Annotated in this window: 206 protein-coding genes, 5 tRNA genes, 1 other RNA gene and 1 riboswitch (2 of these 213 cut by a window edge); of the genes, 99 read left to right on the top strand and 113 right to left on the bottom strand. The window is 67.7% G+C overall.

Translation table 11 applies throughout. The features are described 5' to 3' along the window. Positions 1-594: the 3' portion of a hypothetical protein gene (locus AC0IZS_RS20230; protein WP_471639614.1), read on the top strand. It extends 405 nt beyond the left edge of the window; the window shows 594 of its 999 coding nt (coding positions 406-999); the start codon falls outside the window, past its left edge; its stop codon occupies positions 592-594. 9 nt (positions 595-603) lie between these two features. Here the strand turns inward: AC0IZS_RS20230 and AC0IZS_RS20225 are convergent, their stop codons facing one another. Further along, positions 604-1,590, bottom strand: a complete 987-nt coding sequence (locus tag AC0IZS_RS20225) for a Bug family tripartite tricarboxylate transporter substrate binding protein (RefSeq protein WP_471637250.1) — start codon at positions 1,588-1,590, stop codon at positions 604-606. Positions 1,591-1,651: 61 nt separating this feature from the next. After that, entirely contained in the window at positions 1,652-3,127 is a 1,476-nt protein-coding gene (locus tag AC0IZS_RS20220; protein WP_471637249.1) for an amidase, read from the bottom strand. A 119-nt stretch (positions 3,128-3,246) separates the two neighbouring features. Between AC0IZS_RS20220 and AC0IZS_RS20215 the strand changes: the two genes are divergently transcribed. After that, positions 3,247-4,164 (top strand): LysR family transcriptional regulator, encoded by a 918-nt coding sequence (locus AC0IZS_RS20215; RefSeq protein WP_471637248.1) that lies wholly within the window; start codon positions 3,247-3,249, stop codon positions 4,162-4,164. 6 nt (positions 4,165-4,170) lie between these two features. Here the strand turns inward: AC0IZS_RS20215 and AC0IZS_RS20210 are convergent, their stop codons facing one another. The 5 genes from AC0IZS_RS20210 to AC0IZS_RS20190 form a co-directional block, all read right to left on the bottom strand. Beyond that, positions 4,171-4,323, bottom strand: a complete 153-nt coding sequence (locus tag AC0IZS_RS20210; RefSeq protein ID WP_471637247.1) for a hypothetical protein — start codon at positions 4,321-4,323, stop codon at positions 4,171-4,173. Continuing rightward, positions 4,323-4,739 (bottom strand): GNAT family N-acetyltransferase, encoded by a 417-nt coding sequence (locus AC0IZS_RS20205; RefSeq protein WP_471637246.1) that lies wholly within the window; start codon positions 4,737-4,739, stop codon positions 4,323-4,325. The genes AC0IZS_RS20210 and AC0IZS_RS20205 overlap by 1 nt, the downstream gene beginning before the upstream one ends. A gap of 119 nt (positions 4,740-4,858) precedes the next feature. After that, positions 4,859-6,472, bottom strand: a complete 1,614-nt coding sequence (locus AC0IZS_RS20200; RefSeq protein ID WP_471637245.1) for a RimK family protein — start codon at positions 6,470-6,472, stop codon at positions 4,859-4,861. Beyond that, on the bottom strand, positions 6,454-7,632 hold the full coding sequence (locus tag AC0IZS_RS20195; RefSeq protein WP_471637244.1) for a GNAT family N-acetyltransferase/peptidase C39 family protein: 1,179 nt from the start codon (positions 7,630-7,632) through the stop codon (positions 6,454-6,456). The genes AC0IZS_RS20200 and AC0IZS_RS20195 overlap by 19 nt, the downstream gene beginning before the upstream one ends. After that, positions 7,617-8,033, bottom strand: a complete 417-nt coding sequence (locus AC0IZS_RS20190) for a hypothetical protein (RefSeq protein WP_471637243.1) — start codon at positions 8,031-8,033, stop codon at positions 7,617-7,619. The genes AC0IZS_RS20195 and AC0IZS_RS20190 overlap by 16 nt, the downstream gene beginning before the upstream one ends. Before the next feature lie 126 nt (positions 8,034-8,159). On the opposite strand from AC0IZS_RS20190, the gene nth reads away from it, so the two are divergent. Continuing rightward, entirely contained in the window at positions 8,160-8,798 is a 639-nt protein-coding gene (nth, locus tag AC0IZS_RS20185; protein WP_471637242.1) for an endonuclease III, read from the top strand. 781 nt (positions 8,799-9,579) lie between these two features. Here nth and cynR read toward each other — a convergent pair. Further along, complete coding sequence (gene cynR, locus AC0IZS_RS20180) at positions 9,580-10,446, bottom strand: transcriptional regulator CynR (RefSeq protein ID WP_471637241.1); 867 nt, start codon at positions 10,444-10,446, stop codon at positions 9,580-9,582. A 144-nt stretch (positions 10,447-10,590) separates the two neighbouring features. On the opposite strand from cynR, the gene AC0IZS_RS20175 reads away from it, so the two are divergent. The 12 genes from AC0IZS_RS20175 (at position 10,591) to AC0IZS_RS20120 (ending at position 21,921) form a co-directional block, all read left to right on the top strand. Beyond that, complete coding sequence (locus AC0IZS_RS20175) at positions 10,591-11,784, top strand: muconate cycloisomerase family protein (protein WP_471637240.1); 1,194 nt, start codon at positions 10,591-10,593, stop codon at positions 11,782-11,784. Between the two features lie 20 nt (positions 11,785-11,804). Next, the gene (gene catC, locus AC0IZS_RS20170; protein ID WP_057206268.1) at positions 11,805-12,080 is read left to right on the top strand and encodes a muconolactone Delta-isomerase; all 276 of its coding nucleotides are present in this window, start codon (positions 11,805-11,807) and stop codon (positions 12,078-12,080) included. 46 nt (positions 12,081-12,126) lie between these two features. Beyond that, positions 12,127-13,113 carry a tripartite tricarboxylate transporter substrate binding protein gene (locus tag AC0IZS_RS20165; RefSeq protein ID WP_471637239.1) on the top strand — a complete coding sequence of 329 codons (987 nt, stop codon included), beginning with the start codon at positions 12,127-12,129 and terminating at the stop codon, positions 13,111-13,113. Positions 13,114-13,163: 50 nt separating this feature from the next. Further along, the gene (locus tag AC0IZS_RS20160) at positions 13,164-14,084 is read left to right on the top strand and encodes a dioxygenase family protein (RefSeq protein ID WP_471637238.1); all 921 of its coding nucleotides are present in this window, start codon (positions 13,164-13,166) and stop codon (positions 14,082-14,084) included. Between the two features lie 171 nt (positions 14,085-14,255). Then, positions 14,256-15,920: a sigma 54-interacting transcriptional regulator gene (locus AC0IZS_RS20155; RefSeq protein WP_471639558.1), complete on the top strand. Its 1,665-nt coding sequence runs from the start codon at positions 14,256-14,258 to the stop codon at positions 15,918-15,920. A gap of 279 nt (positions 15,921-16,199) precedes the next feature. Then, positions 16,200-16,478: a phenol hydroxylase subunit gene (locus AC0IZS_RS20150; RefSeq protein ID WP_322593196.1), complete on the top strand. Its 279-nt coding sequence runs from the start codon at positions 16,200-16,202 to the stop codon at positions 16,476-16,478. Between the two features lie 42 nt (positions 16,479-16,520). Beyond that, the gene (locus AC0IZS_RS20145; RefSeq protein ID WP_471637237.1) at positions 16,521-17,522 is read left to right on the top strand and encodes an aromatic/alkene monooxygenase hydroxylase subunit beta; all 1,002 of its coding nucleotides are present in this window, start codon (positions 16,521-16,523) and stop codon (positions 17,520-17,522) included. Between the two features lie 21 nt (positions 17,523-17,543). After that, positions 17,544-17,861 carry an MmoB/DmpM family protein gene (locus tag AC0IZS_RS20140; RefSeq protein WP_057263792.1) on the top strand — a complete coding sequence of 106 codons (318 nt, stop codon included), beginning with the start codon at positions 17,544-17,546 and terminating at the stop codon, positions 17,859-17,861. Positions 17,862-17,904: 43 nt separating this feature from the next. Beyond that, positions 17,905-19,503 (top strand): aromatic/alkene/methane monooxygenase hydroxylase/oxygenase subunit alpha, encoded by a 1,599-nt coding sequence (locus AC0IZS_RS20135; RefSeq protein WP_471637236.1) that lies wholly within the window; start codon positions 17,905-17,907, stop codon positions 19,501-19,503. Between the two features lie 26 nt (positions 19,504-19,529). After that, a complete protein-coding gene (locus AC0IZS_RS20130) occupies positions 19,530-19,892 on the top strand; it encodes a phenol hydroxylase subunit P4 (RefSeq protein ID WP_057263796.1) in 363 nt (120 codons plus the stop codon). 10 nt (positions 19,893-19,902) lie between these two features. After that, positions 19,903-20,958: a 2Fe-2S iron-sulfur cluster-binding protein gene (locus AC0IZS_RS20125; RefSeq protein ID WP_471637235.1), complete on the top strand. Its 1,056-nt coding sequence runs from the start codon at positions 19,903-19,905 to the stop codon at positions 20,956-20,958. 42 nt (positions 20,959-21,000) lie between these two features. Beyond that, a complete protein-coding gene (locus AC0IZS_RS20120; RefSeq protein WP_471637234.1) occupies positions 21,001-21,921 on the top strand; it encodes a dioxygenase family protein in 921 nt (306 codons plus the stop codon). Positions 21,922-21,936: 15 nt separating this feature from the next. On the opposite strand, the gene AC0IZS_RS20115 is transcribed toward AC0IZS_RS20120, so the two are convergent. From AC0IZS_RS20115 to AC0IZS_RS20090, 6 genes are all read right to left on the bottom strand, one after another. Then, the gene (locus AC0IZS_RS20115) at positions 21,937-22,692 is read right to left on the bottom strand and encodes an aspartate/glutamate racemase family protein (protein WP_428001692.1); all 756 of its coding nucleotides are present in this window, start codon (positions 22,690-22,692) and stop codon (positions 21,937-21,939) included. A gap of 5 nt (positions 22,693-22,697) precedes the next feature. Further along, positions 22,698-23,510, bottom strand: coding sequence for a GntR family transcriptional regulator (locus AC0IZS_RS20110; RefSeq protein WP_428001693.1), 813 nt, complete (start codon positions 23,508-23,510; stop codon positions 22,698-22,700). Positions 23,511-23,531: 21 nt separating this feature from the next. Continuing rightward, positions 23,532-24,425 (bottom strand): ABC transporter permease, encoded by an 894-nt coding sequence (locus AC0IZS_RS20105; protein WP_428001694.1) that lies wholly within the window; start codon positions 24,423-24,425, stop codon positions 23,532-23,534. A 40-nt stretch (positions 24,426-24,465) separates the two neighbouring features. Continuing rightward, positions 24,466-25,380: an ABC transporter permease gene (locus AC0IZS_RS20100; protein WP_471637233.1), complete on the bottom strand. Its 915-nt coding sequence runs from the start codon at positions 25,378-25,380 to the stop codon at positions 24,466-24,468. Between the two features lie 100 nt (positions 25,381-25,480). Next, complete coding sequence (locus AC0IZS_RS20095; RefSeq protein WP_471637232.1) at positions 25,481-26,773, bottom strand: ABC transporter substrate-binding protein; 1,293 nt, start codon at positions 26,771-26,773, stop codon at positions 25,481-25,483. 70 nt (positions 26,774-26,843) lie between these two features. Continuing rightward, entirely contained in the window at positions 26,844-27,944 is a 1,101-nt protein-coding gene (locus tag AC0IZS_RS20090; RefSeq protein ID WP_471637231.1) for an ABC transporter ATP-binding protein, read from the bottom strand. A 277-nt stretch (positions 27,945-28,221) separates the two neighbouring features. On the opposite strand from AC0IZS_RS20090, the gene AC0IZS_RS20085 reads away from it, so the two are divergent. Further along, positions 28,222-29,355 carry a GGDEF domain-containing protein gene (locus AC0IZS_RS20085; RefSeq protein WP_471637230.1) on the top strand — a complete coding sequence of 378 codons (1,134 nt, stop codon included), beginning with the start codon at positions 28,222-28,224 and terminating at the stop codon, positions 29,353-29,355. Here the strand turns inward: AC0IZS_RS20085 and AC0IZS_RS20080 are convergent. The 3 genes from AC0IZS_RS20080 to AC0IZS_RS20070 are packed head-to-tail and all read right to left on the bottom strand — an operon-like array spanning position 29,337 to position 32,396. Next, complete coding sequence (locus AC0IZS_RS20080) at positions 29,337-30,212, bottom strand: HpcH/HpaI aldolase/citrate lyase family protein (protein ID WP_471637229.1); 876 nt, start codon at positions 30,210-30,212, stop codon at positions 29,337-29,339. The two genes, AC0IZS_RS20085 and AC0IZS_RS20080, sit on opposite strands and share 19 nt — an antisense overlap. After that, positions 30,212-31,393 (bottom strand): CaiB/BaiF CoA transferase family protein, encoded by a 1,182-nt coding sequence (locus AC0IZS_RS20075; protein WP_471637228.1) that lies wholly within the window; start codon positions 31,391-31,393, stop codon positions 30,212-30,214. Before AC0IZS_RS20075 ends, AC0IZS_RS20080 begins: the two co-directional genes overlap by 1 nt. A gap of 16 nt (positions 31,394-31,409) precedes the next feature. Next, on the bottom strand, positions 31,410-32,396 hold the full coding sequence (locus AC0IZS_RS20070; protein WP_471637227.1) for a tripartite tricarboxylate transporter substrate binding protein: 987 nt from the start codon (positions 32,394-32,396) through the stop codon (positions 31,410-31,412). 134 nt (positions 32,397-32,530) lie between these two features. Here AC0IZS_RS20070 and AC0IZS_RS20065 point away from each other — a divergent pair, with 134 nt between their 5' ends. Both AC0IZS_RS20065 and AC0IZS_RS20060 read left to right on the top strand, forming a co-directional pair. Then, on the top strand, positions 32,531-33,463 hold the full coding sequence (locus AC0IZS_RS20065; RefSeq protein WP_471637226.1) for a LysR family transcriptional regulator: 933 nt from the start codon (positions 32,531-32,533) through the stop codon (positions 33,461-33,463). A 146-nt stretch (positions 33,464-33,609) separates the two neighbouring features. Next, positions 33,610-34,698: an MBL fold metallo-hydrolase gene (locus tag AC0IZS_RS20060; RefSeq protein ID WP_471637225.1), complete on the top strand. Its 1,089-nt coding sequence runs from the start codon at positions 33,610-33,612 to the stop codon at positions 34,696-34,698. 14 nt (positions 34,699-34,712) lie between these two features. On the opposite strand, the gene cobT is transcribed toward AC0IZS_RS20060, so the two are convergent. From cobT to AC0IZS_RS19960, 20 genes are all read right to left on the bottom strand, one after another. Next, the gene (cobT, locus tag AC0IZS_RS20055) at positions 34,713-35,768 is read right to left on the bottom strand and encodes a nicotinate-nucleotide--dimethylbenzimidazole phosphoribosyltransferase (protein WP_471637224.1); all 1,056 of its coding nucleotides are present in this window, start codon (positions 35,766-35,768) and stop codon (positions 34,713-34,715) included. A gap of 25 nt (positions 35,769-35,793) precedes the next feature. Continuing rightward, complete coding sequence (locus tag AC0IZS_RS20050) at positions 35,794-37,254, bottom strand: cobyric acid synthase (protein ID WP_471639557.1); 1,461 nt, start codon at positions 37,252-37,254, stop codon at positions 35,794-35,796. A gap of 35 nt (positions 37,255-37,289) precedes the next feature. Next, positions 37,290-37,682 (bottom strand): DUF3037 domain-containing protein, encoded by a 393-nt coding sequence (locus tag AC0IZS_RS20045; RefSeq protein WP_471637223.1) that lies wholly within the window; start codon positions 37,680-37,682, stop codon positions 37,290-37,292. Beyond that, positions 37,669-38,454 carry a HipA family kinase gene (locus AC0IZS_RS20040; protein ID WP_471637222.1) on the bottom strand — a complete coding sequence of 262 codons (786 nt, stop codon included), beginning with the start codon at positions 38,452-38,454 and terminating at the stop codon, positions 37,669-37,671. The genes AC0IZS_RS20045 and AC0IZS_RS20040 overlap by 14 nt, the downstream gene beginning before the upstream one ends. Beyond that, positions 38,451-39,506 (bottom strand): aminotransferase class I/II-fold pyridoxal phosphate-dependent enzyme, encoded by a 1,056-nt coding sequence (locus AC0IZS_RS20035; protein ID WP_471637221.1) that lies wholly within the window; start codon positions 39,504-39,506, stop codon positions 38,451-38,453. Before AC0IZS_RS20035 ends, AC0IZS_RS20040 begins: the two co-directional genes overlap by 4 nt. An 11-nt stretch (positions 39,507-39,517) precedes the next feature. After that, a complete protein-coding gene (gene cbiB, locus AC0IZS_RS20030; protein WP_471637220.1) occupies positions 39,518-40,519 on the bottom strand; it encodes an adenosylcobinamide-phosphate synthase CbiB in 1,002 nt (333 codons plus the stop codon). 53 nt (positions 40,520-40,572) lie between these two features. Next, entirely contained in the window at positions 40,573-40,977 is a 405-nt protein-coding gene (locus AC0IZS_RS20025; RefSeq protein ID WP_471637219.1) for a DUF1636 family protein, read from the bottom strand. Positions 40,978-40,994: 17 nt separating this feature from the next. Continuing rightward, the gene (locus tag AC0IZS_RS20020) at positions 40,995-41,714 is read right to left on the bottom strand and encodes a vWA domain-containing protein (RefSeq protein ID WP_471637218.1); all 720 of its coding nucleotides are present in this window, start codon (positions 41,712-41,714) and stop codon (positions 40,995-40,997) included. Beyond that, the gene (locus AC0IZS_RS20015; RefSeq protein WP_471637217.1) at positions 41,693-42,760 is read right to left on the bottom strand and encodes an ATP-binding protein; all 1,068 of its coding nucleotides are present in this window, start codon (positions 42,758-42,760) and stop codon (positions 41,693-41,695) included. Before AC0IZS_RS20015 ends, AC0IZS_RS20020 begins: the two co-directional genes overlap by 22 nt. Next, positions 42,757-46,578 (bottom strand): cobaltochelatase subunit CobN, encoded by a 3,822-nt coding sequence (gene cobN / locus AC0IZS_RS20010; RefSeq protein ID WP_471637216.1) that lies wholly within the window; start codon positions 46,576-46,578, stop codon positions 42,757-42,759. Before cobN ends, AC0IZS_RS20015 begins: the two co-directional genes overlap by 4 nt. Positions 46,579-46,590: 12 nt before the next feature. Further along, positions 46,591-47,658 carry a cobalamin biosynthesis protein CobW gene (gene cobW / locus AC0IZS_RS20005; protein WP_471637215.1) on the bottom strand — a complete coding sequence of 356 codons (1,068 nt, stop codon included), beginning with the start codon at positions 47,656-47,658 and terminating at the stop codon, positions 46,591-46,593. Positions 47,659-47,704: 46 nt separating this feature from the next. Further along, positions 47,705-48,586, bottom strand: coding sequence for an ABC transporter substrate-binding protein (locus tag AC0IZS_RS20000; RefSeq protein ID WP_471637214.1), 882 nt, complete (start codon positions 48,584-48,586; stop codon positions 47,705-47,707). A 3-nt stretch (positions 48,587-48,589) separates the two neighbouring features. Then, entirely contained in the window at positions 48,590-49,159 is a 570-nt protein-coding gene (gene cobO, locus AC0IZS_RS19995; RefSeq protein ID WP_471637213.1) for a cob(I)yrinic acid a,c-diamide adenosyltransferase, read from the bottom strand. Positions 49,160-49,867: 708 nt separating this feature from the next. Then, the gene (locus AC0IZS_RS19990; protein WP_471637212.1) at positions 49,868-50,545 is read right to left on the bottom strand and encodes an energy-coupling factor ABC transporter permease; all 678 of its coding nucleotides are present in this window, start codon (positions 50,543-50,545) and stop codon (positions 49,868-49,870) included. A 46-nt stretch (positions 50,546-50,591) separates the two neighbouring features. Continuing rightward, positions 50,592-51,365 carry an ABC transporter ATP-binding protein gene (locus tag AC0IZS_RS19985; RefSeq protein ID WP_471637211.1) on the bottom strand — a complete coding sequence of 258 codons (774 nt, stop codon included), beginning with the start codon at positions 51,363-51,365 and terminating at the stop codon, positions 50,592-50,594. Further along, entirely contained in the window at positions 51,362-52,396 is a 1,035-nt protein-coding gene (locus AC0IZS_RS19980; protein WP_471637210.1) for a FecCD family ABC transporter permease, read from the bottom strand. Before AC0IZS_RS19980 ends, AC0IZS_RS19985 begins: the two co-directional genes overlap by 4 nt. Further along, the gene (locus AC0IZS_RS19975) at positions 52,393-53,292 is read right to left on the bottom strand and encodes an ABC transporter substrate-binding protein (protein WP_471637209.1); all 900 of its coding nucleotides are present in this window, start codon (positions 53,290-53,292) and stop codon (positions 52,393-52,395) included. The genes AC0IZS_RS19980 and AC0IZS_RS19975 overlap by 4 nt, the downstream gene beginning before the upstream one ends. Then, positions 53,292-53,906 carry a bifunctional adenosylcobinamide kinase/adenosylcobinamide-phosphate guanylyltransferase gene (locus AC0IZS_RS19970; protein ID WP_471637208.1) on the bottom strand — a complete coding sequence of 205 codons (615 nt, stop codon included), beginning with the start codon at positions 53,904-53,906 and terminating at the stop codon, positions 53,292-53,294. Before AC0IZS_RS19970 ends, AC0IZS_RS19975 begins: the two co-directional genes overlap by 1 nt. Then, positions 53,903-55,267: a cobyrinate a,c-diamide synthase gene (locus AC0IZS_RS19965; RefSeq protein WP_471637207.1), complete on the bottom strand. Its 1,365-nt coding sequence runs from the start codon at positions 55,265-55,267 to the stop codon at positions 53,903-53,905. The genes AC0IZS_RS19970 and AC0IZS_RS19965 overlap by 4 nt, the downstream gene beginning before the upstream one ends. Before the next feature lie 41 nt (positions 55,268-55,308). Then, positions 55,309-57,198, bottom strand: coding sequence for a TonB-dependent receptor domain-containing protein (locus tag AC0IZS_RS19960; RefSeq protein ID WP_471637206.1), 1,890 nt, complete (start codon positions 57,196-57,198; stop codon positions 55,309-55,311). 87 nt (positions 57,199-57,285) lie between these two features. Then, a riboswitch (cobalamin riboswitch) is annotated at positions 57,286-57,524 on the bottom strand. 36 nt (positions 57,525-57,560) lie between these two features. On the opposite strand from AC0IZS_RS19960, the gene AC0IZS_RS19955 reads away from it, so the two are divergent. The 4 genes from AC0IZS_RS19955 (at position 57,561) to AC0IZS_RS19940 (ending at position 59,529) form a co-directional block, all read left to right on the top strand. Continuing rightward, positions 57,561-57,785, top strand: coding sequence for a hypothetical protein (locus tag AC0IZS_RS19955; RefSeq protein ID WP_007858570.1), 225 nt, complete (start codon positions 57,561-57,563; stop codon positions 57,783-57,785). After that, a complete protein-coding gene (locus AC0IZS_RS19950; protein ID WP_471637205.1) occupies positions 57,782-58,198 on the top strand; it encodes a cell division protein ZapA in 417 nt (138 codons plus the stop codon). The genes AC0IZS_RS19955 and AC0IZS_RS19950 overlap by 4 nt, the downstream gene beginning before the upstream one ends. Positions 58,199-58,300: 102 nt before the next feature. Next, a non-coding RNA gene (gene ssrS / locus AC0IZS_RS19945) (6S RNA) lies at positions 58,301-58,482 on the top strand. 231 nt (positions 58,483-58,713) lie between these two features. Further along, entirely contained in the window at positions 58,714-59,529 is an 816-nt protein-coding gene (locus AC0IZS_RS19940; protein ID WP_471637204.1) for a sulfite exporter TauE/SafE family protein, read from the top strand. A 25-nt stretch (positions 59,530-59,554) separates the two neighbouring features. On the opposite strand, the gene AC0IZS_RS19935 is transcribed toward AC0IZS_RS19940, so the two are convergent. The 4 genes from AC0IZS_RS19935 to hemN all read right to left on the bottom strand — a co-directional run bounded on the left by AC0IZS_RS19935 (position 59,555) and on the right by hemN (position 65,746). Then, a complete protein-coding gene (locus AC0IZS_RS19935) occupies positions 59,555-62,023 on the bottom strand; it encodes a putative bifunctional diguanylate cyclase/phosphodiesterase (RefSeq protein WP_471637203.1) in 2,469 nt (822 codons plus the stop codon). Further along, positions 62,020-63,339, bottom strand: coding sequence for an HD-GYP domain-containing protein (locus AC0IZS_RS19930; RefSeq protein ID WP_471637202.1), 1,320 nt, complete (start codon positions 63,337-63,339; stop codon positions 62,020-62,022). The genes AC0IZS_RS19935 and AC0IZS_RS19930 overlap by 4 nt, the downstream gene beginning before the upstream one ends. 284 nt (positions 63,340-63,623) lie before the next feature. Further along, positions 63,624-64,361 (bottom strand): sulfite exporter TauE/SafE family protein, encoded by a 738-nt coding sequence (locus AC0IZS_RS19925; RefSeq protein ID WP_471637201.1) that lies wholly within the window; start codon positions 64,359-64,361, stop codon positions 63,624-63,626. Positions 64,362-64,363: 2 nt separating this feature from the next. Further along, on the bottom strand, positions 64,364-65,746 hold the full coding sequence (gene hemN / locus AC0IZS_RS19920) for an oxygen-independent coproporphyrinogen III oxidase (RefSeq protein ID WP_471637200.1): 1,383 nt from the start codon (positions 65,744-65,746) through the stop codon (positions 64,364-64,366). Between the two features lie 172 nt (positions 65,747-65,918). On the opposite strand from hemN, the gene fnr reads away from it, so the two are divergent. Further along, complete coding sequence (gene fnr, locus AC0IZS_RS19915; RefSeq protein ID WP_471637199.1) at positions 65,919-66,638, top strand: fumarate/nitrate reduction transcriptional regulator Fnr; 720 nt, start codon at positions 65,919-65,921, stop codon at positions 66,636-66,638. 4 nt (positions 66,639-66,642) lie between these two features. Here the strand turns inward: fnr and AC0IZS_RS19910 are convergent, their stop codons facing one another. The 3 genes from AC0IZS_RS19910 to AC0IZS_RS19900 all read right to left on the bottom strand — a co-directional run bounded on the left by AC0IZS_RS19910 (position 66,643) and on the right by AC0IZS_RS19900 (position 69,296). Next, positions 66,643-67,251 (bottom strand): histidine phosphatase family protein, encoded by a 609-nt coding sequence (locus AC0IZS_RS19910; protein ID WP_471637198.1) that lies wholly within the window; start codon positions 67,249-67,251, stop codon positions 66,643-66,645. Next, a complete protein-coding gene (locus AC0IZS_RS19905; protein ID WP_471637197.1) occupies positions 67,223-68,194 on the bottom strand; it encodes an MBL fold metallo-hydrolase in 972 nt (323 codons plus the stop codon). Before AC0IZS_RS19905 ends, AC0IZS_RS19910 begins: the two co-directional genes overlap by 29 nt. A gap of 121 nt (positions 68,195-68,315) precedes the next feature. Then, entirely contained in the window at positions 68,316-69,296 is a 981-nt protein-coding gene (locus AC0IZS_RS19900; protein WP_471637196.1) for a Bug family tripartite tricarboxylate transporter substrate binding protein, read from the bottom strand. Positions 69,297-69,391: 95 nt separating this feature from the next. Between AC0IZS_RS19900 and AC0IZS_RS19895 the strand changes: the two genes are divergently transcribed. From AC0IZS_RS19895 to iaaH, 3 genes are all read left to right on the top strand, one after another. Beyond that, on the top strand, positions 69,392-70,198 hold the full coding sequence (locus tag AC0IZS_RS19895) for an IclR family transcriptional regulator (protein ID WP_471637195.1): 807 nt from the start codon (positions 69,392-69,394) through the stop codon (positions 70,196-70,198). 68 nt (positions 70,199-70,266) lie between these two features. After that, a complete protein-coding gene (locus AC0IZS_RS19890) occupies positions 70,267-72,606 on the top strand; it encodes a cytochrome P450 (RefSeq protein WP_471637194.1) in 2,340 nt (779 codons plus the stop codon). A gap of 109 nt (positions 72,607-72,715) precedes the next feature. Next, positions 72,716-74,281 (top strand): indoleacetamide hydrolase, encoded by a 1,566-nt coding sequence (iaaH, locus tag AC0IZS_RS19885; protein WP_471637193.1) that lies wholly within the window; start codon positions 72,716-72,718, stop codon positions 74,279-74,281. A 139-nt stretch (positions 74,282-74,420) separates the two neighbouring features. Here iaaH and AC0IZS_RS19880 read toward each other — a convergent pair whose 3' ends face one another. Together AC0IZS_RS19880 and AC0IZS_RS19875 are read right to left on the bottom strand one after the other, a co-directional pair. Further along, a complete protein-coding gene (locus tag AC0IZS_RS19880) occupies positions 74,421-75,194 on the bottom strand; it encodes an SDR family oxidoreductase (protein ID WP_471637192.1) in 774 nt (257 codons plus the stop codon). A 62-nt stretch (positions 75,195-75,256) separates the two neighbouring features. Next, positions 75,257-76,177 (bottom strand): LysR family transcriptional regulator, encoded by a 921-nt coding sequence (locus tag AC0IZS_RS19875; protein ID WP_471637191.1) that lies wholly within the window; start codon positions 76,175-76,177, stop codon positions 75,257-75,259. A 97-nt stretch (positions 76,178-76,274) separates the two neighbouring features. Between AC0IZS_RS19875 and AC0IZS_RS19870 the strand changes: the two genes are divergently transcribed. Together AC0IZS_RS19870 and AC0IZS_RS19865 are read left to right on the top strand one after the other, a co-directional pair. Further along, a complete protein-coding gene (locus AC0IZS_RS19870; RefSeq protein WP_471637190.1) occupies positions 76,275-76,958 on the top strand; it encodes a glutathione S-transferase family protein in 684 nt (227 codons plus the stop codon). Between the two features lie 52 nt (positions 76,959-77,010). Then, entirely contained in the window at positions 77,011-78,009 is a 999-nt protein-coding gene (locus AC0IZS_RS19865; protein ID WP_471637189.1) for an MBL fold metallo-hydrolase, read from the top strand. Positions 78,010-78,096: 87 nt separating this feature from the next. On the opposite strand, the gene AC0IZS_RS19860 is transcribed toward AC0IZS_RS19865, so the two are convergent. The 11 genes from AC0IZS_RS19860 to AC0IZS_RS19810 form a co-directional block, all read right to left on the bottom strand. Beyond that, complete coding sequence (locus AC0IZS_RS19860; RefSeq protein ID WP_471637188.1) at positions 78,097-78,963, bottom strand: hypothetical protein; 867 nt, start codon at positions 78,961-78,963, stop codon at positions 78,097-78,099. Between the two features lie 83 nt (positions 78,964-79,046). After that, entirely contained in the window at positions 79,047-79,817 is a 771-nt protein-coding gene (locus AC0IZS_RS19855) for a helix-turn-helix transcriptional regulator (RefSeq protein WP_471637187.1), read from the bottom strand. A 121-nt stretch (positions 79,818-79,938) separates the two neighbouring features. Continuing rightward, entirely contained in the window at positions 79,939-80,229 is a 291-nt protein-coding gene (locus AC0IZS_RS19850; protein ID WP_471637186.1) for a hypothetical protein, read from the bottom strand. A gap of 35 nt (positions 80,230-80,264) precedes the next feature. Then, complete coding sequence (locus AC0IZS_RS19845; RefSeq protein ID WP_471637185.1) at positions 80,265-80,558, bottom strand: FixH family protein; 294 nt, start codon at positions 80,556-80,558, stop codon at positions 80,265-80,267. Between the two features lie 44 nt (positions 80,559-80,602). Continuing rightward, positions 80,603-82,060 (bottom strand): cytochrome c oxidase accessory protein CcoG, encoded by a 1,458-nt coding sequence (ccoG, locus tag AC0IZS_RS19840; RefSeq protein ID WP_471637184.1) that lies wholly within the window; start codon positions 82,058-82,060, stop codon positions 80,603-80,605. Between the two features lie 115 nt (positions 82,061-82,175). Further along, the gene (ccoP, locus tag AC0IZS_RS19835) at positions 82,176-83,096 is read right to left on the bottom strand and encodes a cytochrome-c oxidase, cbb3-type subunit III (RefSeq protein WP_471637183.1); all 921 of its coding nucleotides are present in this window, start codon (positions 83,094-83,096) and stop codon (positions 82,176-82,178) included. A gap of 50 nt (positions 83,097-83,146) precedes the next feature. Continuing rightward, positions 83,147-83,284 (bottom strand): cbb3-type cytochrome oxidase subunit 3, encoded by a 138-nt coding sequence (locus AC0IZS_RS19830; protein ID WP_057206393.1) that lies wholly within the window; start codon positions 83,282-83,284, stop codon positions 83,147-83,149. A gap of 26 nt (positions 83,285-83,310) precedes the next feature. After that, entirely contained in the window at positions 83,311-83,943 is a 633-nt protein-coding gene (gene ccoO / locus AC0IZS_RS19825; RefSeq protein WP_471637182.1) for a cytochrome-c oxidase, cbb3-type subunit II, read from the bottom strand. Between the two features lie 22 nt (positions 83,944-83,965). After that, complete coding sequence (gene ccoN / locus AC0IZS_RS19820) at positions 83,966-85,420, bottom strand: cytochrome-c oxidase, cbb3-type subunit I (RefSeq protein WP_471637181.1); 1,455 nt, start codon at positions 85,418-85,420, stop codon at positions 83,966-83,968. Positions 85,421-85,482: 62 nt separating this feature from the next. After that, a complete protein-coding gene (gene ccoS / locus AC0IZS_RS19815; protein ID WP_007860012.1) occupies positions 85,483-85,620 on the bottom strand; it encodes a cbb3-type cytochrome oxidase assembly protein CcoS in 138 nt (45 codons plus the stop codon). Continuing rightward, positions 85,620-88,031 carry a heavy metal translocating P-type ATPase gene (locus AC0IZS_RS19810; protein WP_471637180.1) on the bottom strand — a complete coding sequence of 804 codons (2,412 nt, stop codon included), beginning with the start codon at positions 88,029-88,031 and terminating at the stop codon, positions 85,620-85,622. Before AC0IZS_RS19810 ends, ccoS begins: the two co-directional genes overlap by 1 nt. A gap of 103 nt (positions 88,032-88,134) precedes the next feature. On the opposite strand from AC0IZS_RS19810, the gene AC0IZS_RS19805 reads away from it, so the two are divergent. Then, entirely contained in the window at positions 88,135-88,581 is a 447-nt protein-coding gene (locus AC0IZS_RS19805; RefSeq protein WP_471637179.1) for a universal stress protein, read from the top strand. An 812-nt stretch (positions 88,582-89,393) separates the two neighbouring features. On the opposite strand, the gene AC0IZS_RS19800 is transcribed toward AC0IZS_RS19805, so the two are convergent. Continuing rightward, positions 89,394-90,335: a LysR family transcriptional regulator gene (locus tag AC0IZS_RS19800; protein ID WP_471637178.1), complete on the bottom strand. Its 942-nt coding sequence runs from the start codon at positions 90,333-90,335 to the stop codon at positions 89,394-89,396. Between the two features lie 67 nt (positions 90,336-90,402). On the opposite strand from AC0IZS_RS19800, the gene AC0IZS_RS19795 reads away from it, so the two are divergent. Next, a complete protein-coding gene (locus AC0IZS_RS19795; protein ID WP_471637177.1) occupies positions 90,403-91,902 on the top strand; it encodes an MFS transporter in 1,500 nt (499 codons plus the stop codon). Positions 91,903-91,908: 6 nt separating this feature from the next. Here the strand turns inward: AC0IZS_RS19795 and AC0IZS_RS19790 are convergent, their stop codons facing one another. From AC0IZS_RS19790 to AC0IZS_RS19780, 3 genes are all read right to left on the bottom strand, one after another. Then, a complete protein-coding gene (locus AC0IZS_RS19790) occupies positions 91,909-92,613 on the bottom strand; it encodes an SDR family oxidoreductase (RefSeq protein WP_471637176.1) in 705 nt (234 codons plus the stop codon). A gap of 168 nt (positions 92,614-92,781) precedes the next feature. After that, positions 92,782-93,174, bottom strand: coding sequence for a hypothetical protein (locus tag AC0IZS_RS19785; RefSeq protein ID WP_471637175.1), 393 nt, complete (start codon positions 93,172-93,174; stop codon positions 92,782-92,784). A 123-nt stretch (positions 93,175-93,297) separates the two neighbouring features. Further along, on the bottom strand, positions 93,298-94,059 hold the full coding sequence (locus AC0IZS_RS19780) for an SDR family oxidoreductase (protein ID WP_471637174.1): 762 nt from the start codon (positions 94,057-94,059) through the stop codon (positions 93,298-93,300). 113 nt (positions 94,060-94,172) lie between these two features. On the opposite strand from AC0IZS_RS19780, the gene AC0IZS_RS19775 reads away from it, so the two are divergent. Further along, a complete protein-coding gene (locus AC0IZS_RS19775) occupies positions 94,173-95,072 on the top strand; it encodes an AraC family transcriptional regulator (RefSeq protein WP_471637173.1) in 900 nt (299 codons plus the stop codon). Here AC0IZS_RS19775 and AC0IZS_RS19770 read toward each other — a convergent pair. Both AC0IZS_RS19770 and AC0IZS_RS19765 read right to left on the bottom strand, forming a co-directional pair. Next, complete coding sequence (locus AC0IZS_RS19770; protein ID WP_471637172.1) at positions 95,023-95,247, bottom strand: hypothetical protein; 225 nt, start codon at positions 95,245-95,247, stop codon at positions 95,023-95,025. The two genes, AC0IZS_RS19775 and AC0IZS_RS19770, sit on opposite strands and share 50 nt — an antisense overlap. A gap of 149 nt (positions 95,248-95,396) precedes the next feature. After that, a complete protein-coding gene (locus tag AC0IZS_RS19765) occupies positions 95,397-98,375 on the bottom strand; it encodes a choice-of-anchor Q domain-containing protein (protein WP_471637171.1) in 2,979 nt (992 codons plus the stop codon). A 164-nt stretch (positions 98,376-98,539) separates the two neighbouring features. On the opposite strand from AC0IZS_RS19765, the gene AC0IZS_RS19760 reads away from it, so the two are divergent. The 5 genes from AC0IZS_RS19760 to AC0IZS_RS19740 all read left to right on the top strand — a co-directional run bounded on the left by AC0IZS_RS19760 (position 98,540) and on the right by AC0IZS_RS19740 (position 103,149). Beyond that, complete coding sequence (locus tag AC0IZS_RS19760) at positions 98,540-99,286, top strand: response regulator (protein WP_471637170.1); 747 nt, start codon at positions 98,540-98,542, stop codon at positions 99,284-99,286. A gap of 55 nt (positions 99,287-99,341) precedes the next feature. Next, positions 99,342-101,267 carry a sensor histidine kinase gene (locus AC0IZS_RS19755; RefSeq protein WP_471637169.1) on the top strand — a complete coding sequence of 642 codons (1,926 nt, stop codon included), beginning with the start codon at positions 99,342-99,344 and terminating at the stop codon, positions 101,265-101,267. Positions 101,268-101,453: 186 nt separating this feature from the next. Beyond that, positions 101,454-101,834: a hypothetical protein gene (locus AC0IZS_RS19750; protein WP_471637168.1), complete on the top strand. Its 381-nt coding sequence runs from the start codon at positions 101,454-101,456 to the stop codon at positions 101,832-101,834. Between the two features lie 3 nt (positions 101,835-101,837). Further along, positions 101,838-102,668 carry a hypothetical protein gene (locus AC0IZS_RS19745; RefSeq protein ID WP_471637167.1) on the top strand — a complete coding sequence of 277 codons (831 nt, stop codon included), beginning with the start codon at positions 101,838-101,840 and terminating at the stop codon, positions 102,666-102,668. A 115-nt stretch (positions 102,669-102,783) separates the two neighbouring features. Further along, positions 102,784-103,149 (top strand): DUF1801 domain-containing protein, encoded by a 366-nt coding sequence (locus AC0IZS_RS19740; protein WP_471637166.1) that lies wholly within the window; start codon positions 102,784-102,786, stop codon positions 103,147-103,149. A gap of 8 nt (positions 103,150-103,157) precedes the next feature. On the opposite strand, the gene AC0IZS_RS19735 is transcribed toward AC0IZS_RS19740, so the two are convergent. Continuing rightward, positions 103,158-104,213: a Kelch repeat-containing protein gene (locus AC0IZS_RS19735; protein ID WP_471637165.1), complete on the bottom strand. Its 1,056-nt coding sequence runs from the start codon at positions 104,211-104,213 to the stop codon at positions 103,158-103,160. Between the two features lie 106 nt (positions 104,214-104,319). Between AC0IZS_RS19735 and AC0IZS_RS19730 the strand changes: the two genes are divergently transcribed. Beyond that, positions 104,320-105,228 (top strand): LysR family transcriptional regulator, encoded by a 909-nt coding sequence (locus AC0IZS_RS19730; protein ID WP_471637164.1) that lies wholly within the window; start codon positions 104,320-104,322, stop codon positions 105,226-105,228. Between the two features lie 83 nt (positions 105,229-105,311). Here AC0IZS_RS19730 and AC0IZS_RS19725 read toward each other — a convergent pair whose 3' ends face one another. From AC0IZS_RS19725 to AC0IZS_RS19670, 12 genes are all read right to left on the bottom strand, one after another. Next, on the bottom strand, positions 105,312-106,874 hold the full coding sequence (locus AC0IZS_RS19725; RefSeq protein ID WP_471637163.1) for a malonate--CoA ligase: 1,563 nt from the start codon (positions 106,872-106,874) through the stop codon (positions 105,312-105,314). Between the two features lie 39 nt (positions 106,875-106,913). Beyond that, positions 106,914-107,729, bottom strand: coding sequence for an enoyl-CoA hydratase/isomerase family protein (locus AC0IZS_RS19720; RefSeq protein WP_471639556.1), 816 nt, complete (start codon positions 107,727-107,729; stop codon positions 106,914-106,916). A 222-nt stretch (positions 107,730-107,951) separates the two neighbouring features. Next, positions 107,952-108,947, bottom strand: a complete 996-nt coding sequence (locus AC0IZS_RS19715; protein WP_471637162.1) for a Bug family tripartite tricarboxylate transporter substrate binding protein — start codon at positions 108,945-108,947, stop codon at positions 107,952-107,954. 160 nt (positions 108,948-109,107) lie between these two features. Beyond that, a complete protein-coding gene (locus AC0IZS_RS19710) occupies positions 109,108-110,631 on the bottom strand; it encodes a malonyl-CoA decarboxylase (protein ID WP_471639555.1) in 1,524 nt (507 codons plus the stop codon). Between the two features lie 2 nt (positions 110,632-110,633). Further along, positions 110,634-111,302, bottom strand: a complete 669-nt coding sequence (locus tag AC0IZS_RS19705; RefSeq protein ID WP_471637161.1) for a GntR family transcriptional regulator — start codon at positions 111,300-111,302, stop codon at positions 110,634-110,636. Between the two features lie 222 nt (positions 111,303-111,524). After that, complete coding sequence (locus AC0IZS_RS19700; protein ID WP_471637160.1) at positions 111,525-111,797, bottom strand: hypothetical protein; 273 nt, start codon at positions 111,795-111,797, stop codon at positions 111,525-111,527. An 85-nt stretch (positions 111,798-111,882) separates the two neighbouring features. Then, positions 111,883-113,262, bottom strand: coding sequence for a glutathione-disulfide reductase (gorA, locus tag AC0IZS_RS19695; protein ID WP_471637159.1), 1,380 nt, complete (start codon positions 113,260-113,262; stop codon positions 111,883-111,885). A gap of 9 nt (positions 113,263-113,271) precedes the next feature. Then, on the bottom strand, positions 113,272-114,237 hold the full coding sequence (locus AC0IZS_RS19690) for a glutathione S-transferase family protein (protein WP_471637158.1): 966 nt from the start codon (positions 114,235-114,237) through the stop codon (positions 113,272-113,274). Between the two features lie 98 nt (positions 114,238-114,335). Continuing rightward, positions 114,336-115,319, bottom strand: coding sequence for a Bug family tripartite tricarboxylate transporter substrate binding protein (locus tag AC0IZS_RS19685; RefSeq protein WP_471637157.1), 984 nt, complete (start codon positions 115,317-115,319; stop codon positions 114,336-114,338). Then, complete coding sequence (locus tag AC0IZS_RS19680) at positions 115,312-116,385, bottom strand: amidohydrolase family protein (RefSeq protein WP_471637156.1); 1,074 nt, start codon at positions 116,383-116,385, stop codon at positions 115,312-115,314. Before AC0IZS_RS19680 ends, AC0IZS_RS19685 begins: the two co-directional genes overlap by 8 nt. A gap of 127 nt (positions 116,386-116,512) precedes the next feature. Further along, the gene (locus AC0IZS_RS19675) at positions 116,513-117,046 is read right to left on the bottom strand and encodes a MarR family winged helix-turn-helix transcriptional regulator (RefSeq protein WP_471637155.1); all 534 of its coding nucleotides are present in this window, start codon (positions 117,044-117,046) and stop codon (positions 116,513-116,515) included. Between the two features lie 423 nt (positions 117,047-117,469). Next, on the bottom strand, positions 117,470-117,853 hold the full coding sequence (locus AC0IZS_RS19670) for a DUF3060 domain-containing protein (protein ID WP_471637154.1): 384 nt from the start codon (positions 117,851-117,853) through the stop codon (positions 117,470-117,472). A 208-nt stretch (positions 117,854-118,061) separates the two neighbouring features. Between AC0IZS_RS19670 and AC0IZS_RS19665 the strand changes: the two genes are divergently transcribed. Beyond that, entirely contained in the window at positions 118,062-118,739 is a 678-nt protein-coding gene (locus AC0IZS_RS19665; RefSeq protein WP_471637153.1) for a response regulator transcription factor, read from the top strand. After that, positions 118,736-120,271 (top strand): ATP-binding protein, encoded by a 1,536-nt coding sequence (locus tag AC0IZS_RS19660; RefSeq protein ID WP_471637152.1) that lies wholly within the window; start codon positions 118,736-118,738, stop codon positions 120,269-120,271. Before AC0IZS_RS19665 ends, AC0IZS_RS19660 begins: the two co-directional genes overlap by 4 nt. Here the strand turns inward: AC0IZS_RS19660 and AC0IZS_RS19655 are convergent. Continuing rightward, complete coding sequence (locus AC0IZS_RS19655; RefSeq protein WP_471637151.1) at positions 120,238-120,549, bottom strand: cupin domain-containing protein; 312 nt, start codon at positions 120,547-120,549, stop codon at positions 120,238-120,240. The two genes, AC0IZS_RS19660 and AC0IZS_RS19655, sit on opposite strands and share 34 nt — an antisense overlap. A gap of 58 nt (positions 120,550-120,607) precedes the next feature. Next, complete coding sequence (locus AC0IZS_RS19650; RefSeq protein ID WP_471637150.1) at positions 120,608-121,498, bottom strand: helix-turn-helix transcriptional regulator; 891 nt, start codon at positions 121,496-121,498, stop codon at positions 120,608-120,610. Positions 121,499-121,618: 120 nt separating this feature from the next. On the opposite strand from AC0IZS_RS19650, the gene AC0IZS_RS19645 reads away from it, so the two are divergent. The 3 genes from AC0IZS_RS19645 (at position 121,619) to AC0IZS_RS19635 (ending at position 123,964) form a co-directional block, all read left to right on the top strand. Further along, on the top strand, positions 121,619-122,503 hold the full coding sequence (locus AC0IZS_RS19645; protein ID WP_471637149.1) for an SDR family oxidoreductase: 885 nt from the start codon (positions 121,619-121,621) through the stop codon (positions 122,501-122,503). Between the two features lie 83 nt (positions 122,504-122,586). After that, positions 122,587-123,441 (top strand): alpha/beta hydrolase, encoded by an 855-nt coding sequence (locus tag AC0IZS_RS19640; RefSeq protein ID WP_471637148.1) that lies wholly within the window; start codon positions 122,587-122,589, stop codon positions 123,439-123,441. A gap of 7 nt (positions 123,442-123,448) precedes the next feature. Beyond that, a complete protein-coding gene (locus AC0IZS_RS19635) occupies positions 123,449-123,964 on the top strand; it encodes a GNAT family N-acetyltransferase (protein ID WP_471637147.1) in 516 nt (171 codons plus the stop codon). 10 nt (positions 123,965-123,974) lie between these two features. On the opposite strand, the gene AC0IZS_RS19630 is transcribed toward AC0IZS_RS19635, so the two are convergent. After that, on the bottom strand, positions 123,975-125,465 hold the full coding sequence (locus AC0IZS_RS19630) for a M20 family peptidase (RefSeq protein WP_471637146.1): 1,491 nt from the start codon (positions 125,463-125,465) through the stop codon (positions 123,975-123,977). A gap of 107 nt (positions 125,466-125,572) precedes the next feature. Between AC0IZS_RS19630 and AC0IZS_RS19625 the strand changes: the two genes are divergently transcribed. Both AC0IZS_RS19625 and AC0IZS_RS19620 read left to right on the top strand, forming a co-directional pair. Then, complete coding sequence (locus AC0IZS_RS19625) at positions 125,573-126,514, top strand: LysR family transcriptional regulator (protein ID WP_471637145.1); 942 nt, start codon at positions 125,573-125,575, stop codon at positions 126,512-126,514. A 32-nt stretch (positions 126,515-126,546) separates the two neighbouring features. Then, positions 126,547-126,975, top strand: coding sequence for a GNAT family N-acetyltransferase (locus AC0IZS_RS19620; protein WP_057263932.1), 429 nt, complete (start codon positions 126,547-126,549; stop codon positions 126,973-126,975). 9 nt (positions 126,976-126,984) lie between these two features. On the opposite strand, the gene AC0IZS_RS19615 is transcribed toward AC0IZS_RS19620, so the two are convergent. Next, entirely contained in the window at positions 126,985-128,034 is a 1,050-nt protein-coding gene (locus tag AC0IZS_RS19615) for a serine hydrolase domain-containing protein (protein WP_471637144.1), read from the bottom strand. A 16-nt stretch (positions 128,035-128,050) separates the two neighbouring features. Continuing rightward, the gene (lgt, locus tag AC0IZS_RS19610; RefSeq protein WP_471637143.1) at positions 128,051-128,890 is read right to left on the bottom strand and encodes a prolipoprotein diacylglyceryl transferase; all 840 of its coding nucleotides are present in this window, start codon (positions 128,888-128,890) and stop codon (positions 128,051-128,053) included. A gap of 91 nt (positions 128,891-128,981) precedes the next feature. Between lgt and AC0IZS_RS19605 the strand changes: the two genes are divergently transcribed. Both AC0IZS_RS19605 and bfr read left to right on the top strand, forming a co-directional pair. Continuing rightward, positions 128,982-129,437 carry a DUF4304 domain-containing protein gene (locus AC0IZS_RS19605; protein ID WP_471637142.1) on the top strand — a complete coding sequence of 152 codons (456 nt, stop codon included), beginning with the start codon at positions 128,982-128,984 and terminating at the stop codon, positions 129,435-129,437. Between the two features lie 141 nt (positions 129,438-129,578). Beyond that, on the top strand, positions 129,579-130,049 hold the full coding sequence (gene bfr / locus AC0IZS_RS19600) for a bacterioferritin (RefSeq protein WP_471637141.1): 471 nt from the start codon (positions 129,579-129,581) through the stop codon (positions 130,047-130,049). 92 nt (positions 130,050-130,141) lie between these two features. On the opposite strand, the gene AC0IZS_RS19595 is transcribed toward bfr, so the two are convergent. Beyond that, the gene (locus AC0IZS_RS19595; protein WP_471637140.1) at positions 130,142-131,449 is read right to left on the bottom strand and encodes a hypothetical protein; all 1,308 of its coding nucleotides are present in this window, start codon (positions 131,447-131,449) and stop codon (positions 130,142-130,144) included. Positions 131,450-131,686: 237 nt separating this feature from the next. On the opposite strand from AC0IZS_RS19595, the gene AC0IZS_RS19590 reads away from it, so the two are divergent. Then, positions 131,687-132,721 carry a GlxA family transcriptional regulator gene (locus AC0IZS_RS19590; protein WP_471637139.1) on the top strand — a complete coding sequence of 345 codons (1,035 nt, stop codon included), beginning with the start codon at positions 131,687-131,689 and terminating at the stop codon, positions 132,719-132,721. Between the two features lie 48 nt (positions 132,722-132,769). Next, positions 132,770-133,945 carry an MFS transporter gene (locus AC0IZS_RS19585; RefSeq protein WP_471637138.1) on the top strand — a complete coding sequence of 392 codons (1,176 nt, stop codon included), beginning with the start codon at positions 132,770-132,772 and terminating at the stop codon, positions 133,943-133,945. Here AC0IZS_RS19585 and AC0IZS_RS19580 read toward each other — a convergent pair. After that, the gene (locus AC0IZS_RS19580; RefSeq protein ID WP_471637137.1) at positions 133,942-134,907 is read right to left on the bottom strand and encodes a LysR family transcriptional regulator; all 966 of its coding nucleotides are present in this window, start codon (positions 134,905-134,907) and stop codon (positions 133,942-133,944) included. The two genes, AC0IZS_RS19585 and AC0IZS_RS19580, sit on opposite strands and share 4 nt — an antisense overlap. Before the next feature lie 144 nt (positions 134,908-135,051). Here AC0IZS_RS19580 and ilvD point away from each other — a divergent pair, with 144 nt between their 5' ends. Further along, entirely contained in the window at positions 135,052-136,758 is a 1,707-nt protein-coding gene (ilvD, locus tag AC0IZS_RS19575; protein ID WP_471637136.1) for a dihydroxy-acid dehydratase, read from the top strand. 120 nt (positions 136,759-136,878) lie between these two features. Here ilvD and AC0IZS_RS19570 read toward each other — a convergent pair whose 3' ends face one another. Then, on the bottom strand, positions 136,879-137,784 hold the full coding sequence (locus AC0IZS_RS19570; protein ID WP_471637135.1) for an amino acid ABC transporter substrate-binding protein: 906 nt from the start codon (positions 137,782-137,784) through the stop codon (positions 136,879-136,881). Positions 137,785-138,049: 265 nt separating this feature from the next. Between AC0IZS_RS19570 and AC0IZS_RS19565 the strand changes: the two genes are divergently transcribed. Beyond that, a complete protein-coding gene (locus AC0IZS_RS19565) occupies positions 138,050-139,336 on the top strand; it encodes an FAD-dependent oxidoreductase (protein WP_471637134.1) in 1,287 nt (428 codons plus the stop codon). 72 nt (positions 139,337-139,408) lie between these two features. After that, positions 139,409-140,287 carry a LysR family transcriptional regulator gene (locus tag AC0IZS_RS19560; RefSeq protein ID WP_471637133.1) on the top strand — a complete coding sequence of 293 codons (879 nt, stop codon included), beginning with the start codon at positions 139,409-139,411 and terminating at the stop codon, positions 140,285-140,287. 128 nt (positions 140,288-140,415) lie between these two features. Here the strand turns inward: AC0IZS_RS19560 and AC0IZS_RS19555 are convergent, their stop codons facing one another. Continuing rightward, positions 140,416-140,658 (bottom strand): TIGR04438 family Trp-rich protein, encoded by a 243-nt coding sequence (locus tag AC0IZS_RS19555; protein WP_471637132.1) that lies wholly within the window; start codon positions 140,656-140,658, stop codon positions 140,416-140,418. Positions 140,659-140,942: 284 nt separating this feature from the next. On the opposite strand from AC0IZS_RS19555, the gene AC0IZS_RS19550 reads away from it, so the two are divergent. Beyond that, a complete protein-coding gene (locus AC0IZS_RS19550) occupies positions 140,943-141,248 on the top strand; it encodes a c-type cytochrome (RefSeq protein WP_471637131.1) in 306 nt (101 codons plus the stop codon). 89 nt (positions 141,249-141,337) lie between these two features. Here AC0IZS_RS19550 and AC0IZS_RS19545 read toward each other — a convergent pair whose 3' ends face one another. Both AC0IZS_RS19545 and acs read right to left on the bottom strand, forming a co-directional pair. Beyond that, positions 141,338-141,808, bottom strand: a complete 471-nt coding sequence (locus tag AC0IZS_RS19545) for a LapA family protein (protein WP_471637130.1) — start codon at positions 141,806-141,808, stop codon at positions 141,338-141,340. Between the two features lie 412 nt (positions 141,809-142,220). Continuing rightward, positions 142,221-144,224, bottom strand: coding sequence for an acetate--CoA ligase (acs, locus tag AC0IZS_RS19540; protein ID WP_471637129.1), 2,004 nt, complete (start codon positions 144,222-144,224; stop codon positions 142,221-142,223). A 190-nt stretch (positions 144,225-144,414) separates the two neighbouring features. Between acs and AC0IZS_RS19535 the strand changes: the two genes are divergently transcribed. The 7 genes from AC0IZS_RS19535 to AC0IZS_RS19505 all read left to right on the top strand — a co-directional run bounded on the left by AC0IZS_RS19535 (position 144,415) and on the right by AC0IZS_RS19505 (position 152,414). Further along, positions 144,415-144,987: a TIGR00645 family protein gene (locus AC0IZS_RS19535; protein ID WP_471637128.1), complete on the top strand. Its 573-nt coding sequence runs from the start codon at positions 144,415-144,417 to the stop codon at positions 144,985-144,987. Positions 144,988-145,510: 523 nt separating this feature from the next. Then, positions 145,511-146,764, top strand: coding sequence for a glycine betaine/L-proline ABC transporter ATP-binding protein ProV (proV, locus tag AC0IZS_RS19530; protein ID WP_471637127.1), 1,254 nt, complete (start codon positions 145,511-145,513; stop codon positions 146,762-146,764). Then, positions 146,761-147,936, top strand: a complete 1,176-nt coding sequence (gene proW, locus AC0IZS_RS19525) for a glycine betaine/L-proline ABC transporter permease ProW (RefSeq protein WP_471637126.1) — start codon at positions 146,761-146,763, stop codon at positions 147,934-147,936. Before proV ends, proW begins: the two co-directional genes overlap by 4 nt. A gap of 29 nt (positions 147,937-147,965) precedes the next feature. Next, positions 147,966-148,970, top strand: a complete 1,005-nt coding sequence (gene proX / locus AC0IZS_RS19520) for a glycine betaine/L-proline ABC transporter substrate-binding protein ProX (protein WP_471637125.1) — start codon at positions 147,966-147,968, stop codon at positions 148,968-148,970. 48 nt (positions 148,971-149,018) lie between these two features. Continuing rightward, a complete protein-coding gene (locus AC0IZS_RS19515; protein ID WP_471637124.1) occupies positions 149,019-150,257 on the top strand; it encodes an RDD family protein in 1,239 nt (412 codons plus the stop codon). 93 nt (positions 150,258-150,350) lie between these two features. Next, positions 150,351-151,472: a DNA topoisomerase IB gene (locus AC0IZS_RS19510; RefSeq protein WP_471637123.1), complete on the top strand. Its 1,122-nt coding sequence runs from the start codon at positions 150,351-150,353 to the stop codon at positions 151,470-151,472. Positions 151,473-151,616: 144 nt separating this feature from the next. Further along, the gene (locus AC0IZS_RS19505; RefSeq protein ID WP_471637122.1) at positions 151,617-152,414 is read left to right on the top strand and encodes a Crp/Fnr family transcriptional regulator; all 798 of its coding nucleotides are present in this window, start codon (positions 151,617-151,619) and stop codon (positions 152,412-152,414) included. Positions 152,415-152,417: 3 nt separating this feature from the next. Here AC0IZS_RS19505 and AC0IZS_RS19500 read toward each other — a convergent pair whose 3' ends face one another. After that, positions 152,418-153,224: an AraC family transcriptional regulator gene (locus tag AC0IZS_RS19500; protein WP_471637121.1), complete on the bottom strand. Its 807-nt coding sequence runs from the start codon at positions 153,222-153,224 to the stop codon at positions 152,418-152,420. A gap of 120 nt (positions 153,225-153,344) precedes the next feature. Between AC0IZS_RS19500 and AC0IZS_RS19495 the strand changes: the two genes are divergently transcribed. Next, positions 153,345-154,214: an NAD(P)-dependent oxidoreductase gene (locus tag AC0IZS_RS19495; RefSeq protein ID WP_471637120.1), complete on the top strand. Its 870-nt coding sequence runs from the start codon at positions 153,345-153,347 to the stop codon at positions 154,212-154,214. A gap of 10 nt (positions 154,215-154,224) precedes the next feature. On the opposite strand, the gene fumC is transcribed toward AC0IZS_RS19495, so the two are convergent. After that, positions 154,225-155,610, bottom strand: coding sequence for a class II fumarate hydratase (gene fumC, locus AC0IZS_RS19490; RefSeq protein ID WP_471637119.1), 1,386 nt, complete (start codon positions 155,608-155,610; stop codon positions 154,225-154,227). A 577-nt stretch (positions 155,611-156,187) separates the two neighbouring features. On the opposite strand from fumC, the gene AC0IZS_RS19485 reads away from it, so the two are divergent. Next, positions 156,188-158,341, top strand: coding sequence for a putative bifunctional diguanylate cyclase/phosphodiesterase (locus tag AC0IZS_RS19485; protein WP_471637118.1), 2,154 nt, complete (start codon positions 156,188-156,190; stop codon positions 158,339-158,341). Positions 158,342-158,598: 257 nt separating this feature from the next. Further along, positions 158,599-158,955, top strand: a complete 357-nt coding sequence (locus AC0IZS_RS19480) for a hypothetical protein (protein ID WP_471637117.1) — start codon at positions 158,599-158,601, stop codon at positions 158,953-158,955. A gap of 18 nt (positions 158,956-158,973) precedes the next feature. Here the strand turns inward: AC0IZS_RS19480 and AC0IZS_RS19475 are convergent, their stop codons facing one another. Then, on the bottom strand, positions 158,974-159,798 hold the full coding sequence (locus tag AC0IZS_RS19475) for an inositol monophosphatase family protein (RefSeq protein WP_471637116.1): 825 nt from the start codon (positions 159,796-159,798) through the stop codon (positions 158,974-158,976). A 560-nt stretch (positions 159,799-160,358) separates the two neighbouring features. Here AC0IZS_RS19475 and AC0IZS_RS19470 point away from each other — a divergent pair. Further along, on the top strand, positions 160,359-160,652 hold the full coding sequence (locus tag AC0IZS_RS19470) for a hypothetical protein (RefSeq protein WP_471637115.1): 294 nt from the start codon (positions 160,359-160,361) through the stop codon (positions 160,650-160,652). Between the two features lie 255 nt (positions 160,653-160,907). Here AC0IZS_RS19470 and AC0IZS_RS19465 read toward each other — a convergent pair whose 3' ends face one another. Then, a complete protein-coding gene (locus AC0IZS_RS19465) occupies positions 160,908-162,164 on the bottom strand; it encodes a hypothetical protein (RefSeq protein WP_471637114.1) in 1,257 nt (418 codons plus the stop codon). Between the two features lie 703 nt (positions 162,165-162,867). On the opposite strand from AC0IZS_RS19465, the gene AC0IZS_RS19460 reads away from it, so the two are divergent. Then, positions 162,868-163,662: a HEPN domain-containing protein gene (locus AC0IZS_RS19460; protein WP_471637113.1), complete on the top strand. Its 795-nt coding sequence runs from the start codon at positions 162,868-162,870 to the stop codon at positions 163,660-163,662. Between the two features lie 109 nt (positions 163,663-163,771). After that, entirely contained in the window at positions 163,772-163,969 is a 198-nt protein-coding gene (locus AC0IZS_RS19455) for a hypothetical protein (protein ID WP_471637112.1), read from the top strand. Here the strand turns inward: AC0IZS_RS19455 and AC0IZS_RS19450 are convergent. Next, on the bottom strand, positions 163,966-164,313 hold the full coding sequence (locus AC0IZS_RS19450; protein ID WP_471637111.1) for a KTSC domain-containing protein: 348 nt from the start codon (positions 164,311-164,313) through the stop codon (positions 163,966-163,968). The two genes, AC0IZS_RS19455 and AC0IZS_RS19450, sit on opposite strands and share 4 nt — an antisense overlap. Positions 164,314-164,624: 311 nt before the next feature. Between AC0IZS_RS19450 and AC0IZS_RS19445 the strand changes: the two genes are divergently transcribed. The 3 genes from AC0IZS_RS19445 to AC0IZS_RS19435 all read left to right on the top strand — a co-directional run bounded on the left by AC0IZS_RS19445 (position 164,625) and on the right by AC0IZS_RS19435 (position 167,949). Further along, positions 164,625-166,178 carry a fumarate hydratase gene (locus AC0IZS_RS19445; RefSeq protein WP_471637110.1) on the top strand — a complete coding sequence of 518 codons (1,554 nt, stop codon included), beginning with the start codon at positions 164,625-164,627 and terminating at the stop codon, positions 166,176-166,178. Between the two features lie 191 nt (positions 166,179-166,369). Continuing rightward, complete coding sequence (murI, locus tag AC0IZS_RS19440; RefSeq protein ID WP_471637109.1) at positions 166,370-167,251, top strand: glutamate racemase; 882 nt, start codon at positions 166,370-166,372, stop codon at positions 167,249-167,251. Positions 167,252-167,292: 41 nt separating this feature from the next. Beyond that, on the top strand, positions 167,293-167,949 hold the full coding sequence (locus tag AC0IZS_RS19435) for a TonB family protein (RefSeq protein ID WP_471637108.1): 657 nt from the start codon (positions 167,293-167,295) through the stop codon (positions 167,947-167,949). Between the two features lie 51 nt (positions 167,950-168,000). Here AC0IZS_RS19435 and AC0IZS_RS19430 read toward each other — a convergent pair whose 3' ends face one another. Then, complete coding sequence (locus tag AC0IZS_RS19430; RefSeq protein ID WP_471637107.1) at positions 168,001-168,540, bottom strand: M48 metallopeptidase family protein; 540 nt, start codon at positions 168,538-168,540, stop codon at positions 168,001-168,003. Positions 168,541-168,599: 59 nt separating this feature from the next. Continuing rightward, positions 168,600-169,244, bottom strand: coding sequence for a DUF6806 family protein (locus AC0IZS_RS19425; RefSeq protein ID WP_471637106.1), 645 nt, complete (start codon positions 169,242-169,244; stop codon positions 168,600-168,602). A gap of 265 nt (positions 169,245-169,509) precedes the next feature. Here AC0IZS_RS19425 and AC0IZS_RS19420 point away from each other — a divergent pair, with 265 nt between their 5' ends. Further along, positions 169,510-169,896, top strand: a complete 387-nt coding sequence (locus tag AC0IZS_RS19420; protein WP_471637105.1) for a hypothetical protein — start codon at positions 169,510-169,512, stop codon at positions 169,894-169,896. A 101-nt stretch (positions 169,897-169,997) separates the two neighbouring features. Here AC0IZS_RS19420 and AC0IZS_RS19415 read toward each other — a convergent pair. From AC0IZS_RS19415 to AC0IZS_RS19405, 3 genes are all read right to left on the bottom strand, one after another. Next, positions 169,998-170,090: transfer RNA gene (locus AC0IZS_RS19415), tRNA-Leu, on the bottom strand. Positions 170,091-170,256: 166 nt separating this feature from the next. Beyond that, positions 170,257-170,332 (bottom strand) — tRNA-Gly (locus AC0IZS_RS19410). 369 nt (positions 170,333-170,701) lie between these two features. After that, positions 170,702-172,711, bottom strand: a complete 2,010-nt coding sequence (locus tag AC0IZS_RS19405; protein WP_471637104.1) for a helix-turn-helix domain-containing protein — start codon at positions 172,709-172,711, stop codon at positions 170,702-170,704. A 307-nt stretch (positions 172,712-173,018) separates the two neighbouring features. On the opposite strand from AC0IZS_RS19405, the gene AC0IZS_RS19400 reads away from it, so the two are divergent. The 9 genes from AC0IZS_RS19400 to AC0IZS_RS19360 all read left to right on the top strand — a co-directional run bounded on the left by AC0IZS_RS19400 (position 173,019) and on the right by AC0IZS_RS19360 (position 182,807). Further along, a complete protein-coding gene (locus AC0IZS_RS19400; RefSeq protein ID WP_471637103.1) occupies positions 173,019-173,810 on the top strand; it encodes an SDR family oxidoreductase in 792 nt (263 codons plus the stop codon). A gap of 44 nt (positions 173,811-173,854) precedes the next feature. Further along, entirely contained in the window at positions 173,855-175,105 is a 1,251-nt protein-coding gene (locus tag AC0IZS_RS19395) for a branched-chain amino acid ABC transporter substrate-binding protein (RefSeq protein WP_471637102.1), read from the top strand. A gap of 123 nt (positions 175,106-175,228) precedes the next feature. Further along, a complete protein-coding gene (locus tag AC0IZS_RS19390) occupies positions 175,229-176,170 on the top strand; it encodes a branched-chain amino acid ABC transporter permease (RefSeq protein ID WP_471637101.1) in 942 nt (313 codons plus the stop codon). A gap of 4 nt (positions 176,171-176,174) precedes the next feature. Next, on the top strand, positions 176,175-177,497 hold the full coding sequence (locus tag AC0IZS_RS19385) for a branched-chain amino acid ABC transporter permease (protein WP_471637100.1): 1,323 nt from the start codon (positions 176,175-176,177) through the stop codon (positions 177,495-177,497). Next, positions 177,494-178,249 carry an ABC transporter ATP-binding protein gene (locus tag AC0IZS_RS19380; RefSeq protein WP_471637099.1) on the top strand — a complete coding sequence of 252 codons (756 nt, stop codon included), beginning with the start codon at positions 177,494-177,496 and terminating at the stop codon, positions 178,247-178,249. Before AC0IZS_RS19385 ends, AC0IZS_RS19380 begins: the two co-directional genes overlap by 4 nt. Beyond that, positions 178,246-178,965, top strand: coding sequence for an ABC transporter ATP-binding protein (locus tag AC0IZS_RS19375; RefSeq protein ID WP_471637098.1), 720 nt, complete (start codon positions 178,246-178,248; stop codon positions 178,963-178,965). Before AC0IZS_RS19380 ends, AC0IZS_RS19375 begins: the two co-directional genes overlap by 4 nt. Positions 178,966-179,034: 69 nt before the next feature. After that, positions 179,035-179,976 carry a 3,5-dioxohexanoate:acetyl-CoA acetone transferase gene (gene kce / locus AC0IZS_RS19370; protein ID WP_471637097.1) on the top strand — a complete coding sequence of 314 codons (942 nt, stop codon included), beginning with the start codon at positions 179,035-179,037 and terminating at the stop codon, positions 179,974-179,976. 55 nt (positions 179,977-180,031) lie between these two features. Continuing rightward, the gene (locus AC0IZS_RS19365; protein WP_471637096.1) at positions 180,032-180,940 is read left to right on the top strand and encodes an SDR family NAD(P)-dependent oxidoreductase; all 909 of its coding nucleotides are present in this window, start codon (positions 180,032-180,034) and stop codon (positions 180,938-180,940) included. A 160-nt stretch (positions 180,941-181,100) separates the two neighbouring features. Then, on the top strand, positions 181,101-182,807 hold the full coding sequence (locus AC0IZS_RS19360) for a tannase/feruloyl esterase family alpha/beta hydrolase (protein ID WP_471637095.1): 1,707 nt from the start codon (positions 181,101-181,103) through the stop codon (positions 182,805-182,807). A gap of 15 nt (positions 182,808-182,822) precedes the next feature. Here AC0IZS_RS19360 and AC0IZS_RS19355 read toward each other — a convergent pair whose 3' ends face one another. Next, a complete protein-coding gene (locus AC0IZS_RS19355) occupies positions 182,823-183,734 on the bottom strand; it encodes a glutaminase (protein ID WP_471637094.1) in 912 nt (303 codons plus the stop codon). Positions 183,735-184,008: 274 nt separating this feature from the next. Here AC0IZS_RS19355 and AC0IZS_RS19350 point away from each other — a divergent pair, with 274 nt between their 5' ends. Further along, the gene (locus AC0IZS_RS19350; protein WP_471639554.1) at positions 184,009-186,159 is read left to right on the top strand and encodes a putative bifunctional diguanylate cyclase/phosphodiesterase; all 2,151 of its coding nucleotides are present in this window, start codon (positions 184,009-184,011) and stop codon (positions 186,157-186,159) included. A gap of 238 nt (positions 186,160-186,397) precedes the next feature. Here the strand turns inward: AC0IZS_RS19350 and AC0IZS_RS19345 are convergent. Together AC0IZS_RS19345 and AC0IZS_RS19340 are read right to left on the bottom strand one after the other, a co-directional pair. Further along, positions 186,398-186,471, bottom strand: a tRNA-Cys gene (locus AC0IZS_RS19345). 49 nt (positions 186,472-186,520) lie between these two features. Next, positions 186,521-187,240, bottom strand: a complete 720-nt coding sequence (locus tag AC0IZS_RS19340; protein ID WP_471637093.1) for an aspartate/glutamate racemase family protein — start codon at positions 187,238-187,240, stop codon at positions 186,521-186,523. Between AC0IZS_RS19340 and AC0IZS_RS19335 the strand changes: the two genes are divergently transcribed. The 3 genes from AC0IZS_RS19335 to AC0IZS_RS19325 all read left to right on the top strand — a co-directional run bounded on the left by AC0IZS_RS19335 (position 187,239) and on the right by AC0IZS_RS19325 (position 190,057). Next, the gene (locus tag AC0IZS_RS19335; protein ID WP_471637092.1) at positions 187,239-188,090 is read left to right on the top strand and encodes a helix-turn-helix domain-containing protein; all 852 of its coding nucleotides are present in this window, start codon (positions 187,239-187,241) and stop codon (positions 188,088-188,090) included. The two genes, AC0IZS_RS19340 and AC0IZS_RS19335, sit on opposite strands and share 2 nt — an antisense overlap. A gap of 201 nt (positions 188,091-188,291) precedes the next feature. Continuing rightward, positions 188,292-189,239 (top strand): Bug family tripartite tricarboxylate transporter substrate binding protein, encoded by a 948-nt coding sequence (locus tag AC0IZS_RS19330; protein WP_471637091.1) that lies wholly within the window; start codon positions 188,292-188,294, stop codon positions 189,237-189,239. A 68-nt stretch (positions 189,240-189,307) separates the two neighbouring features. Continuing rightward, on the top strand, positions 189,308-190,057 hold the full coding sequence (locus tag AC0IZS_RS19325; RefSeq protein ID WP_471637090.1) for an aldolase: 750 nt from the start codon (positions 189,308-189,310) through the stop codon (positions 190,055-190,057). Here AC0IZS_RS19325 and AC0IZS_RS19320 read toward each other — a convergent pair. Next, entirely contained in the window at positions 190,009-190,920 is a 912-nt protein-coding gene (locus AC0IZS_RS19320) for a LysR family transcriptional regulator (protein WP_471637089.1), read from the bottom strand. The genes AC0IZS_RS19325 and AC0IZS_RS19320 overlap by 49 nt on opposite strands. On the opposite strand from AC0IZS_RS19320, the gene AC0IZS_RS19315 reads away from it, so the two are divergent. The 5 genes from AC0IZS_RS19315 (at position 190,915) to AC0IZS_RS19295 (ending at position 193,988) form a co-directional block, all read left to right on the top strand. Then, positions 190,915-191,679 (top strand): hypothetical protein, encoded by a 765-nt coding sequence (locus tag AC0IZS_RS19315; RefSeq protein ID WP_471637088.1) that lies wholly within the window; start codon positions 190,915-190,917, stop codon positions 191,677-191,679. The two genes, AC0IZS_RS19320 and AC0IZS_RS19315, sit on opposite strands and share 6 nt — an antisense overlap. Then, entirely contained in the window at positions 191,667-192,119 is a 453-nt protein-coding gene (locus tag AC0IZS_RS19310) for a hypothetical protein (RefSeq protein ID WP_471637087.1), read from the top strand. The genes AC0IZS_RS19315 and AC0IZS_RS19310 overlap by 13 nt, the downstream gene beginning before the upstream one ends. A gap of 91 nt (positions 192,120-192,210) precedes the next feature. Further along, positions 192,211-192,762, top strand: coding sequence for a hypothetical protein (locus AC0IZS_RS19305; protein WP_471637086.1), 552 nt, complete (start codon positions 192,211-192,213; stop codon positions 192,760-192,762). 46 nt (positions 192,763-192,808) lie between these two features. After that, on the top strand, positions 192,809-193,480 hold the full coding sequence (locus tag AC0IZS_RS19300; RefSeq protein WP_471637085.1) for a hypothetical protein: 672 nt from the start codon (positions 192,809-192,811) through the stop codon (positions 193,478-193,480). Positions 193,481-193,505: 25 nt separating this feature from the next. Next, on the top strand, positions 193,506-193,988 hold the full coding sequence (locus AC0IZS_RS19295) for a YdeI/OmpD-associated family protein (RefSeq protein WP_471637084.1): 483 nt from the start codon (positions 193,506-193,508) through the stop codon (positions 193,986-193,988). 119 nt (positions 193,989-194,107) lie between these two features. Here AC0IZS_RS19295 and AC0IZS_RS19290 read toward each other — a convergent pair. The 8 genes from AC0IZS_RS19290 to AC0IZS_RS19255 form a co-directional block, all read right to left on the bottom strand. After that, positions 194,108-194,183: transfer RNA gene (locus AC0IZS_RS19290), tRNA-Gly, on the bottom strand. A gap of 159 nt (positions 194,184-194,342) precedes the next feature. Further along, positions 194,343-196,769, bottom strand: a complete 2,427-nt coding sequence (gene lon, locus AC0IZS_RS19285; protein ID WP_471637083.1) for an endopeptidase La — start codon at positions 196,767-196,769, stop codon at positions 194,343-194,345. A gap of 189 nt (positions 196,770-196,958) precedes the next feature. Next, positions 196,959-198,224 carry an ATP-dependent Clp protease ATP-binding subunit ClpX gene (clpX, locus tag AC0IZS_RS19280; RefSeq protein ID WP_471637082.1) on the bottom strand — a complete coding sequence of 422 codons (1,266 nt, stop codon included), beginning with the start codon at positions 198,222-198,224 and terminating at the stop codon, positions 196,959-196,961. 204 nt (positions 198,225-198,428) lie between these two features. Then, on the bottom strand, positions 198,429-199,037 hold the full coding sequence (clpP, locus tag AC0IZS_RS19275) for an ATP-dependent Clp endopeptidase proteolytic subunit ClpP (RefSeq protein WP_007855689.1): 609 nt from the start codon (positions 199,035-199,037) through the stop codon (positions 198,429-198,431). 123 nt (positions 199,038-199,160) lie between these two features. After that, complete coding sequence (gene tig, locus AC0IZS_RS19270; protein WP_471637081.1) at positions 199,161-200,474, bottom strand: trigger factor; 1,314 nt, start codon at positions 200,472-200,474, stop codon at positions 199,161-199,163. 73 nt (positions 200,475-200,547) lie between these two features. After that, positions 200,548-200,633 (bottom strand) — tRNA-Leu (locus AC0IZS_RS19265). 164 nt (positions 200,634-200,797) lie between these two features. Then, on the bottom strand, positions 200,798-203,980 hold the full coding sequence (locus AC0IZS_RS19260) for an efflux RND transporter permease subunit (protein ID WP_471637080.1): 3,183 nt from the start codon (positions 203,978-203,980) through the stop codon (positions 200,798-200,800). 9 nt (positions 203,981-203,989) lie between these two features. Beyond that, positions 203,990-205,204 carry an efflux RND transporter periplasmic adaptor subunit gene (locus AC0IZS_RS19255; protein WP_471637079.1) on the bottom strand — a complete coding sequence of 405 codons (1,215 nt, stop codon included), beginning with the start codon at positions 205,202-205,204 and terminating at the stop codon, positions 203,990-203,992. Between the two features lie 158 nt (positions 205,205-205,362). On the opposite strand from AC0IZS_RS19255, the gene hpnC reads away from it, so the two are divergent. Then, positions 205,363-206,265: a squalene synthase HpnC gene (gene hpnC / locus AC0IZS_RS19250; protein ID WP_471637078.1), complete on the top strand. Its 903-nt coding sequence runs from the start codon at positions 205,363-205,365 to the stop codon at positions 206,263-206,265. A 22-nt stretch (positions 206,266-206,287) separates the two neighbouring features. On the opposite strand, the gene AC0IZS_RS19245 is transcribed toward hpnC, so the two are convergent. Further along, the gene (locus AC0IZS_RS19245; protein ID WP_471637077.1) at positions 206,288-207,238 is read right to left on the bottom strand and encodes a LysR substrate-binding domain-containing protein; all 951 of its coding nucleotides are present in this window, start codon (positions 207,236-207,238) and stop codon (positions 206,288-206,290) included. 183 nt (positions 207,239-207,421) lie between these two features. Here AC0IZS_RS19245 and AC0IZS_RS19240 point away from each other — a divergent pair, with 183 nt between their 5' ends. Then, positions 207,422-208,672: an MFS transporter gene (locus AC0IZS_RS19240; RefSeq protein WP_471637076.1), complete on the top strand. Its 1,251-nt coding sequence runs from the start codon at positions 207,422-207,424 to the stop codon at positions 208,670-208,672. 34 nt (positions 208,673-208,706) lie between these two features. Then, positions 208,707-209,174, top strand: a complete 468-nt coding sequence (locus AC0IZS_RS19235) for a RidA family protein (protein WP_471637075.1) — start codon at positions 208,707-208,709, stop codon at positions 209,172-209,174. A gap of 16 nt (positions 209,175-209,190) precedes the next feature. Here AC0IZS_RS19235 and serB read toward each other — a convergent pair whose 3' ends face one another. Together serB and AC0IZS_RS19225 are read right to left on the bottom strand one after the other, a co-directional pair. Beyond that, positions 209,191-209,895 (bottom strand): phosphoserine phosphatase SerB, encoded by a 705-nt coding sequence (serB, locus tag AC0IZS_RS19230; protein ID WP_471637074.1) that lies wholly within the window; start codon positions 209,893-209,895, stop codon positions 209,191-209,193. A gap of 35 nt (positions 209,896-209,930) precedes the next feature. Further along, the gene (locus tag AC0IZS_RS19225) at positions 209,931-210,827 is read right to left on the bottom strand and encodes a LysR substrate-binding domain-containing protein (RefSeq protein WP_471637073.1); all 897 of its coding nucleotides are present in this window, start codon (positions 210,825-210,827) and stop codon (positions 209,931-209,933) included. A 248-nt stretch (positions 210,828-211,075) separates the two neighbouring features. On the opposite strand from AC0IZS_RS19225, the gene AC0IZS_RS19220 reads away from it, so the two are divergent. The 6 genes from AC0IZS_RS19220 to AC0IZS_RS19195 all read left to right on the top strand — a co-directional run bounded on the left by AC0IZS_RS19220 (position 211,076) and on the right by AC0IZS_RS19195 (position 217,996). After that, positions 211,076-212,167, top strand: coding sequence for an ABC transporter ATP-binding protein (locus AC0IZS_RS19220; RefSeq protein WP_471637072.1), 1,092 nt, complete (start codon positions 211,076-211,078; stop codon positions 212,165-212,167). Between the two features lie 23 nt (positions 212,168-212,190). Further along, positions 212,191-213,837, top strand: coding sequence for an ABC transporter permease (locus AC0IZS_RS19215; RefSeq protein ID WP_471637071.1), 1,647 nt, complete (start codon positions 212,191-212,193; stop codon positions 213,835-213,837). A 29-nt stretch (positions 213,838-213,866) separates the two neighbouring features. Next, on the top strand, positions 213,867-214,850 hold the full coding sequence (locus AC0IZS_RS19210) for an ABC transporter substrate-binding protein (RefSeq protein WP_471637070.1): 984 nt from the start codon (positions 213,867-213,869) through the stop codon (positions 214,848-214,850). A 436-nt stretch (positions 214,851-215,286) separates the two neighbouring features. Continuing rightward, complete coding sequence (locus tag AC0IZS_RS19205) at positions 215,287-216,687, top strand: L-serine ammonia-lyase (RefSeq protein ID WP_471637069.1); 1,401 nt, start codon at positions 215,287-215,289, stop codon at positions 216,685-216,687. A gap of 67 nt (positions 216,688-216,754) precedes the next feature. Beyond that, a complete protein-coding gene (locus tag AC0IZS_RS19200) occupies positions 216,755-217,339 on the top strand; it encodes a hypothetical protein (RefSeq protein ID WP_471637068.1) in 585 nt (194 codons plus the stop codon). Between the two features lie 225 nt (positions 217,340-217,564). Then, a complete protein-coding gene (locus tag AC0IZS_RS19195; RefSeq protein WP_471637067.1) occupies positions 217,565-217,996 on the top strand; it encodes a hypothetical protein in 432 nt (143 codons plus the stop codon). 33 nt (positions 217,997-218,029) lie between these two features. Here the strand turns inward: AC0IZS_RS19195 and AC0IZS_RS19190 are convergent, their stop codons facing one another. After that, positions 218,030-221,659 (bottom strand): DEAD/DEAH box helicase, encoded by a 3,630-nt coding sequence (locus AC0IZS_RS19190; protein ID WP_471637066.1) that lies wholly within the window; start codon positions 221,657-221,659, stop codon positions 218,030-218,032. Positions 221,660-221,873: 214 nt separating this feature from the next. Here AC0IZS_RS19190 and AC0IZS_RS19185 point away from each other — a divergent pair, with 214 nt between their 5' ends. The 3 genes in view from AC0IZS_RS19185 to AC0IZS_RS19175 are tightly spaced (at most 41 nt apart) and all read left to right on the top strand, a layout consistent with a single transcriptional unit that may run on beyond the window. Beyond that, a complete protein-coding gene (locus tag AC0IZS_RS19185; protein ID WP_471637065.1) occupies positions 221,874-222,401 on the top strand; it encodes a GNAT family N-acetyltransferase in 528 nt (175 codons plus the stop codon). Further along, positions 222,398-223,030: an FMN-dependent NADH-azoreductase gene (locus AC0IZS_RS19180; protein WP_471637064.1), complete on the top strand. Its 633-nt coding sequence runs from the start codon at positions 222,398-222,400 to the stop codon at positions 223,028-223,030. Before AC0IZS_RS19185 ends, AC0IZS_RS19180 begins: the two co-directional genes overlap by 4 nt. Before the next feature lie 41 nt (positions 223,031-223,071). Beyond that, a protein-coding gene (locus AC0IZS_RS19175; RefSeq protein WP_471637063.1) for a carboxymuconolactone decarboxylase family protein crosses the window boundary here: on the top strand, positions 223,072-223,339 show its 5' portion. It continues 203 nt past the right edge of the window; only the first 268 of its 471 coding nucleotides appear in the window; it begins with the start codon at positions 223,072-223,074; the stop codon falls past the right edge of the window.

The raw sequence follows: 223,339 nt of genomic DNA, 5'->3' as shown, positions 1-223,339 counted from the left end.
CCAGAGCCCGGCAGTGCGGCAGGGGGATTGCCAGCCCTGGCGGACGATGAAGGCCTGGTGCCGGGCACCGATCCCTTTGCCGCAGTGTGCACCTTGCAGGCTGTTCCCGGGGGCGGGGCCGAGCTGGCGCAGCCTGCGGGCCGCATGTGGCGCGCGCAGCGCATCACCATCCTCACGGGGCTGCTCATCGGCGTGCCCTTGTTCGCCTCCGTGGCGGTGGCGGCGCCTCCACTGGGGCGGCTCGGTGCCAGCCTGGCGGCCGCGCTGCTGGTGGCCTGGGCGGTGTTCGCAGTGGGCAACCGGCGCCAGAGCATTCTGAACGCGCAGCAGGGCATCCGCATGGAGCGGCGGCTGCTGGGCCTGCGCACCTCCTTCACCCAGTGCCCGGCGCACGATGTGCAGCAGCTTGCGATCCGCCTGGCCTACACACAGATCCTGGGCTACGGGCCGGGCGAGCAGATCTACACGCTGTATGCGCAGCTGCGCAATGGGCGCCGCCTCACGCTGGCCGACAGCATCAGCGGCCAACCGGCTGCACGCCTGGCGCTGCGCGAGGTGGCCCGGCTCAGCGGCTTCACCGCTGCCGCTGCCTGAGGACCTCGCTCAGTCGCCGCGGATGTCCGCGCGCGCCGCGACCGCACGCATGGCCGGCAGCTCGCGCTCGATGCGTGCACGCAGGCCGTCCCCGTTGGACCATGAGGGTGTGAGCCCGATGTCCACCAGCTTCTTCTTGAACTCGGCCGAGGCCATGGTGTCGGCCAGGGCCTTCTCCAGCCGGGCCTGCACGGGCGCGGGCAGGCCGGCGGGGCCGACGAAGGCGAACCACGAGCCCATGTCGAAGCCCGGATAGCCGCTTTCGGCCACGGTGGGCACGTTGGGCAGCAAGGCCAGGCGCTGGGCACCCAGGGCGGCGACGGGCCGGATCTTGCCGGCCTTGATGAGCGGGGTGGAGGCGACCACCGTGTCCACCGCGAACTGCACCTGCCCGCCCATCAGCGCGGTGAGGTTGGGTGCGCTGCCGTTGAAGGGCACGTGCAGCATCTTCGCGCCGGTGGTGGACTTGAGCACCTCGCCGCCGAAGTGCACCGAAGAGCCCGTGCCATAGGAGCCGTAGGAAAACTTGTCGGGGGACGCCTTCGTCAACGCGATCACGTCCTTGAGCGTGCTGCCGGGCGTGTCGTTGTGGGCCACCAGCAGCAGGCCCATGTCGGCCACCAGGCCCAGTTGCGTGAAGCTGCGCACGGGGTCGTACGGCAGGTTGCTGCGGATGGCGGGGTTCAGCGTGAAGGTGGTGTTGGCGCCCAGCAGCAGCGTGTAGCCATCGGCCGGGGCCTTGGCCACGATGGAGGCCCCCACCACGGTGCCGGCACCGGCCCGGTTCTCCACCACCATGGGCTGGCCCAGGCGCTCGCCCATCGAGGTGGCCAGCAGGCGCCCCAGGATGTCGGTGGCGCCGCCGGGTGCAAAGGGCACGACGAGCTTGATGGGGCGATCAGGGTAGCCCTGCTGGGCCCACGCCACGGCGGGCGCCGCGAATACGGCCGCACCGGCCACCAGACACGACAGAAAACGGGAACGCGGCATCGGCATGGGGAACATCTCCAGGAGCAACAGGACGAAAGGATGGGGGGCGACGAACGACGGCAACCGATCAGCGCAGCAGCGGACTGTGCACACGCGAGTAACCACTGGCCAGGTCGTACGCATGGCCGATCTGCAGCACCGCCGCGTCGGTCTGCGCGGGGCCGATGATCTGCAGGCCGGCCGGCAGGCCCTCGGGGCCAAAGCCTGCGGGCGCCGCCAGCGCGGGCAGGCCGGCCATGGTGGCGGGCACCACGGTCTCCATCCAGCGGTGGTAGGTGTCCATGCGGCGCCCGGCCACTTCGTGCGGCCAGTCCAGGCTGGCATCGAAAGGGAACACCTGGGCTGCGGGCAGCACCAGGAAGTCGAAGCGCGTGAACAGCCCGCGCAGCACCTGGTACCAGGCCGTGCGCACGCGCGCTGCGTCGTAGACCTGCATGGCCGTCAGCGCCAGGCCGCGCTGTATCTCCCACACCGCCTCGGGCTTGAGCTGGGCGCGCTTGGCACTGTCGTGGTAGAGCGCCGCATTGGCACCCGCCACGCTGAAGCTGCGCAGATCGAGCCAGGCCTTCCACAGCTGCTCCATATCGAAGTCGACCACGGCCTTCTCCACCGTGCAGCCCACGGTGCGGAAATGGCCCAGTGCCTTCTCGCAGGTGGAGTACAGGCCTGGGTCGGTGGGCAGGTAACCGCCCAGGTCGCCCAGCCAGCCGATGCGCTTGCCCTTGAAGTCGCGCTCCAGCGGCTGGCCGAAGGCGGCCACGTCGTCGCTGCGGCGTGTGAGCGGCAGGCGCTCGTCAAAACCCGCCTGCACCGACAGCAGCAGCGCCAGGTCGGGGATGTTGCGCGCCATGGGCCCGGTCACGCTGAACTGCTGGAAGAACACTTCTTCCGACGGCCCGTGCGGCACCAGGCCCGGCGAGGTGCGCAGGCCAAACACATTGTTGAACGCGGCCGGCGTGCGCAGCGAGCCCATCATGTCCGAACCATCGGCCACGGGCAGCATGTGCAAGGCCACGGCCACCCCTGCCCCGCCGCTGCTGCCGCCGGCCGAGCGCGCCGGGTCGAAGGCATTGCGCGTAGTGCCGTACACCGGGTTGTAGGTGTGCCCGCCCAGGCCGAACTCGGGCGAATTGGTGCGGCCGATGAACAGCGCACCGCTGGCGCGCATGCGCTCGAACACCACGGCATCGGTGGTGGTGACCTGGCCGGCAAAGAGGGGGGAGCCGCGCGTGGTGACCATGCCCGCGGCGGGCGCGATGTCCTTGGGCGCCTGGGGCATGCCGTGCAGCGGGCCCAGGCTCTGGCCACGCGCCAGTTGCGCATCGCGCTCTGCCGCCAGGGCGTGCAGCGCACCGCGGTCGGCCATGGCCACCAGGGCGTTGACCACGGGGTTCAGGCGGTCCACCTGGGCCAGGTAGGCATCAAGCACCTCCACGCACGAGACCTCGCGGGCATGGATGGCGCGCGACAGGCCCGTGGCCGTATGGGCGACGATGCCGCTGGGGGCGATGCCCGTGGCGGGCAGGCTGGAGAGTTCGGGCATGGGGGCGGCTGCGTTCGAATAAGTCATTTCGAAGTCAGCATAGGCAGGCTGCTGCTTTTCTGCAATCGACGATTTCTGAGGTTACCCTTGCGTTTTACGCAAACCACAAGAGGTCATCCATGCTCTCCAGCCGCCTGCAGGACACGGCCCTGCGCTACTTTCTGGAGGTGGTGCGCAGCGGCTCGGTGAGCGAGGCGGCCACGCGGCTCAGCGTGTCACCCTCGGCCGTGAGCCGGCAGGTGGCGGCGCTGGAGGACCTGCTGGGCGTGCCCCTGTTCGACCGGCGCCCGCGCGGCATGGCACCCAGCGCGGCCGGCGAGATGCTGGCCGCCCATGCGCGGCGCGGCGCGCTGGAGGCTGACCGCGTGGTGGCCGACATCAAGGCGCTGCAGGGGCTGCATACCGGGCTGGTGCGGCTGTGCAGCTCGGCGGGCTTTGCCATCGAGTTCTTGCCGCGCGTGATGGCGCAGTTCCGCACGCAGTACCCGGGCATCCAGTTCCACGTGCGCGTGGCCAGCCCGGCGGCGGTGACCACGGCGGTGCTGCACGGCGACGCGGACATCGGCCTGACCTACAGCCGCGCGGCCGAGCGCGACATCAGCGTGCAGCACCGCGAGGCCTCTCCGGTGATCGCCATCATGCGGCCCGACCATGCCCTGGCGCGCTTCAAATCGATCACCCTGGCGCAAATGCACCCCTACCCCATCGCCCTGCCCGAGCGCGACAACACCGTGCGCCAGCTGTTCGACATCGGCTGCAGCCAGCGCGGCCTGGTGTTCGAGCCGGTGCTGGTGTGCAACCACTTCGAGACGCTGACCCACTTCGTGCTGCACGGTGGTGGACTGTCGATATCGGGCGAGGTGACGGTGCGCGACCGCGTGCAGCGCGGCGAACTGCACGCCGCCCAGATCCGCGAGCCCGGCATGAGCGCCCGCGCGGTGGAGGTGCAGACGTTGGGCGGGCGCACCCTGCCGGCAGGGGTGCGCAGATTCCTGGATTTTCTGCGCGAGCAGTTGGTGGCGCGCGACGCGGGCTGAAGACGCCTATGGAACCGGGGTGTCCTGATTTGCAGTCTTCCCCTTGTCGTGGACAGCCTCCAGCCAGGCCGCGATTTTTTCCCCAAGGCGAAACACCAGCAGGAACGCAGCAATGGCGATGCCGACAAACAACACATCGTGAACGGCGTGATGCACCATCAGACCAACGACTTGAGAAGCACGAACAAGGTGAGTCCCGGGATGTAATTGTCAATCTGGGCGTAGCCCCGGTATCCAGCGCGCTCATACATCAGCGCCGTCTTTGGCGACAGGGATTCAATGAGGCATTCGTTGCACCCAGCACCTCTGGCGGCACCCTCGATGCCGGCCAGCAGCCTGTGGCCCAGGCCTTTGCGCCGATGCGCTGCATCCACCCAGAGGTATTCCACATACAGCCGGTCCAGTTCAATCCGCCCTGCCGCACCTCCGATCAGATGGCCGTTGTCGCGTGCCATGCAGGCCAGGGGTTGGGGATGTCCGGCGCCGACGGCTGCACGGTCATGGGCGATGACTGCTTTGGAGAGGTGCTGAAGCTCCCCGACTTCAGGCGCAAAGGATGTCTCGAGCTCGTTCATAGGTCACACCAGCGATTTTTTCGCCTGCGTATTGTTTTCTTGGGTCCTGGGCATCAACCTGCCTGGCCCGGTAGGGGCTGCAGGCTGCCTCTTGGCAAAAGGGCGCAGGCGCCTGCTGATCAGGCGCAACGTGCCGTGCGTGTCGCGGACCTCAGTTCCGAGACGGCGACAGACGACGACAGAAGCGGGGTGATCTGCACGGCTGCGCCGTCTCCTGCCTGCAGCCCCGGCACAGCCAGGCTACCCGCACCGCCGGGCCCCCGGTGCAGGCGCTGCTCCATGCGGGTGAGCAGGTGGCCCAGCAGACTGCGGTACACGGCATCCCCGGTTATGGCGTCCTCCACTCCGGTATCCAGATTGGGGTTGTCGTTGATCTCGATCACATGGGCGCCGCTGGGGTTGCACTTGAGGTCCACGCCATAAAAGCCGTCGCCCACCAGGCGCGCCGCAGCGGTGGCGGCGGCCAACACCTCGGCCGGGACTTGCGCCAGGGGCACGGCCAGCGTGCGGCCCTCGGTGTACTGGCCGTTGTCGCCGTGCTGCAGTATCTGCCAATGCCCGTCGCACATGAAGTACTTGGCGGCAAACAGCGGCTGGCCCGCGAGGATGCCAATGCGCCAGTCGAAGTCGGTGTACATGTACTCCTGCACCAGGATGATTTCCGACTCCTTGAGCATCTCGCGCGCGATCTCCTGCAGTTGCGCAAAGTGGTCGGCCTTCTTCACGCTGCGGCTGAACGAGCCGTCGGGCACCTTCACCACCACCGGGTAGGCCAGCCCATGCTGGAAATCCGCCAGCGTGCGGCGGCTGAGCATGTGCGTGCGCGGTGTGGCAATGCCATGGCCGCGCAGCAATTCGGCCAGATAGGCCTTGTTGGTGCAGCGCAGGATGGAGACCGGGTCGTCGATGACGGGCATGCCTTCGGCCACCGCCCGCTTGGCAAACTGGAAGGTGTGGTGGTTGACGGCCGTGGTCTCGCGGATGAACAGGGCGTCGAACTGCGCCAGGCGCGAAAAATCCTTCTTCTCGATCAGCTCGGCAGCAATGCCCATGCTGTCGCCGACGGTGATGAGCCTGGCGAGCGTGGCGGCGCTCGACGGCGGCAGCGGGTCGGCCGGGTCGTGCAGGATGGCCAGGTCCATGCGCGGCGCGGCCACGGCCGCCACGGGGCGCCAGCTGCGCCGCGTGAAATGGCCCAGCGCTTCGGTGAAGACCTCGTCGCGGTGGGCATCCACGCCACGCGGGTCCAGCGCCTGCAGGGCCGCCACATGCCAGCCCTGCGGGGCATCGCAGCGCTCGACGACAATCTCCAGCAGCGGGCAGCGAAACAGCTCGAAGCTCTTGCGTGCCAGGGCCGCGAATTCAGCATCCTCGGTGCGCCCGAAGAACACCTGCAGCGTGAGGGTGCTGACCGAGCGCGGTATGCCCGGCAGCGGGCCGACCAGCCGGTCCAGCACCGCGATGGAAGCCGCCCGCGCCTTGCCGCGCGCCAGGCCCAGGATGGCCTCCACGCCCGGTGTCACGCGGTCGCCGCGCGCCTCGGCCAGCAGCGAACAGTAATAGCCGATGCCCAGGTAGCTGTAGCTGCGGCACAGATTGGTGACCTTGCGCACTCGGCTGCGTGGCTGGGGGCCTTCGGCAATGAACTCCTCGGCGGTGACGATCTTCACGCCGGGGTCGCTCCAGCGGAAGTCGGAGCGCTTTTCGACCACGATCACATGTTCTGAGGACACGGGGAAACTTCTTTCTTGCTTGCAATGATGACGGCCGCCGTCTGGCGGCGGCGCCCGTAGCGGGCGATCTTCTTGAACTCGGCCAGGCTCACCGACATGCCGCCGTCGCTCTCGCCGGAGCGGGCCATGGGGTCGAGCACGCGGAACACCGCACCGTCGAAGCCGACGATGGCCACCCAGTGCGGCGCCTTCTCGCGGTGCAGCCGCCACAGGCTGATCAGCACGATGGGCACATGGCCCAGGCGCAATTGCTCGATCACCCCCTCGGCAGACACCGGCAGCGCAAAGATGGGCACGCCGCGCGCCAGCAGCTCGGCCTGGAAGTCGTCTTCCACGCGCTGGATGACGCGCTTCTTGTGCGGCTCGCGCACGCTGTCCATGAACAGCGAGGAGCCCGCGGCGGCATAGACCGACACCTCGAAGCCGCGGTGCAGCGCGGCGCACGCCAGGCCGAAGGGCCCACAGCCGCCGTGGCCCGCAGCCATGAACACCGTGGTGGCCTCGCGCCACAGGCGTATCTCGGCCGCCTGGTCCATCACGGTGGCCGGGTCGAGCGCCGACATGGCGATCAGCAGCGCGCAGGGGCCGCAGGTGAAGTCCAGCGTCTGACCATAGTGCCGCGCGCTGCGCAGCACCGGGTGCGCGCCCTGGCCCTTGTCGTCGAACAGGTCCTTCTGGAAACAGAGGGCATCCACTCCGTCTTCGTAGTAGGCGATCTTGCGGCCCGAGGGCACGAAGCCGAAGCGCCGGAACAGGCGGTGGGCACCGGCATTGTCGGCCCGGCTCTCCAGCCGCAGCAGCGCACAGCCCGCGCGGCGCGCATGGCCCAGGGCCTCGGTGACCAAGGCGCTGGCCAGCCCACTGTTGCGCGCCTGCGGTGCGACGGCCAGCGAGTACAAGCGCGCGACGAAGGTGCCCCGGCGCAGCAGCACCACGCAGGCGCCGGGCACCGCTGCGCACTCGCCTGCGCCATCGCGGGCCACCAGCACCCGGGCCGAAGGGCTGCGCAGCAGGCGCCGCCAGTTGGCCAGGGCAATGCGGTCGCCGGTGAACGCAGCGCGCTCCAAAGCATCGAGTGCAGGCGCATCCCCCAGCGTGCCTAGGCCAATGGGGCCGCTGGCGGGTGGTGCAGAAGGCAGCCCCCTCAATGCACCACGCATGGGGTGCCTGTGCTTGTGTTTGTGCTTGCGCCTGTCAGCCGCTCAATGCGGCCGAACTCGGCCTGTGGCATGCCGGCCGTGAGCAGGGCCATGCAGGTGGCCAGCTCGCTGCGGCGCAGGTGGATGTGGGCGCTGATGCCGTGGCGCGCGACATCCATCCCGATGCGGTAGCAGGCCAGCCGAGGACCCAGGATGCAGTGCAGGATGCGCCGCACTGCGGGTACGTCGGCGCCGGACAACCGCAGGGGAAGGACCACGAGGTCATCCGGACGGCCCTGATGAGCGGCGCTGAGCGCCACGCGGTGGAGCGAAACCAGGGAAAGGCTGGGGTGCAGCATGCGGGGGCCTGCGCCAGGGAGCCAGGCGGCTTCCAAGCCGGCGGCAGGCAGTGGGTTAAACATGGCTTGCAGTCTAGGCAGCGCGGCATAAATTCGTTGTAAAGAAACGCGCTGCGGCCGTCAAATCGCCGTGAAGAATCCACTGCGGGACAATGCAGCACCCGACAAGAACAACGGCCCCTCCCCACCATGAAAACCGAGCAGATCGAACCCTTCTTCGCCGCCCTCAAGGCCGCCAACCCCATGCCCAACACGGAGCTGGAGTACACCACCCCGTTCGAGCTGCTGGCCGCCGTGCTGCTCTCGGCCCAGGCCACCGATGTGGGCGTGAACAAGGCCACGCGCAAGCTGTTTCCGGTGGCGGGCACGCCGCAGGCCATCCTGGACCTGGGGCTCGAAGGGCTGGAGGGCTACATCAAGACCATCGGCCTGTACCGCACGAAGGCGAAGAACCTGATGGCTACCTGCCGCATCCTCGTGGAGCAGCACGGCAGCGTGGTGCCGCGCACGCGCGAGGAGCTCGAAGCCCTGCCCGGCGTGGGCCGCAAGACGGCCAACGTGGTCCTCAACGTGGCCTTCGGCCAGCCCACGATGGCGGTGGATACGCACATCTTTCGCGTGGGCAACCGCACGGGGCTGGCGCCGGGCAAGAACCCGTTGGCGGTGGAGTTGCAGTTGGTGAAGCGGGTGCCGGATGCGTATGCCGTGGATTCGCACCACTGGCTGATCTTGCTGGGGCGGTATGTGTGCGTGGCGCGCAAGCCGCGGTGTTGGGAGTGTGTGGTGCCGCAGTATTGCGACTTTGAGCCGAAGACAGCGGCGCCTTAAGTATCTTTGGCGGCGGTTGCTGCGTGTTTGATTTGAAGGGCGGAGGCCGGGATGTGCGCCCGGCGGCGCACCCACCTTCTTTTGCGTCGCCAAAAGAAGGTGGGCCAAGAAAAGGCGACCCCCAGTCTGCGTCCCCCATCGCCCGGTGGGCGATGGGGGCAACCTGCGATGCTCGGATCTGGGGTGGTGCCGATGAACTCGCTGCGTTCCCCCTGCGGGTGAACTCCGCTCAAACAGCATCGGCAAGCCAGATCACGAAGTGCGTGTGTCCTTCGGCACACGCACCCACCCCAGATCCTGCGCTTCTCGGCGCAGCCAGCAGGGGTGGGGAGCGGGGACAAACACGGCTGCTGCTTCGCAGCTGCGCCTGGGGTCGGGGACGCGCTGCGCGCTGCCGACGCCAAAGCGCAGCGAGGCGCAACGGGGCCGAGCGAAGCAAAGGCCCGTGTGGAGCCCGCTCCCACCCCCTTCTGACCGTGCCGAGAAGCGCAGGGCCTGGGGTGAGCGCGTGCCGAAGGACACGCGCATCGTGAACTGACTCACCGCAGTTGTCCGAGCGGAGTTTGGCCGCAGGCCAAACGCAGCGAGTTCTGCGGTGCACCCCAGGCCCGAGCATCGCAGGCTGCCCCCTCGTACGCAGTGCGAGGGGGACACGGGCAGCGGGGTCGCCTTTTCTTTGCCTACTTTCTTTTGGCGAAGCAAAAGAACAGTAGGTGCGCCGCCGGGCGCACACCCCGGCCTCCGCCCTCAACACAACCACAGAAGCAACCACCACCAAAAATCAAGGCCTCAACAAAGCAGCAAACTCCAAAGCCGCCCGACTCCTGGAAGCCCCCTTGCGCCACAAAATCCCCGCATGCCGCACCATCCCCGGCGAATGCAGATTGATGGCATGCAGGTCACTGGCCTGCAGAGCAGCCCGCTCCGGCGCAATGCTCGCCAGATCCCCCCAACGGCAAACATCCAGCAAGCCCTCCACCGACTCCATCTCCACCCGCACCAAAGGCACCACCCCGGCGGCCCGCAGGCTCTCATCAATCAGGCGCCGCGTAGTGAACGCCCGCGGCAGCATGGCCAAGGGCACGCCCGCCAGGTCCTTCAGGGCCAGGGTACGCCGTCGCGCCAAGGGATGTGCCCGGTTCACCACCAACTGCAGCCGCTCCTCGAACAAAGGCTCGGTCTCGATCTCGACGCGCTCGGTGGGATAAAAGGCGATTCCCACGTCGAGCTGCCCCTCCACCAATTGCTCCTCGATGGGCCCGGCCCGCAGGTCACGCACCACCACGTTGACGCCCGGGTACGCGCTGCTGAAGGCCGCCACCGCCGCCGGCACCAGGGTGTGCAAGAAGGTCGGTATCACGCCCACGGTGAGTGAGCCCGACTGCAGCGCGCCCATATCAGCCAGCGCCATGCGGCCAGCCTCGATCTCCTGCAGCGCGCGCGCCGCGTAGGTGCGAAAGGCCACTCCCGCCTGCGACAGCTTGAGCCCCCGGCCCAGCCGGTCGAACAGCGCCACGCCCAGCTCCTGCTCCAGCTGGCGCAGGCCATGCGACAGCGTGGACTGCGTGACGAACAGGTTCTGCGCCGACTGCGTCAGGTGCTCGGTGCGCGCGATGTCGAGGAAATAGCGAAGCTGGCGAATTTCCATGGAGCAGTCCCTTCAGTTGGCAGCCTTTAATCCATCGATGATATCGAACGATGCATTGCAAATGAATCATTGGATTTGCAAGCGGGCAAAAACTAAGCTTCGCCTTGAACCCATGTTTCCCCCATCGACCGAAGGCCCGCCCCCATGAACAACCACCCCGGTGGTTTCACCATCGAGCGCATCGAAGCGCGCATCCTGGACATTCCCACCATCCGCCCGCACAAGCTTTCGTTCGGCTCCATCAGCCGCCAGAGCCCAGTCATCGTGCAGCTGTGGCTGGCCAATGGCGCCTGCGGCTTTGGCGAGGCGGCCACCATCGGCGGCCCTTCGTGGAACGAGGAATCGCCCGAGAGCATCCACCACGCCATCACCCAGTACCTGGCCCCTGCCCTCCTGGGCCAGGGTGCGGGCGGCTTCGAGGCGGCCCTGGCGCGCATGGACAAGGCCTGCAAGGGCAATGCCTTTGCCAAGAGCGCCGTGGAGATGGCCCTCATCGATGCCGTGGCACGCACGCTGGGCCTGCCGGCCTGGCAGCTGCTGGGCGGCAAGGTACACCACAGCCTGCCCCTGGCCTGGACCCTGGCCAGCGGCAACGTGGAGCGCGACCTGGAGGAAGCCCAGCTGCGCCTGGAGCAACGGCGCCACCACATCTTCAAGATGAAGATCGGCGCCAATGCCCCGGCCGCGGACGTGGCGCATGTGACCCAGATCGCGCGCGGCCTGGCAGGCCGCGCCACGCTGACGGTGGACGTGAACCAGGCCTGGGACGGCAACACCGCGCGCCGCTACCTGCCGCAGCTGGTGGAAGCCGGCGTGACGCTGATCGAGCAGCCGGTGGCCCACTGGAACATCGAGGCCCTGAAGGGCCTGACCGCTGCGCTGGGACGCGACGCCCTCATCATGGCCGACGAAACCGTGTGCACCCCGCAGGACGCGATGGCCCTGGCGCGCGGCCAGGCCTGCCACGTGTTCTCACTCAAGGTGGCCAAGCACGGCGGCCTGCTGCGTACGCGCAAGGTGGCGGCGATTGCCGAGGCGGCCGACATCGGCTGGTACGGCGGCACCATGCTGGAGACCTCGCTGGGCAGCGCCGCATCGGCCCACGTCTTCTCCACCCTCACGGGCCAGCACCATGGCTGCGAACTGTTCGGCCCGCAGCTGCTGGTGGACGACATCGTGGAAACCCAGATGCCGATTGCCGACTTTGCATTGCAGCTGCCCGACGGCCCGGGCTTTGGCGTGCAGGTGTCGCTGGCGCAGCTCGACCGCTTCGACCGCGCCCGCGAAGGCAAGGCGCCCATCCACATCGATCTGGGCCGCCAGGCCGCCACCATTTGAGAAAAAAGGAGAACCCCGCAATGCTGTTCCTCGTCCGCATGGATGTGCACATCCCCCACGACCTGCCTGCCGACCAGGCCAACGACATCAAGACCCGCGAAAAGGCCTACTCGCAGGAGCTGCAGCGCGACGGCCGCTGGCCGCATATCTGGCGCGTGGTGGGCGAGTACGCCAACTACAGCGTCTTCGACGTGGCCTCCAACGACGAGCTGCACCAGCTGCTGCAGGGGCTGCCGCTGTTCCCATTCATGAAGATCTCGGTGACACCGCTGGCAAGGCACCCCTCTGCGATCTGACAGCCGCTACAAAGACAAGACCCGGAGACAAGAAATGAAGATGATGATGAAACGACAACAGGTACTCGGCCTGCTGGGCGCCGCGATGGCACTGGCTGCCTGGCCCGCAGCGCACGCTCAGGCACCGGGCGCCAACTGGCCGAACAAGCCCATCCGCTGGGTCGTTCCCTTCCCGCCCGGTGGCGCCATGGACGCGATTGCCCGCACCCTGGGCGAGAAGGCCGGCCAGGCGCTGGGCCAACCCTTCGTGATCGAGAACAAGGCCGGCGCGGGCGGCAACATCGGCGCCGAGTTCGTTGCCAGGCAGCCGGCCGACGGCTACACGCTGATGATCACCTCCATCGGCATGGCCACCAACAAGCCGCTGTACGGCAAGCTGTCGTACGAACCCATCAAGGACTTCGCCCCGGTGAGCCTGCTGGCCGTGGTGCCCAACGTGCTGGTGACCAATGCCACCCAGCCCGAGGTGAAGACCGCTGCCGACGTGATCGCCGCCGCGCGCAAGGCGCCGGGCAAGCTCACCTATGGCTCGGCCGGCAACGGCACTTCCATCCACCTGGCCGGCGAGGTGTTCAACTCGCTGGCGCAGATCGACATGCTGCACATCCCCTACAAGGGCAGTGGCCCGGCCGTGGCCGACCTGCTGGGCGGGCAGATCAACTACATGTTCGACAGCATCACCTCGGCGCGGCCGCACATCCAGTCGGGCAAGCTGCGCGCCCTGGGCGTGACCACGGCCAAGCGCTCGGCCACGCTGCCCAACGTACCCACCCTGGCCGAAGCCGGCCTGCCGGGCTACGAGGTTTCGCCCTGGTTCGCGGTGTTCATGCCTGCGGGCACGCCCGCGCCCATCGTCAACAAGCTCAACGCCGCCCTGCGCGATGCGATGAAGCAGCCCGACGTGGTGGCCCGCTTCGAGACCATCGGCGCCGAGCCCGTGGGCTCCACGCCCGCCGAACTCGCCAAGCACCTGGCGCGCGAGTCTGAGCGCTGGGCCCAGTTGATCGCGGAGCGCAACATCAAGCTCGACTGAACCACCGATCCATTCCTTCCCACGAACCACCCCACAGAGGAGACAAGAACATGGCAGAACTCACCCAGGCCCAGTTGCTCGAACTGGTCAACACCAAGAAGATCGCCCCCGGCAACCCCCGCGTGCGCCAGCTCACCGAGCGCATCGTCACCGACCTGTTCAAGGCCATCGACGACCTTGACGTGACCCCCGACGAATTCTGGGCCGCTACCGCCTGGCTCACGCGCCTGGGTGCCGCGGGCCAGACGGGCCTGATCACGGCCGGCCTGGGCTTCGACCGCCTGCTCGACATCCGCGCGGACGAGGCCGACCAGAAGGCCGGCCGCGAGGGCGGCACACCGCGCGCCATCGAAGGCCCGCTGTTCGTGGCGGGCGCGCCCACCTCCAAGGTCGAGGTGCGGGTCGACGAGGGCGAGCCCAAGGGCGAGATCTTCATCATGGAAGGCCAGGTGCTGGACCTTGATGGCAAGCCCGTGCCCCATGCGATGGTGGACGTGTGGCATGCCAACGAGCAAGGCGGCTACTCGCACTTCTTCCCAGGCATGCAGCCGTTTGAACTGCGCCGCCGCATCGAGACGGATGCCAAGGGCTTTTACCGCTTTCGCAGCTTCCTGCCGCCGGGCTATGCGATTCCACCGACCGGCCCGGTGGCCGAGCTGTTCGCCGCCCTGGGCCGCCATGGCCAGCGCCCCGCGCATATCCATTTCCTGGTGGCAGCCCCCGGCATGCGCACGCTGACCACACAAGTGAACATTCCCGGTGACAGCTACATCGACGACGACTTCGCGTTCGCCACGCGCGACGGGCTGATCGTGTCGCTGGAGCGCAATGTGGCGCCCAAAGGCTATGAGTCACTGGGCATCACCGCGCCGTTCACGCGCTCGGTGTTCAACTTCGTACTGCCCAAGGCCGCCAGCGAGGACGAGGCACTGCCGCTCACGCGCATGGAGCGGGTGGCGACACCGGGCTGACCCACCACCAGGCCGCGCCAGGCTGCCCTCGCGAGAGGGCGGCCTTTTCGCGTTGCGACAGGCCATGGCCTGCCCTGCGCGCGCTGCAGGAGAAACCCCGTGGCGCATGCCGGCACCATGGCGCACGATACTCGCACCATCCGCCCCGGTGCAGCTCGGCTGCAGGGCGCAATGCTGGAGACCCCCTTGGCCAACCCCCTCTCGCTGCTGCGCTTCAACGCCGACACCGGCCACATCTGGCTCGACGAGCAGCGCATGCTGCTGCTGCACGCCCGCGCGCTGGCGGCGCTGCGCAAGGAGCTGTTCGACTCCCTGGGTGTGGAGCGCGCGCGCGGCCTGCTGATCCGCATGGGCTTTGCCTCGGGCCAGCGCGATGGCGAGCTGGCCGTCAAGCAGCGGCGCGCCGGCCTCAAGACGCACGATGCCTTCCTGCTCGGCCCGCAGCTGCACTCCATCGAAGGGGTGGTGTCGGTGGAGATGGTGCAGCTCGACATCAACCTCGCGCAGGGCCATTTCTATGGCGAGTTCCTGTGGACCAACTCCTGGGAGGACGAGGTCAACATCAGCGACTTCGGCTTTGGCGACGACCCGGCCTGCTGGACGCAGATCGGCTACGCCTCTGGCTACACCAGCACCTTCATGGGCCAGCTTGTGGTCTACAAGGAGGTGGAGTGCCGCAGCCAGGGCGATGCGCTGTGCCGCATCGTCGGCCAGGTGGCCGAGCGCTGGAACGACGATGCCTACGTGGCGTACTTCCAGCCGCAGCCCTTTGCCGCGCAGCTGATCGACTACCAGATCGGCCTGGACCAGTTGCGCAGCGTGCAGGCGCGCCGGCGCTTCGACAGCAAGCTGGTGGGCGTGTCGCCGGGTTTTCGCGAGGCCTTCGAGCTGCTCAGCCGTGCGGCCGACAATGCCATCACCGTGCTGCTGCTGGGCGAAACCGGCGTGGGCAAGGAGGTCTTTGCGCGCTGGCTGCACGAGAACGGGCCGCGCGCCAAGGGCCCGTTCATCGCCGTCAACTGCGCCGCCATACCGCATGAGCTGATCGAGGCCGAGCTGTTCGGCGTGGAGAAAGGCGCCTATACCGGTGCCCACCTGGCACGCGCCGGGCGCTTCGAGCGGGCCCATGGCGGCACGCTGTTCCTCGACGAGATCGGCGACCTGCCGCTGGCCGCGCAGGTGAAACTGCTGCGCGCCCTGCAGACCGGCGAGGTGGAGCGCCTGGGCGCCGAGCACAGCACCCCCTTCGACGTGCGCATTGTCGCCGCCACCAATGTGAACCTGCAGCAGGCCATGCAGGCCGGGCGCTTTCGCGCCGACCTGTTCTACCGCCTCAACACCTTTCCCATCACCATACCGCCGCTGCGCGAGCGCACGGCCGACATTCCGGCGCTGGTGGAGCGCTTCGTGGAGCGCTACGCCGAGCTGTACCGCAAGAAGGTGCTGGGCCTGACCGACAAGGCCATGCGCGCGGTGCTGGGCCACCCCTGGCCCGGCAATATCCGCGAGCTGGAGAACGTGATGGAACGCGCCGTGCTGCTGGCGCCGGACAACGGCTTCATCGAGGCATCGCACCTGTCGGGCGTGGCGCCACCGGCCCAGGGCGGGCAGCTCGACGGGCACGGCGCCGTGACCCGCGCGCAGACCGACGCCATCGACGGCATCTGCGCCGAGGTACTGGACCGCAACGTCGACCTGGCCCGGCTGGAGCAGCGCCTGCTGCAGACCGCGCTGCAGCGCGCGGGTGGCAACCTGTCGCAAGCGGCGCGCATCCTGGGCATCACCCGACCGCAACTGGCCTACCGGCTGAAGAAAGAAGGCGTTCCCACGGCCTGATCCGGCCCGGGGCATGCCCCCTGAGCCTCACCCATCCCCCCTGCAGAGTGCCCCACCGGGGCCGCTGCGCATGGGCAGCCGCAGGCACGCGCGCACTTCACCATTTGATCAAGCTGCACCGCAGCAATTGACGATTTAAGGCTTCAGGAAAACCCTTGCGCCAGGGCACCTGGGCAGGCGCACCCCATGCAAATCAAGGGCTTGCGTGCGCTGGCACAGCGATTGCCCTCATTACACCGTCCGGGCCCCTGGCCCCTCTTCGATTGGTGTAGTGAACAAATGACCCAAACCCACGGCATGACCCCACCGGCATCGGCCAGCGAGATGAGCGGCCTGCCCTGCTACGTGCGGGTGACCGGCACGCTGGAGCAGCGCTTCGTCGCGTTCGAGTTCGCCATCGGCGACCCCGAGCTGGCCGTGGAGCTGGTCCTGCTGTTCGACCAGTTCCACGCCTTCTGCGCGCAGCACCAGGCCATCCACCTCGATGCCGAAGAGGGCGCGCGGCTGGACTACGAGCGCTTGAAGTGGCGCTTCGGCGCGCCCGGCATCGACCACTGACACAGATCCCCACCCACAACCACAGCACCAGGAGACAACACGATGCATGTCGACATCCAGACCACCAGCGTCAAGCCGATCCGGCAGACGTTCTCATTCATTGCGCGCCGCCTGGGTGCGGACAAACCGGCGTCGCGCTACCAGGAGGCGACCATCGACATGCAGCCGGAGGTCAACTTCCACTACCGGCCGCTGTGGGAACCCGAGCGCGCGCTGTACGACAAGCGCCGCACGGCCATCGTGATGCAGGACTGGTACGCCTTCAAGGACCCGCGCCACTTCTACTACGGCGTGTACGTGATGGCCCGCGCCAAGCAGCAGGACGCGACCGACAGGCAGTACGAGTTCGTGGAAAAGCGCCAGTTGCTCACCCAGCTCGACGCGGCCACGCGCCAGCGCATCCAGTCCGCGCTGGTGCCGCTGCGCCACTACGAGTGGGGCGCCAACATGAACAACGGCTTCATCACTGCCTATGGCTGGGGCGCGGCCATCACGCAGGCCACCCAATTCGCCACCATGGACCGCCTGGGCATCGCCCAGTACCTCACGCGAGTGGGGCTGATGCTGGACGCCAACGGCGAGGCCGCCCTCGACCAGGCCAAGGAGGACTGGCTGCATGCCCCCGCCTGGCAGGGCGTGCGCCGCCTGATGGAGAACCTGTTCGTCACCAAGGACTGGTTCGAGGTGTTCGTGGCGCAGAACCTGGTGTTCGACGGCCTGCTGTACCCGCTGGTCTACCGCCACCTGGAGGCGGACCTGAACCCGGGCACCGGCAACGCCCTGTCGATGCTGACCGGCTTCATGAACGACTGGTACGACGAGACCACCCGCTGGGTGGACGCCACCGTGAAGACCGCTGCCGAGGAATCGCCGGCCAACGCAGCGCAACTCACCGCGTGGATCGGCACCTGGCGCACCGAGATCCTGCGCGCCCTGGCACCGCTGGCCAGTGCCGCACTAGGCGCCGATGCGGGTGCCGCCGCACTGGCCCAGGCCGACCAAGCCCTCGCTGCGCGCATCGCCAAGCTGGGCCTGCGCGCCTGACCCCTCCCACGAAAGCCCCCCATGAGCACCACCACCACGGCCGCATCTACCGCCATGCAGGACCGCCCCAGCGTCTTCATCGCCCTGCAGACCAACGACGAGACGCGCCAGATCATCGACGCCATCCTGGCCGACAACCCGCTGGCCACCGTGGCCGAGTTCCCGGCCATGGTGAAGATCGACGCGCCCGGGCAGATCGTCATCCACCGCAGTTCGGTGCAGGACCGCATGGGCCGCGACTGGGACGTGCAGGAGCTGCACCTGAACCTGATCTCGCTGTCCGGAAACATCGACGAGACGGACGACGCCTTTCGCCTCACGCGCGGCGAGACGGCCTGACGCCCAGCCCCTGCCCTGCCCCACTTCACCCTCAGGAGACACCATGAACCAGAACAACAACACCGCCAGCAGCGCTCGCCGCCTGGGCATCAAGGAAAAGTACGCGCTGATGACGCGCAGCCTGGGCTGGGACACCACCTACCAGTCCATGGACGACGTGTTCCCCTTCGACCAGTTCGAGGGCATCAAGATCCACGACTGGGACAAGTGGGAAGACCCGTTTCGACTGACCATGGACGCGTACTGGAAGTTCCAGGGCGAAAAGGAGAAGAAGCTCTACGCCATCATCGACGCCTTCGCGCAGAACAACGGCCAGTTCAACATCACCGATGCGCGCTACGTCAACACCCTGAAGCTGTTCCTGACGGGCGTGTCGCCGCTGGAGTACGCGGCGCACCGCGGCTACGCCATGGCCGGGCGCTCGCTGCGCGGCGTGGGCGCGCGCATCGCCTCGCAGATGCAGTCCATCGACGAGCTGCGCCACGCGCAGACGCAGGTGCACACCATCAGCCACTACAACAAGTACTTCAACGGGCTGCACGACTTTCACCACATGCACGACCGGCTGTGGTACCTGTCGGTGCCCAAGTCCTACTTCGACGATGCGATGACGGCGGGGCCGTTCGAGTTCATCACCGCCATCTCGTTCTCGTTCGAGTACGTGCTCACCAACCTGCTGTTCATGCCCTTCATGAGCGGCGCGGCCTACAACGGCGACATGGCCACCGTGACCTTCGGCTTCTCGGCCCAGTCGGACGAATCGCGCCACATGACGCTGGGCCTGGAGGTGGTCAAGTTCATGCTGGAGCAGGACCCGGACAACCTGCCCATCATCCAGAAGTGGGTGGACAAGTGGTTCTGGCGCGGCTACCGCCTGCTCACCCTGGTGGGGATGATGATGGACTACATGCTGCCCAAGCGCGTGATGAGCTGGGCCGAGGCGTGGGAGATGTATTTCGAGAAGAACGGCGGCGCTCTGTTCGAGGACCTGGCGCGCTACGGCGTGAAGGTGCCCAAGTACGCAGACGTGGCCAAACTGGAGAAGGAGCACATCACCCACCAGGCCTGGGGCATCTTCTACAACTACACCCAGGCTGCGGGCATCCACACCTGGATCCCCAACGACGAAGAGATGGACTGGCTGGCCGCCAAGTACCCCAACACCTTCAACCAGTACTACCGCCCCCGCCTCGAACATTTGCGCGAACAGGAGAAGGCCGGCAAGCGCTGGGTGAACAACAGCCTGCCCATGCTGTGCCAGATCTGCCAGATCCCGATGGCGTTCACCGAGATGGACAAGCCGACGAAGGTCGCGGCGCGCGAATCGACCTACCACGGCATGAAGTTCCACTTCTGCTCCGACGGCTGCAAGGACGTGTTCGACGGCGAGCCCGAGAAGTTCCAGCAGGCCTGGCTGCCCGTGCACCAGATCTACCAGGGCAACTGCTTTCGCGAAGGCACTGACCCCACCCAGCCCGGCTTCGACCCGCTGGCCGAGGTGCTGGCCTGGTACCACCTCGATACCAGCGCAGATACCGGCGAATACAACACCAGCCCCGACCGCGCCAACTGGGAGCGCTGGACCGGCCGCAGCCACCTGCCCGCAGGTGAGTCCCCTGCCGCGCCAGCCAAGGCGGCCTGACCCCCATCAAAAGAGGAGAACCCGACATGCCCGTCATTGCATTGCAACCCGGCTACACAGGCGAAGTGGCCGATGCCGAAGCGAATTTCCACGGCAACCGCCTGCTCTACATCGGCTGGGAAGACCACCTGATGTTCTGCTCGCCCGTGTGCTTGCCCCTGCCCGCAGCCATGCCCTTTGGCGCCCTGGTGAGCGACGTGCTGCCCGGCGTCTACGGCAGCCACCCCGACTTTGCGCGCATCGACTGGAGCCAGGTCGAATGGCGCGACTCGGGCAAGCCGTTCACGCCCAACCAGGCCTTGTCGCTGGCCGACAACGGCCTGGTGCACAAGTCCTTCATCCAGCTGCGCACGCCAGGCCTTGCCGGCATTGCGGGCTCGGGCTCGTGAGGTGAAGGCCATGGGCTACCAGATCACGATCGAGCCGCTGGGCCAGACGGTGGAGATCGCCGAGGGCCAGACGGTGCTGGACGCCTGCCTGCGCGCCGGCGTGTGGATACCGCACGCCTGCTGCCACGGCCTGTGCGCCACCTGCAAGGTGCAGGTGCTGGACGGCGAGTTCGAGCATGGCGAGGCCTCGCCCTTCGCGCTGATGGACTTCGAGCGCGAGGAGAACAAGGTGCTGGCCTGCTGCGCCACGCCGCAGTCCGACCTGGTGATCGAGGCCGAGGTGGACGAGGACCCCGACGCCCGCTACCTGCCCCTGCAGGACTTCCTCGGGCAGGTGGTGCGCCGGGAGATGCTCACGCCCACCATCCTCGGCCTGTGGCTGCAGCCGGACCGGACCATCGCCTTCCAGGCCGGGCAGTACGTGATGCTGCAGGTGCCCGGGGTGCAGGGCGCGCGTGCTTTCTCGATTGCCAGCGCGCCGGGCGATGCGCTGATCGAGCTGCACATCCGCAAGGTGGAGGGTGGCCCCGCCACCACCTGGCTGCACGGGCAGGTGAAGGTGGGCGACCGCCTGGAGCTCGCCGGCCCTTTCGGCCGCTTCTTCGTGCGCAAGTCGGCCACGCGCCGGGCGATCTTCGTGGCGGGCGGATCCGGCCTGTCGAGCCCCAAGTCCATGGTGCTGGATCTGCTGGCCGAAGGGACCAGCTACCCGATCACCCTGTTCCACGGCGCACGCAACCGGCAGGAGCTGTACTGCGCCCAACTCTTCGAGGCGCTGGCCGCGCAGCACGCCAACTTCCGCTATGTGCCGGTGCTGTCGGCCAACGACGACGCCAGTTGGGCCGGCGCCACCGGCTACGTGCACCAGGCGCTGCAGCAGCACCTGGGCAACGACTTTCGCGGCAGCAAGGCCTACCTGTGCGGGCCACCGCCCATGATCGAAGGCTGCATCGCCACCTTGATGCAGGGCCGCCTGTTCGAGCCCGACATCTACACCGAGAAGTTCTTCACCGCGGCCGACGCCAGTGCCCCGGCACGGCGCAGCCCGCTGTTCAAGAGCCTGTGAGCACCACCCCCCACCTTCACCCACCCACAAGGAGACAACCCCATGGCTGAATTCACCCCATCCCAGTTGCTCGAACAGGTCAACACCCGGCAGATCGCCCCGGGCAACGCCCGCGTGCGCCAGCTCACCGAGCGCATCGTCACCGACCTGTTCAAGACCATCGACGAGCTCGATGTGACCCCCGACGAGTTCTGGGCCGCCGCGGGCTGGCTCAACCGCCTGGGCGCTGCCGGCCAGGCGGGCCTGATCACCGCAGGCCTGGGCTTTGACCGGCTGATCGACATCCGCGCCGACGAAGCCGACGAGCGCGCCGGTCGCGCTGGCGGCACCCCACGTGCCATCGAAGGGCCCCTCTTCGTGGCCGGCGCTCCCACCTCCAAGGTCGAGGTGCGCGTGGATGAGGGCGAGCCCAAGGGCGAAATCTTCATCATGGAAGGCCAGGTCCTGGACCTGGATGGCCAACCCGTTCCCCACGCGATGGTGGACGTCTGGCATGCCAACGAGAAAGGCGGCTATTCGCACTTCATGCCCGGCATGCAGCCCTACGAGCTGCGCCGCCGCATCGAGACCGATGCCAAGGGCTTTTACCGCTTTCGCAGCTTCCTGCCACCGGGTTATGCGATCCCGCCCGTGGGGCCGGTGCACGAGCTGTTTGCCTTGCTAGGCCGCCATGGCCAGCGGCCTGCGCACATCCACTTTCTGGTGGCCGCCCCCGGCATGCGCACGCTGACCACGCAAGTCAACATCCCGGGTGACAGCTACATCGACGACGACTTCGCGTTCGCCACGCGCGACGGACTGATCGTGGAGCTGGAGCGCAATGTGGCGCCGGCAGGTTACGAATCGCTGGGCATCAACGCGCCATTCACGCGCTCGGTGTTCAACTTCGTGCTGCCCAGGGCCGCCAGCGACGACGAGGCATTGCCGCTGACGCGCATGGAACGGGTGGCTGTACCGGGCTGACGGCGGGCTGCGGGGCTATCCGCCCCGCGGCAAACCCAACGCAGCCATCTCTCCAGACACCCCTTCCCACGCCACATCGAACGCCGGCGCACTGCGCTCGGGCGGTACGGCATTGGCCCGCAGGGCCCAGTGGGCGCCGGCGACCACGCTGTCGATCACCGGCACGCCTACCTGGGACTGCACGGCCGCCGCCATGCCGGCCAGGCCCGCGCCGCCCAGGATGACGGACTGCACGCCCATCTGGCGCACCACGTCGCGGCAGGCCTGGGCCAGCAACGCACGCGCAGCCACGGGGTCGGCTGCCAGCTGGGCGCCCGTGGGGGCTACGGTGTGGATGCCGGCCAGCGAATGGGCATGGCCCAGGGCCTGGGCCAGGCGCTGCAGCATGGGACCCCAGCGCTCGCCGCCGGTGACGATGGCGTAGCGGCCGTGGCGTGCGGCTTCGATGAAGGAGGCCTCGGCCAGGCCGGTGACAGGCACGGGGCTGCTCTCGCGCAGCGCCATCAGGCCGGGGTCGCCAAAGCAGCCGATGAGCACGGCGCTCGGCGCCGGGATGGCGCCGGACAGGGTCGACACATCGAGCGCCCAGGCGTCGAGCGCGGCATGCGCGGCCACGGCGTAGCTGGCCTCGCAGGCGATGTAGGGCGCGCCAAAGCGTGCGGTGGCCGTGCGCACCACCACATGCGATCCCGCAGCAGCCTGCACATGCTGCTGCAGCAGCGCGCTCACCCTGGGCGAGGTATTGGGGTTGATGACCAACAGGTGGCGCATGCCGTTCAGCCCGCCATGCCCAGCAGGCTCATGAGATCCGGCGCCTCGCTCGCAGGGGGGGTGAACTCCAGCTGCGACTCGATGCGCGCCAGGTGGTCAAGCATGCGGCGCGCGGCCTCCTTGGCGTCGCGCAGGCGGATCGCGTCGATCAGCGCGCGGTGCTCGCGGCAGCCGCAGGCAGTCGCCTCCTCGCGCTCGCGCGCATGGCTGGGGCTGTAGGTCATGAGGATCAGCGAGGTGCGCGAGACCAGCTCGCGCAGGATGCGCCCCAGCGTCTGGTGCCCGGCGGCCTGCGCGATGTGCAGGTGGAAGTCGCCCGACAGGCGGATCGCGCGGCGCATGTCGCCGCTGGCGCGTGCGGCCTCTTCGTCGTCAATGCAGGCGCGCAGCGCGGCGATGTGCTCGTCGGTGGCGTTGGCGATGAACAGCTCCACCAGGCGCGGCTCCAGCAGGCGGCGGGCCTCGAAGACTTCGAGCGCCTCTTCGGGGGTGGGCTGCGCGATGGAGGCGCCGCGGTTGGGCGTGAGCGTGACCACCTGCTCGTTGGCCAGACGCACCAGCACCGGCCGCACGCGCGTGCGCGACACGCCGAAGGCAGCCGCCAGCTTGTCCTCCACCAGCTTGGTGCCCGGCGGCAGCCGGTGGTCGAGGATGGCCGAGACCATGCGCTCGTACATGTCGTTGTCGCTGAGCAGTCCGCCGGTGGCGGCAGCACTGTCGGCAGGCAGGTCGGCAGACTCGGAAGATGCGGCTGCAACAGCACGGCGCCGGGGCTTGGGGGCGGCGGTCATGATGGAATCGTCGGCACGGATGCGCATGGAAGTCTCATGGCGTGCGGCTCAGCCGGCCCGCCCTTTCTTGCGCTGGCCCAGCGCCCACACCAGGGCCAGCGTGATGCCCATGACCACGAACGACACCACGGTGGTCAGCGTGCCCAGCGCGTAGATGGACGGCGTGGTCACCGTGCTGGTCAGGCCCTGCAGCTCCAGCGGCAGCGTGTTCACATCGCCAATGGCCTGCGAGGTGCGGGCGATCTCGTCCCAGCTCAGGGTGAAGCCGAACATGCCGATGCCCACGACCGAGGGCGCGATCAGCGGCAGCACCACGTGGGCAAAGCCTTGCCAGGGCGTGGCACCCAGGTCGCGCGCTGCCTCTTCGTAGGCCGGGTTGAAGCGGTTGAACACCGCGAACATGATGAGCAGGCCGAAGGGCAAGGTCCAGGTCAGGTGCGCGCCCAGGGCCGAGGTGAACAGGCCCAGCGAGGTGCCGTAGCCTTCGAGCGTGCTTTCCATGCCCAGCCATTCGAGGGCGGCCTTGATGCCGTTGTCGATGAGCCGGAACTCCAGCCCGATGCCCAGCGAGACGATGATGGACGGCATGATCAGGCTGGCCACGACGATGAAGAACAGCGTGTTGCCACCCGCCAGCCGCTTGCGAAAGGCCAGGCCGGCCAGCACCGACAACAGCACCGTACAGAGCATCACCGCCACGCCCAGGCCCAGCGAGCGCCAGAGCGCCGCGCCGATGTCCACCACGCCCAGCCCCTCGGCCAGCTTGTAGAACCAGTGCAGCGAGACGCCGCGCATGGGGAAGGTGAGCCCACCCTCGGGGCCCTGGAAGCTCAGGATGAAGATGACGAACATGGGCCCGTACATGAACAGCACGAACAGGCTGAACACGATGGCCAGCAGCCAGAAGCTGGCGGGGCGGGATTCGCGGATGCGGGCTTTCATGCGGGTGTCCTGTGGGTGTTGGCTGCGGTGCGGGCTGTGCTCAAAGCTCTTTGCGGATGTCGACCAGGCGCGTGAGCCCCCAGATGATCATCAGCACCACCGCGAGCAGAATCACGGCGTTGGCCGCGGCCAGCGGAAACTGCAGGTACGAGGTCTGCACCTGGATGATCTTGCCGATGGAGGCGATCTGCTGGCCACCCATCACGCCGATGGTGACGAAGTCGCCCATGATGATGGTGATCACGAAGATCGAGCCGATGATGATGCCGGTGCGCGACAGCGGAACGATCACGTTCCACAGCGTCTGCCAGCCGCTGGCGCCGCTGTCGCTGGCCGCCTCGATGAGGCTGCGGTCGATGCGCATCATGCTGTTGAAGATGGGCACGATCATGAACATGGTGTACAGATGGACGAAGGCCAGCACCACCGAGAAGTCCGAGAACAGCAGCCACTCGATGGGCTGATCGACCATGCCCATGCTGATCAGGCTCTGGTTCACCAGGCCATTGCGCCCCAGCAGCGGCACCCACGAGATCATGCGGATCACGTTCGAGGTCCAGAACGGAATGGTGCACAGCACGAACAGCAGCGTCTGCATGCCCGAGGAGCGCACGTGGAAGGCCAGGAAATAGGCCACGGTGAAGCCGATCACCAGCGTGATCAGCCACACGAGAAAACTGAACTTGAGCGTGGAGTAATACGTCTTGAGCGTGACGCACAGGCCCTCCGACGTGTCGCCACAGCCCGCAAAGATCGAGATGTAGTTCTTGAACGTGAAGCCGGGCAAGAGCTCGTACTCGTTGAAGTCCCAGAAGCTGACCATCACGATCAGCGCCAGCGGAATGAGGAAGAACAGCGCGAACACCAGCGTGAACGGCGCGGCCTGCCACCAGGCGGCAATGCCGCGCCCGGGGGCGGCGCTCGATGGCAGAGACGGTGTGGTGGTGGTGCTCATGGTGTCTTGGAATAACCTGTGAAAGCCCTGCGCCGCGCGCAGGGCATGCCGCCCCCGCTCGGGGCAGCGGGGCACGCCCTGGCGGGCGTGACGTCCCCTCTTATGCAGCTACAAATTCATTCCATTTCTGGACCATGTAGTTGTTTTCGTCCATCAGCGCGTTCCAGCAGGCGATGCCGCCCATGCGCGCTTCGTAGCTGCCGCCGTCGCGCACCGCGCCGGTCTTGGCCAGCACGTCACCATTGGGGCTCTTGATGTCCTGCGTGGCGGGCTTGCCTTCCATCCAATAGGCCCACTCGTAGGCTTCCATCTTGGACTTGGCGGTCTCCAGCACGGCGCTGTAGTAGCCCTGGCGATTCAGGTAGGCACCGGCCCAGCCATCGAGGAACCAGTTGATGAACTCATACGCGCCGTCGAGCTTCTTGCCCGACAGGGTGGCCGGCAGACCGAAGCCGGCGGCCCAGGCGCGGTAGCCTTCCTTCAGGGGCTGAAAGTTGCAGGCAATACCCTTGGTGCGCACGGCCGTGACGGCAGGGCTCCACATCGACTGGATCACCACTTCGCCCGATGCCATCAGGTTCACCGACTCGTTGAAGTCCTTCCACAGCGCGCGGAACTGGCCCTGCTTCTTGGCCTCGATCAGGGTCTTGATCGTGAGATCGATCTCCTTCTTGGTCATGTTGCCCTTGTCGGGGTACTTGTAGATGCCCATGGCCTCGACCACCATGGCGGCGTCCATGATGCCGATGGAGGGAATGTTCAGGATCGCGGTCTTGCCCTTGAACTCGGGGTTGAGCAACTCGGCCCAGGAGTTGATGGGGCGCTTGATCAAATCGGGGCGAATGCCCAGCGTGTCGGCGTTGTACACGGTGGGGATCAGCGACATGAACTGCGTGGGCGCGGTCGCGAACTTCTTGGACTTCTCGCCCTCCAGGTAGATCACCTTCTTGGGCGCCGTGCCCTGGTCGCCCACGGCCTTGCCGGCCACCATACCGTTGGTGAACAGCGTGGTGATCTTGTCGGCGTTCTTGATGCGCTTGGTGTCGATGCCCTTCAAGTTGCCCGTGGGCACGATCTTTTTCAGCGAGAAGTACTCCGTGTCGATCAGGTCGAAACTGTTGGGCGCGGTCACGGCGCGCTTGGTCACGTCGTCGGTGGTCACGGCCACGTACTGGATCTCGATGCCGGTGTCGGCCTTGAACTTCTCGGCGATGGCCTTGTCCTGGTTCACGGCCGTGCCCAGGTAGCGCAGCACGATCTTTTCCTGCGAATGGACGGCCGGGAACACGCCAGCGGCCAGGATGCCCGCCGTGCCCTTGAGCAGCGAGCGGCGCTGCACGCCGGTGGTGTCAGAGGCAACAGCGGGGGAATCGGCACGAGAGTCGTCGGACATGGGAGAGCTCCTTGGTTTGCAAAGTGGAGGGGTGGAAACAGACAGCGGACAACGAAAGAAAGAGGAAAACTCAGGCCGGCACGGCCTGGGCAGCAGCCGCCGCCACGGGCGCGGGCACAGGTGCCGCCTGCGGGGAGAGGGGATGGGCCTGCTCGGGCGTCCAATGCAGTTGCACCGCCTGCCCCACCGTGTATGGCTGGGCGGCAAAGGCGGCTTCGGAGACCATCACCGAGTAGGCGGCCGTGGCATTCGCCGACAGGGCCACGCCCTGCTTTTGCAGGCCCAGCAGCACGTAGGTGCCCTGGTACTCCACATCGGTCACCACGGCCTGCATGTGCTGGGCGCCCCAGGGCAGCGGCGCGCCTTGCGGCAGCACCTGCAGGTGGTCGGTGCGCACGCCGACCTTGCCTTCGGGGGTATCGATCACGTTGTGGCCGCCCATGAAGCGCGCCACGAATTCGCTGGCCGGGCGGTTGTAGACCTCGTGCGGCGAGCCTACCTGTTCGATCACCCCGTGGTTCATCACCACCATGGTGTCGGCCAGGGCCATGGCCTCCTCCTGCGAGTGGGTCACATGGATGAAGGTCAGGCCCAGTTCCTTCTGCCAGCGGCGCAGTTCGGCGCGCATCTGGATGCGCAGGAACGGGTCCAGCGCCGACAAAGGCTCATCGAGCAGCAGCACGCGCGGCTGGGTGATCAGGGCGCGCGCCAGCGCCACACGCTGCTGCTGCCCGCCCGAGAGCTCGGCCGGCTTGCGCTCGGCCAAGTGGCCCATGGCCACGCGTTCGAGCAGATCCCGCGCCTTGGCCTGGCGCTCGGCCTTGGCCACGCCCTTCATCTTGAGACTGAAGGCCACATTGTCCAGCGCCGAGAGGTGCGGGAACAGCGCGAAGCTCTGGAACATCATCGCCGTGCCGCGCGCGGCGGCGGGCAGGTCGGTGATGTTGCGGTTTTCGAGCAGGATGTCGCCGCTGGTCACTGATTCGTGCCCGGCGATCATGCGCAGCGTGGTGCTCTTGCCGCAGCCCGAGGGGCCCAGCAGGCAGCAGTAGCTGCCGCTGGCGATGCGCAGGTCGATGGCGTCCACGGCGGGCTTGCCGCTGGCGTAGCGCTTGGTGAGCGCCACGATTTCGATGGCGGCCGGGGGCTGGGCAGGCGTGGTGTCTTGCATGCCCAGGGTCTACGCAAGCCACGTGCCAGCTTTTGCGCACAATATCTGGCACTGTTTGTATACAAAATGCACCGTTGTCGTGCACAACCCGTCCCGCAGCCGGTGCGGATGGCACCAAAACCGCTCCTGGAACCCGTCGCGCCACAGCCACATACGCCATTCGGCACCATCTGCGCACACTGGACAAATGCCCATGCGGTCCAGTCGCTGGCTATACTGGCCAGTCACAGAAACATTTCTTTACGAGGCGCCCCCCGTCCCACCGCAGTACTGCAGGATGACGAATCTCGACCCTCGCTCCATGATCGCCCTGGCGGGATTCATGTCCGCCCTGATGGCCATCGTGCTGGCCTGCATGCGGCGCTATTACCCGGCCCACATCCGTGGCATTGGCTCCTGGGCGGCGGCGCCGGTGTTCTGGCTGGCATCCACCGCCCTCTTCAGCGCGCGCGGCCTGCTGCCCGACTGGATGAGCCTGGTGGGCGCCAACATGCTGCTGGTGCTGGGCACCATGACCTACTACATGGGTACCCGCGCCTTTCTGGGCCATGCCCACACCTGGCGCATCTGGGGCTGGGTGCTGGCCGTGTGCTTCGGGGTTTTCACCTGGCTGTCCTTCGGCTGGCCCAACTACAGCGTACGGCTCTCCTTCTTCACGCTGGTGATGTCCTGCATCTACGGCGCCCAGTTGCGCTTTCTATTGCGCCACGGGGGCAGCAACTTCCCCGTGCGGCTGGTGGAGGTGGTGCTGGTGCTGCACCTCGCCGTGCTGCTGGTGCGGCTTGGCTCCATCTTCGCGGGGTTCGCGGGCGACAACCTCATGGAGCCATCGATCTACCAGAACCTGTACATCGGCGCCTACGCGCTCACGGTGCTCATGCTCTCCATCGGCGCGCTGCTCATGGCCACTGACCGGCTGCGCACCGAGCTCGAACACCTGGCCACGCACGATTCGCTGACCCCGGCGCTCAACCGGCGCGCGCTGCTGCAGCGCTGCGAAGAAGAACTGGAGCGCGCGCGCCGCTACGGCGGCGGCCCCTCGCTGATGATGCTGGACCTGGACCACTTCAAGGCCGTGAACGACAGCTGCGGCCACCAGCATGGCGATGCGGTGCTGGTCCACTTCGTGGAGCGCACCCTGTCCGTGCTGCGCACGCCCGACCGCATGGGCCGCTATGGCGGCGAAGAGTTCATGGTGGTGCTGCCCGGCACCGATGCCGTCGCGGCGCTCAACGTGGCCCGGCGCATCCACGCCACGCTGGCCGTAGGCCACCCGCTCGATTGCCGGGTGAGCATCGGCCTGACGCAATGGAGCGGCCCCGGCGACACGCTGGACGCCATGCTCACGCGCGCCGACCAGGCGCTGTACCAGGCCAAGGCACAGGGGCGCAATCAGACTGCCGTCGGCTGATCCCCTGCGCGGGCCAGCAGGCGCGCCGCCAGCGCCAACACCGGCGCGTCGACCATGCGGCCGTCGAGCCGGAACACCGCCCCGCCATGCGCAGGCGCTTCGTCCAGCACGCGGCGCGCCCACGCGAGCGCGGCAGGGTCGGGCGCAAAGGCGGCCTGCACCGGCGCCACCTGCGCAGGGTGAATGCACAGCTTGCCGCCAAAGCCCATGCGCCGGCTGCGCGCCGTGTCCTCGGCCAGGCGCGCCAGGTCGTCGGTGGCCGTGGTCACACCATCCACCGGCGCGGCCAGCCCGGCGCGGCGCGAGGCGCGCACCAGCGCCAGGCGCACGGGCAGCAGCTCGGCCTCGTCGGCAGCGCATTCCAGCCCCAAGTCCACCTGGAAGTCGAGGTGGCCAAACGCCAGCCGCACCACCTGCGACGCCTGGGCCAGTGCATCCAGCGCATCCAGCCCGGCATTCGATTCGACCAGCGGCACCAACAGGCCCAGGGGGCCCAGAGCCCGGGCCACGGCGGCCAACACCGCTGCCGACTCGGCCTTGGCCAGCATGGCACCGGCCAGGCCCTGGGCCACGCAGGCGGCCACGGCCACCACATCGTCGGCATGCCACGGCGTGCCGGCGGCATTGGTGCGCACCAGCAGGCGCGCACGCTGCGCTGGTTCCAAAGCCTTCACGGCGGCCAGCAAGGCCGTGCGCGCGGCCGCCTTCTCGCCAGGCGCCACTGCGTCCTCCAGGTCCACGACCACCGCACCTGCGCCGCTGGCCAGGGCCTTGGCGATGCGCTCGGGCCGGGTGGCGGGAACGAAGAGGAAGGTCGTCGCACGGGCGATCGCCTGGTGCGTGGAAGGCACTGCCATCAGATCGCCTTGCTGGCGCGCAGCGCCGCCAGGTGCCCGTCGCCTCGGCCCAGAGAGCGCAGGATGGCCTCGGTGTGCTCCCCCACGGCGGGAATCGGGTCCATGCGGTAGTCGAAGCTGCTGTGTGCCCCGGGTGGCAGCAGGGCATCCAGAGGCCCTTCGGGCGTGTCCACCTGCTGCACGCGGCCACGCGCCTGCAGCTGCGGGTGCGCCCAGACCTCGGCCATGGTGTTCATGCGCGCGTTGGCAATGCGCGCCGCTTCCAGCCGCTCGATGACCTGCGCGGCCGTGAGCGTGCCGAACACGGCAAGGATCAGGGCCCGGAGCTCGGCCCGGTGCGCGTTGCGCCGGGCATTGCTGTCAAAGCGCGGGTCGGCGGCCAGCGGTGGCTGCAGCAGCACATGCTCGCAGAACAACTTCCACTCGCGCTCGTTCTGCAGGCCCAGCATCACCGTGCCACCGTCGCCGGCCAGGAAGGGACCGTAGGGGTAGATGGTGGCGTGCGACGCGGCATTGCGCGGCGGCGGCGTGGCGCCGCCGTAGGCGTAGTACATCGGAAAGCCCATCCACTCGGCCAGCGACTCGAGCATGGAGACATCGATGCGCGAGCCCTGCCCCGTCTTCTCGCGCTGCATCAGCGCGGCAAGCACACTGGTGTAGGCATACATGCCGGCCGCGATGTCGGCAATGGAGTTGCCCGACTTGCAGGGCTCCTCGGGCGTGCCGGTCACCGACAGGTAGCCCGCCTCGCTCTGGATCAACAGGTCATAGGCCTTCTTGTCGCGGTAAGGGCCATCGCCGCCATAGCCCGAGATGTCGCAGACGATGAGGCGCGGGTTGTGGGCGCTCAGGGCCTCCCACGACAGGCCCATGCGCGCGGTGGCACCGGGGGCGAGGTTCTGCACCAGCACATCGGCGCTGGCCAGCAGCTCCCACAGCACGGCCAGGGCCTCGGGCTGCTTGAGGTCGAGCGTGAGGCTTTCCTTGGAGCGGTTGACCCAGACGAAGTGCGAGGCCATGCCCTCTGCCCTGGTGTCGTAGTCGCGCGCAAAATCGCCGCCGCCGGGGCGCTCGACCTTGATCACGCGGGCGCCCAGGTCGGCCAGCTGGCGGGTGCAGAACGGGGCGGCGATCGCATGCTCGAGCGACACCACGGTGATGTGGTCCAGGGGGCGGGTCATTGGCTGGCTCCCGTGCTCAGTCGACTGTCGCGCCGGAGGTCTTGACCACCTTGGCCCACTTGACCAGGTCCTCCTGCAGCAGCGCGGCGAACTGGTCCGGCGTGGTCTTGGGCGCGATCTCCACGCCCTGCAGCTCCAGCTTGTCGCGCAGGTCCTTGGCGGCCAGCGCACCGGCCATGCCATCCTGCAGTTTGGCCTGGATGTCTGTCGGCAAGCCTGCGGGCGCAAACAGCCCGATCCATAGCGTGCCGTTGTAGCCGGCCACCGTCTCGGCGATAGTGGGCACCTCGGGCAGCACGGGAGAGCGTGTGGCGCCGCTCACGGCCAGGGCGCGCAGCTTGCCGGCCTTGATGTGCGAGAGCGCCGACGGCATGCTTGCGAACACCATCGGCAACTGCCCGCCCAGCACGTCGTTGATGGCCGGTGCCACACCCTTGTAGGGCACATGCTGCAACTGGATGCCGGCCATGCTGTTGAGCATTTCACCGAGCAGGTGGTTGAGCGTGCCATTGCCAGCCGATGCGTACTGGTAATGGCCCGGCTTGGCCTTGGCCAGCGCCACCAGCTCGGCCATGTTGCGCGCGGGGAAGGACGGGTTCACCAGCAGCACGTTCGGCACCGCACCGATCAGGCCCACGGGCTTGAAATCCTTCACGGGATCGAAACCCGGATTCTTGAAGAGGGCCGGGTTGATGGCCTGGCTGCTGCTGATGGTCATGAGCAGGGTGTAGCCGTCCTTGGGCGCCTTGGCCACGAACTGCGTGCCGATGTTGCCACCCGCACCGGGCCGGTTTTCCACCACGGTGGCGCCGCCCAGCACCTCGCCGAGCTTCTGGCCCACCAGGCGCCCCACGATGTCGTTGGTACCGCCTGCGGCCTGCGGCACGACCATCACGATGGGGCGGCTGGGGTAGCTGGCCTGGGCCGCTGCCCACAGGGGTGCGGCCAGCAGGGCAGCAAGGGCGGTGCGGCGCGCGATGGCCCGGGGCGTGGCGAAGTTCATGCGGTTTGTCTCCTTGGCGTGTTCTCGAATGAGCACGGATGTTCGCCGCCCCGGCGCCTGCGCACAATCACGCATTTCAGAACCAAGCCTTCGCCAGAACCGAAACCTGGCACCCGCGGCAGTAACATTCGGCCATGCAATTCGACCTGACCGACCTGCGCCTTTTCGTGCTCACCGCCGAGCAGGGCGCCCTGTCCCGCGCCGCAGCCGCACGCCACCTGTCGCTGGCGGCCGCCAGTGCGCGCATCAAGGCGCTGGAGCAGCAGGCGGGCATGCCGCTCCTGTACCGCGAAGCGCGCGGCATGCGCACCACGCCTGCAGGCGAGGCCTTCCTGCACCATGCGCGCGGCGTGCTGCGCCAGACCGAGCAGTTGCGCGCCGACCTGCAGGAGTACAGCGGTGGCCTGCGCGGCCACGTGCGCGTGTTCGCCAACACCACGGCGGTGACGGACTTCATGCCCGAGATCCTGCCCGCCTTCCTCGCGGCCAACCCGCGCGTGAACGTGGAGCTTCAGGAAAAACCGAACGCCGAGATCCCGCGCGGCGTGCTCGACGGGCGGGCCGACATCGGCATCGTCGCCGGCCAGGTGGACACGCTGGGCCTCACCGCCATCCACTTCAGCACCGATCGGCTCGCGCTGGTAGTGCCGCGTGGCCACCGTTTTGCGCGGCGCCGGCGCATGGCTTTTTCCGAAACGCTGGACGAGCCCATGGTGGGCATGCACCCGGCCAGCACGCTGCAGACCTTCCTGGCCCAGGTGACCGAGCAGTTGGGCCAGCCGCAGAAGCTGCGCGTGCAGCTGTCCAGCTTCGACGCCATGTGCCGCATGATCGGTGCCGGCGTGGGCATCGGCATCGTGCCCGAGAGCGCCGCCCGGCGCTACCTCGCCCCCATGGGCCTGGTGCTGATCGACCTGGAAGACGCCTGGAGCGTGCGCGAGCGCTACATCCTGGTGCGCGAGGAGGCGCGCATGCCGGCCTACGCGCAGTCGCTGATCGACCTGCTGTGCGCGCACCACCAGAAGCCGCTGGCACCTGCGCCCAAGCTACGCAAGCGGCGCTCCTGACAACCGTTGGCGCGCGCGATGATGGACCACGGCGGCTTTCAGATCGCTTTCTGACCCTGGCACGCGCCAACCCTGAAAGCAGATTGACAGCTTCACATCCCTAGCCTTCAGGGCAGACGGTGATATTGCCGCGACCTGGAGACAAGATGAAACCCAAAAACTGGACCCGACTCGGGACGAGCGGCGCGTGCCTTTCTGCCGCCCTTTTGCTGGCCTGCGGCGGATCCGACCCCGACCTGCCCGAAAACATGCGCATGACCTGGTTCGGCATCACCAACTGGCACTACCAGATTGGCGATACCGGCATCCTGGTTGACGGCGAGACGATATCGGACTTCACCGCCAATCCCGCGGCCAACGCCCCTTCCGTGGCCAAGGCCCTGCAGGCCATCAAGATGCGCGGAGGCATCGACGCCATCCTCGTCGGCCACGAACATGGGGACCATGGCGTGCAGGTCCCCGAGTGGGCCCGGCAAACGGGCAAGCCGGTCTATGCCCCTGCAGCGGTCTGCAGTGCCATGGCCAAGGTGGGCCTGCCCGCCAGCCAGTGCACCACGCTCAAGGGCGGCGAGACAGTGCGCATGAACGACGCCGTCACCATCCGCGTGGTGCGCTGGGTGCACAGCGTCTCGGGCTGCACGGCCTTTGGCAACGGCACCAACGACCCGGAGACCTTCGGCTTCCTGATCAGCGCGAAGACCCGCGCCCGCGCCGAGCCGCTGCAGCTGTTCGTGTCCGACAGCGGCGCCGGCGGCAAGGACCTGACCACCCCGCGCGTGGCCAATGGCGTGACCTACGGCTCGCCCTTGGACAACCTCAAGGCCGCCATGGCGGCCGCGGGCGCGACCAGCCTGGACCTGTGGCAGGGCGGGCCGGAATCACGCGTGGTGACGCAGGCGCGCATCGTCGTGCCCGAGTTCAAGGTCAAGACATTCATGCCCCACCACCTCGGTGTGCGGGCCAACTCAGTGTCAGAGTTCAAGCTCGAGTACGGTCTGCACTTCCCCTACGATCCCAACGAGCAGCCCCTGCTGCGCGACTTCCTCGCGTCAGCCAAGGTGCCACAGGTGGTGCCGGTCAACTACTGGGATGCGTGGATCTTCGACGCGCAGGGCGTGAAGGTGACCGATAGCGCGAACCAGAAGGCCGTCTACGGCTTGCCCGCGACGGGACCTGGCCCCGGCCGACAGGGGGAGAATCCGCGCGCCGGCCAGCTCGAATGCCCGGGGGACTGAGCGGCCCCCCCGGCTCAGCTGCGGTTGTCCACCCCTGCGGATTCAAAACTGGCCATCTCCGCCAGCACCGCGCAGGCCGACTGCAGCAGCGGCCAGGCCAGGGCCGCGCCCGAGCCCTCGCCCAGGCGCAGGCCCAGGTCCAGCAAGGGCTCGGCCTGCATCTGCGCCAGCATCAGGCTGTGGCCGCGCTCGCCCGAGCGGTGGGCAAACACGCAGCGCTGCAGCACGGCTGGCTGCAGGCGGCTGGCCACCAGCACGGCGGCGCTGGTGATGAAGCCATCGACGACGATGACACGGCGCTCGGCCGCCGCCTGCAGCACGGCGCCCACCAGGGTGGCCACCTCGTAGCCGCCCAGGGCGGCCAGCGCGTCCATTGGGCTAGTTGCCTCGGCATTCACATCCAGGGCCTGCTGCAGCACGGCGCGCTTGCGCTCGATACCGGCGGCGTCCAGGCCGGTGCCCGCGCCCGTCACCTCGGCCAGCGGCAGGCCGGCCAGGCGCGCCAGCAGCAGCGAGGCCACCGAGGTGTTGGCAATGCCCATTTCACCCAGCAGCAGCGCATTGCCCGGCAGGCCGCGCACCACTTCCATGCCATTGGTGATGGCCTGGGCACACTGCTCAGCCGTCATGGCAGGGCCCGCCGACGCATCGGCCGTGCCGGGCGCCACCTTGCGCAGCAGCAACTGGGGCGCGCCCGGGGCGGCTGCGCGTGGCGCAATGGGCTTGGCCACGCCGCAGTCCACCACCGTGAGGGCCAGGCCATGCTGGCGCGCGAGCACGCTCACGGCCGCACCGCCGGCCAGGAAGTTCTCCACCATCTGCCAGGTCACGTCGCTCGGAAAGGCCGACACACCGCGCGCCGCAATGCCATGGTCGCCCGCGCAGACCAGCATCTGCGGCTGCACCAGCTCTGGCGCCTCGGTGCCCAGCACCTGGCCGATGCGCAGCGCCAGCGCTTCGAGCCGACCCAGCGAGCCCAAGGGCTTGGTCTTGAAGTCGAGGATGTGCTGCAGGCGCGCCGTGAGCGTGGCGTCGGTGATGTCGGCAATGGTGGGAATAGCGAAGGACATGGGTTCGTCAAGTGAGGGAATGGGATCAGGCCACCAGCGCATTCAGCACGCCGGGTTCGAAATGCGCATCCACCGTGCGGGCCAGGCCCTCCATCACGGCGTCGAGCGTGGGCACGGGGGCCGCGCCCTCGCGGCCGAACAGGGCCTGCAGCGCGGCGGGGTCTTCGAGCAGGCCGTGCAGGTACAGGCCGAGCACGTTGCCCGCACTGTTCTGCCAGGCCAGGCCGGCCACCACCTCGCGCGCCACATCGCCACCGGCCGCCATGGCCGGGTGCTGGGCGGTCTGACCGTGGTGGATCTCGTAGCCGCTGGCCTCGACGCCCGAGAGCGCCGACCAGGCACCCTGTAGCGCGCCGAAGCGCACGGTGCTGCGCTGCACGGTCTTGGCGGGCTCGAACGTGGTGACCAGCGGCAACAGGCCGAGACCTGGCGCGTTGCCATCGATGCCGGCGGTGTCGATCAGTGCCTCGCCCAGCATCTGCAGGCCGCCGCAGACGCCGAGCACGCGGCCGCCCTGCCGCGCATGCGCCGCAATGGCCTCATCAAGCCCCTGCGTGCGCAGCCAGGCCAGGTCGGCCGCCGTGGCCTTGGAGCCGGGCAGCACGACCCAGTCCGTGGGCTTGAGTCCCGCCAGTTCGGCAGGGCTGCGCACCCACACCAGGCGCACGCCAGGCACGTTCTTGAGCGGCTGGAATTCGTCGAGGTTGCTGATGCGCGGGTAAGCAATCACGGCCACCGTCGTGTGCACGGCCCCTCCCGCGGTGCTGCGGTCGTCGAACACGCCGTCCTCCTCGGGCAGGCCGTGGTGCCACTGCATGGGGATGGTGGCAACGGTGGGCACACCGGTCAGCTGCTGCAGCATCTGCGGCGCGGGCGCGAGCAGCGTGGCATCACCGCGAAAGCGGTTGAGCACAAAGCCATGGATCAGCGCGCGCTCGTCCTCGGGCAGCAGGGCCCAGGTGCCGTACAGGTGGGCAAAGGCGCCGCCGCGGTCGATGTCGGTCACCAGCAGGCAGCGCGCGCCACTGTGGCGCGCCACACGCATGTTGACCACATCGCTGGCATGCAGGTTGATCTCGGCGGGCGAGCCCGCGCCTTCGATCACCACCACGTCGTTCTCGGCACGCAGCGCGTCGAGCGCGGCGGCGATCTGCGGCCACACGCGCTCGCTGCGGCCGCGCCAGGGCAACGCAGTGAGCTCGGCGCTCACCTGGCCGAGCAGCACCACCTGGCTCTTCGTGTCAGCCTCGGGCTTGAGCAGCAGCGGGTTCATGCGCACGTCGGGCACCGTGCGCGCGCCGATGGCCTGGAAGTACTGGGCACTGCCGATCTCGCCGTTGCCATGGTCGCTGGCGACCACGCGCGCGTTGTTGCTCATGTTCTGCGCCTTGAAGGGCGCCACCTTGTAGCCCTGGTTGCTGTACCAGCGGCACAGCGCCGTGGCCAGCCAGCTCTTGCCGGCGCCGCTGGTGGTGCCCAGCACCATCACGCAGCGCGCCAGGCGGGGGGGGTTGGAAGCGCTCAAGGCAAAGGCCGCACCATGCGGTCCATGATGTGTTCGAGCGCCGCCGCCGCATCGGTGCAGCGCCCGGTGTGCGCGGGCGAGGTCTGGATGATGGCACTGCGCCTGGCTGTGAGCCAGTGAAAGCGCTGGCGAAAAGGCAGCTGCGCAATCGGCCCGCAGCCCGCGTCCCCCGCGCAGATGGCGACGATGGCGTCTAGGTGGCGGCGCACGGTGTCGATGTCCACATGCGGGTCCATCGCCAGCAGGCGCTCCTCGTCCAGTGCGATGGCCGCCTGCAGAAAGCCGCTCTTCTGGCACGAGAGGATGACGCCGGCATTGATGAACTCCTCGCGCTCCACGCGCGGTACCACGCGCACGATGGCGTAGTCGTATACCTCAGCCGCGTGCATCGATCACCCCTTTCAGCCACGTCTCGCGCCCGTCCAGGCGCGCGCAGAAATGCTCCACATAGGCCTTGCGGTGGCTGGCCGGCTGCGACAGCGGGCCCTCGGCATGTTCTGCGCCGGCCAGGGCCAGGAACTCGTCGGGCACATCGGCCAGGATGCCCGTGAGCACCTCGCGTGTGAGCAGCGCCGCCAGCTCGCCATCCACCTGGACCAGCGCCGTGGCCTGGGGCAAAAGTACGTGGTCGGCAATCGGCGGGAAAGGCTTGGCGGGCTGCGCCACCGCACCGTTCCAGGCATGGTGAAAAGTGAGCGAAGCACCATGGTCGATGAGCCAGGGCTTGCGGTGCCACATGAGCAGGTTGGTGTTGCGCGCCGTGCGGTCCACATTGGCCACCAGGGCATCGAACCAGACCAGGCGCGAGGCGAAGTCGTCGCTCACCACATCCACCGCAGGGTCGAAGTTGAGCGCGCCCGAAAGGTAGTCGAGGCCCACGTTGAGGCCGCCGCTGGCGCGCACCAGGTCCTGGATCTCGGGATCGGGCTCGGTCTGGGCCAGGCCCGTGTCGAGCCCGGCGAGCACGATCTCGGGGATCGGCAGGCCGAGCGCCCGGGCAATGCCGCCCGAGATCATCTCGGCCAGCAGGGCGCGCACGCCTTGCCCGGCGCCGCGGAACTTGAGCACGTACAGCCCCAGGTCGTCGCCTTCGACCACGGCGGGCATGGAGCCGCCTTCACGCAGCGGCGTGACATAGCGGGTGACGGTGATGGTTCTCATCGGGGGGTGATCTCCTTGGGTTGTGCACCGGATCGTACGGCCATGGCGGTGGGCCATGCGGCGCGCAAGGCATCTTGCGCCCCCGGTGCCAGCACGCCCATGCGCACGGCGCCGGGCAGGCCGAACGAGGTGGCATCGCGCAGCTTGATGCCGGCCGCGCGCAGGGCCGCCAGCGCGCCGGGCAGATCGGCACAGGCGGGCTGGGCACAGAAGTAGTTGGCCAGGCTGCCCGCATGCACGCCCCAGCCCAGGCCCATGCACAGGGTGAGCTGGCGCTGCTTCCAGTCGCGCAGGGTAGCAAGGCTGTGTACCAGCCAGCGCTGCACACCGGGCTGCACCCAGGCCTGCAGCAGGGCCACGCCATGCGCGCCCACGGCCCATGAGGGGGCCAGGGCCAGCAGCGCCTGCACCTGCGTCTGGGCCCCCTCGGGCGCCACGGCATAGGCGGCGCGCACGCCCGTCAGGCCCAGGGCCTTGTTGGGCGTCCACAGCTGCCAGCAGGGCATGGGAGGCAGCGCGGGCGCGCCGGTCCAGGGGCCCATGCCATCGGCTTCCAGGCGCAGCGGGGCGTAGGCGCAGTCGAGCACGCGCAGCGTGGCGCCGCCGTCTGCCGGGGCATGCGCCCACTCGCGCAGGGCAGCGTCCTCCCGACCCAGCGGGCTCGATGGCTCGCAGGCCCATTGCAGCCCGGGTGCAGCGTCCACCGAACGCACCAGCGCGAGCCCGCGCGCCTGCGCGGCCTGGGCATAGTCGCCGTAGCTGTGCAACGGCAGGCCTACCTGCACGGCACCCTGCTGCACCGCCAGCGCGGTGACGCGGTGGATGAACTCGCTGGAGCTGGCCGCCAGCACGATGCGCTCGGCCGCTACGCCATGAAAGACGCCAAGCGCCTCCCGCAGCGCCGTGTAGTGCGGGTCGGGGTAGCGCGTGGCGTCGGCCTGCTGCACCGCATGCTGGGCCTCGGGGCAGGGGCCGCAGGCATTGCTGTTGGTGGAAAAGTCGTGCACGGGCGCACCCAGCGCATCGGGGCCGCCATGGGGTTGCAGTGGCATGGCCGACAACGTCATGCACCCACCCATGCGGACACGATGGTGATCAGCAGGTGGGCGCCCACTGCCAACGGGATCAGCGACAGCGCCACCAGCGAGCCGAGCTTGGCCGCGCGCCGGGTATCGAGCGGACCGGGGTCGCGTGCACTGGCATTGAGCACATACACCCCGGGTTTGCCGAGCCGCACGCCCAGCGCCAGCGCCATGGCCGCCATGGGCCAGCCGCTGTTGGGCGACGGCGTGCGGCGCGCCTGGCGCGCCAGGGTGGCCGGCGACAGCCCGCGCGCCAGCACGGCCAGCAGCAGCGCGGTGATGCGTGCGGGCAGCCACGAGAGCACGTCGTCCGCGCGCGCAGCCCACTTGCCGGCCCACTGCCAGTAGCGCCCGCCGCGCATGCCGGGGTAGCCCCACATGGCATCGGCCGTGTTGGCCAGGCGGTACAGCGCGGCGCCGGGCAGGCCCAGCAGCACGAACCAGAACAGCGGCGCCACGACCGAATCGTTGAGGTTCTCGGCCAGCGACTCGATGGCCGACTCGCGCACCTGCTCGGCCGTGAGTTCGCTCACGTCGCGGCTCACCAGGCGCGCCAGTTGCGCGCGTCCCTCGGGCAGCGAGCGGGCCAGGGCTGCCTCGACCGCCAGCACCTCGTCGTGCAGCATGCGCCAGGACAACATCGGCTTGAGCAACACCCCCAGCAGCGCTGCCGCGATCACGTCATGAAAGCGCAGCGCCAGCCACTGCAGGCCCCAGGCCGCGGCCATCACTACACCCGCAAGCACGCACCAGGCCAGCGCCATGCACCAGAAGGCCCTGAAATCGCGCGGCACGGGCACCAGCGGCGCCCAGCGCTCGCCGCACCAGTGCAGGGCCTTGCCCATCCACACCACGGGATGGATGGCCACCGGCGGCTCGCCGCGCCACCAGTCGAGGGCCAGGGCCACGAAGGGCACCCAGATCAGCACGCGCAATGCATCCCACTGCGTGCCGGGGAGCAGCAGATCGGCTAGGACTTCCATACGATCGGACGTGGATGCAACATGGTGGCGCGGATGGTACAGGGCCAGGAACCTCAGGCCACGAAGGGCGGTAGCCGTGCCACGATACCGCTCCTGAGGCGCGCGGGCCGCTCGTTGCGGTTGAGCATGCCGTCGCTGGCGCGGGCATGCATGGCGCCGCACTCCAGCACGTGGCGCGCCGTTTCTTCATCGGGCTGGAGGTCGCCAAACACGAAGGTGTGCTTGCCGGGCGCCTGGAAGGCGACCGAGCAGGCGCGCCCACAGCTGCTCAGGCAGGCCACGCCGCGCACGCGCACCTGGGCCCAGGCACCGGTGTCGTCTTCGAGCTGGGCCACCTGCACGGCCTCGAACAGCAACTCGCCGTCGGCCGGCAGTTCGCGCGAGGCACCGGCCGGACGGCAGGTGGTGCAGACGATCACGTCGGTGGGGAAAGGTGTCGGGGAGGCGGTTTCGGACATCAGGAAAAGCTCGTGTTCTAGGAAGAAATGGGTTCGGGCAGGCGGTGCTCCGCCTGCCAGCGTGCTGCCCACGCGGCGCAGCGCCCTAGGGGCCGCAGCGGGTCGTCGAAATCCACGACCACGACATGCGTGGCCGCAGCGGGGGCGGCGGGCTGCTCCAGCGTGCGGCCATCGGTCAGCAGCCACAGGCACGACGGAGCGACCGCGCCGCGCCGGCGCCGCGTGGCGCGCAGCAGGCGCTCGGCCTCGGCCAGGCCCGCCGCCAGGGGCGTGCCGCCACCGCCGCCCAGCGGGCGCACGCGGGCCGTGCCAGCCATGCGCGCGGGGCCGGGGGGCAGCAGCAGCTGCACGCCCTGGCCGCCAAAGCACAGCAGGGCCACATGGTCGCCGGCCCGTGCGGCCTGCTCGATCAAGCGCGCGGCATAGCCCTTGGCCCACGCCAGGCGCCCGCCCTGGCGCATGGAGCCCGAGGTATCGAGCGAGATCAGGTGCAGGCAGGGCTGCACGGCGCTGGCAGGTTGGCGGCGCAGATGCGCGGCCTGCAGGCGCGCCGGGCCCTTGGCCACCAGCGTGGGCAGCCAGGCGATGCCCGCACCCTCGGGGTCGGCGGGCCGGGCCACGGCCTGCGGCGTGCGCAGCCAGGCATTGCGGGGGGCTTGCCACCTCCAGCCTGCGCTTGCCTTGTTGGTCTTAAGCGAGCGCGGGCCGGGGTGGCTCAGGCTTTTTTTGGTGGCCATGCCCCCGTGCTGCGCACGCGCGCCATGGCCTGCGGCTCGGGCGGCAGGGCGCCCCAGTCGCCCTCGGGCGCGTTCTGCGACGAGGCAGGGCCCTGCCCGCCTGCAGGCGATGGTTTCGTCGATGAAGAAGGCGGCGGCTGCGTGGCGCCAGGCGGTGGCGCCGCGCCGGCGTTGCTCTCCGTGCGGCGGTGCGACAGTGCCAGCTCGGCCACGGCATCCACATGCGCCAGGCCCACGCTGCCGGATTGCTGCAGCGCGGCCAGCGCGCGTGCGGCGCGCAGCATCACCAGGTCGGCGCGAATGCCATCCACCCCGGCGGCCAGGGCCAGGTCGGCGGCATGCTGCACCACGGCGTCGGTCCATTCCAGGGCCGCCAGCGCGGCGCGGGCGCTGGCCACCGCCGCGGCCAGTTCGGCCTGCGCGGCGGCATGCCGCGCCACCACGGCCGCGGGGTCGGCATCGAAGGCCAGGCGGGCGCGCACGATGGCCTGGCGCTGCGCCGCATCGGCCGGGTTGTGCAGGGCCACCGACAGGCCGAAACGGTCGAGCAGTTGGGGGCGCAGCTCGCCCTCCTCGGGGTTCATGGTGCCCACCAGCACAAAGCGCGCCGCATGCTGGTGCGACACGCCGTCGCGCTCCACCGTGTTCACGCCACTCGCGGCCACGTCGAGCAGCGAATCCACGAGCGCATCGGGCAGCAGGTTGACCTCGTCCACATAGAGCACGCCGCCGTGCGCGCGCGCCACCAGGCCGGGCGCCAGGCGCACCTGGCCGTCGCGCAGCACGTCTTCGATGTTCAGCGTGCCCACCAGTTGCTCCAGGCTGGCCGCCAGGGGCAGTGTGACGAAGGGCGCATCGGGCAGTAGAGCCGCCAGCGCGCGCGCCGAGGTGGACTTGGCCGTGCCGCGCGGGCCGCTGATGAGCACCCCCCCCATGCCGGGGTCGATGGCGGCCAGCAGCAGCGCGCGCTGCAGGGCCTCGTGGCCTACCAGGGCGGTGAAGGGGAATGCGGTGGCGGGCACAGGGGACACAGAAAAAGCGGTCATGGCAAGGGTCCTTCGCCCTGGGTTTCGAGACGGTGTTCGAGCTCCAGCAGATGCTGCTCGATGCGCTCGCGGTGCTCGCCGGGCTCGGCCCACAGGCCGCGCTGCATGGCTTCGAGCAAACGCTCGCCGATGCCGCGCAGGGCCAGCGGGTTGTGCTGTTGCAGAAAATCGCGCGTGGCGTCGTCGTGCAGGTAGGCGTCGGCCACCAGCGCGTACTGGTGGTCGCCCACCACGCCGGCGGTCGCGTCGAAGGCGAACAGGTAGTCCACCGTGGCCGCCATCTCGAACGCGCCCTTGTAGCCATGGCGCTTGACGCCATCGATCCACTTGGGGTTGACGGCGCGAGCGCGCACCACGCGCGCGACCTCTTCGCTCAGCGTGCGGATGCGCGGCACCCCTGGCGTGCTGAAGTCGCCGTGGTACAGCGCGGCCGGTGCGCCGGCCAGGTGCTGCACGGCCGCGGCCATGCCGCCCTGGAACTGGTAGTAGTCGTCCGAGTCGAGGATGTCGTGCTCACGGTTGTCCTGGTTGTGCAGCACCGCGTCCACCGCCGCCAGGCGCTGCTCGAAGGCGGCGCGCGCCGCCTCGCCGTGCCCACCCTGGCCGTAGGCGAAGGCGCCCGCACGCAGGTAGGCCTGGGCCAGGTCGTCCGAAGTGCTCCATCGCCCGCTCGCCATCACCTCCTGCAGTCCTGCGCCATAGCCGCCGGGGCGCGGGCCGAACACGCGCCAGGTGGCGCGGCGCTCGGCGTCCTCGGCGGCCATGCCGCTGGCCTCGCTCTCGGCCGCCTCACGCCTCACGCGGGCGCGGATGGGGTTCACGTCGTCGGGCTCGTCGTCCTCGGGGATGGCCGCCACGGTGCGCACGGCCGTGTCGAACAGGTCGATCACGCCCGGGAAGGCATCGCGAAAGAACCCCGACACACGCAGCGTCACGTCGATGCGTGGGCGGTTGCGTATCGCCATGGGCAGCACCTCGATGTCCACCACGCGGTGGCTGCCGGGCGCCCACTTGGGGCGCACGCCCAGCAGGGCAAAGGCCTGGCCGATGTCCTCGCCGCCCGTGCGCATGGTGCTGGTGCCCCAGACCGACAGGCCCACCGCCGTGGGAAAGCTGCCATGGTCCTGCAGGTGGCGCTCCACCACGCGGTCGGCTGCCAGCGCGCCCATGCCGTAGGCCGTGGGCGTGGGCACGGCGCGCGTGTCCACTGAGTAGAAGTTGCGGCCCGTGGGCAGCACGTCGGGCCGGCCGCGCGAGGGCGCACCGCTGGGCCCCGGCGGCACGAAGCGGCCCGCCAGGCCGCGCAGCAGCTGGGCCATCTCGTTCGGGCCGCAGGCATCGAGCCGGGGTGCCAGCACCGCGCGCATGCGCGCCAGCACCTGTGCGCTGCGCGGCCACTGCGCTGCATCCATGGGCGGGCCCACGATGCGGCCCGCGCCGTCCACCGCCAGGTGCTGCTCTACGCATTGCGCAGCCAGTTTTTCGAGCCGCTCGCGCGTGTGGCCCACATGGCGCCAGGGCTCGTCGGCCAGGGCCTGCAGCACCTCGGGGCGCGGGCCGGTCCAGGGGGTGGCCCACTCGGGGTTCAGCGGGTCGAAGTCGGTGAGGTCCAGGTCGCGCGCCAGCGCCACCAGCAAGCTGCCCTGCCCCGGCGCCGAACCACCCGGAAAGCGCGCTAGCGCGACCAGCGTGTCGGTGCGCTGGCGATCCCGCGGCGAGCGGCCCAGGATGTGCAGGCCGTCGCGGATCTGCGACTCCTTGATCTCGCACAGGTAGGCGTCGAGCCGGCCGAGCAGGGCTTCGCGCTGCGCGTCGTCGGCCGGTGGCGCAAAGCCCAGCTCCTGGTGCAGCCGGTGCTGCAGCACCTGGTCGAGGATGCTCTGGCGCAGCAGTTTGGCGCGGCGCGGGTCGAGCGACAGGGCCTCGTAGTATTCGTCCATCGCCCGCTCGAGCTGCTGCAGCGGGCCATAGGTCTCGGCGCGCGTGAGCGCGGGCATCAGGTGGTCGATGATGACGGCCTGCGTGCGCCGCTTGGCCTGGCTGCCCTCGCCCGGGTCGTTGACGATGAAGGGGTACAGGTGCGGCAGCGGGCCCAGGATGGCATCGGGCCAGCAGGCGGCGCCCAGCGCCACGCTCTTGCCCGGCAGCCATTCGAGGTTGCCGTGCTTGCCCACGTGGACCACGGCGTCCACCGCAAACACGCGGCGCAGCCAGAAGTAGAAGGCCAGGTAGCCGTGCGTGGGCACCAGGTCGGCATCGTGGTAGGTGGCCACCAGGTCCAGGTCGCGGCCACGCGCAGGCTGTATGCCCACGAAGATGTTGCCCAGGCGCACACCCGGCACCATGAAGCGGCCGCTGCGCACGATGGGGTCGGCACCGGGCGGGCCCCACAGGGCGTTCACCGCGTCCTGGCTGGCCTGTGGCAGCGCGGCGAAGTCCGCCAGGTAGTCGGCCATGGCCAGGCTCTGGCCTGCAGGGCGGTCGGCGTTGGCATCGAGGTTGTTGGTCACGCCTTCCACCAGCTGCGCGATCAGCGCGTCACCGCCCTCGGGCAACTCGCCGGTGGTGTAGCCCGCATCGCGCAGCGCCTGCAGGATGAGCACGGTGGAGGCCGGTGTATCGAGCCCCACGCCATTGGCCAGACGCGCGTCGTCGTTGGGGTAGTTGGCCAGGATGAGCGCCACGCGCTTGCCCACGTGCGGCTTGCTGCGCAGCACGCACCAGCGGCGCGCCAGCTCGGCCACGAAGGCAATGCGCTCGGGCTCAGGCTGGTAGCGCACCACATCGACCTCAGTGCGCTCGCAGCGCCACGCCAGGCCCTTGAAGCTGATGGCGCGGGCCCCTATGCGCCCGTCCACCTCGGGCAGCACCACCTGCATCGCCAGGTCGCGCGGCGCCAGGCCATGCGGGTCGGCCTGCCACTGCTCTTGCGAGCAGCCGGCGGTGATGAGCTGCAGCACCGGCGCATCGCCGGCCAGGGCGACCGCCGTTGCCTCCTCGTCGTCACTGCCATCGATGGAGGCCACGGCAAAGCTCGTGGCATTGAGCACCACGCCCACGCCTTGCTCTGCGGCCATGCCCTGCAGCGCAGCCAGGCTCTCGGGGTTCTTGAGCGAATCGACCGCCACGGCCAGGGTGTTGAGCCCGGCCTGCGCCAGCGCTGCCTGCATGGCATCGAACACCGCCGTGTTGCCCGACTGCAGGTGGGCGCGGTAGAACACCAGCATCGCCACCGGCGCACCCGGCACCCAGGGCGCGGCGGCGGCCGGCGTGTAGGCCATCACCGGCGGCAGCGGCCGCGGTGCGGGTGGGCGTGGCCCGATGCCGAAGGCCGCATGGCCGATGAGGGCGAAGAAGGCCAGCGCGTTGTCGCGCCCGCCTTCGCGCAGGCAGCGCCACAGCTGGTGGCAGTCCTCGGGGCTGGCGGTGCTGCGCATCAAGAGCTGCGGGTCTTCGACGTTGTCGCCCGAGAACAGCGCCAGCCACTGGCCGCGCTTGCCGGCCAGCGACATCGCCTGCTCGACCACATAGGCCCAGTCGCTGGGGCTGCCCAGGTGGTCGATGACGACCACGCGCGCATGGCGCAGCACGTCGTCCACGTACATGTCGGTGGACGCAGGCTGGCGCAGCCACATCAGGTTGGCCAGGCGCACGCGGGGAAAGCCCTCGCCCAGGCTGGCCGCCGCGTCGGACAGCAGCGACAGCGTGGTGTCGGCCGCGCTCAAGATGACGATGTCGCCGGGCGTCTGCTCCACGCGCACCAGGCCCTGGCCCCCGTCCTCGACGTAGCCACCAGGTCGCGTGGAAAGCAGATGCATGGTGTGGATGCCTCAGACGGTGGTGGCTGCGGGCTCGGCCAAGGCCGATTGCAACTCGGCCTGCAGGGCCGCGGCGTCCAGGTGGTCGCCGATCACCACCAGGCGCGTGGCGCGCAGGTCGCCTTCGCGCCACGCGCGGTCGAAATGGCTGTCGAAGCGCTGGCCCACGCCCTGCACCACCAGGCGCATGGCCGCGCCCGGCAGAGCCACGAAGCCCTTGATGCGGTAGATCTCGTGGCGCTGCACCAGGGCGACGAGGGCCTCCACCAGGCGGCCACGGTCGGCCACGTCGAGCGTGACGTGGACCGACTCGAACTCGTCGTGGTCGTGGTCCTCTTCCTCGTCGTGGTGGGTCTTGCGCGCGTCGATCACGTCCTCCACCGCGCGGCCCAGGCCCAACAGCACGCTGGGGTCGATGCGGCCGTGCTGGGCGTGTACGAACTTCACGCCGGGCAGGGCTTCGCCGCGCACGATGGCTTCCACGCGGGCCAGGTCTTCGGCGGTCAGGCCGTCGGTCTTGTGCAGCACCACCAGGTCGGCGGTCGCCAGTTGGTCCTCGAACAGCTCGTGCAGGGGCGATTCGTGGTCCAGGTTCTCGTCGGCGCGGCGCTGGGCGTCCACCGCGACGGGGTCGTCGGCGAATTGGCCGGCGGCCACGGCGGGCGCGTCGACCACGGTGATCACCGAGTCGACCGTGAACACGTTGCGCAGCGCCGGCCACTGGAAGGCCTGCACCAGCGGCTTGGGCAGCGCCAGGCCCGAGGTCTCGATGACCAGGTGGTCGATCTGGTCGCGGCGTGCGGCCAGCAGTTCCATCACGGGCGCGAACTCTTCCTGCACGGTGCAGCACAGGCAGCCGTTGGCCAGCTCGAACAGCTGGCCGTTCTCCACGCCATTCTCGTCGCAGCCGATGCCGCAGCTGCGCAGCAGCTCGCCGTCGATGCCCAGTTCGCCGAACTCGTTGACGATGACGGCGATGCGCTTGCCCTGCGCGTTGGTCAACAGGTGGCGCAGCAGCGTGGTCTTGCCGCTGCCCAGAAAGCCGGTGACGATGGTGGCGGGAATCTTGTGGACTTGCATGGAAGGAATCTCCAGTCAGAAAAATGGGGAAGTAAGGTGGTGCGAATCAACGCAGAACTTGCGGGAGCCCGAGAAGGCAATCGACCAGCATGTGCGCCGCTTCGCCCAGGCGCGGGCCGGGGCGCGAGAGCAGGTCCATGCGGTCGGCATCGAGCTGGCAGACCTGGTGCTGGCGCAGCGCCTGCATGCCGGCCCAGCCGGGGCGTTCGGCCAGGTTGAACAAGGTGGTCTGCGGTCCGATGACCAGGTCCGGCCCACGGCGCACCACCATCTCGGAATTGACACGCGGGAACAGCCCCATGTCGCCGGACACGATGTTCACCAGCCCCAGGCGCGCGATCGTCTCGCCGATGAAGCTGGCCGCGCTGGCCGCCGTGGGGCCCACGCCCACCTCGACATACACACTGCGCCCGCGCAAATGGGCCGGCACGCGCCGCGCGGCGGCGTCGAGCTCGCGCTCGATGCGCGCCACCAGTTCGGCCGCGCGCGCGGACTCGCCCAGCGATTGGCCCACGCTGACCAGCATGCGCTTGAGGTCGGCATGCGTGCGCGCATCGAACACCTGCACCGGCACGCCCAGGGCCGAGAGGCGATCCCCCGCCCGGCTGCGCGGGCCCAGCAGCACCATGTCGGGCCGAAGCGCCACGATGCGCTCGATCTGCGCATCCTGCAGGCCGCCCACCTTGGGCAGCTTGGCGACGGTGCGGGGCCAGCTCGAATAGCGGTCGGTGCCCACCAGCTCGGCGCAGTGGCCCAGGGCACACACCGCCTCGGTGAGCGAGGGGGAGAGCGTGACGATGCGGTGCTGCTGCGGTGCCTGTGCTTGTGCCAGGGGAGCCGCCAGACCGCCCAGCAGGCCGAGCACGGCCAGCGCGGGCGCCGAGCGGGACCTTGCGACCGGCATGGACATCGACAGGGAGGAACCCATCGATCAGTCCTCGATCCCGCGCTGGGCGGGCACGCCGGCCTTGAAGTGGTGCTTGACGAGCGTCATCTCGGTCACCGTATCGGCCAGCTCGATCAGCTCGGCCGGCGCGTTGCGGCCGGTGAGCACCACGTGCACATGTGGCGGGCGCTCGCGCAGGCAGGCCAGGATGGATTCGAGCGGGATCCACCCGTAGCGCAGCGGGTACATGATTTCGTCGAGCACCACCATGAAGTGCTCGCCCGCGCGGATGGTGGCCTCGGCCTTGGCCCAGCCGTCCAACGCCAGTTGCGCGGAGTGGTCCAGGTCGCGGCTCTTCCAGCTGAAGCCGTCACCCAGGCCTTCGATGGGGATGCCCAGTTGTTCGAACAGGCGGTGCTCGCCGAACCTTGCGGTGGGCACTTTCATGAACTGGTAGATCTTGACTTTTTTGCCGCGGCCGTGGGCTCGGATGGCGAGGCCGAAGGCGGCGGTGCTTTTGCCTTTGCCGGTGCCGGTGTGGACGAGGACCAATCCTCGGCGTTCGCCTTGGGGTTTGGGGGTGTCGCGGAGGATGGGGGGGGACTCGATTTGCATGGGCTTTGTCAGGTCGGGTTTGTTGCGCTCGGGGCTGTGGTTGCTCTTGTTGTTTTGCCGAGGGCGGGAGCCGGGATGTGCGCCCGGCGGCGCAGTAACTTTCTCTTGCGTCGCCAAGAGAAAGTCACCAAAGAGAAGGCGACCCCCAGTCTGCGTCCCCCATCGCCCTGGCGGGCGAAGGGGGCAACCTGCGATGCTCGGGCCAGGGGTGGGGAGCGGGGTCAATGACGGCTGCTGCTTCGCAGCTACGCCTGGGGTCGGTTAGGCGCTGCGCGCTGCCGACGAAACTGGCACGATCTCTGTGCCCAGGCCGAAGCGCAGCGAGGCAGTTCAGGCCGAGCGGAGCAATGGCCCGTATGGAGCCCGTTCCCCCACCCCTTCTGACCGTGCCGAGAAGCGCAGGGCCTGGGGTGGGTGCGTGTGCCGAAGGACACACGCACTTCGTGCTCTGACTTGCCGCAGCTGTTTGAGCGGAGTTCGCCCAACGGGCGAACGCAGCGAGTTCTGCCTCGCCACCCCAGGACCGAGCATCGCAGGTTGCCCCCTCGCCCGCAGGGTGAGGGGGACACGGGCTGGGGGTCGCCTTTCTTTTGGGTACTTTTCTTTGGCGAAGCAAAGAACAAGTACCTCGGCCGCCGGGCCGAGACCCGGCCTCCGACCCAGGCAAGAAAACAGAAGTACCCACAGCCAACGACGCCAACAACAGACTCAAGCCGCCTGGTGCAACCGCCGCTCAACGAAAGAAGAACCTTCGAGCCGACGCAACGCCTTGGCCGCCGCCAGCACACCCAGATCAACCAAAGGCTCCAGCAGTACCACCGCCATGTACGCAGCACCAAAAGTGGCAATGCTCTCCAGATTCGCAGAGCCAACACCCGCACCGTAGATTGCCCAGAACGCCACCCACATCACGATCCCCCCCTGGTAGGCCACCGACAGCTTGAACGTCTGCGCATACGTCATGTCGACATACGCCATGCTTTCCGGCACGATGCGCTTGGCAATCGCAGCCGTCGCGAACAAAGGCACCAACAGCGTGGTGACGTTCATCCCGTACTGCGGCAGATCCTGCTGCGCAAAGAACACGCTCTGGATCAACAACCCACCCGCCAGGCCGATGCAGGCAGGCGCAGCGCCAAACAGCAGCAGCAAGGTGGTGCCCAGGATCAGATGCACCTCGGACACGCCCACCGGGTGGTGCGGCAGCAGCTCGAAGAACGCGAACACCAGCGCGATCGTGAAGACCGAGCGCGCCAGCAAGGCCACAGACCCTTCCTTCCTGACCATGTCCCACGCGAGCTTGCTGGCATACAGCAGCGCCGTGGTGCCGGTGGCGTAGCTCAGGAAGATCTTGGTGGTGTCCACCAGTCCGGGTTCGATGTGCATGGCACGGCTCCTTGGTTGAAAGAATGAAAAAGAAAAGAAAAAGAAATCAGCGTGGCAAAGCGACCCACTGCCCCAGCAGCTCGTGCACCGCGATGCGGTGATCGAACACCGCCTCCAGCGCGCGGTGGGTGACCGCCTCATTGCAGCCCCCCTGGTGCGTGACACGGCCCTTGGCCATCACCACCAGGTCGTCGGCATGCAAGGCCAGGGACACCTCGTGCAGCACGCTGACCACCGTGGCACCGCCTGCCACCAGGGCGCGCACGGTGTGCAGCCAGTCGGTCTGGTGCGGCGGGTCGAGGTTGGCCAGGGGTTCGTCCATCAGCAGCACCTTCGCCTGCACGGCCAGGGCGCGGGCCAGCAGCACGCGCTGGCGCTCGCCGCCCGACAGCTGCGACAGCGGGCGCTCGCGCCAGTCCCAGGCCTGCGTGGTGCGCAGGGCCTGCTCCACGGCCGCATGGTCGGCGGCCGACGGCGGCGCCAGCCAGGGCTGGTGCGGCAGGCGGCCGAGCATGGCCACGTCATAGCTCGTCAAATCCTCGGCCGAGCCCTCGTTCTGGCCCAGCCAGGACAGCTGGCGCGCGCGCTCGCGCGCCGGCACCAGGGTGAGCATGCGGCCGAGCAGTGCCACCTGGCCATCGACCTGGTGGCGCGGCAGCAGGCCTGCGAGCACCTTGAGCAGGGTGGACTTGCCCGCGCCGTTGGGGCCGACGATGCTGGTCCAGCGGCCCTCGGGCAGGTGCAGGTCGATGCCGTGCAGCACCTCGGCACCGCCCACGCGTGCGGTGATGTGGTGGGCGCTGAGTGCGATGCCCTTCACAGGCCGCCCCCATGCGCGGTGCGCCGGTGCATCAGCCACAGCAGGTAGGTGCCGCCCAGCGCCGCGGTGAGCACGCCCACGGGCAGCTCCTGCGGCGCCAGCATCCAGCGCGCCAGGATGTCGGCGGCCAGCAGCAGCACCGCGCCCATCAGGCTGGACAAGAGGATGTGCCGCTCGTGCGTCACGCGCACCATGGAACGCACCAGGTGCGGCGCGGCCAGGCCGACGAAGGCGATCAGCCCGGTCTGCGCCACGGCGGTGCCGGTGGCCAGCGCCATGGCGGCCACCAGGCCGGCGCGCATGGGGCCGAGCGGCAGGCCCAGGCTGGCGGCGGTGGACTCGCCCAGCGTGAGGCCGTCCAGCGCGCGCGCCAGCACCCAGGCCAGCAGCGCGCACAGGGCCCAGGCCGCGCCCATCAACGCGCAGGCAATCCAGCCGACGAAGGCCGTGCTGCCCAGGATGAAGGCCTGCATGGCCTGCAGGATGTCGGGCGAGGCCAGCTCCACCAGGTCGCGCAGGGCGCCCAGCACCACGCCCACGATCACCCCGGCCAGCAGCAGGCGCAGCGTGTGCTGCACGCCATTGGCCAGCACCAGCGTGAGCACCACGGCACCGGCTGCGCCGAGGAAGGCCATGCCGGTGATGCCGATGCGCGCAATCCACTGCGCGGCCACGGGCGACACGCCGAACATGGCCATGGCCACCGCCCCGCCCAGCGCCGCGCCCGAGGCACTGCCCAGCAAATACGGGTCGGCCAGCGGGTTGCGGAACAGGCCCTGCGCCACCGCGCCGGCCAGGCCCAGCAGCGCACCGGCCAGCCAGGCGCCCAGGGTGCGCGGCAGGCGAATGTCCCAGACGATCTGGCGCGCCACCGGGTCGTCGCCCATGTGTACCAGGCTCTCCAGCCCGGTGCTGCCCACGGCGGTGCCCAGCACCAGCAGCAGCACGCTGGCCAGGCCCAGCCACAGCGCGCACCAGGCGGCGCGGCGCCGGCCGGCGGCCGTGGGGACCAAGGTCTTCGCGGCAGTCATTTCGCTTTTTCCGTCAGGCAGCGCGCCATGATGCGCGCCGCCTCGGCCATGCGCGGGCCGGGTCGCACCACCACTTCGGCGTCGCCAGGGCCGAACACGCACACGCGGTTCTCGCGCACAGCGCGCAGGGTGGCCCAGCCGGGGTACTGCACCATGGCCTGCATGCTGCTGTTGCCGATCATCAGCACATCGGGGTTGGCGCGCACCACGTACTCGGGGTTCAACCGGGGGAAGGGGCCGAGCGATGCGGGCACCACGTTGCGCACGCCCAGGCGCGTGAGCGATTCGCCGATGAACGAGGCCTCGCTGGCCGCATACGGCCCGCGGCTCACCTCGAAGTACACGCGCGTGCCACGCGCCCTGGGCGGCAGCGACTGGGCCGCCGCCTGCACGGCCGCATCGATCACGCGCCACAGCCGGTCGGCGCCCTCGGCCTTCGGCACACCCAGCACCTGGCCCACCACGCCGAGCACGCGGCGCACGTCGGCATGGGTCTTGGGCTCCAGCACCACGACCTTGAGGCCCAGGGCCTCGAGCCGCTCGCTGGCGCGCGAACTCATGGCCAGCAGCACCACGTCGGGCTTCACGGCCACGATGGCCTCGATGCTCGGATCGATGCCGCCACCCAGCTTGGGCAGTCTGGCGACCGACTCGGGCCAATTGGAATAGCGGTCCACCCCCACCAGGCGGTGGCATTGGTCGAGTTCGCAGACGCTTTCGGTCAGCGAGGGCAGCAGCGAGACGATGCGCTGCGGCGGCTGGGCCAGCGTCACGGTGCGGCCACGGTCGTCCGTCACCTGCACCGGCTGCGCCTGCGCCAGGCCCGCCATGAGCAGGCCCAGCACGGCAATGATGGCGATCACCCACAGGATGCGGCGCACGGGGGTTGGGGTCATCAGCGCGGTGCTTTCAAGGGTTCTTTCAGGGCCAGAGGCAGCCCGGCCGCCATCAGGGTCACGCGCGGGCACACCTCGCCCACCTGCTGGTTGAGCGCGCCCAGCGCATCGACGAAGGCGCGCACCTCGCGCCCCAGGGGAATGACGCCCAGGCCGATTTCGTTGCCCACCAGAACCACCGGGCCAGGGGCTTGCTGCAGGGCGGTAAGGAAGTGCTGGCGCTGGGCAGTCCAGTCGCGCGCCAAAGCCTCACGCTCCTGCAGGCCCATGGTCTCGGCGCCGGCGGGCATGGTCCAGTTGGTGAGCCACAGGGTCAGGCAGTCGACAACCACCAGGGTCGTGGCGTTGGCATGCCGGTGCAGCGCGGCGGCCAAGTCGCGCGGCTCCTCTTCGGTGGCCAGGCCGGGCACGCGCTCGGCACGGTCGCGCTGGTGGCGGGCGATGCGCTGGCGCATCTCCTCGTCCCAGGGCTGGGCCGTGGCGACCAGCACTGCGCTGTGCGCAGGGAACCGGGCCAGCCAGTCGCGCGCGATCAGCTCGGCGCGGCGCGACTTGCCGCTCTTTTGGCCACCCAGGATGAACTCGGTGGTGATGGTGGATGGCATGGTCGTCATGCGGGCAGGCGCTCTGCGCCCAGCAGGTGCGCCACCGCTGCGTGGGCGGATGCAAACCAGGCATGGAAGTAGCTCGCGTGGATGCTGCCCTGGCGGTACAGCGCCTCACCGGCATCGGGTGAAGGCAGCGCCTGCGGGCGCGCGGTGCGCGCCACCACGGGCACCGGGCTCTGCGCGGTGGAGTAATGGAAGGTATGGCCGCGCAGCGTGTGGCCCGCCACTGTGAGGTGCTGCGGGCCCAGCGCGGCCAGGCGCTTTTGCATGGCCACGCGGCCTGGCAGCAGGCCCCACAGCGGGTGCTGCGTGCCATCGGCCAGGGTGATGGATTCGAACAGCGCCATCATGCCTCCGCATTCTGCCCACAGCGGCTTGCCTGCCGCCACATGGGTGCGCAGGCTGGCCTGCATGGCGGTGTTGGCTGCGATGGTGGCGGCATGCAGCTCGGGGTAGCCGCCGGGCAGCCATACGGCATCGCAGGCGGGCAGCGCGGCATCGTGCAGCGGCGAGAAGAACATCACCTGGGCGCCCATCTGCGCGAGGCACTGCAGGTTGGCCGCGTAGATGAAGCAGAAGGCCTCGTCGCGGCCCACGGCCACGGTGCGGCCGGCAAGCAGCGGTGCCACAGGCGTCGCTGCGGGGGCCGGGAAATCCACCGCCCAGCGCTGCAGATCGTCCAGGCCCATCTGGCCCAGTGGCGTGGCGGCCAGCGCATCGGCCGCCGCATCCAGGCGCTGCAGGGCATCGTGCAGCTCATGCGCCACCACCAGGCCCAGGTGGCGTTCGGGCAGCAGCGGGGCCGATGCCTTGGCGGCCCCATCACCGGCTGCCACGCGCATCAGCGCGCCCATCCAGTCATCCGCGTCCTGCAAGCCGTCGCGCAGCATGTCGGCATGGCGCGCCGAGCCCACGCGGTTGGCCAGCACGCCGGCCCAGGGCAGGCCAACGCGGTAGTGGCGCAGGCCAAAGGCCAGCGCGCCGAAGGTACCCGCCATGGCGGATGCATCGACCACCGCCAGCACGGGCACGCCAAAGCGCTGCGCCAGATCGGCCGCACTCGGCGTGCCGTCGAACAGGCCCATGACGCCTTCAATGAGGATCAGGTCGCTCTCCTGCGCGGCCGCGTGCAGGCGCTGCGCGCAATCGGCTTCGCCGTTCATCCACAGGTCGAGCTGGTGCACGGGTGCGCCGCTGGCGAGCTGGTGCCAGTGCGGGTCGAGGAAGTCCGGGCCACACTTGAACACCCGCACCCGCCGGCCCTGGCGCGCGTGCAGGCGCGCCAGGGCCGCGGTGACGGTGGTCTTGCCCTGGCCCGATGCCGGGGCGGCGATCAATATCGCCGGACAGCGTGTCGGGGTGACCATCTTCCTGCTTCTCTCCCTGCTCTCTCTCGTTGTCCGTGCGCTTACTGCGGCGCCCACTTCACGCCCACATAGACCGTGCGGCCCGGGGTGGCGTAGGTGCGTGCCAGCTCGTAGGTCTTGTCGGCCGCGTTGTCCAGGCGCGCGGTCAGCGTGAAGTCGCGTGCGATGCGCGTGCTGGCATACAGGTTGAACAGGCTGTAGCCGCCCAGCACAAAGGTGTTGGCCACGGTGTCGAAACGGCGGCCCGAGGCCTGCACCTCGGCACCCACGGTCCAGCCGGCCAACTGCGTGTCGGCGCCCAGGGTGCCGTGGCGCTTGGCGCGGCGCGCCAGCATCTTGCCGGTATCGAGGTCGCGCGGGTTCTGCAGGTCGAGCGAACCGCGCAGCTGCACGCTGCCCAGGCGGTAAGAGCCGGCGAAGGTCACGCCCTTGTATTCGGCGCGCGCAACATTCGCATAGCAGCCTTGCGTGGAGGGGCAGCGCCCGGCGGGGCCGAAGACGATCAGGTCCTGCACGCGGTTGCGGTAGGCGGTGACTGAGAAGCTGCTCGATGCCTGTGCCCAGCGCAGGCCCAGCTCGGCATTGCGGCTGCTCTCGGGGTTCAGGCGGCCCGTGCCGTACTCGCTGAAACGGTGGTACAGCGTGGGCGCACGGAAGGCCGTGCCCACCGATGCCGTGGCGCGCCACTGGGGTGCAAAGGTATAGCCATAGGCCAGGCTGCCCGTGCCCTTGCCGCCGAACTCGCTGTCCGAGTCGTGGCGAACATTGGCCTGCAGCGTGTGGGCACCGGCGGTATAGCCGTAGCCCAGCGCCAGCGCGTCCTGCGAGCGCTTGCGGTCGATGGGGGCGTTTTCCAGGCGGTCTTCGCGGCGCTCCAGCGCCGCCGTCACCAGGTGCGGGCCCTGGCGCCATTCGTTCTGGAACAGGTAGCCGCGCAGGCGGGTTTCGGTCAGGTAGAAGGAAGGCGCGGTCTGGTACTCGTCGCGTGAGTCGGTGATCTGCACACGCGTCTTGTACTGCGGGGTCCACTGCGCCTGCCAGTTCAGCCCCAGGGCGTGCAGCTGGTGCTGGTTGCGGTCGTCCCGGCCCAGGCCGCTGTCGTAGCCGCTGTCCAGGTCGTTGGCGAGCAGCGTGGCTTCCAGCCGGTGCGTGGCGTTGACCTGCAGGCCCACGCGGGCACTGGCCGAGGTGCTCTCGTAGCCGTCGCGGTCGGGGTTCTGCGTCGCCACGGTGCGGGCGTTGAAGCCCTTGCTCTCCTCGCGTGCGATGCCGAAGGCATAGTCGATGGTGCCGCTGGCGCCGCTCACGCCGGCCTCGGCCTTGCGCGTGCCGTGGTTGCCAATGCCGATGCCCACGTAGGGCGCCACGCCCTGCTCGCCGCGCTTGGTGAAGATCTGCACCACGCCGCCCATGGCGTCGGAGCCATACACCGCGCCGGCCGGGCCGCGCAGCACTTCGATGCGGTCGATCTGCGCCAGCGGGATCGACTCCCATGCTGCGCCGCCGGTGGACTGCGAGTCCATGCGCACGCCGTCGATGTACACGGCCGTGAAGCGCGACTCGGCACCGCGCAGGAACACACCCGTGGTGGTGCCGGGCCCGCCGTTGCGCGAGATCTCGATGCCCGGCACGCGCGCCAGCACATCGGCCAGGCCGGTGGCGCCGCTGGTCTCGATGGTCGTGCGGTCGATCACGGTCACGTCGGCCACCAGGTCGGACAGGGGCTGGGGTGTGCGTGTGGCGGTCACCACGGTCTCGGCCATCGAGGGCGCGCGCAGGTTCTGCGCCAGCAGCACGGAGCCACCGGCGTCGGCCTGCTGGGCCTGGGCGGCGCAAGCGCCGAGCACGGCCAGGGACACGAGCGCAGGGCGCAGGCAATAGGACCTGGAAACAGGCGCAGCAGCGCGCGCACGGGGGGTACGGATCTTCATGGGGCGAATCGTCGGCAAGCAAAAACCCGTGCCGGCCTCCCGCCAGCGAATTGGGTGATACAGCTGCACACGCCCCTCATCAGGACGCAGGCAGCCACCGTGTTGGCCGGTATCCGGGCTGGCGGAACACTCCCCAAGGCCTTCCCAGGTGCTTGTTCAAGGCACCCAGTGGCATGTGGTTGGAGAGAGAAGCCCGAAGGCTTCGTCCGCTGACCGTTGCGGGGGCAGCGCAGGCTCGGCGCGCCATGCGTGGCGCCACCTCCCTGCTTCCCGTTGAACTGCGGCATGTGAACCACACCGCGAGCACCAACCCGGTGATTTTACGACCGTTTACAACCCGCCGTCCTACAATCGATGGCTGTATGGCAACAACACCATCGACTACCGACCAGATCGCCGAGCGCGTGGAGCGCCTGCTGGTGCGCCACGCCGAACTGCAGCGCACCAACGCACTGCTGTCCGAACAGGTGGCCGCACTCACCCAGGAACGCGACTCCCTGAAATCCCGCCTGAGCGCAGCCCGCTCGCGCGTGGACGCCCTGCTTGAGCGCCTGCCCCAGGCCCCTCCCGCGAAAGACGCCGCATGAAGCAAATCGAGGTGCAGATCCTGCAGCAAAGCTACCTGCTCAGTTGCCCCGAGGGGCACGAGAGCCGCCTGCTCGATGCCGTGGAGCGTGTGGACACCGCCATGACGCGCATCCGTGATGCCGGCAAGGTGCGTGCCCGCGAACGCATCGCGGTGCTGGCTGCGCTGAACCTCGCCTTCGAGATCGCCGACCGCGAAGCCGCCGACATGGCCGAGGCGGCCGACCACCCCCACCCCGTGCCCATGGCCACCCCCATGGCGATGGGCGACGACATGCCGGCGCCCTCGCCCCGGCGCAGCGCCAGCGGTGTGCAGGAATCGCTGCTGCCGCCCGATGCGGACGAGGCCCTGCGCCTGCAAAGCCTGGTGCAGCGCCTGGACCAGGCCCTGGGCGAAGACGGGCGGCTGCTGTAAAGCCGGAGAGCGCCGCGCCGCACGCTATCAGCGGCGCACATTCTGGAGATTTTCTTTACATCGCCTAACGGCTGCAAAGGGCATTTTCAGCGCCTACAATAAAGGTGTCTGCGGTGCCGCCGGGTCTTATATTTCCTTGAACCAATGCTCAACGAGCACGGGCTTGGTACATCGCCAGGGGAGCGTGATCATCTCGCGTCAGATGAACCCAACACCTGGCTGCCCTCGCCCACCTGAACCCCCGGTTCAGGATGAGGGTCCGGTAGCAATGCCGCAGACACCTATTCCCGAAATGGCTGCCCGAGCGATCCGGCAGCCATTTTTTTCTGGCCACTGCGGCCACGGGCATCCCGGCAAGCAACTGTCCGAGGGCCTCCAACGGCCTCGCCACGGCGCACGCAGGGCAAGGCGAAGTAGCACCGCCCCCCCCCGGCTGGCCTGGCCAGCACGCGCTCTACAATTCCTGCGGTGCGGTACCTTCCCGCCCCTCCTCCATTTCCATCGCTCAACTCCCCATGCTCGACCCCCTCCTGATCGTTGAACTCGGTGTCCTTGGCCTGTGCACGGGCTTTCTCGCAGGGCTCTTGGGCATTGGCGGCGGCATGCTGATGGTGCCCTTCCTGACCTACATCCTGGGTGCGCGCGACATCGCCCCCGACCTGGCGGTGAAGATGGCGATCGCCACCTCGATGGCCACCATCGTCTTCACATCCATCTCCAGCGTGCGCGCCCACCACCAGCGCGGCGCTGTGCGCTGGGACATCGTGCAGCGCCTGGCACCCGGCATCGTGATCGGTGGCTTCGCGGCCAGCCTGGGCATCTTCGCCCTGCTCAAGGGCTCGTCGCTGGCGATCTTCTTCGCGTTGTTCGTGAGCTTCTCGGCCAGCCAGATGCTGCTGGACAAGAAGCCAGCACCCACGCGCCAGATGCCGGGCACGGCAGGCCAATTGGCCGCAGGCGGCGTGATCGGGTTTCTCTCGGGCCTGGTGGGTGCCGGCGGCGGCTTCGTGAGCGTGCCCTTCATGACCTGGTGCAACGTGGCCATCCACAATGCCGTGGCCACCAGTGCGGCGCTCGGCTTTCCGATCGCGCTGGCCAATGTGGTGGGCTATGCGCTCAGCGGGCAGACGGTGCAGAACCTGCCGCCGGCCTCGCTGGGCTACATCTGGCTGCCCGGCCTGGCGGTGATCGCCGTGTGCAGCGTGCTCACCGCGCCGCTGGGCGCCAAGGCAGCGCACAAGCTGCCGGTCAAGCAGCTCAAGCGCGTGTTCGCCAGCCTGCTGTTCTGCCTGGCAGCGTACATGCTGTACAAGGGACTGAGCGCCCTCTGATCCAGGGCCGCGCAGGGTATGGCGCTCAGTCTTTCGGATCGGGCGCCGGCTGTGCCACCAACGGCTGTGGCGCCGGAACACCGGGCGGCGCCACGGAGGGCCGCCCCAGCAGGCGCCGGAAGTCTTCGGCCGGCAGGCCGGGGGCGCGCAGAAAGCCCTGGTAGTGGTCGCACTGCATCTGCGCGAGCACGGCGCGCTGCACCTCGGTCTCCACCCCCTCGGCCACCACCTCGATGCGCATCGCGTGGCCCATGCTGATGATGGCGCTGACGATGGCCCGGTCGCCGTCGTCGTCGGGCAGGCCGCGCACGAAGGACTGGTCGATCTTGAGCTTGTGGATGGGCAGCTTCTTGAGGTAGGCCAGGCTCGAATAGCCGGTGCCGAAGTCGTCGATGGCCAGGCTCACGCCCAGGCCCGCCAGCTCGTGCAGGCGCTGCTCCATCTCGGCGGCGTCCTGCAGCAAAATGGTCTCGGTCAGCTCCAGCTCCAGCAGCGTGGGCGGCAGCTGGTGCACGGCCAGCAGGCGCGTGAGCCGCTCCACGAAATCGGGCTGGCGGAACTCCAGCGCCGAGACGTTGACCGACACCACGATGGGGTGGCCACTGTGGATCCACGTGGCAGCCTCGCGCACGGCCTGCTCCATGACCCAGGCGCCCAGCGTGACGATGTAGCCCGACTCTTCGGCCAGCGGGATGAACATGCCCGGCGAGACCGGACCGAACTCCGGGTCGGTCCAGCGGATCAGCGCCTCGGCACCGGTGATGGCGCCGGTCGCCATGCTCACCTGGGGCTGGTAGTGCACGGCCATGCGCTGCTCGCCCAGCGCCTGGCGCATGGCGTGCTCCAGCTTCATGCGCGAGAGCAGGTTGGCATTCATCTGCGGTTGGTAGAAGCCATAGCTGCCGCGGCCGCGCTCCTTGACCTGGTACATGGCCGTATCGGCCTGCTTGATCAGCTCGTCGAGCGAGCCGCCGTCCTGCGGGTACAGCGCCATGCCGATGCTGCACTGGATGGAGAAGCCCATGCTGTCGAGCGTGAAGGGGCGCAGCATCTCATCGAGGATGCGCCGCGCCACGCTCTCGGCCACCACGGCATCGCCGCCGTGCAGGTAGATCACGAATTCGTCGCCGCCCAGGCGGCACAGCATGTCGGTCTGGCGCAGGCAGGTCTGCAGGCGCTCGGCCACCAATTGCAGCACGCGGTCTCCAAAGGGGTGGCCCAGCGAGTCGTTGATGATCTTGAAGCGGTCCAGGTCCAGGAACAGGATGGCAAAGCCGGTGTCGCTCTGGCGCGCGCCCTGGATGGCCGTGTCCACGCGCTGCGACAGCAGCAGCCGGTTGGGCAGACCGGTCAGCACGTCGCTGTAGGCCAGCTCCTCGATGCGCTTTTGCGCGGCATGCTGCAAGGTGAGGTCGCGCATGAAGCCAATGCTCTGCACCAGCCGGTCTTCGTCGTCACGCAGCGCCACCCAGGACAGCTGCACGGCGCAGTAGGCATCGTTCTCGCGCGGCAGCCACAGCTCGCCCTCCCAGAAGCCCTCACGCGCCCAGCCGGCCTCGACCTGGGCCATGAAGTCGGCATCGGGCCCGCCGCCGAACAGCGAGGCCGCGGCCGCCCCCTCGAAGGCGCGCGCGGTCTTGCCCACCAGGCGCTCGCAGCCCGGGTTCATGCGCATCAGGCGGTGGTGGCTGTCGGCGATGAAGATCGCGTCCATGCTCGACTCGAAGACCCGTGCCGCCAGGCGCAGGCTGGCCTGCACCTCGTGCTGGCGCGTGATGTCCCGAAACGAATACACCCGCCCCACCGCACGCCCCTGGCTGAACTGGGGCACCGAGCGGCGCTCCAGGCTCATGCCGTTGCGCAGGCCCAGGATGTCGATGCTCTCCTGCATGGGCTCGGCGGTGATGGCCGCCAGCCGCTCCATGTAGACCGGCACGTCGGCCACCTGGTCGGCCATGTGGGCGAAAAGGGCCTCATCGTCGCGGCGCAGCAGCAGCGGGGCCGGCACGTTCCACAGCTGGGCCAGGCGCTGGTTGAAGGCCCGTACGCGCCCGTCCAGGCTGCACACCAGCATGCCGTCGGCGGCCGAGTCGAGCGTGGCGCGCAGCTCGGCCAGCAGGGTTTCGAGCTCGCGCTCGGTGGCCTGCTGGTGGCTGCGGTCCACCATGGTGACGAGAAAGGCCGTGCCCCCTTCGAGCCGGGGCACGCGCGTCACGCGCCGCTCCACCGCCACCAGGATACCGGTGGAGTGCAGCACGCTGGTGTGCGAATGGATGCCATCGGCCACCACGGCCGCGGGCTGGCTCCAGAAGATCTGGTCCTGCGGCGTAGCCGCCAGCAGGGTCACCGGTGTGCCCAGCATGTCGGCGATGCCCAGGCCGGTCAGGTGCTCGGCCGCCTGGTTGGCGGCCAGGATGTGCAAGCTCTTCTCATCGACGAGCCACACCGCCTCCAGCAAACCATCGATCCATGCCTGCGGCAGCGGCCGGATCACGCTCCACCCTCTTCGGGGACGGGGGCCACGGCACGCTCGAAGAAATAGCAGATGCGCTTGCGCGGCGACAGGTAGTCGAGCGCTTCGCGCGGCAGCTGGGCAGGCTTCAAGCTGCGGCGGATACCGAGCTCGGGCACCGTCTCCAGATCGAGGATGGGTGCCTCGTCCTTGGGCACGCGCGCATCGTGCACGATCACCTTGGGCCGCAGCGGCCGCGAGGAGTTGACCGAGGCCACGATGGCGTAGCGGTCGTTGACCAACTGCACGATGGAGCCCGGCGGGTACACCCCCATCATGCGGATGAAGGCCCCCAGCACCACGGCATCGAAGCGCGCCTTGTGCTGGGCAAAAATCACCGACAGCGCCTCGTGCGGGGTCAGTCCGCCCATGCCGCTGCCAGGGCTGCACAGGCGGTCGTAGTGGTTGACCAGCGCCAACACCTGGCCGGGGCGCGAGAGGTCTGCCGCCGTGAGCCGCATCGGAAAACCGCTGCCGTCCACCATTTCATGGTGCTGCGCAATGGCCAGCAGCACCGGCTTGCCCAGGCCCATGCGGCCCGCCAGCGCCACCGACTCGCGCACATGGCCTTCGTAGCGGGCGCGGTCGGGCGCGGGCATGTGCGCCTGTACGTTCTTGAATGCGTCGGGCAGGCGCAGCTTGCCCAGGTCGTGGATCAGGGCCGCCACGCCCAGGTCCTGCAGGTCCTCGACCTTCATGCCCAGGGCCTTGCCCAGCAGCAGGCTGACGACCAGCACATTCACCGGGTGCAGCGCACCGGGTTCGCCCACCCCCTCGGAGAGCAGGCGGATCACCGAATCGCCGTTGTTGAGCAGGTCGCTGACGCAGCCGGCCACCAGCACCTCACCGTCGGTGCGGGCGCGCTCGGGATGGTCCACAACCACCTTTTCCAGCGCCACATAGCGGCGCGTGGCCTCGCCAAAGCGCTGGTTGCACTGCGCCAGGGCACTGTTCTGCGCCTCCAGCAACCGGCGTCGGCGCGCAGCGGCCTCGTCCACCGCCGGGTCGCGCGGCGGGGCCGGCGGCTCTGCAGGTGCGGCTGCTTCGCCAGCGCCGGCATCCTGGGTCGCCTCGGGGCTGCCCACCGGCGCCAGCGCCAGTTCGCGCAGGTCGGGGTCGCTCTTCTTGGGGACGTAACGCACCTCGGTCAGCCCCAGCTCGCGCAAGGTGGCGATCTGTTCGGCGGACGCTACCCGGAAACTGCTCACCGGAAACGGATGGTGCATCCAGCCCAGATCGAGCTGGATATACATGCCGATGCGCAGTTGGCGGATATCGATGAGGATGGAAGAATTCACTTCAGGCGTACGTGAGGAAACACGGCGGCACTTCTGCCACCATTGGTTACACCCATTATCTCCAGTTCTTGGTGCTTGTCTTGCCCCGCCATGTCTTAGGACATACCCCCCACTCCGGGGCTGGCGGGGGCCGCGGCCCGCTTTACCTATTGGTAAAAACCCTGCGGTGGCTCGCGACCCGAAAGGCTGCCCGTGCAGACCCGGTCAGCCCCATGCGTGCGTACAAGTACGTAGGACATGCAAAACAACAGTCCGCCCTGCCCCGCCCAAGGCCCTCGGATGTATCACCGGCACCACAGCGAGGGCTTGTAGACCAGGTCCATCCACAGCGCCCAGCCGGCGGCCGCACACAGCAGCCCCCCGGCCACGCGGGTGCCCCAGTCGGCCCGGGCCTGGTTCAGGCGGCTGCGCAGCCGCGACCACAGCCAGGGCCCGCCCACCAGCCACAGGCCACTGCCCAGGGCGAACAGCGCCATGGTGGCCGCCCCCTGCACCGGCCCGCCGCTGAGCGCCGCGACCAGCAGGGCCGAGTACAGCAGGCCGCAGGGCATCAGCGCCCACAGCAGCCCGGCGGCGCCCACACCGCCCGCCCCCGCCGTGAGCGGCCACACGCGCTGCCATACCGCACGGCCCAGGCCTTCCACCCAGGCCGGCTGGCGCGCCTGCACCAGGAGCAGCAGGCCCCAGGCCATGATGGCCAGGTGCAGAAAGGTCCAGGCCGGCTCCAACGCGGCCGTGCGCTGGGTCAGCCAGGCCAGGCTGTCCATCGCGGTCGCAGCGGCCGCGCCCAGACCCGCATAGCCGGCCACCCGCCCGCCATGGAAAGCGATGGATCGCGCCAAGGAGAAGGAGGGTGCGACAGGGGCCACGGCAAGCCCTGCACCGACCGGCCCGGCCCAGCGAACGGGTTGTTCCCCGCCCTGCCCCACCAGCGCCCCGCAAGGCGCCGCGCACATGGCCAGGCAGTGCGGGCCGCCGGCCAGCCCCATCAGCAGCGCAGTCCAGCCCAGGGTGGTCAGCATGGTCAGATGATTCTTGAAAAGCGGGCCCGGTTGCGGTCGGCCTGCAAATAGCGGTCGAACACCATGGCGATGCCGCGCACGAAGAACCAGCCCATGGCCGAAACGGTGATGCCCTCCTGGGTCACGCTGACCAGGCCCTGCTCCTGCATGCCTTCGAGCTGCTCCAGTTCGGCCGCAAAGGTGCGCCGGAAGTCGATCAGCCAGCCCGCCTCGATGGATTCGAACAGCAGCTCCCCCTGGCACATCAGCGCCATGATGACGGCGCGGCGCACCAGGTCGTCGCGGTTCAGCGCCAGGCCGCGCACCACGGGCAGGCGGCCCTGGTCCAGCAGGTCGTAGTACTCGTCCAGGGTCTTGGCGTTCTGGCTGTAGGTGGCGCCCACCCGGCCGATGGCCGAGACCCCGAGGGCGATCAGGTCGCAATCGGGCTGGGTGCTGTAGCCCTGGAAGTTGCGGTGCAGCCGCCCCTGGCGCTTGGCCACGGCCAGCGCATCGGTGGGCAGCGCGAAGTGGTCCATGCCCACATACACATAGCCCGCGTCCATGAATTGCTGCAGCGAGCGCGAGAGCATGGCCACCTTGGAAGGCGCCGCCGGCAGCTCGGCCGGCACGATGCGCCGCTGCGGCTTGAAGCGCTCGGGCAGGTGCGCGTAGGCATACAGCGCAATGCGGTCGGGCCGCAACTGCTTGACCTGCTCCAGCGTGCGGTCGAAGGATTCGGGCGTCTGCCGCGGCAGGCCATAGATCAGGTCCACGTTGACCGACTCGAAGCCCAGGCTGCGCGCCGCCTCCACCAGCGCAAACACCTGCCCGGCCGGCTGCACGCGGTGCACGGCCTTCTGCACGTCGGCATCGAAGTCCTGCACGCCAAAGCTCAGGCGGTTGAACCCGAGCTCGGCCAGCACCGCCAGGCGCTCGGGGGTCACGGTGCGCGGGTCCACCTCGATGGAGTATTCGCCGCCCGGCGCAAACGTGAAGCTGCGCCTGAGCACCGCCATCAGCTCGCGCAGCTTGTCGTCCGACAGAAAGGTGGGCGTGCCCCCGCCCAGGTGCAGCTGGCTCACCATCTGGCCCGTGCCGCAGTGGGCCGTGTGCAGCGCCACCTCGCGCGCCAGGTAGCGCAGGTAGACGTCGCCCCGGTCGTGGTGCCTGGTGATGATCTTGTTGCAGGCGCAGTAGTAGCACAGCGATTCGCAGAACGGAATGTGTACATACAGCGACAGCGGCAGCGCCTTGCCCGGCGTGCCCGCCTTGCGCTGGGCCAGTGCCAGCACATACTCGTCTTCGCCAAAGGCTTCTACAAAACGGTCCGCCGTGGGGTAAGAGGTATAACGGGGACCAGGCACATCGAAACGGCTCAGAAGTTCGGGCGTCACAGCGGTCATTTGGGGGAAATCCTTCTTTGGTAAGGACTTTGCCGCAGCCGTTGCCCACCGACCTTGATGTAGATCAAGTGTTCACGGAGTCAGAGTGGCGACAATTTGATGCATGTCAGCCACCACCACGCTCCTCTCCCCGGACACGGTCCGCCCGCGCATCCAACCAGCGTCCACGCCCATGAACCCGCTTGCCATCAAAGTCGCCTGCTCCAACTGCAACCTGCGCGAGCTGTGCATGCCCGTGGGCCTGGACGAGAAGCAGCTGGAGCGCATCGACGAGATCGTGGCCGTGCGGCGCAAGATCAAGCGCGGGGGCACGCTGTTCCACAACGGCGAGATGTTCACCTCGCTGTACGCCATCCGCACCGGCTTCTTCAAGACCTGCGTGGCCACCGAGGACGGGCGCGACCAGGTGACGGGCTTTCAGATGGCGGGCGAGATCATCGGCCTGGACGGCATCGTCAACGACCACCACACCTGCGACGCCGTGGCCCTGGAGGATGCCGAGGTCTGCGTGATGCCGTTCGACCGCATCGAGGAGCTCTCGCGCGAGGTCACGGCCCTGCAGCACCATGTGCACAAGATCATGAGCCGCGAGATCGTGCGCGAGCACGGGGTCATGCTGCTGCTGGGCAGCATGCGCGCCGAGGAGCGCCTGGCCGCCTTTCTGCTGAACCTGGTGCAGCGCCTGCACGCGCGCGGGTTCTCGCAGTCCGAGCTGGTGCTGCGCATGACGCGCGAAGAAATCGGCAGCTACCTGGGCCTCAAGCTCGAAACCGTGAGCCGCACCTTCTCGAAGTTCGCCGAGGACGGCATCGTCGAGGTCAAGCAGCGCCATGTGCGCATCCTCGACACCGATGCCTTGAAGCGCATCGTCAACTCGCAGACGTGTAACTAACCCCTCAGACCTGGACCTGCAGGCGGGCCAGCACCTCGGTCTTGCCGCTGCGGTCTGCGCGCAGGATCAGCGCCTCGCCCGAACTGGTGTTGGTGCTGGCCAGATCGGACAGCACGAACATATGGGTGAACCAGGCCTCGAAACTCCCGCGCCGGGCCGAGGCGGCCACCAGCGCCTGGCGCAGCTCGCGCAGGTGGCCGGCACCGGTGGTCTCCGGCGCGCCGCGCGGCGAGCCCAGCGCGGGCCACACCTGGGGGGCGGCAAATGCCAGCGTGGCACTGTCGATGCAGCGGCACCAGGGGCTCGAAAGCACCTTGGCCGGCTGCAGCTGGCGCTCCTTGAACCACGCCCCGGTGCGCCGCGCCTGCTCGCGCCCTTCTTCGCTGAGGTTGCGCTGCGTGCCGCAATCGCCCAGGCGAAACCCCGGTGGATCGAAGGTGCCAGGTGCCAGCGCATGGCGGAACGCGGCCACCACCCCGCCCTTGCGCAGCAGGGCCTCGGCCTCGGCGTCCTGGGCGGCCCAGGCGTGCAGCGTGGTCAACGCCAGCCCGGCGCCCAGCACGGTGCGCCGGCCAACGGCCGCTTCAGGCTGCGGGCTGGAAGGCATAGCCATTGCCCGATGCCGCCATGCGCCCGAATGCCGGGAACGGGAAGTGAAAGCCCCCCAGCATGGCATTGCTGGCGGTGATGCGTTGGAACACCTCGCGCCGCACCTTGCGCGCGGCCTCGGCATCCATGTCGAAGGTCACGGCCCAGTCGGGGTTGCGTGCGAAGAGGGCCGGCACATTGGTCAGGTCGGCCACGTAAAAGAAGTTCTGGCCGGCGGACTTGAGCTCGAACAGCGTGTGGCCCGGTGTGTGCCCGTAGGCCGCCACGGACTGGATGCCCGGCGCCACTTCGGTGCCCGCCCCGAACTGCACCAGCGTGTCGGCCGGCATGGTGGCAAAGGTGCGGCGCACGTTCTCGAAGGCGCCCTTCATGCCCGCAGGGGCAGCCGCCATGCGGGCATCGTCCATCCAGAAGGCATGCTCGGCGGCCGGCACCAGCACCTTGGCCTTGGGGAAGGTCAGCGCGCCCGCCTTGTTGCGAATGCCGTTGATGTGGTCGCCGTGGTAGTGGCTGATGAGCACGGTGTCGATGTCATCGGCCTTCAGGCCTGCAGCGGCCAGGCTGTCGAGCAGCTTGCCGGTGGTGGGGCCGCCAAACTCACCCAGGCCCGTGTCGATCAAAATCTTGCGCCCGCCTGCCAGCACCAGGAAGGGGGTGTAGGGCACGTCGATGTAGTCCATGGGCAGGCCCTGCGAGGTGAGCAGCGCACGCACTTCGGCAAGCGGCGCGTTCTTCACGAACTCCTCGCCCAGCGGGCGGCGCGTGATGCCATCGACCAGCGCCACCACCTCCGCATCGCCCACCTTCATGCGCCGAAAGCCGGGGTTGGGCAAGGTGGGCGTACCGAAGTTGGGCGCGTTCTGCGCCCACACGGGCACGAACGAGCCCGCAGCGTAAAAGGCGGGGGCGGCAAGCCCAGCACCCAGGAAATGGCGACGTGACAGCATGAAACTCTCCGGTATTGAGTTGAACTGATGAGTTTTCAACTGTAACGGGGAGTGGCACGATGGCACCAGACCCGCTGCAAACCTGTAGGCGCCATGGGGTTTTGCCGGGAGCCCGCGGTCCTCAATCGAGGGTGATGCGCTGCGCCTTGATCAGCTTGTGCCACCGGTCCGTCTCGGTGCGGATCAGGTCCGCATACTGGGCCGGCGTGCTGGCCACGGGCTCGATGCCGAAGTCCACCAGCTTTTGCTTGACCGCAGGCTGGTTGATGGCGGCGGCCACCTGCTTTTGCAGCGACGCCACCACGTCTGCCGGTGTGCCTGCGGGCGCGACGATGCCCACCTGGGCAGACGCCTCGACGTTCTTGAAGCCCAGTTCGGCGAAGGTTGGCACATCGGGCAGCTGCGGCAGCCGCTTGGCGCTGGCCACGGCCAGCGGGCGCACCTTGCCGGCCTTGATGAAGGCGCCACCGGCGGCCAGGTCGACCATCATGGCGGGGATCTGCCCGCCGGCCAGGTCCGTCAGCGCCGGCGCAGCGCCGCGGTAGGGGATGTGGGTCATGAACAGGCCGGCATCGACCTTGAGCAGCTCCATCGCCAGGTGGTGCGGGCTGCCCGCGCCGGCCGAGCCGAAGCTCATGGCGCCGGGCTTGGCCTTGGCCTTGGCGACGAAGTCCTTGGCATCCTTGAAGTCGGCGCCCGGGTTGACCACCAGGATCATCGGGAACTTGCCCATCAGGGTCACGGGCAACAGGTCCTTGCTGGGGTTGTAGGTGAGCTTGCTGTACAGCGCGGGGTTGAACACCATGGTGCCGTTGTCGGCCGACAGGATGGTGTAGCCATCGGGCGCGGCGCGGCCCGTTTCCACGGCGGCGATGGCCGTGTTGCCACCGGGCTTGTTGTCGATCAGCACCGGCTGGCCGATCTGGGTCGAGAGCTGCTGGCCCACCGTGCGCGCGAGAAAATCGGATCCGCCGCCCGCCGGGTACGGCACCAGCCAGCGGATGGCCTTGGCCGGGTAGGTTTGCGCGCTGGCCGGGGCGGCCCACGCCAGCAAGGCCGGCAAAGCAAGCATTCCAGCCAACAAGCGACGATTTTTCAACATGTCTGCACCTCAGGGGATTAATATCTGCGTGATGTTACTCCGCTATGCGTAATATCTTGGGGCAGCGTTTACCCTAGGTTTTCGACCAAAACACCATGACCACATCCCCTTCCACGGCCCGGGTGGCCGACCGCCGGCAACGTGTCCAGTCCGCAGAAATGGGGCTCAGCGTCCTCAAGGCGCTGACCCGCCTGGGCGGTGCGGCCAGCCTTACCGCGACGGCCGCCGAGGTGGACGAGAGCCCTGCCAAGGTGCATCGCTACCTTGCCAGCCTGTGCCAGCAGGGCTTTGTCGAGCAGTCGCCCGTCAACCAGCACTACTACCTGGCCCAGGAGTCGATCGCCATCGGCCTGGCGGCCCTGCGCCAGTGCGACCCCATCCGCCTGGGCGAGGCGTCCCTGCAGCGGCTGCGCCAGGCGCTGGAGGTCACGGCCTTCCTGGCGGTGATGGGCAACAAGGGGGCCACCGTGCTGCGCATGGAAGAGCCCACCCTGCCCGTTACGGTGAACATCCGCGCGGGCTCGGTGCTCTCCACGCTGTGGTCGGCCACGGGCCGGGTGTTTCTGGGTTTTTCCAGCGACCGGCTGGTGATCGACATGGCCGAGCAGGAGCTGGCCGAGGCCTCGGCAGACAGGCGCTCGCAGCTTGATGGCACCCGCCCGGTCGAGCAGTTGCGCCAGCAGGTGCGGGCGCGGGGCTGGGCCGTGGCCCATGACTCGCTGCTCAAGGGCATCAGCGCGCTGGCCGCCCCGGTCTTCGACGCCACGGGCAATGTGTGCGCCTGCCTGACCACCCTGGGCGCCACGGGCGGCTTTGACCTGCGGCCCGATGGCGCCATCTGCCCCGCACTGCTGCAAGAGGCCCGACTGATCAGCCGCGCGATGGGTTATCAGGGGACATAGCAAACCAAGGGTTAACCCGAATCTTTGCAGCCATATTGCGTAATACATTTACGCAAAGGAGATTCACGATGACAGCCCCCGCCAACGCCTCCCGCTGCCCGGTCGACCATGCGGCGATGGCCGCCGCCCTGAAGAGCCCCACGGGCTGCCCCGTGAGCGCGCGTGCGGCGGCGTTCGACCCCTTCGCCCCCAGCTACCAGCAAAACCCGGCCGAGGTGGTGCGCTGGGCACGTGAGGAGGAGCCGGTCTTCTACAGCCCCGAGCTCGGCTACTGGGTGGTGACGCGCTACGAGGACGTGAAGGCGGTGTTCCGCGACAACCTCCTGTTCTCGCCCTCGGTCGCGCTCGAAAAGATCACGCCCGCCACCGACGAGGTGCTGGCCATCCTCAAGAGCTATGGCTTCGCGATGAACCGCACCATGGTCAACGAGGACGAGCCGGACCACATGGCGCGCCGGCGCCTGCTGATGGACGCCTTCATGCCCGAGCGCCTGATGGACTACGAGCAGCCTATCCGCGAACTCGCGCGCAAGTACATGGACCGCTTTGTCGAAAAGGGGCGTGCGGACCTGGTGGCCGACATGTTTTACGAGATTCCGCTGACCATCGCACTGCACTTTCTGGGCGTGCCGGACGAAGGGGCCGAGCAGCTGCGCAACTTCGCGGTGGCACACACCCTCAACACCTGGGGCCGGCCCACGGCGCAGGAGCAACTGGAGATCGCCCACAACGTGGGCCGCTTCTGGCAGACGGCCCAGGGCATCCTGGACACCATGATGGCCCAGCCCGACGGCCAGGGCTGGATGTACGACTCGATCCGCCAGCACCACGCACACCCGGACATCGTGACCGAGTCCTACCTGCGCTCGATGATGATGGCCATCCTGGCCGCCGCGCACGAGACCACGTCGAACGCCACGGCCAACGCCTTCATGACCCTGCTGTCGCACCGCCATGCGTGGGAAGAGATCTGCGCGCAGCCCGCGCTGATCCCCAACGCGGTGGAGGAATGCCTGCGCGTGGCCGGCTCCATCATCGCCTGGCGGCGCATGGCCACGCGCGACACCGAGGTCGGCGGCGTGGCGATCCCCCAGGGTGGCAAGCTGCTGCTGTTCCAGGCATCGGCCAACGCGGACGCCAGCCACTTCGAAGACCCGGACCGGGTGGACCTGCACCGCGAGAATGCGGTGGAACACCTGACCTTCGGCTACGGCGCACACCAGTGCATGGGCAAGAACATCGGGCGCATGCAGATGCGCATCTTCCTTGAAGAATTCGTGTGCCGCCTGCCGCACATCGCACTCGTCGAAGGGCAGCAGTTCGAGTTCCTCTCGAACACCTCGTTCCGCGGCCCGTCCGCGCTGTGGGTGCAGTGGGATCCGCTGCAGAACCCCGAGCGCCAGGCCGACAAGGCGCCTGCCGTCCTCGCCAGGTTCCAGATCGGCCCGCCGCCCAAGGACGGCATTGCCCGCGCGGTGGTCCTCAAGGACAAGATCGCCGAGGGCGAAGGCCTCTACCGCTTCGTGATCGCCGCTGCCGGTAGCACGCCCCTGCCTGCCTGGACTGCAGGCTCGCACATCGACCTCATCGCCGGGGGCCATCGGCGCAAGTACTCGCTGTGCGGCGCGGGCGCCCACCCGGGCTGCTACGAGATCGTGGTGCAGCGCGAGGAAGGCGGCCGCGGCGGCTCGCGCCACTTCTGCGACACCCTGCAGCCTGGGGACGAGTTGCAGCTGGCCGGGCCGAAGAACCTGTTTCGCGTTGACGAAGCGGGCGCCCACCACATCCTGCTGGCCGCAGGCATCGGCATCACGCCCATCCTCGCCATGGCCGACCGGCTCAAGGCCCTGGGCCTGCCCTACGCGCTGCACTACGCGGGCCGCTCGCGCCAGAACATGGCGCTGCTGGACCGGGTGCTAAAGGACCATGCCAGCCACGCCACCCTGCACATCAAGGCCGAGGGCCAGCGCATGGACCTGCCCGCGATGCTGCGGCATGTGGACGGTGGCACCCGCGTCTATGCCTGCGGGCCGGACCGCCTGATCGCCGAACTCGAAACCCTGGCCGAGCACTGGCCCGAGAGCGTACTGCGCTTCGAGCACTTCAGCACCGACAACGCAGCGCTCGACCCGAGCAAGGAGCACGCCTTCGTCGCCGAGCTCAAGGACTCGGGCCTCACCATCGAGGTGCCCCGCCACCAGACCCTGCTGCAGGCGCTGCAGGCCGCAGGCGTTGACGTGCCCTGCGACTGCGGCGAAGGCCTGTGCGGTGCCTGCGAGGTGCAGGTGGCCGGCGGCGACATCGACCACCGCGACAAGGTGCTGACCAAGACCGAGCGCCAGGCCAACCAGCGCATGATGGCCTGCTGCTCGCGAGCCGCTGGCGAGCGCGTCGTTCTTTTCCTGTGAGGGAAGGCGGGTCCCGTTGGGGGCCCGCCTCCTCAATCCTGGGGATACCGCGCCGGGCCATGCGCCGATAACCTGAAGGCTCCGAGTTTCGACCTTCAGGAGCGCCTTCATGAGCCACCCCTCGCCCGAGCCCCGCCGCCGGTTTCTGCAACGCACCGGCGCCCTCGCCGGCACCCTCACCGCCCCTGCCTGGCTGGCCGCCTGCGCGAGCACGGCATCCACGCCATCGGACCTCACGCAACTGACATCCGCGCAGGCCATCACACAGATCAAGGGCGGCCGGCTGTTGGCGGTGGACTATGTGGCCGCCCTGGTGGCGCGTGCCAAGGCGTTGCGGTCCCTCAATGCTCTCATCACGCTCGACGAAGCCGGCGCCCTGGCCGCCGCGCGGCGCATTGATGCGGCGCGTGCGTCAGGTGCCGCCCTCGGCCCGCTGGCGGGCCTGGTGATCGTGGCCAAGGACAACATCAACATGGCCGGCCTGCCCACCACGGGCGGCACGCCCGCGCTGCAGGGCTTTCGACCATCGCGCACGGCGCCGTCGCTGCAAAAGCTCATCGACGCCGGCGCCATCGTGCTGGGCAAGGCCAACCTGCACGAGCTGGCCTTCGGCATCACCAGCACCAATTTTTCGCCGTTCGCTGGCGCCGTGGGCAACCCGTACGACCCCACGCGCATCCCCGGCGGTTCGTCGGGTGGCACGGCCGCAGCCATTGCCGCGCGCATGGTGGCGGCCGGCCTGGGCACGGACACGGGCGGCTCCACCCGCGTGCCCGCCGCGTTGTGCGGCATCGTGGGACTGCGCCCCTCGGTGGGCAATGGCGGGGCCGAGCGCCGCTACCACGACCCGCTGGCCGTCGTGCCCATCAGCCACACGCGCGACACCGTGGGCCCCATGGGCCGCACCGTGGCCGACGTGGCCTTGCTCGATGCGGTGATCACCGGCGATGCCAGCCTGCCCGCCATGCCACTGGCGCGCGTGCGCCTGGGCCTGCCGCGCCCGCTGTGGGCGGGGCTCGATGCCTCGCTGGCCACGGTGGTGAATGCCGCCCTGGCCCAACTGCGCGCGGCCGGCGCCACGCTGGTGGAGGTGGACATGGCGCAGCTGCTGCCGCTCAATGAGAAGATGTCGTTCCAGATCGCGCTGCACGAGCCCGTGGCCGACCTGCCGGCCTACCTGGCGGCCAACAACGCCCCCGTGAAGACGGTGGCCGAGGTCGCGGCCAAGGTGGCCAGCCCCGACGTGCAGGGCGCCTTCGGTGCCATCACCGCCGACGCCTTCGGCGCCGCCTACCCCGAGGCCATGGCCGTGCACCGGCCGCAGCTGCAGGCGCTGTATGCCAGCACCTTTGCGCAGGGCCAGCTCGATGCCCTGCTGTTCCCGACCACCCCACTGCCCGCCGTACCCATGGACCGGGCCAAGGGCTCGTCCACCGTCAAGCTCAACGGCGGCGCGGACGCGGACACATTCGCCACCTTCATCCGCAACACCGACCCTGGCAGCAACGCCGGCATACCCGGTCTGTCGGTGCCAGCCGGGCTCACCGCCAGCGGACTGCCCGTGGGGCTGGAGATTGACGGACCCGTGGGCAGCGACCGCAAACTGCTGGCCATCGGGATGGAGATCGAGAAAGTGCTGGGACGCTTGCCGGCCCCCAGGGTGCAGGGCGCGTAGCCGGCGCAATGGCCGGGCGCCGCACCCGGTATCTCATACGGATTTGCATCCAACCGTATAACTAGGCGGGAAGCCGCAGACAGTGCCTTAGCACGGCAAGGCGAACCAACGAAGTTAGACGGTTGAAGGCGAATTCGTATCACTTGCCGCCGGTCACATCGAGGAAGGTGCCTGTGATGAAGGACGCCTCGGCGCTTGCCAGCCAGAGGATGGCCCGGGCCACCTCTTCCGGCTGGCCGCCGCGTCCCATGGGGATCGAGTCTTTCACGCGGTCCACCCGGCCCGGCTCGCCGCCGCTGGCATGCATGTCGGTGTAGATATGCCCGGGGCGGATGCAGTTGACGCGAATCCCTTCGCGCGCGACCTCCTTGGCGAAGCCGGTGGTGAAGGTCTCCAGGGCGCCCTTGGACGCGGCATAGTCGACGTATTCGCCGGGGCTGCCGAGCCGGGCTGCTGCCGACGAGATGTTGACCACGCTGCCGCCCCGCCCGTTGTGGCGGTACGCCATGCGCCTGGCGGCCTGCTGCGCGCAGAGGATGGGTCCGATGGAGTTGACCGCGAAGATGCGCTGCATCCGCTCGTAGCCCAGGTCCTCCAGCCGGGACTGCGGCGCCAGTACCGCAGCGTTGTTCACCAGCACGTCGATGCGGCCGAAATACCCGTCAGTGGCGGCAAACAGCTCGGCAACCTGCACCGGGTCTGCGCTGTCTGCGCGCACGGCCAGGGCCTTGCGCCCAAGGGCCTGCACATCGGCCACCACCGCCTGGGCAGCAGACTCGTTGGCGACGAAGCTGATCGCCACGTCATACCCTTGTGCCGCAGCCAACCGCGCGGTGGCGGCACCGACGCCGCGGCTGGCACCCGTTATCAGGATGACTGGCGCTTGCGCGGTGGGGTCTTGGGTATCTGGCATATCGATGTTTCTCAGAAAGATGGACGAAATGGAAAGTGAAGACCGTTGCGCCTTGAAGGCCGCTACTGCGCCCCCGCCTGCTCCGCCACGGCCGTAACGAACAGCTCGCGCAGCCAGCGGTGCCCCGCATCGGCCTGCGCGCGGGTGTGCCAGGCCATGGCCAGGTTGAAGGGCGGTATCTCGAACGGCGCGGGCAGTATCTCCAGGATCTGCGCGTAGCGGCGCAGCAGGTGGCTGGGCAGGGTGGCCACGCAGTCGGTGTGCGTGAGCACCAGGGCCACCTGGTTGTAGCTGGGCACGGTGACGACCACGCGCCGGCTGCGTGACAGGGCAGCGAGCAGGTCGTCGATCTGGCTGTGCGGGTGGCCCACCTGCGAGACCAGCACATGCGAGAGGCCGCAGTATTCGTCGAGCGTGGCGGCCACCTTGCCGCGCGGGTGGCCGATGCGCTGCGCCATCTCGAAGCGGTCGCCCATCAGAAAGCGCGACTTGAGCGGGCCGGGCACCTTGCCCACGTCACCCAGGTACAGGTCCACCTCGCCGCGCTCCATGCGTTCCACCAGCCCGGAGTCGGCCGCAGGCACGAAGCTCACGCGCAGGTCCGGGTTGCCGATGCCCACGATGCGGCCCAGCGCCGCCAGGCCGAGGATGCTGAACACGCTGTCGTTGGCGGCAATGACGAAGGCGCGGCGCGCGGTGGCGGGGTCGAAGCTGTCGCCCAGCTCCACCGCGCCGCGCAGCTGGTTGAGCGCCTCGCTCAGCCGGGGTTTCAACTCCAGCGCGCGGTGCGTGGGCACCATGCCGCGGCCGTTCTCGGCGGGCACGAGCAGGGGGTCTTCGAACAGGTCGCGCAGCTTGGCCAACTGGCCCGACAGGCTGGGCTGGCTGATGTTCAGGCGCCGCGCTGCGCGCGTGACGTTGAGCTCATCGAGCAGCGCATCGAGCGAGATCAACAGCGGCAGATCGGAACGCCGGATATCCATGGTGCCTATACCTCCTATCGGCAATTCCGACTCACGCTGCGGTGCCTGTGCGCCCTATCGTTGCGCACCTTTCCACTGCATTGACTGTGAGCTTCAGATGATCCAATTTTATTACCACCCCACCCCCAACCCGCGCAAGGTCGCGCTGCTGCTGGAGGAACTGGGCCTGCCCTACCAGATAGTGCCCGTCGATACATCCAAGGGCGAACAGCACACCGCCGCCTACCGCGCCATCAACCCCAACGGCAAGGTGCCGGCGCTGGTCGATGGCGATGCGGTGGTGTTCGACAGCGCGGCCATCCTGCTGTACCTGGCCGAGAAGACCGGGCGCTTTCTGGGCACACCCGGCGCAGCCGGCCGTGGCGAGATGCTGTCGTGGCTGATGCTGGCCGCCACGGGCCTGGGGCCCTTCACCGGCCAGGCCGTGCACTTCACCCACTACGCGCCCGAACCCAAGGAGTATGCGCTGCACCGCTACCTCTTCGAGGCCGAACGCCACTGGGCGCTGTTCGACGCACGGCTGGCCACGCGCCGCTATGTGCTGGGCGATGACCAGTACAGCATCGTCGACATGTCGCTCTGGGGCTGGTGCGGCGGCCTGGCCTACCTGCTGGGCGATGCGGCGTGGGCGAAGTTTCCGAACATCAAGCGCCACTTCGACGAACTCAATGCCCGGCCTGCCGCCATCGCGGCCATGGCCCTGGCCACGAAGCACGCCTTCAAGGCCGAGCTCGATGCAGATGCCAAGGCGCAGATGTTTCCGCATGGCCGCGTGGCGTGAGACCGCCGCCATTCACCACCGATCCGCCCACCCACTTCATTCCCTTCAAGACATGACATCAACACGCCGCTCCCTCCTCTCCCTGGCCGTCGCCGCATCGCTGCTCGGCCCCGCCTTGGCCATCGCCCAGGCCGCCGCGCCTGCAGCCCCGGCCAGCGTTCCCCCCGCATCCCAACAGGCCGGCTTCTACCGCTTCAGCGTGGGCGGCGTGCAGGTAGTGGCCCTGTCCGACGGCTCGGTGCCGCAGGACCTGCACGCCCTGCTGCACCTGAAGCCCGCGCAGACCGACCAGTTGCTCCAACGCGGCTTTGCCGCCAACCCGGTGGAGGCGTCGATCAACGCCTACCTGGTCTACGCCGGTGACCGGCTGGCGCTGGTCGATACCGGCGCGGGTGCCTTCTTCGGCCCGGGCGCGGGTGGCCAGTTGGTGGCCAGCCTCAAGGCCGTGGGTGTGGAGCCTGCGCAGATCAACGACGTGCTGATCACCCACATCCACACCGACCACAGCGGCGGGCTGGTGGATTCCCAAGGCGAGCGCGTGTTCCCCAACGCCACCATCCACGTGGGCAAGGCCGATCTGGACTTCTTTCTCGCGCCCGGCAACCAGCAAGGCGTGCGCGGCTACGACAAGGCCTACTTCCAGCAAGGCACCACCGCCCTCGGGCCGTATGTGAAGTCAGGCCAGGTGCGCCCCTTCACCGGCGCGGTGGAGATCGTGCCCGGCATCCGCTCGCGCCCCAGCCCGGGCCACACGCCCGGCCACGCCTTCTTCGTGCTGCAGGGCAAGGGCGGTGAGGCACTGGAGTTCATCGGCGACATCCTGCACGTGCAGGCCGTGCAGATGCCCCGGCCCGACGTGACCATCGCCTACGATGTGGTGCCGCGCGATGCCCGGGCACAGCGGCTGCAGCAGTTCGCGCGGCTGACCAGGGAGCGGCGCATGGTGGCTGCGGCGCACCTCCCCTACCCCGGCGTGGGCCATCTGCGCGAGGAAGGCAAGGGGAAGTATGCGTTTGTGCCGGTGGACTATCGGTACCGGGCGGGGGAGTGAGAGACCATATGCGCGCGGCGTAGACGCGCGCATCCGTTGCAGGCGCCAGTCCAGTCGGCTACTGTGGGCATGAAAAATGTCCAACACCTACTTGATCTTCAAGAACAGAGGCAAGGTCATGCCGTAGTACCTGACTGCAACATCGTAGCCCGCCCCACCCTTTTTCATGGCATTGATCATCGTCATCAACTGCGCGAGGCTTGACAATGGCACACCACCTATCGACTCCAAAACGCCTCCCGCCGGAAACTCCGAGTTCGCAAATTCCTTGTCGGCGTGCAGGATCTTCATCGACCCGTCCAGCCTCAATCCTGTACGAATGTAGATTTGGGTCGCCAAGGACCTGGGTCCCTGCGGCTGACTGCCAGGCTTCTCAAGTTGCTGCAGTGCCGCCTTCGCCAAATCACTTGCCTGACGCCAGACCAATGGCAGGGCTGCGTCAATGGACAGATGGTCATTCACATAAACCATCGAAATAACTGGCAACTGATACTTCTCGACCAGATCTACAAGGTCCAACTCCCGATAGGGAAATATGCGCCCCCGGAGGCCTACGTCTTTGCTGTCATATATCGAGGCCCTCCATAGAGTCTGAGCGTCTCTGTACGCTTGCAACGCCAACTCCAACATTTCCACCGCCGCTGGATCGGCCTTTGGACTTGCCCGATAGACACCCAGAGCACTGGCGGGCTCTATGAGTTGCTGCGTATAGAGGCTGTAGGAAATTCCGGATGAAACGGTGCCCTGCAATCCCAGAAAAGCATTTCTCACCCGTTCGCCGCTCGCATCAGGCTGTGACGACGCGGCAGGTCTGCTATTCATCAGTTCCTGCAGGCAAGCCAACCGCTTGCTGCTATCGACGATGTTGTTGCATGCCTCCAGCAGGATGGAAGACTGTGCGCTTGCCCCGATTGCCACGCATGCGGCAGTCCCCAATACCATCAGTTTTTTCAAGACACATCCCTCGGCGACGAATGGATTGGATTATCGCCAGGGTGAGCACCATGCCATCGGCGCGCAGAGCACAGCCCACCAGCCTAGTGCATGGCCCCTGCGCCCAGCAACCGCCGCACCAGCTCCGTCCGGTTGTGCACCCCAAACCGCTCGAACAGCGCATCCACATGCGTGCGCACGGTCGAATAGCCAATCCCCAACTCGGCCGCGATCTTCTTGTCGGGCCAGCCGGCGCACAGGGCCTGGGCGATTTCGCGGGCGCGGCCGTTGAGGCCCTGCCAGGGGTCGGGTGAAGCGGGTGCAGGCGCAACCGGCGCCGCGTCCACCGGCCGCTCCCCAAGCCGTCGCAGCGCGCCGGTGAACGCCGGCTGCACCAGCCGCAGCAGGTCCAGCGTGTCGCGATCAAACGGCCCGCGCTGGCGGCTGCGCCAGATGCGCAGGTCGCCCAGGTTGCGCTCGCCGTCCCAGGCAAACAGGTTCACGCCGTGGTGCAGGCCGTCGCGGGCCAGGAAGTCGTTGAAGAACTCGGTCTTCATCAGTTCCTGCTGGGGCAGGATCTGCGTGACCAGGGTGGGCGCACGGCGCTGGCGCAGCTGGTGGGTGATGGGGTCGCGGTACTGGTAGTACGCCTCGTAGGCCTGCAGGTTGGCGTCGTCCATGTGGATGGAGGCGCGGTCGCCAAAGCGCTGGGCGGCGTCGTCCCAGGCGTAGGATGCGAAATGGTCGGCCTGCAGCAGGGCCAGCAGGTCGGTGCCCACGGCCAGTCGCAAGGGGGCGCTGCCAGGCAGTTCGGCAGCCTCCAGCCGGCCCATCAGGCGGGACAGCAATTCGACGCGGGCGTGGCTCAGGTACATGGCGGGAGGGTGCGAGGCATAGGCACAGCGATGGTGCTGGCCTGCCCGCTACTGTAGGGACATCACTGCCCGCATTCAAGAGCTGTGCCAGCCCGCGCCCTCCCGGTTTTCCCTGCCCTGCTCAGGGCTGTTGATGTCGGGCACAGTCCGCTGGCCGCTCCGTCACCGGCACCGGGCAGCGGTTGACCTCGAACGGCGACATGGACAGCAGCGTGGTGAGCGCGCTCGATGCGATGGTCACCAGCCAGAACACGAAGAAGGCGATGGTGTAGACACCCTCGCGCGACAGGGCCAGGGGCTGGCCGAACCAATGCATGTCCTGCGGGTCCACCATGGCGAAAACCAGCATCTCCAGCACGCCGGCCGTCAGAAAGGCGGGCCAGGCGATCCACATCAAACGCTGCAGTCTCATGGGCTTGTCTCCTTCATTGGATTGTTCCAAATCGCTCAACGCGGTCTGTCGTGCTCGGGCGTGGCCGCATGGTTGCGGGCCTTCATGGCGGGGGCCAGGCTGCTGGGATTGTCCTCCAGCGTCTTGTTGATCTCGATGCCCTGGCGGTAGTAGTCCTCGGCCACCACGGGGTCGGGGCGGGCGATGGCCAGCCACAAGGTGGCAAAGCCCGCGACGACGACGATGGCCGGGCCGGAGATGACCAGCCAGACATGGCCGAACTTCCACCAGGGGGCGGACGGGACGGCAGGGGCAGCGATGGGCGCTGCCGCGACGGAGGGGGATGGCATGTCGGTACTCCTGGAAAAGAGAGGTGGTGGGCAGGAAGGCACGGTCAGCGTGGCACCAGAAACACCGACTTCTCGGTGACATGGCCGCCGCCGCCCAGGGCTTCGATCTCGAACTGCACGGGGTGCGAGCCGGGTGCGGCCGAGCCATACGGGATCTGTAGGCGCACCGCGACCCAGCGCGATTCGGCTGCACCGATATCGACCTCAGCCTCGGAAGCAACCTTGAGCCCATCGAGCCCGTGCGCGCCGATGCGGTAGCGCTGGCCGGCCTCGGTGGCGTTCATGATCTGCAGGCGGTAGATGTTTTCGAGCTGCCCACCCGCGACGATGCGCGAGAGCGCGGCACGGTCGCGCACCACATCGACCTTGAAGGCGGTGCGCAGTGCCAGGCTGGCCGTGAGGCCCACGCACAGCGCGAGCAGGATGGCGCTGTAGATGAGCACGCGGGGCCGCAGCACGCGCCGCAGCATCTGCGCGCCGCTCCAGCGTGCGGCCACGGCGTTCTCGGTGGCATAGCGGATAAGGCCGCGCGGGTAGTGCATCTTGTCCATCACGGTGTTGCAGGCATCCACGCACAAGCCGCAGCCGATGCACTCGTACTGCAGGCCGTTGCGGATGTCGATGCCCACGGGGCAGACCTGCACGCACAACGTGCAGTCTATGCAGTCGCCCAGGCCCTTGGCCTTGTAGTCCACGGTCTTGTTGCGTGGACCGCGCGGTTCGCCACGCGCCAGGTCGTAGCTGACGACCAGGGTGTCCCTGTCGAACATGGCACTTTGGAAGCGCGCATACGGGCACATGTACTTGCACACCTGTTCGCGCATGTAGCCGGCGTTGCCGTAGGTGGCAAAGCCGTAGAACAGCACCCAGAATATCTGCCAGCTGCCCTGCAGCGCCAGCAACTCGGCACCCAGTGCGCGGATGGGTACGAAATAGCCCACGAAGGTGAAACCCGTCCACAGCGCCACGCTGATCCACAGGAACTGCTTGACGGACTTCTTGCGGACCTTCTCCCAGGTCCAGCCACCGGCATCCAGGCGCAGGCGCGCGCTGCGCTCGCCCTCCACTTGGTGCTCGATCCACATGAACATCTCGGTGTACACCGTCTGCGGGCAGGCAAAGCCACACCACAGGCGCCCCGCCACTGTGGTGAACAGGAACAGCGACATCGCGCTGACGATGAGCAGACCGGTGAGGTAGATGAAATCCTGCGGGTACAGCACGAAACCGAACAGGTAGAAGCGCCGCGCGCCCAGGTCGAACAGCACCATTTGCCGCTCGCCCCACTGCAGCCAGGGCACGGCATAGAACACCAGCTGCGTGAGGGCCACCATGGCCCAGCGCCAGCGGGCGAAGGTGCCGCTGATGGAGCGCGGGTAGATCTTCTTTTGCGCCTCGTACAGCGACACGACTTCGGCCGCTGAGTCGGTGCTGCCCCCAGGGGCGGCAGCGACCGGGGTGATGGGAATGACCTTGCGGGCAGGCCCGCTGGGTGGCTTCATGGCAGTTCTCGAATAGGAGGCCGGACGCAATGCCCTTCGGGGCATGCACCGGCCGGCGCGCTACAGCCCCGCCATATGGCGGCGAAGCCCGTGCGCCAGGGTTCAGGTCACACAGTCATCGCGCGGCGGCTGCGCCGCCGTTGCTCGAAAGGCTCCACACATACGAGGCCAGCACGGCGATCTGCGCCTCGGTCAGCTTCTCGGCCTGGGCCGGCATCTGGTTGGTCTTGCCGTTGTTGATCATGGCGGTGATGGCGGCCTCGCCCCAGCCGTGCAGCCACACGTCGTCGGTGAGGTTGGGGGCGCCCAGGGCCTGGTTGCCCTTGCCGTCCATGCCGTGGCAGGCAGCGCAGGCATTGAACTTGGACTTGCCCAGCGATGCGCGCAGCGAGTCGTGCGGGCTCTTGGAGAGGCTCAGCACATAGTGCGAGAGGTTGCGCACGTCCTCGGGCGTGCCCACGGCTGCCGCCATGGGCGGCATCACGCCGGTGCGGCCCTGCGCGATGGTTTCGCGGATCTTCTCGGGCGCGCCACCGTGCAGCCAGTCGGCATCGGCAAGGTTGGGAAAGCCCTTGCTGCCGCGTGCGTCGGAGCCGTGGCACTGCGCGCAGTTGTTCATGAACAGGCGCTCGCCAATGGCATGGGCCTGCGGGTCGCGCGCCATGTCCTCGGGCTTCATGTCGGCGAAGCGGGCGTACAGCGGTGCCAGCTCGGCCTTGGCCTTGTCCATCTCGGCCTGGTACTCGCCCAGTTGCGTCCAGCCGAGCTTGCCGGCAAACGTGCCCAGGCCGGGGTAGGCGGCCAGGTAGGCCAGGCCGAAGACGATGGTGATGACGAACATCCACACCCACCAGCGCGGCAGGGGGTTGTTCATCTCGACCAGGTCTTCGTCCCAGACGTGGCCGGTGGTGTTGTCGGCGGTGGCCATGACCTTCTTGCGGCCGGCCATCCACAGCAGCAGGCCGCAGGCAACGATGCCGCCCAGGGTCACGGCGGTCACGAAGACCGACCAGAAATTGCTGGTGAAGTCACTCATGGGGTGCTCTCTTGTTCATGTGGTTGTCGTTGTTCTTGAGGCGGGCACGGTCATTCGTGCTCGAACGGCACGCGGCCCGCTTCGTCGAAGCGGTCCTTGTTGCTGCCCAGGTAGGCCCAGACCCAGATGCCGACAAAGCAGGCCAGCGAGGCCAGGGTGGCGACGATGCGCATAGTCGTGATGTCCATTGCTATCTCCCAGGATGTGGTGTTGCTTACTTCAGCGCGCGGCCCATGACCTGCAGGTAGGCAACCAGGGCGTCCATCTCGGTCTTGCCCTTGAGCTCAGCGGCCGCGTCGGTGATCTGCTCGTCGGTGTAGGGCACGCCCACGGTGCGCAGGGCCTTCATGCGGGGGGCTGCGTCGCCAGGGATGACTGCCGTCTTCTCCAGCCAGGGGTAGGCGGGCATGTTGGACTCGGGCACCACGTCGCGCGGGTTGTTCAGGTGGATGCGATGCCACTCGTCGCTGTACTTGCCGCCCACGCGGTGCAGGTCGGGCCCGGTGCGCTTGCTGCCCCACTGGAAGGGGTGGTCGTAGACGAACTCGCCAGCCACCGAGTAGTGGCCGTAGCGCAGCGTCTCGGCGCGGAAGGGGCGGATCATCTGCGAGTGGCAGTTGTAGCAGCCCTCGCGGATGTAGATGTCGCGCCCGATGAGCTGCGTGGCGGTATAGGGCTCCACGCCCTTGACGGCCTCGGTGGTGGACTTCTGGAAGAACAGCGGCACGATCTCCACCAGGCCGCCAATGGCGATCACCAGCAGGATCAGCACGATCATCAAAAAGTTGTTGGTCTCCACCTTTTCATGGCTGAAACCGGTGGTCGCAGGGGTCTTGTTGTCAGACATGGATCAGCTCTTTCGTACTGGCTCAGGCGTGGGCGGCTGCATGGGCAGCATGCACAGCAGGGATGGCGACCTTGACCGAGCGGCCGGCGATGGCGGTGGCCCACACGTTCCAGGCCATGACCAGCATGCCGCCCAGGTACAGCAGGCCGCCCGCCAGGCGCACCACATAGAAGGGGTAGGTGGCCTTGACGCTTTCGACAAAGGTGTAGGTGAGCGTGCCGTCGGGGTTGATGGCGCGCCACATCAGGCCCTGCATGACACCGGCGATCCACATCGCGGCGATGTACAGCACGATGCCCACGGTGGCCATCCAGAAGTGCAGCTCGATGGCCGGCACGGAATGCATCTTCTCGCGGCCGAACAGGCGGGGGATCAGGTAGTACAGCGAGCCCATGGAGATCAGGCCCACCCAGCCCAGGGCGCCCGAATGCACGTGGCCCACGGTCCAGTCGGTGTAGTGGCTCAGGGCGTTGACGGTCTTGATGGACATCATCGGGCCCTCGAAGGTGGACATGCCGTAGAACGACAGCGACACGATCAGAAAGCGCAGGATGGGGTCGTCACGCAGCTTGTGCCAGGCGCCCGACAGGGTCATCACACCGTTGATCATGCCGCCCCAGCTGGGGGCCAGCAGAATCAGCGAGAACACCATGCCCACCGATTGCGTCCAGTCGGGCAGCGCGGTGTAGTGCAGGTGGTGCGGGCCGGCCCACATGTAGGTGAAGATCAGCGCCCAGAAGTGCACGATGGACAGGCGGTAGCTGTACACCGGGCGGCCAGCCTGCTTGGGGATGAAGTAGTACATCATCCCCAGGAAGCCGGCGGTGAGGAAGAAGCCCACCGCGTTGTGGCCGTACCACCACTGCACCATGGCGTCCTGCACGCCGGCATAGGCCGAGTAGCTCTTCATCCAGCCGGCAGGCACCGCAGCACTGTTGACCAGGTGCAGGATGGCCACGGCCAGGATGAAGGCGCCGAAGAACCAGTTGGCCACGTAGATGTGGCGCACCTTGCGCATGCCCACGGTGCCGAAGAACACGATGGCGTAGGACACCCAGACCAGCGTGATCAGGATGTCGATGGGCCATTCGAGCTCGGCGTATTCCTTGCCCGAGGTGTAGCCCATGGGCAGGCTGATGGCCGCCGCCACGATGACCAGTTGCCAGCCCCAGAAGGTGAAGGCCGCCAGCGGCGCGGCAAACAGCCGCACCTGGCAGGTGCGCTGCACCACGTAGTAGCTGGTGGCAAACAGCGCGCAGCCGCCAAAGGCGAAGATGACGGCGTTGGTATGCAGTGGCCGCAGGCGCCCGTAGCTGAGCCACGGAATGCCGAAGTTGAGTTCAGGCCAGGCCAGCTGGGCGGCGATGATGACGCCCACCAACATACCCACCACCCCCCATACCACTGCCATGATAGAAAACTGCCGCACGACCGTGTCGTGGTAGTGCGCTGCAGCTGTGTTTTGCGTTGAATCCATCGGGCACCTCTTTGTGTTGTAAAGAGTCTCCCGCAGCGGGGGCCGGGCGGTATTGACGCAGGTCAATCGTTCCTGAGAATGCGCTCGCCCTCTTGCTCCACGCTCTCGAACTGCCCGCGGTACACGGCCCACCACAGGCCGGCCAGGATCAGCAGCACCAGCACCACGGACAGGGGGATCAGCAGGTACAGGATGTCCATCACACGGTCTCCAGCGCGGTCCTGGGTAGGGCACAGGCAGCGTCCTGTCCAGCCCTCTCTTCCCCCACCAGCCGGGCCAGGCGCGAGGCGTTGAGCACCACCAGCAGCGAGCTCAATGCCATGCCCAGCCCGGCCAGCCAGGCGGGCATGTTGCCCAGCACCGCCAGCGGCACGCACAGCGCGTTGTAGGCGGCCGCCCAGCACAGGTTCTGGCGCACCACGCGCAACGTCTGGCGCGCCAGCAGCACGGCCTGCAGCACCAGCTGCAGGCTGCCGCCCAGCACCACGAAGTCGGCGCGCGAACGCGCCAGCGGCACGGCGCTGCCAAAGGCGAAGGACACATGGGCGCCTGCCAGCACCGGCCCGTCGTTGAGCCCGTCGCCCACCATGGCGACCTGGCGGCCCTGCGACTGCAATGCCTGCAGCGCGGCGAGCTTGCCGCCCGGCGAGCAGTCGCCCTGCGCCTGTTCAATGCCGGCCTGCAAGGCTACGCGCTGCACCGACGCCATGCGGTCGCCCGAGAGCATGTGTACGGCAACGCCTTCGCGCTGCAGCGCCTGCACCACGTCGCGGGCCTCGGGCCGCAGGCTTTCGGCCAGGGTGAAGCGGGCCAGCTCAACAGCCGCGCCAAGCTCATCGGTTTCCTCAGACAGCACCACCTGCAGGGCCGCGCTGTCGGCGCCCTGCCCCGCCCCCACGCCCGCGTGGCGCGCAGACCCCAGGCGCAGGCGGCGCGGGGCCACCGCACCGGTGGTGTCGATCACGCGGGCGGTGAGGCCCTGCCCTGCTTCTTCCACCACCTCCGTGGCCGCCCAACGACCAGGGCCGCCATCCGCCGCCGCGCACAGGGCCCGTGACGCGGGGTGCATGGACTGGCGCGCCAGGGCGGCGGCCAGCGCCAAGGCATCGTGCCGCGCCAGGCCGGGGATGGTGTGCACGCCCTGCAGGGCCATGCCATCGCGGGTGAGCGTGCCGGTCTTGTCGAACACGAGGGTGTCCACCGCCGCCAGGGCTTCGAGCCCCTGCAGGTTGCGCACCAGCAGACCATGGCGCGCCAGGGTGCCGGCGGCGGTGAGCATGGCCACCGGCGTGGCCAGCGACAGCGCGCAAGGGCAGGTGACGATGAGCACCGCCACCGCCACCATGAGCGCGTGGCTGGGGCTACTGGGCCACCAGTACGCAGCGGCGATCACGGCGGCCAGCAGCACGGCGATGAGAAAGGGCCGCGCCACGCGGTCGGCCAGTTGCGCCAGGCGGGGCTTCTGCAGCGATGCGCTTTCCATCAGCGCCACGATCTGTGCAAAGCGCGTGGCACTGCCCGTACCCTCCACGCGCACCTGTACCGCCGCCTGCAGGTTGTAGCTGCCCGCCACCACGCGGCTGCCCAGCGGGCGTGCCACGGGCGTGGACTCGCCGGTGAGCAGGGCCTCATCGGCCTGCGTGCTGCCTTCGGTGATGCAGCCATCGGCCGGGAAGGCCTCGCCCGGCAGCACCCGGATCACATCGCCCACCGCCAGGCGGCGCGTGGCCACACGGGTGAAAGCGCCATCGGCACCGCGCCGCTCCACACTGTCGGGCAGGCGGTTCATCACCGCCTCCAGCGCGCCGGCGGTGCTGTCGCGCAGGCGCAGCTCCAGCCAGCGGCCGGTGAGCAGAAAGAACACGAACATGGTCAGCGAGTCGAAGTACACCTCCTTGCCGAAGATGCCCGCAGGGTCGAAGGTGCCCGCCGTGCTCACGGCAAAGGTAATCGCCATGCCCAGCGCCACGGGCAGGTCCATGCCCACGCGGCGCAGGCGCACGTCACGCAGCGCACTGGCGAAGAACGGGCCGCAGGCAAAACACACCACCGGCAGCGTGATGACCCACGAGGCCCAGCGCAGCAGCGTCTCCATCTCCTGCGACAGATCGCCCGGCTGCGCCACATAGGCGGGCCATGCGTACATCATCACCTGCATCATGCAAAAGCCGGCCACCAGCCAGCGCCACAGTGCGCGCCGGCTCTCCTGCTGGCGCTGGGTGCGGGCCAGCGCATCCATGGCCGGCAGCGCCTGGTAGCCCGCACGGGCCACGGCGGCCATCCAGGTGGAGGGCAGCACCTGCGAGGGCTGCCACACCACGCGCGCACGGTGCGTGGTGGCGCTCACATCGGCCTGCAGCACGCCGCGCACGTTGCGCAGCGCCTCTTCGATGGTGAGGGCGCAGGCCGCGCAGTGCATGCCCGAGAGCACCACATGCGACTCCCACGCGGGTGCGTCCCCCGCAGCGGACTCCACCGGCGCACCGTAGCCATCGCAGGGGCGGCCGAAGGAAGGCCATTCCTGCGGATCATCGAGCAGTGTGGCGTGCAGCTGCTGTGGCGAGGCCACCGGCGGGCTTGCATCTGCGGGGCTGGGGGTGGCATTTGACATGGCTCAAGCCTATCGCCGCAGCCCGGTTGGCTTGTTGACCTGGATCAAGGCGAGGAACATCATGGTCCGTACGCTTGCGCCATCTACAAGCCAGGAGACCACCATGTACTACCAACGCATCCTGATTGCCACCGACGGCTCCACCCTGTCCGACAAGGCCGTGGACCATGGGCTGGCACTGGCCGAGCTGACCTCGGCCACCGTGATCGCGCTCAAGGTGGTGCCGCGCTACCCGCGCAGCTACTTCGAAGGCGGCATGCCCGTGGAGATGAGCGACGTGAAGCGCATCGAGCAGCAGTGGAACGATGCCGCCCAGGCCATGGTCGATGCCGTCAAGGCCCGCGGCGCCGCGCGCGGCATCACGGTGAAGGCCGTGGTCCACAAATCCGACCTGGTGGCCGAGGCGATCATCGCGGCGGCCAGGAAGCACAAGGCGGATCTGATCGTGATGGCATCGCATGGGCGCAGGGGGGTCAAGCGGTTGTTGATGGGGAGTGAGACGCAGCATGTGTTGACCCATTCGCACATTCCGGTGCTGGTGTTGAGATAGCTCTTTGCGTCTTGTGCGGTGCTTGCGGCGCGTGGTGGCTGCATGCTTTGATTGAGGGCGGGAGCCGGGGTGTGCGCCCGGCGGCGCAGTAACTTTCTCTTGCGTCGCCAAGAGAAAGTCACCAAAGAGAAGGCGACCCCGCTGCCCGTGTCCCCCTCGCACTGCGTACGAGGGGGCAGCCTGCGATGCTCGAAGCTGGGGTGCGCCTCGGAACTCGCTGCGTTCTTCGAACTCCGCTCAAACATCTGCGGCGAGTCAGATAACGAAGCGTGTGTGTCCTTCGGCACACACGCCACCCCAGCTTCTGCGCTTCTCGGCACGGTCAGAAGGGGGTGGGAGCGGGCCCCACACGGGCCATTGCTTCGCTCGGCCTGTGGTCCTTCGCTGCGCTCGGCTCGCCAGGGCGGCTGCGCCGCCCGTCGGCAGCGCGCACCGCGCGCGTAACCGACCCCAGGCGCAGCTGCGCAGCAGCAGCCGTTTCTGTCCCCGCTCCCCACCCCTTCTGGCTGCGCCGAGAAGCGCAGGGCCTGGGGTGGGTGCGTGTGCCGCAGGACACACGCACTTCGTGCTCTAGCTTGCCGATGCTGTCTGAGCGGAGTTCGAAGAACGCAGCGAGTTCATCGGCACCACCCCAGGCCCGAGCATCGCAGGTTGCCCCCATCGCCCGACAGGGCGAACGGGGGACGCAGACTGGGGGCCGCCTTCTCTTTGGTGACTTTCTCTTGGCGGCCAAGAGAAAGTTACTGCGCCGCCGGGCGCACATCCCGGCCTCCGCCCTCAGCACATAACAGAAGCAACAACCAACACGGAAGCTAACGCCGCGCGCGCAAAACCTTCACCGCCGGCCCCTTGATCATCGGATCGTCCAACACCTTCAAAAGACACTCCCGCAACCACCGGTGCGCCGCATCCGCGCTGTACCGCGGATGCCACGCCATGCGCGTGGTGTCACTCTGCAACGGCAACGGCAACGCAAAGACTTCAAGCTTCAGTGACGGAGACATGCCCCGCGCCACCCGCTCAGGCACACAAGCCACCAGGTCCGACCGCGACGCCGCAATCAGTGCTGCAAAAGCACTGGGCACCTGCAGCGCCACCATGCGCGCCAGGCCCAGCGCGGCCAGCGCATCGTCCAGCGTGCTGGGCTCACCAGGCCGCAGCGTCACGCCCACATGGCGCACAGCCGCCAGGCGTGCCGGGGTCAGCGGCTTGGCGAGCAGGGAATGGCCCGCGCGCGCCGCACCCACCAGTGGCTGCTGCGACAGCGCCTGCCACTCCACCTCCGGGTCGCGGCTGCGGAACACGCCCACGTCCAGGTCCACCCGTCCCTCGCGCAATGCGGCGGGATCGCTGTGGCTCTCGGCCAGGAACTGCAGGCTGGCCAAGGGCATCTCCTGCGCGAGCGCCTGCGACAACGCCGCGCCGTAGACCACGGCCATGCCCTCGGGCGCGCGCACCACAAAGTGCCGGCGCACCTGCGCCAGGCCGCCCAACCCCTCGCCGGGCGACTGCAGCGCGCGGGCCTGGGCCAGCAACTGGCGCACGGGCTCGGCCAGCGCCAGGGCGCGCGGCGTGGGCACCAGTTGGCGGCCCGCGCGCACCAGGATGGCGTCGCCGAACACCTCGCGGATGCGGGCCAGCGCATGGCTCATGGCCGGGGTGCTCAGGTGCATGCGCTCGGCCGCGGCCGTCACGCTGCTGGTGGCCAGCAGCGCGTCGAGTGCGACCAACAGGTTGAGGTCATACGTTTTCATACGGTGCAACTGTATGTTCAAATCATTGCACTGTACAGAACCATGCAGCGCCGCGACACTGCCGGCCATGACGACATCCAACCCCATGCCTGCCAGGCAGCCGCCTGAACTGGCCCAGCCCCGCTCCACAGCCTTGCTTCTGCTCGCGCTGATGCTCATGCTGGTGCTGGCCGCGCTGGACCAGACCATCCTCTCCACCGCCCTGCCCTCCATCGCCCGCGACATGCCGGGCAGCCTGCCGCCGGCCTGGACCTTCTCGGCCTACCTGCTGGCCGCCACGGTGGTGATTGCGCTGTATGGCCGCCTGGCCGACGTGCATGGCCGCAAGCCCATGCTGCTGCTGGCCATCGGCCTTTTCCTCCTCGGCTCGCTGGCCTGCGCGGCCAGCCAGAGCATGCTGCAGCTGGTGCTGGCACGCGCGCTGCAGGGCGCGGGCGGCGGCGGGCTGATGACGTTGACCATGCTGACCGTGGCCGCGATGTTCCCGCAGGCAGAGCGCGGGCGCTACCAGTCGCTGCTGGGTGCGGTGTACGGCGTGGCCACCATGTTCGGGCCGCTCACGGGCGGCTGGCTGACCGAGCACCTGTCCTGGCGCTGGGCCTTCGGGCTGAACGTGCCGCTGGCGCTGGTGGCCTTCGGCATCCTGGCGACCACGCTGCGCGGCCAGGCCCGGGGTCCGCGCACGCCCATCGACCACCTCGGCGCGGTGCTGCTCACCGCTGCGCTGTGCAGCGCCTTGCTGATGACGCAGCACGAGCGCCTGCAACTGCCCGACTGGCTGTCGGCCGCCGTGCTGGGCACCGTGTGCGCGCTGTGCACCACGGCCTTCCTGCTGCGCCAGCGCCGGGCCGCGCACCCGCTGGTGCCGCTGTCATTGTTCGGCCGGCCGGTGTATGCGGCGGCGTCCGTGATCGGGCTGGTCACCGGCGTGGCGCTGTATGCGGCGGTGGTGTTCATGCCCGCCTACCTGCAGACCGCCCTGCACCTGGCGCCCACCACGGCCGCCTGGCACCTGCTGCCGCTGATGGCGGGGGTGACGGCTGCCGCCATCGGCAGCGGCCGCCTGCTGCGCGCCCGCGTGCCGGCCCGCAATCTGGGCATGGGCGCCAGCGCGCTGGTGGTGCTGGGCTTCGTGCTGCTGGCCGCCGCCATGCAGTGGGCGCCCGCGCAGCCGCTGGTGCTGTCGGCCTGCCTGCTGCCGCTGGGCATGGGCATCGGCGTGCTGTTCCCCATCATCACCATGGTCTCGCAGCGTGCATCGCCGGTGCAGCTCATGGGCATCGCCACCGCTGTGCCGGTCATGCTGCGCAGCCTGGGCGGCGCCGTGGGCGTGGCGCTGCTGACCACGCTGTTCGCCGAGGTGCTGCACACGCTGGTGGCCGGCCACCCCACTGCCATCGCCGAAGCCGGCCCGCATGCGCTGCAGGCCGTGTGGGCTGCGGCCGCCGCCGTCGCCCTGCTGGGCGTGCTGGCGTGCCGCTGGCTGCCGGATGCGCCGATGGCGATGGACCCGCCAGCGCAGCCCACCCTGCATGCAGCCCCAGGCACCCGCGCGACGGCGACCTGAGCCAGGTCAGACGGAGCGCATCAGCCCGCCATCCACCCGCAGGTTCTGCCCGGCGATATAGGCCCCGCCTTCCGAAGCCAGGAAGGCGATGGTCGCGGCGATCTCCGAACTCTTGCCGTAGCGGCCCAGGGGCACGGTCTCGCGGCGTTCCTCGGTAGCAGGCAGGCTGTCGATCCAGCCAGGCAGCACGTTGTTCATGCGGATGTTGTCCTTGGCGTAGCTGTCGGTGAACAGCTTGGAGAAGGCCGCCAGCCCGGCACGGAACACGGCGGAGGTGGGGAACATCGCGCTCGGCTCGAAGGCCCAGGCGGTGGAGATGTTGATGATGCTGCCCCCGCCCTGCTTTTGCATGTGCGGCACGACCAGGCGCGTCGGGCGGATCACGTTAAGCAGGTAGACGTCCATGCCCACGTGCCATTGCTCGTCCGTCAGCTCCAGCACCGGCGCGCGAGGGCCGTGGCCGGCGCTGTTGACCAGCACGTCGATGCGGCCCCAGCGGGCCACCGCCTGGTCCACCAGTTGGGTGAGGTCCTCCACGGACTGGTTGGAGCCGGTCACGCCCAGGCCGCCCAACTCGGCGGCCAGCGCCTCGCCCTTGCCCGACGAGGACAGGATGCCCACGCGGTAACCATCGGCCGCCAGCTTGCGCGCCGCAGCGGCGCCCATGCCGCTGCCACCGGCGGTGACGAGGGCCACTTTTTCTACTGCCATACGGAATGCTCCTGAAAATGCTGGGTCAAAGAATAGCACCCAGCCTCTACCCGAGGATGTAGCGGCCCAGGCATTTGCCTGTAGATTGGCTACACCATGAGGACACAGACCGCACCCGGTTGGCGCGGCCGTTGAGCGACGCGGAAAGCAGCAGCAACCGCCGAGGTGTCAGCCCACTCCCCGGGGCGCCAACAGGGCCCCGACCAGCGCCTTGCCGTACCTGCGAACGGCAAGCACCGACAGCACCAGCGCCACCAGTTGCTCGCCAAAGAGCAGCACCATGCCCAGGAAGGGAACCTCCAGCCAGGGCGCCACCATGCCCACGATGGAAAACGGCAGGCGCACAAAACCGATGACGGCATAGACCAGCCCCACCAGAATGGCATAAGACCAGACACCCGGCAGGTAGCCGCGGATGAAGAAGGCCGGCAACAGCAGCGGCCATGCCAGGTGGATAAGCTGAAAGCCCAGCATGTAGGCCAAGGCCCCCATCTCCGACGCGTGTGCCGCACCGGATACCGCGCACATTGCAGCCAGCAGCGCTGGTTTGATCTTTGCCATCTTTTTCGCCCCCCGTTGTGTCTGTGGTCGCGGGCGGCCTCGCCATCCCCTCCTACCGGCCCGCGGCGCATGGTGCCACAAACGGCCGGGGAACCGCGCCACAGAGGGCTGCGTGCGGGTCGCCTACCGCGCTTGCCGTTCCTGCGCGCGGGCCAGCGCCACGGCATCGGCCCCTGCGGGAAAGCGCAGTTGCGCACCCGCATCCGTGGCGGCGCGCCACACCGCCTCAGCCACATCGGCCTCCCTCGTCACAGCACCGATCTGCCCGAGCGACGCGAACACGCTTTGCGCACAGGGCATGTAGGCCTCGGGGATCAGGCCCTGCATGCGTTCGCTGCCATTGCTGGTGAAGCGGGTGGAGGGCGCATAGCCCGGCTCCACCAGCTTCACGCGCACGTTGAAGGCGTCGAGCTCGAACGCCAGCGACGCCGTGAAGCCCTCGATGGCGGTCTTGCTCGCGGTGTACACCGCCACCAGGGGCATGGGCGCCAGGGTGGCGCTGGAGGTCACATTGACGATCACGCCCGCGCGGCGCGCACGCATCTGCGGCAGCAAGGCCTGCGCCATGGCCATGGGGCCGAAGGTGTTGGTCTCGAACACCTCGCGCACGGTGGCCATGGGCGTGGCCTCGAAGGCGCCGAACAGGCCGATGCCGGCGTTGTTCACCAGTACATCGATGCGCCCGGCCTCGGCCAGCACGGCGGCAATGCTGTCGGCACGGGTCACGTCGAGCGGCAGCACGCGCATGCGCTCGTCGGCGGGCAGCAGGTCGGCCCGCGGGCTGCGCATGGTGGCGATCACGCTCCAGCCCTGGGCGTGGAAGTGGCGCGCGGTTTCGAGGCCGTAGCCGGAGGAGCAGCCGGTGATGAGGACAGTCTGGGTCATGGTGATTTCCTTGGGGGGTTGGATGGAAGGGCTTGACAAGGCCTCCACGATAGGGATCATTGACCGGACCATCTACAGCGAAAAGTCCTGTTTTCATTTGCAATCGTCCGGCCATGAACGATCCCCTTGCCGAAGTCATCGCCCTGTTGCAACCGCGCACCGTGTTCTCCAAGGGCATCAGCGGCGCGGGCCGCTGGGCCGTGCGCTACGCGGACTTCGGGCACCCGAGCTTTTGCGTGGTGCTGGAAGGCAGCTGCAGCCTGGCCGTGGACGGGCAGGACGCCATCACCCTCGCGGCGGGCGACTTCGTGCTGCTGCCGGCCACGCCGGGCTTCACCATGGCGGGGGCCGAGCCTGCAGCGCCCCGGTACATCGACCCAAGGACGGCGCCCGCCCTCACCAGCGAAGTGCGCCACGGCGAGCAGGACGGCCCGCCCGACGTGCGCCTGCTGGGCGGCTACTTCGTCTTCGGCTCGCCCGACGCGGCGCTGCTGGTGTCTCTGCTGCCGGCGCTGATGCATGTGCGCGGAGTGGAGCACCTGCAGGCGCTGGTGCAACTGGTGGGCAAGGAGTCGGCGGCGGACCGCCCGGGCCGCGACCTGGTGCTGTCGCGCCTGGTGGAGCTGCTGCTGATCGAAGCCCTGCGCTCGACCTCAGCGGGCGAGGAGGCGCCTCCCGGCCTGCTGCGCGGCCTGGCCGATGCGCGCATTGGCCAGGCCATGCGCCACATGCATGCCAGCCCCTCACGCCCCTGGACCATGGCCCAGCTGGCGCAGACGGCAGCGCTGTCGCGTTCGGCCTTTTACGAACGTTTTGCGCGCGCCGTGGGCATGCCGCCCATGGAATACCTGCTGGCCTGGCGCATGGCCCTGGCCAAGGACTTGCTGCGCCACCAGGACCTGGCGATTGCCGAGGTGGCCGAACGCGTGGGCTACGGTTCGGCCAGCACCTTCAGCACCGCCTTCAGCCGGCATGTGGGGCTGGCGCCGGGGCGGTATGCGCGGGCGGGGTGAGGCCCCGCAGCGCACCGTCCTGCAGTGCATTCACCGGCCCGGCCACCATGGAGGCCGCCATGGCCAGCGCCCACAGCAGCAGGAGCAGCAAGAATCGCCTCGCGTCGCCCGATAGCGCCAGGAGGTGTCGTTGCAGGCGGGGGAGCAGGCGCCGCAGGATCTGGAATGTGTTCATGGCAGTCCACGAATGCTATCGGGCGATGGCGGTTCTGTATGTCCCTAGAACTTGTGACAAGAACACCCGGAACCGGCCCGTGCCAGAAGGCGTGCAGGCGCTGCAGGTTGTGCCGAGAAACCGCCCATTGCGGCGCAAAGCCCTGTCATTCAATGGGCCAGGCGCACGCCCTGCGCCTGGCTGCCCAGCTTCAGGTACAACAGCCCGTCTGCGCCCAGCCACCAGTTCGCAGCCGGTGCGGGCACTTGCGCCGCACTGCCCTCGGGCAGCACCCACTGCGGCACCAGCCGCCAAGTCTGCCCACCCTGGGCCACGGTGAAGGCCCCGTCCCTGGATGCGGCTTGCACCGTCAGCCCGGAGCCCGGCATGGCCGCCCGGAAAATCGCCTGGGCCTGGGTGGCATTGAGCAGCGCCGGCAACAGCAGCTGCCTTGGGCCGGCTCCCACCTGGAAGAAGATGTGGCCTTGCTCGTCCACACCGATCTGAGGACTGCCACTCGCCGATCCCGAACCGGTCCAGCCAGGCTTGAGCACGTAGGTGCGCCCCCCAGTACGCAGTTGGATGACGCCCTCGGCACCCAGCATGATCTGCGCATCGGGCAGCAGCGCCGTGACGGCGCCTGCCAGCCCGGCAAGATCTGCCACCGCCGGCGCAAACTGCACCACCACCCCGCCGCGCACCCAGCGCAGCAGGCCCAGGGGGGTGAAGGCCAGGCCATCGGGCTGCGTCGCATCGATGGTGATGGGCATGGCAGGCAACAGCTGGAACACCTGGCCCCCGTCGCGCACCAGCACCACGCCCGAGGCGGCGATTTCCAGCCCCTGGGCCAGGTTCATGCCCGACAGGCGCGCCAGCGGGCCGCTCAGCCGGCTGAAACCCTGCTTGTCCACTGCGAAAGAGGCCGGCAGGTTGGCAAACGCCATCGGATCGCCGGGCTGCGAGGCATCGCCTTTCAGCGAACCCAGCGTGATGGAGACCACGGCCCCTTGCTGGTTGACCTGCAGCCTCTCACCCGCCTGCAGTCCCATGCGCCCCACCTGCGGCAGACTGCCCTGGGGCGGCACCAGGGCCCCCGTGCGCACCGCCACGGTGAGCGGCTGGGCCTCGATGGCCGTACCGGCACGGCCTGCGCTGAGCAACACATCCCCCGCCAGCGCCATGGGCTGGCCTTCGGCGCTGGCGGTCATGGACGCCCACCCCTCCAGCACCACCAGCACCAGCACGCTTTGGCCGTTGACCTGGGCCACGCGCAATTGCGTGCCGGGGCTGGCCTGCACCTGCAGCGCCTGGCCGTTGATCGTGACCTGCAGCGTGACGGGCGTGGTTCCGGTGCCCGGAACGACGATGGCTGCGCCGCCAGCGCCCGGCCCCACAAGCACAGGCAGCGCGGGGTCGGTGATGGTCGTGGTGCCTGGGCTGGTCACAGGCAGGCTGGGAGCCGAAGGCAGCGGATCGACCGCTGCGGCCGTGGGCGTGACAGCGGCGCTGGCCGCCGAGGCAGCGCCCGCACCCTGGGCACTCGAGGCCACAACGGTGAAGGTGTAGGCCCGGCCGCTGGCCAGGCCTGTCACCGTGCAGGAAGTGGCAACCGGGCTGCCGGTGCCCACGGAGCAGGTCTTGGTGCCATCCTCGACGGCGGCCACCGTATAGCCGGTGATGGCGCTGTCGCTGGCGGGAGCAGTCCAGGACACGCTGGCTCGCTGCGTGCCAGCCGTGGCCGCGACAGCCGCGGGCGCGCCAGGCGGCTGCAGCTCGACCGCGCCGATATCGCAAGCGCCATGCACATTGCGCGCCAGGCCACGCTGGTCGATGGCCTGTGCAGTGCAAGAGCCCGTCACGTCGATGGCCGGACTGCCCGCGCCCGGCAGCATGGTGTGCGTGGCGCCACCGTTGTCGGCCAGGGGCTGCAGCAGGGGATCCGCGTTGACCAGGTCCGTGCAGATCACAGGGCTTGGGCAACCACCCTCCACGAGGCTGCGGGCCACGGTCAGCCCGGCGCCGGATCGAACGGAGACCTGTGGCTGGGACGAGGCTCCGCCCTTGCCGAAGACCGAGGACGCCACCGTGTGGCTGCCTGCAAACGCATAGATCGCGGCCCCCTGCCAGGTGGAGGTATTGCCGCTGAAGGTGGATTGGGAAAACGCGACTGGCCCGGTCCCGTTCATGTACACCACCGCACGGTCGGACGCAGAGTTGCCGCTGAAGGTGGATTGCCCGATGAGCCCGGCAACCGGGTTGGAATTGGCCGCCAGGACAGCACTGCCCTTGACGGCGGCATTGCCGGTGAACGAAGAGCGGGTGATGGTGAAGCCGTCATCCGAAAGGTACAGCGCACCTCCGTCCGAGGATGCTGTGTTGCCCCTGAACACGCTCTGATCGATGGTCGTTGCGTTGCTTGCGTTGCCTGCAACGCGGATTGCGCCTCCGTTGCGCGAAGCGTTCCCGTCGAACACCGTTTTCGAGATGCCCATGCTTCCGGCGCCCGTCAGATAGATGGCACCTCCCCGGGCACTTGCGGTGTTGTTGCGAAAGACGACATTCGCGATGCGGGGCCCGCATTGCATTCCCGGTCCCCAGCCATTGCAGAACAAGCCGCCACCACCATACTCGGTGAACGGACTGGCATCGTCTTTGGCATACCCTGCGACGATGGTCAAGCCATCCACGGCAGTATTGCTGCCGGTATAGACGCCATTGCCATTCGCACCCAGGCCGCCGATCACCACCACATGAAAGCTGTTGTCCGTTGCATCGCCCGCCACGCCGATGTCACCCGACAGCACCGTCAGACTGGCATCGCTGCTGCGCTGGCCCAGCGCTGCTTCGGCGCCGGCAAAGCCGCCATAGAGTTTGACCGGCCGGTCGATTGCAAAGCTCACTGTGCGGTCGGTACCCGTCGTGGGCTTGTAGGTACCCTGCTTCACCCAGATTTCCGAGCAGGCCGCATCGGCCAGCGCGCCCTCCAGCGACGCTGCCTGGGCCCAACTGCTGCCGTTGCCTGTGCCGTCTGGCGTCACCCGGCACTCGCCTGCCGCATGCACCGCGCCCATCGACCACAGCAGGGGTAGCACCAGCAACAGTGAGCGGCGTGTGCGAGGCTCCCGACGGCAAGGCAAAGAGTGTGTCATGGCAGTTCTCGTCTTCTGAACAATTTGTGCAAGCGGCAGCCTCTGCGGTGCGATACGAGGCATGGCAAATGCGATGTGGCCGGGATGCTATTTTTTTTGCGCGCACCTGTCTGTCCCCAGAACTGAGGACAGACAGCACCGCCCCACTGGCCATAATTGCGGCCATGCCTGCTGCCCCTGACGCCGCCCCCTTGCCCCTGCGCACCGCCACCATCCGCGTGGGTCTGGTGGAGGACGACGCCACAACCCGGGCCATCCTGGAAAGCGCGATCACAGGCCAGGCCGACATGCAGCTGGTACTGCAGGCCGCCAGCCGCCAGCAGGCGCTTGCGCTGCTGCCGCGCGCACCCCTGGACGTGCTGCTGGTGGACCTGGGCCTGCCTGACGGTTCGGGCCTGGACGTGATCACCGCCGCGCGCCGGCAATGGCCTGAATGCAGCGTGCTGGTGAGCACCATCTTCGGCGACGAGATGCATGTGCTGCCTTCCATCGAGGCCGGCGCCATGGGCTACCTGCTCAAGGACGCCAGCGCGCCCGGCCTGGTGGACGAGATCCGCAGCGTGCATGCCGGTGGCAGCCCCATCAGCCCGATGGTGGCACGCAAGATCCTGGCACGCACCGCCCTGCGGCAGGCGCCGCGGGAGCCGGGGGCGACGGATCCACCGGTCCTTGTGGCATCTGAACCGCAGGCCGCGCCGGCACCCCGGCCCGCCGTCACCCTGTCGCCACGCGAGCACGAGGTGCTGCTGCGCGTGAGCAAGGGCTTCACGGCCGAGGAGACCGCCCATGCGCTGGGCGTATCGCCCAGCACGGTGCTGACCTTCGTGCGGCGCATCTACGCCAAGCTGGAAGTGAATACACGGGCAGAGGCCATCCTCGAGGCGCAGCGGCATGGCATCTTGCCGCAATAGTGGCAGCCGCGGGCAGCGGCCATCGAAGGAAGGCCTGCGGCCCTGGATGTTGGCGGTGGCACTGGTGCTCTGGCTGACCTTGTGGCTGCTGCTCGCCGTGGCTCCCGCGCAGGCCCAGGGGACCCAGCCGGACCGCCGCATTGTCAAGGCCGTCTTGCTGCACCAGCCTGGGGGCGGCTGGGATGCACCGGCAACGGTGCCGCCTGGCGAGCTGAAGGTTACCGCCGGGGAATCCGTCACCCTGCCGCACGCACGGCCCCGCTCGGTCGCAGAACCCGATGAGTCACTCACGGCCCAGCCGCAGGTGGTGTGGTACCGGCTGCCCGTGCCGGATGCACTGCAGGGGTGGAGCGGGGCCGCACTGGCCCTGTACCTGCCCCGCTGGCAGACCATCGGCAACATCGCGGTGTATGTGGATGGCCACCGGGTCCATGGCACCGGCATCCACGGCGGCAGCCGGGTCTGGAACAGCTTCAACCGCCCCCTGTGGGTGCAGTTGCCGGCCATGGCGCCCGGCACGCCCGGACCAGGCGAGGTGCTGCTGCGCATGGCGAGCCAGCCCGGGGTCGGCGGGGCCCTGTCTGCGGCCTGGATGGGCCCGGTCCCCGAACTGCTCCCCTCCTACCGGCTGCGCACCTGGATGCAGGTGGACTTGCTGGCCATTGTCTCCGCGGTGTACCTGGCCCTCGGGCTGATGGCGCTGGCCGTCTGGTGCGTGCGCCGGCACGACACGCCCTACCTGCTGTTCTTTGCCGCCTCGCTGGCGCACGGCCTGCGCACCGTGCATTTCACACTGGGCGACCAGCCGCTGCTGTTGCCCGAGGCCTGGTTCGGCTGGCTCACGCTGAATGCGCTGGGCTGGTCCATGGTCTTCATCTACCTGTTCATCCTGCGCATCCATGGCCAGCGCCGGCCCCGGCTGGAGCGCGGCATGGTGGTGCTGCAGTCGGTCACCTCGGTCGCCACCCTGCCCATGCCGTGGTTGCTGCAGGTCGACGCCATGCTCCCCCTGGCCACTGCCGTAGCATTCCTCATGCTGGCCGTCGCCGTGGTCTCTGGCAGCCGCGTGGCCTGGAGCGCGGGCACACTGGAAGGTCGGCTGCTGGCCGTGTGGATGCTGCTGTTCATCCCCACCGGCGTGCACGATCTGCTGTTGCAGAACTATGCGCTGGACATGGGCCACGTCTACCTGGCCCCCTACACGTCCATCGGCGCGCTGGCCACCTTCCTGGCCATCGGCTACCGCAAGTACGTGGGTGCCATCCACGCTGTGGAGGAGGCCAACGCCGAACTGGAGCGGCGCCTTGCCGCGCGCGAGGCCGAGCTGGCCGCCAGCTACCGGCAGCTGAGCGCGCTGGAGCGCCAGCAGACGCTGGACGCCGAGCGCCGCCGCCTGATGCAGGAGATGCACGATGGCATCGGCTCCTCGCTGATCAGCGCGCTGCGCATGGCGCAGAGCAGCCAGCTGACCGAGGCCGACATGGCCCGCGTGCTCACCGAATGCATCGAGGACCTCAAGCTCTCCATCGACTCGCTGGAGCATGCCGACACCGACCTGCTGGGCCTCCTGGCCGCCCTGCGCTTTCGCCTGGGGCCGCGCCTGCAGGCCGCGGGCCTCACGCTGCACTGGCGCGTGGAGGACGTGCCCCCCCTGCCCTGGCTGGACCCGCAGAGCGCGCTGCACATCCTGCGCATCCTGCAGGAGGTGCTGACGAACATCGTCAAGCACAGCGGGGCGCGCACCATCGAGATCGCCACGGGCACGCAGGCCGGCTTCGTGATGGTGTGGGTGCGCGACGACGGCCGGCCCCATGCCGGCCCCGCACAAGAGGCAGGCCCGGAACGCAGCCTGGGCAAGGGCCTGGCCAATGTGCGCAGCCGGGCGCTGGCCATCGGTGCGCAATACTCCTGGCAGGCCGCCAACGCACAGCAGGGCAACACCTTCGGGCTGAGCTTGCCGCTCAAGGTGCCGGCGCGGTAGCGCCTGCGCCTTCCACCGCAATCCACGCCGTATCGCGGCACGCTACTGCAGGTAGCGGTTCATGGGCCGTGCGCAAGAAAACCACGGGTCCGCGCAAAAATTCAGCGATGCTCGCGCTTGCTGCCATAGTGCGGCGTACAAGCCCTGGCGAAATCAGCCAACCCCTGCCGCCCACGACTGCATCGCATGCGCCTATCGGACCGCTCCGCCCCCCTTCCCTACCTCTGGACCACCCTTGCCTACGTCGTGGGAACGCAGTGGGTCAACTGGGGCTGGAGCCGGATCGCAAGCAAGTCCTCGGGCCAGGAACTCTTTGTGCTTCTGCTGTACAGCATTTTCCTCTGGCCAGTCGCGGTGGCTGTCGCAAGCTTGATCCTCGTCACCGTGTTCAAGCACACCCCGGGCCTCGTGCGCGCGGCCATCACGCTGGGCCTGATCGCCTTGGGGCTGGCCTTGTTCGGCGTGCCCACGGTATGGAACCTGCTGTTCACCGGCTTCATCGCCATTGCCGTGTTCGTCCACGCGCAGCGCGAGGACCAGGACAACGCCGACCTGGAAAGGCTCTAAGCCATGGCGGTCAAGGAACGCCCGCCCGCGGGCCTGCTCGATTCGTTCGACAACCCGCTGTGGGAGCGGCTGCACCTGGTGAATGCCAAGCCAGAGTGGATCGTGCGCAGCACGCACCGCGGCTACGAGTGGATGGCCATCGAGCTGCTGCACAGCGCGGTAGGTCTTTTCGGCGAGGGCTTCGATACCACCACGGTGTTCCTGGTCCGGCTGCCCGAGGCGTCCGACGAATGGTACCTGCCTGCCGAGCGCATCGCCTCGCGCCGGCAGGTGAGCGCGGACCGCGAATGCGTGTACCTGGCGACCCTGGGCGAGAGCCCCAGGGTGCGCGACTGGCCTTACTGGCTGGACATGGTGGCCGACGCCGCCGATGAAGTCATCCGCACCCGTGGAACCGCCCCCTCCCCCGCTCCCAGGCGCGAAGCGAACGGGAAGACAACCCAGGCGGCAGCCCGGGACGAGACCACCTGGAACCCGCACGATGGCCAGTGGATCGTGTGCTGGCTGTTCGTCATGCTGCCGCTGGCCGTGATGGTCGTCGGCATCGCGTTCTGGGAATACAAGGAAATGGCCATCCACGGGGCCATCATCGGCTGCGACAGCAAGGAGGAATGGGGCTACGTGCTGCAGGGCTGGAAAGCCCAGGCCTATCTTGCAGTGGTGCTCAGCCCCCTCGTGCCCTTGTGCAAGATGGTGCACACCATGGCCACGCGCCTGCACAAGCCGGGCTTCGGGCTGCGGATCAATCTGGAAGGAATTGCCCTGTTGGCGATAACGTACCTGGGGATACACCTGATCGGCGCGATCACCAGATCGGCCGGTGGTCCCTGTTGAATGGCCCAAGCCGACCGCCTACCGGCCAGCCTGCCGCAAACAGTGGCAGGATAGGCGCCTGCCGCAGCACCGGACACGGAACCGCTGCGCTCCATCCCTCTCCAGGCGAAACCCCATGCCCGCTGCCACTGCCGCCGACCGCATTGAACAACTGCTCGAGGATATCCGCGCGCACGACGCGGACCGCTACACCCTGGTCCAGGCCCTGCGTGAAGCCGTACTGGGCCTCGGTGCATCGGTGACCGAGGAAGTGAAGTACGGCGGCATTCTGTTCAGTGCCGCAAGGCCTTTCTGCGGGATCTTCTCCTATGCGAGGCATGTGTCGCTGGAGCTCAGCGAAGGCGCCGCGCTGCCCGACCCGCATGGCGTGCTCGAAGGCCAGGGCAAGGGCCGCCGCCACATCAAGCTGACCACGGTGCAGGACATCGCGACAAAGCACGTGGCCGAGTACCTGAGGCCCGCGCTCCAGGCCGCCGCGTGAGTTGAGCTTCAGGGCTTGCCGGAGTCCACCACCAGCACCTCGTGCACCGCAGTGGCGGCATTGCCGCCGGTGCGCAGGCCGCCGCCGAACACGTGCACGCGGTTGCCCAGGGTGGACGCACCCAGGCCGTGGCGCGGCGTGGGCAGCGGCGGCAAGGCGGCCCAGCGGTCGGAGGCCGGGTCATAGACCCAGCTGTCGGCAAACACCCTCTGCTCGGGCACCCACTGCTCGCCGCCGAACACGTAGAGCCTGCCATCCAGCACCGTGGCCGCCAGGCCGCCCTGCGCCTGCGGCATGGGGGCGCGCGTGGCCCAGGTGTCGGTGGCGGGGTCGTAGACCTCCAGCGTGGGCACGTTCACCTGGCGCGCCGTGCCGTCGGCGTTCTTGAAGTACTGGCGCCCACCGACCACATAGACCTTGTCGCCGATGACGCCGTAGGCCGCGCTGTTGCGCGCCGTAGGGGCCGGCGCGCGGGCCGACCACAGCGCCCGCACGGGGTCGAACACCTCGTTGAGCGTGCTGTCCACATGGTCGTCGAAGTGGCTGGCCGTGGGCGTGGCGCGCACCCGCCCGCCGATCAGGTAGAGCTTGCCGCCCACCGCCGCGGCAATGCCCTCGGCGCGCGGCGTGGCCAGGTCGGTGCCGGCGCGCCAGGCGTTGCGCACGGGGTCGTAGATGAACACGGTGGGCTGCGCCTGCCAGACGGGAAAGCCGCCCGTGAAGCCGCCCATGCCGTAGAGCTGGCCGCCGATGGCCGTGAGCGTCATGTGGTGGCGCGCCTGGGGCAAGGTGGCCAGCCGCGTCCAGGCATCCGTTGCCGGGTCGTAGGCCTCGAAGTGGGCCGAGTAGCCGGTGTTGGGGCTGAGCAGGCCGCCCGCCACGTAGATCTTGCCGCCCAGCACCTCGGGGTACAGCTCCTGGCGAGCCACGCTGGCCGGGGCCGCCGTGGTCCAGGTGGTCGCTGGCACGGCGGGCGTGCCCTGGCCCCACGCCAGGGGCGCCAGCGCCAACAGGCCGGCCAGGGTGGCGAAGCGGACAACGCGCAGGGGGAAACGGGAGGACATGTGCATGGTTCGTGATCCAGGTGATTGCTTGCTGCCGACTGTAAAAGTGCTTACAGCGAAGCGATAGACCCATAATGATTCACAAACAATGAACCCTGGCTACACAATGAACCGCATTCCGCTGGCCGACCTCGAAGTCTTCGCCGCCGTGGCCCGGCATGGCAGCTTTCGCCGCGCGGCGCTGGAGCGGGGCGTCACGCCCTCGCTGCTGAGCCAGAACCTGCGCCGGCTGGAGGAGCAGTTGGGCGTGGTGCTGCTCAAGCGCACCACGCGCAGCGTGGCGCCCAGCGATGCGGGCAAGGAGCTGTTCGCGCACCTGGAGCCGGCGCTGGCACAGATCGCCGACGCCGTGGACCGGCTCAACCGCTACCGCGAGATGCCCTTCGGCACGCTGCGCCTGAATGCGCCGGGCCCCATTGCGCACTTCGTGCTGGCGCCACTGGTGGCGCGCTTTCAGCAGGCCTACCCGGACATCGGCGTGGACATCAGCGCCGATGCGGCCATGACGGACATCGTCAAGGGCGGCTTCGATGCGGGCGTGCGCTTTGCCGACGACCTGGCGCAGGACGTGGTGGCCGTGCCCATCGGCCCGGCGCAGCGCTATGCGGTGGTGGGATCGCCCGCCTACCTGGCTGCGCACGGGCGGCCCGCCACGCCGCAGGACCTGGCGACGCACCGCTGCATACGGCGGCGCTTTCCGGGTGGCACCCTGTTCACCTGGCACTTTGCGCGCGATGGCGAAAGCGCCAGTGTGGTGCCGCGCGGGCCGCTCACGGTGAACGATGCGCACATCGCCCTCAACGCCGCCCTGCACGGCGCGGGCCTGGCCTACGTGCACGAAAGCTATGTGCTGGCTGACGAGGCGGCCGGCCGGCTCGAACGCGTGCTGACCGACTGGGCGCCGGGCCTGGGCGTGCCCTACCTGTACTACCCACAACAGCGCTACGTGCCGGTGCCGCTGCGCAGCTTCATCGACTTTGCGCGGCAGCACCCGGTGGAGCTGGCGGCACCGTGATCAGGCCCTCGGGGAAAGAGCTCCATCCATGAAGAAAGGGCCCGCAGGCCCTTTCTCGATCATGCAGTTCAGTGCTGCTGCGTTCAGGCAAACAGCCCCTTGTGCTGATCCCGCAGCAGGTTCTTCTGCACCTTGCCCATGGTGTTGCGCGGCAGTTCGTCGGCCACAAAGCAGCGCTTGGGGATCTTGAAGTTGGCCAGCTGCGACTTGAGCTGCGCCACGATGGCCTCGCCGTCGAGCTTGGCGCCTGGCTTGGCGATCACCACGGCCACGCCGACCTCGCCGAAGTCCGGGTGGGGCACCCCGACCAGGGCGCTTTCGGCCACGCCGGGCATGTCGTTGATGTAGCCCTCGATCTCGGCCGGGTAGACGTTGTAGCCGCCGCTGATGATCAGGTCCTTGCTGCGGCCGACGATGCTCACGTAGCCGCGCTGGTCCACCTTGCCCACGTCACCGGTCTTGAACCAGCCGTCCTGGGTGAACTCCTCGGCCGTCTTCTCGGGCATGCGCCAGTAGCCCTTGAAGACGTTGGGGCCCTTGACCTGGATGGCGCCGATCTCGCCCACGGGCAGTGGCTTGTTCGCATCGTCCACCACGCGCAGGCCCACGCCGGGCAGCGGAAAGCCCACGGTGGCGCCGCGTCGCTCGGTCTGGCCCTGGTGGCGCTTGTCGGCCGCATAGGGGTTGGAGGTGAGCATGATGGTCTCGCTCATGCCGTAGCGCTCCAGGATGGTGTGGCCCGTGCGTTGCTGCCATTCGTTGAAGGTTTCGATGAGCAGCGGCGCCGAGCCCGCGACGAACAGGCGCATGTTCTTCGCGGTCTGTTGGTTGAGCCCGGCTTCGGCCAGCAGGCGCACATAGAGCGTGGGCACGCCCATGAAGACGGTGGCGCGCGGCATGGCGGCAAGCACGGCCTTGGGGTCGAATTTGCTGAACCAGATCATCTTGCTGCCGTTGATCAACGCGCCGTGCATGGCCACGAACAGGCCGTGTACGTGGAAGATGGGCAGCGCGTGGATCAGCACGTCACCCGGCTTCCAGCCCCAGTAGTCCTTGAGCACCTCGGCGTTGGACTGCAGGTTGCCATGCGTGAGCATGGCGCCCTTGCTGCGGCCCGTGGTACCGCTGGTGTAGAGAATCGCGGCCAGGTCATCGGCCGAGCGCTGCACGGGCGTGTGCTCGTCGCTATGGTGGGCGGCACGCTCCAGCAGGCTGCCCGTGCGGTCGTCGCCCAGCGTGAAGACATGCTGCGTGCCCTGGGTGAAGGCGATCTTGCTCACCCAGCCGAAGTTGCCGGGCGTGCAGACCACCACGGCAGGCTCGGCGTTGCCGATGAAGTACTCGATCTCGGCGCTCTGGTAGGCCGTGTTGAGCGGCAGGAACACATAGCCCGCGCGCAGGGTGGCCAGGTACAGCAGCAGTGCTTCGACCGATTTCTCGACCTGCACGGCCACGCGGCTGCCCTCGGGCAGCTTGAGCGACACCAGCAGGTTGGCGATGCGCGCGCTGGCGCGCTCCAGGTCGCTCCAGCTGTAAAGCAGTGGCCGCCCGTCGGCGGTGGAGGTCTCCACGGCTGTGCTGGCCAGGTCGGCGGGGAAGGCGGCGCGCAGGGCGCAAAAGAGGTTTTGCTGGGGGGTGGAACTCATGGTGCTGTCATCCGGGTGTGCAACAAAGCGGCGGTTCATTCAAAACACAGGGGGGCGTTTTTCAAGAAACGCGGTGATGCCTTCGCGGTGCTCGGCGCTGTCCGCATAGGCATAGGGGTCCGGCAGGGCGTGGCCGGGCGGGTGGTCGGCGGCCTGCGGGCCCTGCTGCACGCTTTTCAGTGCGCGCAGGGTCTGCTTGTTCAGGCGTGCCGCACCAGGCGCCAGCGCCGCGATGCGGCAGGCGCTGGCCAAGGCCTCGGCGCGCGCCTCTTCGGCCCCGGCCACCACGCGGCTCAGAAAACCGCGTGCAAACATCTCGTCGGCACTGAAGGTGGCGGCCTCCAGCAGCATCTGGCGGGCGATGACCTCGCCCACGGCGCCAGCCACCAGCTGTGCCTCGCGCGGCGCCATGGGGAAGCCCAGGCGCGCGATGGGTGCGCCAAAGCGTGCTGCCGCATGCGCCACGCGCAGGTCGCAGCAACTGGCGATCTCCACGCCCGCGCCCATGCAGGCGCCGGTGATGTGGGCGACGATGGGCACGTCGCAGTCGAGCATGGCCGAGAGCCCGCCCCAGACATCGCCCTCGTGGAATTCGCGCAGCGCCGCCGCATCGAAGCGAAAACCCGGGTACTCCGAGATGTCGCCACCCGCGCAGAAGGCTGCACCATCACCCTCGATCAGCACGCAGCGCACATCGTGGCTGCGCTGGATGTCCTTGAACACGGCACGCAGCTGCTGCCACATGGCGCGCGACATGGCGTTGAGCCGACCGGTGTGGCGCAGCGTGACCTGCACCACGCCGGCATCGCCAGCCGCGCCGGGTGCGCGCGCCGCGACTACCTGCGCCGCTGTCATCGCTGCTGATACAACTGCCTGCATATTGCCTTTCCCTGCTCGCCGCTAATTGGGGGTCGTTCAGAAGGTGTGAATGGACCCGGCGTGTCCGAGCAGGCCGCCACAACGCGTGCGATCTAGGCGCAAAGCACAGCCATAGCGCGGGCTATGGCGAGCATTTGCAACGACGAGCGCGCGTGTTTTGGAGGCATGAGCGGGCATGGCGGGTTCGTTCACACCTTCTTAGTCGAGCTTGGCGCCCGAGGCCTTGACCACCGTGGCCCAGCGCTTGACTTCGCTGCTGACCATGGCGCCGAACTGCTGCGGGGTCAGGCTGCCGTACTCGGCACCGTTGCTGGCCCAGATGGTCTTGATCTCTTCGGCCGTGCCGATGCGCTTGACCTCTTCCACGATGCGCGCCTGGATGTCGGCCGGCGTGCCCTTGGGCGCCCACAGGCCGTACCAGGTGGTCACGGTGTAGTCGGGCAGGCCCAGTTCGGCGGCGCAGGGCACATCGGGGAAGGCCGGGTTGCGCTTGTTGCCCGAGACCATCAGCGCCTTGATGCGCCCGCCCTTGATGTGCGCGGCCGATGAGCCCAGGCCGTCGAACATCATGTCCACGTTGCCCGCGATCAGATCCTGCAGGGCCGGGCCTGCGCCGCGGTAGGGGATGTGGGTGATGAAGGTATTGGTCTGCTGCTTGAACAGCTCGCCCGCCAAGTGGTGCGAGGTACCGGCGCCGGCCGAACCATAGTTGAGCTTGGCGGGGTTGCGCTTGACGTGCTCGATGAACTGCTGGTAGTTGGCCACCGGCACGGCCTTGGGGTTGACCACCAGCACCTGGGGCACGTTGGCCAGCAGGGCCAGGGGGATGAAGTCCTTCTCGATGTCGTAGTCGAGCTTGGGGTACATCGACGGGGCAATGGCGTGGTGCACGGCGCCCATGAACAGGGTGTAGCCGTCGGGCGCGCCCTTGGCCGCAAAGCTGGCGCCCACGGTACCGCCGGCGCCGCCCCGGTTGTCGATGACCAGGGTCTTGCCGACGGTCTTGGAGAACTGGGCGGACATGGGCCGGGCGAAGGCATCGGTGCCCCCGCCCGCAGGGAACGGCACCACCAGGGTCACCGGCTTGCTCGGCCATGCGGACGCCTGGGCCCAGCTGCTGCCACAGGCCAGTGCGGCGGCCGCAGCAGCGGCACCGCGCAGCACGCCGCGGCGCTGCAGGTCGTTGTCTTTCATCTTGTCTCCTGTCTTATAAAAATAGAAATAAAAGGTCCAACACAACACAAAGGCGCATGGTAGCGCCGCCTCACTACACGGGTGTCACCGATGCACACCGCCGCCCCAGGGGTTACGGGTTACCCCTGTGGACATGGCGCCGCGGCAGCGGCGCCGGGATTCAACCTTTGCACAAACTGTCGATATCACCGGAGGCTGGCACCTTGCCCTGCGCCAGCATGCTGCGGTGCTTGTCGATGCGCTTCAAGTCATAAAGGTAGTTGACCATCAGCCCGTACGACTGCTTGAGCCCCTTGGTGGAGGGGTCGCCGCCCCAGTTCAGGCGCTCCACGCGCGCGCCGTTGCCCAGGTGAAAGCGCGCCACCGGGTCCACGGGCTTGCCCTCGGCCAGCTCACGCGCCAGGTAGTGGGCCGCGCATTCGAGCAGCAACTGCCGCACAGGCGAGCGCGCGTCCAGCTCCAGCGGCTTGTCGAGCGCGGTGAGCAGGTGCGCGGCCTGTGGCGGCTCGAAGCCCACTGCACGGCCGAGCTCGCCGCGGCGCTTCTCGTCCAGGCGTTCGAGCATGGGCGCGGCATGCTTGGCCAGCCAGCCACGAAAACCCGGAATGGGCGACAGCGTGGCAAAGGTGCGCAGCCGCGGGAACTCTTCGGCCAGTGTCTCCACCACGTGCTTGATGAGCGAATCGCCAAAACTCACGCCGCGCAGCCCCGTCTGGGTGTTGCTGATGGAGTAGAAGATGGCCGTCGTCGCCTTGGCCAGGTCGGCCGGTGCGGCGGCCTCGTCGAGCAGCGGCGTGATGCTGCTGGAGATGCGGTCCACCAGTGCCACCTCGACGAAGATCAGTGGCTCGTTGGGCAGGCGCGGGTGGAAGAAGCCGTAGCAGCGGCGGTCGCTGTCCAGCCGGTTCTTCACGTCGGCCCAGCTGCGGATGTCGTGCACCGCCTCGTACTTGATGAGCTTTTCGATCAGCGAGGCCGGCGAGTCCCACGACAGGCGGCGCAGCTCCAGAAAGGCCACATCGAACCAGGTCGAGAACAGGTGCTCCAGCTCGGCATCGAGCGCCAGCAGGCGCTTGTCGGCCTTGAGCAGCGGCAGCAACTCGGCGCGCATGTCCACCAGAAAGCGCATGCCCTCCGGGAACACCGCAAAGCGTTGCAGCAGCCGCGTGCGCGGCGACACCAAGGCGCGGCGCAGGCTGATCTCGGCCTGGCCCTCCTCGGCGGTGCCGGCCGCGGCCTCGTAGCGCTGGCGCGCCGACTTGAAGCGCGTGGCGTCGGGCGCGAACTGCTCGCACAGCAGCAGCCACATGTCGCGCCGCTCCTCGGGCGCGGCCTCGGCATACCACTGGGCCACGCCCTGGGCACGGCGCCCGCCTTCGAGCTCGCTCACCTGCGGGGCCACCACCTCCTGCAGGTCGGCCAGCAGGCGGCGCAGCGCGCGCGGCGACAGGGCCTCCTGCCCGCGGCGCAAGGTGGCTGCCAGGCGTTCGTTGGTGGAGCGTGGCACCGCCACCTTGGCCACCACATCGGTCACGCCTGCCTTGTCCACAGCGGGGCGTGGCGGCTTGTCGCCGGCAGCCTTTTCGCCAGCCGGTTTGTGGTCGGCAGCAGGCTTGTCGCTGACAGGGGCCGCAGAGCGCAGGCGCGAGACACTGCGGGCGATCCATTCGGGGGCGGTGTTCATGTTCATCGTGTCAACCTCGATTGCTGTGTGCGGGCTACGTCGCGCAGGGCCTCGCGCTGGCGCAGCAGGTGGGTGCGCATGGCCTCTTCGGCGGCATCGCAGTCCTGGGCCTTCAAGGCGGCAAACACCGCCAGGTGCTCGGCCAGGCTCTGCTGCAGGCGGCCAGGCGCGTGCAGCTGCTGCAGCCGCGCCAGGCGCAATATCTTGCGCAGGTCGCCAATCACCTGGGCCAGCCAGCGGTTGTCGGCCAGGGTGATGAACGCCTCGTGGATGGCGTGGTTGGCGGCGTAGTACTCGGGGATGCGCCCGGCCGCCGCGTGCGCCTGCAGGCGCTGGTGCAGCACCTCCAGCGCAGCGACATCGCCCGCACTCGCACGGCGCGTGGCCTCGTGCGCGGCGCGCCCTTCGAGCAGTGCGATCACGGGGAATATCTCGTCCAGGTCCTTGGCCGTGACCTCGGCCACAAAGCAGCCGCGGCGCGGCTCGTGGCGCAGCAGCCCCTCGGCCACCAGCACCTTGAGCGCCTCGCGCAGCGGCGTGCGCGAAATTTCCAGCCGCTCGCACAGCGCCACTTCGTCCAGGAAGCTGCCCGGTGCCAGCGTGCCGGCAAAAATCTCCTCCCGCAGGCGCGAGGCGACTTCGTCGTGCAGTGAATTGGATACCAGGCGCATGTGCGGGTGAACTCCGGGCGATCAGCGGCCGCCCTTACCGGGGACCGGCTTTTGCCGCCAACGTGCCTTCAAATGACTGCAAACGTTGGCTTTGCTCTCGCATGAATGTAATTTCGCATAATTATGGAAAATGACAAGAGGGAAAGCGTGATTTTTGGTAAGACGGGCTAAATTGAAGGGAAGGCTGCGGCAGTTGCGCAACACCACCGAGTTGCCAAATCATCAAAGCCGCCGCTCGGCCAACCCTGGCGTTTTGCGCAGCCAGAGCATGGCGCCTTTGATCGAGAGCCGCGCCACCGCAACACCGCCTGCGGCCACCAACGGCCTGCCGGGCAGTCCGGCCCCGCCAGCACGGCTAGTGTCCTGAGTTGGAAGTTCGTTGAAGAAGAAATCTGCCGAAATCGCTGCCAGGCTAGGCGCAAAGCGCAGACATGCCGGGCGCATGGCGAGCATTTGCAACGACGCATGGCGGGGATTGTCGGTAGATTTATTCAACGAATTTCCAACTCGGGACACTAGAGGCAGATGAGCGATAGGACCTGGTCGCCGGCGAAGGGAGGCAACCCCTCCTCTTTCATGGTCATGGCGCTTTGGGCGTGCGCAGCGTGACGAACTCTTCTGCAACGGACGGGTGAACGCCAATGGTTGCATCGAAGTGCGCCTTGGTGGCGCCGGCATTCATGGCCACCGCGAAGCCTTGAACGATCTCGCCGGCTTCATCGCCCACCATGTGCAGGCCGACCACCCGGTCATCCCACTTGTTGACGAGGAGCTTGACCAAGGTGCGGTCATTGCGGCCCGACATGCTGTGCCGCAAGGCTTTGAAGTCACTGCTGTAGACGTCTATGTTCCCCGGCCCGAATCGGAGCCGGGCCTCACTCTCGCTGTAGCCGCAGGATGCAAGCTGTGGGTGGGTGAAGACGGCGGTCGGGACGAACTCGTAGTTCACGCCGCGGGCACCGGGTCCATACAGTTGATCGACCACCGCCATGGCCTCGGCGGTGGCCACCGGTGTGAGCTGCTTGCTGGTGGACACATCCCCCACCGCGTAGATCGAAGGACACGAGGTGCGATAGTGGGAGTCCACCACAATCGCTCCGGCCGCGTCCAGTTGGACCCCTGCGGACTCCAGGCCCATGCCCTCGGTTCGGGGGATTCTGCCAATTGCATACAGCACCGTGGCGGCGTCGAGCGTGGCCCCATCTGACAACGTCGCTACCAGCCGCCCGTCCCCGGAGCATCGATCCAGGGCCCGCACCTCGGCGCCAGTTCGGATGTCAACGCCCGAAGCAGCCAGCTCGCGCTCCAGGAACTGCGCGGCATCCTCGTCGAAATCCGAAAGCAGGTGCGCTCGCCTGTGAACCAGCGTCACCTTGCTCCCAAGGCCCGAAAAGATGGAAGCGAACTCGCATGCAATGTAGCCACCGCCGACAACGACGAGGCGATCCGGGAGACGCTCAAGATCGAACATGGCATCGGAAATCACGGCATGCTGGTGACCCACAATTTCGGGCATGCGCGGAGCGCCTCCCGACGCGACCAACACCCGCTCGGCGGTGTAGCGCCTGCCATCGACCAGCACAGCTTGCGGACCATCGAAGGATGCGTGGCCAGGCACCAGCACCACCCCCGAGCGGATGAGGAGGTCCTGGTAGACGCCGTTGAGGCGAGCGACTTCTTGCGCTCGCCCTTCCTTGAGACGGCCCCAGTCAAGCTCTGCTTGCATCTGCGGCAATCTCCATCCATAGCCGCCAGCCTCCTTGAAGGCTGAGGCATAGCCTGCGGCAAAGCTGTACAGCTTCTTGGGAATGCACCCCACGTTCACGCAGGTGCCGCCCAGGGCCGAGCTTTCCGCAAGGCCGACGCGCACACCAGCGGCTGCGGCCATGCGCGCCGCGCGCACTCCGCCGCTACCGCCGCCGATGACGAACAGATCAAAGTCGAACCGAGGAGTTGTCATGCGCCTTGCCTAGTGGATAGCACCAGGCCAGTCGATCACAGCCGAACGGATGGCGCCCGCTCCTTCGCAGCGCTGTACGTAGTCGTCCAGGTGCGGGCGCAAGCCGGCCGCCCAGAACCTGTCTGCGCCCAGGTTCTTCATGCGCAACAGTTCAATTGCCCAGAAGAGATCGGCCATGGAGACTTCATTGCCGAACAGCCACCCGTTGCTGCGTCCGGCGAGCCTCTGGTTCAGCAGATCGCACGCGGCTTCTGCCCTCTCGTAGGCAGCGAGCATGGCTTCCGGCGAAAAGAGCTGTTCGGCAGCGCTCAGCTCTTTTGCACGCTTGGCCTGGTATCCGCGTTGCAGCATCTTGTCGTCGGGGAAATCGGCCAGATAGCGATCACAGCGCGCGACCTTGTTCAAGGCGAAATTCACGCCCGTCCCTGCCCGGGGAGAGGCTCCATAGCGATGCGCGTCCGGCGTGCGTCCCACGAGCATCTGGTAGTTCGGAAGACCGTCGACGAGGTCCAACTCCTTGTCGATCGCCTGCACAAAACCCCCAGGTCGCAGCTTCAAGGTCCGTTCAGACAGGTCATCCAGGTAGATGCAGATGCGCTTTGAATCGATGACGACCGTGCCCGCCGACCAGTCCACCAGGGTTGGAACAACGGCAGGGTCACAGCCGCCCGTCGTGACCGCGGTGCTGCCCGTATGCAGCGAGGCGAGTGGCAATCCTTCCAGATCGCACGCGAGCATGCGCAGCCGCACATAGTCAGGCAGGTAGGTCTCGCCGGCGACGATGCTCATGGCATGCGATGTATAGGCCATATCGTGGTGCGCCAGCACCGCGCGAACCTTCTGCGAGCAGATCGAGTTCGGAGCGTGGAACAGCTCGAAACGGGCCCTGGAACCTGAGGTTCGGCCGATCAACTCGGGGGGCGTAGACAACTGGGCACGTGCGCTGGCGACGGCTGTTTCCAGATCGATGGTCATAGTAGTGGTTTCGGTTGAATGGCGCCCCGGCGGCAAGCTGCCGCCCTGGCGGGCGCGGGAAAGAAGTCGTGGAGCGTTGCTTCGCCCCGCAATGCGGATCAGTCGGCCTTGATGCCGGTCTTGGACACCACCTGGGCCCAGCGCTCTACATCCTGCCGCACTTGCTCGGTGAGGTCGGCAGGCGAACTGGTGGACACGAGCAATCCCTGGGCCTGCAGGGCCTCTTGCGAAGCCTTCTGCGAGAGGGCCTCTGACATCGCCGAGTTGATCTTCGCCAGGGTGGACGGCGGTGTTGCCAGAGGCGCAAACAGCCCGAACCAGTTGGTGTGCGACAGCTCGGGGTATCCGGCCTCGCGGAAGGTGGGTATGGAAGGCGCCACGGCCACACGCTTGTCATCGGCCACGGCAAGCAGCCTGAGCTTGCCAGCGGTGACGTGCGGCATTGCCACCTGCAGCGACATCACGCCCACCTGAACATGCCCGCCGACCAGATCCGTTACAGCGCCGGCCATGCCCTTGTAGGGCACATGCAGCAGATTGGTTCCGGTGGATTGCTTGAACAGCTCCATCAGCACATGGTGCGGAGAGGCACTTCCAGGCGTCGCGTAGGTCAAGCGTCCCGGCTGACTCTTCGCCTGCGCCACCAGCTCGGCAACGGAAGAGGCCTGCACAGAAGGGTTCACCACCAGCGCCATGGAGCCGACAGCGGCCCTGCCCACTGCTGCCAGGTCCTTGTGCGGCGTGACAGGAACCTTGGGGTAGAGGCTTGGCGTCATCGTCATGGAGTCCGCAGCCATCAGCAGCGTATGTCCATCGGCAGCAGCCTTGGCAACAAAGGTCAAGGCGATGGTCCCACTTGCGCCCGGCTTGTTGTCCACGATGACCGGCTGGCCCAGCCTGCGTGACATGAGGGGTGCGATGGAACGCGCAAGGATGTCTGCGCCACTGCCCGGAGTGTAGGGAACCACGATAGTGATGGCCTGGGTCGGGTAGGCCACGACCTGCGCGTGGACGCTGCACAAGCCCAGTGCGAGCCATGCCAAGGCCGCCGCACCCAGTTGCACGCGAAGCCGTTCAAGCATGGTCCAGCTCCTTGTGGGCATTTTTCGCGGTCACGGAAGGTGTGTCTGCGAGGTTCAGCAGTCGCGCTGAATTGCCGTAGAAAATGTTGCGCATGGTGGCCATCGGCAAGTCGAGCTGCTCGATGGCGGCAATGCCATCGCGGATGAATCCGACGCCGCCCTCGGGATCAAACGGGCAGTCGCTGGCGAACACCACTTTCTCCTCACCAAAGAACTCCAGACCGCAGCGGATTGCTGCAGGTGAGCCACCCACGGCCGTGTCGCCATAGAACCGCCGGAAGAAGTCGACCGGGCGGCCGCCCAGCATGTCCTTGATGTAGCTCAGGTCCTCGTCGGCCGAGCGCGATCCGATCTGGTCCCACAGCGAGCCGATCCGCCCCTCAAAGAATGGAATCATCGCGCCCAGGTGGTGGGTGATGATCTTCAATGTTGGCAGGCGCTTGAGGACGCCCGAGAAGACCAGCCGCGCCATGGCGACGCTGGTCTCGTACGGCCACCCGAGAACTTGCCAGATCTCGAATTTGGATTTTTCCTCTCCTGGGTAGTCGGCAGGACGGCTGCCGCGGTGCGGGTGCATCCAGATCGGGACGTCCAGCTCGACCGCCTTTTCAAAGAGCGGAAAGAACCGGGGATCATCCAACGGCACGCCCTGGATATTGGTGTCGATCTGCACGCCACCAGCGCCCAGGTCGTACACGACACGCTCGAACTCCCTGAGCGCGGCCGGGATGTTGTTCAAGGGCAAGCTGGCGACAAACGCCGGGAAATGCTTGCCGTGTTTGTCCACGATGTGGGCCAAGCCGTCGTTCCCCACGCGCGCCAGCTCTGGTGCGTCCTCAGGACTGCACACGCTGTCGGCCGAAGGCTGCGAGAGGGTCAAGACCTGCGCATAGTCTGGCCAACGGCGCATCATGTCCATCCGGAGATCGACGTCGAACAGCATCGGAATGGAAGTCAACCGCTTGGCCAGGTCGCGGTTGGTGGTTCGGCGGATCACCTGCTCCATGTACTCGGGCGGCAGGAAGTGGGTGAATGCGTCCAGGATCGGACCGTCATACGTGGACATGGAAGCTCCTCGCCCCTTGGGCAACGGCGCGGCAGCACCAATGCCACCGCAAGAAAATAGTAGCTTAAGCTACCTTTTTTCCGACGGTGCTGGTGAAAACCCGAAGCTCCAGTCTTGGCTTCGCCCCTTATCCAGGCGTTGGCCCCTTGCCTGCATCTGCGTCCTTTCGGTCACGCATGCGGCGGGCTACGGTCAATTTGCGCCCCGAGGACGCCAGGTTGGGATGGCTATTGAGCACGTTCTGATAGAGCGCCTGCAGGGTTTTGCGCATGCTGTCCACATCCTGCTGAGAAATACCCTCTAGCCAGCTCGCTTCAAGCGCTCTGGCTTGAGGCATGACCCCACGCACCAACGCTCGCCCGTCCACAGTGATGGAGACGCGCGTAGAACGCTTGTCTTCCTCTGACGTGAAGCGATGCACCAGCCCTCGCTCCTGGGCATGCAAGACAATCCGAGATAGATAGGACAGCTCGGTTCCCGCGTGCGCGGCCAGTTCGCTGAGTGTCTGATCGTTGCGATCAGTGAGTGCCGTCAGCACGCGCCACTCTGGAAGGCTGATCGACTCCCTCTTCAGGATATCGGCGAAGGTGGCCGACACGATGTCCGCCGACCGGTTCAGCAAATATCCCAGTGACTGGTCCAGTCGGTAAGGCTCGTTCAAGTCAACCTGCGATGTGTTCCTACTGACCATACGTTGCTCTGCGGTTCTGATGATGGAAAGCCGAGTCTAGTGGCCGGCCGTCCTGAGGACTGCAGTCGAAGACGTGCAGCGGCGAAACCACCCGGGAGACGGCCATCACGCAACGCTGAACGCAGAACGTAGCATGTCGGGACTTGGCCGGGCTGGCTCTACGTGGTTCCCATCGTTCGGACATTGGGGCGCGCAAACCAAAAATGAAGACGCTGACGTGCAACCAAAGCCGACCCGGCGATTGCCCCAACCTCTGCAGCGCAGGTTTCTGCCTCGTAACCGAGCATGGCAAAAGGTCGCGATCCGAAGAACCTGTCAGAGGCGGGGCGCGTGGAACTGCATTGCATACTGCCACAACATGCCGTGAGCTGGCGCCTCCGGCCGTCGCCCGCTTCAGCGCTCGATCACATCGTTGTTGTTGCCGTGGCGCGTGACCGGTGGCTTCTGGCCCTTGGGCACATAGACGGTGTTGCCGCTGCCATCGAGCTCGATGCGCTCGACCGTGGCGGTCTCGAGCACGAAGATGCGGTTGTTGACGCCCGCCACGATGACGCGCCCCACGGTGTTCCCGGCGGCCACCGTCACATCATTGCGGGCGCCGGTCACCTCCAGGTCGTAGCGGCCGGTCTTGTTGATCGTCTTGTCCATGCTGATACCGTCCACCGTGACGACATGCCCCTCGTCAGAGCTTCCGCCGCAGGCGGACAGCAGGGATATGAACAAGGCGCATGCCAGATGGCGCAGCGGGAAAGGGGTGATTGCGTAGTGCAGGTTCATGCGGGAAACCCGGGAGTGAAGAAAAGAAGCCCGCAGTGTGCAAAGCGGTGCATGAAGCCCGCATGAAGCCGTGGCCGCCACCGGGCCTCGAACATGAAGCCCCGATGAACACCGCCTGCGCAAAAAGCCCGTACAGACCCGTGCGGCTTCTAGAATCGCCGCAGACCACAGACCCCCTCTCCAGCCCGTTTCGCACCACCGACATCGCATGGCCAGCATCCTCCTCGTGGAAGACGACCTCCCCCTGGGCAATTCACTGCAGCGCGTGCTCACCGTGGCGGGCCACCATGTGGTGTGGCTGCGCACCAGCGCAGATGCACGCCGCTTTCTGCAAGAGCAGAGCTTCGCCCTGCTGCTGCTGGACATCGGCCTGCCCGGCGAGACCGGACTGGAGCTGCTGGCCTGGCTGCGCGAGCAGGGGCAGTCCACGCCGGTGATGCTGCTGACCGCCCGCGACAGCGTGGGCGAGCGCGTACAGGGGCTGGACGCCGGGGCGGATGACTACCTGGGCAAGCCTTTTGCGATCGAAGAGCTGCTGTCGCGCGTGCGGGCGCTGCTGCGGCGCCATAGCGGGCAGACCAGCAGCGTCTGGCAGATCGGGCCGCTGAGCATCCACACCGCGCGGCGCAGGGTGCAGTTGCATGGCCAGGATGTGCATCTTTCCGCCCGCGAATACGACATCCTGCGCGCCCTGGCGGAAGACCCTGGCCGCGTGCTCACGCGCACCCAGATCGAGGCCAGCTCCAGCCCTGCGGACACGCTGGACAGCAATGCCACCGACGTGCATGTCTACAAGCTGCGGCGCAAGCTGGGCAACCACCTGATCAGCACGGTGCGCGGGGTCGGCTACGTGCTGGAGGCCCCCGCCGCCGCCCCGGCAGCATGAGCCTTGCAGCGACCACCGCGCCACACGGCGCCCGCCCGCCCTCGCTGATCCGGCGCCTGATCGCATGGCAGGCGCTGGCCCTGGTGGTGGCCTGGCTGACCCTGGCATCCGTGATGACATGGGTTGCAATGGAGCGCAGCCCCGAAGACATTGACATCCGTTTGCAGGAAACTGCGCGCATCCTGGCCGAAGCCGCCAGCGGCCCGCCAGAGACCCTGCCGGAGCGCATGCGAACCGCCCAGGAGGCCCTCGCGCGCCTCACGGGCCGCGATCTGCTGGGCACCGCCGGACTGACACACTACCAGGTGCTGGACGCCCAGGGCCAGGTGCTCTACCGCAGCAGCGGCAATGGCGGCAAAGAGGTGCCGTGGCCGGGGGTGGCAACGGTCCTCCCGCGCGCCGAGAGCACTCTCCTCGCCCCCCTGCCGGACAACCGCCCGCAGTGGTACCTGCGCATTCAACCGTCCAGCGATGCGAGCGTGCTGGTGCAGGTGGCCGAGCCCGGCGCGCTGCGCCTGGGCGCACTGCTGCCGGTGCTGTGGCTGGTGCTCAAGAGCCAGATGGGCGTTTTCCTGTGGCACGGACTGGTGGTATGGATCACCGTGCGCAGCGGGCTGGCACCGCTGCGGCAGCTGGCGCAGCGCATCTCGCGCCGCCGCGCGGGTGATCTGGCCTCGGTACAGGTGGACAGGCTCTACGCCGAAACCGCGCCCGTGATCAACGAGCTCAACGCCCTGCTCGCCCACGAAGCGCAGCGCCTGGAGGCAGAGCGCCGCTTCCTGGCCGATGCCGCGCACGAGTTGCGCACCCCCTTGGCTGCCGTCAACGCCCAGGCACACCAGTTGCTCACGGAGCCCGACCCCGCCGCGCGCGGCCAGGCCGCACAGGCGCTGCAGCAGGGCATATCGCGGGCCTCGCACCTGCTCACACAATTGCTGACCCTGGCCCGAGCCGATGCCGCAGCAACGCCCAGTGTCCCCATGGCCCACGAGGCGCTGGACGTGGCCGACCTGCTGCGCACCCGCGTCGCACTGCTGGTGCCGCTGGCGCGGGCGCGGCGCATCGAGTTGGCATTGAATGCCCCCGAGCGGCTGGACGCGCAGTTGGACCGCGAAGGCCTGTGCTCCCTCGTTGACAACCTCGTGGACAACGCCATCCGCTACGGCGTGCCCGGCGGCCACGTGGAAGTGACCCTGGGCACCCAGGACCTGATTGCAGAGGGTGCCATCGGCGTTGCACCGGAAGAACCGCTCGTTCTGCAGGTGCAGGACGATGGTCCTGGCATTGCACCCGAGCACCGTACACAGGTCTGGGAGCGCTTCTACCGCGTCCCCGGCACGAGCGAGGCAGGCACTGGCCTGGGCCTGGCCATCGTGCGCCGCGTAGCACAGCGCATGGGCGGCACCCTTGGGTTTACCGAAGGGCTGGCTGGGCGCGGCGTGGGCCTGCGCTGCGTACTGCCTCGGCATCCCGTGCAGGCAACACCAACCCTGGCGCCTCAATCCCCCGCATTGCGCCGCGCCACCCAATAGGTCGCCCCCTGCGCCCCATAGCGCTCCGCATGCGGCTCATTGCGGTACAGCGTGAAGGTATCGCCGGGCAGCAGGTGGCGCTCGGGGCCATCGCAGGTGAGCCACATCTCGCCCTGCACCACGATGGCGCTCACGCCGAAGTCGTGGCGGTGCTCGGGCACCACCTGGCCAGGCGCCCACTCGCGCACCAGCACCTCATCGAAGCCATCGGCCAGAGACCGGGCCTGGAACTGCTCGAAGCTCGCGTGAACGGGTGGGTTGGCGGGCGGGGTGGTCATCTGGCTCGTCTCCTGATGGGGGTGGTGGGACTGGCTGGGTGAACGGTTCAGAAGCGGGCTATGCCGGCGCTGACTGGCGGGGCCGCTTCGCGGCCGGCAGGGCAGCAACCGCCCTGGTGCCCTCGCCCGCCGCGATCAGCGCCTTCACCCGCGCCAGGTCGCGCGGCGTGGCCGGGGTGTAGACCACCATGCCCAGGTCGGGCCGGCCATCGACGGCAAAGGCCGAGTACTCCAGGTCAATGGGGCCGGCCACCGGATGCACCACGTGCTTGGGATGCTCGCCGTAGCTGCTCTGCACATCGTTGCCGCGCCACAGGGCGCGGAACTCGGGGTCGAGCGCGCACAGTTCGTCCACCATGGGCTGCACATGGGCGGCGGCGCCGGCGCGCGCCACGTCGGCGCGGAAGGCGCCGACGACGAAGCGCGAATCGCGTGCCCAGTTGGGCATCTTGCGGCGCAACTCCGTACTGCCGAAGACCACGCGCAGAATATTGCGCTGTCCGGCAGGCAGCGCGCCGTAGTTGGTCAGCACGCGGGTGGAGGCATGGTTCCAGGCGACCACGTCCCAGGTGGAGGTTTTAACATAGGCCGGGCTGGTTTCGAGCGAGTCGAGCACGCGCTGCAAGCGGGGCGTCACGCCCTCGGTGTCCTGAAAGCGCACTTCCGGCGGGCGGCCCAGGGCGAGCAGAAAGACATATTCGCACTCGGCCTCGGTGAGCATCAGCGCCCGCGCGATGCGCGCCAGCACATCGGCCGATGGTGCCCCTCCCCGCCCCTGCTCCAGCCAGGTGTACCAGGTGGCGCTGACGTGGGCGCGCTGCGCCACCTCTTCGCGGCGCAGGCCCGGCGTGCGCCGGCGCGCGAGCGGAAAGCCCAGCGCCGCGGCGTCCATGCGCGTGCGGCGGTCGCGCAGGTAGTCGCCCAGCGCGTTGTCCTTGGTGTCCGGCATCGAGAGGGGGTCCTTCCTGTTATCGCCTATACCCGTATAAGAACACTACTTTACCCGGATAAGCCGCGTGGTGACACTGCCGTCCTTTCCTCTCTTCTTTTGACCAGCAAGGACATCACCATGCGAGTATTCGTGACCGGCGCGACCGGTTTCGTCGGAACGGCCGTCGTCAACGAGCTGATCGATGCCGGCCACAGCGTGCTGGGCCTGGCCCGCTCGGACGAAGGCGCTGAGCGCCTGGCCGCCGTGGGCGCCGAGGTACACCGCGGCTCCCTCGACGACCTCCCCAGCCTGCGCCGCGGCGTCGCCCATGCCGACGGCGTGATCCACACGGCGTTCAACCACGACTTTTCCACCTATGCAGCCAACTGCGAGGCCGACCGGCAGGTCATCGCCACGCTGGGCGCAGAGCTCGCGGGCAGCGACCGGCCTTTGCTCGTGACCACCGGCATGACGCTGCTGGGCACAGGCGGCGTGGGCACCGAGGAGGATGCGCCCGTTCCCAGCAGCGCGGGCGTGCCGCGCAGCGCCTCGGAGGAGGCTGCCGCGGCCCTGGCGCAGCAGGGTGTGCATGCCTGCGTGGTGCGCCTGCCGCAGGTACACGACCCGTTCAAGCAGGGGCTCATCACCTACCTGATCGCGCTGGCGCGCGAAAAAGGCGTCGTGGCCTATCTGGACGAGGGCGCCAACCGCTGGCCCGCCGTGCATGTGCTCGATGCCGCCTGCCTGTACCGGCTGGTGCTGGAGCAAGGCGTGCGCGGTGCCCGCTACCACGCGGTGGGCGAGCAGGGCGTGGCCCTCAGGGCGATTGCCGAATCCATCGGCCGCGGCCTGAAGCTGCCCGTGGTCTCGGTGCCGGCCAGCGGCGCACAGCAGCATTTCGGGTGGCTGGCCCGCTTTGCCGGCATGCACAGCCCGGCCTCCAGCGCGCTCACGCAGCAGCGCCTGGGCTGGCGCCCGGTGGAGACCACGCTGATCGCGGACCTGGACCTGGCGCGGTTCTGAGCCGGGCGGGGCATCCGTGCGGCGGGATGCCAGCGCATTTCTGCAACCCTCCCTACAATGGCCCGACAGGAGGAGCCCCCCGCATGCCAGGAAGAACGCACCCGAACATCCCCATGGGCCGGCGCAGCGCGCTGATCACTTTGGCCGCAGCCGCCGCGCTGAGCGCATGCGGAGGCGGTGGTGGCGACGACACCCCACCACCGGCCCCGGCCGAAACGGTGGGGCAGGTCATCAATTCGTCGCTCCGATCCGAATCGGTCGGCTCCACCTATGCCATCCAGGTGTTCCTGCCACAGTCGTACGCCACGGGGACCAACGCGCTGCCGGTGATCTACGCGACCGAAGGCGATGCCCCGTATGGCGTGGCTTCGTTCAGCAACACGGCCATCTCGCGTTTCGACACCTTCAAGCAGGTGATGCAACGCCGAGGCACTCAGGCCATCCTGGTCGGCATCGGCGGTACGGCCCAGCGGGGCAACGACTTCCTGCTGCCTGGCGCTACCAGGTACCTGAATTTCATCACCAAGGAACTCGCCCCGACCATCGAGCGCCAGTACCGTGCGGATCCCAAGCGCCGGGCGCTGTCGGGCCTGTCGCATGGCGGTTATTTCGTTGTCGCGGCGCTGGTGCTGGAGGGCCAGGCCGGTGCGCCAAGCTTCTCGCACTACCTCTCGACCGAATCCAGCGTGGGTGCCCACGGGGACGTGGCGAGCTTCCTCGCATTCGAAAAGCAGCTCGATGGCAAACCCCTGCCCGCCACGCTGTTCCTAACGGGTGCGAGCGCCGGCAACACAGTGCTCATCGGCAATCCGCTGTATGCGCAGATGGCCGCACAAACCAATCCGGGGCTGACGCTGCTCCGGGCGGAATACAACACCACCCACGTCGGCGCCGACCTTCCGGCCTTCGAAGATGCGCTCCAGCGCTTCTTCCCCTGACCGCTGCATGGGCCCTGCCCCAGCGCTGCACATCGCATTCGCAGACAGTCCGCATGCATCGCTGATCGACCTGTTTTGCGAGCTCAATGCCTACTACGCCGATGCTGGCGTGGCCGCTGCCCCGCGCGAAGCCGTGCATGCGCATCTGCGCGACCACCTGCTCGCGCCCGGCTCGACTCTGCATCTGGTGGTGGCCGGCGATGCGGCGGGCAAGGCCCTGGGCTTTGCAGCCATCGTTTTCCTGCACTCGCTGGTGGACCCCAGCCCCGGGCACCGGCTGCAGTGCATGGTCAAGGAGTTGTTCGTCAGCGCGAGCGCCCGAGGCCAGGGCACAGGCCGCGCGCTGATGGCCTGGGTGGCCCGTTACGCGGCCAGCGCAGGCTGCGGCCGCATGGATTGGAATGTGAAGGAGTCCAACACCAGCGGCATCGCCTTCTACGACAGCCTGGGCGCGGTGCGCGTGGCCGATCGGCTGAGCTACCGGCTCACGCGCGAAGCCATGGACCAGTTGGCCTGCCCCTGAAAAGGTCGAATCAGGGCTTGGCGCCCGCCTGGCTGACCTGCCCGATCAGGCGGTGGTAAAAGCGGATCGCGTCCGCGTAGTTGGCAATCTCCAGGCGCTCGTTGGTGCCATGAAAGCGCTTGAGGTCCTCGGAGTTCGCGCGCACCGGCGAGAACTTGAAGATGTGGTCGCTGACGGCGCCGTAGTGCTGCGAGTCGGTGCCCGCCACCATCAGGCCCGGGGCCACCAGCACGTCGGGAAAGATCTCGCGGATGGTCTGGTTGAGCAGGCGGTACTGGGTGGAATCGGTGGGTGCGACCTTGGAGGCGTCCACCGCGCCGGGAAGCGGGCTCAGCTCGTATTGCGCCGTGGGCGCGCTGATCTTGCTGCGCATGTGCTCCATCACCTGCTCCTTGCTGTCGCCAGGCAGCAGGCGGAAGTTGACCGTGGCCTCGGCGCGGCCGGGCACCACGTTGTCGCGGTTGCCGGCGTTCACGATGGTCAGCGCCGTGGTGGTGCGCAGCATGGCGTTGGTACTCGAAGCCCCTTCGAGCTGCTTTTGCACCACGGGGCGGAACAGCCACAGGTTGGACAGCACCACACGGTTCACGCCGCCCATCTCGGGCGCCAGCGTATCGAACAGCTCGCCCGCCACGCCGCGGATGCCGCCGGGCATCTGCTCCTCGTCCAGGCGCTTGAGCGCGTCGCTCATCATGGCGATGGCGCTGCTGCCCTTGTGCGGCGGCATGGACGAATGGCCGGGCGTGCCCGACATCTTCATCACCACCGACATGTAGCCCTTCTCGGCCACGCCGATGACGGCGGCCGGCTTGGACAGCCCGGGCATCACGCCGTCCAGGATCAAGAGGCCTTCGTCGATCACGAAATCCAGGCGCACCTTGCGCTCCTGCAGCAGCGCGGCGATCTTGGCCGCGCCGCGCAGGCCTCCCACTTCCTCGTCAGCCCCGAAGGCCAGGTAGATGGTGCGCTGGGGCACAAAACCGCTGGCCAGCAGCATCTCCACCGCTTCGAGCTGGCTCATGAGGTTGCCCTTGTCGTCCCAGGAGCCGCGGCCCCAGACGAAGCCGCCCTGGATGGCACCCGAGTACGGGGGCTGCTCCCAGTCGCCCTCGGTGCCCGGGGCCACGGGCACCACGTCCTGGTGGGCCATCAGCATCACCGGGGCGGCATTGGCATCGCTGCCGGGCCAGGTGTAGAGCAGGCTCAAATCGCCCACCACCTCACGCTTGAGCTTGGCATGTACCAGCGGAAAGCGCTGCTGCAGCAAGGCGTGGAACTGCAGGAACTGGCCGGCGCTGAGGTTGGCATCGTCGCGCGAGGACTCGGTGCGCAGGCGCACTGCTTCGGCCAGGCGGCCGGCCACGGCGGCATCGTCCACCGGCAGTTTGGCAATCGGCGCCACCTCCAGCTGGCGCGAGCCTTTGCGCGCTGTGTTGACGCCCAGGGCCACAGCCAGCAGCAACACCAGGGCCAGCAGCCCCAGCAGGAATTTCTTGATCATGTCGGTCGCGTCTTTCTCTTCAGGTAGGGAGCATTGAAAGCCATCCTAAGTCGGTAACGAAATTTTCGTCCAATGCATAATTCAAGTCGTTTCGTTCGATTTTTCGCATGAGCACCACCATCGCCCAGTTGCGCCACTTCATTGCCCTGGCCGACAGCGGCAGCTTCACCCGCGCGGCCGACAGCACGCGGCGCTCGCAGGCCGCCTTCAGCCGCAGCATCGCCATGCTGGAGGCCCACCTGGGCGCTGCACTGGTCGAGCGCAGCGGCCAGCGCAATGCGCTCACGCCCATCGGCCGCACCGTGCTCGAACACGCGCGCCAGGTGGTGGCCCAGGCCGACGAGCTGCACCAGGTGGTGCGCCACCATGTCAGCGGCGAAGCGGGCTCCGTGCGCCTGGGGATGACTGCCACGCCCCATGCCCTGCTGGGCCGCCGCCTGCTGCACATGGCGGCCGGGCAAGCAGGCCACATGCGCCTGCAGCTGAGCGGCGGACCCCAGGCGCAACAGATACAGGCCCTGCGCGACCGCGCGCTGGATGCGCTGGTGATGGACCTGCGCTCCCTCCCCGGTGCCCACGCCGACCTGGAAGTGCACACACTGGCCGAGTTGCCCACCGGGGTTCTGGTGCGGCCCGGCCACCCCCTGGCGCAGCGGCACCCCGTGCGATTTGCCGACCTCACGGAATTTGCCGTGGCCTGCACCGGCATGAGCGCGGCCATGGGACGGCTGCTGGTGCAGCGCCTGGGCCTGCAGGCCCACCCCGACACATTGATCACCCTGGGCAGCGAATCGGTGGCCGACCTGCTGGACGTGGTCAGCCACACGGATGCCGTCTACCTGGGCATCGTGGCTCCGGCTGCCCCTTTGCTGGCACAGGGCCGATTGGTTGCGCTGGACATACCGACGCAAGGGCTGCAATCGCACATCGCCTGGGTGCAGCGCGTGGCGCGCGCGCCCAACCCGGTGCTGGACGGCATACGCGGGCAGGTGCAGGCCTGGCTGGGGGAGGCAGGTTCCATAGAGCAAGCGGCCGAACTGCCGGCATAATCGCCGCCCCATTCAGCCCGCCCCCTGCATCCATGGCCTATTCCTACACCTTCGCCCCACCCTCCCCCGAAGACCTGCAGGCGGGAACCCTTGGAAAGCACATGCGCGAATTCAACTACCGCACCGTGGGCGAATACCCGCAGGTGCAGCCGGTGCGGCTGGACGTGCGCGATCTCCACGGCCGGCTGGTGGCAGGCATCCGCTCCTATGTGTTCGTCTACTGGCTGCAGACCGATGTGCTGTGGGTGGCCGAGGACCAGCGCGGCCAGGGCCTGGGCGCACGCCTGCTGGGCATGGCCGAAGCCCAGGGCAAGGCACTGGGTGCAAAAAACGCCAAGCTCGAAACCTTCGAGTGGCAGGCACGGGCTTTTTACCTCAAGCAGGGCTACGCCGAGTACGCGCGCATCGACGACTATATCCAGGGCCAGTACCTGGCGCTGATGCGCAAGCCGCTGGCCTGAGCCAAAGCGCTATCCCAACAGGGAAGACCTGAACACCGGGTGCTCCACCGGCAGCACCCGCTGCGCCAGCGGCACGGCCAGGGCCATGCCCCGGTCGCTGTTGGTCAGCAGCACGAAGCCGTCGCCCGAGCCGGGCGAGACCATGGCGAAGTTGCGAAAGCCCGGGTTGTTGCCCCACTGCCAGAGCATGGGGCCGGCCGGCGTGCGCTCGATGCCCCAGCCGTAGCCCCATTCCAGCCCCAGCGCCTTGTCGGCCACCACGGGGGCGGACAAGGCCAGCGCCAGCAGCCGCTCATCGGCCACGAAAGCGGCCAACAGGCGCGCGAAGTCGCCCGCCGTGGTGTACAGCGATGCGGCGGCCACGGCCAGGTTCCAGCGCATGCCGCCGGCGCCGCCATGGGCATGCACGGCCCGGCCTTCATAGGTGGCTTTCCAGACCAGGCTGGAATCGCGCATGCCCAGCGGCGCAAAGACCTGCGCGTCCATCCACGGTGCGATGGGCACGCCGGTGACGGCCTCCATCACGGTCTGCAGCAGCACATAGCCTTCCCCCGAATAGCGCCAGCGCTGGCCGGGGTCAAAGCCCGGCACCAGCGCACCGCTGGTCCAGTTGGGCAGGCCCGAGGTGTGGTTGAGCAAGGCGGCCACCGGGATGCGGGCCAGCGTGCTGGCGGGCACGGTGTCGCTGGCGTCGCCCGAGGCGCGCCGCAGCACATGCTGGTAGTGCAGATAGCCTTGCGGCAGGTAGTGCGAGACGGGCGCTTGCAAGTCCAGCTGCCCGGCCAGCACCAGGCGCAGCGCGGCATAAGCGACGACGGGCTTGGTCAGCGAAGCGGCCTGGAACACCGCGTCGGGTGCCGCACCACAGGTTCCTGCCACCACGGTCTCCTGCACGCGGCCCGCCTGCAGCGTGGCATACGCCGCCGCGCACACGCCCAGGCTGGAAGCCACTTCGGCCACCGGCTGGTTTCGGTAGCGCATGAAGTCCGTGGCACACGATGCCAGCAGCGGCGATGCCGCAGCGCTGGCCAGGAGGAGCTGGCGGCGGGTGACGGACATCGGCGTCCGGCGTAGCTCAGGACTTGGATGTGGTGAGCGCAGGCGTGCCGCCCTCGCGCCTGGCGGCCCACAGCCACATCGCAATGCCGGCCACGACCATGGGCACGCACAGCCACTGGCCCATGCTCATGCCCAGCGAGAGGATGCCCAGGTGCGCATCGGGCTCGCGGAAATACTCGGCAATGAAGCGGAAGGCACCGTAGCCAATCAAAAAGGCGGCGGCCACCTGGCCCTCACGGCGCTCGCGCCGCGCGTACAGCCACAGCAGCACGAACAGCAGCAGCCCCTCCAGCAGGAACTGGTAGACCTGCGAGGGGTGGCGCGGCAGCATCGAGCCGCTTTGCGGGAACACCATGCCCCAGGGCAGGTCGGGGCTGGCAAAGCGGCCCCAGAGTTCGCCGTTGATGAAGTTGCCGACGCGGCCTGCCGCCAGGCCCGTGGGCACGCAGGGCGCCACGAAGTCGGCCACCTGCAGCCAGGGGCGCTTGCGCGAGTGGGCAAACCACAGCATGGAGACGATCACGCCCAGCAGCCCGCCATGGAAGGCCATGCCGCCCTGCCACACGTAGAAGATCTCCAGCGGGTGGCTCAGGTAATAGCCGGGCTTGTAGAACAGGCAGTAGCCCACCCGCCCGCCGATCACCACGCCCGCCACGCCCAGGAAGAGGATGTCCTCCACGTCCTTGCGCGTCCACGCGCCCGGCCCGGTGATGGAGGCGAACGGCTGGTGCCGCAGCCGCGCGATGCCCAGCAGCATGAACAGCCCGAAGGCCGCCAGGTAGGTCAGGCCATACCAGTGGATGGCCAGCGGGCCCACTTGCAGGGCGATGGGATCGATTTGGGGGTAGGTCAGCATTTGGGCGGTATTGTGCCCGGCCCGGTGCAAGCCCCCATGAAAGCCCTGATGCAGGGTGGGCCAGGGGGCTTCTCGCCGCTACCATGCGCACATGGACACCCCCCGCGACTTCAAGGCCGAGTTCAAGCAGTTGCTGCGCCACACCATCGCGCCGACGCTCAAGGCCGCAGGTTTCGAGGCAAAGGGGCAGCAAAGCTTTCGGCGGCCCTTGGGCGAGGTCTTCCAGTACCTGACCTGCGAGGGCAGCCGAAGCAACGGCGAGGATTCGTTCGGGTTCGCCGGCAACCTGTCGTTCCAGCGCCTGGCCCCGGCAACGCAGGCAGACTTCTGGTGCGACGACCCTGCCATGTGGATCGCGGGCGGGCGCATGGGCTACCTCACCCATGGCCTGGACCACTGGTACCGCCTGGAAATGCACAGCACGCAGGACCTTGCAGCGCTGGTCGCGCACGATCTCACGCAGATCGTGCTGCCACGCCTGGCGGCGGCAGCCACGGCCAGCGAAGCCCGCGCGCTGGTCGAGTACCGCGCCCCCATCCGGCGTTGACAAGGGGCACAGGGCAACCTCTCGGCCCTTCAATGAGAACGCGTCTGATGCCGGTACGCATGCAGAGCGCACAGTGGGGGACATTCCGCCCAAACGCCTTCGTCCGCGCGATACTCCCTTCCAGAATTCAAGGATAAAAACATGCAGGGAAACCCACAAGTCATCGACTACTTCAAGGATCTGCTGCGCGGCGAACTGGCCGCGCGCGACCAGTATTTCGCGCACTCGCGCATTTACGAAGACCAGGGCTTCATCGAGCTCTACACCCGCCTGGACCACGAGATGCAGGAAGAAACCCAGCACGCCGACGCGCTGCTGCGCCGCATCCTCTTCCTGGGTGGCCGCCCCGACATGCGGCCCAAGGAGTTCACGCCCGGCGAAACCGTGCCCGAGATGCTGCGCAAGGACCTGGCCACCGAGTACGAAGTGCGCGCCGCCCTGCAAAACGGCATGGCCCTGTGTGAAAGCGTGGGCGACTACGTGAGCCGCGACCTGCTGCTGGCCCAGCTGCGCGACACCGAGGAAGACCACGCCTACTGGCTGGAAAAGCAGATCGGCCTGATCGACAAGATTGGTCTGCAGAACTACCTGCAGTCGCAAACCTCCACCTGAGCGAGCCCCCACGGAACTCGCGCGCCCGGCGCCGGGTGCAGGCAAGGAGGACGCCCGTACATCCGGTCCCACCGGCCAGTTCTGGCGTCCACTCAATGCAGGCGCGGGCCCTCTTCGTCGTAGTAGTGCCGCGCCTCGTCCCACTCAGGCGCTGGTGGCGCAAAAAGCAGATCCCGGTCACCGGTATCCTGAAGTCCAGGGGCGTCTGCCGGCTCCAGCATCCCCGCCATTTCCTGGGCAAAACTGCGCAGCGCAATGAACTCGCAGGAGATGCGTTGAAAGATGACCTCACTGACGCGGTAGGACCCCGGCCCAGAGTCCTCGGGGTCGTTGGAAATCTGCAGCGCCGTCACCCCGTCCATCAAGGCAATGGCATGCACCCCGAGCGATGCGAAGTGGGACACCAGTACCTTCAAGTCGATGCAGACAAAGAGCTGAAAGGCCCCCTGCATGAACAGCACGGCATTTTCAGCAGTCATTGACAGGGTGAACGGCTGCATCGGCACCCAGGCCATTTCGGGCGCCACCTGTATCGACATCAGCGACTTCGATACCATGCCCTTGAGCGCACGCAGGCAACCCGGGTTGCCCTGGTAGTGGTCCGTGCGGATTGCCACGTAGCGCAGGCCCTCTTCCGGAAAGACCTGCGCGATACCCGATTGCATGGCCTGCTGCACACAGGTATTCAGGTGCTCTGCATGGGCTGTCGCGTGGTGGATTTCCGGCGGCGGCGTATTGCGTGCGCCGTGAAATTCCGCCGGACCAGCGCCTGCCAGAAGCTGCATGGTGCGCCGCAGTTCCTCGTCCAGGAGCTTTTCTGGGCGACCGCGTTGCACGAACGATTTCAGCTCCACGGGCTGCGGTTCACTGCCCGCCAGAACACAGATATCGCCTTGCCCCACCATGTTCGTCACATCGGCCAGGACAACGGGGATGCCCATGCCGGTGCCCAGCCTCAGGGCCCGGTACCGCCTGCGAAACGTTTCCTGCCGGGAGATGAGTCCCGCGCGTTCCTTGCCCTGGGTTCGCTGCGCAAAGTAGAAGTACCGGTGGCGTTGGGGCGGATGGTAGGTCGCCGCAATGCCATCGCCAAAGCAGCGGTACAGAAAGCGCAGATGTTCCAGCGCGTCACAGCGGTCCTGGATTTTCAGGACCAGCTCTTTCGTCTCGCGCGCCTTCTCTCCGATCAGCCGCTCTCTCACCAGGCGCTGCTTGAGGCGGAGCCTGGCGTCCTGCAGGCGGCTGTGGCTCAGCTCCGATCTGGCGATGCGGCGGATGAGCAGTTTCTGGAGTTCGAGGACCAGGCCCACCCGCCCCGGGTCACCCTGGATGGTGCCCAGCAGTTGCGCGGCTTTCAGGAAGCACGCCATCTCTCGGGGAAACCGCAAGGGAAAAGGCATTCACAGTCTCCTCAAGGCGTGCAATGGACCAGCTCAGGCCGGGGTGCGGGCCCCGCTTGCCGGCCCCATCTGTGGGCAGGATAGCGCCTGTGTGGCAGCGATGACCAGCAAATTATGGATTTTTGACAATCCACCGTGGGCAGCGGCAATCGGCGCCTGCGGTGCCGCGCCTGTGCAAAATCGCGTCCCGCGGCGTGTGGCCAGATCTGTGGGCCCATTGTCCTTGCAGCCACCCGCATGAAGGGCGACACTCGCGGCATGCCCTACCCCACCCGCACCATTGCCTGCCTGGTCTATCCCGGCGTGATGAGCCTGGACGTGATCGGCCCCATGCAGGTCTTCGGCTCGGCCAACGCCGAGCGCAGCGGCCATGGCCTGCCGCCGGCGTATGCGCTGCACCTGCTGGCCGAGGTGCCGGGGCCCGTCACCACCTCGGCCGGCTTTGCGCTGGTGGCCGATGGCAGCTGGGCCGATACCGACCCTGCGGGCCTGGACACCGTGCTGGTGGCAGGCGGCGATGGCGTGGCCGACCAGTTGGGCCACACCGCCATGCAGCAGTGGCTGCGCCGTGCCGCGCCCCAGGTGCGCCGCCTGGGCTCGGTCTGCTCGGGCGCCCTGCTGCTGGCCCAGGCCGGCCTGCTCGACGGCCTGCGCGCCACCACCCACTGGTGCCGCATGGACAGCATGCGCCAGGACTACCCCGCCGTGCAGGTAGACGAGGACTGCCTGCACACCTACGATGCGGCCCACCCCGTGTACGGCCATGTCTTCACCTCGGCCGGCGTCACGGCCGGCATCGACCTGGCCCTGGCGCTGGTGGAGGCGGACCTCGGCCGGCCCATGGCCCTGGCCGTGGCGCGGCGGCTGGTGATGTTCATGCGCCGCCCGGGCGGGCAGGCGCAGTTCAGCGCCCTGCTGGCACCCGAGACCCGGCATGCGCCCCGGCTGGCGGCCCTGCTTGAATGGATTCCCTCGCAACTGGGCGGCGACCTGTCGCTCGATGCCCTGGCCGGGCAGGCCTGCATGCCGCCGCGCACGCTCACCCGCGTGTTCCAGCGCGAGCTGGGCACCACGCCGGGCCGCTACGTGGAGCGCGTGCGGGTGGAGGCCGCCTCCACCCTGCTCGCGCAGGCCCAGGCATCGGTTTCCACCGTGGCCCGGCTGTGCGGCTTCGAGCACCCCGAGAACCTGCGCCGCAGTTTTCACAAGCACCGCGCCGTGAGCCCGCAGGCGTATGCGCAGCGCTTTGGTGCCGGCGCACTTCTGGACTGACCACTTTTCCTCCGCGCCAGATACGGCGCACCACCGAAAGCCCCGCCCATGCTGCTTCTGCGCAATGCCTCCGTTCGCCTGCTGTTCGCTGGCCAGGCCCTGTACTGGGGCTGCTCCATCATCGGCATCACGCTGACCTCCATCGTCGGCGCGCGGCTGGCGCCCTGGCCGGCGCTGGCCACCTTGCCGCTGGCACTGCTGGTGCTAGGCAACCTGCTGTCGGTGCAGCCGCTGTCGCTGTTCATGCAGCGCCACGGCCGGCGTGCGGGGCTGCAGGCCGGCGCGCTGTGCGGTGTGGCGGGCGGCCTCATCAGCATGGCGGGGGTGCAGTGGGGCAGCTTTGCCGTCTTCTGCGCGGGCACGCTGGCCATCGGCGCCTACCAGGCATCCTCGGGCTACTACACCTATGCCGCCCTGGAGGCGGTGGGCGCGCAGCAGAAAGGCCGCGCCGCCGCCTGCGTGGTAGCCGGCGGCCTGTGCGCGGCCGTGTTCGCGCCACCGCTGGCGCTGTGGTCGCGCAACCTGCTGGCCACACCGCTCGCGGGGGCCTATCTCGCCATTGCGGCATTGGCCGCGCTGGGCTGGGTGGTGATGGCGCGGTTGCGCGAGGGCGTGGCGCCCAGGCCGGCCGCAGGCGGCATGGCGGCCATGCGCGGGCTGCTGGCCCGCCCCGGCCTGCGCGCGGCAGTGGTGATGACGGCCATCGGCCATGGCCTGATGATCCTGGTGATGAACGCCACGCCGCTGGCGATGGAGGTCTGCGGCTTCTCGGCCGCATCCGCCGCGCAGGTCATCCAATGGCATGTGATCGGCATGTTCGCGCCTGCGCTGTTTTCAGGGGCGCTGGTGGACCGCTTCGGCAGCCGGCGCGTGGCCACCGCAGGCGCGCTGTGCCTGGCGGCCAGCGCGGTGGTGGCACTGTCGGGCCTGTCGTTCACCGAGTTCCTGGCCAGCTCCTTCCTGCTGGGCACGGGCTGGAATCTGATGGTGATATCGGGCACCACGCTGCTGTCCGAAAGCCATGCCGCCGACGAGCGCGGCCAGGCGCAGGCACTGATGCAGTTGGCCAACGGCATCGTGGCGGCGATGATGTCCTTTGCCTCGGGCGCATTGTTGACTGGCGTGGGCTGGACAGCCATCAACGCCGTGGCGCTGCCGCTGCTGGCCATTGCGGCGGGGCTGCTGTTCGTGCGCGGGCGCGCAGCGCAGGTCGCGGCAGGCTAAGCGGTCTTCGAGCGCTCGCGCACGAAGTCGACAAACCGCGCCAGCGCCGGGTTGTTCAGCCCGGCGGGCCAGACCAGGCTGGTCTCGCACACGGGCAGCAGCGACTCGGCAGGCGCTTTCGCCGCCTTGGTCCGCGCCTTGCGCGGAGCAGGCCCGAAAGCATCCGCAGCGCGGTACACCACCCCCTCGCGGCGAAACTGGGTCACGCTCTCGGGCACCCAGGCCACGCCCAGCCCGCCCCACACCAGGTTGACGATGGTCTGCATCTGGATCGCTTCCTGTGCCACCACGGGCACGCGGCCGGCCGCGTGGTACAGCGCGAAGATCGCATCGTGCAGCGAAGGCACGATGCGGCGCGGAAAGATCACCAGCGGCTCGGCCAGCACCTGCGCCAGGTCCAGGCGCGGCACACCGGCCAGCGGGTGGCTTGCGGGCAGCGCCAGCACCAGGGGTTCTTCGGCCACCGCCAGGCGCGCCAGCTCCGGCGGGGCCGCGCCGGGCGAATGCAGCACCAGCCCGCCATCGAGCTCGCCGCGCGCGAACAGCGCGCGCTGCACGTCGCCCGTGGCTTCCACCAGCTCCAGCGCCACCTGCGGGCACAGCACGCGAAAATCGCGCACCCACTCGGGCAGCCGCTCGAAGCCGATGGTGGAGACAAAGGCCAGCCGCACCCGCCCCACCTCGCCCGCGGCGGCGGCCCGCGCCCGCACAGGCAGTGCCTGCGCGCGCTCCAGAAAGTCGCGCACGTCGGGCAGCAGGGCCTCGCCCGCCGGGGTCAGCGCCACACGCCGGCGCGTGCGGTCGAACAGCATCACGCCCAGCGAGCGCTCCATCTGCGCAATCGCCTGGGTCAGCGGCGGCTGCGTCATGTGCAGGCGGATCGCGGCGCGGCCAAAGTGCAGTTCTTCGGCCACAGCGACGAACTGGCGCCAGGCGCGCACGTCGATGAATGTCTCTTTCATATGTTTTATATATTAATGGAGCAGACGAAAGGGATTGGAAACGCAGCGCCAAACCTCGCATACTTGCAAGCCGAAAGCATGGGACACGTGGAACGCTGCGCTGTCCTCCCCTACAACAACGACTCCCCCACCAGGAAAACCGCCATGGCAGACAGCAAGACCATCCCGATCCAGCCCATCAACCACCGCAGCGCCAACATCACGCAAGGCAAGTCGCGTGCGCCCAACCGCTCCATGTACTACGCCATGGGCTACGAGGAAGGCGACTTCGTCAAGCCCATGGTCGGCGTGGCCAACGGCCACAGCACCATCACCCCCTGCAACAGCGGCCTGCAGAAGCTGGCCGACGCGGCCATCGCCGGCATCGAGGAAGCGGGCGGCAACGCCCAGGTGTTCGGCACGCCCACCATCTCGGACGGCATGGCCATGGGCACCGAAGGCATGAAGTACAGCCTGGTCAGCCGCGAAGTCATCAGCGACTGCATCGAGACCTGCGTCGGCGGCCAGTGGATGGACGGCGTGCTGGTGGTCGGCGGCTGCGACAAGAACATGCCTGGCGGCCTGATGGGCATGCTGCGCGCCAACGTGCCCGCCATCTATGTCTACGGCGGCACCATCCTGCCGGGCCGCTACCAGGACAAGGACCTGAACATCGTGAGCGTGTTCGAGGCCGTGGGCGAGAACGCCGCCGGCAAGCTCAGCGACTTCGACCTCAAGGAGATCGAAAAGCGCGCCATCCCCGGCACCGGCTCGTGCGGCGGCATGTACACCGCCAACACCATGTCCAGCGCCTTCGAGGCCCTGGGCATCAGCCTGCCCTACTCGTCCACCATGGCCAACCCGCACGACGAGAAGATGAACTCGGCCAAGGAATCGGCCAAGGTGCTGATCGAAGCCATCAAGATGGACTTGAAACCCCGCGACATCGTGACCAAGAAGGCCATCGAGAACGCCGTGGCCGTGATCATGGCCACCGGCGGCTCCACCAACGCCGTGCTGCACTTCCTGGCCATCGCCCACACGGCGGGCGTGGAGTGGAGCATCGACGACTTCGAGCGCATCCGCAAGCAGACCCCCGTGCTGTGCGATTTGAAGCCCAGCGGCAAGTACCTGGCCGTGGACCTGCACCGCGCAGGCGGCATCCCGCAAGTGATGAAGGTGCTGCTCAACGCTGGCCTGCTGCACGGCGACTGCATCACCATCAGCGGCAAGACCATTGCCGAAGTGCTCAAGGACGTGCCCGATGTGCCCCGTGCCGGCCAGGACGTGATCCGCGGCATCGACAAGCCCATGTACGCCCAGGGCCACCTGGCCATCCTGAAGGGCAACCTCAGCCCCGAAGGCGCCGTGGCCAAGATCACGGGCCTCAAGAACCCCGTCATCACCGGCCCGGCCCGCGTGTTCGACGACGAGCAATCGGCCCTGGAAGCCATCCTGGCTGGCAAGATCAAGGCCGGCGACGTGATGGTGCTGCGCTACCTGGGCCCCAAGGGCGGCCCCGGCATGCCCGAAATGCTGGCCCCCACCGGCGCACTCATCGGTGCCGGCCTGGGTGAAAGCGTGGGCCTCATCACCGACGGCCGCTTCTCCGGCGGCACCTGGGGCATGGTGGTCGGCCACGTGGCGCCCGAGGCCGCCGCTGGCGGCACGATTGCCTTTGTCAACGAAGGCGACAGCATCACCATCGACGCGCGCCAGTTGCTGCTGGAGCTGAACGTGAGCGAAGAAGAAATCGCCAAGCGCCGCGCCGCCTGGACGGCCCCCGCCCCGCGCTACACCCGCGGCGTGCAGGCCAAGTTCGCTTTCAACGCATCGAGCGCGAGCAAGGGCGCGGTGCTGGACGCGTACTGACACCTCGGTGGCACCAGGCAGGCGGAACCCGACGCCTGCCCAAGCTCACGCACAACGCCCGCAGCCTTCTCAGGCTGCGGGCGTTTTTTCTTGCGCAGTGGCCCAGGGCAGCACCGTGGCTCAGGGCGCCGCAGGCGGCGCAGGCCGGTCGCTGAACTCCTTGAGGTTCTTCCTGAGCTCGGCGCTCATCGGCACATTGAGCGCCACGTTGCGTGGCGGGATGGGCTGCAGGAACCACTTGTCGTAGAGCTTCTCGAACTCGCCGCTCTTCATGAGCGAGACCAGGGCGGCATCGACTTCCTTCTTGAATTCGGGGTCGTTCTTGCGCAGCATGATGGCGTAGGGCTCGACCTGCAGCGCCTCGCCCACCACGGCCCATTCGGCCGGGTTCTTGGCGTTGGCCACCAGGCCGTACAGCAGGATGTCGTCCATGGCATAGGCGTCGGCCCGGCCGCCTTCGGCCAGCAGCGCGCCATCGGCATGGTCCTTGGCCAGCAGCATCTCGGTCTCCTGGTTGTTGTCCTTGAGGTACTTGCGCAGCACCTGTACGTTGGTGGTGCCGCTGGTGGTGGCCAGCTTCTTGCCCTTGAGGTCGGTCAGCGCGGTGATGCCCGAGGTCTTCTTCACCATCATGCGGGTGCCGGTGTAGAAGTAGTTCACCGCAAACTCGACCTGCTCGCGCCGCGCCACGTTGTTGGTGGTGGAGCCGCATTCCAGGTCCACCGTGCCGTTCATTACCAGCGGAATCCGGTTCTGCGAGCTGACGGGCTGGCGCTCGATCTTCAGGTCGGGTCGCTTGATCTTCGCCTTGAGGATCTCCACGATGCGGTCGCAGATCTCGATGCTGAAGCCAATGGGCTTGGCATCGCTCAGGTAGCTGAACGGCACGGAGGAATCACGGTAGCTCAGGTGGATGACCCCGGACTGCGCCATCTTGGCCAGCGTGGGCTGCGGCTGGGCGAAGGAGGACGAAATGGCGGCCAGCGACAGGGCGGCGCCAAGGGCGGTGCGGGTCCAGCGGTTCATGGGTGCTCTCCGGAAATGTGGTGAGGGGGTCTGCGAACACTCGCAATGTACGGGCCCGGCCGCCTGGCAGCGAGTAGCAATTTCGCCATGGTGTATGCCCTGGCGGCATACCCTGACGGCATACGTTGGCACGCCCCTTCGTGGTGCAGCAGCCCCGTCATGGGGAGCGTATGCCTTCCGGGCATGGGCCATCGGCATTCCGGCAATCGACGGCGCCACCGGCCACGCCGATGATGCGGGCTCTTTCTGTACCAAGGAGCAGGCGTTGTTGCGTATTGCAGTGATCGGTGGCGGCATCGTCGGCTTGGCCACCGCGCGGGCCCTCGTGGGCAAGGGCCACGAGGTGGTGCTGCTGGACCAGGGCCCCGGCCCGGCCAGCGGCGCAAGTGCCCAGAATGGCGCCCAGCTGAGCTATGCCTACGTGGCGCCGCTGGCGTCCCCCGCCATCTTCGCGCAGTTGCCGTCGCTGCTGCTGTCGCCGTCGTCGCCGCTGCGCCTGCGCCCGGGGCTGGACCCGGCTGCTTGGCGCTGGTGCCTGCAGTTCGTGGCGGCCTGCACCCAGGCCCGCGCCGACGCCACCACGCGCCAGCTGCTGCGCCTGGCTGGCGACAGCCACAGCGCCTTCCAGCGCTGGCGCGCGAACGTCCCGGCGGCGCGCATCGAGCACACCACGCAGGGCAAGCTGGTGCTGTACCGCAGTGCCGCGGGCCTGGAGGCCGCAGGCCGCCAGGTGCAGCTGCAGCAGGCCATGCACGGGCCCCTGCAGCAGGTGCTGACGGGCGCGGAATGCTGCGTGCGCGAGCCCGCACTGGACCCCGCTGCGCCGCTGGCGGGCGGCATCTGGACCCCCAGCGAAGAGGTGGCCGACTGCGCCAAGGTCTGCGCCGCGCTGGCCGATGAACTGGCCAGCGGGCCGCGCTTCACCGCGCTGTGGAGCCACCGCTTCCTCGCCTGGGACCGCCACCAGGGCAACGAGCCCAAGGGCCTGCTTGCCGAGCACGGTGGCACGCGGCAGCACATCGCCTTCGATGCCTGCGTGGTGGCTGCCGGGGCACAAACCCCCGGGCTGCTGCACCCGCTGGGCTTGGGTGGCAGCGTGTCCATCCAGCCGCTCAAGGGCTACAGCATCGACGTGGCTGCCGAGCACATCGCGCGCATGCCGGCCACCAGCCTCACGGACACGGCGACCAAGACCGTGTTCGCGCCGCTGGGCTCGGGCCCCACGCGGCGGCTGCGCGTGGCCGGCTTTGCCGAGCTGGTGGGCCAGGACACACGCATCGACCACGGCCGCATCGCCCTGCTGGTGGACAGCGTGCGCCAGTTGTTCGGCCTGCGCGGCACGCCGGGCGACATGCGCCCCTGGGCCGGCCTGCGCCCCGCCACGCCCACCGGGCTGCCGTGCATCGGCCGCGCCGGTGGCGTGCGCAACCTGTTCGTCAACTCCGGCCAGGGCGCCCTGGGTTTCACGCTGGCCTTCGGTTCTGCCGAGTGGCTGGCCGCCGATATCGAGGGCACTGCACAGGCCTGGCAGGCGCAACACATGCACGCGTAACGCGGCCGGCGGTGGCGGCTGCACGCATCGCACGGCGGTACCCGGCCCGTGCGCGCCTGTTAACCTTGCCCCATGTTCCGCATCCGCCACATCGAGATCTTCTATGCCGTGATGCGCGCCGGCACCGTCAAGGGTGCGGCCGACACCTTGCACATCACCCAGCCCGCGGCCTCGCGCCTGCTGCAGCAGGCCGAGCAGAGCATCGGCGTCACGCTGTTCCAGCGCGTGCGCGGCCGGCTCACGCCCACGGTAGAGGCCCAGCGCCTGTTCCCCGATGTGGAGCAGCTCTTCGGCCAGCTCGATGCCGTGCGCCGCAGCGCGGCCAACCTCGGTGCCGGCTCCGACACGGTGCTGCGCCTGCTGTGCGTGCCGGGGCTGTCGATGGAAGTGCTGCCCCAGGCGCTGGGCCGCTGGAACCGCGCGCACCCGCACGTGCGCCTGACCTTCCGCACCCTGCACTCGCGCCAGATCGCCGACGCCATCGTGCGCCGCGAAGCCGACCTGGGCTTTGCCCTGGAACCCTCGAACCACCCGGCCGTGGTGGACCTGCCCATCGGCCACGGCCGCGTGGTCTGTGTGGGCCTGGACCTGCCGCCCGGCGACGGCCCCGTCCCCCTGCAGGCCCTGGCCGACCACCCGCTGATCGACCTGGACCCTTCGGACCCCATCGGCCGCCAGCTGCACATGGCCTACGACGCCCATGGCGTGGCACCCGCCGCGCGCATCACCACCGCCAGTTACCACGCCGCCATCGAAATGGCCGCGCAGGGCCTGGGATGGGCCCTGGTGGACAGCTGGTCGGCCTGGTACGCCCGGCGCCACCCCGGCCTGCAGGTGCGGCCCCTGGCACCGGAGGTGGGCACGGTGGCCTGTGCGCTGCGCTCGCGGGACCTGCCCTGGAGCGCAGCGGCCGGTGCGCTCGTGGAGGAGATGGGGCGGGCGTTGGGGTGACCCCCTGCATGCCGCAGGCATGAAAAAGCCCGTCACCCTGGGGGACGGGCTTTTTCACCATGCGAGGGACCACCGCCCGGGTCGCCAGAGTGTGGCCCGAACCAAGCGACCCACAGGCCCGAGGGGCCTCAGCGCGGCTTGCGCGGCGCCATGCCCATGGCCTCCTTGTTCTTGTTGATGCGATCCTGCTTGCGCTGTTCCATCTTTTCCATGGCCTTGCGTTTGGTGTAACCCGTTTTATCAGCCCACGCCCACCAGACGATGGTGAGGCCATAGACGCCCAGGATCCACATCCAGTCCATATTGGCCACGGGGCCGATTTCAAGGTATTTGAGCGCCGACAAAATGACGGCAATGACGAGCAGGTACATGGCAATCTCCAATCAATACGGGTGCGCAGGGGCTTGGCAGCCTAGGGGCCCTAGGAGCCTGTCGGACTTGGAAATCGTCGGCTGCAAATCGGCCGCAGCGGTCCATTTTTCACCGTCTTTTTGCCCCATAGCCTGGCTATGGGGCTGAAAATCCGGCAAAAACTGTCCTCGCTGGGGCCGATTTTCGCTTTCGACGCTCCAAGTCCGACAGGCGCCTAGGTCAACCCAAGTCACTACAATTCCGTTAAAAGAACTGTAACCCAACCCACAGGAAAATCCCCACCATGAAGCGCACTCTGATCACATTGGCCCTTTCGCTGTCGGTGGCGGGCCCCGCCATGGCCGACATGGCGCTGGCCACGGCCAAGAGCTGCATGGCCTGCCACGCCATGGACAAGAAGGTGGTGGGCCCCTCCTACAAGGAAGTGGCGGCCAAGTACGCGGGCCAGAAGGATGCCGTGGACAAGCTGGCCGGCAAGATCATGAAGGGCGGTGGGGGTGTATGGGGCCCCGTGCCCATGCCCGCCAATGCGCAGGTCAACGAAGCCGACGCCAAGAAGCTGGCCGCCTGGGTGCTCACGGTGAAGTAACACTTCGCACGGCACACAGACAACAGCCGCGCCACTGTGCCAGTGGGGCGGCTGTTGTGCTTTGGGGGCCAGGAGCTGGCCAGTCCGTCTTACACGAGGTTCATGTCGGCCCCGCGCACGCGCATTTGCTGCTCCAGTTGTCCCACATAGGCGGCGGTGGTGTTGTCGGATTCCTGGGCACGGGCGGCCAGGCGGGTTTCGAGGTGGTCCAGCCGTGCCAACAGGGCCGTATGCGTTTGCTGCTGCTGGGTTTCCAGGAAGGCGCGCAGCTCGGTGAAGCGCGAGGCCTCGGCCTTGTCGGCCAGCTCGCGCTGGGCCTGCAGTTCCTTGGTGTGGCGGCGCGTCTCCAGCAGCACCGAGCCCTGCAGCGAGAGCACATAGGCCACGCCGACGATGGCCAGCAAGGCCGTGAGGCCCAGCATGAGCAGGCCCAGCGGCGCCTCCAGTGCGGTCACGCCCAGGGACACGGGCACGGGGGCAGACAGCGCTGCCCAGTTGAGGGCCGCCAGCACGGCAATGGCCAGCATGGTCAGCAGCAGCACGATGGATCGTAATTGCATGGGAAAAGCTCCGTTCGTTCGTTGCACGCACCGCTCGCCGACCCTCATGGCCGGCGGCGTGTTGAACGGGTTGTAACCCATGCGGGGCTGCAAACACAGACCTTGCAGCGGTTTGCCGAAGCTGTCCTACAGGGGCGGCTGCCTGGCCGCTGCGCAGCGGCCGGTGGCCGGCATAAAAAAGTTGCGAAGCGTCCCGAAACGAAAAAGAGAGGGAGGGAGGAAAAGCGCTCCGGAAGGGACAGTCGGAACCTCGGGGGGACCGAAAGGCTTCGCAACATCAAAACGGTGCCTTGATCAAGCGCGATGGACGATCGACGAAGATTCTGTGGCCACATCACATCGCCTGCAGCGATGAGTGGCCCCAAACCCGGCAAGCGCTGCGCGCTGGCGCCGTTGCACGGCGCCTTCTGGATCAGTTGGTCTGGGCCAACTGATCCAGGATTGCCGGGTTCTCCAAAGTAGAAGTGTCCTGCGTGATCGCCTCGCCCTTGGCGATGCTGCGCAACAGCCGGCGCATGATCTTGCCGCTGCGCGTCTTGGGCAGGTTGTCGCCGAAGCGGATGTCCTTGGGCTTGGCGATGGGGCCGATTTCCTTGGCGACCCAGGCGCGCAGCTCGTTGGCGATCTGCTTGGCCTCTTCGCCGGTGGGGCGCGAGCGCTTGAGCACGACGAAGGCGCAGATGGCCTCTCCGGTCACGTCGTCGGGGCGGCCCACCACGGCGGCTTCGGCCACCAGATCGGTCTTGGAGACCAGGGCCGATTCGATTTCCATCGTGCCCATGCGGTGGCCCGAGACGTTGAGCACGTCGTCGATGCGGCCGGTGATGCGGAAGTACGCCCGGTCGCTGCTGCGCACGGCACCGTCGCCGGCCAGGTAGTAGCCCTTGAGCTCTTCGGGGAAGTAGGCCTTCTTGAAGCGCTCGGGGTCGTTCCAGATGGTGCGGATCATGCTGGGCCAGGGGCGCTTGATGACCAGGATGCCGCCCGTGCCGTTGGCGATGTCGTTGCCCACCTCATCGACGATGGCGGCGGTGATGCCGGGCAGCGGCAGCGTGCAGCTGCCGGGCACCAGCGGCGTGGCGCCGGGCAGCGGGGTGATGACGTGGCCACCGGTCTCGGTCTGCCAGAAGGTGTCCACGATGGGGCAGCGCTCGCCGCCCACGTTCTTGTGGTACCACATCCAGGCTTCGGGGTTGATGGGCTCGCCCACGCTGCCCAGGATACGCAGGCTCGACAGGTCCGAGCGCGCGGGGTGCACGGCGGCATCGCCCTCGGCGGCCTTGATGAGCGAGCGGATGGCCGTGGGGGCCGTGTAGAAGATGGTGCATTGGTGCTTTTCGATCATCTGCCAGAAGCGCCCGGCGTTGGGGAAGGTGGGGATGCCTTCGAAGATGATCTGCGTGGCGCCGGCCGCCAGCGGACCGTAGGCCACGTAGGTGTGGCCGGTGATCCAGCCGATGTCGGCCGTGCACCAGAAGATGTCGTCAGGCCGCAGATCGAAAGTCCAGTCCATCGTGAGCTTGGCCCACAGCAGGTAGCCGCCGGTGCTGTGCTGCACGCCCTTGGGCTTGCCAGTGGAGCCGCTGGTGTACAGGATGAACAGCGGGTGCTCTGCGCCCACGGCCACGGGCGGGCAGTCGGTGCTCTGGCCTTCGAGGGCTTCGGTGAAGGTCTTGTCGCGCCCGGCCACCATGTTGCATGCGGTGGGCGTGCGCTGGTAGACGAAGACGTTGCGGATGGTGTCGCAGCCGCCGGCGGCCAGGGCCTCGTCGATGATGGCCTTGAGCGGCAACTCCTTGCCGCCGCGCATCTGGTAGTTGGCGGTAATCACGGCCACGGCACCGGCGTCGATGATGCGCTCCTGCACCGCCTTGGCGCTGAAGCCGCCGAACACCACGCTGTGCGTGGCGCCGATGCGCGCGCAGGCCTGCATGGCGATCACGCCCTCCACCGTCATGGGCATGTAGATCAGCACGCGGTCGCCCTTGCTGACGCCATGGGCCTTGAGCGCATTGGCGAACTGGCCCACGCGGGCCAGCAATTCCTTGTAGGTCACGCGGGTCACGGTGCCATCGTCGGCCTCGAAGATGATCGCGTCCTTGTTCTCGGTGGGCGTGCCGATGTGGCGGTCCAGGCAGTTGGCGCTGGCGTTGAGCTCGCCGTCATCGAACCATTGGAAGAAGGGGGCGTTGGATTCGTCCAGCGTGCGCGTGAAGGGTTTGGTCCACTGCACGTTCTCGCGCGCCAGGCGCGCCCAGAAGCCTTCGAAGTCCTGCTCGGCCTCGGCGCACAGGGCGTCGTAGCCGGCCATGCCCGAGACGCGGGCGGCTTTGACGATGGCCTCCGAGGGCGGGAACACGCGGTTTTCAACCAGCACGGACTCGATTGCCGATGTAGAGGTGGATGCTGCACTCATCTTGTTGTCTCCTGGGTCTGATGGAATTGGTTTGGCCGGTACTGTCCTGCGCGGCACTTACAAGCCACTGACTGGCACGAAGCTTACAGGTCCTGTCACAGGCCACTTCGGGAGACACCCTAAAATCGCGCGTCTCCCCTACCCCACCCCCTTTATGTCCGCTCCCAAGCCTCCCCTCAAGCCCACGCCCATGCGCCCTCTGTCTTCGCTGATCTTTGCCAGCCGCTGGCTGCAACTGCCCCTGTACCTGGGCCTGATCCTGGCGCAGGCGGTGTATGTGTTCCATTTCTGGGTGGAGCTGGTGCACCTGATCGAAGCCGCTTTCGGCAACACGGCGGCGCTCAAATCGCTGGTGTCCAGCATCGGCTACAAGAGCGACGTGGACGTGACGGCGCTCAACGAGACCATCATCATGCTGGTGGTGCTGGCGCTGATCGACGTGGTGATGATCTCCAACCTGCTGATCATGGTGATCGTGGGCGGCTATGAGACCTTCGTCTCGCGTCTGCACCTCGAAGACCACCCCGACCAACCCGAATGGCTGAGCCACGTGAACGCCTCGGTGCTCAAGGTCAAGCTGGCCACGGCCATCATCGGCATCAGTTCCATCCACCTGCTCAAAACCTTCATCAACGCCGCCAACTACGACGAGAAGGTGCTGATGTGGCAAACCATCATCCATGTGGTGTTCCTGCTGAGCGCGCTGGCCATTGCGGCGACGGACCGCCTGATGGCGCACAGCACACCGCCTGCACGGCACTGAGCGGCCCCGGCCCACGAAGCCCCGCAAGGACCTGCCCGCCAGGTCCGGCGGGGCTTTGTTCATGGGCAGCGCGCGCACTGCGCACGCGTATACCACCGTCGGAAAAACCCGCATTCCCGACACAAACGCACTGAATACTTATAATTCACCGGTGTTTTACAACCTGCAACGCAGGTAATTCGTCCTTTTCACAGGGCGAACCCCCAGTCGGGGCGGCTGCGACCTGTTGACGGACAGCAGCCTCCGACGCCACGGCCGGATCTCCGGCCCTGATGCATCTCACAGCGTTCGGCCCCCCTGCGGTGCCGCGCCGACTCTGAGGCCCTTGCGCACCACCTTGCGTGCCATCCGGGCCGATCCGGGCACCTGCCGTGCCCACCCCTGCCTTTGTGCCCTGCGCCTGCGCGCCGGGTCGGCTGCCGCATCAGGGTTCCGCTTTTCCGGCCCTCCATCGAGCCTGGGCCACCTGTAGGTGGCCGGGCGTGTTGTTCCACCCGCCATCCACCGAGGAAGGACCCACCCCATGGCCAAGCAAATCACCATCGAGCATGTGTTCAAGGTTTTCGGCGACACGCCGCAGACCGCGCTGGACCTGGCACGCCAGGGCCTGGACAAGAAAGACATCCTGGCGCAGACCGGCAATTCCATCGGCGTCTTCGACGCCAGCTTCACCATCGCGGCCGGCGAGATCTTCGTGGTCATGGGCCTGTCGGGCTCGGGCAAATCGACGCTGGTGCGCATGCTCAACCGCCTGATCGAGCCCACGGCCGGCCGCATTCTGGTGGAGGGCGAGGACATCAACGCGCTGGGCGAGCGCCAGCTGCGCGCCCTGCGCCGCAAGGACATCAGCATGGTCTTCCAGTCGTTCGCCCTCATGCCGCACCTGACGGTGCTGGACAACGCCGCCTTCGGGCTCGAACTGGCCGGGGTGGGCCGCACGGAGCGCCAGCAGCAGGCCGCCCTGGCGCTGGAACAGGTGGGCCTGGCCGGCTGGGGCGCGAGCTACCCCGACGAACTCTCCGGCGGCATGCAGCAGCGCGTGGGCCTGGCGCGGGCGCTGGCCAGCGACCCGTCCATCCTGCTCATGGACGAGGCTTTCTCGGCGCTGGATCCCATCATCCGCACCGAGATGCAAAGCGAGCTGCTGCGCCTGCAGCAGGTGCGCCGGCGCACCATCGTCTTCATCTCGCACGACCTGGACGAGGCCATGCGCATCGGCGACCGCATCGCCATCATGAAAGACGGCGAAGTGGTGCAGGTGGGCACGCCCGACGAGATCCTGCGCAACCCTGCCAACGGCTATGTGCGCAGCTTCGTGCGCGGCGTGGACGCGGCCGCCGTGTTCAAGGCCGGCGACATCTCGCGCAAGCGCCTCACGGTGGTGAACGAGCACAGCGACCGAGGCGCCCGTGCGGCGCTGCAGCTCATCGAGGGGCATGACGACGACTTCGCCTACGTGCTCAGCCCCAGCCGGCGCTACCTGGGCACCGTGTCGGCCGACTCGCTGCGCGCGGCGCTGCGCGGCCACACCGGGCCGCTGGGGCTGCAGCATGCCTACCTCGGCGCGGTGGATCCCATCGCCGCCCAGGCGCCGGTGGCCGAGCTGTTCGGCCAGGTGGCCCTGGCCCCCTGCGCACTGCCCGTGGTGGATACGGACGGGCGCTTTCGCGGCGCCATCAGCAAGACCACGCTGCTGCGCTTTCTGGACCGGGACACACCGCCCATTGCACCCACGCCACCCACCCCATCCACCCACACCGCAGGGAGCCCCGCATGAACCAGACGACCACGAACACGCACCAGGCACTGGCACAGGAAGCCCCCGGGACGAGCGATGCGGCCCACGCACCGGCCCTGGCAGGCGCGGATGTGCAACCTGCGCCCTTCGCCGATCCCTGGCAAGCATCGATGCAGGCCAGCGACAGCGGCGCATCGGCCACCGACTGGCTCAACCCGCCAACGCCGACGGCAGACCTGGCAGCCAGCAGCCTGAACCCCGGCGATTGGTTCGACGGCTCTCTTCCTGTACAGGCCTGGATCAACCAGGGCCTTGGCTGGGTGGTGGAACACTTTCGCCCCTTCTTCCAGAGCGTGCGCGCGCCCATCGACGGCACGCTCAGCGGGGTGGAAGGCCTGCTCACCAGCCTGCCCGCCCCGGCCATGGTCGTGCTGGCGGGTCTGCTGGCTTGGCAGTTCGCGGGCCGGGCGCTGGCCATCGGCACCGTGGTGTCGCTGGCGCTGGTGGCGCTGCTGGGCATCTGGCCCGAGGCCATGGTCACGCTGTCGCTGGTGCTCACCTCACTGGCCTTCTGCGTGCTGATCGGCCTGCCCCTGGGCATCGTGCTGGCCAGCAGCGACCGCGCGCAGCGCCTCCTGCGCCCGCTGCTTGATGCCATGCAGACCACGCCGGCCTTCGTCTACCTGGTGCCGGTGGTGATGCTGTTCGGCATTGGCAACGTGCCGGGCGTGGTGGTCACCATCGTCTTCGCGCTGCCGCCGCTGGTGCGCCTGACCAACCTGGGCCTGCGCCAGGTGCGGCCCGATCTGATCGAGGCCTCGCGTGCCTATGGCGCATCGCCCGTGCAGATGCTGGTCAAGGTGCAGCTGCCGCTGGCCATGCCCTCCATCCTGGCCGGCATCAACCAGGCGCTGATGCTGTCGCTGTCGATGGTGGTCATCGCCTCGATGATCGCCGTGGGCGGCCTGGGGCAGATGGTGCTGCGCGGCATTGGCCGGCTGGACATGGGCCTGGCCACCGTGGGCGGCCTGGGCATCGTGCTGCTGGCCATCACGCTCGACCGCATCACCCAGTCCCTGGGCCGGCCGCGCCGCGGCGTGCGCCACTGGTGGCACACCGGCCCTGCGGGCCTGGTGCTGCGCATCACATCGCGCCTGGTGCAGCCACGCCGGGCCCCGCAAGGCTCGGGCGCCCTGCCCGCCCTGCGCTGATCCCCCACCCGACACGAGGAAACGAACCCATGGCATCCCTGAACCATCGCATTGCCACCGTGCTTGCCGCCTTCGCCCTGTCGGGTGGCGCGCATGCGCAGACCGAGCTGCCCGGCAAGGGCATCACCGTGCAGCCGCTGCAAAGCTCCATTGCCGAAGAATCCTTCCAGACCCTGCTGGTGGGCCGCGCACTCGAAAAACTGGGCTACACCGTGCAGCCCACCAAGGAGGTCGAGTACCCCACCGCCCACGTGGCCATCGCCCAGGGCGACGCCACCTACATGGCCAATCACTGGGACCCGCTGCACGCCGACTTCTACCGCAACGCGGGCGGCGATGCCAAACTCTCGCGCACCGGCAGCTACTCGCAGAACGCCGTGCAGGGCTACCTCATCGACAAGAAGACGGCCGAGCAGTACGGCATCACCCACATCGACCAGCTCAAGGACCCCCAGCTCGCCCGCCTGTTCGACAGCAACGGCGACGGCAAAGCCGACCTCACCGGCTGCACGCCCGGCTGGGGTTGCGAGGGCGTGATCGAGCACCAGCTCAGGGCCTACGGCCTCACCGGCACGGTGACCCATGTCCAGGGCAGCTACTCGGCGCTGATCGCCGACACCATTGCCCGCTTCAGGCAGGGCCAGCCCATCCTGTACTACACCTGGACGCCCTACTGGGTCAGCGGCGTGCTGCGCCCCGGCTCGGAGGTCGTGTGGCTGCAGGTGCCGCATTCGGCGCTGCCGGGCGATCAGGCCGGGGTGGACACCGGGCTGCCCAATGGCCGCAACTACGGTTTCATCCCCAACCGCCAGCGCATCGTGGCCAACAAACAGTTCACCGACCAGAACCCGGCGGCCGCGAAACTGTTCGAGGTGATGCAGCTGCCCGTGGCCGATATCAATGCCCAGAACCTGGCCATGCGCGACGGGCAGAACCGCCCAGCCGACCTGGCGCGCCATGCGGACGGCTGGATCCGCGCGCACCAGGCCACCTTCGACGGCTGGATCGCGCAGGCGCGGGCGGCATCCCGATAAATCGGCCAGTTGTGCGGAATGTCTCACTCTTTCGGGTGAGTGTGTGTGGTGCAGGCCACAAGTGGCCGCAGCGCGCTGCAGGCGGCAGGGCGTGCGCCGCATAATCCGGCCGCCTCCACCTTTGCCGGCCATCGAATTGTGGCCTGCCGCACCACCATGCAATGCCCGCGCTGCAACTGGCAGAACCACGCCTCCTACACCCAATGCTTCAGCTGCCAGGCACCGCTGCCGGTCGCAGGAGCGCAGGCGGGCGCAGCACCAGCCCCGTTCGCCCTCCCCACGGCCAAAGCTCCCGCACCCGCCCCCAGGCCCGCACCGGCGCAGGCGCACCAGGCTGAACTGGTCGAGGTGTTTCCCGGCACGCTGGCGCGCCTGGGTGCCACGCTGATCGACGGGCTGCTGATGCTGGTGCTGCCCATGGCGATGGTGCTGGCCTGGGTGTTCGCCCGCCCCGCCTTCGACGCAGCGCCGAACGCCGCCTACCCGGCCGCGCTGGCACTGGCCGTGCTGGGCCTGTTCTCGCCCGCGCTGATGGACGCCATGGGCGCGGGCTCACCGGGCAAGCGCCTGCTGGGCATGCGCGTGGCCACGCGCACGGGTGAGCGCCCTGGCGTGGCGCGGTCGATGCTGCGGCATTTCCTCAAGTACACGCTGACCCTGGGGCTCACGCTGGCCGTGCCCTTTTTGCTGCACCGCGTGCTCACGGCCCTGTTCGGCGAGCGCGGCCTGCACAGCTCGATGACGGGCACCTTCGTGGTCTCCAACCGCGCCAGCGACACCGCCATCCAGAAGGCCGTGGCACTGGAACGCGGCCCCGGCTGGTTCCTCAAGACGATGGTGGTGCTGGGAGCGCTGTCGGCTTTCAGCTTCGCGATCATGGTGGCCGTGGCGCTGTGGAACCAGGGCGACGAGCCCGCCAACCCGCACCGCGAGCAGGTGCGCCAGCTGGACAAGGCCGCTCGCCCCGTGCTGCAGCTGGTGGAGAACCACTACCGCAACACCGGCAACTTCCCTGCCAACGCGGCGGCCATCGGCCTGGCCCAGGCGGGGCAGTTGCCGGCAGGCTTCAAGGCCCTGGCCATCGAGCCGGCCAATGGCGTGGTGCGCCTGACCATTGCCGATGGCGCGGGCGAGCCGCTGGATGGCAAGCACCTGGTCTACCTGCCCACGATGAAGAAGCGCAAGGGCCAGAGCGACCTGGGCAAATGGCAGTGCGGCAGCGACGACATCGCGCGCGAGAACCTGTCCTTCGGCTGCCGCCACGCCGTGGCGGGCGCGGCGAAATAGCGCGGGCGACCCCTACTGGCTGCGGCGCCGTCCCACGCCGGTGTCGAGCGGGCTCCTACGGCTGCCACCGGCAGGCCGCGGTGTGATCGGGGCATGCCTTCGCCCGTCTCATCCACCCGCAAGACCACTCCATCCCGCCCCCGCCTGCCAGGCGGCCTGCGCTATGTCAGCACCACCATGCCGGGCCTCACGCGCGTGAAGCGCGGCAAGGCCTTTCGCTACCGCAGCCCCGACGGGCAGTGGGTGGTAGACCCCGACGAGGTGGCGCGCATCAACCAACTGGCAATCCCCCCGGCCTACACCAGCGTGTGGATCTGCCCGCTGCCCAACGGCCACCTGCAGGCCACGGGCCTGGACGCACGCGGCCGGCTGCAGTACCGCTACCACCCCGACTGGCGCGCGCAGCGCGACGAGAGCAAGTTCGGCCGCATGCTGGCCTTTGGCCGCGCTCTGCCGCGCATCCGCGCGCGCGTGGCGCGCGACCTGAAGGACGGCGCGCGCAGCAAGGCCCTCTCGCGCAGCCTGGTGCTCGCCACGCTGGTGCGCCTGCTGGACACCACCTTCGTGCGCGTGGGCAACGAGGAATACGCCAGCAGCAACAACTCCTTCGGTCTGACCACGCTGCGCACGCGCCATGCCAGGCTCCACGGCAGCAAGCTCACACTGAGCTTCCGGGGCAAGAGCGGCGTGCCGCAGCAGGCCGCCCTGGACGACCCGCGCGTGGCCCGCGTGGTGCGCCGCTGCCAGCAACTGCCGGGGCAGGAACTCTTCCAGTACGAGGGAGACGACGGCCTGCCCCATGCGGTGGGCTCGGGCGATGTGAACGATTACCTGGCCGAGATCACGGGTACGGACAAGGAGGGCCAGGAAGGCATGCGCTTCACCGCCAAGGATTTTCGCACCTGGCACGGCACGGTGCAGGCGCTGGAACTCACGCGCCTGGCCTGTACCGGCCAGGCGGGCGAGCCCGCCTACAGCGCCAGGGACATCCTGGCCGAGGTGGCGCGCCAGCTTGGCAATACACCCGCCGTGTGCAGGAAGTCGTACGTACACCCGGCGGTGCTGGAGCTGGGTTCGCGCCTGGCATCGGACGCGGGGCCGGGCATGCAGTCGGTGTGGGAGCGCATCGGCGGAGCGGCATCGCCCAGGGGCCTGAGCGCGGCGGAGCGGCGGCTGCTGGCCTTTCTGCACAAGCCGCGCGGCAAGGCAGGCTGAGAGGCTGAGACCCTGTCGCCAAGGTGCCGCAGGGGGCACCGGTGCCCGGGAGGCGCCGCTAAAATTGCTGCAGCGCGGCAAACCGGTGTCCTGATGCCGCCCCTGCCCCATCCACCGACATCGCCCCACGAGCAGCCCATCACCATGCTGGAATCCCTGAGCAACGGCGCGGACCGCAACGCACAGCAACGCCCTTTCCTGAGCCTGGAGGAGCGCGACGCCATCAACCGCGGCCGCTGGTTCGCGGCGCTCACGCCCTCGCTCAGGCATGACATCCTGCGCCTGGGCCGCGTCACGCGCTACGCCCACGGCAAGATGATCGTCGAGCAGGGCAAGCCGGCAACCGACTGGTTCACCTGTGCCAGCGGCGCCATCCGCTTTCGGCGCACCACGCCCTCGGGCAAGCAGGTCACGCTGGCCTATGTGGAGCCCGGCATCTGGGTCGGCGAGGCCGAGGTGCTGCACCAGGGCGCCAACACCTACGACGCCCACGCGCACGGCCCCACCACGGTGCTCAGCGTGGCCGAAGCCGTGTTCCGCCAGCTGCTGCGCGAGCACCCCTCGTTCGGCGAGGCGCTGCTCACCCTGCAGGCGCGGCGCATGCGCTACCTCTACTGGATGATGGAAGACATGGCCACCCTGCCCCTGCGCGCACGGCTGGCCAAGCAGCTCCTGCACATGCTGCGCCGCTTCGGCGAGCGCGCTGCCGTGCCAGGCACGCGCGGCGCCATCGGCCTGTCGCTGGTGCAGGACGAGCTGGCCCAGCTCCTGGGCGGCTCGCGCCAGCGCATCAACATGGAGCTCAAGTGGATGGAGCGCGAGGGCATCATCGGCATCCACCAGCGCGACATCGTGGTACACAACCTGGCGCAGCTCGAAGCGCTGGCGCAGCAGGAAGTGCTGGCGCAGAGCGAACCCGCGGACGTTCACAAGGGCGGCTGAGCGCTACGCCGTGCGCAACAGGCCCGGCGACACCCCCAGCACGCGCCGCATGCTGCGCGCCATGTGGCTCTGGTGCGAAAAGCCCGCCGCCAGGGCCACCTCGCTGGCTGGCAACTTGCCCTGGCGCAGCAGCGCGCGGGCGCGCTCCACCCGGCGCTGCACCACATACTCATGAACCGGCACGCCCAGGGAGCGCTTGAACAAGGTCTTGAAGTGCGACACGCTGCTGTGCGCCACGCCGGCCAGCACCGGCAGCGACAGGTCTTCGTCGAGGTGCACTTCTATGTAGTCCACCACCCGGCGCAGCTGCGCCGCAGACAGGCTGGGCGGCGCCTTCCTGGCCAGCGTGTAGCGGCCCAGCAGGTGCACGGCCAGGGCCGTGCCCAGGCTCTCGGCATAGAGCCGGCCGTTGGGCGAGCCAGCCTGGCGCTCGGCCTCCAGCGCCCAGGCGATGTGCGCCAGATGCGCGTCCTGGAACTGGTGGCGTGGTGCCAGGGCGGCGCGGCCGGCGGGCAGGCCGGCTTCAAGGGCCGTGCGTTCGAGCAGCGCCGGCGCAAAGCGCAGCACTACCGAGCGGCCCGGCCCATCTTCGTGCCAGGTGTCGGCCTGGCCGGCAGCAACGATGTCCACGTCGCCGCGCGTGTAGACAAAGCGCTGCGCGCCGCAGATGCCCTGCACCGGCTCGCCCGAATGCACGCGCACGCGCATATCCGCCATCGGCTTGAGCTCGACCACGCCGCCCGGCGTTTCCACCAGGTCCACCTGCAGACCGGCGCGGCCGGGTACCACTGCGAATGCCGATTCGTCCATCCGTGCTCTCCAAAAAGCCGTTCGTGCGCGACCGGCCAAGCGATTCTGCAGATTATTGGCATGTCGCCGCGAAGGCACTTGTCGCCCGCGGTTTGGCGCTACTCCATGAAAGGGATTTGTATGAAAACGACCGTGATCGGAATGGGGACCATGGGCAAGAAGCTGGCCGCGCTGCTGCTGCAGGCAGACCACCGGGTCAGCGTATGGAACCGCTCGCCGGCCAACGCCGCCGAAGTGGTGGCCCAGGGGGCCACCCAACACCAGGACGTGGCCCAGGCGATCGCCGCCAGCGAGGTGATCGTGGTCTGCGTGAAGGACTACGAAGCCGCCAACGCCATCCTGCTGTCGCCCGGCGTGGGTGCGGCGCTCCAGGGCCGCACGGTGGTTCACCTGACCACCGGCAGCCCCCAGGAGGCCCTGGACATGGACGCCTGGGTGCGCAGCCACGGCGGCCTGTACCTGGACGGCGCCATCCAGGCCGCACCGGAGCAGATGGGCCTGCCGACGACGCCGGTCTTCGTCTCGGGCGCCCAGCACGCCTTCGACAGCGCGCTGGCCGTGCTGCAGGTCTTCGGCGGCGGCATCTCCTTCCTGGGCGAGCGTCCTTCGCTCGCCTCGGCGATGGATTTCGCCACGCTGTCGTATGTCTACGGCGCGACCATCGGGTTCTTCCACGGCGCGCGCATCGCCGAGACGGAGGGCCTCGACGTCGAGCGCTACGGCGCACTCGTCAACCAGATCGCGCCCTCGTTCGGCGCCTTCCTGCAGCACGAGGGCAAGGTCATCCACAGCGGCGACTTCGCCATCACGCAAAGCCCGCTGCGCATCTCCATCGACGCCACGCGCCGCATCGCGCAGCATGCGCGCGACAGCGGCATCCACGCCGCCGTGCCGGAGCTGGCAGAAACGCTGTTCCGCCAGGCCGAGGAAGCGGGCTACGCCGACGAGGAGGCGGCCGCCGTGGTCAAGGTGATGCGCGCGAACCGCTGAGCGAGCGGACTCAACGCCCGACCATGTTGCCCGGCACCACCCACTGGTCGAACTGCTCGCCCGTCACATGGCCCGAGGCCACGGCCGCTTCGCGCAGGCTGGTGCCTTCCTTGTGGGCCTTCTTGGCGATATAGGCCGCCTTGTCGTAGCCGATATGGGTGTTGAGCGCGGTCACCAGCATCAGCGAGCGGTCCACCAGCTCGGTGATGCGCTCGCGGTTGGGCTCGATGCCCACCGCGCACTGGTCGTTGAAACTGACCATGCCGTCGGCCAGCAAGCGCACGCTCTGCAGGAAGTTGTGCGCCACCATGGGGCGGAACACGTTGAGCTCGAAATTGCCCGAGGCACCGCCGAAGTTGATGGCCACGTCGTTGCCGAACACCTGGGCGGCCAGCATGGTCACGGCCTCGCTCTGCGTGGGGTTGACCTTGCCGGGCATGATGGACGAGCCCGGCTCGTTCTCGGGGATGCTGAGCTCGCCGATGCCGCTGCGCGGGCCGCTGGCCAGCCAGCGCACGTCGTTGGCGATCTTCATCATGCTGGCGGCCAGGGTCTTCAAGGCACCGTGGGCATGCACCAGGCCATCGACCGAGGCCAGGGCCTCGAACTTGTTGGGCGCGGTGACGAAGGGCAGGCCCGTGAGGCGCGCCAGCTCGGCGGCCGACTGCTCGGCATAGCCCTTGGGCGCATTCAGGCCCGTGCCCACCGCAGTACCGCCCAAGGCCAGCTCGTACAGGTGGGGCAGCGCGGCGCGCACATGGCGCTCGCCATGGTCGAGCTGGGCCACATAGCCCGAGAACTCCTGGCCCAGCGTGAGTGGGGTGGCGTCCTGCAGGTGGGTGCGGCCGATCTTGACGATGCCGTCAAAGTCCCGGGCCTTCTGGTCCAGCGTGGCGCGCAGCCTGGCGATGGCGGGCAAGAGCTTGTGCGTGAGCGCCTCCACGGCGGCCACGTGCATGGCGGTGGGGAACACGTCGTTGCTCGACTGGCTGCGGTTCACGTCGTCGTTGGGGTGTACCAGGCGGCCTTCGCCGCGCTCGCCGCCCAAAATCTCGCTGGCGCGGTTGGCCAGCACTTCATTCACGTTCATGTTGGTCTGCGTGCCCGAGCCGGTCTGCCACACCACCAGCGGAAACTCGCCCGGGTGCTTGCCGGCAATCACTTCGTCGGCGGCGGCCACGATGGCACCGGTCTTCTTGCTGTCCTGCAGACCCAGGGCCTGGTTGACCACGGCCGAGGCGCGCTTGACCTGGGCCAGCGCCTTGATGATCTCGCGCGGCTGCTGCTCGCCCGAGATGTCGAAGTTCTGCAGCGAGCGCTGCGTCTGCGCGCCCCACAGCTTGTCGGCCGGCACCTCGATGGGGCCAAAGGTGTCGCGTTCGGTACGGGAGGTCATGGGAAACGGTACTCCAAGGTAAAACAACTGTCAGGTGGAACGACGCTGGCAGGCACTGCGGCGCAGCTCGGTGCGAGAGCAGCGACTCAAAGGCACAGGCCGTGGGGAATCAGGCGCACCCGGTAGCATAAGATAAAGCAAAACAATTCTCATTTACCAACACCAAGATGCACCCAATCGCAGGGGGAAATGCACTGCGCACCACCCGTCTCAACAAGGCTTTGCAGTGTTCAGGCAAAGAGGTCCTAGAGCCACCACTCCAACAAGTTTTGCAACAGATTGGTACAATTTACCTTCGTCAGAACCTCTTCACGGTCTCTTCCAGGGCAAGCCAACCTGCCAAGGCATGCGATGCCACAGGCATGCGCCCTGTCAGCCCACCCCCATTTGCACAGGGCATGTCTCCTGCCGGCCCTGCATCCGCAAGCCTGCAGGCTCGCGCGAGCACCGCCGTCACCGGCGTGCGCGCTCCCGTGAGAGCGACCGTGAACAGATTCGCAGCCTCCGTGCGCACGCCCCTTGACGGCGCGCGCACGCGGGCGCAACCTGCCTACCAGTACACATCTTCAGCATCTCCATGAACACGTTCATGCCCTTCAGCTACAACCTGTTCGTGGTGGCAGCGTCCTTTGCCATTGCCATGCTGGCCTCCTACGTCACGCTGGACCTGGCGCGGCGGGTGCGCACGGCGCAGCGCCGCGTGGGCCTGGCCTGGTGGGCGGCGGGCTCCATCGTCATGGGCACCGGCATCTGGTCCATGCACTTCCTGGGCATGCAGGCCTTCAAGCTGCCCATCGAGATCGGTTTTTCCGGTGGGGCCACCCTGCTGTCCTGGCTGGCGGCCGTGGCGGCATCCGGCGTGGCGCTGGAGCTGGCCAGCCGCGAGAACTTCGGCAACACCCAGCTCGCACTGGGGGCCTTGGTGATGGGTGCCGGCATCAGCGGCATGCACTACATCGGCATGGCGGCCATGGACATGAACCCCGGCATCGTCTGGGACTACCGGGTGGTGGTCCTGTCGGTGCTGATCGCGGTGCTGGCCTCGGCCTCGGCACTGCTCATCTTCAAGCTGCTGCGCCGCGTGCGGCCCAGCCAGCGCGTGCGCTACCAGCTTGCGGCCTCGTTCGTGATGGCGGTGGCCATCTGCGGCATGCACTACACCGGCATGGCGGCCGCCCGCTTTGCCGTGGGCGCCGTGTGCCTGAGCGCCGGCGAGCTCGGTGGCCCGGGCCTCACGGCCATGGTGCTCATCGCCACCGGCATGCTGCTGGTGAGCACGCTGTTCACCTCCATCCTGGATGCACGGCTGCAGAACACGGCGCAGCAGCTCACCCAGTCGTTGCGGGAGAGCAACACCCGCCTGCAGGCCGCCAACGACGAGTTGCAAAAGCGCGCCTTTGCCGACGCCCTCACCGGCCTGCCCAACCGCCTGCTGTTCGAAGACCGGCTCATCCACGCCCTGCTGCGCCTGGATCGCACCAACCACCTGCGCGTGGAGGACCGGCTGGCCGTGCTGTTCGTGGACCTCGATGGTTTCAAGCCCATCAACGACTCCTTCGGCCATGCGGCGGGCGACGTGATCCTGCGCAGCGCGGCGGACCGGCTGCGCAAGGAAGCGCGCGAGTGCGACACCGTGGCCCGCGTGGGTGGCGATGAGTTCCTGATCCTGCTGGAGGACGTGACCGACGTGGCCGCCTGCGTCAGCATGGCCAACCGGGTGCTGGAGTCGCTGTCGCAGCCCTTCGAGGTCTCGGGCAAGAAGGTGCAGATCGCCTGCTCCATCGGCATAGTGGTGCACCCTGACCATGGCGACCGCACCAAGCTGGTGGCCAACGCCGATGCCGCCATGTACGCCGCCAAGCGCGCAGGCGGTGGCTGCTACGCCCTGTTCGAGCCCCACATGGGCTCGGACGCTTCGGAACAACTGGAGCTGCTGAACGACCTGCGCCAGGCGCTGGACCGGGGCGAGCTGGCCCTGCACTACCAACCCAAGATCGACGGCACGCGCGGCCAGATCAGCGGCGTGGAGGCCCTGCTGCGCTGGAACCACCCCAAGCACGGCATGGTGCCCCCCATGGTGTTCATCACCCTGGCCGAGCGCTTCGGACTGATCGGGCGCCTGGGCGCCTGGGTCATCAACGAGGCCTGCCGCCAGACGGCCGAATGGGCCCGCAGCGGCATGCGCATGCGCGTGGCCATCAACCTGTCGGTGCACCAGCTGCGCGAAAGCGGCCTGGCCGAGCGCATCGGGCAGGCGCTGCAGTTTCACGGACTGGATGCCTCGCAGCTGCTGTGCGAGATCACCGAATCGGTGGCCATGGAGGACATCAAGGCCACGCAGCGCACCTTCGAGGGGCTGGCGCGCATTGGCGTGTTTTTGTCCATCGATGATTTCGGCACCGGCTACTCCAGCCTCAACTACCTGCGCCAACTGCCCGCGCAGCAGCTCAAGATCGACCGCAGCTTCGTCAACGACCTGGAGGACAGCGAGGACGCCCGCGCCGTGGTCAGCGCCGTGGTGAGCCTGGCGCACGCGCTGGGCCTGCGCGTCGTGGCCGAAGGCGTGGAAACCATGGGCCAGCGCGACATCCTGCTGGCCATGGACTGCGACGAACTGCAGGGCTTCTTCTTTGCCCGCCCCATGCCGGCGGATTCGCTGTTCGCCTGGTCGCAGGGCGAAAAGCCGGAGGGCGCCGTCGATTTCACGCCCTCTGTCATCGGGAGCTTGTGATGCCCCCTGAGGCGCTTCGCGCCTTCCCCCTCAGGGGGACGCCCCCAGCGCGGCGGGGCGGCCCTTGCGCGGGGGCACTGGCTTGAGCCGCGCGCCTTTTCAGACATACGCTGGCCGTGACCATCGGTAGCAATCGTCGGCATGTTCTTACACCGCGCAGCGCAGGGCGCGCGCACCATGGCACCACAGTGGCCGCACCGCCATTGCCGTGCCGACTCCCGTTGACCGGTGCGCACCCAGCCAGATCGGAGACTTCCATGGCCAACAGCAGCCTGCTCGGCATCGATGCCGACAACCTCCCGCCCACCCACAGCGCCACCGGCAACGACAGCATGGGCCCCAGCGATGCGTCCGACTCGGGCAGCGACAGCGCTGGCGTCTACAGCGCCGACCCCGAGATGGACACCGACCGCTACGGCACCGGGGAGCGCGCCAGCGTCGAGCCCGGCCTGCACCGCGAAGCGCGCGACATCCTGCCCGACCACATGGAATCCCTCGCGTCCGACAACGACACTGATGGTGACCTGCCCGCAGAGCCCCTGGTGGATGTCGATGCCGACATGTACCCCGAAGAAGACAGCGAAGAGCCCGGTACCGAGGACGAGCCCGCCTGATCCCGCCCCGCCAGGAGGCTATGCCAGCAAGGCCGCGCGAAGGTCGTCGAAGCTGCGCTGGTCGGGCGCGCAGACCAGCCCGCCGGTCGTGTGGGATGCCAGGTAGCCGCGGCCATCGAAGTGGCCCGAATACCCGCCCGCCTCGCGGTGCAGCAACCAGCCGGCGGCATGGTCCCAGGGCATGAGCCGGTTGTAGAACAGGGCGTGCACATGGCCGGCGGCTGCCAGGCGGTACTCGTGCGCCGCGCAGCGAAACCAGGTGCTCATGCCCAGGCGCGACAGCCGGGAATTCACTTGGGTGCGCAGCGGCTCCGGCAAAAAGTTGGTGCCCACCACGCATTCCATCTCGCCCACCGGCACCGGCGGCGCCACCTGCAGCACCGCGCGCTCGCCAGCGGCCGACTCCATCCACGCGCCACCGCCCTTGATGGCAAAGGCCGTGTCCGCGCGCACGGGGTCGTGGATGGCGGCAGCGACCACCTCGCCCGCCACCGTCACGGCCGCCATCACGCCGAACAGCGGCAGGCCCGAGGCGAAGTTCTTCGTGCCGTCCAGCGGGTCGATGATGAAGGCCAGGTCGGCCGTGGCGATGGTGGCGAGCAGCGAAGGATCACGCCCGGCGGATTCCTCGCCGATGAAGGCCGCGCCTGCATGCCGTGCCCTCAGCGCGGACAGGATGGCGGCCTCGGCGGCTTCATCGGCATCCGTCACGATGTCGAAGGCCGAAGTCTTCTGCCGGCGGTCCACCGCAGACAGGCGCGCGAAGCGGGGCATGATTTCTGCGCGCGCGGCCTCGGCCAGCACGCTGCCCAGAAACGCGAGTTCGGTGGCGGGGAAGTTCATGGCCGGTAGTGTGACTGGGAATCGGCCGGCACTACAGGACGGTCATGAATTCGCGGTGATGTGAATGCATTTTGGGTTGCGCGGAATAAATATCGCACATGCGGCTTGGCAAGCGGCCAGCGCGGCCAGCGCGGCCAGCGCGGCCAATTTACCAATTTCCAAGAAATTTCCTTAAAAGAAGTTAATATGTGCTGGGGTTGAAAACCTTCTACCTATTTAATATTTTCTTGACTTTAAATACATGGAGCGATAAAAATCCCATACCAGGATAAATAAAAATGGCAATAGCTTTAGAAATTATCGCCACGCGCAGACACACAGAACGGTTTCCTACAAGCTACTCTCTGGCGGGCAACCCCAGGATTGGCGAATCCCCCAAAAAAGCAGCACCCTCGATCACGTAGCTTTGAAGAACGGTCAACGGCGAGGCGAGGTTGGTAGGTGGCCTGATAGTGCGCTCATCAACCTACTAGAACAAGCGGGTTGTCCACCGCTGGAGAGCGTCGTTCGCGCAGAGATGATTCTGGTGCCTTCTACAATTTCGGCCAAGGAGTCCACCTATGGCCACCAATACCTCTCGCAAACCCGCTCACCCGCCCTCGCCCCTGCAGCCTTACGTGGATGCAGGGGTACCGCCTGAGATCCTGTTGAAAGGCCACAAGGTGCAGCAAATGCCCGCTCTGCTCCGTGGCGTGGCAGCATTGATTGCAGCCTGTGGAACCGCGCTGGGCGTCGCAGCTTACACCTATGACCGGCACGTCAAGCGCCCCGCGGCTTCGGCTATGGCGACACAGCAACTGGTTCAGGCTGAAGACGCACAGAAGAGTCTTTCTGCTCCCAAACAGGCTCCATGACAAGTAGAAGGTCAGGGTTGTCGGGATACATCACAGCTGCCCGCTGATCGACCTCTTCTGCGGCCCTGGGTTAGCTGCGGCAACAACGGCAATGCTCGCATCGATTGCCAAATCTACAAAGAAATTTTCCACCTACTGGCACGGGCCGACCCCCAGACAAACGCCCGCCTGTTCGTGGTCTCCTGCGGCTTCGCCCTTGTGTTGCAAGGCTACGGGGGCACGATCTGCCGTTCAACGCCTAGCCTCGACTCTACTTCACTCTCTCCTGGCACCCTCAGAGTCTGCAATTTCTTTCGGAATAAGCCACCAGTTGCCTTTCTTCGCTGGAACAAGGCGCTCGATGGAAATACTGTTCAACTCATCTGCTGGAACGCTCGCAACATCAGGGGCTGTGGGCGCTTGAGTAAAGGATTTTAGGTGCTCAATTAGGTTCTGCTCGGCTTCGGGCGACATCCGCATCTTGGCCTCTTCGGAAGATGAAGGTGAGTGCCTGTTCCACAGGGCGACGCTCAAGTTGGAGTCATCGCCAAGCGGACGAGGTGCGAATTTGTGCAGCCCGACCTCACGCTCCATTTCCGGAGTCGCCATCAACTCGTGGTTTATTCGCGCTAGGTCACTCTTGAGATCTGGAGCCCAAACGAAGTCTTGTTGCGCAGTCAAAAACTCCGGAGCACAGAGCTTATGAAGTTTATCCCCGGAAACGAAGACATGACAAAACGGTAGATAAAAAAGGTAAGCAATGTCCACTCGGTTTGACGGACGTGCAGAGGAAATTATATTTGCAGCTAATGCAATCTGGAAAAATATCTCGACCATCAAGACGTGCGCTGCATAGGGAGCATACACCGCGAGGGATGGAAAACCGGCTTGGGACCACCGATGAACAATCTCCCCTTGCAGACTATGAGGAACATTCACAAACGAAAAAAGTAGCGCTATCTGTTGCTCCGGCTCAAAGCGGGAGTGAACAAGTGCTTTTGCAAGTCCAGCCGCATCCTTGACAGTTTTGCAGGTTTGAGGAGTGATTCCCAGCGCTCGCATCCGCCCGGCGACTTCCGGAAGATTTAACTGGGAAAGCATGGAGCGCCAATCAAAAGCGGCTTCGTGTTCGATCTGATGAAACTCCTTCTTTTGCCATCGGTTGAAGGCATCCGCCTCCGGCGAATTCTTGAAAACTACTCCGGGTTTCCCGTCCGCGCCACGGACAGGTCGCCCGCCAGCGACCGGAATTTGCCCGAGGCGAGGGGCCTGAAATCCTAGTAGATTTGAAATGCAAAGCTGCCCATGATGGATACAAGGGGCGCCAGACATGACAGGGGTCTTGTCCGCGATGACGCGAACTTCATCTTCAGGGCTACGAGTGCCGTCTCGTCGTTGTTTCGCTAGATCGGCCAGCGTCTCGACGTAAAACAATGGGCAAATCACAGCAAGAAAGAAATGATCAAACCAAACAGACTCGTCCAGTGACAGGGACTGCAGAAACGACTTGTCGAAGAGTGTTATAGGACCCACGATTCACCCCATTCATGAATTTTTCGCACTAGTGTAGAACTTTGAACTGGGAACTCAAGCGACCAGTGGCGCATCAAGTGTCGCCAAAGCTCGCCACGCTAAAAGCGTCTACACCAAATTGCAGAGCAGCGACTACATCGGAAAACTGTATTTTCCAAGCATGTGAACTCCTTCGGCCCGTTCTCACGGACGCACAGCCACGGAAGCGCGGCAACGATATGATGGTCGTGGTCGAGGGCCATGAATGAGACGAGTGCTAGTTTGACCGCTGGCCGCAGACTTGGTTGATTGCACCCTCCATGGACCTCGACAGCCAGCGTCTCGATGCAGCAGAGCCTTGCAAGGGCAGCCTTTGGGACAAAGAAGCTCAAATGCCTCGGGTAGTTAGCACGGATAGAGAATTCTTTGCACCGTCTGAAGATCTGTTGAAAAATAAACAACCATTCGGCAAATCCTGCCCTACCACGTTAGGGACCCTCTGCACAAATCCCTGCGGCCGTTGGCAGCGCGGACTCTGGCGGTCCGCTGCGTTGCTGCTCTTGCCAATAGCCCTGCTATCGGCTGCAAGAAGGCGCCTTGCGGCCCATCCCGATCCGCACTACCACCGATCCGCGAGGTTTATGCAGAGTGTCCTTAAGTACCCACGGAAGCAGTCGAACCAACTACTCTGAGGATAAATATGCCCTACCCTATGCATATTCTAGTGAACGACTTCGCGCTGAGAAGCTTTCGTGAGACTGCAGACAAAGATTACATCACTGCTCGGATGGCTTGTCGCGCGCGGCTCATACAGCCCTACAGATGGTCGGCTTTGCACTGCTTGGAAAAGTATGTAAAAGGCATCCTGCTACTCAACCGCGTGGATACGCACACCGTGCTTCCAGGAATTGAGCGAATGAGGCAACGCGGCAAATTTGAAATAAAGCTTACGAATGAGACTTTGAAGTTCATTAAAAACCTCGAAGAAAGCGGAGCAGACGATCGGTATTACCTCCTCTCATATGATATTGAGCCGCTTGACATTGCTCAATTTGATCGTGCAGTTTGGGAAATTCGAATGTACTGCCGTCCATTGGACTACGATATCAATGGAGAAGACGGAAAATCAGAGAACATGCTGGCTCATGAGCTGGATACCATTCGAATAGCAAGAGAGAATTACAAAAAAGGATCGCGCATTCAGGCAGGTGTCTTGGAAAAAATCTTGGAGAAAAAGGATCACCCAGCGCGTGAAGCCCTGATTTGGAACAACCTGTTCTTCGGTCCGTCTCGGCGAAAGAGCGTGAAGATGCGGCTGGACTGGGAAGCAGGCAATTCGGCATTCTTTCTGAATCCCCAGATCATCGATGAGGTGGTCAAGTACGTAACCGTCCCAAAAGAACTTGTGGAGGGAGTGCGCCAACTCGCGAAGCAAAGGGCGAACGAGAAGTCCAAAGCAGAACGGAACGCAAAGAAGGCGGCCAAGCTTGCAGCCAAGCAGTCGGGTGATGCAATTTGAAGGGCGAGCCTATTCAGGCTCGCTGTGCTAGTGGAGTCGATGTGAGTTCGGCGCTGCGCTGGCCCTCAAAGCCCACTACGAACGCAAGCAAGGAGAGCTGGCGTTCAGGATGGCCGAGCACGACCACAACGCTGCCACCAATGCGCTGACGAACGCTAAGGAGCAGCTAGCCAGCTTGCGCGAGCAAGAAGCGTTCATCAAGCGTGTGCTCACTAAGGACGAGCAGGCGGAGTTGCTGTTGAAACGCTCACAAACTCATGAAAAAAATGTGGCGCTGCTCCCCCTCTCCCGCATGCGCTCCGCCTAGCCTTTGTACTTCTTGGGGACCGGATTGGTGCGACAGCCGAACGGACCGTCAGATCCGCTTCCGCGAATGCGCGTCTCAAAGAACTGCCGCTTGGAGCTGGCGCTCTGCAGGTTCTGTACAGTCGTGGCGTCGATGGAGCAGTACTGGTAGTAGGTGCCCTTCAACTGGATGAGCATGTAGCGCTCCGCCTTGTCGTAGCAGATACGCTTCACATCACTACCCTCGTTCACCGCTGAGCAAGCAAAGGCGTCCAGTGCAACGGCCCCGTTGTACTTGACCTGCACCGTTTCCGCACGGGCACTGATGGCAACGACCAGAAGCGCCGAAAGAATGAAGAATTTCAAAGCCTGCCCTCCGTTTTGTTGTGGACGACAGGCATCCTAACCACCTTGTTTGCGGATGCCTCCTGGTTTTTGCCACAGCCGAATGGGTCCCACAATCGGAAGGTTGTCAATGCACCCGCCCCCTTACTCCGCTGCAGCCATTGATGTGGCACGCGGACAGTCATGAACTGCAAATTTTCCACAAGCCCAGGGGTACGAAAAGACACGTACCAGGTAGCAAACGCCCCAGTGGGATAATTACGCCCGGCGCCGTCCCAGGCGGCAGCCAGCGTGCACAGACACGCACCCGTTCCGCCCACGACAGAAACACGATGACCACCACGATCAAGTACGACGATCTCGTCGAGTCCGTTGCTGCTGCGCTGCAGTACATCTCCTACTACCACCCCAGCGACTACATCGCCCACCTGGCGCGCGCCTACGAGCGCGAGCAGAGCGCCGCGGCCAAGGACGCCATCGCCCAGATCCTGACCAACAGCAAGATGAGCGCCACCGGCCAGCGCCCCATCTGCCAGGACACCGGCATCGTCAACGTGTTTTTGAAGGTGGGCATGGACGTGCGCTGGGAGGGTTTCCCCGGCGGCCTGGAAGACGCCATCAACGAAGGCGTGCGCCGCGGCTACAACCACCCCGACAACACCCTGCGCGCCAGCGTGGTGGCCGACCCCGAGTTCGACCGCAAGAACACAAAGGACAACACGCCTGCGGTGATCTTCGCCCAGATCGTGCCCGGTAGCGGCCTGGACATCACCGTCGCGGCCAAGGGCGGCGGCAGCGAGAACAAGAGCAAGATGATCATGCTCAACCCCGGCGACAGCGTCATCGACTGGGTGCTCAAGACCGTTCCCACCATGGGCGCCGGCTGGTGCCCACCGGGCATGCTCGGCATCGGCATCGGCGGCACGGCCGAGAAGGCAGTGCTGCTGGCCAAGGAAAGCCTGATGGACGACCTCGACATGTACGAGCTGCAGGCCAAGTCCTCGCGCGGCGACAAGCTCGACAAGGTCGAGGAGATGCGCCTGGAGCTCTACCACAAGGTCAACGCCCTGGGTATCGGCGCGCAGGGCCTGGGCGGGCTGACCACGGTGCTGGACGTGAAGATCAAGATGTACCCCACCCACGCGGCCAGCAAGCCCGTGGCCATGATCCCCAACTGCGCGGCCACGCGCCATGCGCACTTCGTGATGGATGGCTCGGGCCCGGTGTACATGACCCCGCCCTCGCTGGACCTGTGGCCCAACGTAAACTGGGCACCGGACTACAACAAGAGCAAGAAGGTCAACCTCGACACCCTGACCAAGGAAGAAGTGGCCAGCTGGAAGCCCGGCGACACGCTTCTGCTCAACGGCAAGATGCTCACCGGCCGCGACGCCGCGCACAAGCGCATCAAGGACATGCTGGCCCGGGGCGAGAAGCTGCCCGTGGACTTCACCAACCGCGTGATCTACTACGTGGGCCCGGTGGACCCCCTGCGTGACGAGGCCGTGGGCCCGGCCGGCCCGACCACCGCCACGCGCATGGACGGCTTTACCGAGATGATGCTGGCCGAGACCGGCCTGATCGCCATGATCGGCAAGTCCGAGCGCGGGCCGGTGGCCATCGAGGCGATCAAGAAGCACCAGAGTGCCTACCTGATGGCCGTGGGTGGTGCAGCCTACCTGGTGAGCAAGGCCATCAAGACCGCCAAGGTGCTGGGCTTTGCCGACCTGGGGATGGAAGCGATCTACGAGTTCGACGTGGTGGACATGCCGGTGACGGTGGCGGTGGATGCGGGGGGCACGAGCGCGCACATCACCGGGCCGGCGGAGTGGCAAAAGCGGATTGCCACCGGCGAGTTCCGGGGTATCGAGGTAGCAGCGGCCTGACCGGCTGACGGCGCCGGCTGAAGAGCCCGGCCAAGACCACGATCCCCCGGCAGTGCACCAGGCACGGCCGGGGGATTTTTCTTGGTTCCCAACAACAGGTATTCATACCCGCACCGTGCGCGGCAGGCGTGGTGGAGTTACATTGCTCGGCACGCTTTTCTTTTCCACCGCCCGCCCCGTCCCTTCCCGCAATGACCTCCCCGAATTCACAGCCCATCGGCGTCTTTGACAGCGGCGTGGGCGGCCTCAGCGTGCTGCGGGCCTTGCGCGCCGAGCTGCCGCACGAGCGCTTTGTCTACCTGGCCGACAGCGCGCATGCGCCCTACGGCGAGCGCGGCGATGCCTATGTGGGCGCGCGCACGCATGCCATCACGCGCCACCTGCTGGAGCAGCATGGCATCAAGGCGCTGGTGGTGGCCTGCAACACGGCCACGGCGGCCGCCATCCACGAGGTGCGCAGCCGCTACCCGGTGCTGCCGCTGGTGGGGCTGGAGCCGGCCATCAAGCCCGCGCTGGCCGCCACCCGCACCGGGCGCGTCGGGGTGATCGGCACGCGCGGCACCTTGACCAGCGCCAAATTCGGCAAGCTCCTGGCCAGCTTGCAGGGCCAGGCCGAGTTCGTGGTGCAGCCCTGCGATGGCCTGGCCCATGCCATCGAACGCAGCGTGGACCGGCCCGTGCCCGCCAGCCCCCAAGGCACCGAGACCTGGGAACTGTGCGAACGCTATATCGACGCGATGGGCCCTTTTGGCACCTGCGCCGGTGCCATCGACACCCTGGTGCTGGGCTGCACCCACTACATCTTTGCCGAGCGCGACCTGCGCACGCTGGTGGGCCCCGAGGTGCGCTTCATCGAGACCGGCGAGCCTGTGGCGCGCCAGACGCGGCGCTTGCTCGAAGAGGCAGGCCTTCTCGCCGGCGCATCGGCCGACGAAGCGCCGGGTGTGCTGCTGCTGACCACCGGTGGCCTGCCCCAGCTGCAGGCGGCTGCCCGGCGCTGGCTGGAGCTGCCTGCGGCATCGTGCCAGACGGTGGCGATCGCCTCGCAGGCCACGGAACACAGCGCGGCCTGACCGGGCTGCACGCCCATTTGCGATTGGACACGACGAAAAGCATGCGAATTCGACAGCACCTCCTGGCCCTCGCGTCAGTGCTGGTGGCCGCTTGCGCTGCGGCGCAGACGGCCCCTTTGCCCACGCCCGCTGCACCACCGCCCCCAGGCCAGAGCGAACAACTCGCCGACCTGGAAAAGGCCCAGCGCGAGCTGATCCGGGAACTCAAGCGCCAGCTCGCAGAAATGCCGGAGACCGTGCGCAAGCAACGGCTGCGTGCCCGCATTGCAGAGATCGAAAGCCGCGCCAATCCGCCCCGGGACCTGTACATATCGCCCGGCGCGAAGATGAGCGCGCCCATGAAGACCTACTATGCGCGCATGAAGCGGCGCATCGAAGACTGCGGCACCCGCCATTTTCCGAGCAAGGACGGGAAGCGGCTCTACGGCCAGGGCGTGGTGGGCGTCACCCTGGCCAACGACGGCGCGGTGATCCAGGCCGATGTGCTGCAGTCATCGCAAGACCCCGCGCTGGACGGGCACATGCTCAAGGTCGTGCAGGCCTCGGCCCCCTTCGGCACGCCCCCTGCCAAGCCCATGGCCGATGGTTCGCAGCGCTACCGCCGGCTGGTGGTGATCACCGGCTTCGACTTCAACCGCGACAGCAACACACCGGCGCCCGAACCGGTACCGGCCCCGGAACGCTGCAAGTGGGAATGAGCTGACGGCGCTGGCTCCCGCCGTGGCAGGTGAGGCCCGGCGAGCGGCCCGTCAGCCCGGCTCGCTGCCGCCCCACAACCGCTCGCCCGAGTGCTCCACATGCGTGAGGTACAGGCGCAGGTCGAACTCGTACTGGTGGTACTGCGGCTCCATGTGCTGGCACAGCTGGTAGAAGGCCTTGCCATGGTCCTTCTCGCGCAGGTGCGCCAGTTCATGCACGACGATCATGCGCAGGAACTCGTCGGGCCCCTGCTTGAACATCGCGGCGATGCGGATTTCATGTTTGGTGGCCAGCCGGTTGCCCTGCACGCGTGACACGGTGGTGTGCAGGCCCAGGGCATGCCGCACCACATGGATCTTGTTGTCGAACAGCACCTTGTTGATGGTGCCCGCATTGCGCAGATGGCGCGACTTCAACTCCTGCGCATAGTCATACAGCGCCTTGTCGCTGCGCACGGCATGGGCTTCGGGGTACTTGCGCAGCAACGCAGCACCCAGGCGGCCCTGGGCGAGCAGGTCACGGGCCTGCTGCTGCAGGGGCGCAGGGTAGGACTGCAGGTAGGGCAGCAGTACAGGGGCGGTCGTCGTCATGGCGCCAGATTTCCCGCAGCCCCGGAGGGCCCGTGGATGCAGGGGAGCTGCAGGTTCGATCAGTGCAGGTGGCGCGGACGGCGGCCACCGCCCCCATGGCCGCTGCCGCCCGAACCACCACCGCCACCGGGGCCGCGCGGGGGTTTGCCGATCTCCAGCGAGTTCACCAGGGCGTCGAAACGCTGGCTGAACAGCTTGTCGATCTCGGCCACCACGCCGCCGAGTTCGGCGCCATCGAAATGGCGTTCCATCATGTTCACCACGTCCTGCACCAGCAGGTCGCGCTGCACCTGCATGATGGCCGCGGGCGTGGGGCCCACGAAGAGCATCAGGAAGTCGTCGCGCGACTCGGCACCCTCTTCGCCATCGTCTTCCTCATCGAAGTCGGCGTCGTAGAACGTGACCTCGATGGCGGCGCCCAGTTCGGACAGCTCGTTGAGGCTCATGCACATCTCATCGAGCGACTGGCGGAAATCCTCGTCGCCGCGCACGGTCCAGCACATCTGCAGCAAGTGCTCCTGGGAGTCGTACTTGATGCCGGGCTCTTCCTCGTAGGCGCTGGCAGCACCATCGGCCAGCGAACGCGCGCCAGCGTATTTCCACAAGGGCTTCAAGGCCTCCTGGATCTGTTCGAAGCTGGCATCGGCGCGCAACTGGACCTGTCCGTGGACGTGGATTTCGAAGGGTGCGTTGTAACTTGACATGATTTTTCGAATCGTAATGGTGCCCGGAACCGGGGTCGGCAAGCCTCATGCCTACTGGCTTGCCCTGGATTTTGGGGAAAATGGGGCCTTGTCTGCGTTGGCGCGTCCTTTCGGCCCCACGATAGCGCTATTTTCTCATGGCGCCAAGGGCATCAGGCGATGTGCTCAACGCAGGTGCTCTGCACAGGGTTGGCAGAAATTCGCCACGGTTCTTTGGTATCTTTCTGCGCACCATTGCCAATCACCCCATCCTCCCAGCCAACCCATGCGCACATTGCCCGCCACACTGGTATGTTTGACCCTTGCCGCCGGATGCTGCGGCGCCTTCGCTGCGGACCCGGCCAAGGCCGCCGCAGGGAAAGCCCAACCCACCCACAAGCGCCAGATCGAGCGACTTCGCAAGCTCATGATCGAGAACCTGAAAGATCCCGAAAGCGCCAGGGTGAAAGGCGAGTTCCTGAGCCTGTCCGACACCTCCGACGCGCCCCAGGTTTCGCTGTGCGGGAACGTCAATGCAAAGAACTCCTACGGCGGGTACAGCGGTTTCGAACGCTTCATGGTGAGAGAAGACGGTCGCGTGCTGTTCGAGGCCCTGGAGCCCGCCGGCACCTTTGTGTACATATGGCCTGTGTGGTGCGGCAAACCGCTGTGACGGGGAGAGGCCTTCCGGCCATCACCGACCCGATGCAAGTCCTCGATCTCAAACGATTTTCCCCATTGCAGGGAAGAACATGGAGATTGAAATACGTGTGTTGGTGCCCCGAGCCGGGGTCGAACCGGCACGCCCCTTTTCAGGAAAGCGGCGGATTTTAAGTCCGCAGTGTCTACCAATTTCACCATCGGGGCGCCGGCTGCCAGCGGGGGCGCGTACACGGTACGGACCTGCACGGCAGCGTAGCGTGGGCCGTGCGGGTGTGCAATGCCCTGTCGCATCCGGTCACAAAACGGCCCTCGCAGCCACCGCATCGCAACGCCAAGAAAAAAGGGAAGCCTAAGCTTCCCTTTTTGAATCTGGAGCGGGAAAAGAGTCTCGAACTCTCGACCTCAACCTTGGCAAGGTTGCGCTCTACCAACTGAGCTATTCCCGCATTTCGCTGTACTGCCTGTCGTTACCGTCAGACTGCATCAGCAAGACTCAAATTATAGCGCCATTTTTGGGGCTTGCAAACTTCGGTGCCAAAAAATTTGCTTCTGCCTTGCGCGGCACAGGTCGAGCGCACTGCAGATCGACCTTGAGCCGCCCAACCCACCCATGCACCACCCGGAAAAAAGCCCGTATGGAGGCGGGCTTGAACTCGTGATGGTCACGAGGGGAGGAAGCCGCTGGTGCTGCGGCGCTTCCATGCTACTACGGAACCGCAGTGCGGTGTGCAGCATCGATACTCACGGTCGTGCCGCAGGACATGCGGGCCGCCGGCATTCAGTGCGGATTTGCATTCGATCGTAGAACAACGACGTTATACGGTTGAAGGCAAATCCGCAGAAGGCACATCCCCCACGGAACGCCCACTGAGGACCCACAACCTCAGAGACACATGGATTTCCAGCGCCCGCAGCGCGTTGCCCCAATGTCCGGCCAGCCCTTCTGCGGTCGCCAGCCTCTGCCGGATGGTGTTCACATGGATGCCGAGCCGCTCGGCTGCCGCCTTGGCATTCTGGTTGCAATCAAAGTAGGCCAGCAGCGTGGCCACCAGCTCCGAGCCCCGCTTGTCGTCATAGGCGACGAGGGCACCAATGGTGCTCTTGAGATAGGCATGCAGGCTGGCCTGGTCGTGCGTCTCGAACAGCGTGGAGTACAGCGCCATCTCGTTCTGGCCGATGAGGGCCCCGCGCATGCCCACGCGCGCCATCACCGGCAGCGCACGGCGCAGCGATGCGTGGAGTGCGGGGATCTCCGAAGGCTGCGCGATGGGGCGCGAGACCACGCCGAGGAAGCCTGCCCCGAAATGCTGCCGGGCCGCGCTGTCGATGGTGCGCCGGACATCGTCTGCGCGGGTGGTGGCGCACAGCACGGTCAGCACACCGTCGACTTCATCGAAGAGGATGTGCGGCAGCACCTGCGCCGAGCGCAGCCACCGTGCCAGGTAACCGGTCTCGGGGGCGCGCGTTTCCAGCAACAGCAGGGATGTGGGCCGCGACAGGTCCACGCCGAACCGCTCGGCGCGATCGCTGAGCAGGTGCAAGTCGTCCTGGCGGGGTGACAGCAGGCTGCGCAACAGGCTGGACAGATCACGGCTTTGCGAGGCCTCGGCGCGCTCTCGCGACAGCAGCACGATGCCCACGATGCTCGCGCACCGTTCGTACGTGCGTATCGCCACGTCATCCAGCGCCGCCCCGCTGAACAGCAGCATCGTGCCGAGCACATCGTTGCCGCCAATCACCGTGATGAGCCGGCAGGTCTCGCCCAGCGCTTCGTAGGCCACCACCGAGCGACCGATGCGGCGGCTGCCCCCCAGCGCACGCGCCAGGGCGTCGCTGTGCTCTCCATGGGGCCGGTAGGCACTGGCACCCTGGCCCTGGTAGCTGTCCGCTGCGCCGCGACCGATGGTCTGTCCGACCTCGTCGAGCACCAGCACCTCCCCTTGCATGATCTGCGCGACCGACTGGCAGATGGTGGCCAGCGTGGCGCCCTTGGCCAGCAGTGTGGTCATCTGGTCATGCGCCTCGGCTGCGGCCTGCACGCTCAGGGCATGCCGCTCCAGTTGCGCATGGGCCATCTCGGCACTGCGCAGCGCCGCATGGGTCTGCTCGAACGCCATGGCATTCTTGATGGCCACCGCCGCATGCGTTGCCAGGGTGCTGAGGATGGAGATGTTGTGCGCGGTGTGCGTACGGTGGTAGCGGTCCGCCACGAAGAGCAGGCCGATGACCTCGTCCTCCCACAGCAGCGGCACGCCGACCACGGCGGCGATGCCCTCCTCCCGAAACGTCACGTCCAGTTGCGGGTCATGGGGGAAGCGGGTGTCGTGCAGGTAGTCGGCGGTGGTGAACGGCAACCGGGTCTGGACCACGACGCTCACGATGCCCAGGTCGCGCCCGGCCAGCATCTCGCCCGTTCCGCGCGACAGCGCGCCATCGGCCGTCAGCACGTGAAAGGCGTCCAGGCCCGCGTCGTAGGCCGACAGCCAGGCCACCTGCGACCCCAGGAGCCGGCGGGCCCGCGACACCACCGTGGCCAGCAGCTCGGGCAGGTCCAGGCGGCTGGAGAGGTCGCGCGCCGACTCGATGACGGCCAGCATCCCGCTCTCGCGCTGGTGCTGCAGGTCCAGGCGGTTGCGGATGGCCATCGCCATGCGCACCAGCTCCAGAAGGTCTGGCTTGCGGGCCGCGTCCTCGGCAAGCGACTCCACCCGCGCCAGGCAGGCCGCAAGCTCCTCGGAGGAGCCAGCGCGGTGCAGCAACTGGATCAGCTCTTCACCGATGCGCTCGCTCGCATCGGTCTCGACAAGGTCTGCGGCACGGGTCATGCGCGGGTTCTCCAACGGGCTGGACAAAAGCGTGTAGCGCGCACCGATCGGCGCCAGCAACCCTGGAGTGTGGGCCCTCGGCCAACCATCCGCACCGCTCTTTTGCAACCACTGCGGGTTTTTACCGAGTAGTTTTCACACACTCACCCCCAGCCATCAGTGTGCGCAGACTACATAGATATCTCCCCTGCATTCCAGGACAGTTCGGGCACCGGCAGAGCAACCTTCCGCCGCACCTCGCCAACCAGTTCGCCGGAGCCATCAGGCGCTGGACGGCAACCCCTGCAATGCAACCGCTTCTTGTCCTATGAGCATCCTGAATTCTCTGGTCCCACCACCGGGCCTGCGTGTCCTGGTGACCGCCGGCGCCAACGGCATCGGTGCCGCCGTCGCCCGCGCTTTCAGCGAAGCCGGCGCGCATGTACACATCTGCGACATCGACCGCTCGGCCATCGACCGGCTGATCGCGGACATGCCAGGCATCACCGCCAGCGTCGCCGATGCCTCGGTCGAGCGCGATGTGGACCGGGTCTTCGAGGACATGCGGGGCAGCATCGGCGGGCTGGACGTGCTGGTCAACAACGCCGGCATCGCAGGCCCCACGGGCCCCATCGAAGACATCAGCGCCAGCCAGTGGCAGCGCACGGTGGACGTGAACCTGAACAGCCAGTTCCTCTTCGCGCGGCGCGCCGTGCCGCTGCTGCGGCAGTCGGCCAACAGCCCGAGCATCGTGGCCATGGGTTCGGTGGCAGGGCGGCTGGGCTATGCCTTTCGCACGCCCTACGCCTCGACCAAGTGGGGCGTGGTGGGCCTCATGAAGTCGCTGGCCATCGAGCTCGGCCCCGCCGGGGTGCGCGTCAACGCCATCCTGCCGGGAACGGTCGAGGGCGAGCGAATGGACGGTGTGATGGCAGCCAGGGCATCGACCACCGGCGTCAGCGTGGATGCGATGCGCGAAGAGTACCTGCGCAAGATCTCGCTGCGCCGCATGGTCACGCCGCAGGACGTGGCGGCCACCGCCCTGTTCCTGAGTTCACCCGCAGCCCGCAACATCACCGGCCAGGCGATCAGCGTGGACGGCAATCTCGAGTACCTGTAAGGCACCTGCTGCCGGTACGACCCACATCAACAAAAGGAGACCGTATGAAGATGATCCACCACACCCTGGGCGCCGCTGCCATTGCCGCAGCCGGCATTGCGGCCAGCAGCGCAGCCGCCGCGCAGAACGTCAAGATCGGCGTGATCGAGACGCTCTCGGGCCCGCAGGCCGCTTCGGGCCAGATGTACCGCGCGGCGGCCCGCTATGCCGTGGACCGCATCAACGCCCAGGGCGGCTGGAACGGCCAGCCCGTCCAGCTGGTGGAATACGACAACCAGGGCGGCCCCACCGGCGCGGCCGACAAGCTCAAGACCGCGATTTCCGATGGCGTACACCTCATCGTGCAGGGCGCATCCTCTGCCGTGGGCGGGCAGCTCACCGAGGACGTGCGCAAGCACAACCTGCGCAACCCGGGCAAGGAGATCGTCTACCTGAACGTCGGGGCCGAGGCGCTCGAACTCACCGGCGAGAAGTGCCACTTTCACCATTTCCGGTTCAGCGGCAACGCCCAGGTGCGCACCAAGGCACTCGTGCAGGCGATGAAGGCAGCAGGCACCCTGGGCAGCCGCGTCTATGCGATCAACCAGAACTACTCCTGGGGCCAGGACATGGAGAAGGCCACCGTGGACAATGCGGCAGCGGGCGGCTACGAGGTGGTCGAGAAGACGCTGCACGACGTCAACCGCATCCAGGACTTTGCGCCCTATGTGGCCAAGATCGGGGCGGCCAAGGCCGACACCGTGATCACGGGCAACTGGTCCAACGACCTGCTGCTGCTCATGAAGGCCACGCGGGCTGCCGGCCTCAAGACCCGCTTTGGCACCATCTTCCTGGACCAGCCAGGCAACATCGCCAATGCGGGCGAACTGGCCATCGGCCACTTCATCGCCCACACCTTCAATGCCGAGGCCGGCGGTGCCGAGGGCGAGAAGTTCGTCAACGACTACCGCACCAAGACCGGCAGCGCGCCAGTGGCCACCGACCCGCAGACGGTGTTCGGGCTGCTGATGGTGGGCGATGCCCTGGGCCGAGTGAAGCCCGAGGGCGGCAAGTTCAACGTGAACGCCTTCGCTCGCGCACTGGAGACCACGAAGATCTCGACACCGAACGGCGAGATCAGCATGCGTGCGGACGACCACCAGGCCCTGCTGCCCCTCGTCGTGTCCACGGTCTCCAAGGAGGCCAGGTACAAGGTGGACAACACCGACATGGGCTTCAAGCCGGTCAAGCTCTTCTCGGCCCAGGAAGCGGCTACGCCGGCCCAGGCCAGCTGCAGGATGCAACGCCCCTCCTGATCGGCAAAGGAGCCCCCGTTGGGGGCTCCACCGCTGTCCCCCTTCGCCCACGAGATCCCGGCGGCGCCACGGCCCGCTGCGGGTTTCGCACGGCCGCCCTTTTCCCGCGCACCACACACTCCTATGGACACCCTCATCGTTTCGTTGCTGAACGGAACCATCTACGGCCTGCTGCTGTTCATGGTCTCTGCCGGCCTCACGCTCATCTTCGGGATGATGGGCGTGCTCAACTTCGCGCACGCATCGTTCTACATGCTGGGTGCGTACTTTGCCTACGCCCTCACCGATGTCTTCGGGTTCGCCCTGGCCTTGGTGGCCGCCACCGTGCTGGTCGGGCTGGTGGGCGTGGTGGTGGAGAAGTACTTTCTGCGCCGCGTCCACCACCACGGCCATGCACACGAGCTGCTGCTCACCTTCGGCCTGTCCTTCATCATCGCCGAGCTGATCAAGCTGTTCTTCGGCAACTTCCCGGTCAACTACCGCCTTCCCCAAGGGCTGGATTTCGCGGCCTTCTCCATCGGCACGGCCAGCTATCCCGCCTACCGGGTGTTCATGGGGCTGGTGGCGGTGGCCATGTTCGTGGTGATCTACCTGCTGCTCACGCGCACCCGCGTGGGCATCGTCGTGCGCTCGGCCATCTACCGGCCGCGCATGGCAGAGGCGCTGGGGCACAACGTGCCCCTGGTGTTCATGGGCGTGTTCGGCGTGGGCGCGGCCCTGGCCGGCCTGGCCGGTGCGGTGGCCGGCGCCTTCTACACCACCAACCCCAACATGGCCCTGGAGCTGGGCGTGATGGTCTTCGTGGTGGTGGTCGTGGGCGGCCTGGGCTCGCTCGAGGGCGCCATGCTGGCCTCGCTGCTCATCGGCGTCATCACCTCCCTCGCCGTGGCCATCGATGCCAGCCTGGCCGACCTGCTGGCGGTGTTCGGAGCCCGCGGCTGGGCCGAGGGTGTGGGCGGGCTGCTCACGCTCAAGCTCTCCAGCCTTGCTGCCACCCTGCCCTTCGCGCTGATGCTGCTCGTGCTGCTGGTGCGCCCCTCCGGTCTCCTGGGTGAAAAGGCCTGACGCCATGACCCCACGCCATCTCCTGCTTGGCAGCCTCTGCCTGGGCGCCGCCATCCTGGCGGGCCTGCCCTACCTGCTGTCCGCCGGCCTGCTCAACGCAGCCATCCAGATGCTGATCGCGGCGCTGTTCGCCTCGGCCTACAACGTGGTGTGCGGCCAGGCCGGCATGCTGTCCTTCGGCCACGCCGCCTACTTCGGCGTCGGTGCGTTCGCCACGGTCCATGCCATGAATGCCGTCGGTGGCGCCGGCATCGTCCCGACCCCGCTGCTGCCCCTGGCGGGAGCCCTGGGGGGCCTGGCGGTGGGCGTGGTCGCGGGCTGGTTCTCCACAAAGCGCACGGGCACCTACTTCGCCATGATCACCCTGGCGATCGCGGAGCTGCTGCACTCCATCGCGCCGCACATCAAGGGCGTGTTCGGCGGCGAGGCCGGCGTCTCCAGCATGCGCATGCCCTCCCTGGGGCTGGGCTTCGGCTCCACCGCCGAGGTGTACTACCTGACGCTGGCCTGGGTGCTGCTCTCCCTGCTGCTGCTGTACCTGTACACCCTCACCCCCGTGGGCCGGCTGGCCCTGGGCCTGCGCGAAAACCGCCACCGGCTGGCCTTCCTGGGCTACGACGTACACCGGCTCAGCGTGCTGGTGTTCACGGTGTCGGCCATGTTCTCGGGCATTGCGGGTGGCCTGCAGGTCATCAACAACGAAGCGGCGAACTACGTGCTGTTCGAGAGCACGCTCTCGGCGGCGGCCGTGCTCAACACCTATATCGGCGGCGTGGGCAGCTTCCTCGGGCCGGCGCTGGGAGCGGCATTGATGACCTTCTTCGGCTACGCGGTCTCCGACATGACCCAGTCCTGGCTGCTCTACCAGGGCATCGTGTTCGTGGTGGTGATGATGTTCATGCCGCAGGGCCTGGCTGGGCTGGCGAGCGGATCGGTGCTGCTGTGGCGCAGGGTCGGCCCCTTGCGGCTGGCACCCGTGCTGGCTCTCTTCGTGGCCGCGACTTTGCTGCTTGGCGGAGGTACGGCCTTCACGGTGGAGATGCTGCGCCGTGTGTTCTCGCGCGACTACCGCGCCCTGCTCGGCACGGACCCTTCAACGCCCTGGCCCGCTGTTTCGCTCTTCGGCGCGGACTGGGCGCCGCTGGCGTTGACCACCTGGCTGGTACCGCTCGCGCTGCTGGCTGCAGGAGGTGCCCTCGCGTACGCCGCAAGCAGGCAGTTGCGGTCGCTGCAGGACGAGCGCAATGACGGCGAAAGCCTCACTCCATCGCCCGCCGCCCCGGCGCCTGCGCCGTCCACCACCACCAGCACACAGGAGCCCGCATGACCGACTCCATCCTTTCCCTTCGCGGCCTCAAGAAGTCCTTTGGCCCCACCGAGATCATCCGGGGCGTGGACCTGGACCTGCGGCCCCGCGAGCGGCATGCGCTCATCGGCCCCAATGGCGCGGGCAAATCCACCCTGTTCCACCTGATCTCGGGCAACCTCGCGCCGTCCTCGGGCACGATCGTGTTCGATGGCAAGCAGATCCAGGGCAAGGCGCCCCAGGAGATCAACCGCCTGGGCCTGTCGCGCTCGTTCCAGATCACCAACATCTTTCCCAAGCTGACGGTGTTCGAGAACCTGCGCCTGGCCGTCATGCGCTCGCATGGCCTGCAGTACACGTTCTGGCGCTTCATCGACAGCGCAGTGGGCGTGCGCGAGCAGACCGAGCACCTGCTGGAGCAGGTGCGGCTGCAGGCCCGCGCCCGGATGGTGGCGGCACAGCTGTCGTACTCCGAACAGCGCTCGCTGGAGATCGCCATGACACTGGCCTCGGACCCCCAGGCCATTTTGCTGGACGAGCCCATGGCGGGCATGTCCAACGAGGAGACGGAATACACCGCCCAGTTGATCTGCGAGGTGACCCAAGGCCGCGCACTCTTCATCGTCGAGCATGACATGCAGGTGGTCTTCTCGATCAGCGACCGCATCAGCGTACTGGTCTATGGCCAGGTGATCGCCACCGGGACGCCCGACGAGATCCGGGACAACGCTGCCGTGAAGGAAGCCTACCTCGGCGAGGAGGTGCTGGCATGAGCCCGGAGGCAACGCTGCTGAGCGTGGAGCAGCTGCACGCGCACTATGGCAAGAGCCACATCCTGCATGGTGTCTCGTTCGAGGTGCGGCGCAATGAAGTGGTCAGCCTGCTGGGGCGCAACGGCTCGGGCCGCTCCACCACCATGAAGGCGCTGATGGGGCTGGTGCCACCCACCGCAGGCACCGTGTCCCTGCAAGGGCGCGAGATCACCGGCCAGCGCCCATTCACCATCTGCCGTGCGGGCCTGGGCTATGTGCCCGAGGAACGCGAAGTCTTCGGCAACCTGACCGTGGATGAGAACCTGCACATGGGCGAGCAGCCCGCCGTGCCGGGTGCCGTGCAGTGGACGGTCGCGCAGATGTTCGACTACTTCCCGCGCCTGAAGGAGCGGCGCGGCACCAAGGCCGCCAGCCTTTCGGGCGGCGAGCAGCAGATGCTGACGATCTGCCGGTCGCTGCTGGGCAATCCGCTGGTGCTGCTGGTCGACGAACCCACGGAGGGGCTGGCGCCCAAGATCGTCACCGCTGTGGGCGAGTGCATCCGCGACATGCACCGGCGCGGCGTCTCGGTCGTGCTGGTCGAACAGAAGCTGGCCATTGCCCTGAAGGTGTCCACGCGCGTGTGCGTCATGGGCCATGGCCGCATCGTCTTCGAAGGCACGCCCCAAGAGCTGTCATCCAACCAGCAGTTGCTGGCCGACTGGCTGGCCGTCTGATCCGCGCCCCTCCCCCCTTCATATCCCCCTTGCCACCTCTCCAAAGAACCAGCCTCCCAGAGCAACGCCATGGACACCCTCCCGAACAAAGTCATCATCTCGTGCGCCGTGACCGGCTCGGTGCACACCCCCAGCATGTCGCCCTACCTGCCGCTGACACCCGATGAGATTGCCCGGCAGGCCATCGAGGCCGCCGAGGCCGGTGCCGCCATCCTGCACCTGCATGCGCGCAACCCGAGCGACGGCAGCCCCACCGCAGACCCTGCGGTGTTCGCGCAGTTCGTGCCGCGCATCAAGGCCGCCACCGATGCGGTCATCAACATCACCACCGGCGGCAGCACGCGCATGACGCTGCAGGAGCGGCTGGCCTATCCGCTGATCGCCCAGCCGGAGATGTGCTCGCTCAACATGGGCTCGATGAACTTCTCCATCCACCCCGCAGCGCGCAAGATTTCCGAATGGCGCCACGATTGGGAAAAGCCCTACATCGAGGGCATGGAAGACCTGATCTTTCGCAACACCTTCCGCGACATCAAGCACATCCTCAAGGTGCTGGGCGAAGACTGCGGCACCCGCTTCGAGTTCGAGTGCTATGACGTGGGCCATCTGCACAACCTGGCCCACTTCGTGGACGAAGGGCTGGTCCAGGGGCCTTTGTTCATCCAGGCCATCTTCGGCATTCTGGGTGGGCTGGGGCCGGACCCGGAGAACCTGTATGTGATGAAGTCCACGGCCGACCGCCTGTTCGGGCGCAACGGCTACCGCTTCTCGGTGCTGGGCGCCGGGCGCCACCAGATGCCGCTGCTCACCATCGGTGCGGCCATGGGCGGCAATGTGCGGGTGGGACTGGAGGACAGCCTGTACCTGGGCAAAGGGCAACTGGCCACCTCCTGCGCGGACCAGGTGCGCAAGATCCGGCGCATCCTGCAGGAGCTGTCGCTGGAGATCGCCAGCCCCGCCGAGACGCGGACCATGCTCGGCCTCAAGGGCGCCCACGCGGTGGCCATCTGAGCCGCCGCGCACCACAAGCAACCCGATTCATCTGAAAGAAACGAGAGGAAGATACATGGGCAAGCTATTGCACAACAAGGTGGCCATCGTGACCGGAGCCGGCGGTGGCCTGGGGCGCTCGCACGCGCTGGAGCTGGCGCGCCACGGCGCCCGGGTGGTCGTGAACGACCTGGGCGCCGAGCGCCCAGGCTCCCCAGCCCAGCGGGTGGTGGCGGAGATCCTGCAGTCCGGGGGCGAAGCCATGGTGGACGGCGCCGACGTGACCAGGCCGGAGCAGGTACAGGCCATGGCCGACAAGGCGGCCGGCCTCTGGGGACGGATCGACATCCTGGTGAACAACGCCGGCATCCTGCGCGACAAGTCGTTCGCCAAGATGTCGCTGGACGACTTTCGACTGGTGCTCGAAGTACACCTCATGGGTGCCGTGCACTGCACCCGCGCGGTGTGGGAACTCATGCGGGCGCAGGACTACGGTCGCATCGTCATGACGACCTCCTCCTCGGGGCTCTATGGCAACTTCGGCCAGGCCAACTACGGCGCGGCAAAGATGGCGCTGGTCGGCCTCATGCAGACGCTTGCGCTGGAGGGGGAACGCCACGGCATCCGGGTCAACTGCCTGGCGCCCAGCGCCGCCACGGGAATGACGCATGGCGTGCTGCCGCAGGACGCCCTTACCGGCCTGGCGCCCGAGCGGGTCAGCCCGGGCCTGATCGCACTGGTGGCCGACGACGCGCCCACCCGCATGATCCTGCTGGCAGGCGCCGGCAGTTTCGAAAGCGCCCACATCACCATGACCCAAGGCATCCATGTGAGCGACGGCCCGGATGCCGCAGAGGTGGTGCGCAGCAAGCTGCAGCAGGTGCAGTCCCGTACACAGGAAGTCGTCCCCGCGTCGGGATGGGAGCAGTACCAGCACGAACTGGCCAAGGCAGGCTTGCAGGCGCAAGTCGCGAGCGCATTCTGATGCGGCCCGGGGGCCGAGACAGTGGGCACCGCACATGTGCCGAGCATCCCAGGTGTCTGGTACGCACATTGCCCGCGCCGTCAGTCCCATCGAGACTCGTCTCGGGCGGTAGCCAAAGGCGCTGCCCGGCATTCGGTCCCAACAATACAAGGAGACAAGCATGAAACAGTTTTACGCGCTCAGCGCACCCGGACGGTGGGCGGTGCTGGCCATTGCCAGCGCGGCGGTGATCGCCTGCGGCGGCAACGGCTCGGCGGACGCTGCGCCGGCACCTTTGGCCTGTGAGAAGCTCGCGGGGCTTGCCATCCCGGCATCTGCCATCCACCTGCCCACCTCCGGCAGCAGCGTATTGACCGCGACACCCGTTGAAGCGAGCGGCAGCGGCGTTGCCACCGTGCCCGCGCATTGCCTGGTCACCGCCCGCATCGGCCCTGTGGACCCCGCTGCACCCGATATCCGCTTGAACGTCGCGCTGCCCATGGCCTGGAACAACAAGACCCTGATGTTGGGCGGCGGCGGCTTCAACGGCTCCGTTCCCAACGTCCGGGGCAATGTCTCCAACGGTCCCACGGACCAGCCGACTCCCCTGGGCCGCGGCTACGCCACGTTTGCCAGCGACTCGGGCCACCAGGCCAATGCCTACGGGTCGCAGGACGGCACATGGGGCCTGAACGACGAAGCCGTGCGCAATTTCGGCGGCGATGCGCTCAAGAAGACCCGCGACGCGGCCCTGCACATCGTCAAGGCACGCTATGCCGCCAGCCCACAGAAATCGTACTTTGCAGGGGGCTCCACAGGCGGCCGCGAAGCGCTCGCCGCCATCCAGCGCTGGCCGGCCGACTGGGATGGCGCCATCGCCTGGTACCCGGCATGGAATGACGCTGCGGCACTGCTGGGCGGGCACCGCAGCAACATCGCCCTGGCCCAGCCCGGCGCCTACCCCAATGTGCCCAAGCGCGCGCTCGTCTACAAAGCGGCCATGGAGGCCTGCGACGCGCTGGATGGCGTCCAGGACGGCCTCATCAGCAACCAGAAGCAGTGCAACGCCCGCTTCGATCCGGCGCTGGCCACGTTGGGTGGCGCAGCACTGCGCTGCGCTGGCGGCGCCGATACCGGCGACCACTGCCTGTCCGACGCGCAGATCCGCGCGCTCCAGGTGATGAACACCGACACGGTGTTCAACTTCCCGCTGGCCAGCGGCGAAACGCGCTACCCGGGCTACAACGTCTGGGGTGCAGACCTGGGCATCACGTCCAACCCGTCTCCCGTGCAGCCCACGGTCACCTTCCTCGCGCTGGGCACGGCTGCGCCCGCCATGCCCGTGCCCCGCACCGCCCCCTACATCAGTGTGCTGGTGGACCAGTGGATCAAGTACTCGGTGACGCGCGACCCCGGCTTCAACTCGCTGCTGCTGGACCCCGAGAACCCCGGCCCCTGGGCCCCCCGCATCAGCGAGCTCAGCCGCCAGTTGGACACCGGCACCGACATCTCGGCCTTCGCAGCGAAGGGAGGCAAGCTCCTGCTGGCGCACGGCCTGGCCGACGTGCTGGTCAGTTCCCGCGCAACGGAGGACTACTACCGCCGCCTTCAAAGCCAGATGGGTGCGGAGCGCGTGCGCAGCTTCGCCCGCTACTACGAGGTGCCCGGCCTCGGGCATGCCGTGAGCACGGCGTTCAACGCGACCTGGGACTCGCTGACGACGCTGGAGCGCTGGGCCGAGAACGGAGCCGGCCCCAGCAACCCAATCACGACGGACACCGCCGGAGTGCCCGGACGGACACGCCCGCTGTGCGACTATCCCCAGTGGCCCAGGTACAAGGGCACTGGCGACGTGAACCTGGCCGCTTCGTTTGCTTGCACGGAGTAGCGGCCCGTAACGCGATCAGAACACCGACAGCCCGGTCCTGGCGGTGAACAGTTCCAGCGCCTGCATGCCCAGCAGCGAGTTCCCGGTGCCATCCAGCGCGGGCGACCAGACGCACAGGCTCAGGTGGTCGGGCACCACCGCCACGATGCCACCGCCCACGCCACTCTTGCAGGGCAGGCCGATCCGGAACGCGAACTCTCCGGCCGCGTCGTAGGTGCCGCAGGTCAGCATCAGCGCATTGATGCGGCGCGTCTGCCGCTCGGTCAGCAGTTGCTCGCCACGCAAGGGGTGGCGGCCGTCGCGGCACAGGTAGCCGGTGGCGCGCGCCAGCTGCAGGCAGCTCATGCTCACCGCGCAGTGGTGGAAGTACGCATCCAGCACGACCGCGACATCGTTGTCGATCTTGCCAAAGCTCTTCATGAAGTTGCCAAGCGCGATGTTGCGAAAGCCGGTGCCGGCCTCGGAGGCGGCCACTTCCTCGTCGAAATGCACCGGCTCGTTGCACAGGCTGGACAGCAGCTCCAGCATGGCGGCCTTGGCATCGCCCTGGCTGACCAGGCGATCGGTGACGGCAATCGCTCCGGCGTTGATGAAGGGATTGCGTGGCGTCCCCTGCTCGGCTTCGAGCTGCACCAGTGAATTGAACGGGTTGCCCGAGGGCTCGCGGCCGATGCGGTCCCACAGGGCGTCGCCCAATGCCCCCATCCCCAGGGTCAGGGCAAAGAGCTTGGAGATGCTCTGGATGGAGAACGGCGTGGCGCTGTCGCCAGCCTGCGCCTCCTGGCCGTCGCAGGTGCGCAGCGCGATGCCGAACTGGGCCGCCGGCACCCGCGCCAACGCCGGGATGTAGTTGGCGACCTGGCCCTGTGCGCCCAGCAAGGGGCGCAGTGTTGCGACAATTTCTTCAAGGATGGGCTGGAATTGCATGGCGTGATTGTCAATCAGCCATTCACAGGCCGCAGCGGTCCGACGGGCTTTTCACCTACAGCGCAGCGCGAGAACCCCTGAGAAGATGGTCCGCTTGCATTTTCTAACGTTTTTGTCGTGCGCCAGATGTACGCTTTCGGGTGATCGGGCCGTATCCGGAACCAGGTTCGAAACGGCTTGCATCTGGATCGGTTCGCCGTGTCCGCCAGCCAGCCCATTGCCAGGCCATTTGTGCACCTTTTGATCGGGATCGGAAGCTTTCGTGACAGCGTTCATGCCTGTGGGCTACAACCTTTTCCTGGTGGCAGGGTCGCTGGCCATGGCCATGTTCGCGTCCTACGTGAGCTTCGACCTGGCCCGGCGGGTGCGCACCTCGCAGCGCGGCATCGGCCTGGCCTGGTGGGCCGCGGGTTCACTGGTCATGGGAACCGGCATCTGGTCCATGCATTTCGTGGGCATGCAGGCGCTGGAGCTGCCCATTCCCATCGGCTACTCGCAGGGGCTGACCTTCGCGTCCTGGCTGGCGGCGGTGGCTGCATCCGGCATAGCGCTGGAGCTGGCCAGCCGAAAGCGCCTCGACAACCTGCGCATCCTGCTCGGCGCCATGGCGATGGGCGGCGGCATCATCGCCATGCACTACCTGGGCATGGCCGCCATGCGCATGTCGCCCGGCATCACCTGGGACATGCCGCTGGTGGCGCTGTCGGTGCTGGTATCGTTCCTCGCGTCCACGCTGGCGCTGCTCATCTTCAAGCTGCTGCGCCGGGTGGAGCGGCCCCGGCGCATGGGCTACCAGCTGGCGGCGTCGTTCGTGTTCGCCCTGGCGATCTGCGGCACGCACTACCTGGGCATGGCGGCCGCCAGCTTTGCGGTGGGCTCGGTCTGCCTGACTGCCGATGAGCTCGGCGGGCCCGGTCTGCAGACGGCCGTGGCAATGATTGCGGGCGGCCTGCTGGTGGTCACCTTGCTCACCTCCATCCTGGATGCGCGGCTGCAGCGCGCCGCGCGCGGTGCCTCGCATTCCATGCACGAAAGCAACGCACGCCTGCAGGCCGCCAACGAAGAGCTCCAGCAGCGCGCCTTTGCCGACCCGTTGACGGGCCTGCCCAACCGCTTGCTGTTCGAGGACCGCCTGGCCCAGGCCACACGCCGGCTGGAGCGCAGCAACCACGACGGGGTGGTCGAACGCATGGCCGTGCTGTTCGTGGACCTGGACGGGTTCAAACCCATCAACGACTCGTTCGGGCATGCGGTGGGCGACGTCGTGATCCGCAAGGCGGCATCGCGCCTGCGCGATGAGGCACGCGACTGCGATACCGTGGCCCGCGTGGGAGGCGACGAGTTCCTGATCCTGCTCAACGACGTGGCCGACGAGCAAGCCTGCATCTCCGTGGCCCAGCGGGTGCTGTCGTCGTTGTCGCAGCCCTTCGAGGCCTCGGGGCGGCGCATCGAGATCTCCTGCTCCATCGGCATCGTGGTGCATCCGGGCCACGGCGACAGCAGCAAGCTCGTGGCCAACGCCGATGCTGCGATGTATGCCGCCAAGCGTGCAGGCGGCAGCTGCTACGCACTGTTCGAACCCCACATGGTGTCCGACGTGTCGGAGCAGCTGGCACTGCAGAGCGACCTGCGCCATGCGCTGGAGCGGGGGCAGTTGTCACTGCACTACCAGCCCAAGATCGATGGACGGCGGGGCCAGATCAGCGGTGTGGAGGCCCTGCTGCGCTGGCATCACCCGCGCCACGGCATGGTCAGCCCGCTCGTGTTCATCCCCCTGGCGGAGCGGATAGGCCTGATCGGCCGCCTCGGCCAATGGGTCATCGACGAGGCCTGCCGCCAGACCGCCGAGTGGGGCCGCGACGGCCTGCGCATGCGCGTGGCGGTGAACCTGTCGGTGCACCAACTGCGCGACAAGGGCCTGGTCGAGCGCATCGGGCAGACCCTGCAGGACCATGGCCTGGACGCATCGCAGCTGCTGTGCGAGATCACCGAGACCGTGGCGATGGAGGACATCAAGGCCGTGCAGCACACCTTCGAGGGCCTCGGCCACATCGGCGTGTTCCTGTCCATCGACGACTTCGGCACCGGCTACTCCAGCCTGCGCTACCTGAGCCAGCTCCCCGCCCGGCAGCTCAAGATCGACCACAGCTTCGTGGGAGACCTTGAACACAGCGCCAACGCGCGCGCCGTGGTGGCCGCCGTGGTGGGCCTGGCCCACGCCCTGGGCCTGCGCGTGGTGGCCGAGGGGGTGGAGACCGAGAGACAGCGCGACATTCTCCTGGCCATGGACTGCGACGAACTGCAGGGCTTTCTGTTCGCACGCCCCATGCCGCCCGCCGCCCTGCTGGCATGGGCCCATGGGGCACGACCCGAGGGCGGAGCGGACTTCACGCCCTCGCTGGTGGGTGCGCTCGCGCCCCTGTGAGCGCGGGCACAGGCTTGCCATGCGAACCGCCAAGAAGGCAACCCAGTCCACCCGCGTTTAATGTGGGTCGCAGTCTACTGGGATAACCGGATCAGGAATCCGCCTATGTGTGGTTCAACCGCAAAACCGCAGCGGTTGAGAGCGGATTTAAAGGGGTTGAGAGCGGATGAAACGAAAACGGCCCTCAATGGGCCGTTGCGTAAGTTGTTGAATTCAATGGGGAATTCACTAAAAATCCTGGAGGCGCGAACCAGAGTCGAACTGGTCTAACCGGATTTGCAATCCGGGGCATAACCGCTTTGCTATCGCGCCGTGAGCCTCAGATTCTAACCGAATTTGCCAGCAGGTTTGCCAAGACCGCTTACCCGAGGGCAAAGTCTACCGCCGCCTGGGCATGCAGCGCCGTGGTGTCCAGCAGCGGCAGCGGGCTGTGCGCCTGCTGCACCAGCAGCGATATCTCGGTGCAGCCCAGCACGATGGCGTCGCAGCCCTGCGCCTGCAGTTGCCCGATGGCATGTTGATAGAAACCGCGCGAGGCATCGCGCACGATGCCCTGGCACAGCTCCTCGTAGATCACGCGATGCACTTTGGCGCGCGTGGGCGCGTCGGGGGTGACGACCTGCAGGCCGTAGTCCTGCGCAAGCGCTTCTTTCAGGAACGGCTGCTCCATGGTGAAGGCGGTTGCCAGCAGGCCCAGCTTGCGCAGCCCCTGCGCCCGCGCCGCCTCGCCCACCGGGGCGGCAATGTGCAAAAACGGCAGCGGCGTGGCCGCGGCGATGGTGCCGGCCAGCTTGTGCATGGTGTTGGTGCACAGCACGATGGCATCGGCCCCTGCGGCGTGCAGGCGGCGTGCGCTGTCGGCCAGCAGGGCGCCGGCATCGTCCCAGCGGCCTTCGTGCTGCGCCTGGGCGATGGGGCCGAAATCCACGCTGTGCATGAGCAGTTGCGCCGAGCGCAGCGGCCCCAGGCGCTTGCGCACCTCCTGGTTCATGAGGCGGTAGTACTCGGCGGTGGACTCCCAACTCATACCCCCGATCAGGCCTATGGTCTTCACATGCATCTCCTGTTGGAAAACTGCCATGATCCGCACCGTGCAGCCCATCGTCTATCACGGAATTTCACGCGCCACGGCCGTCGCCACGGGCCTGACGGTGGAACTGCTCGCACGTGCGCCCTACAGTGCCCGCGACAACCCGCAGCGCGCCTCGTTGGGCATGGCGCTGGAACGGCAGACGGGCGTGCATGCGATCGGCACGGACCGGCGCGAAGACTTCGACACCTGGATGGGCACCCTGTCGTTCACCCCACCGGGCCTGGACGTGTTCTCGGAGTCCGCCACCGGAGGCGAGTACCTGGTGGTGCGCTGGGATGCAGCGGGCAGCGAAGACGGCGCACAGGCCGTGCCCGCACGGCCCCAGCGCACAGCCCCACCCGCCCTGCTGCAGCAGGCGCTGGCGCTGCGCGCGCTGCTGGTGTGCGGCGCGCCGGCAGCGCAGATCCAGGCACGGGTGCAGTGGCTGCTGGTGGGGCTCGATGCCTTGCGGACACCTGCACGCAGGGTGCCGGCCCTGGCGGACCTGCGTCCGCTCTACGCCCGCGTGCTGGAGCGCATCGAGGATGAGATCGGCCACCCGGACGAGGACCTCTCGCTCGCTGCGCTGAGTGCCTCCGTGCAGCACACACCGCTGGCCTTTCTGCGCCATTTCAAGCAATTGACCGGCATGACGCCGCACGCCTACGTGAACGAGCGCCGGCTGCAGCGTGCGCGGCATGTGCTGCAGGCACCGCAGGGCGCGCTGGCCGATGTGGCGGCCGCCACCGGCTATGCCAGCCAGTCGCACATGGGCACGGCGTTCCGCCGGGCCCTGGGGCTCACGCCCGCCGCCTACCAGCGGCTGGCCGGTGCGGTGCAGCCCGCCACCACGCGCTAGCGGGCAGTGCCAGCGGGCCGTGCGACGGCCCAGCACCCCATGCAGCACGCCATCACCCACGGCTGCCGCGCTGTGGATGGCAGAAGCCATAACTGCCGGTTAATCCGGAGTTGTCCTGCAAGCCCTGCCGCAATGGCAAGGCCCTGCCTAGACTTTGCTGACCGCAATGGCGGCCCCTCCCCCCCACTTGAAGGCACCTCGATGAAACCCCGCTTCCGTCTCTTTCGCACCCTGGCGCTGGCAGGCCTGTTGGGCACCGCCCTGTCGGTGTTCGGACAGGCCGATCCACGGCCCGCGCCTGCGTCCCCGGACCGCTATCCCGGCCGCCCCATCCGCCTCTTCATCGGGCAGGCGCCCGGTGGCGCGGTCGACACCATCGCGCGACTGGCGGCGGAGCGGCTGGCGGCCCGCCTGGGCCAGCCCGTGGTGGTGGACAACCGGCCCGGAGCCGGCGGCATGCTGGCCGCGGAAGCCATTGCGCGCGCAGCACCCGACGGCTACAGCATCGGCTTGCTGGATGTCGGATCGCTGGCCGTCAACCCGGTCCTGCAGCCCAAGGTCTCCTACGACGTCACCAAGGACTTCCGCTACATCGGCACCGTCGCGAAGATCCCGCTGGTGATGGTCGCCAAGCCCGATCTGGCCTCCTCGCGGGCTGCCGACCTGGTCGCCTATGCCAAGGCCCATCCGGCGAAACTGACCTACGGGTCCGCGGGTGTCGGAAGCCCTCCCCATCTCGCATTCGAAACCTTCAAGGCGCGATCCGGGGTGTTCGTCACGCACATTCCCTACCGGGGCGGTGCACCGGCGCTGGCAGACGTGGTGGCCGGTCACGTGGATCTGACCTTCATCGACACGAACCTGGCAAGCCAGTACCAAAAAAGCGGCAAGGTGAAGGCGATTGCCGTGGCAACCCTGGAGCGAAGCCCGCTGATGCCGGACGTTCCCACATTCCATGAATCCGGACTGGGCGGCTTCGAGTTCGCCCCTGGGTGGGCATCGTGGGCCCGGCGACGATGCCAGCAGAAGCCTCCACGCGCCTGGCCGCCGCGCTGGAAGCCGTCGTTGCCAGCCCCGAATTCGCCGCGCGCATGCAGGCCCTGGGGTTCGCCCCGTTCGCCAACAGCCCGGCCCATTTCAGCGCGCTGATGCGCTCGGAGCTCCAGTCGTACCGCACGCTCATCAAGGAGCGCGGCATCACCCTGGAGAACTGAGTCATGGAAAAGACACTCACACTCGATGCGGTGGCCGGAAGCGGCGCGCGCGGCTCCAGCCCCCGGCAGGTCTTTCTCGATGCCTGCCATATCCTGGCGCACCAGGGCCATGCCGCCGGCCTGGCCGGCCAGGTGACCGTGCGCGACGGCGACTCGTCCAGGATGCTCACGCTGGCACTGGGCACGGGCCTGGAAGAGGCCGACGATGCATCGATGCTCTTGGTCGACGAGAACCTCACCACGCTGCAGGGCCAAGGCAAGGCCAACCCCGGGGTGCGCTTTCACAGCTGGATCTACCGCCACCACCCCGGGGTGCGCGCCATCATCCACACACACCCACAGACCCTGTCGGCGCTGTCGATGCTCGGCACCCCCATGCCGGTGGCCCACATGGACGCGGCCATGTTTTATGAAGACTGCGGATTTCTGGCGCACTGGCCGGGCGTTCCCACCGGGGACGACGAAGGCGCGCTGATATCGGGCGCGCTGGCGGGCAAGCGCTCGGCACTGCTGGTCAACCATGGCATGGTCTGCACCGGGGCAACGCTGCAGGAAGCCGTCTACCTCAATGTGTTTGCCGAGCGCAATGCGCGCATGTGCCTGGACGCCCTGGCCATCGGGCCGCTGCAGCCCGTGGAACCTGCAGCCGCCAAGGAAGCCCATGACTTCCTTCTCCAGCCCGCCATCGTCAACGGCACCTTCGCCTACTGGGCGCGGCAGGCAGCGCGGGCCGCAAACGCTTCGATCACCTGAAGCGTGGCGGCCTGCGCCTTGGGCGGCGTGGCCGCCAACCGATGGATTGCCACGACCTGCCGGCCCAGGTCGGCATCGGCGATCAGGAACCGGGCCAGGCCCCGAGGGGTCACGGTGAAGTCCGGCAGCGCGCTCGGTAGCAAGACCATGCCCACGCCCGCAGCCGCCAGATCCAGCGAGACGCTGAGCGAACTGCACTCGGCAGCAATCAGCAAAGGCCCTGGCAATTCGCGCTCGATGACGCGGCGCAGGGCATAGGGGCGGGGTGGCACGATCAGCGTGCGCCGCGCCAGCTCTGCAGCAGTCAGCGACAGGGGTTGCGAGCCCCCGTCGCTCTCCATGCCAGGCAGGCCATAGGCGCTGACCTCTTCGTGGTACAGACGCAGCACCTGGACCGCATCGGTGTGTACTGCCAGGTCGTACACCAGGCCGATGTCCGCATGGCCCCGCACGACCTGGTCCACGACATCCGGCGAACTGGCGTTGTCCAGGCGGACCACCAGGCCCGGATGCATCCGCCTGAGCTCGGCCACCACCGGGGGCAGCAGATAGGCAGCCAGGGTGTTGACGCTGGCGATGCGCACGTAGCGCGCAGCATCTGCCGCGGAGCGCGCCGTGTCCAGCGCCACGTCGAGCATCGCGAAATGCTCGGCAGCGCTCTGGGCCAGGCGCTGCCCCACCGGCGTCAGCGCCATGCCACGCCCGTGGCGCGTGAACAGAACGCACTCCAGGAATGCCTCCAGCGCACTGATCTGCTTGCTCACCGCGGGTTGGCTGAGCCCGAGCCTGTCGGCCGCCTTCTGCAACGAGCCGCCCTGGGCGACCAGCAGGAAGGTTCTGAGCAGCCGATCTTTGTCATGCATGGGCTATTCTATGCACCGCCCCTGCTACAGAGCACCGACACGGGCATGCGTGCTGCCGCGCAATCCAACCCGCCGAGCGATGCCCACTGCCGCCACCACCACCACCGCCGAACATCCAGCGAGGCCAGCACCGCCATGCGGCATCCATCCCCCAACGCGCCACTGCCACCACCATCCCGTGCCGCCCGTATCGCCCGCCAACTGCTCGCCCCGTGCGCGCTGGTGCTCGGCCTGTGTACCAGCATGAGCGGCCATGGCGCAAGCCCCGCGCCCGCGCGGCCGCCCGCGGGCACCGACGTGGACGAAACCCGCACCGTGGCACAGCGCACGCGCGCGCCGGCGGACTGCCTGTCGGTGGTGCTGGAGGGCATCACGGTGCTGCTGGACCGCAGTGAACTCAGCCGCCAGGCCAACGCCAAGCCCACCCAGTGGAAGACCGAGGCCGAGCGCATGGCCCTGATCGAAGGGCGGCGCGCAGCGGCGTTGCTGCAGGCCGCCAGCCCCGCCAAGGGCGGCAGCAACCCGGGCTGCCACGCGGTCACGCAGACGCTTGATGGCGAAGACCAGTTCGTGGTGCTTGCGCACCTGGAACGCGGCGCGGCAGCGGTGCTGCCCGAGGGCACCACGCAGCCCGTGCCGGCGGTGGCCATCCGCTACCTGGGCCAGCGCTGCGGCCCGCTGTGCGGGCGCGGGAACATCATGGTCGCCGTGCCGGGGCAGCCCCGGCCTTTCCTGGTCACGCACTGGTGGGCGTCCTGACCACGCCCTGGAAGGGGCGGCTTGCCCTGGCCGCTGCACTGGCAGCCGTGGCCGGCGCACCAACGGCCTGGTGGCTGCTGCACCAGCAGCACCGGCCCGCAGCGGCCATTGCCACCGCACAGGCCTTTGTGCGCGACGTGGAGCGGCGCGACTACACGGCAGCATTCGGGCGCACGCTGGCGGGCCCCGGCACCGGCACGACGCCCGCCGAGCTGCAGGCCAACGCGCAGCGCCAGCTGTGCCCGCCGGCCCGTGTGGACTACACCGCCCCGTTCCAGTCGCATGGTAACCGGTTGCGCCGCTGGGCCGCAGGCCGCACGCTCGACGAGCCGCAGGTGCGCGTGGAATTCGCGGGCAGCCCCTGCCTGTTCGGCATCACGCTGCGGCGCACTGCGCAAGGCCAGTGGAAGGTGGCGGGCTTTGCCAGCCACGCAGGGTAAGGGCACAGGTATGCTCGCCCAGCAGCGGCCAGCCTGCGCTCGCAGGCCCCGGGGCGCCATCCATGAACGACACAACGAGGAGCCTGTCCCCATGCTTCGCCTCCTGAAGATACTCGCCTGGTGTACTGCCTTGCTTGCCGGCAGCGCCATGTCCCAGCCCGCCGATCAATGCAGCAGCGGTACGGGAACGCAGGCCAACGCCGCCTGGCAACTGGTCCCGCGCCAGGGCATCACCTGCGGCGCCTTGCAGGTCAGCATGGGCCAGGATCGCGACGCGCTGCGCAAGGCCATGGGCGCCGCCGGCTTTGTGCCCCCCAAGCCCGGGCGCTACCCCGACGAGGACGACTTCCTCACCGCCGACAAAGCCACCTTCATCCGCGTGCGCTACGACGGCAGCAAGGTGCAGGACATCGAGTTTCTTGCCGGCACGCTGAAGTACCAGGGCGTGGACCTGCACCGCAACACCCGCTTCGCCAAGCTCAAGCGCCAGTTCAAGGCCATGAAGCTCAGCTTCAGGGACACGAAATGGCTGGGCGATGGCCAGGATTGCCCCGAGCTCCTGATCAACATCGCCCGGCACGAAGACGTGGGTGGCGATGGCGACGGGATCGAATGGGTGATCCTGAGCAGCACCTTCAAATAACATGCTCCGCCGTCCTGAGCAGCAACCCGTTTCGAAGGCTTCCACCATGCCCTGCATCGGACGCCTGCGAAGGCTCTGCGCTTCGGTCCTGCGCTGCGCTCTGGTCCTTCTGCCGGTGGGGGCCGCATCGGCGCAGCCAGCCGCTGCGCCGGACCACTGCGTGCGCCTCATCTGCGGCCAGGGCAGCAGCGAAGACGACTATTGCGCCATCGGCCCCGCCCAGTTGGTGGCCCGCATGCCTGCGGCCTTCGCGATAGCGTCGATTCGCGGCAACACACGCATCGCTACGCGAGGAGATGCGGCCACCGCCAGTTGCACCCCCGCAAAGCGCCTGGCCCAGGAGGTCTCCCTGGACCGGGCCAGCCTCTACGGGTCCGTGGAGATCACAGGCCAACTCCAGGCAACCGGCATCCTGCGGTTCGAGCCCAACGACGGCGGTGAGCTGGAATTCAGGCCCGGACGGGAAGCATTCAAGGGCACCGGCCCGTTCTTTCGGGCCAACTTCCAGCGCATCAAGCTGGACTCGGCACAGCCTGCGGTCAACGTGGTCCCGCCGCGCCCACTGGCCGGCGCCGACTGCTGGCAGGCCCAGGCCACGGCGCAGCTGTCGGACTTCTCGGTGCTGGTCGGCGACACCTCTGCGGCAGGGACTTATCCGCGCCGGGCGCGCATCACCGCCGTCCACGGCTTCACCCGCTGCACATGGGGTGGACCCTGAGCATTTGCCTCAAGAAAATAGCCCCATGCCCACGGCATCCACCACAGCACCGGAGACCCTGCTCTTCTCCACCAACCTGGCCCGCAAGCACCCGCGCCTGCCCGTGTACGTGGTGCTGCCCCATGCCGCGGTCGCCCCCTGGGGCCTGCAGGCCACGACCCTGGTGGAGGGCACAGCCAACGGCCATACATTGGGGCGGCGCACGCTCAAGCGCTGGGACGCCTCCCCGCAGTCGCCCTGGTTCCTGGAGTTCACCGCACCGTGGTGCAAGGCCGCCGGCGTGGCCGTGGGCGATGCACTGCAGGTGGAGCTGACCCGCGCCAGCACCGAGGTACCCGCAGAGCTGCAGTCCCTGCTGGCGCAATCACCCGCGCGCGCTGCCGCCTGGCAGGGGCTCAGCGATGCCGTGCAGCGCGTGGCCATGGAACATATCCGCGCGGGCAAGAGCCCCGCAACCCGTGAACGCCGCGCTGCACTGCTCGCGCAACGGCTGCACGGAGAGGCCTGACCAGGCGAGGTTGCCGACCGGGTTGCGGCGGACAGGGGCGGGGCAAAAAACAAAAAAGGATCCCGAAGAATCCTTTTTGCTTGCCTGCAATGCTTGTGAAAAACACTGCCTGCGAAATATGGAGCGGGAAAAGAGTCTCGAACTCTCGACCTCAACCTTGGCAAGGTTGCGCTCTACCAACTGAGCTATTCCCGCATTTTACCGAAGCCTTACATTGTACATCGTTTAGTACGTTGTGTGCTGCGATGGAATGAATTGTAGCGCATTTTTTGGAGGTCTCTGAAAGTCCCTCGAAAAAATTTGCACTCCCTTCATTCCATCGACTTTTTACCCAGACGCTTCGCTCACGCCGTCTCAGTGCTTGAGGCCATCCGCCGCAGGCGTGGCCTTGTCGGTCGATGGCGCTGCTGGCGCCACGGCCACCTCCTCGTCCGTCAGCGGCACGGGCATGCTTTCCAGGGCGATCTCCAGCACCTTGTCGATCCAGCGCACGGGCACGATCTCCAGGCCGCTCTTGACGTTGTCCGGGATCTCGGCCAGGTCCTTCACGTTCTCTTCGGGGATCAGCACCGTCTTGATGCCGCCGCGCAGGGCTGCGAGCAGCTTTTCCTTGAGGCCACCGATGGCGGTGACTTCACCGCGCAAGGTGATCTCGCCGGTCATGGCCACGTCGGCACGCACCGGGATGCCCGTGAGTGCGGAGACGAAGGCCGTGGTCATGGCGGCACCCGCACTCGGGCCATCCTTGGGCGTGGCGCCGTCGGGCACGTGGATGTGGATGTCGCGCTTCTCGAAGGCTTCGTCCTTGATGCCCAGGATGCGCGAGCGGCTGCGCACCACCGTGCGGGCGGCCTCGACCGATTCCTTCATCACGTCGCCCAGCGAGCCGGTGCGCGTGATCACGCCCTTGCCGGGCATGGCGGCGGCTTCGATGGTCAGCAGGTCGCCGCCCACCTCGGTCCACGCCAGACCGACCACCTGGCCCACCTGGTTCTGTGCCTCGGCACGGCCGTAGGTGTACTTGCGCACGCCCAGGAAGTCGGGCAGGTTGTCGGCGGTGACGACCACCTGGGGCTCGAGCTTCTTGAGCTGCAGGCCCTTGACCACCTTGCGGCAGATCTTGGACAGCTCGCGCTCCAGCGAGCGCACGCCGGCTTCCCGCGTGTAGTAGCGCACCATGTCGCGCACGGCAGGCTCGGTAATGCTGAGTTCCTCGTCCTTCACGCCATTGTTCTTGAGCTGCTTGGGCAGCAGGTACTTCATGGCGATGCTGGTCTTCTCGTCCTCGGTATACCCCGACAGGCGGATCACTTCCATGCGGTCGAGCAGGGCCGGCGGGATGTTCATCGAGTTCGATGTGGCGACGAACATCACGTCGGACAGGTCAAAATCCACCTCGACGTAGTGGTCGCCAAAGGTGTGGTTCTGCTCGGGGTCCAGCACCTCCAGCAACGCGCTCGACGGGTCGCCACGGAAGTCGGTGCCCAGCTTGTCGATCTCGTCGAGCAGGAACAGCGGATTGCGCGTGCCTACCTTGGACAGGCTCTGCAGCACCTTGCCCGGCAGTGCGCCGATGTAGGTACGGCGGTGCCCGCGGATCTCGGCCTCGTCGCGCATGCCGCCCAGGGCCATGCGCACGTACTTGCGGCCGGTGGCCTTGGCGATCGACTGGCCCAGCGAGGTCTTGCCCACGCCCGGTGGCCCCACCAGGCAGAGGATGGGGGCCTTCACCTTGTCCACGCGCTGCTGCACTGCAAGGTATTCAAGAATGCGGTCCTTGACCTTGTCCAGGCCAAAGTGGTCTTCGTTGAGCACGCCCTCGGCATTCACCAGGTCGTGCTTGATCTTGGTCTTCTTGCTCCACGGCAGCGCGGTGAGCACGTCGATGTAGTTGCGCACCACGGTGGCCTCGGCCGACATGGGCGACATGAGCTTGAGCTTCTTGAACTCGGCATCGGCCTTCTTGCGCGCCTCGGCGGGCATCTTGGCGAGCTTGATCTTCTTCTCGATCTCTTCCATGTCCGCGCCGTCTTCGCCTTCGCCCAGTTCCTTCTGGATGGCCTTGACCTGCTCGTTGAGGTAGAAGTCGCGCTGGTTCTTCTCCATCTGGCGCTTCACGCGGCCACGGATCTTCTTGTCGACGTTGAGGATGTCGACCTCGCGGTCGAGCTGCTCGAACAGGTTTTCCAGGCGTGCCTTCACGTCCGACAGGTCGAGCACGATCTGCTTGTTCTCCAGCTTGAGCGGCAGGTGCGCAGCAATCGTGTCGGCCAGGCGGCCCGGGTCGTCAATGCTGGAGATGCTGGTGAGGATCTCGGGCGGGATCTTCTTGTTGAGCTTGACGTACTGGTCGAACTGCTGCATCACCGCGCGGCGCAGGGCTTCGATCTCGCTGGGCTTGGCGGCCTCGGCAGCGGGCTCCACGGGCGTCACGGTGGCGGTGAAGTGCGTCTCGCCGTCCTCGATGGACGAGACCAGCGCGCGCTGCTGGCCTTCGACCAGCACCTTCACGGTGCCATCGGGCAGCTTGAGCATCTGCAGGATGGTGGAGACGCAGCCGACGTCGAACATGTCGGCCACCGAGGGCTCGTCCTTGGCGGCGGCCTTCTGGGCCACCAGCATGATGCGGCGGTCGGCCTCCATGGCCAGCTCCAGCGCCTTGATGCTCTTGGGGCGGCCCACGAAAAGCGGTATCACCATGTGGGGGAACACCACCACGTCACGCAAAGGCAACAGCGGCAGGTCGATGGGGGTGGCTGGCAGGGGGGTATGTCCGGACATGGAAATCCTCAGTTAACTCTGTGGAATATGGACCACATGTGGGGATTTTCAACCCCTTTTCCCAGCCGTGCTGAAAGAAGGGTTGAAGGGCAGCGCAGACGGCTGCCCTGCGCGGTGCATGCAATCAGTTGCCTGCGCCGCCGGGACATTGCAGAACGCTCAGGAACGCGTGCTTGCGTTCCCAGGGCCCTAGGCCTTCTTGGCCGCTTCTCGGTATACGAGCAGCGGCGGCTTGCTTTCTTCGATGGTGGACTCGTCCACCACGACTTTCTCGACGTTGCTCTGGTTGGGCAGGTCGAACATGGTACCGATCAGCGACTGCTCCAGGATCGAGCGCAGGCCGCGCGCACCGGTCTTGCGGGCCAGTGCCTTGCGGGCAATGGCCTTGAGCGCGGCAGGACGGATCTCCAGGTCCACACCTTCCATGGCCAGGAGCTTGCTGTACTGCTTGACCAGCGCGTTCTTGGGCTCGGTCAGGATCTGCACCAGCGCATCCTCGCTCAGCTCGGCCAGCGCCGTCACCACGGGCATGCGGCCCACCAGTTCAGGGATGATGCCGAACTTGATCAGGTCCTCGGGCTCGATCTCGGTGAATACCTCGGTCAGCGAACGCTGCTTCTTGCTCTTGACCGATGCGCCAAAGCCGATGCCCGATGCCTCGGTGCGGTTCTCGATGACCTTCTCCAGGCCCGCAAACGCACCGCCACAGATGAACAAAATGTTGGTCGTGTCGATCTGCAAAAAGTCCTGGTTCGGGTGCTTGCGCCCGCCCTGGGGCGGCACGCTGGCCATGGTGCCTTCGATCAGCTTGAGCAGCGCCTGCTGCACGCCCTCGCCCGACACGTCGCGGGTGATGGAGGGGTTGTCCGACTTGCGCGAGATCTTGTCGATCTCGTCGATATAGACAATGCCGCGCTGCGCGCGCTCGACTTCGTAGTTGCAGCTTTGCAGCAGCTTCTGGACGATGTTCTCCACGTCCTCGCCCACATAGCCGGCTTCCGTCAGCGTGGTGGCGTCGGCCATCACGAAGGGCACGTCCAGCATGCGCGCCAGCGTCTGGGCCAGGAGCGTCTTGCCCGAGCCCGTGGGCCCGATCAGCAGGATGTTGCTCTTGGACAGCTCGATGTCGTCCTTGTGCGCCTTGTCCTTGTGGCGCAGGCGCTTGTAGTGGTTGTACACCGCGACGGCCAGCGTGCGCTTGGCCACGTCCTGGCCGATGACGTAGTTGTCCAGGTTGGACTTGATCTCCAGGGGCGTGGGCAGGTCGCTCTTGGCGTCCTTGGCCAGGTCGCCGGAGGGCAGCTCGTCACGGATGATTTCGTTGCACAGGTCAATGCACTCGTCGCAGATAAAGACGGACGGTCCGGCGATCAGCTTCTTCACTTCATGCTGGCTTTTGCCGCAGAAAGAGCAGTAGAGGGTTTTCTCGCTGGAGGAGCCTTTTTTCTCGGCCATGGGGGCAATGCCTTGTTACGGAAAGTTGTCGGGATGATAACCAAATAAAAAGCGGCGCTCTTTCCCGGGGAAACTGCCCTCACGGCGGGGGGTGAATGCACTGCACTGCACCCCGGGCCGCGGGCAGTTTTCATAACTTAACCCCGACGCAACGCCAAGGCAAGCCAGGGAAACGAGCGCCGCCGCGCGATCACACGGTCCCGATCAGGGGCGCTGGGCGATCACCTGGTCCACCAGGCCGTATTCCTTGGCCTCGTCGGCCGTGAGGAAGTAGTCGCGCTCGGTGTCGTTCTTGACCTTTTCCAGCGGCTGGCCCGTGCGCTCGGCCAGGATGCGGTTCATCTGGTCCTTGGTGCGCAGGATGTCCCGGGCATGGATCTCGATGTCGGTCGCCTGGCCGCGTGCGCCGCCCAGCACCTGGTGGATCATGATCTTCGAGTTGGGCAGCGAAAAACGCTTGCCCTTGGCACCGGCCGCCAGCAGAAAGGCGCCCATGCTGGCCGCAAAGCCCACGCACATGGTCGACACATCGGGCTTGATGAACTGCATGGTGTCATAGATGGCCATGCCGGCCGTCACGCTGCCGCCAGGCGAGTTGATGTAGAACGAAATGTCCTTGTCGGGGTTCTCGCTCTCCAAAAAGAGCAGCTGCGCCACCACCAGGTTGGCGGTCTGGTCGTTGACCTCGCCCACCAGGAAGATGATGCGCTCCTTGAGCAGGCGCGAGTAGATGTCGTAGGAGCGCTCACCGCGTCCCGACTGCTCGATAACCATGGGGACCATGCCCAGGGCTTGTGTATCCAGTGAACTCATGTTTTCTCCAGTGCAAGCAGGTACTGTACCCAGAAATGAATTGGGGCTTGTGCATGAAAGCACAAGCCCCTGCGGCAAGCTATCGCCGGCCCATCCGCAAAGGACGGCCTGCGAACACCGGCTTTAGCCTTGCTGGCCCATGAGTTCGTCGAACGACACGGCCTTGTCAACGACCTTGGCCTTGCCCAGCACGAAGTCGGTCACGTTGTTCTCGATGACCACGGCTTCCACTTCGGCCAGGCGTTGGCGATCGCCGAAGTACCAGCGCACCACGTCTTCGGGCTTCTCGTAGCTGGCAGCCAGCTCGTCGATGTGGGCCTTGAGCTGCTCGGGCTTGGCCTGCAGTTCGTTGGCACGCACCAGCTCGGCCACCACCAGGCCCAGGCGCACGCGGCGCTCGGCCTGGGGACGGAACACGTCCTCGGGGATCTCGGCCTTGTCGGCATCCTTGAGGCCGCGCTGCTTGAGGTCGGCACGGGCGCCTTCCAGCAGGCGGCCGATTTCGGCCTGCACGCTCGAATTGGGCAGGTCCAGCTCGGCCTTGGCCACCAGGGCGTCCATCACGGCTTGCTTGTTGCGGGCCAGCAGGCGGAACTTGACTTCGCGCTCCAGGTTCTTCTTGATGTCGGCGCGCAGGCCTTCCACCGAGCCGTCGGCGATGCCCAGCGACTTGGCCAGGGCGTCGTTCACTTCGGGCAGGTTGGCGGCTTCGATCTTCTTGACCGTGACCAGGAAGTCCGCCGTCTTGCCGGCCACGTCCTTGCCGTGGTAATCGGCAGGGAAAGCCAGCGGGAAAGTCTTGCTTTCGCCGGTCTTCATGCCGCGCACGGCTTCTTCGAATTCCTTGAGCATCTGGCCTTCGCCGACCAGGAACTGGAAGTCCTCGGCCTTGCCGCCGTCGAACGGCTCGCCGTCGATCTTGCCTTCGAAGTCCACGGACACGCGGTCACCGTCTTCGGCAGCGGCGCCCTGGGCGCGCTGGGCGAAGGTGCGGCGCTGCTTGCGCAGGATGTCGATGGTCTTGTCGATGGCCGAATCGGTCACGTCGGCCGACAGCTTCTCGACTTCGGCGTCCGACAGGTCACCGATCTTGACTTCGGGGAACACTTCGAAGATGGCGTCGAAGGTCACCTGGCCTTCGGGGGCACCGTCTTTTTCGGTGATGCGGGGCTGGCCGGCCACGCGCAGCTTGGCTTCGTTGGCGGCCACGGCAAAGGCTTCACCGACCTTGTCGTTGAGCACTTCGTACTGCACGGAATAGCCGTAGCGCTGGGCGACCACGTTCATGGGCACCTTGCCGGGACGGAAACCGTCCATCTTCACGGTGCGCGCAAGGCGCTTCAGACGCGTGTCGACTTCGGTCTGGATCACGGTCAGGGGCACGCTCAGCGTGATCTTGCGCTCGAGCTTCTCAAGGGTTTCAACAGTAACGGACATGGCTATTCCTCTAAGACTCTAAGAATGTGATCGTGCTCGCTGCTGCGCAGTGTTCCGCAAGGTCTCACATGGATGGTGCGCGGGGGGGACTCGAACCCCCACACCATTGCTGGCGTCAGGACCTAAACCTGGTGCGTCTACCAATTTCGCCACCCGCGCGGTTCAACAACAAACAAACAGGCGGCAAGCTATGCCCGCCGCCTGTGTGAAATCGGTCAACCTTAGATTTTAACCTGAGAAGCGGGGCTCTCCAATTTCCGCACGCCCCTGGCGTGCAAGGGTTCACCCTGCCCCCGCCCACGGCAGGGGATTGCCCCCGGGGCTCAGGCCGCGGCCAGCCGCTCGTCCTCGGGCCGCTTCACGCGGAACCAGGCCGCGTACATCGCCGGCAGCGCCAGCAAGGTCAGCACCGTGGCCACGATCAGCCCGCCCATGATGGCCACGGCCATCGGGCCCCAGAACACGCTGCGCGACAGCGGGATCATGGCCAGCACGGCAGCAGCCGCCGTGAGCACGATGGGGCGCAGCCGGCGCACGGCGGATTCCACGATGGCATCCCACGCGGGGATGCCCTTGGCACGGTCCTGCTCGATCTGGTCGATCAGGATCACCGAGTTGCGCTGGATCATGCCCATCAGCGCGATCACGCCGAGCAGGGCCACGAAGCCGAAGGGGCGGTTGAGCAGGATCAGCGCACCCGCCACGCCGGCCAGGCCCAGCGGTCCGGTCAGGAACACCAGCATCGCACGGCTGAAGCTGTGCAGTTGCAGCATCAGCAGCGTGAAGGTGACGAACAGCATGATCGGGATGCCGGCCGCGATGGAGGCCGAGCCCTTGGAGCTTTCCTCCACGGCACCGGCCACCTCGATGCGGTAGCCGCCCTGCCCGGCCTCGCGCCACTTGGCCTCGATGGCGCGCAGGCTGGGCAGCAGCTGCGCGGTGACGGTGGCGCCCTGCACGCCTTCGGTCACGTCGCCCTGCACGGTGATGGCGTAGTCGCGGTTCTCGCGCCACATCACGCCCGGCTCCCAGGTGAACACGGGCTTGGCGATCTGCGTGAGCGGGATCGACTTGCCCGAGGCCGTGGGCAGGTAGGCGTTGGCGATGTCGGTGATGGCATTGCGCTCGTCGAGCGGCTGGCGCAGCATGATGTCGATGAGCTTGTCGCCCTCGCGGAACTGGCCGACCTGCGTGCCCGAGAGAATGGTCTTGCTGGCCTGGGCGATGGACTGGCTGGTCACGCCCAGGGCGCGCGCCTTGGCCTGGTCCACTTCCAGGCGCAGCACCTTCACGGACTCGTTCCAGTTGTCGTTCACGCCGCGCATCTGGGGGTTCTCGCGCAGGGCGGCCTTGACCTCGTCGGCGCGGGCGCGCAGCACCAGCGGATCCAGCCCGACCACGCGGAACTGCACCGGGTAGGGCACAGGCGGCCCGTTGGGCAGCAGCTTCACGCGGCCGCGCACTTCGGGGAACTCCTGGGCCAGCAGCGCGGGCAGCTTGATGCGCAGGCTTTCGCGCAGCTTCAGGTCCTGCGGCACCACGATGAACTGCGACACGTTGCTCTGCGGGAACACCTGGTCCAGCGGCAGGTAGAAACGCGGCACACCCGAGCCCACCCAGGTGCTCACGGTGTTCACGCCCGGCTCAGCCAGCAGGCGCGCTTCCACGCGCTTGGTGACCTCTTCATTGCCCGCGAAGGACGTGCCTTCGGGGAACCACACGTCGACGATGATCTCGGGGCGGCTCGAATCGGGGAAGAACTGCTGCTGCACCTGGCCCATGCCGAAGATGCCCAGGGCAAACGTCCCCACCGTGAGGCCGATGGTGATCCAGCGGTGGCGCACGCACCAGGTCACCAGGCGGCGAAAGAAGTTGTAGAACGGGCTGTCGAACACCTCGTGCCCGCCCGCCTCCACGCCATGGTGCTCCTGTGCATGGGCCACGTGGGCCGGCACCTTGAGCAGCAGGGTGCCCAGGTAGGGCACGAAGTAGACCGAGACAATCCAGCTCAAGACCAGCGCGAGCACCGTCACCGCGAAGATCGCGAAGGTGTACTCGCCGGTGGTCGACTTGGCGATGCCGATGGGCAGAAAGCCCACCGCCGTGATCAGCGTGCCCGTGAGCATGGGCATGGCCGTGAGCTCGTAGGCGAAGGTGGCGGCGCGCACCTTGTCGTAGCCCTCTTCGAGCTTGAGCACCATCATCTCCACGGCGATGATGGCGTCGTCCACCAAAAGGCCCAGGGCGATGATCAGCGAGCCCAGCGAGATCTTGTGCAGCCCGATGTTCCAGTACCACATGCCCAGGAAGGTCACGGCCAGCACCATGGGGATGGTGATGCCCACCACCAGGCCCGGGCGCGGGTCGATGTACCAGCGCTTCCACAGCGGGTTCTTGCCGGGGCGCTTGTGAAAGCCCAGGGCGACGAAGCTCACGGCCAGCACGATGACCACGGCCTCGATCAGCACCTTCACGAATTCGTTGACCGAGGTGGCCACGGCCTTGGGCTGGTCCTGCACGTTCACCAGCTTCACGCCGGCGGGCAGCGCGGAGCCGATGCGGTCGGTGGCCACATGCAGCGCCTTGCCCAGGGCGATGATGTCGCCGCCCTTGGTCATGGAGACACCCAGGGCAATCACTTCCCTGCCCTGATGGCGCACCTTCACCGCGGTGGGGTCCACGTAGCCGCGCTTGATCTCGGCAATATCCCCCAGGCGAAGCTGCGCACCGGAGGGGCCGCGGATCGGCATGGCCGCGAGGTCCTCGATGGCATTGAACTGGCCGGCCACGCGCACCTGCACCTGGTCCAGCGGGGTCTGCACGGCGCCCGCGCCTTCCACGGCGTTCTGCTGGCCCAGTTGGGCCAGCACCTGGTTCATGTCCAGGCCCAGCTGCGACAGGCGCTTTTGCGAAATTTCGATGAAGAGCTTTTCGTCCTGCACACCAAACAGCTCGACCTTGGCCACGTCGGGCACGCGCAGCAGCTGCTGGCGTGCGTCGTCGGCAAAGTTCTTGAGCTCGGCGTAGCTGAAGCCCTCGGATTCAAGCGCGTAGATCACGCCATACACGTCGCCGAAGTCGTCGTTGAAGAACGGCCCCTGGATGCCCGTCGGCAGCGTGTAGCGCATGTCGCCGATCTTCTTGCGCACGGTGTACCAGACGTTGGCCACCTCGCTGGCCTTGGACGAGTCCTTGATCTGGAAGATGATCTGCGACTCGCCGGGCTTGGAATAGCTGCGGATCTTGTCGGCGTAGGGCACCTCCTGCAGCGTGCGCTCAAGCTTGTCGGTGACCTGCTCGGCCACCTGCTGCGCCGTGGCGCCGGGCCAGTAGGTGCGCACCACCATGGCGCGGAAGGTGAACGGCGGGTCTTCGTCCTGCCCCAGCTGGAAGTAGGCGGCAAAGCCCAGCAGCATCAGCACCACCATCAGGTAGCGCGTGAGCGCCGGGTGGTCGAGCGCCCATTTGGAGAGGTTGAACCCCTCTTTTGGTTGGATCTGGCTCATGGCGGGCCCTTACTTGGAAGCAGGGGCCGCAGCCACAGGCGTCGCCGCTGGCGCGGGGGCCGCAGCCGGCAGCGCCACATTGCCGGCCGCCGTCTGCGCCTTGGCGGCAGGGGCGCCGTTCGACTTGGGCTGGTAGACCATGACCTTCTGCCCCGGCGAGAGCACGTGTACGCCCGTGGCCACCACCTGCATGCCGGGGGTCAGGCCTGCGGCCACCACGGCATCGTTGCCGTCGGCCGTGGCGATCTGCACCACCTGGGATTTGACGGTGCTGGTGGCCGCGTCATACACCCACACGGCCGTGGACTGGCCCTCCTGGCGCAGCGCGCTGGTGGGCAGCTTGATGGCCACCACGCCCGCATGGCCCAGCGCCTTGGGCTGGGCGTACACCGTGGCGCCCAGGGCCGGCGCGTCCTTGCCCTCGATGGCCACCTTGACCTGGAAGGTGCGGGTGGCCGCATCGGCACTGGCCGCCACCTCGCGCACCTTGCCTGCCAGCTCGGCGCCGCCCGACCAGCCGCGCACGGCCACGTCGGAGCCCACGGCGATCTGGGCGACCTTGTCCTCGGGCACGGCAAACACCACGTCGCGCGGGCCGTCCTGCGCAATCCGCACCACCGGTGTGCCGGCCGCGACGACCTGGCCCGGCTCGGCCTCGATGCCCGTGACCACGCCCGACACGTCGGCCACCAGGCGCGTGTAGGTGGCCTGGTTGCCTTGCGAGGAGAGCTGTGCGCGCGCCTGGTCCAGCGTGGCCTGCGCGGCCTTCAAGGTCGCGTCGCGGCGCTCCAGCTCGGCGCCGCTGATGAAGTTCTGGTCCTTGAGCGTCTGGTAGCGCTTGTAGTCGGCAGCCGCCAGGTCGCGCTGCGTGGTGGCCGAGGCCAGTTGCGCACGCGCCGAATCGGCCGCCAGCTGGTAGTCGCGCGGGTCGAGCTGGGCGAGCACGTCGCCGGCCTTCACGCGCTGGCCGAGTTCGGCCTGGCGCTGCACGATCTTGCCCGCCACGCGAAAGCCCAGGCGCGATTCCACGCGGGCACGCACCTCACCGGCGTATTCCACCTGCGACTGCAGGGCACCCACGCCCACCGTCATCAGCTTGACGGAGCGCACCGGCTCCTCGGGCGGGGCCGGCCGCGAGCAGGCGGCCAGCACCAGGGCCGAGGCCGCCAGCAACAAAAACCTGGAGGGCCGGTGAATGGGCCGCAAGGCGGAGGGTGTGCGCATGGAAAATCCGGTGAATGAAAAGGGCAACACGAAGGCCTGCCAGTGCTTCCCGCACGACCACCAGGCCGACCAGGGTTAACACTGACAAAACAAGTTACTGACTGACTGGTTAGTAATCTATGAGAACGCCTGCGCCTTGTCAAGCGACAATCCATGCCGTGAATCCATCTCCCAATCCCCAGCCCGCCGCAGCCCCTGGTGCCGCTCCCTCGGCCGCCCCGGCCGTGGCCCCGCCGGTCACGCACTACGAGAATTTCCCGGTCGCCTCGCTGCTGTGCCCGCCGCACCTGCGCCCGGTGATCGCCGCGATCTACGCCTTCGCGCGCACGGCCGACGACATCGCCGACGAGGGCGATGCCCCGCCCGCCGAGCGCCTGGCCGATCTGGCCGCGTTCAACGCAGACCTCTCGGCCATCGCCGAAGGCCGCGCGCCTTCGCCCCGCTGGGCCGATGTGTTCGCGCCGCTGCAGGCCGTGCTGGTCAGCCACCACTTGCCCGTACCCCTGCTGGCCGACCTGCTCAGTGCCTTTGCCCAGGATGTGGAAAGGACCCGCGACGCCGACGGCTACGCCGACCGCACCGAGCTGCTCGACTACTGCCGCCGCTCGGCCAACCCGGTGGGCCGGCTGCTGCTGCACCTGTATGGCGTGGACGGGAACGAGGCCCTGTCGCAGAGCGACGACATCTGCACCGCGCTGCAGCTGGCCAACTTCTGGCAGGACCTGAGCGTGGACATCCCCCGCGGACGCCACTACCTGCCGCGCGAGGACTGCGCCACCCACGGCGCCTGCCAGGCCGAGCTGCTGGAGCTGCGCAGCACGCCCGAGAACGCCCGCCTGATCCTGGACTGCGCCGCCTGGGCCCGCGCCAGCATGCTGCGCGGCGCGCCACTGGTGCACCGCCTGCCCGGCCGCGCCGGCTGGGAGCTGCGCCTGGTGGTGCAGGGCGGCCTGCGCATCCTGGACAAGGTGCAGGCCCTCAAGGGGGCCAGCCTGCACACGCGCCCCAAGCTCAATCCCTGGGACTGGTGCGTGATGCTGGGGCGGGCGCTGGTGATGTAAGCGGTCAATGCCCGGCGGGCGGTCAAGCCACCGCCAGCCAGTCGCAGAACGCCACCGACGCCGCATCCTGTGCGGCCCGCGGTGAGAGCATCCAGTAGTACTTCTTGTCACCCGAGAGCAGTTCGGGGAAGGGCATGGCCAGCAGCCCGCCGGCCAGCGCCTCGCCCAGGAAACGCGGGTTGCCCAGCGCCACGCCCAGGCCCTGGATGGCGGCCTGCACGCTCAGGTGGGCATGGTCGAACACCAGGTCCCCCGCAGGCCGGATGCCCGGCACCAGCGCCTCCTCCAGCCACTGGCGCCACACCAGCGGGGTGGAGCGGCTGTGCAGCAGCGTGTGCCGTGCCAGGTCCTGCGGCGCCCGGATGGCCTTGTCGCCCACCAGCAGCGCGGGGCTGCACACGGGGGTGAGCACATCGGGAAGAAACGCCCCCGCGCCGATGCCGCGCCAGGGCGTGCGCTGCTGCAGCGCCGCCAGCTCGCCATCGGCAAAGCAGCGGATGGAGACGTCGTAGTCCGCCGGCTCGAAGTCGAGGTGGCCCACCGTCGTGACGAGCTGCACGTCCAGCCCCGGCATCTGCGCGCAAAAGGCCGCCAGGCGCGGGATCAGCCACTGCGTGGCGAAGGTGGAGGTGGCATTCACCGCCAGCGTGTTGCGCCGCGTAGGCCGCTCGATGCCGGCGGTGGAGCGGGCCATCAGGTCCAGCGCGCTGGTCAGCCCCGGCAGGTAGGCCGCCCCCGGCGGCGTGAGCGCCAGGCCCCGCCCCTCGCGCTGCACCAGGGCCACGCCCAGCCATTCCTCCAGCGCCTTGATCTGGTGGCTGACGGCGCTTTGCGTCACCGACAGCTCGTGCGCAGCCTGCGTCACGCTGAGCAGCCGCCCCGCCGCCTCGAAGGCGCGCAGCATGTTCAGCGGCGGCAGGCGGCGCGCCGCGCCCGGGACGGCGGGACCATTTTTGGCATGAGCTGACTTCATGGATATGCAAATTATTGTCGATAGTCGTCCCCAGCGCCACTGCGTAGCATCGGCCCCATGCAAGGACACAACTGGTTAGATTTGCTCATCATGTGCCGGGCCGGCGACATGCCTGCACGGTGCCCCACACGGCAGGGCCGGGAGCAAAGACCTCCCGCCCGCCGAGGGCATGCCCACCCCGCCATGACGGTGACATCCCGCAGCGCCACACTGGCCCTCCCGCCGAACACCATGACCACCTCCAGCACCACCGCCCCGGCTTCTGCCGCCGCCCCGGCGCGGTCCGGGGCATCCGCCACGGCCGCCAGCCAGGCGGCGGCGCACGCCACGCGCGTGGCCTTCTTCATCAGCGGCTTTGCCATGGCGGCCTGGGCGCCGCTGGTGCCCTTCACCAAGGCACGGCTGTCCCTCCACGAAGCCACGCTGGGATTGCTGCTGCTGTGCATGGGCGCCGGCTCCATCGTCTCGATGCCGCTGGCCGGAGCGCTCAGCGCGCGCTGGGGCTGCCGGCGCGTACTGGTGGCCTCGGCCCTGCTGGTATGCCTGGCCTTGCCGCTGCTGGCCCTGGCGCCTTCGGTGCCGTGGCTGGGCGTGGCGCTGTTCCTGTTCGGCGCAGGCATCGGCGGGCTGGGCTGCGCGGGCAATATCCAGGCCATTCTGGTCGAGCGGGCCAGCGGCCGGCCCATGATGTCGGGCTTTCACGGGCTGTTCAGCCTGGGCGGCGTGGCGGGGGCCGGCGGCATGATCGTGCTGCTCGGGGTGCTGGGTGCATCGCTGTGGCAGGCCACCGGTGCCGTGGCGGCGGTGGTGCTGGTGCTGCTGGCCGCAGCGGGGCCGCACTTCCTGGCCCGGGGCACGGCACAGCAAAGCGGCCCGGCCTTCGCCCGACCCACAGGGGTGGTGCTGTTCATCGGCACGCTGTGCTTCATCCTCTTTCTGGCCGAAGGCGCCATGCTGGACTGGAGCGCCGTGTTTCTCACCCAGGTGCAGGGTCTGCCCGCCGAGCGTGCAGGCCTGGGCTACGCCGCCTTTGCCATGGCCATGACCGTGGGCCGCCTCACCGGCGACCGCTGGGTGCGCCACATCGGCCCGCAGCGCGCGGTGCTGGCGGGCGCCCTGCTGGCCGCCGCCGGCCTGGCGTTGGCCACGCTGGCCCCCACCTGGCCGCTGGCCCTGCCCGGCTTTGCGCTGGTGGGCCTGGGCTGCTCGAACATCGTGCCCGTGCTGTTCTCGCTCGCAGGCAGGCAGCACGCCATGCCGGAGAGCCTGGCGGTGCCCGCCATCGCCACCATGGGCTATGCCGGCGTGCTCATGGGGCCGGCGCTGATCGGCTTCGTGGCGCACGGCACCAGCCTGGTGGCGGCCATGCTGCTGCTGGTGGCCTTGCTGGTGGGCGTGGCCGCGAGCGCCAGGCGCCTGGGCAGCCTCGATTGACGGAACAACGCCGCACCGCAGGAGTCACACGAGCATGGCCACCGATTGCAGCACCGCCCCGCCCGCCGCCGGCCCGGCTGCGGCCGCACCGCGCGTGGCGGCCCGGCTGCGCGTGGGCGTGCGCCACGCAGCCACCTCGCTGTGCCTGCGCATCGCCTGCCTGAACACCGCCGCCACGACCCCGGCCACCCAGGACCTGGAATACGGCATGGCCCAGGTGCTGGCGGCCGCCGACCGCCTGCTGCGCGAGGCCGGTAGCCACAGGCACCGCATCCTCTCGTGCGAGCTGTTCGTGCGCGAACCCAGCCACACGGCGGATGCCAGGCGCATGCTGTGCGGCTGGATGGCCGGCGGCCTGGCCCGCCAGCAGGTGGCACCACCGGCGGTGCATGCCCACCCACTGGTGCGGCCCTTGCCCGGCACAGCAGGCCAGGTGGCCGCCCCCCTGGTGGAAATTGCGCTGGTGGTGGCACACAGGGCAGGCGCAGGCAGCGCCCTGTAGCAGCACACGCCGGCAGTCAGCGCAGCACTTCAAGCAGGCGGTCCAGCCCACCTTCGTTGATCGCCACGTGGGCCTGCGCGCGCACCACGGGCTTGGCCCGGTAGGCCACGGCCAGCCCGGCCGCGCCCATCATCGGCAGGTCGTTGGCGCCGTCGCCCATGGCGATGGCCTGCGCGGGCGCTATGCCCATCTGCGCGCACACCGCGAGCAGCTTGCGCTTCTTCTCCTCGCCATCGACGATGTCGCCCCAGGGCTGGGGCAGCAGGCGGCCCGTGACCCGGCCATCGGCCACCTCCAGCACATTGGCGCGCACGTCATCGAGCCCCAGGCGCGCCTGCAGGCGGTCGGTAAAGCAGGTGAAGCCGCCGGTCACCAGAATGCAGCGCAGCCCTGCCGCCTTGCAGGCACCGATCAGCTCCTGCACGCCGGGGTTCAGGCGCAGCCGGTTCTCGTAGACCTCGGCCAGCGCTGCTTCGGGCAGGCCGGCGAGCAGGGCCACGCGCTGGCGCAGGCTCTGCTTGTAGTCGGCGATCTCGCCGCGCATCGCGGCCTCGGTGATGGCCTCCACCGCCGCGCGGCAGCCGGCCATGTCGGCCAGCTCGTCCACCGTCTCGATGCTGATCAGCGTGGAGTCCATATCGAACGCGATCAGGCGGTAGTCGGACAGGCGCTGGGGCAGCGCGATGCCGCGCACCTCCAGGCCGGGTGCCAATTCAGCCATGGGTCAGGCCTTCAGGAAAAGCAGGAACGAAAAAATCAGACACCCGCATGCCCCTGCAGGCCCAGCCAGTCGATGAACTGGCGTGCCAGCCCGGCCAGCGGGTTGTCCGTGCGGTACTGCGCATACACACCCGGCCCCTGCAGGCGCGGGCGGGCGAACAGCGGGCGCAGGCGGTCCGCATGCACGTCCTCCTGCAGCAGGCACCAGGGCACGAGGGCAATGCCCAGGTCGTTCATGGCGGCCTGCATGCATAGGAACTGGTGGTCGAACACCGGGCCCGGCAGTTGCGCCGGCACCTGCAGCCCGGCCAGGCCAAACCACTGCGGCCAGGCGTCCATGCCGCCGCTGACCTGCAGCAGCGGGTGGCCCAGGCAGTCGGCCACGGTGTGTACGCGGTTGGTCTGGATGAAGCGCGGCGAGGCCACGGGCAGCAGGTAGTCGTCGAGCACGCGCACGCAGGTGTGCTCGGGCCGCTGCATGGGCATGCGCTGTATCACCACGTCGTTGCTGGCATCGGCGCGCTCGATGAACTGGCGGCCCATGGTGGACAGCTGCACGTCCACCCCCGGCACCAGCGCCTGGAAGCCGCCGAGCCGCGGTATCAGCCACTTCATGGCCAGCGAGGGCGAGGTACACACGCGCAGCGTGCGGCGCCCGCCCGGCGACTTGACGGCCCCGGTGGCCGCCGCGATGCGGTCCAGGCTGGCCTGCACCTCGGTGAAATACTCGCGCGCATGGGGCAGCAGCACCACGCCCCGCGCCTCGCGGGTGAACAGCGGCTGGCCCAGGTAGTCCTCGAGGATGCGTATCTGCTGGCTGACCGCGCTGTGGGTGATGCTCAGCTCCTCCGCCGCCGCCGTGAAGTTGGCATGGCGCGCCGCTGCCTCGAAGGCACGCAAGGCCTTGAGTGGCGGGAGCACGCGCGTCGCCATGCAGGTGCCCTCAGCCCCGAGCGGGCACGCCACGGTGCATGCACGGAACCATCTGACAAACGACAACGGAGGGCATGGGTAACGGGGCGGCTTTCAAAGCGTGAGGACGGCAAACAGCTTCTTACATCTTAGGGGAGGTCCCCATTAGAAAAACTAACCGCATACCCCATAAAAAAGCGCTGGTCGCGGTGCCGCCCCGCTCCCTATCATGGCCCACCACCGGTCACCGCACCCCACCCCCACACGCCATGGCATCCATCACCATTGACGGCATCGTCAAGCAGTTCAGCGGCCAGACCGTGCTGCAAAACCTCTCGCTGCACATCCCCGACGGCGCGTTCTACACCCTGCTGGGCCCCAGCGGCTGCGGCAAGACCACGCTGCTGCGCTGCATCGCGGGCTTCTACGAGCCCGATGGCGGGCGCCTGCTGTTCGACAAGGACGACGTCACCCGCGTGTCCACCCACCACCGCGACATCGGCATGGTGTTCCAGGACTACGCGCTGTTCCCCGACAAGTCGGCCTTCGACAACGTGGCCTACGGCCTGCGTGCCCGCAAGGTGGCCAAGGCCGAGATCACCCGCCGCGTGGGCGAGGCGCTGGAGAAGGTGGGCCTGTCGGCCCTGGCCGACCGCTACCCCGCGCAGATGAGCGGCGGCCAGCGCCAGCGCGTGGCCCTGGCGCGCGCCCTGGTGATACGCCCGCGCGTGCTGCTGATGGACGAGCCCCTGTCCAACCTCGACGCCAAGATGCGCCTGCAGATGCGCGACGTGATCCTGGACCTGGTGCGCGAGGCGGGCATCACCACCGTCTTCGTCACCCACGACCAGGAGGAGGCGCTCGCCATGTCCGACCGCATCGCCATCATGGACCGCGGCTCCATCGCGCAGCTGGGCACGCCAGAGGACCTGTACGGCACGCCGGTGAACGCCTACGTGGCCGACTTCATCGGCTCGGCCAATGTGATCCCCGTGGCGGCCCGGCGCATGGACGATGGTGCCGCCGCCACCGCCAGCACCGCGCCCCACGTGCGCTACCAGTTGGCCGGCCAGGAGCTCGACGGCGTGCAGGGCAGCCCGCAACTGGGCCACGAGAGCGTGCTCATCGCCCGGCCCGAAGACCTGTCGCTCATGGCCCCGGCCCCGCATGTGCCCAATGCCCTGCACGGCCAGGTGCTGCGCCGCCAGTACCTGGGCTTCAAGACGGCCTACCGCATCGCGCTGCAGGACGGCCCCGAGATCCGCGTCGAGCTGCACGCGGGCAACACCGTGGCCGACTTCCAGGCGGGCGATGCCGTGCAGGTGCTGGTGCCCGCCGACAGCCGCGTCGTGAGCGCATGAGCGCCCCCCCCCGAAAGCAAGCCATGAAAATCAACTGGTGGCCCTGGGGCGTGCTGACGCTGGTCAGCCTGGTCCTGCTCTCCTTCTTCGTGCTGTACCCGCTGGCCGTGCTGTTCGGCAACAGCGTGGTGGACGATGGCGGCGGCTATTCGCTGGCCGCCTTCGTTGCGCTGGCAAAGGACAGCCAGTACCTGCTGGCCTTCAAGAACACACTGGTGTTGGGCTTTTCCGTCACCGCCTGCACCGTGCTGGTGGGCGTGCCCTTTGCGTACATGGTGGCGCGCTACGAGTTCCCGCTCAAGAACCTGGTGGCCGTGCTGCCCATCCTGACCATCGTGATCCCCGAGATCATCGTCGGCCAGTCGTGGCTGCTGATCCTGGGCAACAACGGGCTGCTGACCAACTTCTTCGCCGACATGGGGGTGGAGCTGCCCTCCTTCTACGGCTGGACGGGCATGGTCTTCTCGATGACGCTGGTGTACTACACCTACATCTACCTGGGTGTGCTGGCCGCCCTCCGCGGCTTCGACGGGCAGCTCGAAGAAGCCGGCCTGAGCCTGGGCACCTCGCCCTTCGTCACCAAGATGCGCGTGCTGGTGCCGGTGATGCTGCCGGCCGTGCTGGTCAACGCGCTGGTGGTGTTCACGCTGGTGGTGGGCAACTTCGCGCTGTCCATGCTGCTGGGCAGCCGCGTGCCGCTGCTGTCGGTGATGACGTACAACACCTTCGTCAGCGAGATGGGCGGCAGCCCGGCGCTGCAAAGCGCCATGTCGGTGGTGTCCATCGCCATCGTGGCCATCGTGCTGTTCTTCCAGAAGCGCGTGGTCGAGCGCAAGATCTACACCATGACCCAGGGCCGCGCACCCGCGCCGGTGCGCGTGCGCTCGGGCGCGGCGCTGCTGTTCACCGTCACCGTGGGGCTGGTCATTCTGGCGTCCATGCTGCCGCTGGTGATCGTGTTCGTGGGCGCCTTCACCGAGACCAGCGGCCCGGTCATGCGCTGGGGCAGCTGGTCGCTGGGCAGCCTGCAGCGCGCGCTGCAGGGCGCGCCCGAGCCCATCATCAACTCCATCAAGTTCTCGTCCATCGCCACGCTGGCGGGGGTGGCCTTCGCGCTGCTGGTGAGCTATCTCACCATCAAGAAGCGCAACGCGTTCACCCAGGCGCTCGACTACATCGTGGTGCTGCCGCTCACCATCTCGGGCACGGTGCTGGGCATTGCGCTGGTGCAGACCTTCAACACCGGCTGGCTGATCCTGGCGGGCAGCTCGGGCATCATGGTGCTGGCCTACACGGTGCGCCGGCTGCCGTTCGCGGTGCGCAATGCATCGTCCACGCTGTTCAACATCCCGGACTCGATCGAAGAGGCCTCGATCAGCCTGGGCGTGTCGCCGCTCATGACCTTCTTCAAGGTCATCCTGCCGGCCATGAAGGCATCGCTGATCTCTGCCGCCATCCTCATGTGGGTGACCACCATCTCCGAGCTGTCGGCCTCGGTGGTGGTCTACACCGGTGGCCTGGAGACCATGCCCATCACCATCTTCCGCCAGGTTGACGGCGGCCGGCTGGGCCTGGCATCGGCCTATGGCGCAGCACTGGTCAGCGTGATCCTGCTGCCCATCGTGGTGGCCATCAAGGTCTTCCGCATCAATCTGTTCTCGAGCAAGTAATCCCCACCCACCACCCAAGAGGCCCCTCCATGAAGATCAAGACCCTGTTGCAATGCACGCTGGCCGCCATCGGCCTGGCAGCCGGCCTGGCCCAGGCCCAGACCGTGGTGCTGTACTCCTCCAACAACACCGAGACCATCGAGACCGCGCTCAACGTGGTCAAGCAGAAGGCCGCCTCGCTCAACGTGCAGCAGGTCACCGGCGGCACGGGCTCGCTCATGAAGCGCATCCAGGCCGAGGCCAAGAACCCGCGCGGCGACGTGCTGTGGAGTGGCGGCTTCGGCACCATGGGCGCCTACAAGGACCTGCTGGAGCCCTACAAGTCGCCCGACCTGGCCGCCATTCCCGCCGAGTTCCGCGGCCCCGACAACCTGTGGGTGGGCACCAACCTGCACGTGATGGTGCTCATGGTCAACGAACGCCAGCTCAAGGGCATGGCCGCCCCCAAGACCTGGTCGGACCTGATGAAGCCCGAGTGGAAGGGCAAGTTCGCCATCACCGACCCGAGCAAAAGCGCCACCGCCTACATGCTGGTGTACGGCCTGCTCAAGCAGTTCGGCAAGGACGGGCTGGAGAAGATCGCTGCCAACGCCGTGGTCACCTCGTCCTCGGGCACCACCTACAAGGGCGTGGCCTCGGGTGAGTACCCCGTGGGCCTGACCATCGAATACGCAGCGCAGGAGTACGTGGCCGGTGGGCAAAAGGAGATCAAGCTGGTCTACCCCGCCGAAGGCAGCTACCTGGCGCCCGAGGGCATGTTCATCGTCAAGGGCGCCAAGAACATGGAAGCCGCCAAGGCGCTGTACAACGGCCTCCTGAGCAAGGACGTGCAGGAGGCACTGCTGGTGAAGAATTTCCGCCGCCCCACGCGCACGGACATCGCCGTCTCCAAGCTCACCGCGCTGCCCGACCTCAAGTCGATCAAAATCTTCGCGCTGGACCAGGACAAGGCCTCGCAGGAGTACGAGCAGCTTGTGGCGCTGTGGAACATTGCGGTGGCGAAGGCCCGTTGAGTGCCGTAGGAGGCCGTGCCGGTGCATGTCCCTCCCATACCCCTACCGGGCCAATGTAAGAAACATTCATGGGCAGCAAGCCAGGCCAGCAAAGCGCGTATCCGACTTCAGACCGGGGCCGCAGGCCCATGCAATCAATGACCTGACGCTATCCAATCCATAGCATTCTCAAGGCGGGTTTCGCCACGGGCCGGGCCCGGTCCACCGACTCAGGGATAACGCCTGTGCCACCGTGGCCCGGCGCAGTTAGTCTCGCCTCCACTCCCGCACCAAGAGTGCTGGCAGTGCGAAGGACGCATGTCGCTCCATGACCGGCCAGCGATGGCGCTACCCGCGCCATCGCTGTTTTCCGCCGTCGGCCGGCATGGTGAATGCGCCCTTGTCCCCGTCATCCACGGAACCCCACGGCCCTCTCCACACCGCGAGCACAGTCCCCATGTCCGTCAGCGTTTTCGACCTTTTCAAGATCGGCATCGGCCCCTCCAGTTCGCACACCGTAGGGCCCATGATCGCGGCGCGGCAGTTTGCCTGCCACCTGCAGGCCACGGTGGGCCTGGCCGCGGTACACAGCGTGGTGGTGGAGCTGTTCGGTTCGCTCTCGGCCACGGGCGTGGGCCACGGCACCGACACCGCCGTGCTGCTGGGCCTGGCCGGGCACGAGCCCGAGCACATCGACCCCGACCGGATAGCCCCCGCCATCGCCCAGATCCGCGCCAGCCGCAGCCTGGCCCTGCTGGGCGAGCACAGCGTGCCCTTCGTCGAAAAGGAGCACCTGCTGTTTCGCCGCCGCAGCCTGCCCCTGCACCCCAACGGCATGGCCTTCCATGCACTGGATGCCAACGGCGTGAAGATCGCCGAGCGCGAGTACTACTCGGTGGGCGGCGGCTTCGTGACGGATGCGGCTGGCGAGCGCGTGCTGAACTCGGCAGCGGCATCGGGGCCCGGCGCTGCAGGGCATGGCAACGGCCTGCCCTACCCCTTCAGCACCGGGGCCGACTTGCTGGCGCAGTGCCAGGCCACCGGCCTGGCGGTGGCTCAGATCATGGTGGCCAACGAACTGCACTGGCGCAGCGCCGCCGAGCTGCGCCGCCAGTTGCTGGCCATCTGGCACACCATGGCCGGTGCCGTGCAGCGCGGCTGCGCGGCCACCGGCACCCTGCCCGGCCCCATGCACGTGCGCCGCCGCGCGGCAGAGCTGCACAAGAGCCTGAACACCCAGTCCGAGGCCGCCCGGCACGACCCCTTGTCGATGATGGACTGGGTGAACCTGTACGCCATGGCCGTCAACGAGGAAAACGCCGCCGGTGGCCGCGTGGTGACTGCCCCCACCAACGGCGCGGCCGGCGTGATCCCGGCCGTGCTGCAGTACTACGTGAACTTCCTGCCCGGCGCGGATGAGGAGGGCATCGCCACCTTCCTCCTCACCGCCGGTGCCATCGGCATCATCTACAAGAAAAACGCCTCGCTGTCAGGCGCCGAGGTGGGCTGCCAGGGCGAGGTCGGTGTGGCCTGCTCCATGGCCGCGGGCGCCCTGGCCGCCGTGATGGGCGGCAGCCCCGAGCAGGTGGAGAACGCCGCCGAGATCGGCATGGAGCACAACCTCGGGATGACCTGCGACCCCGTGGGCGGCCTGGTGCAGATCCCCTGCATCGAGCGCAACGCCATGGGCGCCATCAAGGCCATCAACGCCGCGCGCATGGCGCTGCGCGGCGACGGCCAGCACGTGGTCTCGCTCGACAAGGTGATCAAGACCATGATGCAGACCGGCGCGGACATGAAGGTCAAGTACAAGGAGACCTCGCGCGGCGGGCTTGCGGTGAACGTCGTCGAGTGCTGAGGGCGAGGCCCCTACTCCGGTAGGGTTCTCAAGGACCGGACGGGCCCACAGAATCGGGCTTTTTGCCATGACCACACTGCTGCCTGCCACTTCACCCACCACCTCTCTTGCGCGCTTCTCCTGGATGGCCGTCGTCGCCGCCGCACTGGCCGGCTGCGGCGGCGGCAGTGACGACCCGCCCCTGCAGGACGTGGCCCTGCTCGCGGGCGACTGGCAGTCCCAGGGCTGCACGGTGATCGGTAGCAAGCTGAGCCAACGCGGCCTCTTGCGCCTGGTGCGCCAGGACGCCACGCGGTTCACCCAATCCTATGGTACGGTGACCCATGCCAGCGGCGACTGCACGGGCAACGGCACGGTACAGCTCCTCCCGCCGGACACGGCCACCCCTCTCTTGGTACGGAGCACGGCCTCCACCGGCTCCCTTGCCGTCTTCTGGGCACACTGGACGCAGGATTCGGCCGCCAGCACTCCCTACGGCCGCTGGGCGCTCCAGGGAGATTTCATGTGCCCCGTGTTCTACGCTGTCGTGTTGGGCATCTTCCCCCCGCCACCGCCGCCACCTCCGCACACCTCCTACGACCTGGAAGCCGCCACACGCCAGACCGACGAGATGCTGCAGCGCAGGGCCTGCTACACGCGCGTGCCCGCATAGGCCGCCGCTCGGCGAGCCCGCGCGCTCAACCCGCCGCGACATGCGCGGCATAGACACGCGGGCAGGGGGCATTGATGTGCGGGGAGACGCGGGTCGCGCTCATGGGCGCAGGGGTAGCGGCGGTATCCGCCGAGGACAGGCAGCCGACATGTCTTCGGCCGTCATAAGATGGCAACCCACCACTGCGCAGTGTGATTCTCCCGTTCCATCATCCCAAGGAGCCCCATGTCCAACAGCCAGTTCGCCTTCATCCAACGCCAGTCCGTCCCTGACCGCGCCACGCTGCAGGCCTCGCTGGACCGGCTCGGCTTCGACCTGCAACTGCACCCGGACTTCACCCGCTTCGACGACTCGGGCTTTCTGCCGTTCACGCTCCACGGTACAGAAGGCCCGGGGTTCGAGATCCACTACAGCGAAGCGCAGGACGTGGTGGGCGACGACGAAGGCTTTGCCGCCATTGCCGATGGCCGCGACTACTGCATCACCATGACATGGGGCGGCCGCATGAAGGACCTGGCCTGCGTGATGATGGTCAGCTGCGCACTGGCCCAGGACTTCGGCGCGGCGGTGTCGTACGAAGGGGAGGAACCCTCGCCGCTGGAGGAGATGCTGCACACCGTGCAGGTGGCGCTCAAAGAGGCGGCAAAAGAGAAATAGGCGAACAAGCAGGCAAGCTGCCGCTCTCACCCCCTACGCGAACGGCCGCCTGGGCACCTGCCGGGCCAGCTCCGCAAAATGGCCCACGCTGCCCCAGGCGGTGCGCGAGCCCACCACATACAGACGCGATTTCGCGCGCGAGGCCATGACGTTGAGGATATTGGGCACGCCGCCAGCCCACTGCCGGGCGCCCTTCTCGCCCGCCATGGGGGCACCCAGCACGGCGATCACGGCCTCGGCTTCCTTGCCCTGGAAGGTGTGGATGGTGCCCACGCGCTCGTCGAGCCATTTGCGCGCATCCACCCCGAAGAGTTCGAACAGCTGGGGCTCGGCGCGCAGCAGCAGGCGCATTTCCTGCGCCACCACGCGGAAGGGGCAGATCACGTAGATGTCGGGGTGCTGCACGCCGGCGCGGGCCAGCTTGCGCAGCATGCGCATGACCACCTGGCCTTCTTCGGCGCTCCACTTGGGCGCGCTGGCGGTGGAACTGGTGTCGGGGTCGAACCAGGCCGATGGGCCCAGGACGTCGGCGACGTCGCCCACGCTGTCCGGCCCCATGGCCGGCACCATGCGGTTGTCGTAGGCAATCGCGTTGGACACGCCGAACATGGGTTCCTGGAAGCGCCGGCGCACCAGCAGCGGCAGGCCCACGGCGCGCGTGCCTGCGGGCGTGCTGAAGTGGGCCTTGATGGCACTGGCGCTGTCGGCCAGGGTCTGCACCGATGCCTGCGGCGCGCACCAGAGCCCCCGGTCCACGCGCTGCTGCAGGGAGATCTGGTTCACCAGATTCTCGGGGATGGTGACCACGGGCGGGATCTGCAGCGTGTCGCCCACGATGACGGCACGCCGGGCGCGCATGAGGGCACCCACGGCGCCCTGGGGCGTGGCCTGTCCGGCTTCGTCCACCAGCAGCCAGCCGAACGACGCCGGCGGCAGGTCGCCCAGCATGCGGTGGATGGACGCGAAGGTGGTGGACACCACGGGCACCACCAGGAACAGGCTGGACCACAGGTCCGGCAGCAGCAGGCGCCGGGCCTGGTCCGGGAAGGTGCCCGACTGCAGGGCCGCCATCAGCACGCCCAGGTTGTGCTCCATCTTGTGGGCGGCCACGGTGACGAAGGCCTTGTGTACTTCGAGTGCGGCGACGAACAGCTTCTCGCGCTCCTGGTGGATCTGGTCGTTGAGCCAGGGCACGGCCAGGTTCCAGGCCTCGTGGCCACGTTCGAAGAAGGATTCGTCCACGAAGCGGTCACCGATGCGGGCGTAGGCCTCCTTAAGCATGGCGCCCAGGTTCTCGGCCTCGCGCTGCGCTGTTTCGAGCTGGGCATTGGTGGCACCCAGTTCCTCGGCAAAGCCCTTTTGCCGCTGCGCGGCGGTTTCCAGCGTGGCCTGTGCCTGTGCTTCGGCACGCACGGCCTCGCGGTGGGCCCCCTCCCGCGCGGAAGCCTCCGACATCCAGCGCCGGAACGCCTCCGAGACAAACACCCGTGCCGACACACCGGGGCGGGCCGCCTGCAGGGCCTGCAACTCGCGCTCGGCCGCCACGACGGCGGCGCGGGCCTTGCTCGATCCTTCGATGGCGAGGGCGTAGGCAGCCGCCGCCGTGCTCAGGGACCGGGCGATGGCCTTGTGCTTGCCGTGCAGCTGGTTGATGTCATCGCGCAGGCGGGCCAAACGGGGCGCCAGTGTCCGCGCCTCTTCCAGCCGGGCCAGGATGGCCTCGACCGAGTGCTTGAGGTCGATGAACGCCTTGCGGGCCCGTTTCCACTGCTGCAGGGCGGCATCGCCGCTGAGCGGCCGTTCGGCGGCGACGATGCGGGGCGCCACCATCCGGGGCGGCTGGCCTTCGGCGGCCGGCTCTGGCCGCGACACGTCCAGCCCACGGGCCGCCTTGAGGTAGGTAGAGAAGCCGAAATCCTCATGCAGCCAGAAGCGCTGGCGGAAATCGCGGCGGTTGCGGCTGTTGCCGAGTGCGGCGGCCATCAGCCCCCAGGGGTGGTCGGCAGGGTCGGCGGGAAAGTTCTTTTCATCACCGTACAGCAAGGCCCTGGCGGTGGAGGCAAAGTACCGGGGGCCGGGCTCGATGCTGCGGGCCGAGGGCAGCTCGCGGCTGACGCTTTCCACCGCCTTGTTGTTGCTCGATGCGACAAGCACCTCGAAGCCCTTGATCCGGGGGTCCAGCCCATGCAGGTGGAGGAACTCGCCATCGCCCACCTGGAACCGCTGGCCGGTCGGGATGAAGGCCTTGTTCGGATCGTCGAACTCCACCAGCCGGGCCGCACGGCTCTCCACGCAGTGGGCGACCAGGTCGCGCAGCAAGGTGATCTTGCCGGTGCCCGGCGGGCCATTCACCGCCAGGATGCCCTGCCTGTCGCCTGCAAACTCGGTGCGCGCCGCGTTCACGGCCGCCTGCTGCAGCGTCACCACCGGGTGGCTGCCCCGGCTGGGCCAGCGCGCCGGCGGAAAACGCGCGGGGGCGATCAGCTCCGCAATGCCCGCAGTGTCCTTGAGCAGGTCCCCTGCGGGCGCGGGCTTCAGGACGGACAGGTAGCGCAGCAGGGTCTCGGGGGCGGCCCCGGTATCCACCATGGCGCGCGCCTTGGCCAGATCGTCGAGGTAGAACGAGTTGATGGGCGGCGAATCCGGCGCCCCTTCCAGCTTGGGGTGGCGGTACAGCCGTGCCACGAAGCTGGGCGGCAGCACATGGTCGGGGCGCAGGCCCAGGGTGCTGCACAGCCAGCCATGGCTGTCGTTGATCGCCCTCAGGTCCAGCGGCAGGGGCCGGCCCTCGCCGTCCACCCGGGCCAGGTGCCGGTGCAGTTGCTCGCGCAGGATCTTCTCGGCATCAGGCCAGCGTGCCAGTGCGCCGGCCCTGCCGCGCAGCACCGCTGGAACGCCCCAGGCAAAGCTGGAGATGGACACGGTTTCGGGGCCCGCAAGCAGGCCGTCCTGGTCCACGATGGCCATGGCGATCGGCGCCCGGTGCCTCTGGAAAGTGCGCGTCTCCTCGTCCTTGCCGAACGAGGACAGCAGGTCGGTCATGCACATTTCCATGCTGACTTCGCCCAGCACGACCAGGTAGAACAGCCTGAACGGCGGCTTGTAGGACTGCTCGCCCCGCTGCCATGGCAAGGGTTCGCCATCGACCTTGGCGATGCACGCACGGTCGCCACCGACGAGCGTTGCCGGGTCGGTATAGGCCAGGGGCGCCAGCACCTCCAGCGACAGCCAGGCGGACAGGATGGCGTGGGCAGAGTCCTGCGCCGCATGCAGGCTGGCGGGCAGCGCCGACTCCAGCGCGGCCAGGGCGTCCCGGGCCTCTGCATCGCTGGCGGCGCTTGGCGGCACCTGCGCCGCGGCCTGGACGGATGCGGATGCCTGTGCAGCGCCCGGCGCGTCCTGGCCGGCACGCGCGCCCGCCGGCCGTGGCGGCACGGGCGGGAGCGACAGGGAAAACGGTGCGCGGTCCACGGTACTCGGCGGCCCGTTCAGAGCGGGCGCCCGCTGGCCGCCATCCCGCACGGCGCGGGCTGGCGGGCGATGTTCCTGTTCTGCAGCATTGGCATGTGCGACCTCCCTCGTACCCTGTGTGGCTTCGTGCGGCATTGGCAGATCGGCGTTGCCTTCCCCAGCATCGGGGTGGTTGGCGTGGGGGGAAGGCATGGCTGTCAAAAAATGCGCGCAGCCAAGCATGTTACATGCGACAGGCCGCCGTTCCCAGTGCCATGCCGGTGGATCGGCCTGCGCCTGGTGCCGCCGCCCCACAAAAAAACCCATCGGCAGCCCATTGCGGAAGGCCCCCACGCGCTGCATGGTCCATGCCGATCGCCAATTCTTGGTGCTATCGCCCGGCCGGGTGCGTCCCTAAAGTCACCCCATGGACCCACGCTCACCCCTTCCCTCCAGCACCTTGCCGCCATTGGCGGCCAGCCAGACACCCTACGGCCCGGCATTGCGCCATGCCGACAGCGACGCCGACCTCCTGGCCTGCTGGCCCGTCATGCAGCAGTTGCGGCCCCGGCTGCCGAATGCCGAGGACTTCATCGCCCGTGTGCAGCGCATGCGGGCAGACCGCTACCGCATCCTGGCCGCGTGGCAGGACAACCATACCGCCGTGGCACTGGGCGGCTACCGCCTGGCGGAAAACCTGATCTACGGGCGCTTTCTGTATGTGGACGACCTGATCACGCTGGACACCGCGCGCGGCGCGCGCTGGGGCCAGGCGCTGATGGATGCCATGGCGCGCATTGGCGAAGAGGAAGGCTGCAGCTGCCTGGTGCTGGACACCGGGCTGTCCAACGCGCTGGCCCAGCGCTTTTACTTCCGCCAGGGGTTGCTGACGCAGGCCATGCGCTTCGGGCGCCCGCTGCAGTCCGTACAAAACGGCGGCGGGGCGGCGGCATGAGCCCCCACATCCTGCACATCACCTGCAGCGCGCGGGCCGAGGAATCGCAGAGCACGCGCTTTTCGTACCGCATCGTGGAGCGGCTGCAGCCGGCAGGCGTCACCCTGCGCGACCTGGCCTGGACCCCGTTGCCGCATGTGGATGGCGCCTACGCCCATGCGCTGGCGGGCAGGCCGCCGGCCGATCGCGACGCCGCCTCCGTGGATTCGCTGGCCCGGTCGGAGCAGTTGATCGCCGAGCTGGACGCCGCCCACGCCATCGTGATCGGCCTGCCGATGCACAACTACACGATTCCCTCGTGCCTCAAGGCCTGGGTGGACCACGTGCTGCGCATCGGCCACACCTTCGCCCCCTCACCCGAGGGCAAGCGCGGCCTGCTGCGCGACCGGCCGGTGTACATCGCGGTGGCCTCGGGCGGGTTCTTCACCGGGGCCAAGGCCAACCAGCCCGACTTCGCCACGCCCTACCTGCAGGCCGCCCTGAACACCATGGGGCTGCGCACGCTGCACTTCTTTCCCCTGCAGGGCCTGGTCTTCGGCCCCGAGCGCGTGGCGCAGGCCTGGAGCGAGGCCACAGAGGCGCTGGACGCCGTGCTGGCGCCCGAGAGCACTGCCGCGGTGATCGCGTAAGCGCCCTGCCCCTTTCCCACTTTTTTGATCCAGGAGTACCCATGTCCCAACGCCTTGACCACAGCAAGATCGCCCCCAACGCCGCCAAAGGCTTCTACGCTGCCAGCGCCTACCTGTCCCAATGCGGGCTGCCCATCGTGCTGATTGACCTGGTCTACCTGCGGGTATCCCAGATCAATGGCTGTGCCTACTGCGTGGACATGCATTCGCGCGACCTGCTCAAGCACGGCCTCAGCGTGGACAAGCTGGTGCTGGTGCCTGTGTGGCGCGAGGCCGGCACCCTGTTCGACGCCCGCGAGAGCGCTGCGC

The sequence above is a fragment of the Acidovorax sp. AC410 genome, assembly GCF_979253235.1.
The sequence above is the reverse complement of the archived record's forward strand: the minus strand, read 5'-3'. Positions and strand labels throughout refer to the sequence as shown.

What these genes read in the sequence shown, in the direction of transcription:
- AC0IZS_RS20120 (WP_471637234.1), top strand. Translation starts at nt 21,001, where the DNA reads ATGGCTGAATTCACCCCATCCCAGTTGCTCGAACAGGTCAACACCCGG.
- AC0IZS_RS20050 (WP_471639557.1), bottom strand. Translation starts at nt 37,254, where the DNA reads ATGGTGCTGGGCACCACCAGCGGCGCCGGCAAGAGCTGGCTGGCCACG.
- AC0IZS_RS20025 (WP_471637219.1), bottom strand. Translation starts at nt 40,977, where the DNA reads ATGTCCGAAACCGCCTCCCCGACACCTTTCCCCACCGACGTGATCGTC.
- murI (WP_471637109.1), top strand. Translation starts at nt 166,370, where the DNA reads ATGACCTCCCCGAATTCACAGCCCATCGGCGTCTTTGACAGCGGCGTG.
- AC0IZS_RS19955 (WP_007858570.1), top strand. Translation starts at nt 57,561, where the DNA reads ATGGCAACAACACCATCGACTACCGACCAGATCGCCGAGCGCGTGGAG.
- AC0IZS_RS19585 (WP_471637138.1), top strand. Translation starts at nt 132,770, where the DNA reads ATGCTGCTTCTGCGCAATGCCTCCGTTCGCCTGCTGTTCGCTGGCCAG.
- AC0IZS_RS19640 (WP_471637148.1), top strand. Translation starts at nt 122,587, where the DNA reads ATGCCAGGAAGAACGCACCCGAACATCCCCATGGGCCGGCGCAGCGCG.
- AC0IZS_RS20195 (WP_471637244.1), bottom strand. Translation starts at nt 7,632, where the DNA reads ATGCGTGGTGCATTGAGGGGGCTGCCTTCTGCACCACCCGCCAGCGGC.
- AC0IZS_RS19335 (WP_471637092.1), top strand. Translation starts at nt 187,239, where the DNA reads ATGATCCGCACCGTGCAGCCCATCGTCTATCACGGAATTTCACGCGCC.
- AC0IZS_RS19180 (WP_471637064.1), top strand. Translation starts at nt 222,398, where the DNA reads ATGAGCCCCCACATCCTGCACATCACCTGCAGCGCGCGGGCCGAGGAA.
- AC0IZS_RS19340 (WP_471637093.1), bottom strand. Translation starts at nt 187,240, where the DNA reads ATGGCAGTTTTCCAACAGGAGATGCATGTGAAGACCATAGGCCTGATC.
- AC0IZS_RS19740 (WP_471637166.1), top strand. Translation starts at nt 102,784, where the DNA reads ATGCCCGCTGCCACTGCCGCCGACCGCATTGAACAACTGCTCGAGGAT.
- AC0IZS_RS19950 (WP_471637205.1), top strand. Translation starts at nt 57,782, where the DNA reads ATGAAGCAAATCGAGGTGCAGATCCTGCAGCAAAGCTACCTGCTCAGT.
- AC0IZS_RS19660 (WP_471637152.1), top strand. Translation starts at nt 118,736, where the DNA reads ATGAGCCTTGCAGCGACCACCGCGCCACACGGCGCCCGCCCGCCCTCG.
- AC0IZS_RS20080 (WP_471637229.1), bottom strand. Translation starts at nt 30,212, where the DNA reads ATGGCAGTGCCTTCCACGCACCAGGCGATCGCCCGTGCGACGACCTTC.
- AC0IZS_RS19455 (WP_471637112.1), top strand. Translation starts at nt 163,772, where the DNA reads ATGGCCGAGCACGACCACAACGCTGCCACCAATGCGCTGACGAACGCT.
- clpP (WP_007855689.1), bottom strand. Translation starts at nt 199,037, where the DNA reads ATGAGTTCACTGGATACACAAGCCCTGGGCATGGTCCCCATGGTTATC.
- AC0IZS_RS19255 (WP_471637079.1), bottom strand. Translation starts at nt 205,204, where the DNA reads ATGCGCACACCCTCCGCCTTGCGGCCCATTCACCGGCCCTCCAGGTTT.
- AC0IZS_RS19590 (WP_471637139.1), top strand. Translation starts at nt 131,687, where the DNA reads ATGAAGGGCGACACTCGCGGCATGCCCTACCCCACCCGCACCATTGCC.
- AC0IZS_RS19725 (WP_471637163.1), bottom strand. Translation starts at nt 106,874, where the DNA reads ATGAGTTCCACCCCCCAGCAAAACCTCTTTTGCGCCCTGCGCGCCGCC.
- AC0IZS_RS19620 (WP_057263932.1), top strand. Translation starts at nt 126,547, where the DNA reads ATGGCCTATTCCTACACCTTCGCCCCACCCTCCCCCGAAGACCTGCAG.
- AC0IZS_RS19975 (WP_471637209.1), bottom strand. Translation starts at nt 53,292, where the DNA reads ATGACCCCAACCCCCGTGCGCCGCATCCTGTGGGTGATCGCCATCATT.
- AC0IZS_RS19900 (WP_471637196.1), bottom strand. Translation starts at nt 69,296, where the DNA reads ATGTTGAAAAATCGTCGCTTGTTGGCTGGAATGCTTGCTTTGCCGGCC.
- AC0IZS_RS19510 (WP_471637123.1), top strand. Translation starts at nt 150,351, where the DNA reads ATGCCTTCGCCCGTCTCATCCACCCGCAAGACCACTCCATCCCGCCCC.
- iaaH (WP_471637193.1), top strand. Translation starts at nt 72,716, where the DNA reads ATGAGCCACCCCTCGCCCGAGCCCCGCCGCCGGTTTCTGCAACGCACC.
- AC0IZS_RS20160 (WP_471637238.1), top strand. Translation starts at nt 13,164, where the DNA reads ATGGCAGAACTCACCCAGGCCCAGTTGCTCGAACTGGTCAACACCAAG.
- AC0IZS_RS20150 (WP_322593196.1), top strand. Translation starts at nt 16,200, where the DNA reads ATGACCCAAACCCACGGCATGACCCCACCGGCATCGGCCAGCGAGATG.
- fumC (WP_471637119.1), bottom strand. Translation starts at nt 155,610, where the DNA reads ATGACCTCCCGTACCGAACGCGACACCTTTGGCCCCATCGAGGTGCCG.
- AC0IZS_RS19760 (WP_471637170.1), top strand. Translation starts at nt 98,540, where the DNA reads ATGCCTGCTGCCCCTGACGCCGCCCCCTTGCCCCTGCGCACCGCCACC.
- AC0IZS_RS19745 (WP_471637167.1), top strand. Translation starts at nt 101,838, where the DNA reads ATGGCGGTCAAGGAACGCCCGCCCGCGGGCCTGCTCGATTCGTTCGAC.
- AC0IZS_RS20065 (WP_471637226.1), top strand. Translation starts at nt 32,531, where the DNA reads ATGCAATTCGACCTGACCGACCTGCGCCTTTTCGTGCTCACCGCCGAG.
- AC0IZS_RS19240 (WP_471637076.1), top strand. Translation starts at nt 207,422, where the DNA reads ATGACGGTGACATCCCGCAGCGCCACACTGGCCCTCCCGCCGAACACC.
- cbiB (WP_471637220.1), bottom strand. Translation starts at nt 40,519, where the DNA reads ATGGAAGTCCTAGCCGATCTGCTGCTCCCCGGCACGCAGTGGGATGCA.
- AC0IZS_RS20015 (WP_471637217.1), bottom strand. Translation starts at nt 42,760, where the DNA reads ATGACCGCTTTTTCTGTGTCCCCTGTGCCCGCCACCGCATTCCCCTTC.
- AC0IZS_RS19395 (WP_471637102.1), top strand. Translation starts at nt 173,855, where the DNA reads ATGAAGATGATCCACCACACCCTGGGCGCCGCTGCCATTGCCGCAGCC.
- AC0IZS_RS19685 (WP_471637157.1), bottom strand. Translation starts at nt 115,319, where the DNA reads ATGCTTGAACGGCTTCGCGTGCAACTGGGTGCGGCGGCCTTGGCATGG.
- AC0IZS_RS19905 (WP_471637197.1), bottom strand. Translation starts at nt 68,194, where the DNA reads ATGCTGTCACGTCGCCATTTCCTGGGTGCTGGGCTTGCCGCCCCCGCC.
- AC0IZS_RS19350 (WP_471639554.1), top strand. Translation starts at nt 184,009, where the DNA reads ATGCCTGTGGGCTACAACCTTTTCCTGGTGGCAGGGTCGCTGGCCATG.
- AC0IZS_RS19665 (WP_471637153.1), top strand. Translation starts at nt 118,062, where the DNA reads ATGGCCAGCATCCTCCTCGTGGAAGACGACCTCCCCCTGGGCAATTCA.
- ilvD (WP_471637136.1), top strand. Translation starts at nt 135,052, where the DNA reads ATGGCAGACAGCAAGACCATCCCGATCCAGCCCATCAACCACCGCAGC.
- gorA (WP_471637159.1), bottom strand. Translation starts at nt 113,262, where the DNA reads ATGACAACTCCTCGGTTCGACTTTGATCTGTTCGTCATCGGCGGCGGT.
- AC0IZS_RS19505 (WP_471637122.1), top strand. Translation starts at nt 151,617, where the DNA reads ATGCTGGAATCCCTGAGCAACGGCGCGGACCGCAACGCACAGCAACGC.
- AC0IZS_RS19355 (WP_471637094.1), bottom strand. Translation starts at nt 183,734, where the DNA reads ATGCAATTCCAGCCCATCCTTGAAGAAATTGTCGCAACACTGCGCCCC.
- AC0IZS_RS19710 (WP_471639555.1), bottom strand. Translation starts at nt 110,631, where the DNA reads ATGAACACCGCCCCCGAATGGATCGCCCGCAGTGTCTCGCGCCTGCGC.
- AC0IZS_RS19845 (WP_471637185.1), bottom strand. Translation starts at nt 80,558, where the DNA reads ATGCCATCCCCCTCCGTCGCGGCAGCGCCCATCGCTGCCCCTGCCGTC.
- AC0IZS_RS20190 (WP_471637243.1), bottom strand. Translation starts at nt 8,033, where the DNA reads ATGTTTAACCCACTGCCTGCCGCCGGCTTGGAAGCCGCCTGGCTCCCT.
- AC0IZS_RS19430 (WP_471637107.1), bottom strand. Translation starts at nt 168,540, where the DNA reads ATGACGACGACCGCCCCTGTACTGCTGCCCTACCTGCAGTCCTACCCT.
- ccoG (WP_471637184.1), bottom strand. Translation starts at nt 82,060, where the DNA reads ATGAAGCCACCCAGCGGGCCTGCCCGCAAGGTCATTCCCATCACCCCG.
- AC0IZS_RS19990 (WP_471637212.1), bottom strand. Translation starts at nt 50,545, where the DNA reads ATGCACATCGAACCCGGACTGGTGGACACCACCAAGATCTTCCTGAGC.
- AC0IZS_RS19765 (WP_471637171.1), bottom strand. Translation starts at nt 98,375, where the DNA reads ATGACACACTCTTTGCCTTGCCGTCGGGAGCCTCGCACACGCCGCTCA.
- AC0IZS_RS19715 (WP_471637162.1), bottom strand. Translation starts at nt 108,947, where the DNA reads ATGAAAGACAACGACCTGCAGCGCCGCGGCGTGCTGCGCGGTGCCGCT.
- AC0IZS_RS20145 (WP_471637237.1), top strand. Translation starts at nt 16,521, where the DNA reads ATGCATGTCGACATCCAGACCACCAGCGTCAAGCCGATCCGGCAGACG.
- AC0IZS_RS20060 (WP_471637225.1), top strand. Translation starts at nt 33,610, where the DNA reads ATGAAACCCAAAAACTGGACCCGACTCGGGACGAGCGGCGCGTGCCTT.
- AC0IZS_RS19405 (WP_471637104.1), bottom strand. Translation starts at nt 172,711, where the DNA reads ATGACCCGTGCCGCAGACCTTGTCGAGACCGATGCGAGCGAGCGCATC.
- AC0IZS_RS19570 (WP_471637135.1), bottom strand. Translation starts at nt 137,784, where the DNA reads ATGAACCGCTGGACCCGCACCGCCCTTGGCGCCGCCCTGTCGCTGGCC.
- AC0IZS_RS19625 (WP_471637145.1), top strand. Translation starts at nt 125,573, where the DNA reads ATGAGCACCACCATCGCCCAGTTGCGCCACTTCATTGCCCTGGCCGAC.
- ccoS (WP_007860012.1), bottom strand. Translation starts at nt 85,620, where the DNA reads ATGGACATCCTGTACCTGCTGATCCCCCTGTCCGTGGTGCTGGTGCTG.
- AC0IZS_RS19720 (WP_471639556.1), bottom strand. Translation starts at nt 107,729, where the DNA reads ATGACAGCGGCGCAGGTAGTCGCGGCGCGCGCACCCGGCGCGGCTGGC.
- AC0IZS_RS20100 (WP_471637233.1), bottom strand. Translation starts at nt 25,380, where the DNA reads ATGAGCACCACCACCACACCGTCTCTGCCATCGAGCGCCGCCCCCGGG.
- AC0IZS_RS19770 (WP_471637172.1), bottom strand. Translation starts at nt 95,247, where the DNA reads ATGAACACATTCCAGATCCTGCGGCGCCTGCTCCCCCGCCTGCAACGA.
- AC0IZS_RS19185 (WP_471637065.1), top strand. Translation starts at nt 221,874, where the DNA reads ATGGACCCACGCTCACCCCTTCCCTCCAGCACCTTGCCGCCATTGGCG.
- AC0IZS_RS19970 (WP_471637208.1), bottom strand. Translation starts at nt 53,906, where the DNA reads ATGACGACCATGCCATCCACCATCACCACCGAGTTCATCCTGGGTGGC.
- AC0IZS_RS20220 (WP_471637249.1), bottom strand. Translation starts at nt 3,127, where the DNA reads ATGCCCGAACTCTCCAGCCTGCCCGCCACGGGCATCGCCCCCAGCGGC.
- proW (WP_471637126.1), top strand. Translation starts at nt 146,761, where the DNA reads ATGAACCAGACGACCACGAACACGCACCAGGCACTGGCACAGGAAGCC.
- AC0IZS_RS19965 (WP_471637207.1), bottom strand. Translation starts at nt 55,267, where the DNA reads ATGGTCACCCCGACACGCTGTCCGGCGATATTGATCGCCGCCCCGGCA.
- AC0IZS_RS19315 (WP_471637088.1), top strand. Translation starts at nt 190,915, where the DNA reads ATGCATGGGCTATTCTATGCACCGCCCCTGCTACAGAGCACCGACACG.
- AC0IZS_RS20075 (WP_471637228.1), bottom strand. Translation starts at nt 31,393, where the DNA reads ATGACCCGCCCCCTGGACCACATCACCGTGGTGTCGCTCGAGCATGCG.
- cynR (WP_471637241.1), bottom strand. Translation starts at nt 10,446, where the DNA reads ATGGAAATTCGCCAGCTTCGCTATTTCCTCGACATCGCGCGCACCGAG.
- AC0IZS_RS19910 (WP_471637198.1), bottom strand. Translation starts at nt 67,251, where the DNA reads ATGGCTATGCCTTCCAGCCCGCAGCCTGAAGCGGCCGTTGGCCGGCGC.
- AC0IZS_RS19420 (WP_471637105.1), top strand. Translation starts at nt 169,510, where the DNA reads ATGCGCACATTGCCCGCCACACTGGTATGTTTGACCCTTGCCGCCGGA.
- AC0IZS_RS19605 (WP_471637142.1), top strand. Translation starts at nt 128,982, where the DNA reads ATGGACACCCCCCGCGACTTCAAGGCCGAGTTCAAGCAGTTGCTGCGC.
- AC0IZS_RS19655 (WP_471637151.1), bottom strand. Translation starts at nt 120,549, where the DNA reads ATGACCACCCCGCCCGCCAACCCACCCGTTCACGCGAGCTTCGAGCAG.
- AC0IZS_RS19870 (WP_471637190.1), top strand. Translation starts at nt 76,275, where the DNA reads ATGATCCAATTTTATTACCACCCCACCCCCAACCCGCGCAAGGTCGCG.
- AC0IZS_RS19940 (WP_471637204.1), top strand. Translation starts at nt 58,714, where the DNA reads ATGCTCGACCCCCTCCTGATCGTTGAACTCGGTGTCCTTGGCCTGTGC.
- AC0IZS_RS20165 (WP_471637239.1), top strand. Translation starts at nt 12,127, where the DNA reads ATGAAACGACAACAGGTACTCGGCCTGCTGGGCGCCGCGATGGCACTG.
- proX (WP_471637125.1), top strand. Translation starts at nt 147,966, where the DNA reads ATGGCATCCCTGAACCATCGCATTGCCACCGTGCTTGCCGCCTTCGCC.
- ccoN (WP_471637181.1), bottom strand. Translation starts at nt 85,420, where the DNA reads ATGGATTCAACGCAAAACACAGCTGCAGCGCACTACCACGACACGGTC.
- AC0IZS_RS19880 (WP_471637192.1), bottom strand. Translation starts at nt 75,194, where the DNA reads ATGCCAGATACCCAAGACCCCACCGCGCAAGCGCCAGTCATCCTGATA.
- lgt (WP_471637143.1), bottom strand. Translation starts at nt 128,890, where the DNA reads ATGCTGACCTACCCCCAAATCGATCCCATCGCCCTGCAAGTGGGCCCG.
- AC0IZS_RS19385 (WP_471637100.1), top strand. Translation starts at nt 176,175, where the DNA reads ATGACCCCACGCCATCTCCTGCTTGGCAGCCTCTGCCTGGGCGCCGCC.
- AC0IZS_RS19785 (WP_471637175.1), bottom strand. Translation starts at nt 93,174, where the DNA reads ATGGCAAAGATCAAACCAGCGCTGCTGGCTGCAATGTGCGCGGTATCC.
- serB (WP_471637074.1), bottom strand. Translation starts at nt 209,895, where the DNA reads ATGGCTGAATTGGCACCCGGCCTGGAGGTGCGCGGCATCGCGCTGCCC.
- AC0IZS_RS19635 (WP_471637147.1), top strand. Translation starts at nt 123,449, where the DNA reads ATGGGCCCTGCCCCAGCGCTGCACATCGCATTCGCAGACAGTCCGCAT.
- AC0IZS_RS19830 (WP_057206393.1), bottom strand. Translation starts at nt 83,284, where the DNA reads ATGGACATCACGACTATGCGCATCGTCGCCACCCTGGCCTCGCTGGCC.
- bfr (WP_471637141.1), top strand. Translation starts at nt 129,579, where the DNA reads ATGCAGGGAAACCCACAAGTCATCGACTACTTCAAGGATCTGCTGCGC.
- AC0IZS_RS19735 (WP_471637165.1), bottom strand. Translation starts at nt 104,213, where the DNA reads ATGTCCTCCCGTTTCCCCCTGCGCGTTGTCCGCTTCGCCACCCTGGCC.
- AC0IZS_RS19425 (WP_471637106.1), bottom strand. Translation starts at nt 169,244, where the DNA reads ATGTCAAGTTACAACGCACCCTTCGAAATCCACGTCCACGGACAGGTC.
- AC0IZS_RS20045 (WP_471637223.1), bottom strand. Translation starts at nt 37,682, where the DNA reads ATGCACGCGGCTGAGGTATACGACTACGCCATCGTGCGCGTGGTACCG.
- AC0IZS_RS19670 (WP_471637154.1), bottom strand. Translation starts at nt 117,853, where the DNA reads ATGAACCTGCACTACGCAATCACCCCTTTCCCGCTGCGCCATCTGGCA.
- kce (WP_471637097.1), top strand. Translation starts at nt 179,035, where the DNA reads ATGGACACCCTCCCGAACAAAGTCATCATCTCGTGCGCCGTGACCGGC.
- AC0IZS_RS19690 (WP_471637158.1), bottom strand. Translation starts at nt 114,237, where the DNA reads ATGACCATCGATCTGGAAACAGCCGTCGCCAGCGCACGTGCCCAGTTG.
- proV (WP_471637127.1), top strand. Translation starts at nt 145,511, where the DNA reads ATGGCCAAGCAAATCACCATCGAGCATGTGTTCAAGGTTTTCGGCGAC.
- AC0IZS_RS19875 (WP_471637191.1), bottom strand. Translation starts at nt 76,177, where the DNA reads ATGGATATCCGGCGTTCCGATCTGCCGCTGTTGATCTCGCTCGATGCG.
- AC0IZS_RS20225 (WP_471637250.1), bottom strand. Translation starts at nt 1,590, where the DNA reads ATGCCGATGCCGCGTTCCCGTTTTCTGTCGTGTCTGGTGGCCGGTGCG.
- AC0IZS_RS20135 (WP_471637236.1), top strand. Translation starts at nt 17,905, where the DNA reads ATGAACCAGAACAACAACACCGCCAGCAGCGCTCGCCGCCTGGGCATC.
- AC0IZS_RS19555 (WP_471637132.1), bottom strand. Translation starts at nt 140,658, where the DNA reads ATGTACCTGCTCGTCATTGCCGTCATTTTGTCGGCGCTCAAATACCTT.
- cobW (WP_471637215.1), bottom strand. Translation starts at nt 47,658, where the DNA reads ATGCAAGTCCACAAGATTCCCGCCACCATCGTCACCGGCTTTCTGGGC.
- AC0IZS_RS19475 (WP_471637116.1), bottom strand. Translation starts at nt 159,798, where the DNA reads ATGAACTTCCCCGCCACCGAACTCGCGTTTCTGGGCAGCGTGCTGGCC.
- AC0IZS_RS20095 (WP_471637232.1), bottom strand. Translation starts at nt 26,773, where the DNA reads ATGTCCGACGACTCTCGTGCCGATTCCCCCGCTGTTGCCTCTGACACC.
- AC0IZS_RS20130 (WP_057263796.1), top strand. Translation starts at nt 19,530, where the DNA reads ATGCCCGTCATTGCATTGCAACCCGGCTACACAGGCGAAGTGGCCGAT.
- AC0IZS_RS20040 (WP_471637222.1), bottom strand. Translation starts at nt 38,454, where the DNA reads ATGAGAACCATCACCGTCACCCGCTATGTCACGCCGCTGCGTGAAGGC.
- AC0IZS_RS20140 (WP_057263792.1), top strand. Translation starts at nt 17,544, where the DNA reads ATGAGCACCACCACCACGGCCGCATCTACCGCCATGCAGGACCGCCCC.
- AC0IZS_RS19235 (WP_471637075.1), top strand. Translation starts at nt 208,707, where the DNA reads ATGGCCACCGATTGCAGCACCGCCCCGCCCGCCGCCGGCCCGGCTGCG.
- AC0IZS_RS19645 (WP_471637149.1), top strand. Translation starts at nt 121,619, where the DNA reads ATGCGAGTATTCGTGACCGGCGCGACCGGTTTCGTCGGAACGGCCGTC.
- AC0IZS_RS19780 (WP_471637174.1), bottom strand. Translation starts at nt 94,059, where the DNA reads ATGACCCAGACTGTCCTCATCACCGGCTGCTCCTCCGGCTACGGCCTC.
- AC0IZS_RS19865 (WP_471637189.1), top strand. Translation starts at nt 77,011, where the DNA reads ATGACATCAACACGCCGCTCCCTCCTCTCCCTGGCCGTCGCCGCATCG.
- AC0IZS_RS19305 (WP_471637086.1), top strand. Translation starts at nt 192,211, where the DNA reads ATGCTTCGCCTCCTGAAGATACTCGCCTGGTGTACTGCCTTGCTTGCC.
- AC0IZS_RS19380 (WP_471637099.1), top strand. Translation starts at nt 177,494, where the DNA reads ATGACCGACTCCATCCTTTCCCTTCGCGGCCTCAAGAAGTCCTTTGGC.
- AC0IZS_RS19545 (WP_471637130.1), bottom strand. Translation starts at nt 141,808, where the DNA reads ATGCAATTACGATCCATCGTGCTGCTGCTGACCATGCTGGCCATTGCC.
- AC0IZS_RS19375 (WP_471637098.1), top strand. Translation starts at nt 178,246, where the DNA reads ATGAGCCCGGAGGCAACGCTGCTGAGCGTGGAGCAGCTGCACGCGCAC.
- AC0IZS_RS20215 (WP_471637248.1), top strand. Translation starts at nt 3,247, where the DNA reads ATGCTCTCCAGCCGCCTGCAGGACACGGCCCTGCGCTACTTTCTGGAG.
- catC (WP_057206268.1), top strand. Translation starts at nt 11,805, where the DNA reads ATGCTGTTCCTCGTCCGCATGGATGTGCACATCCCCCACGACCTGCCT.
- AC0IZS_RS19980 (WP_471637210.1), bottom strand. Translation starts at nt 52,396, where the DNA reads ATGACTGCCGCGAAGACCTTGGTCCCCACGGCCGCCGGCCGGCGCCGC.
- tig (WP_471637081.1), bottom strand. Translation starts at nt 200,474, where the DNA reads ATGTCCGTTACTGTTGAAACCCTTGAGAAGCTCGAGCGCAAGATCACG.
- hemN (WP_471637200.1), bottom strand. Translation starts at nt 65,746, where the DNA reads ATGACCGCTGTGACGCCCGAACTTCTGAGCCGTTTCGATGTGCCTGGT.
- AC0IZS_RS19705 (WP_471637161.1), bottom strand. Translation starts at nt 111,302, where the DNA reads ATGCGCCTGGTATCCAATTCACTGCACGACGAAGTCGCCTCGCGCCTG.
- cobN (WP_471637216.1), bottom strand. Translation starts at nt 46,578, where the DNA reads ATGCATCTGCTTTCCACGCGACCTGGTGGCTACGTCGAGGACGGGGGC.
- AC0IZS_RS19470 (WP_471637115.1), top strand. Translation starts at nt 160,359, where the DNA reads ATGGCCACCAATACCTCTCGCAAACCCGCTCACCCGCCCTCGCCCCTG.
- AC0IZS_RS20020 (WP_471637218.1), bottom strand. Translation starts at nt 41,714, where the DNA reads ATGGCCACCAAAAAAAGCCTGAGCCACCCCGGCCCGCGCTCGCTTAAG.
- AC0IZS_RS20105 (WP_428001694.1), bottom strand. Translation starts at nt 24,425, where the DNA reads ATGAAAGCCCGCATCCGCGAATCCCGCCCCGCCAGCTTCTGGCTGCTG.
- AC0IZS_RS19435 (WP_471637108.1), top strand. Translation starts at nt 167,293, where the DNA reads ATGCGAATTCGACAGCACCTCCTGGCCCTCGCGTCAGTGCTGGTGGCC.
- AC0IZS_RS19550 (WP_471637131.1), top strand. Translation starts at nt 140,943, where the DNA reads ATGAAGCGCACTCTGATCACATTGGCCCTTTCGCTGTCGGTGGCGGGC.
- fnr (WP_471637199.1), top strand. Translation starts at nt 65,919, where the DNA reads ATGAACCCGCTTGCCATCAAAGTCGCCTGCTCCAACTGCAACCTGCGC.
- AC0IZS_RS19390 (WP_471637101.1), top strand. Translation starts at nt 175,229, where the DNA reads ATGGACACCCTCATCGTTTCGTTGCTGAACGGAACCATCTACGGCCTG.
- AC0IZS_RS20000 (WP_471637214.1), bottom strand. Translation starts at nt 48,586, where the DNA reads ATGGGTTCCTCCCTGTCGATGTCCATGCCGGTCGCAAGGTCCCGCTCG.
- AC0IZS_RS19775 (WP_471637173.1), top strand. Translation starts at nt 94,173, where the DNA reads ATGAACGATCCCCTTGCCGAAGTCATCGCCCTGTTGCAACCGCGCACC.
- AC0IZS_RS19925 (WP_471637201.1), bottom strand. Translation starts at nt 64,361, where the DNA reads ATGCTGACCACCCTGGGCTGGACTGCGCTGCTGATGGGGCTGGCCGGC.
- AC0IZS_RS19650 (WP_471637150.1), bottom strand. Translation starts at nt 121,498, where the DNA reads ATGCCGGACACCAAGGACAACGCGCTGGGCGACTACCTGCGCGACCGC.
- cobO (WP_471637213.1), bottom strand. Translation starts at nt 49,159, where the DNA reads ATGCAAATCGAGTCCCCCCCCATCCTCCGCGACACCCCCAAACCCCAA.
- AC0IZS_RS20175 (WP_471637240.1), top strand. Translation starts at nt 10,591, where the DNA reads ATGAACAACCACCCCGGTGGTTTCACCATCGAGCGCATCGAAGCGCGC.
- AC0IZS_RS19300 (WP_471637085.1), top strand. Translation starts at nt 192,809, where the DNA reads ATGCCCTGCATCGGACGCCTGCGAAGGCTCTGCGCTTCGGTCCTGCGC.
- AC0IZS_RS20115 (WP_428001692.1), bottom strand. Translation starts at nt 22,692, where the DNA reads ATGCGCCACCTGTTGGTCATCAACCCCAATACCTCGCCCAGGGTGAGC.
- AC0IZS_RS19245 (WP_471637077.1), bottom strand. Translation starts at nt 207,238, where the DNA reads ATGAAGTCAGCTCATGCCAAAAATGGTCCCGCCGTCCCGGGCGCGGCG.
- AC0IZS_RS19810 (WP_471637180.1), bottom strand. Translation starts at nt 88,031, where the DNA reads ATGTCAAATGCCACCCCCAGCCCCGCAGATGCAAGCCCGCCGGTGGCC.
- AC0IZS_RS19495 (WP_471637120.1), top strand. Translation starts at nt 153,345, where the DNA reads ATGAAAACGACCGTGATCGGAATGGGGACCATGGGCAAGAAGCTGGCC.
- AC0IZS_RS19560 (WP_471637133.1), top strand. Translation starts at nt 139,409, where the DNA reads ATGTTCCGCATCCGCCACATCGAGATCTTCTATGCCGTGATGCGCGCC.
- AC0IZS_RS19480 (WP_471637117.1), top strand. Translation starts at nt 158,599, where the DNA reads ATGGCCAACAGCAGCCTGCTCGGCATCGATGCCGACAACCTCCCGCCC.
- AC0IZS_RS19630 (WP_471637146.1), bottom strand. Translation starts at nt 125,465, where the DNA reads ATGATCAAGAAATTCCTGCTGGGGCTGCTGGCCCTGGTGTTGCTGCTG.
- AC0IZS_RS19595 (WP_471637140.1), bottom strand. Translation starts at nt 131,449, where the DNA reads ATGCCTTTTCCCTTGCGGTTTCCCCGAGAGATGGCGTGCTTCCTGAAA.
- AC0IZS_RS20125 (WP_471637235.1), top strand. Translation starts at nt 19,903, where the DNA reads ATGGGCTACCAGATCACGATCGAGCCGCTGGGCCAGACGGTGGAGATC.
- AC0IZS_RS19330 (WP_471637091.1), top strand. Translation starts at nt 188,292, where the DNA reads ATGAAACCCCGCTTCCGTCTCTTTCGCACCCTGGCGCTGGCAGGCCTG.
- AC0IZS_RS19485 (WP_471637118.1), top strand. Translation starts at nt 156,188, where the DNA reads ATGAACACGTTCATGCCCTTCAGCTACAACCTGTTCGTGGTGGCAGCG.
- lon (WP_471637083.1), bottom strand. Translation starts at nt 196,769, where the DNA reads ATGTCCGGACATACCCCCCTGCCAGCCACCCCCATCGACCTGCCGCTG.
- AC0IZS_RS19960 (WP_471637206.1), bottom strand. Translation starts at nt 57,198, where the DNA reads ATGAAGATCCGTACCCCCCGTGCGCGCGCTGCTGCGCCTGTTTCCAGG.
- AC0IZS_RS19325 (WP_471637090.1), top strand. Translation starts at nt 189,308, where the DNA reads ATGGAAAAGACACTCACACTCGATGCGGTGGCCGGAAGCGGCGCGCGC.
- AC0IZS_RS19890 (WP_471637194.1), top strand. Translation starts at nt 70,267, where the DNA reads ATGACAGCCCCCGCCAACGCCTCCCGCTGCCCGGTCGACCATGCGGCG.
- AC0IZS_RS19580 (WP_471637137.1), bottom strand. Translation starts at nt 134,907, where the DNA reads ATGAAAGAGACATTCATCGACGTGCGCGCCTGGCGCCAGTTCGTCGCT.
- AC0IZS_RS19895 (WP_471637195.1), top strand. Translation starts at nt 69,392, where the DNA reads ATGACCACATCCCCTTCCACGGCCCGGGTGGCCGACCGCCGGCAACGT.
- AC0IZS_RS20070 (WP_471637227.1), bottom strand. Translation starts at nt 32,396, where the DNA reads ATGAACTTCGCCACGCCCCGGGCCATCGCGCGCCGCACCGCCCTTGCT.
- AC0IZS_RS19850 (WP_471637186.1), bottom strand. Translation starts at nt 80,229, where the DNA reads ATGAGACTGCAGCGTTTGATGTGGATCGCCTGGCCCGCCTTTCTGACG.
- AC0IZS_RS20205 (WP_471637246.1), bottom strand. Translation starts at nt 4,739, where the DNA reads ATGAACGAGCTCGAGACATCCTTTGCGCCTGAAGTCGGGGAGCTTCAG.
- AC0IZS_RS19295 (WP_471637084.1), top strand. Translation starts at nt 193,506, where the DNA reads ATGCCCACGGCATCCACCACAGCACCGGAGACCCTGCTCTTCTCCACC.
- cobT (WP_471637224.1), bottom strand. Translation starts at nt 35,768, where the DNA reads ATGTCCTTCGCTATTCCCACCATTGCCGACATCACCGACGCCACGCTC.
- ccoP (WP_471637183.1), bottom strand. Translation starts at nt 83,096, where the DNA reads ATGAGTGACTTCACCAGCAATTTCTGGTCGGTCTTCGTGACCGCCGTG.
- AC0IZS_RS20210 (WP_471637247.1), bottom strand. Translation starts at nt 4,323, where the DNA reads ATGGTGCATCACGCCGTTCACGATGTGTTGTTTGTCGGCATCGCCATT.
- AC0IZS_RS19800 (WP_471637178.1), bottom strand. Translation starts at nt 90,335, where the DNA reads ATGAAAACGTATGACCTCAACCTGTTGGTCGCACTCGACGCGCTGCTG.
- AC0IZS_RS19220 (WP_471637072.1), top strand. Translation starts at nt 211,076, where the DNA reads ATGGCATCCATCACCATTGACGGCATCGTCAAGCAGTTCAGCGGCCAG.
- AC0IZS_RS19215 (WP_471637071.1), top strand. Translation starts at nt 212,191, where the DNA reads ATGAAAATCAACTGGTGGCCCTGGGGCGTGCTGACGCTGGTCAGCCTG.
- AC0IZS_RS19615 (WP_471637144.1), bottom strand. Translation starts at nt 128,034, where the DNA reads ATGTCCGTCACCCGCCGCCAGCTCCTCCTGGCCAGCGCTGCGGCATCG.
- AC0IZS_RS19680 (WP_471637156.1), bottom strand. Translation starts at nt 116,385, where the DNA reads ATGTCCACGTATGACGGTCCGATCCTGGACGCATTCACCCACTTCCTG.
- AC0IZS_RS19210 (WP_471637070.1), top strand. Translation starts at nt 213,867, where the DNA reads ATGAAGATCAAGACCCTGTTGCAATGCACGCTGGCCGCCATCGGCCTG.
- AC0IZS_RS20090 (WP_471637231.1), bottom strand. Translation starts at nt 27,944, where the DNA reads ATGCAAGACACCACGCCTGCCCAGCCCCCGGCCGCCATCGAAATCGTG.
- AC0IZS_RS19445 (WP_471637110.1), top strand. Translation starts at nt 164,625, where the DNA reads ATGACCACCACGATCAAGTACGACGATCTCGTCGAGTCCGTTGCTGCT.
- nth (WP_471637242.1), top strand. Translation starts at nt 8,160, where the DNA reads ATGAAAACCGAGCAGATCGAACCCTTCTTCGCCGCCCTCAAGGCCGCC.
- AC0IZS_RS19790 (WP_471637176.1), bottom strand. Translation starts at nt 92,613, where the DNA reads ATGGCAGTAGAAAAAGTGGCCCTCGTCACCGCCGGTGGCAGCGGCATG.
- clpX (WP_471637082.1), bottom strand. Translation starts at nt 198,224, where the DNA reads ATGGCCGAGAAAAAAGGCTCCTCCAGCGAGAAAACCCTCTACTGCTCT.
- AC0IZS_RS19795 (WP_471637177.1), top strand. Translation starts at nt 90,403, where the DNA reads ATGACGACATCCAACCCCATGCCTGCCAGGCAGCCGCCTGAACTGGCC.
- AC0IZS_RS19260 (WP_471637080.1), bottom strand. Translation starts at nt 203,980, where the DNA reads ATGAGCCAGATCCAACCAAAAGAGGGGTTCAACCTCTCCAAATGGGCG.
- AC0IZS_RS19360 (WP_471637095.1), top strand. Translation starts at nt 181,101, where the DNA reads ATGAAACAGTTTTACGCGCTCAGCGCACCCGGACGGTGGGCGGTGCTG.
- AC0IZS_RS19195 (WP_471637067.1), top strand. Translation starts at nt 217,565, where the DNA reads ATGTCCAACAGCCAGTTCGCCTTCATCCAACGCCAGTCCGTCCCTGAC.
- AC0IZS_RS19855 (WP_471637187.1), bottom strand. Translation starts at nt 79,817, where the DNA reads ATGTACCTGAGCCACGCCCGCGTCGAATTGCTGTCCCGCCTGATGGGC.
- AC0IZS_RS19225 (WP_471637073.1), bottom strand. Translation starts at nt 210,827, where the DNA reads ATGGCGACGCGCGTGCTCCCGCCACTCAAGGCCTTGCGTGCCTTCGAG.
- ccoO (WP_471637182.1), bottom strand. Translation starts at nt 83,943, where the DNA reads ATGTCTGACAACAAGACCCCTGCGACCACCGGTTTCAGCCATGAAAAG.
- AC0IZS_RS19805 (WP_471637179.1), top strand. Translation starts at nt 88,135, where the DNA reads ATGTACTACCAACGCATCCTGATTGCCACCGACGGCTCCACCCTGTCC.
- AC0IZS_RS19200 (WP_471637068.1), top strand. Translation starts at nt 216,755, where the DNA reads ATGACCACACTGCTGCCTGCCACTTCACCCACCACCTCTCTTGCGCGC.
- AC0IZS_RS19365 (WP_471637096.1), top strand. Translation starts at nt 180,032, where the DNA reads ATGGGCAAGCTATTGCACAACAAGGTGGCCATCGTGACCGGAGCCGGC.
- AC0IZS_RS20035 (WP_471637221.1), bottom strand. Translation starts at nt 39,506, where the DNA reads ATGCCACTGCAACCCCATGGCGGCCCCGATGCGCTGGGTGCGCCCGTG.
- AC0IZS_RS19400 (WP_471637103.1), top strand. Translation starts at nt 173,019, where the DNA reads ATGAGCATCCTGAATTCTCTGGTCCCACCACCGGGCCTGCGTGTCCTG.
- AC0IZS_RS19730 (WP_471637164.1), top strand. Translation starts at nt 104,320, where the DNA reads ATGAACCGCATTCCGCTGGCCGACCTCGAAGTCTTCGCCGCCGTGGCC.
- AC0IZS_RS19205 (WP_471637069.1), top strand. Translation starts at nt 215,287, where the DNA reads ATGTCCGTCAGCGTTTTCGACCTTTTCAAGATCGGCATCGGCCCCTCC.
- AC0IZS_RS19190 (WP_471637066.1), bottom strand. Translation starts at nt 221,659, where the DNA reads ATGCCTTCCCCCCACGCCAACCACCCCGATGCTGGGGAAGGCAACGCC.
- AC0IZS_RS19500 (WP_471637121.1), bottom strand. Translation starts at nt 153,224, where the DNA reads ATGGACGAATCGGCATTCGCAGTGGTACCCGGCCGCGCCGGTCTGCAG.
- AC0IZS_RS19320 (WP_471637089.1), bottom strand. Translation starts at nt 190,920, where the DNA reads ATGCATGACAAAGATCGGCTGCTCAGAACCTTCCTGCTGGTCGCCCAG.
- AC0IZS_RS19535 (WP_471637128.1), top strand. Translation starts at nt 144,415, where the DNA reads ATGCGCCCTCTGTCTTCGCTGATCTTTGCCAGCCGCTGGCTGCAACTG.
- AC0IZS_RS20155 (WP_471639558.1), top strand. Translation starts at nt 14,256, where the DNA reads ATGCTGGAGACCCCCTTGGCCAACCCCCTCTCGCTGCTGCGCTTCAAC.
- AC0IZS_RS20085 (WP_471637230.1), top strand. Translation starts at nt 28,222, where the DNA reads ATGACGAATCTCGACCCTCGCTCCATGATCGCCCTGGCGGGATTCATG.
- AC0IZS_RS19750 (WP_471637168.1), top strand. Translation starts at nt 101,454, where the DNA reads ATGCGCCTATCGGACCGCTCCGCCCCCCTTCCCTACCTCTGGACCACC.
- AC0IZS_RS20110 (WP_428001693.1), bottom strand. Translation starts at nt 23,510, where the DNA reads ATGCGCATCCGTGCCGACGATTCCATCATGACCGCCGCCCCCAAGCCC.
- acs (WP_471637129.1), bottom strand. Translation starts at nt 144,224, where the DNA reads ATGAGTGCAGCATCCACCTCTACATCGGCAATCGAGTCCGTGCTGGTT.